The sequence below is a fragment of the Amycolatopsis bartoniae genome (assembly GCF_014191255.1).
In the GTDB taxonomy this organism is placed as follows: domain Bacteria; phylum Actinomycetota; class Actinomycetes; order Mycobacteriales; family Pseudonocardiaceae; genus Amycolatopsis_E; species Amycolatopsis_E bartoniae.
The window spans coordinates 110,256-338,533 of record NZ_JACHWH010000005.1 but is presented as its reverse complement, the minus strand read 5'-3'; the positions used below and the strand labels follow the sequence as shown (position 1 = coordinate 338,533).

Here is a 228,278-nt window from a genome sequence, read left to right as displayed (position 1 = left end):
CGAGCCGCAGGCTGTTGGACACCACCAGCAGGCTGGACAGCGCCATCGCGGCCCCGGCGATCATCGGGTTGAGCAGCCCGAGCGCCGCCAGCGGCAGGGCCGCGAGGTTGTAGGCGAACGCCCAGAACAGGTTGGCCTTGATCGTTTTCAGGGTCCGGCGGGACAACCGGATCGCGTCCACCGCGGCGAGCAGGTCGCCGCGCACCAGCGTGAGGTCACCGGCCTCGATCGCCGCGTCCGTGCCGGTGCCGATGGACAGGCCGAGGTCGGCGGTCGCGAGCGCGGCCGCGTCGTTGACGCCGTCACCGACCATCGCGACCACGCCGCCACGGGCCTGGAGGTCCTCGACCACCCGCACCTTCCCCTCGGGCGACACCCCGGCGACGACGTCGCGGATGCCGACCTCGCGGGCGATCGAGCGCGCGACGGCCTCGTTGTCACCGGTCAGCAGCACCGGGCGCAGGCCGAGCCCGCGCAGCTGCTCGATGGCCTTGGCCGAGGTGGGTTTGACGGTGTCCGCCACGACGAGCACCGCGTGCACGATCCCGTCCCAGCCGGCGACCACGGCCGTGCAGCCTTCCTGTTCCGCCTGGTTCTTCGCGCGCAGCAAGGACATCGGCATCCGGTAGCCGGTGAGCAGGTCGAGTTTTCCGGCGGCCACCGCGAATCCCTCGACCAGGCCCTGCACGCCGGACCCGGCCACGGCACGGAAATCCCGCACCGGCGGCAGCTCGCCGAACCGCTGGGTCGCGGCGGCGGCGAGGCACCCGGCGATCGGATGCTCCGAGGCCTCCTCGACGCCGCCCACCAGCCACAGCACGTCGTCGACGGACACGCCCTCGCCGGTGTGCACCGCCAGCAGGCTCGGCCTGCCCGCGGTGACCGTGCCCGTCTTGTCGAGCACGATCGTGTCCACCCGTCGCGTCGATTCCAGTACTTCGGGGCCTTTCACCACCACGCCCAGCTGCGCGGCCCGGCCGGTGCCCACGAGCAACGCGGTCGGCGTGGCCAGGCCGAGCGCGCACGGGCAGGCGATGATCAGCACGGCGACCGCGGCGGTGACGGCGGCGTCCCCGCCCTGGCCCAGTGCGAGCCACGCCACGAGCGTGCCGAGCGCGAGCACCAGCACGATCGGCACGAACACCGCGGCCACGCGGTCGGCCAGGCGCTGCGCCGCGGCCTTGCCGCTCTGGGCGCGTTCGACCAAGGCGGCGATCCGGGCGAGCCGCGTGTCCGCCCCGACCCTGGTGGCGCGCACGACGAGCCGCCCGCTCAGTGCGATCGTCGCGCCGGTCACCTCGTCGCCCGCCGAGACCTCCGCGGGCACCGACTCACCGGTGACGGTGCTCAGGTCGACCGCGGAGTCACCTTCGAGGACCACGCCGTCGGTCGCGATCTTCTCGCCGGGCCGGGTGACGAACACGTCGCCCACCCGCAGCCGTGCCACCGGAACCCGGTGCTCGCGCCCGTTCCGGAGCACGTTGACGGTCTTCGCGCCGAGGTCGAGCAGGGCCCGCAGCGCGCTTCCCGCCCGGCGCCGCGAACGGGACTCGAAGTAACGGCCGGCGAGGATGAAGAGCGTGACCCCGGCCGCGACCTCCAGGTAGATCCCGTCGTGGTCGAAGGGCTTGGGGGTGAAGGAGAACTCGTGCCGGATACCGGGCACGCCCGCGTTGCCGAGGAACAGCGAGTACAGCGACCAGCCGAACGCCGCGGTGACGCCGAGCGAGACGAGGGTGTCCATCGTGCCCGTGCCGTGGCGCAGATTTGTGAGTGCCGCGCGGTGGATCGGCCAGGCGCCCCAGACGGCGACCGGCGCGGCGAGCATCGCCGAAAGCCATTGCCAGTCCGGGAACTGCAGCGCGGGCACCATGCCGAGCGCGATGACCGGCGTGGCCAGCACGGCCGACACCAGCAGCCGCTGCCGCGCGGGATCCGGTGCGGTTTTTCGGGCTCGGGCCCGGCCCGCGGCGGCTCGGCGGTGTACCCGGCGGCCTCGACGGCGCGCACGATGTCCTCGACGGGGAGGTCCGCGGGGAACACCACGTGCGCCTTCCCGGTGGCGTAGTTGACGCTCGCGCGCACGCCGTCGAGCTTGTTGAGCTTGCGCTCGACGCGGGCCGCGCAGGCGCCGCAGGTCATGCCGCCGATGGCCAGCTCGGTCTCGGTGACGGCGGCGGTGGTGCCGGTGCTCATCGCACGAGCTCGTAGCCCGCCGTCCGCACCGCGTCCGCGACCCGCTCGACGTCGAGCACGCCGTCACTCGCGACGAAAACGCTGCCACGCCCGAGATCGACCTCGACGGACCGGACGCCGGGCAGCTCCTCCACCTCCTCCCGCACCGAGGCCGCACAGTGCTCGCAGGTCATCCCCGAAACCGCGAAGGTCGTCCGCGTCATGATCCACCTTTCCGCCGGAAAGCGCCGTGTCGCTGTCCACGTCGACCGCGGGGGGCGAAAAGTTCCGGGGAGGATCGTCCACCTGACGTCAGCGGGCCTGCTGCCACCCCTCGTCCGCGCCGAAGCGGACCGCGTACTCCACCAGGGCCGCGCGGTCGCGGATCGACGTTTTCGCCAGCAGCGCCGCCACGTGTTTTTCCACCGTGCGGGGCGAAATGTGCAGCCGGGCGGCCAGTGCGCGGTTGCCCAGCCTCAGCGGGAGCAGCTCGAACACCTCGAACTCCCGCAGCGTCACGCCCAGCGCGCGCAGCTTCTCCGGCACCCGCTCGCTGCCGGTGCGGCGCTGGCGCACCGGCGCGCCCGTCCGCCGCAGCAGCGACCGGCACGCGCTCGCCACCGGGATGACCTCCGCGCGGTGGAAGTGGTTCTCCGCCTCCCGCAACCACTCCGCGGGCTCACCCCAGCCGTCCTCGACCGCCGCCTCCGCGGCCAGCCGCAGGCCCAGCACCCGCGCGGTCGCGAACGGCTCCGCCGCGCGCGCCGCCCGCGCCATCGCCGCGGCCGCCTCCGCCCGCGCACCGTCCCGGCCGTGCAGCACCGCTTCCGCCAGCTCCGTGAACTGCCGGTTCCACCGCATCCGCGCGGCCGGGCCCGCGGTGACCTGCCGGTGCTCGACCCAGCCCGCCTGCCCCGCGAGCACGTCCAGCAGCAGCTTGAGCCCGTGCGGCCCGGCCAGCTGGAACGTGCTCTGCTGCCGGGCCTGCTCGTCGGCGAGTGCGGCCAGTTCGGCGCGCGCCCCGTCGCGGTCCTCCTCCAGCAGCGAGCAGAACACCTGACCCAGCCCGCGCGCCAGCGGCGCCTCGCGCGACTCGCCGCCCCCGTCGCGGTGGAAGTCGTCCAGCGCCGCCCGCAGCGCGGCCCGGTCGGCGCGGTGCCCGGCCAGCACGACCAGCACCATCTGCACGTACCGCGTCACCGCGAACAGCCGGATCCGCGAGGACTCCGCGTAACAGGCGCGAAGCCGCTCGCTCGCGGCCCCGAACTGCCCGCACAGCACCAGATGCAGGCACAGCACGGCTTCCGCGTTGTGCGCCAGGCTGATCCCGCCCGTGCGCAACGCCTCCTCCCGCGCGGTCTCCAGCCCCGTGGGGTCCGCTTCGGACAGCCACGCGTTGCCGCCGAGCCCGACCAGCGCGTAGTTGCGCCAGCTGGTGAGCCGGTGCTCCGCGGCGATGTCGAGCATCCGCTGGAAGCACTCGTCCGACTCGGCCATGTCCCGCTCGCGCACCACGAACCCGACCGCGTACAGCGCCTGGCACGCCGTTGCCGGCGCGCCGATCCGCTCGGCACCGGCGAACGCCCGCCGTCCCAGTTCCTCGCTGCGGTGCAGCCGGTCGGCGGCCGGGCCGGACATCGACAGGTACGCGTCGACGGCGTCGATCGCGACGGAGTGCTCCTCGCCGGCGTCCGGCGGCAGCAGCGCGCGGGCCGCGGCGACCTGCTCGAACCCCTCGCTCCAGCGGCCCGCCACCTGCGCCGCCCACGCCAGCCGCACGTGCAGCCGGATCGCCCTCGCGTAGTCGCGGCGCGTGTCCACCGGCCGCAGCGAGCCGGCGACCTCGACGGCCTGGTCGAACTGCCCGGCCTCGGCGAGCGAGAACAGCAGCAGCTCCTGCAGGTCCTGGTACTCCTCGGCGTGGTCCGGGTCGGTGCGGGCGCCGTCGCCGAGCAGGGTCACGGCCTGCTCCAGCACCGCGATCGCCGACCCGGGCGCGCCTCCGGCCAGCGCCCGCCGTCCCGCTTCGCGGTACAACGCGGCCGCGGCCCACTTCTCACCCGCGGCCAGCCGCAGCGAGGCGACGAGGTTGCACAGTTCTCCGGGCAGGTCTGGGTTCAGCGCGGTCACGGCGTCCGCGGCGCGGGCCGACAGCGCCACGCGGTCGGCCGGGCTGAGCCGCGTGAGCAGGGCCTCGGCGGTGAGCGGGTGGCGGAAGGCGTACCAGTCGTCGCCGCGCTCGTCGGGCGCCAGCAGCTGGGCGGCGACCGCGGACTGCAGGTGCCCGAACAGCTGGTGGTCGTCGAGGTCGCTCACCTCCTGCAGCACCGACAGCGGGAAGCGCCGCCCGAGCACCGCGGCGATCGACAGCAGCCGCAGCCCGCGCGAGCCCAGCCGTTCGGCCCGCTGGGTGATGGCGTGCACGAGGGTGGTCGGCACTCCCGCGCGGCTCTGGCCGGTGAACCGCCAGCCGTCGCGGGTGTCCACCAGCTCGCCCGCGCTCACCACGCTGTGCAGCAGTTCCTCGACCATCAGCGGGTTTCCGGCGCTGTCGGCGAACAGCCGCTCGGCCACGGCGTCCGGCACGCGGTCCTCCGTGGTGCCCAGGCCGGAGGCGACGACCTGGCGCACGCCGGGCAGGTCGAGGCTGCGCAGCGGCAGCAGGATCGCGTCACCGCCGCGGGCCGCCGAGTGCGCGAGGTCGAGCGCGGGGGAGGGCTCGGTGCGGACGGTCACCAGCACCACGACCGGCTGCGCGAGCACGTTGCCGACCAGGTACTCCACCACCGCCAGGGTTTCCACGTCCGCGTCGGGGAGGTCGTCGAGCACGAACAGGCAGCCGCGCCCGGCTCCGGCGAGCGCCGCGAGCCGCAGGGTCGCCTCGGCGAGCACGACCAGCGAGCTGTCCCCGGCGCTCTCGCCCTCGTCGGCCCAGTCCGGGATGAGCCTGCCGAGCACCGACCGGTACGGTCCGAGCCCGCGCACGAGGCCGCCGTCGCCGGTGCGGGCCAGCGACAGCAGTGCTTCGGTGAGCGCGCGGAACGGGACTGCGGGGCCGGTGGTGCTGCCGCGCCCCCGCAGCACCACCATGCCCTCGTCCAGCGCACGGCCGACGGCCTCGGCCGCGAGCCTGGTCTTGCCGATTCCCGGTTCCCCGATGAGGAAGATCGCCGTTCCCGCCGAGTTCCGGGCCCGCTGCAGGGCCTGGACGATCTCCTCGAGTTCTGAGCCGCGGCCGATCAGTGCGGGAGCACGCGTGCGCATGCCCAGAGCCTAGACGAGAAGATTTCGGGTTTCGGGTCTTCCGGGTGAAGAAACGATCAGGCTCCGGCGCCGGGCGCGTGGAAGCTCACGACGGTGCTGATGTCCAGGGTCGCCACGCCGACGGCGGCGACGCCGAGGGTGAGGCCCGCGAGGATGCCCGCCCGGGCCCCGACCTGCCGCCGCGGGGCTTCCGGCTCGCCCAGCGGGTCGTCGGCGACGGCGTTCTCGGTAAGCGCCTTCTCGGTCACTGTCTGCTCCTTCTCGCTTTCCGCGGGATTTCAGTGCTCTTCAGTGCTCCTCCGCGCCCAGCAGCAGCACGGACGGGACCTCGCCGGGGAACCCGGCCCGCAACAGCCCGAAACCGATGCCCCCGGTTCCGGTGAGCAGCCCCGGGCTCGGCACTCCGTGCGGGGTTCCGCACTGCGGCCCGTACTGCTCGATCGCGCCGGTCAGACGGGCCGTGGCCTTGCGCAGCGCGGAGACCGACGGCTCGTGCCCCTGGCCGGCCGACACCACCAGTGCCTCGATGGTGCCGAGTTCGCCGTGGCAGAGCGAGTGGTCGAGCAGCGGCGGCCGGGCGGCGACCGCCTGCGCGAACTCGTCCGCCGCCGTGGCGCCGGGCGCGGCCAGCACCGTCCCGGCGGCGCCGGAGCACCAGCCGAGGCCGGGCGCGGACGGCATCGAGCCGCTGCGCCCGAGCGCCCAGTCGACGCCCGCCGCGCCCCACAGGAAGCCGGGTTCGCCCGGCCGCGGCAGCGCGGCGAGCTGCCGGGCGAGCGTGGCCGCGAGTTCGGCCGCTTCGGGCAGGCCGGTCTCGGCGTGCACCGCGTGCAGGGCGGCCAGCGCCCCGGCGACGCCCTCGCCGACGTTCGCGGGCGCGCCCGTCGCCGCCGCCGCGGTGGCCGCGACCGCCGCGGGCAGGCTCGCGGCGAGCACCGGGTCGTCGAGCAGCCTGGCCAGCCGGGCGAGCGCGTAACAGATGCCGCCGAGCCCGAAGAACCCGCCGGGACCGACCTGGCGGGCCAGGTCCGGGTGCTCGGCGAGCACCTCGACCAGCGCGGGCAGCGCGCGGACGCTCTTGGCCGCCAGTTCGCAGTAGCGGGCCACCCCGGTCAGCCTGCCCAGCTGCGCGAGGAACAACGCGGTGCCGCTGTGGCCCTCGGCGAGCCCGGCGCCCATCGGCAGCACGAGCCAGTGCCTGCCCTCCACCAGCTCCAGCCCGAGCCAGTTCGCGCGCGTGTCGTCGTGCAGCGCGCGGGCGACCATCTCGTCACCGATGCCCGCGGCGATCGCCAGCAGGTGCCCGCTGTCCGGCAGCGCGGCGGCGACCGGGCCCGGCAGCGCGGGGGCGTCACCGTGCCCGCCGCTGCCCTGGCGGGTGGCGAGGGTGGCCGAGATCAGCCACTCCTGTTCGTGGCGGTCCTCGGCGCACAGCGACCCGGCCTTGGCGCGGGCGCGGTCCAAACCACTCGCCGTGAGCAGCCCCGGCAGCACACCGCTCGCGGTGGTCACGTCGGTGGCGCCGGCGCGGGCGGTGAACAACGGCACGTCCCCGGCCCGCAGCTCGGCCAGCTCGTCCGTCCGAAGTGGACCCAGGTGTGGCCGGGGGTCGGCGGCGAGGGCGGCGAAAGCGCTTTCCCGCGCGGGCCCGTCGACGAGGTGGTCCGGATGCGTCGCCCCGGTCAGCAGCTGCGCGTAGACCTGGGTCGGGCGCATCACCAGCCGGATCTCCTCGGCGGCGAACGCGCCGAGGAACGCGGTCAGCTCGTCCTGGTGCGCGGCGAGGCAGTCGTAGGCGGTGCGGAACCCGGTGAGCAGGCTCTGGCGGTACCGCCCGGCGTCCACCCCGTCGCCGTCGAGCAGCGGCCGGTTCGTCCCGCCCGCGTACGAGAGGCGCCCGCGCACCAGGCGCATGTCGTCGGTCCCGGCGCCGCTCCACCGCGGCAGTTCCTCCGGGTACTGCGCGCCGCTGTCCCCGCCGACGGCGGACACGTCGAGCGCGCCGTGCTCGCCGAGCACGAGGGTCGGCAGCAGCGCGGTGCGCGCGACGGACCGGTGCAGCGCGGCCAGCGCCGGGTCGGGCCCGTTGCCCGGCGGCGTGGCGAACGCGGGGTGGAACAGCGTCTCGACGTCCACCAGCACCGGCTGGTCGCCGCACGCGATGAGGTTCTCGCAGTGCATGTCGGTGGCGTCCAGCGCGTACAGCAGCGCCAGCAGCGAGCCGAGGCGCCGGTAGAACAGCTCGACCCCGGCCCGGTCCTCGCAGCCGCGGACGGGCACGAACTCGGCCCAGCCGTACCCGGCGCGGGGCAGCACGCCCAGCGGCCGGGGCGCCAGCTCGGGGCGGTGGCCCGCGAACCAGCCGAGCAGCTCGTTCCAGCGGGCGAGCAGGCCGAGCGGGCGCGGCTTGTAGACCAGCCGGGTGCCGTCGGCGAACGTCAGCACGGCGACCGCGCGGCCGCCCGCGTGCAGGTCGCCGGAGCCCAGCTCCAGCCCGGTCAGCGGACCCGGGTTTCCGCGCAGCAGCCCGGTTTCCAGCGTGGCGCGGTCGGCCGCCAGCCGCCGCAGCAGCTCGGTGACCGCGGCCGCGGTGCGCAGGCAGGTCTCGGCGAGCAGCCGGGCGAGCACGGGGTAGCGCGTGAACACGCCGGCCAGCGCGGCCCGGCCGCCGAGCCGCCGCAGGAAGTCGGCGAACCGGTCGCGGCCGCTCTGCCCGCGCAGCAGACCGGCCGCGCGGACGGCGTGCAGCTCCCGCACGAACGTGCGGGCCGCGACCGCGGCCAGCCGCCCGGCGAGCCAGCGCTCGGCGTCCGCCCACACCGCGGGCAGGTCCACCGCGGCGCGGGTCCGTTCGTCCAGCTCGCCCTCGACGAGCCGCGCGGTGTGGGCGAGGAAGGGGCGCAGCACCGGGACGAACACCCGCTCGTCACCCGCGTCGGCGGGCGGCGGGGTGGCACCCTGCTCGGGCAGACCGGACAGGACCTGGTCGACCAGCCGCGCCCACACCGGCTCGGCGCCCGCGTGCTCGCCGGGGTAGAGCGCCGCCGCCCACCACGACCCGGCGTCCTTCTCGGCCCGCGGGGCGCTGGTGGCGGTCTGGCTCACGACGTGCAGACTTCCACTCACCGGGTGGGCGCGTAAATGGGTACTCCCTACCCATATTGGTGCCGCACCCCCTGGTCGCCGGTGTGGTGCGGGCCTCACTACTGTGAGTGCTGCCGTCGACACCCGGAACCGGAGAAGCGCCATGGCCCAGGCACCGCACGACCCGAACGCCCCCGTCGGGGTGGACCCCACGCGCGCCAGCGTCGCCCGCATCTACGACTACCTGCTCGGCGGCAAGGACCACTACGAGATCGACCGCCGCACCGCCGCGGAGATCGCGGAGGCCATGCCCGAGGTCCGCGACCTCGCGCTGGAGAACCGGGCGTTCCTCATCCGGGCCGTGCGGTTCCTGGTCAAGGAGGCCGAGGTGAGCCAGTTCCTCGATCTCGGCTCCGGGCTGCCGACCGCGGAGAACGTGCACCAGGTCGCCCAGCGGCTGAACCCCGAGGCGAAGGTCGTCTACGTCGACAACGACCCGGTGGTGCTCGCCCACGGCCGGGCGCTGCTGGAGGAGAACGAGCAGACCCACTTCATCTCCGGCGACATCTTCGACCCCCGCACGATCCTGGACCACGAGGTCGTGCGCACCCACCTGAACTGGGACGAGCCGATCGCCCTGCTGACGGTGGCCACCCTGCACCACCACAAGGGCGAGCGCCACGAGCCCGCCGAGGTCATGCGCCAGTACATCGACGCGCTGCCGTCGGGCTCGTACGTGGTGATCTCGCACATCTTCGACCCGGAGGAGGGGGACGACGCCGAGGCCATGAAGGCCCTCGAAGACGCCGTCGCCCGCGGCTCCCTCGGGGGCGCCACGGCCCGCACGCACAGCGAGATCCTCGAACTGTTCCACGGGATCGACATGATCGAGCCGGGCATCGTGGAGCTCGTGAACTGGTGGCCCGACGGCCCCTCGCTCAAGCCACTGAACGTCGCGCAGCGCCTCATCGTCGGCGGCGTGGGCCGCAAGCCGTAGCGGTGATCCTGCCGGAGGTCCGGGATCCCCGGATGGTGACCATCCGGCGGGGCGGCTCGCTGACCGACGCCGACCACCGGCTGCTCGCACTGTGGGCCGCGGAGTGCGCCGAGCACGTGCTGTGCCTTTTCCAGCGCGAACAGCCGGACGATCCGCGGCCGCGGGACGCGATCGCGGCCGCCAGGGCGTGGGCCCGCGGCGACCTGCCGATGATGCGGGCACGCGCGGCGGGGGGTCACGCGATGGCCGCTGCCCGACCCCTCGCCGGCGCGGCTCGCTTCGCCGCCTACGCCGCCGGGCAGGCCGCCTGCGTCGCGCACGTCGCGGAACACGACCTCGGCGCCGCGGCATACGCGATCAAGGCAGTCCGAAGCGCCCACGGTTCCGTGGCAGGCCGCACCGAGCGTGACTGGCAGCGCGGCAGGCTTCCGGACCCGGTCCGCCGGCTCGTGCTCGAAGACCAGGAACGCCGCAACAGCATCTGCTGGTCGGCCTTCTCCGACTAGTCCAAATCGGACAGGTCGAGCACGAAGCGGAAGCGGACGTCGCCCCGCTCCAAGCGGGTCAGGGCCTCCTCGACGCGGGCGGACGGGAGCAGTTCGACCTCCGCGGTGATGCCGTGCTCCGCGGCGAAGGCCAGCATCTCCGCGGTGCCGCGGGTGCCGCCGGTGCCCGACGAGGTCAGCTTCTTGCGGCCGTAGGTCAGGTGCCTGAGCTGCACCGGCACCTCGACGGGGAGGCCGACGACGCTGAGCGTGCCGTCCAGCCCGAGCAGCCGCAGCAGCGGGGCCAGGTCGTGCGGCGCCGAGATGGTGTCCAGCACCAGGTCGAACCGGCCGGCCGCGCCCGCGAGCTGTGTCTCGTCGGTGGTGTCCAGCAGGCCGGTGGCGCCGAGCGCGCGGGCATCCCCGGCCTTGCCGGGCGTGCGGCTGAGCACCGTGACCTCCGCGCCGAGCGCGGCCGCGAGCTTCACCCCGAGGTGCCCGAGCCCGCCGAGACCGGCGATGGCGACGCGGCTGCCCGCCCCGATCCCGGCTGCCTTCAGCGGCTCCCACATGGTGATCCCGGCGCACAGCAGCGGCGCGGCGGCGGCCGGGTCGAGGCCCTCGGGCAGCCGGTAGGCGAACTTCTCCCGCAGCACGTACTCGCGGCTGTAGCCGCCCTTCGTCACCGTGCCGTCGACGCGGTCCTTGGTGCCGTAGGTGCTGGTGGCGCCCTCGTAGCAGTAGTTCTCCTGCCCCGCCCGGCACATCGCGCAGGCCCCGCAGGAGTCGACGATCGTGCCGACCGCCACCCGGTCACCGGGGGCGAAAGCGGTCACGCCGGCGCCGACGGCGGTGACCACGCCGGTGAACTCGTGACCGGGCACCAGGCCCTCGGTGGGTTTTCCGGTCAGGCCGTGGAGCGAGTGCAGGTCGCTGTGGCAGACGCCGCAGTACTCGACGCGCACCGCGAGATCGTCTTCGCGCAGGTCACGGCGTTCGAGTGGGACGCGCCGCAGCTCGGTCGAGCGGCCGGTGCTCTCCCAGCCGGTGGTGGTTCGCATGGGGCTTCCTCCAAAGACAGACTAGTCGGTCTGTTTCGAGGGTAGCCAGTTCCGGCCGGGAAGACAAACCACCTGGTCTGTTCGTACGATGACCGGGTGCCCGGACTGCCGACCACGCCGCGAGGCGCCGCCACCAGCAGGCGCATCCTCGACGCGGCCGCCGAGGAGTTCGCGGCCCGCGGCATCGCCGGTGCCCGGATCGACCGCATCATCGCGGCGGCGCGGACCAACAAGGCCCAGCTCTACGGCTACTTCGGCAGCAAGGACGGCCTGTTCGACGCGGTCGTCGCCGATCGTGCGGATCGCCTGGTGGACGCCATCCCGTTCGACGCGACCGACCTGCCCGGCTGGGCCGTCGCGATGTACGACGAGACCCTGCGCAACCCGCAGTTGGTCCGCCTCATGACCTGGCTCCGCCTGGAGCGGCGCCCGGAGGGGCGGCTGTCCGACGACAGCCCGCGCGACGCGCTGAAGCTGAAGATCATCACCGAGGCGCAGGCGGCGGGCCGGATCCGTCAGTGCGACCCGTTCGACCTGTTCGCCCTGGTCTTCAACATGGCCCTCGCCTGGTCCGCGGCCAGCGGTGGCCACACGGCGACGCCGGGCGATCCCGAGGCCGATCACGAGCGTCGCCGCGCCCTGCTGCGCGAGAGCGTGCAGCGCGTCGTCGCGCCCTGACGCGGGTCACCTTTCTGCCATTCGCAGGTCCCCAACCTGCCGCGCTCACCTCTGTCCGGATCCCTGCCGCGGCAGGAAAGTGGGATGCGAGAGCACTCCGGCCGGAAGGAGGTGGATCAGATGCTCGAGGCGCAGGGCTTCGGTTACGAGGACGGCGACCTGGACGTGCGCTGCATCGGCAGCGGCGGCTACCACAATCTCGGCGACTACGACGGGATCTGATTCACCGGAAGCGGCCCGGCCCCTCGTGGGGGAGGGACCGGGCCGCGTACGCGAGGAGTGGGACATGCGACTGCTGCGAGGGCGGGGCGGCTGGTGGTACGTCGGCCGTGCCGGCACGGCGCTGCTGCCCGGCGCGCTGGTGTCCGGCGGCCGGCTGACGCCCGAGGGCGTGCGGCAGGTCGCCGCGGCCGGGATCGACCGCGTGCCGGCGCCGGAGCACTACAGCCTCACCGTCGTCACGTCCACCGCGTGCAACCTCGGCTGCCCGTACTGCTTCCAGAACACCCCGGACGGCGCACGGCGCATCACGCCGGCGAAGCTCGACGCCCGCGGTGTCGCGGCGTGTGTCGAGTTCACCGAGACACGGATGGCCGAACTCGGCGCGCGCCGGCTCGAACTGCTGCTCTTCGGCGGCGAACCGCTGCTCAACCCGGCGGCCTGCGTCGCGTTGCTGCACGCGTTCGGCGAGCGCATGCCCACGACCGCGAGCATGGTCAGCAACGGCGTTCTGCTGACCCCGCGCCGCGCGGTCGAGCTCGCCGGCGCCGGACTGCGGGACGTGCAGATCACCCTCGACGGCCCCCGCCCGCGACACGACTCCGTGCGCGCGACCCGTGGCGGACGGTCCACATTCGACACGATTCTGTCCAATGTGGCCATTGCGCAGCGGGACACCGCACTGCGGTTCACGATGCGCGTCAACGTGACGCCCGAGAACCTCCCCGAGCTGCCCGAACTGCTGGACCAGGCCGCGGCCGTGCTGGACCCCGGCCGCACCCGGCTGGCGCTGGCGCCGGTGCTGGACTACGGCCGCGGCCTGGCGGTTCCGGGCGAGCACGCCGCCGAACGGGCGGTCGACGCGTACGCCTTGGCTGTGCGGCTGGGTTTCCGGCTCGTCCGGCCACGCGACACGCACTGCGACTTCTGCTCAGAGACCGCCGGGCGCCTCGGCGCGGTGGTGGGTCCGGACGGCACGTTGTTCAGCTGCTGGGACGCCGTCGGCGAACCGGACCTCGCGGTCGGCACGCTCGCCGGTGGCTACGACCCCGACCCCGGCCCGCGCTGGCGCCGCTGCGGCGGCCCGGAGCCGTCGGCGGGAGCGTTCACCGATGCCGTGGACGCCGGGGTGCTCGACCTGATCCGCGCCACCGCCGGGAGGGAGGTGACGAGCCGATGACCGAACCCGAGGAGGACGCGCCCGCCGCGCCGAACTTCATCGAAGTGCTGGAGGAGGACGAGGGCGACACGACCCCCGGCCTCTGCGTGCCGTTCCGCTGATTTCCGAACCGGAAGGAGACGACCGTGGAGAGACCTTCACTGGTCCGCACCACGCTGGCCAACGGGCTGCGGGTGCTGCTCGCCCCCGACCGCACGGTGCCGGTCGTCGCCGTCACCGTGCACTACGACGTGGGCATGCGCTCCGAGCCCGAGGGCCGCACCGGGTTCGCGCACCTGTTCGAGCACCTGATGTTCCAGGGCTCGGAGCAGCTGCCCAAGCTCGACCACGCCCGCCACGTGCAGTCGGCGGGCGGGCTGTTCAACGGCAGCACCCACCTGGACTACACGCAGTACCACAACGTGCTGCCCAGCAACGCCCTCGAACGCGCGTTGTTCCTGGAGGCCGACCGGATGCGCGCGCCGGACCTCAACGCGGAGAACCTGCGGGTGCAGATCGACGTGGTGAAGGAGGAGATCCGGGTCAACGTCACCAACAAGCCCTACGGCTGCTTCCCGTGGGTGAGCCTGCCCGGCGTCCTCTTCGACACCTTCGCCAACGCGCACGACGGGTACGGCTCGTTCGAGGACCTCGACTCGGCCACCGTCGAGGACGCGCGGCAGTTCTTCGACCGCTACTACGCCCCGGCCAACGCGCTGCTGACCGTGGGCGGTGACTTCGAGGTGGACGAGGCGCTGGAGATGGTGCGCCGCCACTTCGAGCCGATCCCGTACCGGCCCGCCCCGGCGCGCCCGGACTTCACCGAACCGGAGCTGACGGCGCAGCGGCGGAGCACCCGCTTCGACCGGCACGCCCCGCTGCCCGCCGTCGCCGCGGGCTGGCGGGTGCCGGACCCGGTGGGGGAGTGGGCCGCGTACCTGCCGTACCTGCTGCTCACCGAGGTGATGTCCGACGGCCCGGCCTCGCGGTTGCACCGGCGCCTGGTGCGCGACGGCCGCCTCGCCACGAGCCAGCGCTGCTACCTGGGGATGCTCGGCGACCCGTTCGACGCCGGTCATCCCACGGCACTGGTCTGTACCGCGCGCCAGACGCCGGGCACGTCCGCCCAGCAGGTGCTCGACGCGCTCGACGAGGAGTTCGCCCGCGTCGCCGCCGACGGTCCGGGCGAGCGGGAACTGCGGCGCGTCGCGGGCAGGCTGACCACGCGGCTGCTGCTGGAAACCGATGCCGTCCTCGCCCGCACGCAGGCGCTGGCGAGCCTCGAACTGCGGCACGGCCGCGCGGAGTTGCTCGGCGAACTGCCGGGCCTGCTCGCCGCCGTCACGGCCGACCAGGTGCGCCACGCCGCCTCCCACGTCACCGCGGACCGGCGTGCCGTCGTCGAGCTTCTGCCCGCGCCGCGCGCTCAGGAAGGACGAGCCGCATGAGCGCTCCCGCGATTCCCGCCCTGGGGCCGTGGCCCGAGATCGCCGCGCCCCCCACCACGGAAGACCGCTGTGCCAACGGTTTGCGGCTGCTGGCGCTGAACCGCCCCGGGGCGCCGCTGGTCGAGGTGCGCCTCAGCGTCCCGTTCGGCTCGACGAAGCCCCGCCACCTCGCCCGCGCGTGGCTGCTGGCCGAAACCGCGCTGTCCGGCACGGCGGAGACCGGCCGGATCGGGCTGGCCGAGCGGATCGGCGACCTCGGCGCGCCCCTGCGTGCCGAGGTCGACCACGACCAGATCCTGTTCTGCGGCACCGTGCTGGCCGACGCCTACGAGGACCTGCTGGCCGTGCTCGTGGAGGTCGTGACCAGCGCGACCTACCCGGACGAGGAGGTGCGCGCGGAACGCGCCCGCCTGGTGCCCCGGCTGACCGCGGCCCGCTCGCAGGCCGGGGTGCGGGCGCGGGAGATCCTGCACCGCCACCTCTACGGCGAGCACCCGTACGGCGCCAGCCTGCCCACCGGCCCCGAGGTGGACGAGGTGACGCCGGAGGACCTGCGGGCCCTGCACGCCGAACGCGTCGTGCCGGACCACGCCGTGCTGGTCCTGGTCGGTGCCCTCGACCCCGACGAGGCCGTGGCCACCGCGGGGCGGCTCTTCGCCGGCTGGCGTCGCGGGGGCGCCGCGGTGCCCCCGCCTCCCGCGCTGCCGCCCGAAGCGCCGGCGGGTGCGTCCCGGCTGTTCCACCGCCCTGGCTCGGTGCAGTCCTCGATCCGGATCGGCGGCCCGGCGGTGCGGCGCGACGACCCGCTGTTCCCCGCGCTGCAGCTGGCCAACCTGATCTACGGCGGCTACTTCTCCTCGCGGCTGGTGGCCAACATCCGGGAGGACAAGGGCTACACCTACACCCCGCGCAGCCGGATCCTGCACAACGTCGCGGGCTCCACGCTGGTGATCGAGGCGGACGTCGCCACGGAGGTGACGGCACCGGCCCTGCTGGAGATGTGGTACGAGCTGGGCAGGCTGTCCACCCTGCGGCCCAGCGCCGAGGAGCTGGACAACGTGCGCCAGTACGCGGTGGGCACGCTGGCGATGTCGGTCGCCACGCGCGCCGGGCTGGCGACGAGCCTGGTGACGTTGCTCGGCGTCGGCCTGGACCTGGAGTGGATCCGCGGTCACCCGGCGCGGCTCGCGGCGGTGACGGCGTCGGACATCTACCACGTCGGCGTGCACCTGCTGGCCCCGAAGCTGCTGGCCGCGGTCGTGATCGGGGACGCCACCCGGTGCGAGGAACCGTTGCAGGCGTTCGGTCCCTGGGAAGTCGAGTAACCGTTCCCCCGTCCGCCACCGGCCTCTCCCACGTCGTGGGGGAGGCCGGTTTTCGTGTGCGGGTACCCGGGTCGCGGCGAATATGGGGAGGCAGTACCCATGTGCGCACGGGCGGGGAGGAGCACAGTTCCCGTGAGGACACGGGAGGTGCGATGTCACTGCGGGACCTGGGTTTCGACTCGGTGCAGGAGAACGTCTACCGCGCTCTGCTCGCCGACCCCGGGCGCGACACCGCCGCGCTCGCCACGCTCGTCAGGACGGGCGAGGACGTGGTCCGCGCGGCACTGACCGGCCTGCTCGCCCTCGGGGTCGTGGAGGTCTCCGCGACCGCCCCGAGTGGCGTGGTTCCCGGCGATCCCGAGGTCGCCATCGGGGAGCTGATCGAACGGCTGGAGCACGAGATGCTGCGCCGCCAGCGCGACATCGGCGGCACCAGGGCCGAGCTGGCCGGGCTCGCCGCGCTGGGCGGGCGGCCGCGGCCGGGGTCGCAGCCGGTCGAGGTGGAGCACGTCGCCGAGCCCGAGCAGGTGCGGGAACGGCTGGCGGAGCTGTGCTTCTTCACCCGCTTCAGCGTGTACTCGGTGCAGCCGGCCCGCGCGGCCAGCTCCGCCGCCCGGCAGGAGGCGGCCCGGCTCGACACGCGCAGCCTCCGCCGGGGCGTGGACATGCGGATCGTCTACGACGAGGGCGTGCTGCGCGAGGAACGCAACCGCGCCCGGCTCGGCGAGCGCGTCGCCGCCGGAGCCCGCATCCGGTTGCGGCCGGGGCCGCTGGGCCGGCTGATCGTGCTGGACGAACGGGTCGCCGTGGTGCCGGCCGATCCCGGCGGCGGAGCGCTCATCGTGCACCAGCCCGGTCTGGTGCGGGAGCTTGCCGCGCGGTTCACGCAGCTGTGGGACGGGGCCACCGAGCTCGGTGAGGCGCGGGGCGCCGACGAACCGTCCGAAGAGGACCGTGCGGTGCTGCGGCTGCTCGACGCCGGCATGACCGACGAGCTCATCGCCCGCCAGGTGGGGCTGTCCGTGCGTCACCTGCGCCGGCGCATCGCCCGGCTGCTCGAACGGCTCGAAGCCGCCAGCCGGTTCCAGGCCGGCGCCGCCGCCGCGCGCCGCGGCTGGATCTGACCCGGGAAAACCACTACGCGAAGGTGGGGAGGGAAGATGAACCGCGATTCCGCCAACGGCATGATCGACGAGGGCGACGACCTCATCGGTGCGTTCGGCTGGGACTGACAAAACCAGCGTCGCCATGGGCGGGAGCCAGTGCGGGCTCCCGCCTTTTTCTTTGCCTCGCGGGCGGGTCAGCATGCTGTCCGCGCGGAGTCCGGAAGCTGCCCCGGCGGCGCCTTCCTGGCTTGGTCATCGGTAGGCAGAATTGGTTGCAGCGAAAGGGAAAAGCCCCGGGAACGGCGGAAGGAGGAGGACGGAGATGGACTCCATCACGCTGGTGCACTCGGACCCGGACTTCTACGCGCCGCTGAGCCGCTCGACTCGGCGCGGCGTCGAGTACGCCCCGGCGGGTATGCCGGCGGACTGGACGGAGCGGCACGAGAACGTGTGGACCGGCTGGTACCCCGAGCACAAGCTCGGCGGCGTCACCGACGGCTGGAAGATCCACCTGTCGTGCCGCATCGAGCGGGCCCAGCACGTCCTCGACGTCGCCGCGCGGATCTTCGTCGCGCACGGGGTCGCGTTCAAGCACCTGAGCTGCTCGACGTTCTTCGTGATCACCCATCACAAGCACGCGGCTCGCAGCCAGTCCGGCAAGTTCTGCGCGGCGTACCCGCCGGACGTGGCGACCGCGGAGGCGGTGATGCGCGACCTGGCCGCCGCCCTCGACGGCGAAGAAGGCCCGTTCGTGCTCAGCGACCGCCGGTTCGCCGACTCCCGCGTGGTGCACTACCGCTACGGCGCCTACACGTCGCGCACGCGGCTCACCGCCGAGGGCTGGCACGTGTGGCTCGTCCGCGACGGTTCGGGCCAGGACGTGCCCGACGTGCGGGGCGTGAAGTTCCAGCCGCCGGAGGGAATCACCGATCCGTTCGCGTCCGATATGGACAGTGGTGGTGGAGGCACACCGGTGTTCGGCGGGGTCCGGTTCGACAAGGTGCTGCGCCACAGCAACGGCGGCGGCGCGTACCGGGGCACGGATGTCGCCACGGGGCGGACGGTGTTCGTCAAGGAGAGCCGCGGCCACCACGGGCTGGTGAGTGTTACCAGCAGCAGTCAGGACAGGTTGCGCAACGAGTACGCGGTACTGCGGGAGCTGCACCGCACCGGTCCGGGCTTGGCCCCCGAACCGTTGCGGTACTTCCGGCACCTGGAGAACGAGTTCCTGGTCACCGAGTTCGTGCCGGGCCGTTCCCTGCGCTCGTGGTGGACCGAGCACAACCCGGTGATCTGGTCCACCACCACGGAAGCGGACTATCGCGCCTACTACGAGCGCGCGTGGCGCATCCTCGACGAGGTGACCGCGCAGGTGGAGCGGCTGCACGAGCTGGGTTATGTCTTCGTGGACCTGAGCCCGGACAACGTACTCGTGGATGACGAGGACCACGTGCGGCTGATCGACTTCGAGACCGCCGCCCGCGTCGACGGCCCGTTGACCCCGATCGGCACCCCGGGCTTCTTCCCACCCGACCCGCGCCGTTTCGTGGACGACCCCGTGCGCTACGACGAGTACGCGCTGTCCTCGATCGCACTGGCCCTGATAGCCCCACTGAACACGACGGCCGATCTGCATTCGGGTGTGCTGGCCCACCTGCGGGCCCAGATCGACCCGGAGGGTCTCGTGCCGGACCGCATCTGGGCGCTGGCGACCCGGTTCCGGCCGCCGGTGGGGTTGGGGTCGCCTTCGCCGCAGCGGCGGGTGTTGCCGCCTTCGCGGCAGCCGGTCGCGCAGTCGCCGCAGGAGTTGGCGGAGGATTCGCCGCGGCAGTTCGCGTCCCCGTCGCCGCAGGAGCTGGCCGAGGATTCGCCGCAGCCACTGGCCTCGCCGTCGCCGCAGCCACTGGCCTCGCCGTCGCCGCGGGAGTTGGTTTCGCAGTTGTCGCCGTGGCGGTTGGCCTTGCCGTCGCCGCAGGAGGTGGCCGAGGACCCGCTCGGCTGTCTCGTGGAACTGCGGGACGGACTGGTCGCCGGGCTCACGTATCCGGGGCACGCGGACGGTGTGGTTCCGCTGGGGCCGCAGTCCTACGCCACCAACGCACTCGGCCTCGGGCACGGGCTCGCCGGGGTGGTGCACGCGCTGCACGTGGCGGGCGCGCCGTCGGCCGAGCTGCTCGACCGGCTGGCCACCCAGGCGATCGAGGAAGCCGACGATCTGCCGCCGGGCTTGGTCGCCGGGCAGGCGGGCATCGCGTGGGTGCTGGCCGAGAACGGCCGCGTTGCGGAGGCGGAGAAGCTGCTGGCGCGGGCGGACGAACACCCGCTGCTGGCCGGTTCGGCCACGCTCGGCTTCGGCCGGGCCGGAGTCGCACTGACCCACCTGGCGCTCTACGGCCACACCGGCGACCGGTCGTACCTCGACCGAGCCGCGGAGCAGGCCGACGCCATTCCGCGGACCGATGCGCTGACCGGGTTGCTCGGCTGGGACAACGCGACGGGCCTGATCAACGGACGGCCCGGGATTGCCCTGCTCGACTACTACCTGGCCAGGTTGACCGGCCAGGAAGACCGGGTGCGCACTGGTCTGGACCTATTGTCCACGGAGCTGGACCGGGCGGTGCGGTCGGAGGGCGGGTTGCTGTTCCCCGTGTCCGAACGCGACCGCAGGCTGATGCCGTACCTCGCCACGGGCAGCGCGGGCTTCCTGATGGTGGCCAGCCGCTACCTGGCGGCGACGGGTGACGAGCGGCTCGCCGCGGCGATGCCGGAGCTGCTCCGCGGGTTCGGCTGCGCGTTCACCCACTACGGCGGCCTGTCCACCGGGATGGCGGGGATCGCACTGGCCCTGCACGACCACGGCCGCCGGCATGCCGACGAGGCGAGCGTCGAACGGGCCCACACCCTGGCGCGGCGGATGTTCCTCTACGCGGTGCCGCATCCCACGGGAATGTACGTGCCCGGCGAACAGGGCCTGCGCCTGTCCGGTGATCTGTGGTTCGGCTCGGCCGGGGTGCTGGTGCTGCTCGCCCGGCTGCTCGACGGGCAGCCGGACCCCCTGTACACGCTCGACGGCCTCGTCGAGTGAAGCCCTGGCGGAAGGAGATCGGCGTGTCCGAAATCAACGAGCTGCAGAACCTCGTCGAGGACGACGAGACCACCAAGCCCAGCGTGACGAGCCCGGAGCTCGCTTCGAAGAGCACCTCCAGCGTCGTCTGCTGAACGCGGTACCCGGTAAACACCCAACAAGAAGGAGAAGATCATGTCGGAGATCAACGAGTTGCAGAACCTGGTGGATGAGGACGAGACCACTGAGGCTTCCGTGGTGAGCCCGGAGTTGGCGTCGAAGTCCACCGCCAGCGTCGTTTGCTGAACCTGTTTTCCTGCTGAACCGAATTCGTGGAGGAGAAGATCATGTCGGAGATCAATGAGTTGCAGAACCTGGTGGATGAGGACGAGACCACTGAGGCTTCCGTGGTGAGCCCGGAGCTGGCTTCGAAGAGCACCGCCAGCGTCGTTTGCTGAATCTGTTTTCCTGCTGAACCGAATTCGTGGAGGAGAAAGTCATGTCGGAGATCAATGAGCTGCAGAACCTGGTGGATGAGGACGAGACCACCGAGGCTTCGGTCGTGAGCCCGGAGCTGGCTTCGAAGAGCACCGCCAGCGTCGTCTGCTGACCTGAGGTCCGCGGAAATCCACGCCACGGGGCGGGAAACAGGGGCTCCCTGCTTCCCGCCCCGACGCGCGTCGAACGCCAGGAAGAGGAACACCCGTGAACCGCGATTTCCGGTACTACTGGTCGGCCGAGGTGAGCTCCACCTTCGGCTCGACGTTCACCACGACGGCGATCGGCGCGGTCGGCGTCACCGTTTTCGCCGCGAGCCCGGGCGAGCTCGGTTTCGTGAGCGCCGCGGCGATCCTGCCCGCCTGCGTGTTCGGACTGGTGGCAGGCGTCATCGGCGACCGGCTGCGACGGCCCCGGCGCGCCCTCATCGCTTGTGACGCCGCCGCCGCGCTGATGGTGCTCGCGGTGGCCGCGGGCATCCTCACCGGCGCTGCGACGATCTGGTGGCTGGCCGGCCTGTGCCTCGCGCTGGGTTGTCTGTCCACAGTGGTCGAAACGGTCTACTTCACGCACCTGCGCGGCCTGGTCCCGGACGACGACCTGACCGCCGGCCGAGTCCGCCTGCAAAGCGGCGAATACGGCGCCCGCACCGTGGGCCAGGCCCTGGCGGGTTTCGTGATAGCCGCAGCAGGCGGCGCGGTGGCGCTGCTGCTCGACGCGCTCAGCTACGTCACCAGCCTGGTCCTGCTGACCCGCATCCGCACAGCGGACCACGGCGCGGGGGAGTGGGCAGGCGGTGATGCGGCTGGTGCTGGTGGGGTTGGTGGCACGGGCGTGGCCTTGGCTGGTGGTGGCCGTGAGGCTGGTGTGGCTTCGGCCGGTGGTGATGGGGCAGCGGCGGCTGGCGGTGGCGGGGTTGATGCGCGGGGTGTGGGCCTGGCTGGTGGTGGTGGGGTTGGTGGCGCGGGCGTGGCCTCGGCTGGTGGTGGTTTGGCTGGTGTGGCTTCGGCTGGTGCTGACGGGGTAGTGGCGCCCGGTGGTGGTGAGGCAGCGGCGGCTGGCGATGGTGGGGTTGGTGCGCGGGGCGTCGGCCTGGCTGGTGGTGGTGAGGCTGGTTTGGCTGCGGCCGGTGCTGACGGGGCAGGGGCGGCTGGCGGTGGTGGGGTTGGTGCGCGGGGTGTGGCCTCGGCTGGTGGTGGTGGGGCAGAGGCGTGTCGTGGTGGGGCCTCCGAGCTTGCTGTGGCTGCGGCCGGTGGTGCGGTTGAGGTGCTCGGCGGTGGTGAGGCTCGCGGACGCGGCGTGGCTTCGGACGGTGGGCACGGTGAGGCTGGGCTGGTGGGCGATGGTGGTGTAACCGAGGCGCCCGGTGGCTACGGTGCGGCCGGATCATTCGGTGGCCACGGCGAGGGTGAGTCGTCCGGTGGTCGAAGTGCGGTCGGACCGGCTGGTGGTGGTAGTGCGGACGAGTTGTCTGCCTCCTGTGGTGGGAGTGGGGCGTCCGGCGAGGGCTCTGGTGCGGCCGGGCCTGCTGCGGGCGGGGGCTCTGGGGTGACCGGTGGGGGGCCGTCGGCTGGGGAGGGGGTGCGTTCGCTGCTGCGGGACATCCGGCAGGGGTTTGGGGAGGCGTTGCGGCATCCGTTCCTGCGGGCGTTCGGTGCGTTTTCGGCGGTGCGGGCGGTGAGTGTGGGCGCACTGGCGACCATCACCGCTCCCTTCCTTCTGCGGGACCTGGCTGTGCCGGTTTGGCTTTACGGAGCCCTGTATGCCTTCAGCGGGCTCGCCGGGCTCGGGGGATCTCTGGCGGCGGGACGGCTGGCGAAGCGGCTCGGGTTGCGGCCGCTGGCTGTGCTGGGCAGCGTCGGCATGGTGGCGTCCGCCTTTGTGTTGCCTCTGGCGGGCGGGCCACTGCCTGTCGCTGCCGGGCTGGGGGTGCTGGGGCTGGCGTTGCCCGCGGCCTTCGGGGCGGCCGCCAATGTCGGGTTGAGCGGAGCGATCACCGACCTCGTGCCCGAGAACGCCCTGGGCCGGGTGATCGCCAGTCTGCGCACGGTCACGACCGCTTCCCAGGTGCTCGGTGCGCTCGTCGGCGGGTTGCTCGGCGACGCGCTCGGGTTGCGGCCTACCGCGTGGTTGTGCGCGATCGTCTCGTTCGCGGGATGCCTGCTGGTGCTGCGGGCCTTCGTCGCGAGCCGACAGCCGGAACCGGCTCGGGTGGCCGTCGCATGAGTGGGCCGGTGCTGGTCGTGGTGGGTGCCGGTCCGCGTGGTACCGGGCTGCTGGAGCGCATCGCCGCCAACGCTGATCTCGTGCCGGGGGAGGGGTGCGAGATCCACGTGGTCGACCCTCACCCACCCGGCGCCGGGCGGGTTTGGCGGCCCTTGCAGTCGCCCCTGCTGCTGATGAACTCCCGTGCCGGAGAGGTCACGATGTTCACCGACGACAGCGTGCGCTGCGCCGGGCCGATCCGGCCCGGTCCGACGCTGGCCGAGTGGGGCCCGCACTACGACGGCCGCGACCCGGGGCTGGCCCGCGAGGCCGCCGCGCTTACGCCGGACAGCTTCGCCAGCCGTCGGCTCGCCGGTGCCTATCTCGGCTGGTGCTTCGACCGCGCTGTGCGGAGCTTGCCGCCTCGCGTTCGCGTCACCGTTCACTCCGCCGCCGCGGTGGCGTTGAGCGACGGCGACCGGCAGACGCTCACCCTCTCCACCGGCCGCCGCCTGCAAGCGGATGTGGTGGTGCTGGCCCAGGGCAATCCCGGTGGCCACCGCACCGCCGAACAGGAGGCCCACCAGGCGTTCGCCACGCGCACCGGCGGCACCTACCTGCCGCCCGCATGCCCCGGCGACGAGGATCTCGACCGCCTGCCGCCCGGCGAAGCTGTCCTGGTCTCCGGGCTGGGTCTGGCCTTCGTCGACCTGGCCATCCTGCTCACCGAGGGCCGCGGCGGCCGTTTCATCCGCCACCGCGACGGCACGCTCGCCTACCGCCCCAGCGGCCGCGAACCCGTCCTGCACGCGGGCTCCCGGCGCGGCGTGCCGTACCTGCCCAAACCCGTCCTCCCCGAACTGCGCGACCCCGAACCCCGGTTCTTCACCGCCGCGTCCGCGAAGCACAGCTCGCCGCGCGAACTGGTGGCCGCCGCCTGCCGGGAGCTGCTCTGGGCGCACTACCGGGAGCTGTTCGCCGCGCATCCCGAGCGCACCCGCATGGACGCCGCCGAGTTCGAGCGGGCCTTCGCGCGCCTCCCCGTGACCGATCCGGCACTCGTGGCTCTGGTCGCCGACGCCGTCCCCGACCCGGCGGATCGCGCCGATCTGAGCTTCCTGCGTTCGCCGCTGGCGGGCCTCACCTTTCCCGGCCAGGCCGCCCTCGGCACGTGGATGCACGACCGGATCAGCCGGACCGTGGCCAGGGCCACCGACCCACGGCACAGCGCCCACGCCGCGGTGCTCCACGGCCTCACCGCTGTCGGCGGTGTCCTGGAGAACCTCCTCGCCGAACCGGAAACCAGGGCCGCCGCGACCCGCGTCGCCGCACGGGTGGCGGGCTTCGCGCCGTTCCTCGGCTCCGGCCCGCCGCCGCACCGGCTGGAGCAGCTGCGGGCACTCGCCAAGGCCGGGGTGCTCCGCTTCCTGGGCGCGGACCTGCGCATCACGCAGGACGAGGTGTTCGTCGCGCACACTTCGTCCCTGCCGCATCCGGTGGGCGCCCGGCACCTGGTGGAAGCGCGCCTGCGGGACCCCGATGCGCGGTCCGGTGTGGACCCGCTGCTCGCCGGCCTGAGCCCGGCCCGAGCTCGCGTTCCCGTCGATCCGGGCACCTTCCAGGTCCTGGTGGAAGGGCGGCCCCATCCCCGCCGCCTCGCCATGGGCCTGTTCGCCGGCGGGGGCGCGCTCGGCTCGTTCTCGCGGCCGCACCGCAACGCCCCGTTCTTCCGTCAGAACGACGCCACGGCCCGGTGGCTGCTCACCGAACTGGCCGGGGTCGCTTCGCAGACGCGCACGGGCACCCCCGTCATGGCGCACTGACGCGACACGCGGAGCGGGGACAGTTCCACAAGGGACAGAGGAGTTCTTGGTCACTCGTCAAGCCTGCTCCACCCGGGCGCCCGGCGGAAGGGGCAATTGACTGGCCTGTGGACAACCCACCCCATGTGGACAACTGCCGTCCCAGTTCACGAACAGTGGACTGTCCGAACCGGACGGTCAGTCCACCGTCCGCAGCCACTGGCCCAGCTGCCCCAGTACATCGCCCTCGTAGTCGGTGCCCACCATGCGGCTCAGGTCGGCCACCGACACCTCCCGCAGCGCCGCTCGCCACGCCCTGTCCGCCGCGTACATGGTGCGCGCGATCGCGCAAGGCGCGGTGCAGGCCGAGGCCGGGGTGGCCATCGGGCCGCGCTGGCGGATCTCCGTGCAGACGAACGTCGGCTGCGGCCCCTCCACGGCCTCGACCACGTCCAGCACCGTGATGTCGTCCGCCGCCCGGGTCAGCACGTACCCGCCGGCCTTCCCCTGCACCGAGTGGACCAGTCCGGCCCGCGACAGCGACTGCAGCTGCTTCGCCAGGTACGTCGCCGAGACCCCGTGCAGCTCGGCCAGCCGCGCCGCGGGCACCGGCTCGGTCGCCGCCGTCAGCACCACGCAGCAGTGCAGGGCCCATTCGACCCCACCGGACAACTTCATCCGACCAGGGTAACCATCGCTCTTGACTCGGACAATGTATGTCCGGGTAGTATCTCGGACAAGAGAAGTCCGAGTTAGCCGGGGCGCGGCTCCGGCGGAAGGGAAACCCCATGAAGATCGCGGTCATCGGCACCGGCCTGATCGGCACGCAGGTCATCCAGCGGCTCACCGAGGCGGGCCACGACGCCACCGGTCACTCGCGTTCCACCGGCGTCGACCTGCTCACCGGCGAGGGGCTGGACGAGGCGCTCAGCGGTGCCGAAGTGGTGGTGGACGTGTACAACTCGCCGACGTTCGACGAGGCGGCGATCGACTTCTTCCGCACGGCGGAGACCCACGCGCTGGCCGCCGCGCGGAAGGCGGACGTCCGGCACGTCGTCGCGCTGTCGATCGTCGGCGTCGATCAGGTGCCCGACGTGGCGTACTACCGGGCCAAGACGCTGCAGGAGGACCTGATCAAGGCGAACCCGATCCCCTACTCGATCGTGCGCGCCGCCCAGTTCATGGAGTTCATCCCGTCGGTGCTGGACTTCACGACCGAGGGTGACGTCGTGCGCCTGCCGTCCACGCCGGTACAGCCCATCAGCTCCGCCGAGGTCGCGGCCGCCGTCGCCGAGGTCGCCGCCGGTGCCCCGCTGCAGGGCACCCGCGACATCGCCGGTCCGGAAGTTTTTCCGCTCGACGAGCTCGGCCGCATCACACTGGAGGCGACCGGCGACAACCGCCACGTCGTCACCGACGAGACGGCCGGCCTGTTCGGCGCCGTCAAGGGCGATGTGCTCACCGCGCCCGGTGGTCACCTCGGCACGACGCACTACCGCGACTGGCTGCGCACCCGCTGAAGCACCGCGACCGGCGTCGCGGAACACGAGAGAGGGCACCGATGCGCAAGATCCTGATCGTGGGCGGCGGCTACGCCGGCTTCTACACCGCCTGGAAGCTCGAGAAGAAGCTGCACCGGGGCGAGGCCGAGGTCACGGTGGTCGATCCGCGCCCGTACCTGACCTACCAGCCCTTCCTGCCCGAGGTGGTCGCGGGCTCGATCGAGGCGCGCCACGCCGCGGTTTCCCTGCGCCGCCACCTGAAACGCACCCGCCTGGTCGCGGGCACGGTCGTCCGGATCGACCACGGGCACCGCACGGTCACCGTGCAGCCGGCCGACGGGGACGCGTTCCGGCTCGGCTACGACACGATCGTGGTCACCGCCGGTGCGGTCACGCGGAAGTTCCCCGTGCCGGGCATCGCGGAGGAGGCGATCGGGCTCAAGCACGTCGAAGAGGCGGTCGCGATCCGGGACAAGCTGCTCACGTCGTTCGACCGAGCCGCGACGCTGCCGCCCGGGCCGCAGCGGGCGAAGCTGCTCACAGTCACGTTCGTCGGCGGCGGCTTCTCCGGGGTCGAGGGTTTCGGTGAGCTGCTGTCGCTGGCCACCGCGCTGCTCGGGCGGTATCCGGAACTGAGCCGCGACGAGCTGCGGTTCCACCTCGTCGAGGCGACGGGCCGGATCCTGCCCGAGGTCAGCGACCGGCCCGGCCGCTGGGTGGTGCGCTCACTGGAGCGACGGGGTGCGCGCGTGCACCTGAACACGCAGGTGACCTCGGCGGCCGGCGGGCACGTGGTCCTCTCGACCGGCGAGAGCTTCGACTCGGAGCTCATCGTGTGGACCGCGGGCAACGCCGCGAACCCGGTCACCGGCAGGCACACCGACCTGCCGGTGGACGGGCGCGGCCTGGTCGTCGTGCGGCCGGACCTGCGGGTGGGCACCGAGGACGCGCCGGTACCGGACGCCTGGGCGGCGGGTGACGACGCCGCGGTGCCGGACCTCGCCTCACCCGTTCCGGGCGCCCTCACGACGCCCAACGCGCAGCACGCCTACCGCCAGGGCAAGCTGCTCGCGCGCAACCTCGACGCCACCCTGCACGGCCGCGAGCCGAAGCCGTACCTGCACCACAGCCTGGGCGCGGTCGCGACGCTGGGCCTCGGCCGCGGGATCTTCCAGTACCGGCACCTCGTCATCACCGGGCCGCCGGCCTGGCTCATGCACCGCGGGTACCACGTGCTCGCCGTGCCCAGCTGGGAACGCAAGATCCGGGTGCTGGCGGTGTGGCTGACCGCGGCGGTGGCCGGGCGCGACATCCTCTCGCTCGCGTCGGTGCAGCACCCGCGCGACGCGTTCGTCACCGGCGGCGAACCCGCGCCCGCCGACAGGGCTTCTTGAGTTTCGTGCCACCAGGGCGGCACGAAACAGCGGAAACCGTTGTGGGTAAACGGGTTCAGGCCAGTTCGACGACGACCTTGCCGAACGCACCCCGATCGAGGTGGCCGAACGCGGCGGGTAGTCCGGCCAGCGGGTAGCGCCCGTCGATCACGGGCCGCAGTCCCGTCCGGTCGACGGCGCGCACGAGGTCCTCCAGCGCCCGGCGGTGGCCGGTGCCGATGCCGTGGACGGTCAAGTCCTTGAGCAGCAACGGCATCACCGGTGCCGACACCTCGAAGCCCTCCAGCGCGCCGATCTGGTGAATCCGGCCGCCGACCGCCGCCACCTCCACCGCCCTGCCGAAGTGCGCCCCGCCGACCACTTCCAGGATCTGGTCGGCGCCGCGGTCGCCGGTGAGCGCCAGCACCGCCTCCACCCAGTCCTCCCGCGCGCGGTCGACGCAGTGGTCGGCGCCGAGCGCCATCGCGCGGTCGAGCTTGTGCGCGCTGCCGGACACGATCACCTCGGCGCCGTGGGCCTTGGCGATCTGGATGCCGAACAACGACACCCCGCCCGTGCCCTCGACGAGCACGGTCTCCCCGGCCCGGACGCGGCCGCGTTCGGCGAGCGCGAACCACGCCGTCAGGCCCGCGCAGGGCAGGGTGCTCGCTTCGGCGTCATTCAGCGCCGCCGGTGCCGCCACGAACCAGTCCTGCGGAAACGCCACGTACTCCGCCAGCACACCCGGGTGGAAGCCGCCGAGGGTGCGGTAGGCCGGGGTGCGGCCGTTCCCGGGCCGCATGCCGTCGATCCAGTCCGGGGTGAAGGTGGAGATCACGCGGTCCCCGACGGCGAACCGGCCGGCTTCGTCACCGAGTGCCACGACCGTGCCCGCGAGGTCGGACCCAGGGGTAAAGGGGAACGCGAGCGGCAGGCCACGGCCGTTGTCCGTCACCAGCTTGTCGCGGTGGTTGAGCGACACGGCCGCCACACGCACCAGGACCTCGCCGCGGCCCGGTTCCGGCACGGGCACCTCCCGCAGCTCCAGGCGGTCCCGACCAATGCCGTCCATCTCCCAGCGCTTCACCGCCCTTCCCCCTGCCGGGCCAGGCTCGCCAGCAGCGCCAGCGACCGTTCGGCCGCCGAACCCGGTTCCGCCGAGAACACGTACAGCGTCTGCCCGGTCTCGCCCGTCACCGACAGCGACTCGTACTGCACGGTGATCTCACCCACGAGGGGGTTGCGATAGGACTTCGTGCCGCCGGTCCGCTCGTGCACGTCGTGCCGCGCCCAGAGCTCGCGGAACTCCGCGCTCTTCAACGACAGTTCGCCCACCAGACCGGTCAGCCGCGGGTCGTCGAGGTCGGTGCCCGCCGTGGCCCGCACGCTCGCGACCACCCCGCGGGCGATGGCGGGCCAGTCCGGGTAGACGTCGCGGGTCGCGGGATCGAGGAACACGTCACGCAGCAGGTTCCGGCCCGGCGTGAACCCCGGGTTGAGGAGCATGGCCGGCTCGTTGGCGGCGAGCACGTCGCGGTAGCGGCCGATCACCACCGCGGGCTGCGGCCAGCCCTCGACCATCCGGGCGAGCCCGGGACGCACCTGCTCGGCGTCCCGGCCGCGGCGGCAGCGCGGCGGCGGGGCCGCCGCCAGGCGCCGCAGGTGGTCAGCCGCCGTCTCGTCCAGCTGCAGCGCCTGGGCGATCGCTTCGAGCACGACCGGCGACGGGTTGCGATCGCTGCCCTGCTCCAGCCGGGCGTAGTAGTGCGGACTGACCCCGGCGAGGAAGGCCAGCTCCTCGCGCCGCAGTCCCGGAACCCGGCGGCACCCGTCGTCGGGCAACCCGAACTCGGCCGGGTCGAGGAGTGCGCGCCGGGCCTGGAGGAACTCGCCCAGCGGGTTGTCGATCTGATGAGGCATGACCGCACGATAGGTCGGCAGGCCCGGTGCGTGGCACACCGTGAGAGGGTGTGCCACGCGCCGGGTTCACGCGGTCGGGCGGTGCAGGTAACGCCCGGTCGGGGAGCCGAGCACGGATCCGTCGCCGTAGATCTGCTGCCCGCGCAGGAACGTCGAACGCACGGTGGCGCCGATCTCCAGGCCGCGGAACGGCGTGTACTCCTGCGTGGAGAACGACTCCGACGGCTCGACCACCCACGAGCGGTCCGGGTCGACGAGCGCGATGTCCGCGTCGAAGCCCTCGGCCAGATCGCCCTTGGTCTTCAGGCCGTAGCGCTGCGCGGGATTCCACGCGGTCAGCTCGGCGATCCGGTTGTACGACAGGCCCCGCTTGCGGCCTTCGCCCACCAGGCCCGGCAGCACGTACTCCGCGCCGCCGAAGCCGGACTTCGCCGCGAACACGTCCTGCGGGTCGTCGCCGAACTTCGTCTCCTCCTTGCAGCACGCGTGGTCCGACACGACCCAGTCGATCTCCCCGGCCAGCAGGTGCTCCCACAGCTTCTCGACGTCCTCGCGCCCGCGCAGCGGCGGGTTGACCTTGCCGCCGATCCCGTCCGCCGTGGTGATGTCCGTGAGCAGGTGCCCCGCGGTGACCTCGCGCCGGAAGTCGACGTGCGGGAAGGTCTTCGCCATCAGCAGCGCCGCCTCCAGCGCCTTGCCCGAGGACAGGTGCAGCAGGTTGATCGTCGGCAGCCGCGTCTCGTGCGCCAGGTAGGACGCGATCGTGACGGCCAGCCCTTCCGAGTGCGGCGGGCGCGACGCGCTGTAGGCCGCCAGGCCGGTCAGCGTCCCTTCCTGCTCCACCAGCTTCGTGTACGCCGTCATGATCTCGGCGGTCTCACAGTGCAGGGACAGCGAAATCGAGTCCGCCCGGTCCGGGAACATCTCGCGGGCCCGCTGCACGCCGCGCATCACGAACTCGAAGTGCGCGAGGTCGTAGCGCTCGCCCTCGGGGATCATCAGGAACGAGTTCTGGTCGGCCGAGCGGCCGTGCAGGCCGTGGCTGCCGTAGAACATGAAGATCTTGAACGACGTCACGCCGTGCTTGTCGATCAGCTCGGGGATCTCGTCGATGTGCGAGGACTGCATGGGCGCCAGGTGGAAGGCGTAGTCCACATAGGACCGGTCGGCGGTGGCGGCGAGCACCTCGGGGAAGACCTCCGCGTAGCTGCCGCCGCGGTTGAGGTAGTACTGCCCGGTCCGCATGTACGTCAGCGACGAGGTCACCCCGCCCTGCGCGCACGCCCGGCTCTCGCTGTCCGCGTCCTCGGACAGCGGGTTGTAGATGCCCCAGTGCTGGTGCGCGTCCACCACGCCGGGGAACGCGAGCAGGCCGCCGCCGTCGTGCACGCGCTCCGCCGCGCTCGCCTCGATCCCCGGTGCCACGCGGGCGATCCGCCCGTCGCGGACGGCGATGTCGGCGTCGGTGACCTCCCGCGCGCCGGGCCGCACCACGCGGACGTTCTTGATGACCAGGTCGTATTCGCTCATTCCGTGCCTTCTCCTTCCGAAGGGACTTGGGCCGCGTGGGTGGCCGCCAGGTAGGCGAGGCCCAGCGCGGGAAGCAGGCCGTTGCCGGCGAGGTAACCGCCGGCGCCGTGACCGGAGATCCCGGCCGCCGCGCCGCCGGAGGCGTAGAGGCCGGGGATGGCCGAGCCGTCCGGGCGCAGCACCCGGGCGTGCTCGTCGACGCGCAGCCCGCCCTGGGTGTGGAACAGGGCGGGCACCACGCGCACGGCACGCAGCGGCGGGGTGAGCCCGGCGCCGAACTCGGTGCGGCCGAAACGGTCGGGAGCCACGGCCTCCGCCAGTTCCCGCGCGAGCGGTCCGGCCGGCAGACCGGTCGCCGCGGCGAGTTCGGCGACCGTGGTGGCCCTGCGGACGGCGCCGCTGTCCACGACCTGCCGGTAGTCGGTGAACGCGAGGCTCGCCTCGTGGATCCGGTCGTCGAACACCAGCCAGCCCGCCGCGCCGGGGCGTGCGGCCAGCATCGCGGCGTACTCGGAGTAGCCCACGGTTTCGTTCCCGAAGCGGTGGCCGGACTCGTCGACCAGGATCGCGCCGTGCATCACCGTGGTCCAGGTGACCAGCGTGCGCGCGGCCGACGAAAGCCCCGCATGCCCCTGGTAGGCGTCGAGGAATCCCGTGGCCGCACCGAGTTCGGTGCTGATGCGCAGCGCGTCCCCGCGCGAGTACTCGCTGCCGTGGTAGTCCGCGGCGGCGATCTCCGGAAGGTGCTCGGCCACCAGTGCGGGATCCGCGCCGTAGCCGTTGGTCGCCAGCAGGACGGCCCGCGCGCTGATCTCCTCGGTCTCGCCGTCCGGGCGGGTCAGCACCGCGGTCCACCCTTCCGGGGACGGGCGCAGGGCCGTCAGTCGGGCGGGCACCAGGAGGTCGATGAGCTCCACACGCCCGGCCTGCTCGGCCAGCCCGCTCAGCAGTACCGAACCGTGTCGGCCCGCGATCGTGTGCACGCGCGGCACCGAGTGGCCGGGATAGCCGAAGTCGGTGGGCAGCTCGATCGGCAGGCCCGCGACGTCGGCGAGCCACTCGACCAGCGGTGCGCTCACCGTCGCGAGCGCTTCCGCCACCACGGGATCCGCCGTCGACCCGGTCTTCGCGGCGATGTCGGCGAGGAACCGCGCGGGCGAGTCCTCGACCCCGGCGGCGCGCTGGAACCGCGACCCGGCGCCGGGCACCATCGCCGTCGACATCGCGGTGTTGTTGCCCTGCAGGAAGTGCGGGTTGGCCTCGGCGACGAGCACCCGCAGCCCCAGCTGCGCCGCCCGCAGCGCCCCGCACAGGCCGCCGCCCGCGCCGGCGACGAGCAGGTCGGTGTCGGTCAAGAAAAGCCGCCTTTCGAAGCAGCGTTCCGCTGAAAGGAACGCGAACCGAATCCAGCCTGACATTCAGCGGAACGGTCCGTCAATAGTGGATTTTCTGGAACTATTGAGTTCAGGCGCTTGCATGGCTTAGGGTCGGCGGCACCGACGGAGCAGTCGAATCCGGACTGTTCCGCTGAGAGAAACGAAGGTGGAGACCTTGCCGGAACAGGTGGTGGGAACCGAGGCGGCCGCCAGGGTGGCGGACGTGCTGCTGCTGTTCACCGACGGGCCGGCCACCCTGGGCGTCTCCCGGATCAGCCGGGAGCTGGGGCTGAGCAAGGCCGTCGTCTACCGGATCCTGCAGTCGCTGGTGGCGCGCGGTCTCGTCGAGCTGGAGCCGCTGGGCCGGGAGTACCGGCTCGGGCCGGCCGCCGCCGCGCTCGGTGCCCGCGCGCTGCGGGACTCGGACCTGCGTGGCGCCTCGCTCGACGTGCTGCGCAAGCTGCGCGACGAGACCGGCGAAACGGCCACGCTGACCTCGCTGCTGCCGCAGGGCCGGCTCTACCTCGAACAGTTCGAGGGCGTGCACGAGATCAAGATGACGGTGGAGCTCGGCAGGCTGTTCCCGCTGCACGCGGGCAGCTCCGGCAAGTGCATGCTCGCCTTCCTGCCGCCCGATCAGCTGGACGAGGTGCTGCACGGCGACCTGGTGAAGCTCACCGAGCGCACGATCGTCGATCCGGAAGCGCTGGCGTCCGAACTGGACACCGTCCGCGCCCGCGGTTACGCCGTGTCCGGCGGGGAGCGGCAACCCGACGCGGCTTCGGTCGCGGCACCGGTGTTCAACGTCTCGGGGTTGCCGGTCGGCGCGATCTCCGTGTGCGGCCCGCGGTTCCGGGTCACGAACGAGTTCGTCGACCGCATCGCCCCCAAGGTCACCGAGGCCGCCGCGCTCATCTCCCGCCGGATGGGCTGGGGCACGGCGGCCCGTAGCGGAAACGAGGACTGAATCCATGACGCAGAAGCCCGCCCCCGCACTCGCCGGCCTGCGGGTGCTCGACGTCGCGACGCTGTTCGCGGGTCCGCTGGCCGCGACCCTGCTCGGCGACTTCGGTGCCGAGGTGATCAAGGTCGAGCACCCGCGCGGTGACCCGGCGCGCACGCACGGCGCGAGCAAGGACGGCGTCGGGCTGTGGTGGAAGATGCTGGCGCGCAACAAGAAGGCCGTCACGCTCTACCTCGGTTCCCCGCGCGGGCAGGAGATCTTCCGCGCGATGGTGGCCGACGCCGACGTGGTGATCGAGAACTTCCGCCCGGGCACGCTGGAGCGCTGGGGGCTCGGCTACGACGAGCTGTCGGCGATCAATCCGGGCCTGGTGCTGGCCAGGGTCACCGGCTTCGGCCAGTTCGGCCCGTACGCGAAGCGCCCCGGCTTCGGCACGCTCGCCGAGGCGATGAGCGGGTTCGCCGCGGTCACCGGCGAGCCGGACGGGCCGCCGACGCTCCCGCCGTTCGGCCTCGCCGACGGGGTCTCCGCGCTGACCACGGCGTTCGGGATCATGACGGCGCTGCGGGCGCGGGAGGCGACCGGCCGCGGCCAGGTGCTCGACCTGGCGATCATCGAGCCGATGCTCACCCTGCTCGGGCCGCAGCTGACGATGTACGACCAGCTCGGCACCCTGCAGCCACGCACCGGCAACCGGTCCACCAACAACGCGCCGCGCAACACCTACCGGTGTGCGGACGGCAGCTGGGTCGCGGTGTCCACGAGCGCGCAGTCCATCGCCGAGCGCGTGATGGACCTGGTCGGACGGCCGGATCTCGCGCGGCAGCCGTGGTTCGCCTCGGGTGCCACCCGCGCCGAGCACGCGGACGAGCTGGACGAGGCGGTCGGCGGCTGGATCGCCGAACGCTCCCGGGCGGACGTGCTCAGTGAGTTCGAGAAGGCACAGGCAGCCGTCGCGCCGATCTACACCGCCGCGGACATCCTCGCCGACCCGCAGTTCACCGCGCTCGGCAGCGTGGTGGAGCTGCCCGACGAGGAGCTGGGCTCGGTGAAGATCCAGAACGTCCCGTTCCGGCTCAGCGAGACCCCCGGCCACATCGCGAGGACGGGCCCGAAACTGGGGCAGCACACCGCGGAAGTCCTGGCGCGGTACGGCGTCGGGAAGTCCGAACTGGACAGTCTGCGTGCCGAAGGAGTGTTGTGACCGCCCAGGCCCGCAGCTGGCTCTACGTGCCCGCGCACCGGGCGGACGTCTTGCTGCCCAAGGCGATGGCCGGGGTGGCCGACGCGGTGGTGCTCGACCTGGAGGACGCCGTGCCCGCCACGGCCAAGGACGCCGCGCGCGCCGCCGCGGTGGCCGCGGCCGCCGTCGAGCAGCCGAAACCGTTGTGGGTGCGGGTGAACGCGCTCGGCTCCGAGTGGGGCCGCGCCGACCTCGCCGCGCTGGCGGGCAGCCGGGCGGCCGGTCTGCGACTGCCCAAAGTGGAGGATCCCGCCACCGTGCGCGAGGCGGCGGAGCGCACCGGGCTGCCGCTGCACGTGGTGCTGGAGTCCGCGCTCGGCGTCGAGCGCGCTTACGAGCTGGCCACCGCACACCCGCTGGTCGCCCTGCTCTCGCTCGGCGAGGCGGACCTGATGGCCGACCTGCGCGTCTCCGACCGCGACGCACTCGACTGGGCGCGCCAGCGTGTGGTCGTCGCGGCCCGTGCCGCCGGACTGCCGAGCCCGCCGCACGCCGCGTGGACCGCGGTGTCCGATGTGGACGGTCTGGTGGCGGACACCACGACCGCGAGCCGGCGCGGGTTCTTCGGTCGTTCCGTGCTGCACCCCAGCCAGCTCGAACCGGTCAACCGGCTGTTCACCCCCGGCGCGGCCGAGGTCGCCAGGGCACGGGCGTTGCTGAAGTCCCTCGCCGACCGGTCGGCCCAGGACGTCGCCGCCTGGCTCGACGAGGACGGCCGGTTCGTCGACGCCGCCGTGGTCGCGAACGCCCGCTGGCTGGTCGAACTGGCCGACACGATCTCCCACGAAAGGACGAGTTCATGACCACCGCCCTGCTCGAAGCCCTCGCCGGGGGCACCCGTACCGTCGAGCTCGGGCAGCCGCTGTTCACCGGCATGCCCTGTTCCCCCAACCATCCCGGCTTCCGCATGACGCTGGCGCGCCGCCACGGCGACATGACCAGGGCCGACGGCAGCTCGGCCGCCAACGAGGTGATCATCACCGGTGGCCACGTCGGCACCCACATCGACGCGCTCTCGCACGTGAGCTTCCAGGGCAAGCTGCACGGCGGCGTCGACGCGGCGCAGGCGCAGACCGGCGGCCGGTTCAGCGAGCTGGGCACCGACAGGATCCCGCCGCTGGTGGTGCGCGGGGTGCTGCTGGACGTCGCCGCCGTGCACGGCGTGGACACGCTCGAACCCGGCTACGGCGTCACGGAGGCGGACCTGCGTGCCGCCGCCGACCGCGCGGGTGCCGAACCGCGTGCCGGGGACGTGGCGCTGGTGCGCACCGGCTGGGCACGCAACTTCTCCGACGCCGGGCGCTACCTCGGGCACGACACGGGCGTGCCCGGGGTGACCGAGGACGCCGCCCGCTGGCTGGCGGACAAGGGAATCGTCGCGACCGGCACGGACACCACGGCGTACGAACAGATTCCCGCCGGTGCCGGGCACAGCCTGCTGCCAGTGCACCGGCTGCTGCTGGTGGAGCGCGGGATCTACATCATGGAGCACCTCAACCTGGAGGACGCCGCGGAACAGGGGCTGACCGAGTTCGTGTTCGTCGTGGCGGCGCTGCGGATCACCGGCGGCACCGGTTCGCCGATCCGTCCGTTCGCGGTGGTGGGCGCGTGACCCCGGCCCAGCGCTTCGGCGCGCTGGCGGCCGAGGTCGCCGCGAAGGGACTGCCGGGCGAGCTGCGCGACGACATGGCGGGCCGGATGGTCGACCTGCTCGGCAACTGCCTCGCCGCGGGCGGCGAGGAGCCGGGCCGCATCGTGTCGGCCGTGGTCCGGTCGTGGGGCGGCACGGAAACCGCCACCGCGATCGGCGTGGCCGAGCGGGTGCCCGCACCCTCGGCGGCGCTGGTCAACGGCACGCTCGCGCACAGCCTCGACTTCGACGACACCCACCTCCCGTCGGTGCTGCACCCGTCCTCGGCGGTGCTGCCCGCCGCGCTCGCGGTCGCTGAGGAGGTCGGCGCTTCCGGCCCGGCACTGCTCGACGCGGCCACCGTCGGCGTGGAGCTCACCTGCCGCCTCGGCATGGCCGGCTACGACGAGCAGGCCAACAACTCGGTGTTCTTCGACCGCGGCCAGCACGCGACCGCGATCTGCGGCGCCGTCGGCGCGGCCGTGGCGGCCGGCATGCTGCGCGGGCTCGACGCCGACCAGCTGACCTCGGCCATCGGCATCGCCTGCAGCATGGGCGCCGGGGTGATCGAGGCCAACCGCACCGGCGGCACCGTCAAACGCGTGCACTGCGGCTGGGCCGCGCACGCCGGAGTGGTGGCCGCCGACCTCGCCCGGCACGGGCTGACCGGGCCGCCCACCGTGCTGGAGGGCCGGTTCGGGTTCCTGCAGGCGTTCCTGGGCGACCACGTGGACCTCGACGCGCTCACCACCGGGCTCGGCGAGCACTGGGAGACGCCCGGCATCTTCTTCAAGCCCTATCCCTGCAACCACTTCACGCACGCGGGCATCGACGCGGCGCTGCGGCTGCGGGCGGCGGGCGTGCGGCCGGAGTCGATCGTCTCGCTGACCCTCGGCGTGCCCGAACCGGTGCTGCGCACCATCGGCGAGCCGCCCGAGGAGAAGGCCCGGCCGCGCTCGGGCTACCACGGCGCGTTCAGCGGACCCTTCACCGTCGCGTCGGCACTGCTCGGCGGCGGCGGGCTCGGGGTGTTCCACGAGGACTTCACCGACGAGGCGGCCCGCGACCCGCGGCGGCTGGAGCTGGCGGCGAAGGTCCGCGTCGTGGCCGACGCCGAGTGCACCGCGATCTTCCCGCGCCAGTTCCCGGCGGTGCTCACCGCGGAACTGTCCGACGGGTCGACGCGGACCGAACGTGTCCTGGCGAACCGCGGCGGCCCGGACAACCCGCTCTCACCCGACGAGCTCACCACGAAGTTCGTCCTCAACTCCGCACGGGCGCTGGAGAAGCCGCGGGCCGAACGGCTCGCGGACGCCACGTGGGGACTGCGCACGGCGGCGGACCTCCGCCCGCTCCTCGACTCGCTCACCGGTGCTCCGTAACAACCACATCGAGGTGGCCATGAGAAAGCACTTCCGCTGGGTCACGATCGCCACCATCCTGGTGCTGATCGTGATCAACTACATCGACCGCAGCGCCATCTCGTACGCGGTCGCGCCGCTGTCGAAGGCGTTCGGCATCAGCACCACCCAGTACGGGCTGATCAGCAGCGCGTTCTCGGTGGGATACCTGGTGTTCGCGCTGCTGTCCGGCCCGCTCGTGGACCGGTTCGGGCCACGGCGCGTCCTGCTCGCCGGCATGCTGATCTGGTCGGTCGCCAGCGCGATCACCCCGGTCGCGGGCGGGTTCACCGGGCTGCTGCTGATCCGCATCCTGCTCGGCGCGGGCGAGGCGCCCGCGTTCCCGGCGGCCACGCGCACCGTCAGCCGGTGGCTGCGCCAGTCCGAGCGCGGGTTCGCGCTGTCGCTCATCGGCGGCGTCGCGGTGTCGGGCAGTCTCCTGATCGGCGGGCCGATCGTCACGCAGCTGATCGACGTGGCCGGCTGGCGCGGCATGTTCTGGGTGCTGACCGGCGCGGGCCTGCTGTGGGCCGTGGCGGCGCTCGGCCTGCTGTACAACACCCCGAAGGACAACCCGCGGGTCAGCGAGGAAGAGCGCGCGTACATCGCCGCGGACCAGCGCGCGGAGGAGACCGAGGGCACGCACGGCCCGGTCGACTGGAAGCGCTTGCTGGCCAACCGGAACCTGTGGATCATCGGCGCCGGCTACTTCGCGTGGGGCTTCATGTTCTGGGGCTTCCTGTACTGGCTGCCGCAGTACCTGCAGCAGTCCTACGGCCTGAACCTCAAGCAGGTGGGCGCGTTCTCGATCGCGCCGTGGGCGGCCGGCGTCGTCGGCGCGGTCCTCGGCGGGCTCGTGGTGGACCGGGTGTACGCCCGCAACCGCCGGGTGCGCAGCCGGTTCACGGTGATCGGCGTCGCGCTGCTGCTCTCGGGTGCCTCGCTCGTTCCCGTGATCGTCGCGCCCACGCTGGTCACCGCGCTGGTGTCGATCTCGCTGGGCGTCGGCTTCGGGTTCATCACGGGCGGCATCTGGTGGGTCGCGTCCATCGACGCGGCCCCGGCGCAGCCCGCGAGCGCCGCCGGGTTCGCGGACGCGGCGTTCGCGTTGTCGGGCATCGTCGCCCCGTCGGTGATGGGCTTCATCGTGACCGGCACGGGCACCTTCACCAGCGGCTTCGTGGTGATGTGCGTGCTCGCCGTGCTCGGCGCCCTGCTGATGCTGCTCTGCACGCGGGAACCGGCCGCGAGCCGCGTTTCCGGACGCCGCGAAGTGCCTGCCTCGGACTGAGTTCCGGCGGTAGGGTCGTTCCGGGCGGCTGACCTCGGCCGCCCGGACAGGGGGCTCGGCACATGAGCGGCGGGTACACCGCGGGCACCGGCGCGATCTCGGACGCGGGGAAGTTCTGATGGCCGAGCGGACGTGGGACGAGGTCAAGGCGCTGCTGGACGACCCGGCGGTGCCGCCGGGCGACAAGACCGGCCTGATCAGCAGCTGGATCATGGCGCACCCCGGCGAGCCGGACGAGGCCGGCCGGTACGCCAGTGCCTACAACGCCAACCCGTTCGTGGCCAAGTCCGTCGACGACGCCTACGACGCCGCGAAGCGCAGCGGTGACCAGGCGTCGTACAACGACGACGCGGACAAGAAGGCCGTCGACGACGGCAAGACCCAGCTGGAGGACAAGCAGGAGCCCGCGGCCGGCGGCGGAGGCACCAGGAACTCCGACGAGATCTTCGACGCCGCCGAGCCCGCGCTGAAGGTGTTCCAGACCTTCGGGTCGCTGCTGGCGAAGCTGCCCGACGACTGCCGCGGCAACACGCGCCCGCTCGACTACGCCACCGACATCAAGAAGCGCTACGACGAGCAGCGGGGGATCGACTTCCAGGGTTTCGCCGACGACGCGGGCCACTTCAAGGCCGGCTCCCAGTCGGTGGACCAGACGGTGCAGGACACCGGAAGCGCGCTGAGCACCCTGTTCCAGAGCTGGACCGGCGGGGGCGCGGACGCGGCGTCGGACCACTACAACGAGCAGATCCAGCCCAAGGCGGTCAAGCTCTCGCAGACCCTGGAGGGCGTGAGCGAGGCCGTGGGCGCGGCGGTCACCACGGTGTTCCAGCTGTGCAAGGGCAAGGCCGACGCGGTCATCGAGATGTACACCGACCAGGTGGGCAAGGCGGACTACGCGCTGGCGCAGAAGGTCGTCGCGGTCGCCAGCGGTGAGCACGGCAGCAAGGACGACCTCGCGCAGATCGCCGGCTGGATGGACGCCAACTTCGGCACGGACCTCGTCAAGACCCTCGACGACGACGGCTGCTGCGATGACGACGACATCCAGCGCCACGGCCAGGATCTGGCCAAGCAGTGGATCCAACGGCAGTTCAACCCCGAGATGTGGGACGTGCTGTACAAGGGGTTCGACAAGCTCTGCAAGGACACCCTCGACCTGGTCGACCAGGCGTACGACGCGCTCGACAAGGTGATGGGGAAGGTGGAGAACGAGTTCGGCGACGGGGAGAGCGCGGGGAGCTTTGGAGGTTCCGGGCCGGGTTCGGGTTCCGGGACCGGGAGTTCCGGGTACAGCGGCTCGGGATCCGGTTCCGGGGCGGGGCCGGGGAGTTCCTATCCCGGTGACGGGTACGGCGGTGGTACCGGGTCCGGCTCGGGTTCGGGGGCCGGTGGTTCGGTGCCTGACCTGTCGGGGTCCGATGCGGACACACCGAGTAGTGCGGATTCGTTGGGTGGCTCTGGTTCCGGCAGTTCGGTGCCGGACCTGCCGGGGCTGGACGGCAGCGAGGACGAGCAGCTGGACCACCTGAAGGTCGAGCAGGGCGGCAAGACCTTCGAGATGACCGAGCCCGACGCCGACGGGAAGATGGACATCAAGGTCGACGACGGGTCCGGCACGCCGAAGGACTTCAAGCTCGACTGGTCCCGCGCCGCCGGTTCCGCCGCGGACGGCGCCTACGTCCCCGGCCCGGACGGCAAGATCCACATCCAGGACGGCGGCACCGAGATCACCGCCGAGCGCCCCGACGGCCCGGACGGCCCGACGGTCGTCACCGTCGACGACGGCTCCGGCACGCCGACGAAGTACACGCTGGGTGAGGGGGACGGTGCCGGGAAGTCCACTTCGGACGTTCCGGGCAGTGTGGACGCGTTCGCGAGTGGGAGCCCGTCGAGCGCGGAGCCCGCGAACCTGGACCTGCCCGAAGCCGCCGAGGCGCCGGACCTGCCGGTGTCCGGCGATGTCGAGGATCTGCCTGCCGCCGCCGAGGTGCCGGACCTGCCGGTGCCCGGCGATGTCGAGGATCTGCCCGAAGCCGCCGAGGTGCCGGACTTGCCGGTGTCTACGGATGCGGCGGATCTGCCTGCCGCCGCCGAGGTGCCGGACCTGCCGGTGTCCGGCGATGTCGAGGATCTGCCTGCCGCCGCCGAGGTGCCGGACTTGCCGGTGTCCGCGGACGCGGCAGATCTGCCGGTGTCGGGCGGGGGCGGTGGAGCCGACGTGCCGGACCTCGGTGGCGGCGGTGGCGGTACCACACCCGACCTCGTGGGGGTGGGTGAGTCCGCGCGACTGGCCACAGGTGTGCAGGTCGGTGCCGCTGTGCCGACCGCGGACGCGCCGCCCGGTGCGCAGTCCGCGGTGCCGGTCACCCCGCCGGTACAGCAGCCCGCGGGGCTGGCCGGGTTGGGTGGCCTGGGCGCGATGGGTGGTGGGCACGGCGGTGGGGGTGAGGACCAGCAGCGCAGCTCGCGGGCGTACCGCATCGACGGCGGCATCTTCGACGCGGGCGAGAAGCCGGGGCCGCGGATCATCGGTTCGCTGGACGACGACGAGAAGCCGGCCAAGCGCCGCTGAGCGGCTGCCCGGAGGAGGACGCATGGTCACCGACGAGATCCAGCAGCTGAAGGCGACGCTGGCGGGCCTGGTGCGCGAGCAGGCCGACCGGCGGGCGCTGCACCAGCGGCAGAGCGCCGTGATCAAGGCCGAGGCGCAGGAGTACATGACCAAGCAGGCCCAGGCGGCCGAGCGGTACCTCGAACACCGCCGGGAACTGGGCCGCCGCGAGGCGGGCGAGGAGGAACGCCCCGACGCGGTGCAGGAGCTGGACTTCGAGCCCGAGGGCTTCGCGGAGGAGACCGAGGCCGAAGAGGCCGTGACGCCGCAGTCGTTCGTGCAGCCGGTGGCTCCGCCGCCACCACCCCCGCCGGAACGCGCCCCGCGCCGCGCCCGCGCCCGGTCGGAGGACCCGGAGGAGGACGACGACGCCTTCCTGAACAACCGCTGGCGCGACGAGTAACACCCCGCGCGCCCCGGTGCAGAAGCGGATGCCGGATGAGGTGGAGGAGCTGGCCGGGCCGAGGGATTTCCGTCGCGTGCCCGGGTGGCTCGAGTCGCATGCGGTGGTGCCGCCGCTCGCTTCCGCCCAGGAGTGGGGCTGGGGCCCGGCGGGGGAGCTGGTTGGACCGATGGATTTCCGGCGCCTGTCCCGAGTGGCTCGACCGCCGGTCACCCCGCCTGAGATGCCGCGCCGGGCGGAGGGGCTGGCGGGCGGGTGGTCTCCGCGCGATTCCGCCATCGGTCGCCCCGGTCCCCGAGCGGCCGCCGCGCGCCCGGGTGGAACCCCGGGCGCGACGAGCCCGCTCGGGCGGATCGCGCCAGCGTGACCTGCCGCAACCGCCGCCTGGCCCATGCCGCCAAGGCGAACCCGTGCAGCACCCTTGACAGCCTCCCCACCGCTAATGAACCATCCGGTACCTAACCAGATGGTTCATTGCGACGGCGCAGCGCGGAGGTGGTCCCGATCCCTACCTCCTCGAAAAGGCCCTCAAACCACCACGATCTTTCCCGTGTTCTGGGGGTAGATCGGGTCGTTGTAGAAGAACTCGCCCTTCTGGCTGAACGTGTGCTTGAACGACTGGCCCGGCATGAGCGTGCCGGAGTCGAACTCGTACTCGAAGAACGACACGGCGCCGTGGGCGGTGGCGTTGTCCGGCGGGTTGAGGAAGGTGATCTCCGTGCCGACCGGCACCGTCAGGTTGTGCGGCGACATCGCGTTCTGCGCCACCGTGTTCTCCTGCGCGCCCGGCCTTCCCGCGGTCGCGTCCCAGATCCGCCCCAGTGTCACCGTGTAGCCGGCCGCCGCGGCGGTGACCGGTGCGGTGCGGATCTGGTTGCGCCGCGACGGGGGAGTGGGCGCCGCCACCGGGCCGACCTTTCCGCCGAGCTTGAACGCCCACAGGTGGTCGCCCTTGGGGATGTCCGGGTACGGCAAACCGTTGCCGCCCGCGAAGACCGCCAGGTACTGCTGCCCGTCGATCTCGTAGCTCACCGGGCTGGTGTGCACCCCGGCACCGCACTGGAACCGCCACAGCTCGCGGGCGTCCGTGTCGTCCATGGCGATCAGGTTGCCGTCCGGCCCGCCCTGGAACATCACTCCGCCGCCGGTGGTCAGGATTCCGTTGCCGTGCGCCAGGGACCACTCGCTGTCCTTGCTCCACACCAGCTTGTTGGTCTTCGGGTCCACTGCCGCGAGGCCGCCCGCGAAGTACTCGCCGTAGGGCCGGGCGGTGTTGACGCGCCCGCCGTTGGTGTTGGAGTACGCGGAGTTGATCAGCCCGTACCCGACGTAGATCCAGCCGGTCCCGGGGTTGAACGACACGTGCGCCCAGTCGGCGCCGCCGCCCGCGCCGGGGAAGATGATCGTCGCCCGGTCCCAGTGCGGCGTGAACAGGCCGCCGTTGGGGTAGAAGGGAACCGGCCGGGTGGCGTTGTCCAGCCTGGGTTCCTGCGGGACGAACGGATCGCCCGCCGGATATGGCTGGGTCGGCGCGGTCTTCTGCCGCGCGTCCTGCGGCACCGGCCGCTCCTCGACGCCCTGCACCGGCTTTCCGTTGGTGCGGTCCAGGATGTAGTACATCCCGACCTTGCTGCCGTACACCACCACCTTGCGCAGCTTCCCGTCGATGCGCAGGTCGGCGAGCACCGGGGCCATCACGTTGTCGTAGTCCCAGATGCAGTGGTGCACCGACTGGAAGTGCCAGCGCCGCTGGCCGGTCTTGGCGTCGATGGCGACGATGCAGTTCGCGAACAGGTTGTCGCCCGCACGCGTCGAGCCGTTGGTGCGCGGGTACGGGTTGCCGAAGGTCCAGTAGACGAGCCCCAGGTCGGGGTCCACGGCCGGATGGATCCACGGCACGGCGCCGCCGGTCTGCCAGCTGTCGCCCTCCCACGTGTCGTTGCCGAACTGGCCCGGGCCGGGCACCGCCCAGAAAGTCCACGCGATCTTGCCGGTGGCCGCGTCGAGCGCGTACGCGCGTCCTCGCGCCCCCGCGGTGCTGCCCTGCATACCGACGTAGATCAGCCCGTCCCAGTACACGATCGCGCCGGCGAGGGTGCCCGTCGCGCCGCCGCACTGGCCGTTCGCGGGATCGCACGGCTCGGGCGTGCCCTGCGTCGGGTCCTCGGTCAGCAGCTGCGTCTTCCACACCACCGCGCCGGTTTTCTGGTCCAGCGCGTACACGATGTTCGCGCCGGACGTCGAAAACACCTTGCCCTGGCCCAGTGCGACGCCGCGCATGTTCGTCTTGTTCGAGCCGACGTTCGTCTTCCACCGGACCGCGCCGGTCCTGCCGTCGACCGCGAACACGTTCTGCTGCGTGGTCTGGACGTAGAGCACGCCGTCCTGCGCGACGATCGTGCTCTGCTGCGCGCTGGAGGTGTCCCCGCCTTCGAGGTTGACGTGCCAGGCGCCACCGAGGCGGTCCACCGTGCGCCGGTTGATCTGGTCCAGCGGCGTGTGGTTCTGGTTGCCCAGGTCGCCGCCGACCTTCGGGAAGTCCTTGCCGGGATGGGCGAAGGAGTCCGGCTGCCGCGGCGTGGCGACGGCCGCCGCCGCGGCGGGCCGGGCGCCGAGCACCGTCCCCGCCACCGTGGCTCCCGCCGCACCGCTCAGGAATTTGCGTCGATCCATCGATGCGCCCTCTCTACGTTGAGGAGGTCCACCTGGTGGTCCAGACGGTCCGTTCGACGGTCGAGCTTAAATCCTCGCGGCCCCGGCTCACAAGAGCGTTCGCCTCTTGTTCCGGTCGGGGCAGCGAGGTACCTTCGGAACACCAGGCGGTCCGACTGGTCCGCTACGTGGTTCTCGTCGAAAGGACTTCCGCATGGAAACCCTGGTGCCCCAGGAGATCGCCGTCGACCGTCCACTGTGGTCGGAGCCCGTGGCCGAATGCTACGAGACCCGGCCCGAGGTCACGGCGTACGCCGGTGAGAGCGGGCCGTGGCAGGCCCGCTGAGCCGGGCCGAACTGACCGACGCCCTGCTCGGCCTGGAAAAGCGCTACTGGGCGCACCACCCGTTCCACCTCCGGCTGCACGAGGGCGGTTGCGAGCCGGCCGACCTGCGCCGGTGGGTGGCCAACCGCTGGTACTACCAGAAGTGCCTGCCGCAGAAGAACGCCGCGATCGTGGCGGCGTGCCCGCTGCCGGAGGTCCGCCGCGGGTGGCTGGAGCGCATCTCCTTCCACGACGGGGAACGCGAGGGCGAGGGCGGGATGGCGCAGTGGCTGCGCCTGGCGGAGGCGGTCGGGCTGAGCACGGCGGAGGTGCTCGACGAACGGCACGTCCTGCCCGGCGTGCGGTTCGCCGTCGACGGCTACCTGGACTTCTGCCGCACCAGGCCGTGGATCGAAGGCGTCGCGGCCGCGCTGACCGAGCTGTTCTCGCCCGGCCACATGACCGACCGCGTCAACGCCTGGCGCAAGCACTACGGCTGGATCGAGCCGGCGGGTTTCGCGTATTTCGACCGCCGGATTCCTGCGGCGCGCCAAGACAGCGCTTTCACGCTCAAGCTCGTGCTCGACCACTGCACCACCCGCGCGGAGCAGGACGCGGCGATCCGGGCCCTGTCGTTCAAGTGTGACGTGCTGTGGGCGGTGCTCGACGCGGTGGACTACGCGAGGCGCGCATGAGCGGGCCAGGGTTGCGGCGCGGCGTCCGGCTGGAGTTCGACGCCGTCCGCGGGCGGCCGGTGCTGCTGTATCCGGAAGGCGTGCTGCTGCTGAACGAAACCGCGGCCGCGGTCGTGTCCCGTTGCGACACTCGCCGTACCGCGGCGGAGATCGCGGCCGATCTCGCCGAGGTCTACGCCGGGGTGACCGCCGAGTCGGTGGTCCGCATCCTGGCCGACCTGGAAAAGCGCAAACTCGTGGAGACGGGTCCGGACGTCGTCGCCGCGGCAGCTGTCTCAAGTAGAGAGTCCACACGGGACATCAGCGCGCCGGTGCCACTGGGGCTGCTCGCCGAGTTGACCTATCGCTGTCCCCTCCAGTGCGGCTACTGCGCGAATCCGCTCAACCTCACCGACTACCGTGACGAGCTCGACACCCGCGCGTGGCTGGACGTGTTCGAGCAGGCCCGCGAGCTGGGTGTGCTGCAGCTGCACCTGTCGGGCGGGGAGCCGGGCCTGCGCCGCGATCTGATCGAGCTGGTCGCCGCGGCGCACCGGCTCGGGCTCTACACGAACCTGGTCAGCAGCGGGATTTCGCTCAACAGCACCAGGATCGCTCAGCTCGCCGAGGCGGGACTGGACCACTTCCAACTGTCTATTCAGGACGCCGAGGCGGGAAACGCCGACCGGATCGCCGGGCGGCGCGCGCACGGCCGCAAGCTCGCCGTCGCGGAGGCCGTGCGAGCGGCGGGCCTGCCCCTGACAATCAACGTGGTGCTACACCGCGAGAACGTCGACCACGTGCCCGCGATCGCCGACCTCGCCGCGCTCCTGGGCGCGGACCGGCTGGAGCTGGCGCACACCCAGTTCTACGGCTGGGCCCTGCGCAACCGCTCGGCGCTGCTACCCACCCGTGAGCAGGTCGAGCGGGCGAACGCGGACGTCGCGCGCGCCCGGCAGCGGCACCGGTTCGAGATCGTGCACGTGGCCGCCGACTACTACGACCCGCGCCCGAAACCGTGCAACTACGGCTGGGGCGCGCGGCAGCTCACGGTGACGCCGAACGGGCACGTGCTGCCGTGTCTCGCGGCGGAAACCCTGCCGGGGCTGGAAATCCCCTCGGTGCGGACGGGAACGCTGCGGGAGATCTGGTACGACTCGCCCGCGTTCCGCCGGTTCCGCGGCACCGACTGGCTGCCCGACCCGTGCCACAGCTGCGCGCTCAGGGAAATCGACTTCGGCGGCTGCCGTTGCCAGGCGTTCCAGCTGACGGGGGACGCGGCCGCGACCGATCCGGTGTGCGAGCTGTCGGAGCACCACCAGGTCGTGCTCGACGGGGTCGCGGACGTCCGGCCGCGGCCCGTCGTTCCCCGGCGGATGCCATGAAGGTCCGCTTTCTGGGCACCGCCGCCGGTGGTGGCGCTCCTCAGTGGAACTGCGGCTGCGCGGTGTGCGACCGTGCGCGGACGGCCGGCGTCTCCCGTACGCAGGACTGCCTGGCGGTCAGTGGCGACGGCAGCGCCTGGTACCTCGTCAACGCGTCCCCGGACCTGCGCACCCAGCTCCTGGCGAGCCCCGAGCTGCGGCCGCCGCCAGGGACGCGGGACACCCCGATCCGGGGCGTCCTGTTCACCAGCGCCGAGCTGGACCACACCCTCGGTCTGCTCAGCCTGCGGGAGACCGGCGGGATCGACGTCTACGCGACCGCGTGGGTGCATCACGCCCTGAAGCACGCGTTCCCGGTCGAAGCCGCGCTGGCCGGATACACCGAGGTCCGTGAACACCGGGTGCGCGGCGGCGAGCCGTTCGAGCTCGCGGGCGGACTCCGTGTCGTACCCACGGTTCTGAGCGACAAGCGGCCGAGGTACGCGAAACGGATGAAGCCGGGGGAGTGGGTCTGCGCCTACCGGTTCGAGTCCGCGGCGGGCGTTTTCGTCTACGCTCCCGGCCTGTCCCGCTGGTCCGCGGAGTTCGGAAAGGCCATCGCCGGCGCGGATGTCGTCGCGCTGGACGGCACCTTCCTCACCGAGGACGAGATGGGCCCGGCGCGCCCGGCGTCGGGCATGGGGCACCTCGCTATCCGGGACGTGCTCCCACTGCTGGCGGCGGAACCGGGGCCGCGGTACCTGTTCACCCACCTCAACAACACGAACCCCCTCGTCCTGCCCGGTGCGCCGGAGCTGGCCGAGCTGGCCGCGGTGAACGCCGCCGTGGCCGCCGACGGGCACCTGCTCGAACTCTGACCCTTCCCTTCCCCGAAAGGATGGAACCTGCGATGAGAAAATCAACAACGGTGTTGACCGCGGTCGCGAGTGCCGCGGCCGCGGCGGCGACCACGCTCCTGGCACTGGGAGTCCCGGCCTCGGCGCACGACAACGGCGGCGGCCACCCGGGCGCGACGAACCTGGGCGACCCGGAGTACGGCGTGTGCCGGGGCCTGGACCCGAACTGCTACCACAGCTGGGGCAACTTCGACCTGTCGAAGGGCCTGAAGGTGCTCGTCTACTCGCGCACGGCGGGCCCGCGCCACGCGAACCTCGGCCCGGCGCTCGCTCCCGGCATGAACCCTCCGCTGACCGCGGCGAACGTGGCGCAGAACGCGATGATCAGGTTGGGGCAGCAGAACGGGTTCGCGGTGGACTGGACGGAGGACGTCACCCAGCTCGCCAGCCCGAACACACTGTTCAGGTACAACGCGGTGATCTTCCTCAGTACCACGCGCGACGCCCTCGATGACAGCGCCCAGACCTCGCTGCGGCAGTACATCAGGGGTGGTGGCGGTTTCGTGGGGATCCACAACGCTTTCGGCACTGAGTACAACTGGCCGTGGTACGAAGGACTGCTGGGCGGGGCGAACTACTACGATCACGGACCGGCGCAGACGGGCACCGTGCAGACGGTCGACCGCAACGACGTGTCGACGAAGGGCCTGCCGAACCGCTGGAACTTCACGGACGAGTGGTACAACCTGGTCCCGTTCCCGACGGATGTTCGCTTCCTCGCGAAGGTCGACGAAAAGACCCTCCCGAACGGCGCGAAGGGCTCCATGGGCCACCCCGGCCACGGCGACAACCACCCGGTGGCGTGGTGCCAGTACTACGACGGCGGCCGTTCCTGGGTGACCACACTGGGCCACGAGGACTGGGCCTACACCAACACCACCACGAACGACGGTGCGGCGTACTTCCAGCAACTCATCGTGCACGGGATCAAATCCGCGGCAGGAGCAGAACCGTTCTGCAAGTAACAACCAGAACGACGGCCTCCGGCTCCACTGGAACCGGGGGCCGCCACAAAACCTCACAACCCCAAATACACCTGCCGAACCAACGGGTCCCGGCTCAGCTGCGCCGACTCCCCGGCCATCACCACCCGCCCGTTCTCCATCACCAGACACCGCTCCGTGGCCTCGAAGGTCAGCTTCGCGTTCTGCTCCACCAGCAACAACCCCAGCCCCGCCTCCGACAACCGCTGCAGGATCGACAGCACCTCCTCCACCAGCCGAGGCGACAATCCCATCGACGGCTCGTCCAGCAGCACCAGCCGGGGTTCCGACATCAGCGCCCGCCCGATGGCCAGCATCTGCTGCTGCCCGCCGGACAGCGCCCCGGCCAGGCGGTGCCGCATGTCCCCGAGCACCGGGAACATGTCGTACACCTCGCGCAACGTCTGCTGGGTCTTCCCCTTCCACGACCGCAGATACGCGCCGAGCAGCAGGTTCTTCTCCACCGTCAGCCCGGCGAACACGTGCCTGCCCTCGGGCACGTACCCGATGCCGTGGCGCACCACGTCCTTCGGCTTCACCTTCGTCAGGTCCACGGAACCCAGCCGCAGCCCGCCCACCGAGCGTGGCACCAGACCCATCAGGGCCTTGAGCGTGGACGTCTTGCCGGCGCCGTTCGCGCCGATGATGCCCACGCGGCGCCCGGCGCCGACGCTGAAGCCGACCGAGTCGACCGCGCGGACGCCGCCGTAGTGCACGGACAGGTCGTCGACCACGAGATCTCCGCTCACGGTGCCACCTCCTCTTCCACCGCCCGCACGACCTCCGCCGCGTCGAACGAGTCGCCCAGGTACGCCTCGATGACCTCCGGCCGCACCGCGACCTCCGCCGGGGTGCCCTCGGCGATCACGCCGCCGCTGGCGAGCACGGTCACCCGGTCGCACAACGACATCACCAGGCCCATGTTGTGCTCGATGAGCACCACCGTGACGCCACTGTCGCGAATGGACCGCACGATCTCCTGCAGCTGGCCGACCTCCTGGCCGTTCAGCCCCGCCGCGGGCTCGTCGAGCAGCAGCAGCGCCGGCTTCGCCGCCATCGCCCGCGCCAGCTCGACGCGGCGCTGGATGCCGTAGGGCAGTGACTTCGGTGCCGCACCGGCGAAATCGCGCAGCCCGAACCGGTCGAGCAGCTCCGCGGCCTCCCGCCGCAGCACGCGTTCGTGCCGCCAGACGCCGACCGGCCACAGCACGTACCGCCACAGCGAACGCATCGGCGAGCGGTCGAGCGCGACGAGCAGGTTCTCCTCCACCGTCAGCTGCCCGAACAACCGCAGGTTCTGGAACGTGCGCGCCAGCCCGAGGTGCGACAGCTGGTAGGGGCGCCGCCCGGTGAGCACGCGCTCGCCGAACGACGCCGTGCCGCCCGTCGCCGGGTAGATCCCGCTGATCACGTTGAACAACGTCGTCTTGCCGGAACCGTTCGGGCCGACGATGCCCCGGATCTCGCCCGGCGCGACGGACAGCGACACCCCGTCGAGCGCCCGCAGCCCGCGGAACTGCTTGGTGATCTCCGAGATCTCCAGCGCCCCGCCCGCGACCGTCCGCTCGGTGCCGTAGGGCCGGAACGCCCCCAGCACGGCCCGCTCGCCGGTCTTCCGGCGCCGGAGAACGCCGAGGATCCGGCCGGGCAGCCCGGCGAGTCCGGTCGGCGCGAACACGACCATCAGCACCACGACCGCGCCGTAGCCGAGCTGCGCGTACACCGAGAAGTCGGACAGCGCCTCGCGCACCAGCGACAGCACGATCGCGCCGACCACGCAGCCGACGATGCTGTGGCGGCCCCCGATGATCACCATCGCGAGCAGCAGGAACATGTTCGCGACGCTGAACGTCTCGGGCGCGATGTAGTGGATCAGCCCCGCGTAGAGCACCCCGGCCGCGCCGCCGTAGACGCTCGCGGCGAGGAACGCGGTCATCCGCAGCACGGGCACCGGCGCGCCGACCGCCCCGGCGGCCAGCGGGTCGTCCCGCATCGCCCGCAGCCGCCTGCCCAGCGCGGTGCGCACCAGGAACACCGCGAACGCCACGGCCAGCGCGAAGACGATCAGTTCGAGGTAGTAGTAGAGGTACTCGTTCGACAGGTCGACGCCGAACAGCGGCGGCACCGGGATCCCGCTGATGCCTTCCGCGCCACCGGCGATTCCCGCGTTGGTGACCCAGTTCGTGAACGCGAGCGCGAGTCCGAGGGTGACGATGCCGAGATAGTGCGACTGCACGCGCAGCGCGGGAATGCCGACGAACAGCCCGGCGAGCGCGGTCGCCAGCATCGCCAGCACGGCCGAGACCCAGAAGCCCAGCCCGGACGAGGTGGTGAAGATGGCCAGCGCGTAGGAGCCGATGCCGAAGAACGCCACCTGGGCGAGGTTGATCTGCCCGGCCACGCCCATCGCGAGCCCGAGCCCGACGGCCAGCAACGCGAACACGACCGCGATATTGAGTACGTGGATGCCGTAGGTGTCCAGCCCGTAGGGCAGGAACCACGCGACGACGGCGACCACGGCCACCGCGAGCACCTTGGTACCGAGAAACCTGTTGCGCAGCAAGAGGTTCATGCCCGGTTCACCGTCCGCTCGCCGAAGAACCCGGTGGGCCGCACCATCACGATGACGGTGAACACGAGGAACACCACCAGGTCCGAGTAGCCCTGGAACTGCCCGGACGCGAACGAGTCGAGCACGCCGATGACGAGCCCGCCGACGATCGCGCCGGTGATGTTGCCGAAGCCGCCGAGGATCGCGGCCGCGAAGCCCTTGATGCCCAGCGTCCCGCCGAGCGTGGGGCTGACGTAGAGCAGCGGGCCGACCAGCCCGCCCGCGAGGGCGGCGAGCCCGGCGCCGACCGCGAACGCGATCGCGTTGCTGCGCCCGACGTGGATGCCGACGGCGGTCGCGGCCTCGTGGTCCATCGCCACCGCCTGCATCGCCGCACCGCGTTTCGTGCGCTGCAGGAACAACAACAGCAGCACGGTCGCGACGGCCGCGATGCCCAGCACGACGAGGCTGTAGGTGCGGATGCGCACGCCGAACACGTCCAGCGGCTCGGTGCCGACCGGGGTGGGCACGGCGCGGCCGGTGGCGCCCCAGATGATGGTGGCGAGCGACTCCAGCACCACGCCGAAGCCGATCGTGCCGATCAGCATGAGGTCGAAGTCCTTGTTCTCCAAGGGCCGCAGCACGCGTTCCATCACCAGCGCGATCAGCCCGGTGACGAGCATCGCCACCACGATCGCCAGGATGAACGGCAGCTTCGAGGACATGTAGAAGGTCGACGCCGCGTACGCCCCGACCATCACCACCTGGCCGTGGGCGAAGTTCACCAGGCCCATGGTGCGGTAGACGATCGAGAAGCCCATCGCGACGAGGGCGTAGACGGCACCGAAACTCAGCCCGCCGACGAGGGTCTGGAGGAAAACCTGCATGAGATTCCCTTCTGCCACGAGGGGCCGCGCACGACGGCGCGGCCCCTTCGGAAGGCGGGTCAGCCGGCGGAGGCCGCCACGAGCTTGCCGCCGGTGATGACGCCGATCGAGGTGGCGTGGATACCGACGCCGGTCTGGTCGAAGTCGAAGCTGCCGAGCAGGCCGGCGTACTTCGTGGCGCGGATGGCGTCGGCCAGCTGCTGCCCGGTCGCGCCGTTCGAGTTCTTCAGCGCGGTCAGGAAGATGCTGGTGCCGTCGTAGGCCTTGGCGCCGTGCAGCTCGGCGTCCTCGTTGTACGCGGCCTTGTACGCCTGGGCGAACGCCCGTGACGCGTCGTTGGCGTCGTTGCTCAGGTACGGGCTGCTCACCACGGTGCCCTCGGCGTTCTGCGCCCCCGCCGTGGACAGGTACACGGTCGTGCCCATCGGGGCGGCGCCCGCGACCGTCGCGGTGAGCCCGAGCTCGCGGGCCTGCTTGACGATCAACCCGGCCTCGACCTCCTCGGTGCCGACGAACAGCACCTGCGGGTTCTTCTGCCGGATCGAGGTGAGCGCGGCGCTGAAGTCCTTCTGGTCGGTGGTCACCACCTGGTCGTCCACCGGCCGCACGCCGCGGTCGGCCAGTGCCTTGCCGAACGCGTCGTGCTCGCCCTTGCCGTAGGAGCCGTTGTTGCTGATGAACGCGATGCTCTTCAGCCCCTTCTGGTCGACGAGGTACTTCGCGAGCGTCTCGTCGTAGGTGGTGCTGGTGGGGCCGTTGAGGAACTGGAACGGGCTCTTCACCGCGGTGATCGACGGCGACTGCCCGGAGGTGATGCTCGGGATCTTCGACTGCTGCAGCACCGGCGCCATCGCGACGGTGACCGCGCTCTCCGCGGTGCCGATCATGGCGACGTAGCCCTCGCTGGCGATCTTGCGCGCCAGGTTGGTGCCCACCGTGGGGTCGCCGGTGTCGTCGAACACGTCCAGCTGGATCTGGCGGCCGTTGACGCCGCCCTTGGCGTTCCACTGATCGACGGCCAGCTTCGCGCCCTTGTACTCCCACGCGCCGAGCGAGGACAGCTGGCCGCTCTGCGCGTCGACCACCGCGATCTTGATCGGGCCGCTGGTGTCCGCGGTCGAGGACGACGAGCCGCCGGGTGCGCTGCACGCGGCGCTCGCGCCCAGTGCCAGCAGTGCCGTCGTGGACGCCAGCAGGCGCCCGAGGCCGAGACGGGTCATGATTCCACTCCGTTGTGTCAGTCGAAGACGCCTTGGTAGATGTCGTTGATGTTCCAGTGCCCCGGGGTCGGCACCGGTTCGTTCACCATCGGGACGTCGAGCACCGCCGGTCGGCGGTTCGCGATCGCCTCGCGCAGCGCGGTGACGAGCCCTTCCGGGCTCTCGACGAGGTAGCCGTCGGCGCCGCAGGCACGGCCGAAGGCCGCGAAGTCGGGGGACGAGGGGTTGCCGTCGCGGTCGCGGAACTCGCAGCCGAAGCTCCGCCCGAAGTTGTGGGCCTGCAGATCCGCGATAGTGCCGTGGGCGCGGTTGTTCATCACCACGAACAGCACGGGCAGTCCCTGTTCGACGGCGAGCGGGACTGCGGGCAGCTGCGCGCTCATGCCACCGTCGCCGACGAGCGCCACCACCACCTTCTCCGGCTGGGCGAGCTGCACGCCGACCGCGGCCGCGGGCCCGAAGCCCATGGTGGAGGCGCCGCCGGGGGTGATGAACCGGCCGTCTTCGGGCAGGTCGTAGCACTGCGCCACGCCGTTCTTGTTCCAGCCGACGTCGGTCACGAGGACCGCGTCGGACGGGAGCGTGGTGCGCAGGTCCGCCAGGATCCGTTCCGGGCGCAGCGGGAAGTCCGTGCTGCGGCCGCGTTCCTGGCTCGCGGCGAACAGCTCGCCGCGGGCGGTGGTGATCTGCTCGCGCAGCCCGGGCCGTTCGACCGGCGCGAGCTGCTTCACGGCGGCCGCGATCGCCGGAACCGCGGAGCTGACGTCCGCGACCGCGCCGATCTCGACGGGGTAGTTGCGCCCGATCTCGGCCGCGTCGATGTCGATCTGGATCAGCCGCCCCGGCGGGAAGGCCCAGGTGTACTCGGGGTTCCACGAGCTGGAGTCGGTCTCGGCGAAGCGGGTCGCGAGGGCGAGGACGACGTCGGCCTTGCGGGTGTAGGAGTTCGTCAGCGCCAGGCCCCAGAACCCGGTCATGCCCATCAGCAGCGGGTGCCGGTCGGGCAGCGTGCCCTTGGCCATCAGCGAGTGCGCCACCGGGATGTCGAGGTGCTCGACGAGGTCGAGCAGCGCCGCCCGGCCCTCGCCGGTCCGCAGCCCGCCGCCGACGTAGACCAGCGGGTTCTCCGCGCCGGCCAGCGCCTCCGCGATCCGACGTGCGTCCACATCGGACAGTGCTGGGGTCGCGACGTGTTGCACGAGCGGGTGTTCGGTGATCGGGATCTGCCGGTTGAAGTGGTCCATCGGCACGTTGAGCAGCACCGCGCCGGGACGCCCCGAGGTGGCGGTCCAGAACGCGCGCTCGGTGAAGCGCGTCAGGTCCTCCGCGCGGTGCACGTGCCACGCCCGCTTCACGAACGGCCGGTAGATCGCCGTCTGGTCGGCGTCGGCGTGCAGGTTCACCTCCTGGTGGGGGTGGCGGCCGGAGTAGTAGGAGGGGATGTCGCCGGAGATCGCGACCAGCGGCACCGAGTCGAGCGCGGCGGTGGCGACGCCGGTGACGGCGTTCATCATGCCGGGACCGACGTGCACCAGCAGGACGCCCGGTTTGCCCGTCGCGCGGGCGTACCCGTCGGCGGCGTGCGCGGCGGTCTGCTCGTGGCGGGCCATCACGAACTCGATGCCGCTGCGGCCCAGCGCGTCCAGCAACGCGATGTTGGTGTGCCCGCAGAGCCCGAAGACGTACTCGACGCCGTAGGACTCCAGCTGCCGCACCAGCGCGTCGGCGGCGGTGATGGTGTTGGTCATCGGTCACCCCAGATCGAGAGGCCGCGGAGGATGAGGGTCTTGACGACCGTGTAGTCGTCGATCATGTGGGCGGGCGACTCGCGGCCGAAGCCGGAGTCCTTGACCCCGCCGAAGGGCACGTGGTCGAGCCGGTAGTTCGACGAGCCGTTCACCACCAGCCCGCCGACCTGCAGCTCGCGCCAGAGCCGGACGATCGTGCGGACGTCGTGAGTGAACGCGCCGGCCTGCAGGCCGAACCGGCTGGCGTTGCACGCCGCGATCACCGCGTCCACGTCGTCGAAGGGCAGGACAGCGACGAGCGCGCCGAACACCTCCTCGACCACGAGCGTCGCGTCGGGCGCCGGGTCGGCCACGATGGTCGGGCACAACGTCGCGCCGTCGCGGGTGCCGCCGGTGACGACGCGCGCGCCGCCCGCGACCGCTTCGGCCGTCCACTTCTCCACCCGCGCGGCGGCCGCTTCGTCCACCATCGACCCGACATCGGTGGCAGGGTCGAGCGGATCGCCGACCTCGAGCGCCTCGACCTCGGTGCGGAAGGCCGCCAGGAACTCGTCGAAGCGGCTCCGGTGCACGTACACCCGCTGCACGGAGATGCAGCTCTGGCCGGAGTTGCTGTAACCGGTGCGTGCGCAGGTCTTCGCGGCGAGCGCGACGTCCGCGTCCGCGCACACCAGAGTCGCCGCGTTGCCGCCCAGTTCGAGCACCAGCCGCTTGGCTCCGGCAGCGCGGGCGACGGCGTGCCCGGTCTCCGCGCTCCCGGTGAAGCTGATGACGCTGACCTCGCGGGCCGCGCACAGCGCCGCGCCGACCTCACCGCCGCCGTGCAGCAGCTGCACCGCTTCCGGCGGCAGGCCCGCCTCCAGCAGCAGCGCGACGACGGCCGCGGTGGTCGCGGGAGCCTGCGGGGGAGCCTTGACCAGTGTCGTGTTGCCCGCCGCGAAGGACGCGCCGAGCTTGTGTGCCAGCAGGTTCGCGGGGGCGTTGAACGGGGTGATCGCGAGCGCGACCCCGGCCGGGGCGCGGTAGGTCATGGCCGTGTTGCCGATCCCGCGTGCCCAGCCCGCGACGGGCAGGGTGTCGCCGCCGATGTGCCTCGTCTCCCCGGCGCAGACGGCGAAGGTGTCGGCGACGCGGTCCAGCTCGGCGCGGCCGTCCTTGACCGGCTTGCCCAGCTCCAGTGCGATGAGGCGGGCGACGTCGTCACGGCGTTCGGTCGCCAGGCGCGCGGCGCGCTCCAGGATCGTCGCGCGCGTCGCCGGGGCGAGGCGCGCCACCGCGGCCGCGCTCTCGCCCGCGAACCGCGCCGCCTGCCGCACCTGCTCTTCGCCCGCCGTGAACGACCGGCTGACCACGCGGCGGACGTAGGGCCCCACGCGTTCGGCGGGCGAGCCGTCGCGGGACCACCGCCCGGCGACGAACGCGGGGGCTTCGACCGGATCGGCGGATCTCGCGGCTTCGAGGATGTGCTCCAGCACCGCCACACTCCCTTGTGAACCATCAAACGGTACATCTGGACCGCTGTACGGACTCCGTGTAACGTACGGTCCGCCGCCCGCCGCTGGCAAGGGTTCGGGCCGAAGAAGTTACCAACTGGTCCATTGGCGGTTCCGGCAGCGGAACCGGGGTGGGAAGCCGAGGATGGTGGAGGCGGAAAACCACCGTGGGGCAAGGAGTGTGTGGATCATGAAGCGGGCCGGTGCCGAGGACGCCGCGGGGCGTCGCGACGGCGCCTCGACGGAGAGCGGCGAGACCCAGGGGGTGCGCAGCGTCCAGCGCGCGCTCGACATCCTGGGGCTGCTGACGGAAACCCAGCCGACAGTGTCCATTTCGGACATCGTCAGAGCGACGGGACTGGCGAAGACCACCGCCATCCGGCTCGCGCAGACGCTGGAGCAGAACGGCCTGCTGTGGGCGACGAACAAGGGCTACATGGCGGGCCCCGGGCTCTGGCGCTGGGCGCACCTCGCGCGGCAGACCTGGGAGCTGCCTGCCGAAACCAAGCAGCTGATGCGTGACCTCGGCGACCGCCAGCGCGAGACCGTGAACCTCTACGTGCTGCGGGATGTGTACCGCGTTTGCGTGGCACAGCAGGAAAGCCCGCAGCCGCTGCGGCACGTCGTGCGCGTCGGCGACGAGCTTCCCCTGTGGGGCGGCGCCTCGTCGAAGGTCTTGCTCCGCGACGCTTCGCCTGCTTTGCTGGCAAGGATCGCGCGCAGTTCCCCCTACGGCGCCGGGCACGCCGACGCCCTGCGGGCCGGCGCCGAGGAAGCCGCCGCACAGGGTTTCGCGGTGAGCCACGGGGAACGCGAGCAGGGACTGTCCGCGGTGGCGGTCCCGCTGCTCGGCCGAGGGGGCACCGTCGTCGCGGCGCTGTCGCTGAGCGGGCCGTCGGTCCGCTTCCCCGAGGACAAGATCGGCGAGTTCGTCGCCGACCTCACCGAGACCGCCCGGCGGATGACCGAACGGGGCTTCGACCACCCGTTCGCCGGCTGAGGGCGCGCGGCTTCCGGCTTCGCACGAGGAGAGGGAATGCAGACCAGACCACTGCGCGGTATCCGGGTGCTCGACCTGACCAACGTCCTGGCCGGCCCCTACTGCAGCTACCAGCTGATGCTCTTCGGTGCCGAGGTGGTGAAGATCGAGCTGCCCGGTTCCGGTGACCTGGCGCGGAACCTCGGTCCCGACGCCACGCTCAACCGGGCCGGTGTGGGCACCTCCTTCCTCGCCCAGAACGCGGGCAAGAAGTCGGTCGAGCTCGACCTCAAGGACTCCCGCCAGCGTGCGTTGTTCGAGGACCTGGTGCGGGGCGCGGACGTCGTGCTGGAGAACTACCGGGCCGGGGTGCTCGACCGGCTGGGGCTGGGCTGGGAACGGCTGAAGGCGCTCAACCCGGCGCTGGTCTACTGCGCGATCTCCGGGTTCGGCCAGACCGGGCCGATGAGCAAGGCCCCGGCGTACGACCAGATCATCCAGGGCCTGTCCGGGATGATGAGCGTGACCGGCACGGCGGAAACCGCGCCGCTGCGGGTCGGGTTCCCGGTGTCGGACACGGTCGGCGGGCTGATGGCCGCACTGTCCATTTCGGCCGCTCTGGTCGGGCGGGACCGCACGGGCAAGGGGTGTTTCCTCGACCTGTCGATGCTCGAAGCGTCCATTTCGGCCATGGGCTGGGTGGTGTCCAACTACTCGATCAGCGGGATCCCGCCGCAGCCGATGGGCCGGGACAACGCGACCGCGGCGCCTTCGGGCACGTTCTTCGCCGCCGACGGGCCGGTCAACATCGCCGCGAACCGCCAGGAGCAGTTCGTCACCTTGTGCACCCTCGTCGGCAGGCCCGACCTGGTCACCGATCCGCGGTTCGCCGACCGGGAGGACCGCAAGGCGCACCGGGAAGAGCTGAACGCCGAGCTGAACGCCGCGCTGCGCGAGAAACCCGCGCTGGAGTGGGAGGAACGGCTGTCGGCGGCGGGCGTGCCCGCGGCGCGGATCCTGACCGTGCCGCAGGCGCTGGAGTCCGAACAGCTGGCGCACCGCGGGTTCTTCACCGAGCTGCCGTTTCCCGGGCAGCCGGGCCGGACGTTCCGCACCAGCGGGAACGGGGTCCTCGTCGACGGCGAGCCGCTGCGCCCCACGGGCACGCCACCGCTGCTCGGGGAGCACAACTCCGCTGCCGCGGAGCTCGCCCGGCGCTGGCTGGAGACCGAGATCCCCCGGCCGAGCCACCCCCTTCCCGGCGAGCTGTCGCTCGCCCCGTCCGAAAAGGACTGACATGGACCCGGACGTGAGCGTCGCCGACGTGGCGGACTGGTGGGCGACCGGCATCATCCGGATGGCGCCGGGCGTGGTCGAGCTGCGGGGCACGCCGGTGCAGGAGCTGATCGGCTCGCGGAGCTTCGTCGAGACGATCTGGTTGCTGGTGCGGGGAGACGCGCCGTCGCCACGCGAGGCGGCGCTGCTGGAGGCGGCGATGGTGGCGTCGGTGGACCACGGCCCGCACGCGCCGTCGATCGCGATCGCCCGGATGACCGCGACCTGCGGGGTCGGGCTCAACAACGCGATCGCGTCGGGGGTCAACGCGCTCGGCGACTCCCACGGCGGGGCGGGGGAGCAGTGCGCCGGACTGCTGTCGGAGATCGTCGCGCGCGGGCTGGATTCGACCGCGGAGGTGGTGGCCGAGTACCGGCAGCGCAGCAAGTACCTGCCGGGGTTCGGGCACCGCTTCCACCCGCGCGACCCGCGCCGCGACCCGTTGCTGGGCCTGGTGGAGCAGGCCGTGGCCGACGGCGTGGTGGCGGGCGAGCACCTGCGGGCGGCGCAGGCGGTGGAGCGGCTGCTGAACGAGGGCCGCTCGAAGCCGGTGCCGATGAACATCGACGGTGCCACCGCGGTGATCTACGCGGAGCTCGGTTTTCCGCCGCCGCTGGCGCGCGGGCTGTTCGTGCTCAGCCGCAGCGTCGGGATCCTCGCGCACGCATGGGAGGAGATGACGCAGGGCCGTCGCAACAAGGGCCCGATCCCGCCGTCGATCCTCCCGACGCGGCTGGGCTCGTGATGCGGATCGCGATCCTGCACGGGCCGAACCTCAATCGGCTGGGGAAGCGGAACCCGGAGAAGTACGGCACGAAGTCGCTCGACGGGATCGGCGAAGACGTGGACGCCGCCGCGGAACGGCTCGGCGTGTCGGCGGTGCACTTCCAGTCCAACTCCGAGGGTGCGCTGGTGGACTGGGTGCACGAGCACCACGAGACGCTCGACGCCTTCGTCGTCAACCCCGCGGGGCTGACCCCGGTGGCCTATCCGCTGCTCGACGCCCTCCGCGACACCGGCCGTCCCTTCGCCGTCGTGCACATCTCGCAGTGGCACGCCCTCGACGGCAGGGAGCGGGCAGACATCTTCGCCGACTCGGCCGCGGTCTACCTCGCCGGAGCGGGCTGGCACGGCTACGCACTCGCCCTCGAAGCCCTGGTCTTCAAGGCGACGCGGCCGTGACGCACGAGGTCGACCTGCTCGTGGTCGGCTCGGGGCGGCCGGGCTGAGCGCGGCCGTCGTCGTGTCCTACCACAGGTTCACGCGGGCGATGTACGAGCACCGGGCGGTTCCGGCGTGGCTCGTGCTCGACTCGCGGACGCTGGCCCGCTACGGGCTCGGGCGCGGGCCTGACGTTCGGCTACCTCGCCGTCAGGCACGCCGCCGCCGGGTGAGCCACTACCCGGGTCCGGCCGCCCGTCGCGCGGTCACCGCAGCAGTGACCCCAGCCGCTGGGCGGCGTCCACCACCGCGCGGCCCAGCCGCTCCTCGTCGGGGGCCTCGAACAGCGACAGCCCGATGCTCACCTCGCGCCCCGGTACCATCGCCGAGATCCCGATGATCGACGGCGCGATCTCCCCGTAGGACACGGCGAACCCGCGTTTGCGGGCCAGCGCCACCTCCTCCCGTTCGCCGTCGGCGGGCGGGGCGGCCGCCAGCAGCGCCAGGCCCGCCGAACCGCGGTCGACCGGGTCCACCTGGCCGGGCCGGAAGCTCACGTGCATCCGCGACTGCCGCGGCTCCACGATCATCAGCATCCGCACCTCGTGCTCGTTCTCCCGCACCACCAGGTGCGCCGTCGCCTGCGTGAGGTCCGTCAGCTCCTCCAGCAGCGGCCTCGCGAGCGTCCGCAGGTCCTGCTCCACCGGCTCAGCCAGCCGCACCAGGCCCGTGCCCAGCGAGATGCGCTTGAACCGGTCGCGGCGGCACAGCCGGTGCGCTTCGAGTGTCCTCACCAGACGGTGCGCCACCGTCCGGTGCACGCCGACGCTCTCCGCGATCTCCGTCAGCGTCAGGCCCTGCGGGTGCGCGACGAGCAGTTCCAGGATCTGCAACCCGTTGTGCAGCGTCTTCGACATTCCGGAGTCGACTTCGGACACGGCGGTACCCCCTTGACGGCCGGCGGGAGGCCGACCTACTGTTTCCGTAGTTCGCACGCAGAGTGCGATAATAGCACGCGGAAGGCAGCGTGCACAGCCCCGGAGGTCATCGTGGACATCAGCGCCGACACGCTCGCTCACGTCCACCAGCTGTACGGCGCGCAGAGCCACTTCATCGACAACGGGGACGCCCGCGCCTGGGCGGACACCTTCACCGCGGACGGCGAGTTCTGCTCGCCCAGCTACCCGGCACCCGTGGTGGGCACGGAAAAGCTCGCCCGCTTCGCCGAGGACTTCGCGGCGCAGGACGGCACGGCGCGCCACGTGATCACCAACCTGTTCGTCCAGCAGGCCGGCACCGGGCTGACCGTCCGCGCCTACCTGCAGATCGTGCACACCCCGCCGGGCGGGCCGTCCCGCCTGGTCCGGCAGACCACGATCACCGACGAGCTGGTCCGCGACGACGGCCGGTGGCGCATCCGCCGCCGCACCGTCCGCCGCGACGACGCACAAGAAGAAACGGAGAACTCATGAGCGACACCCGCGCCCGGCACGAGCCGATGACGGCCGTGTACCCGGACCTCGAAGGCAAGGTCGCGGTCGTCACCGGCGCGGCCCGGGGCATGGGCGCGCGGTTCACCGCGGCACTGGCCGCCCGCGGTGTCCACGTCGTCGGCGCCGACATCAACGAAGAGCAGATGCTCACGACCGCCCGGGAAATCGCCGCCGAGCTCAAGGGCGAGAAGCCCGGCGAGGTCATCGGCACCCGCATCGACGTCACGAAGCCCGAGGACCACGAGGCCGTCGCGCAGCTGGCGCTGGAACGCTTCGGGCGCCTCGACTTCTGGGTCAACAACGCGGGGATCTTCCCGTTCGCGCTCGCCGGGGAGATCACGCCGGAGCAGATCGAGGCGACGCTGAAGGTCAACGTCGAAGGCGTGCTCTACGGCGCGCAGACCGCCGCGCGGCACATGGAACCGGGCAGCGCGATCGTCAACATGTCGTCGGTGTCGGCCGTCCGCGTCCGCCGTGGCCGGGGCGCCTACTGCACCTCGAAGGCCGCCGTCGCGCACCTCACCGAAAGTCTCGCCGTCGAGCTCGGCGACCAGGGCATCCGCGTCAACTCCATCGCCCCGGGCTACATCGACACCGAGATGACCCGCTGGGTCAAGGAGGACCCGGCCGCGCTGCGACACGCGCTCGACGTCGTGCCGCTGCACCGGCTCGGCTCGCCCGAGGAGGTCGTCGGCCCGCTGCTGTTCCTGCTCTCCGACAGCGCCCGGTACGTGACCGGCCACAGCATCGCGGTCGACGGTGGTTCGCGGCATGTCTGAGTACCCGGACCCGGTGCTGATCACCGGCGCGGCGGCGGGCATGGGCGCGAGTCACGCCCGCGCGCTGGCCGCGCACGGCACGCACGTGTGCCTCGCCGACATCGCCGACGCCACGCCCGTGGTGCGGGAGATCGAGGCCGCGGGCGGTTCGGCGTCGGCGCACGAGCTGGACGTGACCGACCCCGCGGCGTGGGCTCGCGTGGTCGGGGAGATCCGGGAAAGCCGCGGCCGGCTCGGCGGGCTGGTCAACAACGCCGGGATCTCGCGGCGGCTGGAGTTCCTGGACACCACGGACGAGATCTGGGAAAAGGTGTTGCGCATCAACCTGTTCGGCCCGTTCCACGGTATGAAGGCCGTGGCGGGGCTGATGCGCGACTCCGGCGGCGGCTCGATCATCAACATCTCCTCGATCTCCGGGCAGATCGGTTACTTCTCGCCGGCGTACTCGGCGAGCAAATGGGGCCTCACGGGACTGTCCAAATCGGCCGCGGGCAACTTCGCGAAGTGGGGAATCCGCGTCAACTCCGTGCATCCCGGGCTCGTGGAGACCACGCTGCTCGCCGGAGCGGACTCGTTCGTCAGCTCCGCGGTGGCGAGCATCCCGGCCGGGCGCATGGCCAAACCGGCGGAGATCACCGAGGTCGTGTTGTTCCTGCTGTCGCACCGATCCGGCTACATGACCGGCAGCGAGGTCACTGTGGACGGTGGGCTCGTCTCGAACGGGCTGTACCACCGCATTCTCGCCGAGACCGGAGGAGACCTGACGTGAACGAAGACTGGGACGTCGTGGTCGTCGGCGGCGGCGGGGCGGGGCTCGCCGCGGCCGTGGCCGCCGCCGAACGGGGCGCGTCGGTGCTGCTGTTCGAGTCCGAAAAGGAGCTCGGCGGCTCGACCCAGCTGTCCGCGGGCATGTTCACCGCGGCCGGCACCAGCGTGCAGGGGGCGCTGGGTGTCGAGGACTCCGCGGAGCGGTTCTTCCAGCACTACATGGACCTCAACCAGTGGCAGCTGGCGCCGGGGCTGATCGCGGAGTTCTGCGCCCAGTCGGGACCGGCGCTGGAATGGCTGATCGGCCTCGGCGTGGAGATCCCGGCGAAGGTGTCGGGCAACGCGCACACGCCGGGGCTGTGCCAGGCCGGGGTCGAGGACGTCTGGCGCGGGCACGTGCCGAAGGACCAAGGGTACGGGGTCGTGCAGGTACTGGTCAGGGCCGCGCGGGCGCGGGGCGTCGAGATCGTGCTCAACACCCGCGTCGAGCGGCTCCTGTCCGGCGACGGCCGGGTGACAGGTGTCGTCGCCGACGGGGTCGAGGTGCGGGCCGGTGCGGTGGTGGTCGCCAGTGGCGGGTTCGCCCGCGACCCGGAGCTGCTGGCCCGCCACTACCCGGCCGCGCTGCGGGCGGGGGAGGACCTGTTCGTGGTGGCCGCCGACGGCAGCCGCGGCGACCACCTGCGCTTCGGCGAGCAGGTCGGCGCCGGGGTCACCGGCGAGGGCTGGGGCCTGCTGCTGCCCACGGCGTACTTCCAGCGCCTGCACCACTGGCAGTCCGGTTTCCCGCCGAAGTCGCGCGTGTACGTGAACTCGCACGGCCGCCGGTTCATGGACGAGGACGCCTCCTACGCGGTGTCCAGCGGCATCATCGACGCCCAGGGCGGCACGGTGTGGGCGATCTTCGACGAACGCGCCCGCCGCACGCTGCCGTCCGGCTACGCGCACTGGGACGCCGAACACGTGCTCGCCGAGGCCGAAGCCGGGCGCACCCTGCGCGCGGGCAGCCTGGAGGAACTGGCCGGCAAGGCCGGAGTTCCCGCCCCGGCGCTGACCGCCACCGTGCGGCGGTGGAACGAGCAGTTGCCGCACGGGCACGACCCCGAGTTCCTGCGCCACCGCACGCTCGCGAACAAGGGTTCGGCCGGAAACCCCGACCCGATCGGCGAACCGCCGTTCTACGCCGCGCGCCTGCTGCCCGCCGAGCTGGTGTGCACGCACGCCGGCCTGGAGATCGACGCCCGCGCGGCCGTCCGCGACGAGCGCGGCGCGGTCATCCCGGGCCTGTTCGCCGCGGGCGAAGCGGGCGCGGGCGTCCTCGGCGGCCGCTACGTGGGAGGCGGCAACGCCGTCGCCAACGCCATCACCATGGGCCGTGTGGCGGGCCTGAACGCCGCGGGAAATTGACATGACCCGGCCTGCGTGGCGGTGCGGGTGGCGGAACCTCAGCCGCCCTCTCGCTCCGGGATCGCCTCCTCATGAATGCCAATTCACCACGTCGGCGCTGTCCTCGCGAGAGGACGGCTGAGAACCCGCGGCGGTGCGAGCTGACGGCGCAGGAGCAAGCGGCTGGCGCCGCTTCGGGAAAACCGCCTGGGAAACTTTCAGTTCTCAAAGGAGAGACATGAGCACCACACCCGCTGCCGACGTCGGCAGCCGCACGGTACGGAAGGTCAGCACGAGAGTCCTGCCGCTCGTCGCGCTGCTCTACGTGTTCAACTACATGGACCGGTCGAACATCAGCTACGCGCAGCTGGGCATGCAGCACGAGCTGGCGATCACCACGGCCGTGTTCGGCACCGCGTCGGCGATCTTCTTCCTCGCCTACGTGGTGTTCGAGGTGCCCAGCAACATGATCATGAAGCGGGTCGGCGCGCGGATCTGGCTCGCGCGCATCGCGATCAGCTGGGGGATCGTCACCGCGGTCACCGGGTTCGTGCAGAACATCCCGCAGCTCTACATCGCGCGGATCGTGCTCGGCGTCGCCGAAGCGGGGCTCTACCCGGGCCTGCTGCTGTACCTGACGCTGTGGTTCCGCCCGAAGGAACGCGGCCGCGCGATCGCCACGCTCGCGCTCGCGCAGCCGGTCGCGATGATCCTCGGCAGCCTCACCGGCGGCCTGATCCTCGACCACGTGCACTGGTTCGGGCTCTCGGGCTGGCGCTGGGTGTTCATCCTGCAGGGCGTGCCCGCGCTGGCCGTCGGCCTGGTCGTGCTGGCCTGGCTGCCGAACAAGCCGGCGCAGGCCCGCTTCCTCGCCGCCGACGAGCGCGCCTGGCTGGAGTCCGAGATCGACAAGGACTACCGGCCCGGGCAGCGGGAGACCTTCCTCGGGCAGCTGCGCGTGGCCAAGGACCGCAAGGTGCTCTACCTGGCCTTCTCGAACTTCTTCGCCGCCTGCGGGCTCTACGGGTTCACGTTCTTCCTGCCCCTGATCGTCAAGCAGATGGACCCCTCGTACTCCGCGACCAACATCGGCTTCCTCGGCGTGATCCCGTGGGTGGTCGGCGCGGTCGGGATGATCCTGGTGGCCCGCAACTCCGACCGCACGGGCGAGCGCCGCGGGCACGTCGTCGCGATGATGCTGCTGGCCGCGGTGGGGCTGTTTGGCACCATCCAGTTCCGGCACACCCCGGTGGCCGCCCTGATCTGCCTGTCGCTGGTCGCGATCGGCGTGCTCGGCTACCTCGCACCGTACTGGGCGCTGGCCGCGCGCGTGCTGTCCAAGGAGCACACCGCGGTCGGCCTGGCGACGATCAACTCGATCGCCGCGCTGGGCGGGTTCTTCGGGCCGTACGTGATCGGCAAGAACGCCACCGCCGACGACGTGTCGGTGGGGCTGTACTTCCCGATCGGCTGCCTGGTGCTCTGCGCGGTGCTGCTCGTGTTCCTCAAGGTCGACCGGGAACGGCGGCCGTCGGCGCTGCCGAAGGAACAAGAAGTAGTTTAGGCATGTACTAACTGCTAGGCTCGGGGCATGGACAACGGCGAGCTCGACTTCTGGTCCTTCGTCGAGCTCGCCAACTCCCGGCTGGGCGGCGAGTTCGGCTTCTCCCACCAGCTCGCCACCGAGGTGCTGCTGACCCTCAACCGGGCGTCCAGCGTCGTCACCTACGACCTGGAGGCCACCGTGCACCGGCCGCGGGGCCGGTCGTGGTCCGGCTTCCGGCTGCTGTTCGTCACGTGGCTGGCCGGGCCGCTGGAGGCGAAGAAGGCCGCGGAGCTGACCGGCATGAGCCGCGCGGCGGTGTCCAACCTCAGCAAGACACTGGTCGCCGACGGGATGCTGGAGCGCACGCCCGGCGAGCACGACGGCCGCTCGGTCCTGCTCTCGCTCAGTGAGCGCGGGCGGTCCGAGATGGTCGAGGTGTTCCGCGCGCAGAACGAGCGCGAGCGCGAGTGGACCAGCGTGCTCACCGAGACCGAGCAGCGGATCCTGGTGATGCTGCTGGACAAGCTGCTCAGCCACCGCGACCGGTTCCGCGGGCGCAGCTGACCCTTGCGCCGCCACCGGATAGTAAATACATTGACTACATTCGACCGGCAAGGAGGCAAGGTCATGGCGTACTACCGGCACGTCGGTTCGGTTCCTCCGAAGCGGCACACCCAGCACCGCACGCCCGAGGGCGGCCTGTACTACGAGGAGCTGATGGGGGAGGAGGGCTTCTCCAGCGATTCCTCGCTGCTCTACCACCGCGGCATCCCGTCGGCGATCGTCGACTCGACGGTCTGGGAGCTGCCGGACCTGACCACGCAGGCGAACCACCCGCTCAAGCCGCGCCACCTGAAGCTGCACGAGCTGTTCCCCGGCGAGGACTGGAAGTCGCACGACATCGTCACCGGGCGGCGGCTCGTGCTCGGCAACGGTGACGTGCGCATCTCCTACGTCGCCGCCGGCGAGTCCTCGCCGCTCTACCGCAATTCGATCGGCGACGAGTGCGTCTACATCGAGTCCGGCGAGGGCACTGTCGAGACCGTGTTCGGCGTGCTGCCGTTCCGCACCGGCGACTACGTGATCCTGCCGCGCGCCACCACGCACCGCTGGGTCCCGGATGGGCTCGTGCGTGCCTACGCCATCGAGGCGAACTCCCACATCACCCCGGCGCGGCGGTACCTGTCGAAGTTCGGGCAGCTGCTGGAGCACTCGCCGTACTGCGAGCGCGACCTGCACGGGCCCGCCGAGCCGCTGCTGGCCGAGGGCACCGACGTCGAGGTGCTGGTCAAACACCGTGCCAGCACAGGGATCGTGGGCACGCGGTTCGTGTACCCCACGCACCCGTTCGACGTGGTCGGCTGGGACGGCTGCCTGTACCCGTACACGTTCAACGTCAGCGACTTCGAGCCCATCACCGGCCGCGTGCACCAGCCGCCGCCCGTGCACCAGGTGTTCGAGGGCGACGGCTTCGTGATCTGCAACTTCGTGCCGCGCAAGGTGGACTACCACCCGCTGTCCATCCCCGTGCCGTACTACCACTCCAATGTGGACTCCGACGAGGTCATGTTCTACTGCGGCGGCGACTACGAGGCGCGCAAGGGTTCCGGCATCGGGCAGGGCTCGATCTCGCTGCACCCCGGCGGTCATTCGCACGGCCCGCAGCCCGGCGCGTACGAGCGCAGCATCGGCGTGGAGTTCTTCGACGAGCTGGCCGTCATGGTCGACACGTTCCGCCCCCTGGAGCTCGGCGAGGGCGGCCGCGCCGCCGAGGACCCGGGCTACTCGTGGACGTGGGCGGGCCGGGGGCCTCGATGAGCCGAGTGAGCCTGTTCGACGGGTTCCTCGACGACGCGGCGGTGTTCCCGCCGGGGCTGAAACCGCTGGCGCAGGCCGTGCCCGACCACGTGAAGCACCACTCGTCGGGGTACGGCGCGCTGGTGGGCCCGCTGGTGCTGGCCGCGCCCGCGCTGGCCGAGCTGGATGCCACGGTGCCGCTCGAACTGGCGGTGACCGCGCCCGGCGGCCCGGCCCAGCTGCCGGACGTCCTCGCCCGCGCCGCGGACCTGCCGGTGCGGCTGGCGGGTTTCGAGGTCGCGATGCCCGCGGACGCCGGTGTGGCGGAGTTCTTCGCCGCGCTGGAGGTCGCCGGGGACGTGCCGGTGTTCGTGGAGGTGCCGCGGGACTCCCGCCGCGCGGAGGTGATCGCCACCTGCGCGAAAACGGGGCACCAGGCCAAGTTCCGCACGGGCGGGGTGCGGGCGCAGCTGTATCCGGACGAGGCCGAGCTGGCCGCCGGGATCGCCGCGGTGGTGGCCGCCGGGGTGCCGTTCAAGGCGACCGCGGGGCTGCACCACGCCGTGCGCAACACCGATCCGGGCACGGGTTTCGAGCAGCACGGGTTCCTGAACCTGCTGGCGGCCGCGGCGGCGGCCCGCGAGGGAGCCGCGGCCGACCGGCTGGTTCCGCTGCTGGCCGAGCGCGACGGTGCCCGGCTCGCCGCGCTGGTGTCCGAAGTGGACACCGGTGCCCGTGAGTCGTTCCGCTCGTTCGGGACCTGCAGCATCGACGAACCGGTGGCCGAGCTGGTGGAGCTCGGGCTGCTGGCGGAAGGAGTGAGGGCTTGACCAGGATCGACATCCCCGAAGGTTCGCTGTTCGGGGTGGCCAACCTGCCCTACGGCGTGTTCTCGGCGCCGGGCACCGAGCCGCGCGTCGGCGTGCGCGTGGGCGACTCGGTGGTGGACCTGGCGGTGGCGCTGGGCGACGACGTGTTCGCCCGACCGTCGCTGAACGCGTTCATGGCGCAGGGGTACGACCGCTGGGTGGAGGTCCGCTCGCGGATCACGGAGCTGGTCACCGGCGAGGTGCCCGACGAGGCGGTGTTCGGCGTCGGCGACGTGCGGCTGCACCTGCCGGTGGAGGTCGCGGACTACGTGGACTTCTACGCGTCCGAGCACCACGCCTCGAACCTCGGGCGCCTGTTCCGGCCCGACGCCGCGCCGTTGATGCCCAACTGGAAGCACCTGCCGGTCGGCTACCACGGCCGCGCCGGCACGGTGGTGGTGTCGGGCACGGACATCGTGCGGCCGTGCGGTCAGCGCAAGGCGCCGGACGAGGACGCACCGACGTTCGGCGAGTGCCGGCGGCTGGACATCGAGGCGGAGCTGGGTTTCCTCGTGGGCACGCCCTCACCGCTCGGCACGCCGGTGTCCATTGCGGACTTCCCGCGGCGGGTGTTCGGCGCGGTGCTGGTGAACGACTGGTCGGCGCGCGACATCCAGGCGTGGGAGTACGTGCCGCTGGGTCCGTTCCTGGGCAAGAGCTTCGCCACGTCGGTCTCGCCGTGGGTGGTGCCGCTGCTCGCGCTGGAGGCCGCCCGCGTGCCGACCCCGGCGCAGGACCCGGAACCGCTGCCGTACCTTACCGAGCGCGAGCCGTGGGGCCTGGACGTCGACCTGTCGGTGACGTGGAACGGGCAGGAGGTCAGCCGCCCGCCGTACCGGGAGATGTACTGGTCCCCGGCGCAGATGCTGGCGCACCTGACGGTCAACGGCGCCTCCACCCGCACCGGCGACCTGTACGCGTCGGGCACGATCTCGGGCCCGGAGAAGGACCAGCGGGGCGCGTTCATCGAACTCACCTGGGGCGGCAGGGAACCGGTCACCGTCAACGGCGAGGCGCGCTCGTTCCTGCTGGACGGCGACGAGGTGGTCATCTCGGCGACCGCGCCGGGCACGCGGGGCCGCATCGGCTTCGGCGAGGTGCGGGGCCGCATCCTGCCCGCGCGCTAGCGGGCCGGGCGTACGCCCCGTTGACACGCTGCTGCTTGAATGTCGCGGTGCCCGAGGACGAAATGCGCATCCACTACGACGTCAGCACCGGCGGCGAGCTGCCCGCCCAGTACGCGAAGGGGGAGTCGCGCCCCATCACGGTGGTGGGGAACCCGGTGCTGCACACGCCGTGTGGTGACGTCACCGAGTTCGGCGCCGAGCTGGCCCAGCTGGTCGCGGACATGTTCGCCACCATGCGCACGGCGCGCGGCGTCGGCCTGGCCGCCAACCAGATCGGCGTTCCGCTGCGCGTCTTCGTCTACCTGTGCCCGGAGAGCTACGACCGGGACCAGGAGGACACGGTGTGGCACGCCGGTCACGTGGTCAACCCGGTCGTGACGGTGCTGGCGGACGAACCGGACGAACACGCCGAGGGCTGCCTGTCGGTGCCCGGGCCGGCGGCCGAAGTCCGGCGGGCGCGCCGGGTCGCGGTCCGCGGACGGGACCTCGAAGGCACCGAGATCACGCTGGAGGGCAGCGACCTGCTGGCCCGCTGCTTCCAGCACGAGACCGACCATCTCAACGGCCGCCTTTACCTCGACCACCTTTCCGAGGAACGGCGCGAGGAGCTGCTCGCCGAGATGCGGGAGAGCGAACCTCGTTATCCCGTTGTGGAAAACGCGTAACGGCGCCCGCGGCGGGCCCGATGACGTGATCGTGCGAAGGCCGGGAACGGGAAGACGTGCCGCCGTGGTCGCGATCCTCGCGGCGGTGGTCGCCGCACTGGCCGCCACCGCGCCGGGTTCCGCCACCGCCGCGCCCGCGTGGTGCGCCGACCACGCCTCGATCGCCGTACTGGGTGATTCGGGAAGCACCGGCTACGGACTGCCCGGCTATCCCGGCGGCGACGTCTACGCGCCCACCGCCGACGGCTGGGCCTCCCGGATCACCACGCTGGCCGCGACGACGTGGCGCACGACCACGACGGTGCTGGCGCACAACGGCGCCATGGTGAGCGACTTCCTGCCCGGCGGCCGCTGGCCCGAGACCACCGCCGCGGTCGGGCGCGTCGGGCAGCTCCAGCCCAGCCTCGTGCTCGTCGAGCTGGGCGCCAACGAGTACATCCAGGACCGTTCGCCCACGGCAGTGCTGGCGCCGGCGTACCACCGGCTCGTCGACAGCATCAAGGCCGCGTCTCCGCGCTCCACGATCGCCGTCGTGGCGCAGTGGCAGGCCGGTCACCGCAACTCCGCCCAGCCGCGGAACACCTCGTGGGCCGCGTACGCCGAGGTCATCGCGCAGACCGCGGCGGACGAGGGCAGCCGCTTCCTCGACCTGCGCCAGTACCTGCCGCCCGGCGACAGCGCGGCGGGCCAGGGCCTGTTCCTCGCCGACCACGTCCACCCCACCGCGGCCGGGCACCACGTCGTCGCCGATGCGGTGTGGACCCTGCTCCGGGACGATTGCTGAGTGCTCACCAAGAAGGGCGCCGCGACGCGGCAGCGGATCATCGAGGCGGCGTCGGCCGAGATCCGCGAGCGGGGCGTGGTCGCCACCACCCTCGACGACATCTGCCGGCGCAGCGGCACGGGCAAGAGCCAGCTGTTCCACTACTTCCCCGAGGGCAGGGAACAGCTGCTGCTGGCCGTCGCCGAGTGGGAGGCCGGCCAGGTGCTCGCCGACCAGCAGCCCTACCTCGGCGAGCTGACGTCGTGGCCGGCGTGGCACCAGTGGCGCGACGCGGTGGTGGAGCGGTACCGGCGCCAGGGCGTGCACTGCCCCCTCGGCGTGCTGATCACCGAGATCGGCAGGCACAGCCCCGCCGCCCAGGCCGTCACCGCGCGGCTGCTCGAACAGTGGCAGCGTGAGCTCCAAACGGGCCTCGAACGGATGCGGGCGGACGGCCACCTCGCCCGGGACGTCGACCCCGCCCGCACCGCGGGCGCGCTGATCGCCGCGATCCAGGGCGGGGTGACGCTGCTGATGTCCACCGGGTCGGCCGAGCACCTGGAGTCGGTGCTGGACCTCTGCCTCGACTACCTGCGCACGGCCTGAGCCTGCGCCGGCACCCAGTTGCGCACCACCGGGTGGTAGCCGGCGGGCTTGTCCCCGGTCCGCGTGCCGGGATTGACGAGCCACGACTGGTACTGCGGCGTGAACATCACGTAGGGCTTGCCCGGCGGGACGGCGCTGGCCGCGTCGAGCTCGGCGCGCAGGTCCGCGGGCAGCTCGAAGTCGAGCGCCGCCAGCGAGGAATCGAGCTGCCCGGCGCTGCTGGCCCCGACGATGGCGGCGGCGATGCCGGGCTGTGTCGCGACCCAGTTGAGCGCCACCTGGGCCATCGTCACGCCGAGCTTGTCCGCCACGGTTTCCAGCGTCTTGAGCAGCTCCCACTGCCGGTCCGTCCACTCGGACCCGGCGCCGCCCTCGCCGGTGAGCCGCCCTTCACCCGTCAGGCCCTGGCCGGAGTTGCGGTACTTGCCCGTGAGGAAGCCGCTGGCGAGCGGGCTCCACGCCGTGACGCCGAGGCCCAGCGCCTGCCCGGCGGGCACGTGCTCGGTCTCGATGGTCCGTTCGGCGAGGGAGTAGGGCAGCTGCAGGTTGACCATCGGGACGAGCGAGTGCGCCTCCGCGAGTGTCTGCGCGCGGGCGGCGTACCAGGCGGGCACGTCGGACAGGCCGGCGTAGCGGATCTTGCCCGCCCTCGTCAGGTCGTCGAAGGTGCGCAGGACCTCCTCGACCGGCGTGATGCGGTCCCACGTGTGCAGCAGGTACAGGTCGAGGTAGTCGGTGCCGAGGCGGCGCAGCGACGCTTCGGCCGCGCGGATCATGTGTTTGCGCCCGTTGCCGCCGGCGTTGGGGTCGCCGGGGTCGACGCTGTTGGTGAACTTGCTGGTGAGCACGAGGCGTTCGCGGTTCCCGGCCTCGGCGACGAGCCTGCCGAGGATGGTCTCACTCGCCCCGGCGGTGTAGAAGTCGGCGGTGTCGACGAAGTTGCCGCCGGCCTCCACATAGCGGCGGAAGATCGGCCGGGCCTCGTCCTCGGTCCTGCCGTAGGGGGCGTGGAACCCGTCCTTGCCGAAGTTCATGGTGCCCAGCGCGAGGCGGCTGACGCGCAGCCCGGACCGGCCGAGCAGGTAGTACTGGTCGAGTGACATGAGGCCAGGATGAAGAAAGAAAAATGGACCGGCAAGTACAGAAGCGGCGCTGTCCACAGTGGATGGAGCGGCTCCCGTGGGATCAATCCACACAGCGGTGGCGGTCATCGCTCCGTCTTGAGGGTGACGGTCTTGTACTCGACGTAGGTGCCGAGCCCGGTGGCGCCGTACTCGCGGCCGAGGCCGCTGGCCTTGAAACCGCCGAACGGGCCGTCGAAGCCGATGGGCGCGCCGTTCACGGTGACGGTGCCGGTGCGCAGGCGGCGCGCGACGTCCATCGCGTGCGCCTCGTCGGCCGACCACACGCCGCCGGACAGCCCGTACTCGGAGTCGTTGGCGATGCGGACGGCGTCGTCCTCGTCGTCGTAGGCGATCACGACCAGGACGGGCCCGAAGATCTCCTCCCGGGCGATGCGCATCGAGTTGTCCACGTCGGCGAACAGCGTGGGGGTGACGTAGAAACCGCCTTCCAGGCCCGCCGGCACCTCCGGGCCGCCGGTGACGAGCCGGGCACCTTCCTCGATGCCGGCGCGGATGTAGTCCAGCACCCGCTGCTGCTGGTCGCGCCGGACCATCGGACCGATGAAGGTGGCCTCGTCGGCCGGGTCGCCGACACCCAGGGACTCGACCAGTTCTTTCAGCGCCGCAACGACTTCCTCGTACCGGGTGCGCGGCGCGAGGATCCGCGTCTGCGCGATGCACGACTCGCCGTTGTTCAGCAGCGAGCCGAACTTCAGGCCCTGGATCGCCGCCCCGAGGTCGGCGTCGGGCAGGATCACGGCCGCGGACTTGCCGCCCAGTTCGAGGCTGACCCGCTTGAGCTGCGCCCCGGCCAGCGACGCGATTCGGCGGCCGGCCCGGGTGGAACCGGTGAACGCGACCTTGTCGACGTCCCGGTGCCGCACGAGGTGTTCGCTGGTCTCGCGGTCGGCGGGCAGCACGCTGAGCACGCCCTCGGGCAGGCCGGTCTGCTCGAGCAGCCGCGCGAGGAGGTTCATGCTGAGCGAGTTCTCGGGCGAGACCTTGAGCACGACGGTGTTGCCGGCGAGCAGCGCGGGGATGATCTTGGCGAGCGCCGCGGAGAACGGCGAGTTCCACGGGATGACGGCGGCCACGACGCCGATCGCCTCGCGGCGCACGACCGACCGGAACGGCGCGGCCGGGTCGGACGGGGTGAGCGTCTCCTCCCAGCCGAAGGTCTCGGCCGCCTTGAGGTAGGCGTTGGCCTGGCGGAAAAGCCCGGGCTGGCCCGCCTTGGTGAACCAGAGGGCGGAGCCGTTCTCGGCGGAGATGAGCGCCGCGATCTCGTCGGCGTGCCGCTCACGCAGGGTGGTGAGCCGGCGGATGACCGCGATCCGCTCCGCGGGCGGGGTCCGGGGCCACGGCCCCTCGTCGAACGCCTTGCGTGCGGCGGCGACGGCGCGGTCGACGTCGGCGGGCAGGGCCTGCGCGGCGCGGCCGAGGACCGACTGGTCGTGCGGGGACACGATGTCCAGCAAGGTGGTGTTGCTCGGTGTGGTCCACGAGCCGCCGATGAAGAGCTGGTCGTAGGTGATCACTGGAGTCCTCCTCGTTTCGCTTCTGCCTCACCAATGTAGCACTTAACTGTCACAGCGATGAGGCGGAAGCTGTCTTGAGCGTCACAGCTGGTGTAGGTTCGAGGGGTGAGAGCAGATGCCGTGCGGAACCTCGAGCTCGTGCTGACCACCGGAGCCCGGATGCTGGCCGAAGACCCGGCCACGAGCATCGCGGCGATCGCGGCCGAGGCGGGCGTGGACCGGCGGACGGTCTACCGGCGCTTCGCGGGCCGCGACGAGCTGCTGGCGGCGGTGTACCAGGCGCGGCTGGACGCGATCGAGGAGGCGGTGGCCGCGGCGCGGCTGCGCGAGGCGCCGGTGCCGGTGGCGCTGCACCGGTACGTCGAGGGGATCATCGGCGTGAACCGCAAGTGGCCGGTGGAGCTGAAACGCATGACGGCGGACCCGGCCGCGCGGGAACGGCGCGACCGGGTCGTCGAGGAGGTGGAGGTGTTCCTGCGGCGGGCCACCGCCGAGGGCTTCCTGCGCCCGGACCTGCCGCCCGGCTGGCCGGGCGCGGTGCTCGGCAGGCTCCTCCACCTGGGCGGCCAGGAACTCCCGGAGCTGACCGACGCCCAGGCGGCGGACGTCCTGGTGGACACGTTCCTGCGCGGGTTCGGGGCTTAGGCCCGGGTCGCTCCGGACGGCACGGCGACGAACTCGCCGTCCATTGTGGACGTCTCAGCGTCCGCCGCAGCCCGGCCCCGGCTCCAGGCCCAGGTCCTCGTCCAGCAGCCGCGCGACGCGGTCGTACACCGACAGCGCCTCGGGCAGGCGGCCGTCGCTGCCGTCAGTGGGGCCGGTCATGCCCCACCCTGACGAACCCGAGTCTGTCGAGGACGATCTTCGCGCGGCGGTCGGCGTCCCACGCCTCGTGGCGCTGCGCCTGGCCGAGGCGCTCGGCGTACTCGGCGAGCAGGGCGCCGAGCCGGTCCAGCTCGGTGAGGTCCGCCCGGGCGTCGTCCAGTACATCCTCCACTGTGGACGCCGGGTCGAACGGCATCTCCTGGTGCAGGGCCGGTCGGTCCCGGCGAGCAGCCGCGAGGCCGTGCGCGAGCAGAGCTGCTTCGGCCTATGGCGTCAGCGGCCGGTTTCCCGCAGGGCGCCCCCGTCGAGCCGGAGCCTGCGGCCGATCCCGATCCCCGCCAGGAAGCGCTCGTCGTGGCTGACGACCACGAACGCGCCCTCGAACGCGTTCAGCGCGCTCTCCAGCTGACCCGCGCTGACCAGGTCCAGGTTGTTCGTCGGCTCGTCCAGCAACAGCAGCTGCGGTGCGGGCTCGGCGAACAGGACGCACGCCAGCGTGGCGCGCAGCCGTTCCCCGCCGGACAGGACGCCGACCGGCAAGTGCGCCCGCGGACCGCGGAACAGGAAGCGCGCCAGCAGGTTCATCCGCGGCGCCGGCGGCATCGCGGGCGCGAAGGCCGCCAGGTTCTCGGCGACCGAGCGCTCGTCGTCGAGCAGGTCCAGGCGCTGCGACAGGTAGGCGATCCGGCCGTCGGCCCGCTTCACCGTGCCGTCGTCGGGTTCGAGGTCGCCGGTGACGATCCGCAGCAGCGTCGACTTGCCGGAGCCGTTCGGACCGGTGAGCGCGATGCGTTCCGGGCCACGGATGGCGAGGTCGATGCCGTTGCCGCCGAACAGGTTCCGCTTGCGCAGGCCCTCGCCGAGGAACAGCGTGCGGCCCGCGGGCACCGCCGTCTGGGGCAGCTCCAGGCTGAGCTTCTGGTCCTCGCGCAGCGACCGCTCGGCCTGGTCGAGCTTGGCCTTGGCGGCGCTGACCCGCGCCGCGTGCGTCCCGTCGGCCTTGCCCGCCGACTCCTGCGCGTTGCGCTTCATGGCGCCCGCGACGATCTTGGGCAGCCCGGCGTTCGCGAGGTTGCGCTGGGCGTTGCTCGCCCGGCGGGCCGCCCGCTCCCGCGCCTGCTGCATCTCCCGCTTCTCGCGCTTCACCTCCTGTTCGGCGTTGCGGATGTTCTTCTCCGCCACCTCGCGCTCGGCCTGGACCGCCTGCTCGTACTCGGTGAAGTTGCCGCCGTGGAAGCGGATCTCCCCGGCGTCCAGCTCCGCGATCCGGTCGGCGCGGTCGAGCAGCTCGCGGTCGTGGCTGACCACCAGCAGGCAGCCGTGCCAGTCGTCGAGCACCGAGTAGAGCCTCTGCCGCGCTTCGCGGTCGAGGTTGTTGGTGGGTTCGTCGAGCAGCAGCACGTCGGGCCGCTTGAGCAGCTGCGCCGCCAGCCCGAGGGAGACGATCTGGCCGCCGCTGAGGGTGCCCAGGCGCCGGTCGAGCGCCAGCTCGCCGAGCCCGAGCCGGTCGAGCTGGGCGCGCGTGCGCTCCTCGACGTCCCAGTCGGTGCCGATGGTGGTGAAGTGTTCCTCGGCCACGTCCCCGGACTCGACGGCGGCCAGTGCGCGCAGGACGGCGTCGATCCCGAGGACCTCGGCGACGGTCGGCTCGCCGGTCAGCGGCAGGTCCTGGGGGAGGTACCCGAGCAGGCCGTCGACGGTGACGCTGCCCTCGGTGGGCCGCAGCACGCCGGCGAGGAGCTTGAGCAGGGTGGACTTCCCGGCGCCGTTCGGGGCGACCAGGCCGGTGCGCCCGTCGGGAACGGTGCAGGACAGGCGGTCGAAGACGGGGGTGTCGTCGGGCCAGGAGAAGGACAGGCCGGAAACGACGATACGGATGTCGGACATGACGGAGACCTCGACAGGATGTGGCACGGGCAGACGGGCGCCCGGCGGGGGAAAAGGGGACGACGACATGGCCACCTCGGCAGTGCCTGCCGGGGGCCGTCAGGTCCGGGGCTCACCCGGAGATGTCGTCTTCACCCGCCACGTGGAGTCTCCTTCGAACGGCTCTTCCCCTCCCTTTATAGCAGTGGGGCAGTGCCGGGCCCGCTCAGGCTGCGGCCTCGCGCCCGTATTCCGCGAGCCCGGACGCGACGGGTTACGGTGGCAGCATGATCGAGAAAGCCGAGCTGAGCCCGACGGACTGGGTGCGCCAGCAGACCGAGAAGATCCTCTCCCAGGGCACCACCGAGGGGGTGCTGGTCACCGGCCGGCCGGTCGTGCTGCTCACCACCACCGGGGCCAAGTCCGGCAAGCGCCGGTACGTGCCGGTGATGCGCGTGGAGCACGAGGGCAGCTACGCGGTGGTCGCCTCCAAGGGCGGCGCACCCGAGCACCCCGCCTGGTACCACAACCTCAAGGCACATCCCGAGGTCACGCTGCAGGACGGCACCGAGACACGCACCTACGTGGCGCACGAGGTGTCCGGCCAGGAGCGCGACGAGTGGTGGGAGCGCTCCGTCGCCGCGTTCCCGAACTACGCCGAGTACCAGACGAAGACCGGCCGCCTCATCCCGGTCTTCGTGCTCGACCCGAAGGACTGAGCCCGAGCCCGGGCCGGGACGCGACCGGCCCGGGCCGTCACGGTTCTATGTTGGGGCGCAGCCACTTCTCGACTTCGGCGCGGTCCACGCCGCGGCGGCGGGCGTAGTCCTCGACCTGGTCGGCGCCGAGGCGCCCGACCGTGAAGTACCGCGACTCCGGGTGCGCGAAGATCAGCCCGCTGACGCTGGCCGCCGGGGTCATCGCGAACGACTCCGTCAGGCCGATCCCCAGCGACCCGGCGCCGAGCAGGTCGAACAGCTCCCGCTTCTGGCTGTGGTCCGGGCTCGCCGGATACCCCAGCGCGGGCCGGATGCCGCGGAAGCGCTCGGCATGCAGGTCCTCCAGCGCGGGCTCCGCGTCCGGCTCGAACCAGTCGCGCCGGGCCTGCAGGTGCAGGTACTCCGCGAACGCCTCCGCCAGCCGGTCGGCCAGTGCCTTGACCATGATCGCGCGGTAGTCGTCCTGGCGGGACTCGTAGTGCCGCGCGAGGTCCTCGGCCCCGTGCACGGCCACCGCGAACCCGCCGAGGTGGTCACCGGCGGGCGCGACGTAGTCGGCGAGGCAGCGGTTCGCGCGGCCCTCCGGTTTGGCCGTCTGCTGGCGCAGCATCGGGAACCGCACGCCGTTTTCGAGCACGATGTCGTCGCCCTCGCTGTGCGCGGCCCAGAACCCGTACCGGCCGCGCGCGGTCAGGCTCCCGTCGGCGATGATGCTGTCCAGCAACGTGTTCGCGTCGTCGAACAGTTCGCGGGCCACCGGCTGGTCGAGGATCGCCGGGTACTTGCCCTTGAGCTGCCAGGCCAGGAACAGGAACTGCCAGTCGATCATCTCGCGCAGCGCGGGCAGGTCCGGCTCCACCGTGCGCACACCGGTGAACGAGGGCACCGGCAGGTCGTCGAAGCTCACCCGTTCCGCGTTGGCGCGCGCCTGCTCCAGCGTGAGCATCGGGCGCCGCTGCCTGCCGGCGTGCTGCTCGCGCAGCCGTTCCTGCTCGGCGCGGTTGGTCTCGTCCAGCGTGGCCGCGCGGTCGGGGTCGAGCAGGTCCGACACGACGCCGACGACCCGGGAGGCGTCGAGCACGTGCACCGTGGTGCGGTCGTAGGCCGGGGCGATGCGCACCGCCGTGTGCTGGCGGGACGTGGTCGCGCCGCCGATCAGCAGCGGGAGCTTCAGCCCGCGCCGCTGCATCTCGGTGGCCACGCCGACCATCTCGTCCAGCGATGGCGTGATCAGCCCGGACAGGCCGATCGCGTCGGCGTTCTCGGCGATCGCGGTGTCGAGGATCTTCGCCGCGGGCACCATCACGCCGAGGTCGAGCACCTCGTAGTTGTTGCAGCCCAGCACGACCCCGACGATGTTCTTGCCGATGTCGTGCACGTCGCCCTTCACGGTGGCCAGCACGATCTTGCCGTTGCCGCGCTCGCTCTCCAGGCGGCCCGCCAGGCGCGCCTCCTCCTTCTCCGCCTCCATGAACGGTTCGAGGTAGGCGACCGAGCGCTTCATCACGCGCGCGCTCTTGACCACCTGCGGCAGGAACATCTTGCCCGAGCCGAACAGGTCGCCGACGGTCTTCATGCCGTCCATCAGCGGCCCTTCGATGACCTCCAGCGGCTTGGCCCGGGCCGCTCGCGCCTCTTCGGTGTCCTCCTCGATGTAGTCGACGATGCCGTGCACGAGCGCGTGCCGTAGCCGCTCCTCCACCGGCGCGTCGCGCCAGGACAGGTCCACGACGCGCTTGCGGCCCTGGCCGCGGACGGTCTCGGCGAACTCGACGAGCCGGTCGGTGGCGTCCTCGCGGCGGTCGAACAGCACGTCCTCGACCAGCTCCAGCAGGTCCGCCGGGATGTCCTCGTAGACGGCGAGCTGGCCCGCGTTGACGATCCCCATGTCCAGTCCGGCGCGCACGGCGTGGAACAGGAACGCCGAGTGCATCGCCTCGCGCACGACGTCGTTGCCGCGGAAGGAGAACGACAGGTTCGAGATGCCGCCGCTGGTGCGCGCGCCGGGGCAGCGCTGCTTGATCAGCGGCAGCGCCTCGAGGAACGCCTTCGCGTAGCCGTTGTGCTCGGAGATGCCGGTGGCGACCGCGAGCACGTTCGGGTCGAACACGATGTCCTCGGGCGGGAACCCGGCCTCGCGGGTGAGCAGGTCGTAGGCGCGGCCGCAGATGTCCACCTTGCGTTCGCACGTGTCGGCCTGGCCCTGCTCGTCGAACGCCATCACCACGACACCGGCGCCGTAGTCGCGGATGCGGCGGGCCTGGCGCAGGAACTGCTCCTCGCCCTCCTTGAGGCTGATCGAGTTGACCACGCCCTTGCCCTGCACGCACTTCAGCCCGGCCTCCAGCACGCTCCAGCGCGAGCTGTCGACCATGATCGGGATGCGTGCCACCTCGGGTTCGGTGGCGATCAGGTTGAGGAACGTCGTCATCGCCCGCTCGGAGTCGAGCAGGTCGGCGTCCATGTTGACGTCCAGCAGGTTCGCGCCGCCGCGCACCTGGTCGAGCGCGACGTCGACGGCGGCCTGGTAGTCGCCGGACTCGATCAGGCGGCGGAACTTCGCCGACCCGGTGACGTTGGTGCGCTCGCCGATCATCACGAACCCGGTGTCGGCGCCGATCTCGAACGGCTCCAGCCCGCTGAACCGGGTGTGCGTGCGCGGCGGCGGCACGGCGCGCGGGGCGGCGCCGGACACCGCGCGGGCGATCTCCGCGATGTGCTCGGGGCCGGTGCCGCAGCAGCCGCCGACGATGTTGACCATGCCCGCGCCGGCGAACTCGGCGAGCATGCCGGCGGTCTCGGCGGGCGTCTGGTCGTAGCCGCCGAAGGCGTTGGGCAGCCCGGCGTTGGGGTGGCAGGCGACGTACGTGCCGGCCAGCTTCGCCAGCTGCTCCACGTGCGGGCGCATCTCCGCGGCGCCCAGCGAGCAGTTGACGCCGACGACGAGCGGCTGCGCGTGCTCGATGGCGCTCCAGAACGCCTCGACGGTCTGGCCCGAGAGTGTGCGGCCGGACAGGTCGACGATGGTCACCGAGATCCACAGCGGCAGGTGCGGGGCGACCTCGCGGGCGGCGGCGATGGCGGCCTTGCAGTTGAGCGTGTCGAAGATCGTCTCGATCAGCAGCAGGTCGACGCCGCCCTCGGCGAGCGCGGCGATCTGCTCGGCGTAGGCGGCGCGGACCTCGTCGAAGGTCACCGCCCGGTAGGCGGGCTCCTCGACCTTCGGCGACAACGACAGGGTGACGTTGAGCGGGCCGATGGAGCCCGCGACGAACTTTCCGCCCGCCTCGTCGGCGGCCTGGCGCGCCAGCTGGGCGCCACGCACGTTCATGTCGCGGACCAGGTGCTGCAGGCCGTAGTCGGCCTGCCCGATGCTGGTCGCGGTGAAGGTGTTGGTGGTGGTGATGTCGGCGCCCGCGGCCAGGTACTGGCGGTGCACGTCGAGGATGACGTCCGGGCGGGTGAGGTTGAGCAGGTCCGGGTCGCCCGTGACGTCCCGCGGGTGATCGGCGACGACGTCCCCGCGGTAGTCACCGGGGGTCAGCCCCGCGCCCTGCAGCATGGTGCCCCAGGCACCGTCGAGCACGGCGACCCTGTTGTCCAGGATCTCGCGCAGCTGTCCGAGCTTGTCCACCAGCAGCCTCCCGTCTCGTGGGAGGCGCCCTTGTTGCGGTTTGAAGGCCGAGCGTGGCGGACCGGTGGTCCGTTGCAGCGCCTCTCGGCCTTGCTCCACCGTATGGGAAACCGCGTGACGCCTTCAAGGGGGGAGGTGGTCAGGTGTTCACGCCGATTCCCGTTCGAGCCATTCGGCGAGGCGGCAGACGTTGTCGGTGCAGGAGCCGCAGCCCGTGGTGGCCCGGGTGGTGCTCGCCAGCTCCTCGACGTCCCTCGCGCCCTTCCGCCAGGCGGTGACCAGCTGTTCCTTGTCCACGCTGTTGCACCGGCAGACCACCGCCGACGGGGGCAGGTGCTCCGGGCCCTGCGCCTCGGCGGGCAGCGCGCGGCCCAGCAGGAGCGCGAGCCGGTCGGCGGGGGCGGGGGTGCCGCGGTCGTAGAGCTGCGTGATCGTCGCGGCCGCGTCGGGGGAGCCCAGCAGGATCGCGCCCGCCACCCGTTCGTCACGCAGCACCAGCTTCGCGTACCGGCCGCGGGCCGGGTCCTCCACGCGCACGACCTCCGCGTCCTGGGCGTGCACGGGGACGTGGACCTCGCCCAGCGAAGCCAGGTCCACGCCACGGGCCTTGAGCCGCAGCACGGGACGCGCGCCGCGGTAGCGGGCCGCCGGCTCGTGGCCGGTGAGCAGGTCCGCCAGCACGGCGGCCTGCTGCCAGGCGGGTTCGACCAGGCCGTGCCCGCCGCCGGGGTGCTGCGCGCAGTCGCCGAGGGCGGAGATGTCGCGGTCGCTGGTGGTCAGCTCGTCGTCGACGACGACGCCGCGGTCCACGGTCAGCCCGGCCGCGGCGGCGAGCGCGGTGTCCGCCCGCACACCGGCGGAGATCACGAGCAGCTCGGCGGGCACCCGCTGCCCGTCGGCGAGCTTCACGCCCGCGCCGGGCAGGTAGCCGGCGGCCGGGGCGCCGAGCCGGAACGCGATGCCGAGCGACTCCAGCTCGCGCCGCAGCAGCCGGGCGGCGTTCTCGTCCAGCTGCCGCTCCATCAGGTGCTCTCGCGGGTGCACGACGGTGACCTCGCAGCCCCGCCCCGCGAGCCCGCGCGCGACCTCCAGCCCGAGCGGCCCGCCGCCGAGCACGACGGCAGGCGTGCCCCGCCCGGCCAGCGCCACGATCCGGTGACAGTCCTCCAGCGTGCGGAACGTGGTCACGCCCTCCGCGAGCGCGCCGCTTTCGGTGAGCAGGCCCTGCACGTCGGGCACCACCGGCCGGGCCCCCGTCGCGAGCACCAGCCGGTCGTACGGCAGCACGGTGCCGTCGTCGGTCGTGACCCGGTGGCGCACCCGGTCCACAGAGGACACCCGTACGCCGCGCCGCAGGTCCACGGCGTGCTGTGCGGCCCACCGCTCGTCCTGCAGCCGCAGCCGGTGGCCGGGCAGCGCGCCGGCGACGACGTCCGACAGCAGGATCCGGTTGTAGGCGTGCTGCGGCTCCTCGCCGAGCACGGTCAGCGACACCCGCTCGCCGTGCGGGTCGCGGCGGCGCACCTCCTCGGCGAACCGGGCGCCCGCCATGCCGTAGCCGACCAGGACGGTCTCGATCACGCCTCCTCCTCCAGCCGGACCGCGCACACCTTGAACTCGGGCATCCGGCTCACCGGGTCGAGCGCGGGGTTCGTGAGCAGGTTCGCCCGCCCGTCGCCGGGGAAGTGGAACGGCAGGAACACCGTGTCCCCGCGCAGCGACGGCTCGTGCCGCACGCGCGCCCGCGTCCGGCCCCGGCGGGAGACGACGGACGCGAGCACCCCGTCGCCGAGCCCCAGGCGGTTGGCCGTGTCCGGGTGCACCTCGACGTACGCCTCGGGCACGGTCGCGACCAGCTCGGGCACCCGGCGCGTCTGGGCGCCGGACTGGTAGTGCGCCAGCACCCGGCCGGTGGTGGCGACCAGAGGATAGGCCGGGTCGGGCGGCTCCGCGGGACCGCGGTGGTCCACCGGCACGAAGCGCGCGCGGCCGTCCGCGTGGGCGAACCGGTCCAGGAACAGCCGCGGAGTGCCCGGATGAGCGGTGTCCGGCACCGGCCAGTGCAGCACCTCGCCGCCGCGCAACCGCTCGTAGGTGATGCCCGAGTAGTCCGCGGGTGCTCCGGCCGTGGCCCGGCGCAGCTCGCTGAAAACGCTTTCCGGCTCGCACGGGAAGCGGCCCGGTGGCTGTCCCAAGTGGACGGCGAGCCCGTGCAGCACCTCCAGGTCGCTGCGCACGCCCGCCGGCGGCGCCAAGGCGCGCTGCCGCGCCAGCACCCGCCCTTCGAGATCGGTCATCGTGCCGTCCTCCTCGGCCCACTGCGTGACCGGCAGGACGACGTCGGCGGCCGCCGCGGTCTCCGACAGCACGAAGTCGGCCACCACCAGCAGGTCGAGCTCCGCGAGGCGGCCGGCCACGTGCGCGGCCCGCGGCGCCGACACCAGCGGGTTGCTGCCGAACACCAGCAGGGCCCGGGTTTCGGGGGAGACCAGCAGCTCGTACGCCGACTTTCCGGGCCCAGGCAGGGAATCCGGCGGCACACCCCACACGCGGGCCACGTGCTCGCGGGCCGCGGGGTCGGTGATGGCACGGTAACCGGGCAGCTGGTCGCACTTCTGCCCGAGCTCCCGGCCGCCCTGCCCGTTGCCCTGGCCGGTCAGGCAGCCGAAACCGGAACCCCGCGTGCCGGGCAGCCCGAGCGCGAGGGCCAGGTTGATCCACGCGCTGACGGTGTCCGTGCCGTCCGCGTGCTGCTCGCTCCCGCGGCCGGTGAGCACGTGCGCACGCCCGGCCTCGCCGAGCATCGCGGCGGCTGCCCGCAGGTCCGCCGACGGCACTCCGGTGACCCGCTCCGTCCGTTCCGGCCACCAGTGCGCCACGATCGGCCACACCTCGCCGAAACCGGTCGTCCGCGCCCGCACGTAGTCCTCGCGCAGGTACCCGTCGGCGACCACGGCGTGTAGGATCCCCAGTGCCAGCGCCAGATCCGTGCCGGGCGTGGGCCGCAGGTGCAGCGCGGCCCGCTCGGCGGTGGGCGTGTGCCGCGGGTCGACCACGATCAGCCGCGCGCGGCGCAGGTGCGCGGTGAACGGCGGCATGGTCTCGGCGGGGTTCGCCCCGGCGAGCAGCACGACGTCGGAGGAGTCCAGGTCGCTCTTCGGAAAGGGCAGCCCCCGGTCCACCCCGAACGCGCGCGTGCCCGCGGCGGCGGCCGAGGACATGCAGAACCGGCCGTTGTAGTCGATCTGCGCCGTACCCAGTGCCACCCGCGCGAACTTGCCGAGCTGGTAGGCCTTCTCGTTGGTCAGCCCGCCGCCGCCGAACACGGCGACGGCGTCCTTCCCGTGCCGCACCTGGAGTTCCCGGATCCGGTCGGCCACCAGCGCGAGGGCCTCGTCCCACCCCGCCGGCCGCAGCGCGCCGCGCCGGCGGACCAGCGGGGTGGTCAGCCGGCCGGGCACCTCCAGCAGCTGCCCGGCCGTCCAGCCCTTCTGGCACAGCCCGCCGCCGCGTTCGCTCACCCGGCTGCCGGAGAGGACCATTCCGCACTGCAGCGCGCAGTAGGGGCAGTGCGTGGCGACTCCGCTTTCCATCGGCACCTTTCCTGGATCGGGATCAGGCCGGGCGTGCGGCTGCGCACCGACTCGACGGCCTCGATCAGCGCGTCGACGGCCCGGGCGGTGGTGAAGCAGGGGATGCCGCGGGCGACCGCGGCCGCCCGCAGCGCGCTGCCGCGGACAGGCGTGCCCGGCACGCTGACCACGAGGTCGACCGTCCGGTTCGCGATCCGCTCGGCCGCTTCCTCGTCGGAGATCTCCGCACAGGGGATTCCCTCGCGCAGCAACGGTTTCGCGACCTCGGAGGTGGCCAGGACGGTGAACCCGAGATCGGCCAGCTGGGCCGCCTGCCCGGCCTGCCCGGACGCCAGCAGCACCCGGCCGGACGTGGGCAGCGAGCCGTACGCGCCGGTCTGCGACTTGGCGAACGCCAGCCCGAAGACGCGGTCGATGCCCATGACCTCGCCGGTCGACTTCATCTCCGGCCCGAGCCGCGAGTCCACGCCCTTGCCTTCAGGCGTGCGGAAGCGGTGGAACGGCAGGACGGCCTCCTTGACCGAGACCACGTCGGGAGTGACCTCGCTGCCGGGCAGGATCCCGTCCGCACGCAGCTGCTCGATGGTCGTGCCCGTCATGACGAGCGCGGCGGCCTTCGCGAGCTGGACACCGGTGGCCTTGGACACGAACGGCACGGTCCGGGACGCGCGCGGGTTGGCCTCCAGCACGTGCAGCACGTCGTCCTTGAGGGCGTACTGCACGTTGAGCAGGCCCCGTACGCCGACGCCGCGGGCGATCGCCTCGGTCGACGCCCGGACGACCTCGATGTGGTGGGCGTCGAGGGTGATCGGCGGGAGCGCGCAGGAGGAGTCGCCGGAGTGGACGCCGGCTTCCTCGATGTGTTCCATGACTCCGCCGAGGTAGAGCTCCTCGCCGTCGAACAGGGCGTCGACGTCGATTTCGATGGCGTCGTCGAGGAAGCGGTCCACGAGCACGGGGTGCTCGGGGCTGACCTCCGTGGCGCGGCGGATGTAGTTCGCCAGCGAGGTCTCGTCGTGGACGATCTCCATGCCGCGCCCGCCCAGCACGTAGGACGGGCGGACGAGTACGGGGTAGCCGATCTCGTCGGCGACCCGCTTGGCGCCCTCGAACGACGTCGCGGTGCCGTACTCGGGCGCCGGAAGTCCGGCCTGGCCCAGTACCGCGCCGAACGCGCCGCGGTCCTCGGCGAGGTCGATCGCCTCCGGCGACGTGCCGACGATCGGGACGCCCGCGGAGGCGAGCCGCTGCGCGAGCTTCAGCGGGGTCTGCCCGCCGAGCTGCACGATCACCCCGGCGACGCGCCCCGACTCCTGCTCGGCGTGCACGACTTCGAGCACGTTCTCGAAGGTCAGTGGCTCGAAGTAGAGGCGGTCGGAGGTGTCGTAGTCGGTGGAGACGGTTTCGGGGTTGCAGTTGACCATCACGGCTTCGTAGCCGGCTTCGCGCAGTGCCATGGCGGCGTGGACGCAGGAGTAGTCGAACTCGATGCCCTGCCCGATGCGGTTCGGGCCCGAGCCCAGGATGAGCACCTTCGGCTTGTCGCTCTGGGCGGTGACCTCGGACTCCGCGTCGGGGTCGGACTCGTAGGCGGAGTAGTGGTACGGCGTCTTCGCGGCGAACTCGGCGGCGCAGGTGTCGACGGTCTTGAACACCGGCCGCACCCCGAGCCGGTGGCGCAGCGTGCGGACGCCGTCCTCCCCGGCCAGCTCCGGCCGCAGCGCGGCGATCTGCTGGTCCGACAGGCCGGTGCGCTTGGCCTCGCGCAGCAGGCCGGCGTCCAGGTGCCGAGCCGACTCGATCTTCTCCCGCAGTTCCACGATCGCCTTGATCTGGTCCACGAACCACAGGTCCACTGTGGACACCTCGGAGACCTTGACGGGGTCGGCGCCGAGGCGCAGGGCCCGTTCGAGGGTGTAGAGGCGGCCGTCGTGCGGGGTCCGGAGGGCTTCGAGGGTGTTGTCGAGGGTGGCGCCTTCGGGGTCGGGGCGGGTCCAGAATCCGGCGGCTTGGGTGTCGATGGAGCGCAGGGCCTTGCCCAGGGCTTCGGGGAAGCTGCGGCCGATCGCCATCGCCTCGCCGACGCTCTTCATCGTCGTGGTCAGTTCCGGGTCGGCCCCGGGGAACTTCTCGAACGCGAACCGGGGCACCTTGACCACCACATAGTCCAGGGCCGGCTCGAACGAGGCCGGGGTCTCACCGGTGATGTCGTTGCGGATCTCATCCAGGGTGTAGCCGATGGCCAGCTTCGCCGCGATCTTCGCGATCGGGAACCCGGTGGCCTTCGACGCCAGGGCACTGGAGCGGGACACCCGCGGGTTCATCTCGATCACGACCATCCGCCCGTCGTCGGGGTTGATCGCGAACTGGATGTTGCAGCCGCCGGTGTCCACCCCGACCGCCCGCAGCACCGCGATCCCCACATCCCGCATGTGCTGGTATTCCCGGTCGGTCAGCGTCATCGCGGGGGCGACGGTGACCGAGTCCCCGGTGTGCACGCCCATCGCGTCCACGTTCTCGATCGAGCAGATCACCACCACGTTGTCCCGGCGATCCCGCATCAGCTCGAGTTCGTACTCCTTCCAGCCGAGCACCGACTCCTCGATCAACACCTCGGTGACCGGGGACTCCGCCAACCCCACCGAGGCGAGGCGTTCCAGCTCGTCGTCGGTGTGGGCCATCCCGGACCCGAGCCCGCCCATGGTGAACGACGGGCGGATCACCACCGGGAGGCCGAGTTCGGCGACGGTGTCACGCACCTCGTCCATCGAATGACACACCCGCGACCGGGGCACGTTCCCGCCGATGGCGCGCACGATGTCCTTGAACTTCTGCCGATCCTCCCCCCGCTGAATCGCGTCGATATCCGCGCCGATCAACTCGACGCCGTACTTCTCCAGCACCCCCCGCTCATGCAGGGCCACCGCGGTGTTGAGCGCGGTCTGACCACCCAACGTGGCCAGTAGCGCGTCGGGGCGTTCGGCGGCGATGACCTTCTCCACGAAATCCGGGGTCACCGGCTCGATATAGGTCGCATCCGCGAACTCCGGATCCGTCATGATCGTCGCCGGGTTCGAATTCACCAGCGAGACCCGCAACCCCTCCTGCCGCAACACCCGGCATGCCTGCGTGCCGGAATAGTCGAACTCCGCGGCCTGCCCGATCACGATCGGACCGGACCCGATCACCAGCACGTGCTCGATATCGGTACGTTTCGCCATTATCGGGCCTCCAGCAACGTCAGGAACTCGTCGAACAGGGGACTGGCGTCGTGCGGACCCGCCGCGGCCTCGGGGTGGTACTGCACTGAAAACGCCGGGACGTCGAGGCAGCGCACGCCTTCGACGGTGTCGTCATTCGGGCAGTAATGACTGATTCGCGCGGTTCCGAACGGCGAGTCGAAGGTCTGACCGGGTTCGCCCTCCAGAGCGAAACCGTGGTTCTGCGCGGTGATCGCGACCTTGCCGGTCTCGACGTCGATCACCGGAATGTTGAGGCCGCGATGGCCGTAACGCATCTTGTACGTACCCAGGCCCAGGGCGCGGCCGAGGATCTGGTTGCCGAAGCAGATCCCGAACAACGGGATTTCCCGGCCCAGCACTTCCCGTGTCAGCGCCACCGCGGATTCCTGGGTCTGGGGGTCGCCGGGGCCGTTGGACAGGAACACCCCGTCCGGCTCCACCGCCAGCAGGTCGTCGATCGTGCTCGCCGCCGGCAGCACGTGCACCTCGATGCCGCGCTGCGTCATCTGCCGCGGGGTGTTCGACTTGATCCCCAGGTCGAGTGCCGCCACGCGGAACCGGGTTTTTCCTTGCGCCGGAACGACATAGGGCCGCCGGGTGGTGACGTCGTGGGCGAGGTTCGCGCCCTTCATCGGCGGGCTGGACCGGACGTGCTCCACCATAGTGGACTTCTCGTCGAGCGCGTCACCGGAGAAGACGCCGGCGCGCATCGCGCCTCGCTCCCGCAGATGCCGGGTCAGCGAGCGGGTGTCCACACCCGAGATCCCGACCACGCCCTGCCGCGACAGCTCCTCGTCCAGCGTCCGCCGCGAGCGCCAGTTCGACGGCGTCCGCGCGGGATCCCTTACCACGTAACCGGACACCCAGATGCGCGCGGACTCGTCGTCCTCGTCGTTCCAGCCCGTGTTCCCGATCTGCGGCGCCGTCTGCACCACGATCTGCCGGTGGTACGACGGGTCGGTCAGCGTCTCCTGGTACCCCGTCATGCCGGTGCAGAACACCGCCTCGCCCAGCGCGACGCCGGTCGCGCCGTAGGAATTACCCACAAACACTCTGCCGTCCTCCAGCACGAGTGCACCGGTTCCATTCAAGATCATCAGCTCCCCGGTTTTCCGATTCCGAAATCAGATGCCGGTCGTGACCGTACCTGAGGTGCGTGGTTCACCGCGCTTTACCGCGGCCACGATTCGGCGGGTTCCGAAGGGAGCGGAAAACGCTTCGGAACCCGGCGAAGTGATGTGCGCTTCCTTTTCGGCCCGCCGGTGACGGAAGTTTGAAACAGCGGTTAAGTGGATCTTCGGGCGTTGCTCCGGATGGCGGAGACAATTGGTGCGCAAACCAGGTTTGAAGCCGTTTGTTGCGACGGACGAGTGATGTTCCGGGCGCCGCGTGATCCGCTTGCCCGCCCGATCTCCTCTGTTAGGCTCGCTCTCGTCCCGATTACGGGACCATTTCGGGAGATTACGTGCCTATTCTACCGGCACACTTCTCGAAAAGTTCATTTCATTGTGGGTGACAATTGCCCGGGAAGGACGGGAGAACCGTGTCCGATCGCAGGATGTACACGGCGCAGGGTGACGACGACTTCTACTGGGAGCGGGTCCGGCGCAACCTCGGCTGGCTCGGCAACACCGAGCAGGAGCAGCGCGAACGCCAGCAGAAGCTGCGCGATGCCGTGATCGGCGTGGCCGGCTGCGGCGGCATCGGCGGGGCGACCGCCGAGCGGCTCGTGCGGATGGGCGTGCAGAACCTGAAGCTGGCGGACCCGGACAAGTTCGAGGCGTCCAACATCAACCGCCAGTTCGCCGCCACCGTGGGCAACATCGGCCGGAACAAGGCCGAAGCGGTGGCCGAGGCCGTCTACGAGACCACGCACGACGTCAACATCGACGTCTACCCCGAGGGCATCGAGGCGAACTCGGTGGACGAGTTCTTCGAAGGCTGCGACTACGTGCTCGACAAGATCGAGCTGTACGAGATCGAGGCCCGCTACGTGCTGCACGAGGCGTTCCGCCGGGCGCCGCGGTGCCGCTTCATGATGCTGACCCCGGTGTTCGGGCAGCGCACCTTCTTCTTCAAGTGGACCAAGGACTCCATGACCGCCGAGGAGTACTTCGGCGTGCCGCGGGGCGCCGAGCTGGACGAGGCGAACACGCGGCAGCTCATCAGCCGGTTCATCCCGGAGATGCCGGACTACCCGTCCTGGGAGGTGCTGGAGCAGTGGTTCATCAAGGACAAGGAGTGCCCGATCTTCGCGGGCACGCCGCCGCTCGCCCAGGGCATGCTGGCCTCCCGCATCGGGCAGGCCATCACCGGTCTGGACCAGTTGCCGGGTTCGTTCGAGCTGCCCGTGACGCCGGGCTACGCGATGCTCGACACGCAGAAGTGGATCGCCAAGGCCGTGCACGGGAAGTGGTGGTGACGCCATGACGAGAAACGTGCTCGACACGACTCCAGTAGGCGCTTTTCCGTCGGACGCGGCGTCCTCGCACGACTGGCAGCGCGACGACCTGCTGCGCCTGTTCGGCCGGGCCGACTGGCTGACGCGCCAGCCGCGCCACCGCCTGGCGAAGCTCGCGCCGAACGCCACCGTAGGGCTGCTGTTCTACCAGAACAGCACGCGCACGCGGATCAGCTTCCAGGCGGCGACCTGCCTGCTCGGCGGCCGGTACATCGGCTTCGACAGCGCCGCGACCACCAGGGCGGGCGACTTCTTCCAGGAGACCCTCGAAGACACCGTGCGCGTCGTCGGCGGTTACGCGGACCTCCTGGTCCTGCGGCACGTGGACGACGACGCGGCGCAGCGCGCCGCCGCGGTGGCCGGCGTACCGGTGGTCAACGCCGGCAGCGGCGAGAGCGACCACCCCACGCAGGGGATGCTCGACACGTGGATGATGCGCCGCAGCCTCGGTGACCTGGCCGGCGCCCGGATCGGGTTCGTCGGCGACCCCGGCTGCCGGGCGCTGCGGGCGGACGTGGCGACGGTGGCCAAGTTCGGCCCGGCGGAGATCGTGTTCCTCACGCCCGAGGACGCGCCGCCGTCGCCGGAGCAGTGCGCGAGCCTGACCGCGCAGGGCATCCGGCATTCCACTGTGGACAGCATGGCGGAGCTCGTGCGCCGGACGGACGTGATCGCCATGATCCCGTTCGAGCTGCCCGACTTCCACGTCGCCACCGCACAGGAGCGGCGCTCGGGCAACCTCGCCACCCGCTACCGCCTGACGCGGCGGCTGCTGGAGGGCGCGGGGCGGCACGTGACCGTGCTGCACACCGGCCCGCGCGGGGAGGAGCTGCCCGCCGAGGTCGACGGCCTGCCCAACGTCCGGTACTTCGAGGGGGTGCGCGGCGGCATGTTCCTGCGGGCCGCGCTCATGCACGTCCTGTGGGAGGGCCGCGGCATCCCGGTGTCCGATGTGGACGAACTGGAGGGCTGACCCGTGACGGCCGTGGACCGGGCGGAGTCCGCGGTGCCCGCCCGCCGGGAGATACCGGACACCGGTGCGCACAACGTCGTGCGAGCACTGGAGAACCTGGGTTGCCGGGCCGCGTTCGGTATCCCCGGCGGCGCCGTCATGCCGGTCTACGACGCGCTGCTCACCTCGTCGGTGCGGCACGTCCTGGTCCGGCACGAGCAGGGCGCCGGGCACGCCGCGAACGGGTACGCGCAGGCGACGGGCGAGACCGGGGTCTGCCTGGCCACGTCGGGGCCGGGCGCGACCAACCTCGTTCCGCCGCTGGCGGACGCCTACCGGGACTCGGTGCCGGTCGTCGCCGTCACCGGTCAGGTGGCGCGGCCGCTGATGGGCACGGACGCCTTCCAGGAGGCCGACATCGTGGCGCTGACGGCCCCGGTGACCAAGCACGGCTACCTGGTGACCGACCCGGCGGACATCCCGCGCGTGCTGGCCGAGGCGTTCCACCTCGCCGGCACCGGGCGGCCGGGGCCGGTGGTGGTGGACATCCCGAAGGACGTGCAGCAGGCGCACGTGCCGTTCCGGTGGCCGCCGCGGTTGTCCCTGCGCGGCTACCACCCGGTGCGGCGCCCGAGCGGCAAGCAGATCGCCGCGGCCGCGTCGCTGATCCGCGCCGCCCGCCGTCCCGTGCTGTACGCGGGCGGCGGGCTGGTGCGGTCCGGGGCGCACGCCGAACTGCGGGAGCTGGCCGAGCGCACCGGAATGCCGGTGGTGACCACGCTGATGGCACGCGGCGCGTTCCCCGCCTCGCACCCGCAGCACGGGGGCACGGGCGTGCTCCGCCGTGCGGATCTGGTGGTGGCGCTGGGCGCCCGGATCGGCGAGACCGGGGCGAAGGTCGTGCACGTCGACATCGACCCGGCCGGGATCTCCGGGCTCCGTCCCGGGGACGTGCCCATCGTCGGCGACTGCCGCCAGGTGCTGGCCGGGCTGCTGGCCGCGCTCGACGGAACTCCGGAGCCGGAGGAGTGGTGGCGTGAGCTGACGTGGGCCGGACGCCCGCCCGCGAACGGTGTGCTCGCGCGGCTCGGCGAGCTGGCCGGTCCCGACGCGGTGTATGTGGCGGGCGAGGGTCGGCACCGGCTGCGGGCGGCGCGATCCCTCCCGCACGAACGCCCGCGGTCGTGGATCGTCTCCGGTGGGCAGGGCGCGGCGGGTTTCGCCGTGCCGGCGGCGATGGGCGCGCAGGCGGGGCTGCCGGACCGTCCCGTGTGGACGATCGAGGGCGACCTGGGCGCGGCGGCCCAGGAGCTGGCGACGTGCGCGCTGGAGGGCCTGCCCGTGAAGGTGGCCCTGCTCGGCTCCGGCGGGCTGCCGGACGCCGTGCTGCTGGCCGAATCCCTGGGCTGCGCGGGCCTGCGGTGCGAATCGCCCGCGGAGGTCGACGACACGGTCCGCCGCGCGGTGGCGATCACCGAGCGGCCGGTGGTGGTGGACTTCGCCCTCACCAGGTGACGGAAAAGGCCGCCGGGTGTTCGCCCGGCGGCCTTTTCCGTGCCCTCAGGCCGGTTTCGGGCGGGGCACCGCGATCCACGCGACGAGCGCCCCGGCCGCGAAGACCGCCGCGCCGATTCCGACGCTCACGTGGTAGCCCGTCATGAACGCCGCGCTGCCCGCGGTCACCGTGCCGAAGATCGCCACACCCAGGGTGGAGCCGATCTGCCTGCTCGCGTTCAGCGCGCCCGACGCGGTGCCCGCCTGCTTCGCCGGCGCGGCCTCCATCGTCGCCGCGGTGGCCGCCGGCATCGTGTACGCCGTCCCGAAACCCACCGCCAGCAGCGGCACGATCAGCATCCAGTACGGCGTGTGCTCCCCGGCCAGCACCAGCGACAGCAGCCCCAGCGCGCCGACCACGAGACCGATGAGCATCACCGGCCGCGCGCCGATCCGCGCCGTGTGCCGCCCGCCCAGCGACGACGCCAGCGAGGCGATCCCCGGCTGCGGCAGCATCGCGAGCCCGGTGAGCAGCGGCGAGAAGTGCCGCACGTCCTGGAAGTACAGCGCCAGCAGGAACAGCTCGCCGTAGAAGCCGATGTTGATGGCCGCGCCGATGGCGATCGACCCGCTGAACTCCCGCTCCTTGAACAGCTTCAGCGGCAGCATCGGCGAGGAGTGCCGGTGCTCGGTCAGCACGAACGCGGCACCGGCCACCACCGCGACGCCGAACGCGACCAGGATGGCGGGCGCGGTCCAGCCCAGCGGCTGGGCCTGGATCAGGCCGAAGGCCAGCGCCGCCACGGCCACCACGCTCAGCACCTGGCCCGGCAGGTCCGGTTTCGTGCCGGACTTCGCCGACGGCGCCGCGACGTAACGCAGGGTGAGCACCAGGGCGGCGACACCGATCGGCAGGTTGATGTAGAAGATGGCGGGCCAGCCGACCCAGTTGGTCAGCACCCCGCCGAGCACCGGCCCCAGGCCCGCGGCGACACCGCCCAGGCCACCCCACACGCCGATCGCGCGGGCGCGCTGCTCGCGGTCGGGGTACGAGGCGTTGATGAGCGCCAGCGAGGTGGGCAGCGCGAGCGCCGCGCCCGCCCCCTGGACGATGCGCGCGGCGACCAGGACGGGCAGGTTCGGCGCGAGGCCGCACACCCCCGAGGCCACCGTGAACACCACCAGGCCCGCCAGGAACACCCGGCGCGAGCCCAGCCGGTCACCGAGCGAGCCCGCGGACAGCAGCAGGCAGGCGAACACCAGCGTGTACCCGGCGGTCACCCACTGCAGGCCGCTGACGGTGGCCGACAGGTCGTGGCCGATGACCGGCAGTGCCGTGTTCACCACGGTCGCGTCCATCATGATCATGAAGAAACCGAGGCACAGGGCCACCAGGGGCAGTGCGCTGCCGGTGCGCGGCGCGGTATCGGGCTTCTCCGCCGCCGACTGGTCGACATGCTGGGAAGACATGGTGGAAATCCTCGTCTCGTCTGGTGGTACGAACCGGTTCCGGTTCTGTTTCCGAACGTTAGGCGGGCCTTTTTACGCGTGGCGGCGAAATGTGGCCGCCGCGGGTCACCTTTTCGGGTGCAGCGGCGTGACCGGTGCCGCTTCCGTTGTCGCGAGGGTGTCGGTGTCGATGTCGAAATGCTCGGCGAACCCGCGTTTTCCGGCGTCGGTGATGGTCAGCGCGCGCGGCGCCCCTTTGGTCTTGCGCCGTAACCATTCCAGTTCCTCGAAACGGCTGAGCAACGCCGCGCCCGCCGTTCCGCCGAGGTGGTGGCGCTGTTCGGTCCAGTCGACGCAGTACGCGACCAGCCGCCGCCGCTTGCGCGAGTCGATCGCCGTCAGCAGGCGGACCCCGAGCTCGTCGAACAACGCGTGCCCCGAGTCGGTCAGCTCGTAGTCGATGTCCTTGCCGGGCGCGGAAAGCCGGTCGTGGCGCGCCCGTTCCGGGCGGTGCAGCCCGTCCCCGCCACGCACCGCGCCCCGCTCCAGCAACGACCGCATGACGGCCACCCCGAGGTGACCCGCCAAGTGGTCGTAACAGCTGCGGGCCAGCCGCATCGCGCGCGCCCTCGTGTCCGCGCGCAGCGACCGGACCGGCCGCATCGGGGAGACCCGGGCAAGCGCCTCCAGCGCGTCGGCCACATCGCGGGAAGCCAGTGCGTAGTACCGGTGCCTGCCCTGCTGCCGCACGTGCAGCAAACCACCTTCCACCAGTTTCGTCAGGTGCGCGCTCGCGGTGGACGGCGAGACCCCGGCCTCGCTCGCGAGCATCGACATCGGCAGTGCGTGCCTGTCCAGCAGGGCCACCAGCATCGCGGAACGCGCCGGGTGCCCGATCAGCTCGGCGGGCACGCTGAAGTCGATGTCCCCTCCGGCGGCGATCGATTCTCGGCTCGTGCTCATGGTTTCGAGGGTAACGCCGCAACATTTCGCCGGCAGGCGAAGCGTGCCGGGACGCGGTTCCCGAGGAATGCAAACAATGTCCGTTATGGGCGTTCACTCGTTTCGTCCGCGGGCGAAAACGACGGCCGCTAACGTCGGTCCCGAACGGAGTCGAATGGGAAACAGGGAGGGTCGTGATGGACAGGGAAGTGGCGAATCCCGCGCAGCCGGCCGAACTGATGGGCCATTCCGCGAGATGGGCGATGCTGCGGGCGCTCACCGGCGGCCGCGCGCTGCCGATGTCGAGGCTCGCGAGCGAGGCGGGGGTCGCGTTGTCCACCGCGAGTGAGCACCTGACGAAGCTGACCGAAGGAGGACTGCTGCGGGTCCGCCCCAAGGGCAGGCGGCGCTACTTCGAGCTCGCCTCGCCCGACGTCGAGCGGGCGCTGGAGATCCTGTCGAAGCTGGGCCCGGGCGACCCGCGTGGCGCCGGTTCCCGGGCGTACTCGCTGCGCCTGGCCAGGACCTGCTACGACCACCTCGCCGGTGACCTGGGCGTCGCCGTGCTGCGTTCGCTGGAGCGCAGCGGTGTACTGGTGAAGACCGGCGACGCATACACGATTTCCGCACGGGGCAGGCGGTTGCTGGAGGACTTCGGGGTCGTCCTCCCGCTCCGGGGCCGCCAGCACGCCAGCCCCTGCGTCGACTGGGCGGACCAGCACCACCACCTCGGCGGGCCGGCGGGCACGGCGTTGCTGCGCCGGCTGCACGAGCTGGGCTGGGTGCGCCGCCACGACGCGGCCCCGCGCGCCCTGGTCGTGACGGACGTCGGACGGGCGGGCTTCGCCCGCGCGTTCGGCATCGACGTTCCCGGCCTGCTCCACCGGCAGGCCGCGTAGGCACCAAACCCGGAAGGAGGGTCCCATGGCCGCACGCAACGGCCTGACCATCACGGCGGTGGGGGACGTGTTCCTCGACCGTGAAGAGCCCGCGTCGGCGTTCGACCACGTCGCGGACCTGTTCCACGAGGCCGACCTGGCCTTCGCCAACCTCGAAGGCGTCTACGCCGAGTCCTGGGAGCGCGCCCCCAGCGCGGGCGTGCCGCTGACGGCGGACCCGGCGTTCGCGAGCCACCTGGCGAAGTCCGGGCTCGACGTGTTCTCCCTGGCCAACAACCACAGCGTGGACGGCGGGTTCGCCGCGCTGCTGCGCACGCGTGAGGTGCTGGAGGAACAGGGCGCCGCGGTCGCGGGCGCGGGGGAGAACCAGGAAGCGGCCAGGCGTCCGGCGATCCGGGAGACGCCGCACGGCACCGTCGCGGTGCTCGCCTACAGCGCGGTCTTCCCGCACGGGTACGAGGCGCGGCCCGGCTGGCCCGGCCTCGCCCCGCTGCGCGCGTACAGCCAGTACACGCCGTGGGAGGAGAACGAGTGGAACCCCGGGCTGCTGCCGCGCGTGACGACCGTGCCGCACGAGGGCGACCTGGCGGCGCTGCGCTCCGACGTCGCGGCCGCCCGGGAGCGGGCCGACGTGGTGCTCGTCAGCGTGCACTGGGGCGACTTCAGCAGGCCGTTCACCCTCACCGACCACGAGCGGCGCGTCGCGCGCGTCGCCGTGGACTCCGGCGCCGACGCGGTGCTCGGCCATCACCACCACCTGTTGCGCGGCATCGAGTTCTACCGCGGCAAGCCGGTGTTCTACGGGCTCGGGCACTTCGCGTTCGACCTGCCCGACTTCGAGAACCGGCTGGCGCGCGAGGCGTACCTCGGGCGCGGCGACGAGGCGACGGTGCGGGCCGGGAAGCGGCGCTTCGGCCCGTACCGGATCGGCCCGCGCGACGGTTACCCGCTGTTGCCGTTCCACGAGGACGGCAGGCTGACCGGCGTCGCCGTGCTGCGTCACGACGGCGAGGCGCTGCAGCCGGCCTTCGTGCCGTGCGTGCTGGGGCCGGACAACCGGCCGCGCCCGGCGACGGAGACCGGTGAGTTCGAGCGCGTGGCCGGCTACCTGCGCCGGGCCTGCGCGGAGGAGGACCTGGAGACGGTCCTGCACGAGGACCGGACCGAGGCGGGCCTGCCGCTGCTGCGCGTGGCGCCCGCCTGAGCTTCGAGGAAAGGAGTACGACCGATGTCGAAGTACGTGATCACCCGGGGCAAGCTGCCCGCGTTCCGGTACTCGCCGGGCGTAGCCGTGGACGACCTGGTGTTCCTGGCGGGCCACCTCGGTTTCGACGACAAGGGCCAGCTGGTGAGCGACGACGTCGCCGACCAGGTGCGCCAGGCGTTCCGCAACCTGACGAACACCCTCGACGCGGTGGGCGCGCAGCTGAGCGACGTGGTGCGCCTGTCGTTCTGGATCACCTCCTACGACGACATGAAGGTGATCGACTCGGTGTACGAGGAGATCTTCCCCGGCGACCTGCCCGCCCGCACCTCCCTGCTGGTCGACGCCCTGCCGCTGGGTGCCCGGTTCGAGGTGGACGGCATCGCGGTCCGCGGTAGCGGGCAGCAGGACGTACAGCGGGTGAGCTGACGAGCGCGCGGTGGCCGGGGCCGGTGGGTCCCGGCCACCGTCGTGTGTGGACGGACCGAACCGGGTGTTTCGGCCTGGGTACTCGTGCCTCGAGTACGAGGTGCTGGAGGTCGCGTGTCCGGATTGTCCCTGCCGTGGTTGTTGCTGGTCTTCGTCGCGGCGGCGGCGGCGATCTGGGTGGCCGGGGTGCAGTTGTCGAACCAGACGGACGTGCTGTCGGTGCGCCTGCACCTCGGGTCGGCGCTGGGCGGGCTGATCCTGCTGGCGGTGGCGACGAACCTGCCGGAGATCGCGATCGTCGTGTCGGCGGCGGTGTCGGGCAACGTCGGTGTCGCGGTGGGCAACATCCTGGGCGGGATCGCCATTCAGACGGTGGTGCTGGTGGTGCTGGACGCGGCCGGCGTGCGGGGGCCGCGGCCGCTGACGTACCGGGCGGCGTCGCTGGTGCTGGTGCTGGAGGCGGCGCTGGTGGTGGCCGTGCTGGCGGTGGTCGTGGCGGGCAGCCAGTTGCCGGGGAGCCTCATCGCGTGGCGGCTGGCGCCGGCGCCGGTCCTGATCACGGTGTTGTGGGTGGCGGGGCTGTTCCTGTTGCGGCGGGCGGGCCGGTCGTTGCCGTGGCACGAGTCGGGGGAGGCGCCGGACGGGCAGGAGCGCCCGCGCGGGCACAAGCGGCACCACACGGAGCAGCAGGCGGCGAGCAAGGGGACGAGCACGGGGAAGTCCGCGCTGATCTTCGGGGTCGCGGCGCTGGCGACCCTGGTGGCCGGTGTGTTCCTCGAACGCAGTGGTGACGCGATCGCGGACCACATCGGACTGTCGGGCGTGCTGTTCGGCGCCACGGTCCTCGCCGCGGCGACCTCGCTGCCGGAGGTGTCGACGGGTTTGACGTCCGTCCGCCACGGCGACTACCAGCTCGCGATGAGCGACATCTTCGGCGGCAATGCGTTCCTGCCGGTGCTGTTCCTGCCGGCGACGCTGATCTCGGGCACGGCGGTGCTGCCGCAGGCGCAGAAGACGGACATCTACCTGACCGCACTGGCGATACTGCTGACACTCGTCTACGCGGCGGGCTTGCTGTTCCGCCCGCGCCGGCGGGTGGCGCGGATGGGACTGGACTCGCTGGTGGTGGTGATCCTGTACGCCCTCGGCGTGGCGGGTCTGTTCGCGATCGCGTTTTGAGGGGCGGGGGTGTTCGGGGGGCCCTGCCCGCGGGACACCGCGTCAGGACGCCGGGTTCCCCGCCACGCGGGCCAGCAGGTCGCGCAGGTAGCGGTGCTCGGGGTCGTGCTCGTACATCGGGTGCCACCAGAACGCTTCCATCAGTGGCCCCGCCTCGAAGGGGCACGGCAGGACGCGCACGCCGAGGTCGGCGGGGACGCGGTCGGCGAGGCGCCGCTGCAGCAGCGCCACCCGGCCCGTGCCCGCGACCAGACCTGGCACGGTCAGGAAGTTCTCGGTGACCACCTGCACGCGCGGTTCGATGCCGAGCATCCGCATCTGCCGCGCGGCCGGGGTCGACGCGGTCGGGCCGTGGTAGGTCACGACCCACGGCATGGTGCGCAGCTGGTCGACCGTGAGCGCGGCCCCGACCTCCTCGTTGCCATCGGCGACCAGGCACACCCACTCGTCGCGGTAGAGGTCCTGGTGCGGCAGCCCCTCGATGAACCCGTGCGGCAGCACGAGCAGGTCGATCCCGGTCAGCGACTGGACCGCGTTGTCGACCACCGCCGGGGTGTTGGCCAGGAACCGCAGGCGCGCGTCCGGCGCCTCGCGCTCCAGCGTGGCCGCCAGCTCACGGCCGAACACCTCGACACCATAGTCACTGGTGAGCAGCGAGAACTCCCGCGAGGTGGTGGCGGGGTCGAAGTCCGGCTCGGCGGAGAAGACGCGCTCGACCCCGGTGACCGCGGTGCGGACGCGGCCGCGCAGCTGCACGGCCAGCGGCGTGAGCCGGTACTGGTTGCCGAAGCGGGCCAGCAGCTCGTCGCCGAAATGCCGGCGCAGCCGGGCGAGCTGGGCGGACACCGCGGGCTGGCTCAGCCCCAGCTGCTCGGCCGACCGGCTGACGCTGCGGTGTTCCAGTAGCGCGTCGAGCGTCACCAGCAGGTTCAGGTCCAGGCTCGCCAGGTTCACCACCCCGAGGGTATTCACCACGGTGATACCGCGCATCACCGATTTCGTCTTCCCTGATCCGTTCCGGTGGCCGACGGTGGGACCATGCTCGACCGCACCGATCCCGAAGCCGCGATCGCCGCCGCCGCCCGCCGTTGCTCCAACTGGGGCCGCTGGGGTCCCGACGACGTGCTGGGCACGCTCAACTTCCTCGACGAGGCCAAGCGCCGGGAGGGCGCCGCGCTGATCCGTCGCGGCGTCAGTTTCCCGCTCTCCCAGCGGTTCGAGGCCGACGGGCCGCAGAAGGGCTGGCGCCGACGGACGAACCCGGTGCACACGATGCTCGACACCGGACTGGACGCCGAGCGCGGCACGCAGGGCTTCCCGCACGGGATCGGCGGGGCCGACGACGTGGTCTTCATGCCGCTGCAGGCGTCGACCCAGTGGGACGGCCTCGGGCACATCTTCGACCACGGGATCGCGTGGAACGGCCGCCGCGCCGGAGACGTCGTGACCAGCGAGGGCGACCAGGTCACCGGCATCGAGACCGCGGCCGGGCGGATCGCCGGGCGCGGGGTGCTGCTCGACGTCGGCCGCGTGCTCGGCACCGACGGCGAGCTGCCGGACGGGTTCGCGATCACCACCGAGCACCTCGAAGAAACCATGGCCGCACAAGGCAGTACCGCCCACGTGGGCCGGGGTGACCTGCTGCTCGTGCGCACCGGACGGCTCGCCAGGGCGCGCCGCGAGGGCTGGGGCGACTACGCCGGTGGTCCCGCGCCCGGCCTGTCGTTCACCACCGTGGACTGGCTGCACGACACGGAAATCGCCGCGATCGCCACGGACACGTGGGGTTTCGAGGTGCGGCCCAACGAGTTCGACGACGCCTTCCAGCCGCTGCACCAGGTCGCGATCCCGCACCTGGGCCTGTTCCTCGGTGAGATGTGGGACCTCGACGCGCTCGCCGCGGACTGCGCGGCCGACGGCGTCCACGAGTTCTGGCTCACCGCGGACCCGATCCCGGTCACCGGTGCGGTCGGGGCGCCGGTCGCCCCCGTCGCCGTCAAGTGAGGAGGCGTCCCATGTCAGCAGTGCACGACGTCCTGGTGGTCGGCGGCGGTCTCGCCGGAGCGGCGACCGCGATCGCCCTCGCCGACGGCGGGGTGGCGGTCGACCTGGTCGAGATCAATCCCGGTATCGCCGCACTGGGATCGGGAATCACCTTGCAGGGCAACGCCTTGCGTGAACTGCGCAAGCTCGGCGTGTGGGAGCGGGTGCGCGCGGCGGGCTACGGCTTCGACAGCCTCGGGCTGCGTGCCCCGGACAGCAAGGGGACGCTGCTGGCCGAGTTCCCGGACGCCCGCACCGGTGGTCCGGACCTGCCCGCGACGCTCGGGATGCCCCGCCCGGACCTCGCGCGGATCCTGCACGAGCGGGCCGTCGAGGCCGGAGTCCGAATCCGGTTCGGTGTCACCGTCACGGGCCTGGACCCCGAAGGTGCCGAGGTGTCCTTCTCCGACGGCTCGTCGGCCCGGTACGACCTGGTGGTCGGCGCGGACGGGATCCGCTCGTCGGTCCGGCGCCTGCTCGGCATCGACCTGGACACGCGGGCGACCGGCATGGGCATCTGGCGGGCGTTCGGGCCGCGCCCGGCCTCGGTCACGCGCACCGACCTGTTCTACGGCGGCCCCTGCTACATCGCCGGCTACTGCCCGACGGGCGAGAACTCGCTCTACGCCTACGTGGTCGAGGACGCGCGGGACCGCAGCGGCCTGTCGCCGCAGGAGCGGCTGGCGACCATGCGGGAGCTGGCGTCGGCCTACCACGGCCCGTGGGACGACATCCGCGCCACGCTCACCGACCCCTCGCGGGTCCACTACACGTGGTTCGAGACCCACGTGCTGCCCGCGCCGTGGCACCGCGGTCGCGTGGTGCTCATCGGCGACGCCGCGCACTCCTGCCCGCCGACCCTGGCGCAGGGCGGGGCGCAGGCGCTCGAAGACGCCGCCGTGCTCACCGAACTGCTGCTCGCCGCCGACAGCCTCGACGACGCGCTGTGGCAAGCCTTCACCGACCGCCGGTACGCCCGCGCGGCCGCCGTGGTGGCGGCATCCGTCCAACTCGGACAGTGGCTGCTCGACTCCGAGCAGGGCGACGTGCCCGGGCTCATGGGCCGGGTCGCCGCCCTCGTCACCGAACCCGCCTGATCCGGGAGGAAACCTTGACCGAACGACTGATCACCCACCTGCGCCACGTCGACCTCGCCGTGCCGGACCTCGCGCGCCAGCGCGACTTCTACACCGGCGCGTGGGGCCTGAGCGCCGAGCACACCGACTCGGGCATCGCCTTCCTCGCCGCCGAGGGCAGCCCGGAACAGTACGTCGTGCGGCTGCGCCAGGCGGCCGACAAGCGCATCGACCTCATCGCCTTCGGCGTCGCGAATCCGTCCGATGTGGACACGCTCGCCGCCCGGCTGGCCACCGCCGGGGTCACGCTGGTGCACGAACCCCGTGCCCTGCACACCCCTGGTGGCGGATACGGATTCCGGTTCTTCGACAACGAGGGCCGCACGGTCGAGATCAGCGCCGACGTGGCCGTGCGGGCGCACCGGAAGATCGAGGCGGGCGAGTCGGTCCCGGTGCGGCTCTCGCACGTCGTGATCAACTCCGCCGACCCGGAGGGCACCCGGGCGTTCTACGAGCGCCACCTCGGCTTCCGCCTGTCCGACACCCTGATGCACCCGCGGATGGGGGAGATGATGTGGTTCCTGCGGATCAACGCCTGGCACCACAGCATGGCCATCGCCCGCGGCCCGCACCCGTCGCTGCACCACGCGTCGTTCGAGATGCGCGGCCTGGACGAGTACATGCGCGGCACCGGCAGGCTGCTGCGGGCGGGCGTGGAGAAGATCTGGGGCCCCGGGCGGCACCTGGCGGGCAACAACACGTTCTCGTACTTCCTCGACCCGCACGGCAACACCGTCGAGTACACCACCGAGCTGGAGCTGATCGACGAGGACACGTGGCATCCGCACCTCTACGACTTCAGCGACCCCGGGGTGTCCGACCAGTGGGGCACCGCGAACGCGATGGACGAGTTCGTCGCGGCCAAGTCCTTCAACGACCCCGACAAGGGCCTGTTCGTCGCCCCGCCGGTGTGAGGAGTCTGCCATGAAGTTCGCGACTGTCGAAGAACCCGACGGGACTGTCCGGTGTGGACTCGTCGAGGGCGACAACCTGCTGCGCCTGCCCGCGGGAACCACGGTGCTGGAGCTGATCCGCGCCGGGCAGCTGCACGACGCGGGTGCGGCGGCACGGGCGGCAGGAGACGCGGTACCCCTGTCCGGGCTGCGCCTGCTGCCGCCGCTGGAACCGCCGACCGTGCGGGACTTCGTGGCGTTCGAGCAGCACGTGGCGGGCATGGTCGCCGGCGACGGCGGGAGCGTGCCGCCGGAGTGGTACGAGGCACCGACGTTCTACTTCACCAACCCGTACGCGCTGCTCGGCGCACACGATGACGTGCCGGTTCCGCCGGGATCCCAGCTGTTCGACTTCGAGCTGGAAGTCGCGGCCGTGGTCGGCCGGGACGCCGCCTCGCCGTCGCCGGAGGAGGTGGACATCGCCGGCTACACGGTCTTCAACGACTGGTCCGCCCGCGACCTGCAACGGCGCGAGATGAAGGTCGGCCTCGGGCCGGCGAAGGGCAAGGACTCGGCCACCACGCTCGGCCCGTGGCTCGTCACGGCCGACGAGCTGGAGTCCTATCGCGACAGTGCCGGGTTCCTCGGGCTGGACCTGCGGGTTTCGGTGAACGGCACGCAGATCGGCCAGGACCTGTTGTCGCACATGGGCTGGCCGTTCGAGGAGCTCGCCGCCTACGCCGGGCGCGGCACGCGCGTGCGGGCCGGAGACGTGCTGGGCTCGGGAACCTGTGGCAACGGCGGCTGTCTCGCCGAGCTGTGGGGACGGGGCCGGGAGATCCCGCCGCTGAAGCCCGGTGACGTCGTGGAAATGACCGTCGAAGGCATCGGGACCATCCGCAACACGGTGGTCGAAGGCATCGAGCTGCCGCCCGTGCGCCCGGCCCGGAAGCGCTCGTGAGGGTCGCGGGCAAGATCGTCGTGGTCACCGGCGCCGCGCAGGGCCAGGGCGCGGCCGAGGCCCGGCTGCTCGCGGCGGAAGGCGCCACGGTGATCGGCGCCGACGTGCGGCCGGAGCCCGCCGAGGACCTGCCGGGCGTGCGGTACCGGCAGCTCGACGTCACCGACGCCGCGGGCTGGGCCGCGCTGGCGCACGACCTGGAGCGGGTGGACGGGCTGGTCGCCAACGCCGGGATCACCTGGCGCGCGAGGGTTCCCGACCTGAAGCCCGCCGACCTCGCGCGGGTGCACGAGGTCAACGTGACCGGGACGCTGCTGGGCATCCAGGCCGTGACCCCGCTGATGGGCCGCGGCGGCTCGATCGTCGTGGTCGGCTCGGTGGCCGCGCTGACCGGGCACTTCCCGGCCGCGTACACCGCGAGCAAATGGGCGCTGCGCGGGCTGGCGAAGGCCGCGTGCCTGGAGCTCGGCCCGCTCGGCATCCGCGTCAACACCGTGCACCCCGGCTACATCGAAACCCCCATGACCGCCTCCGCGGCGGCGGCGTTCCGGGCCGCGAACGTCGCCGAGACCCCGCTCGGCCGCACCGGCACGCCCGGTGAGGTCGCGCCGCTCGTGGTGTTCCTGGTCAGCGACGACGCCTCGTTCATCACGGGCGCCGAGATCCCCGTCGACGGTGGCCTGACCGCGCACGGCGGGGTGAAGTCGATCAGCGACGCCGTCCGGACCCCCTGAGAGAGGAAACCCGTGTTCGAGTACTTCCCCGGCAACTACGTGTGGAACCTGGGCGTGGTCGCGGCGCTCAACAGCGGCGGCCTGATCGACGAGGTCGACCGCGCGTGCCGCCCCATCCAGGAGGCCGCGGCCCGCGGCGAGGACGCGGGCACGCCGGACTTCCTGCGGGCCTGGACCGCGCTGACCGACCAGCTCGTCGCGCAGGCCGAGGCCGCCGAGAAGGCGGGCCACACCCGCACGGCGGGGCAGCTGTACTTCCGCGCCACGAACTACCTGTGCCAGGCCGAACGCATGCTCGCGCGATCGGACGCGAACCGGCTGCCCACCTACCGGCGGGTGCTGGAGCTGGCGCAGAAGTCGTTCGCCCTGAGGGATCCGCGCGTGTCCCGGGTGGCGATCCCCTACGAGGGGACGACGCTGCCGGGCTACTTCAGCCGGGCGGGGGAGTCGGCGCCGGTCGTGGTGCTGGTCAACGGGCTGGACTCCACCAAGGAGCACATGTACAGCTCGGGGCACTGGGAGGAGCTGGCCGCGCGGGGGATCTCCTGCCTGATGCTGGACCAGCCGGGCACCGGGGAAGCGTTGCGCCTGCAGGGTCTCACGGCGCGGATCGACGCGGAAGCCTGGGCGGGCGCGGCGGTGGACTGGCTCGAAGGCCGGGCGGACGTCGACGCCTCGCGGATCGGGATCGTCGGCTGGTCGCTGGGCGGCTACTACGCCCCCCGCGCGGCGGCCTTCGAGAAGCGGTTCGCGTTGTGCGTCGCGTGGGGCGCCAACCACAACTGGGGCGCGGTGCAGCGCCGCCGCCTGGAGCGCGAGGGCGAGCGGCCCGTGCCGCACTACTGGGAGCACGTGCTGTGGGTGTGGGGGTACGACGACCTCGACGAGTTCATCGAGTTCGCGGACGGCGTGCACCTCGACGGGGTGGTCGAGAAGATCACCGTGCCGTTCCTCGTCGCGCACGGTGAGCACGACCGGCAGATCCCGCTGGAGTACGCGCACCGGTCCTACGACCAGGCGGTGCACTCGCCGAAGCGCGAACTGCGCGTGTTCACCAGGGAGGAGGGCGCGACGGAGCATATCGGGCTCGACCACCTGCCCCACGTGAGCACGTTCATCGCCGACTGGGTGGCGGACGTGTTCGGCGCCCGGGGGTGAGTGTCAGCGCTCGTGGGCGAGTCCCTCCCAGCCGCGTTCCAGCAGGTCGAAGGCGCGGCGGAGCGCGGCCTCGGGGTCGGCGCTGCCGTGCCCCAGGTCGCGGGTCTCCAGCGCGAAGTGCGCCAGCGCCCGGCAGGACGCGTCGTCGGCGGGCAGGCCCGCCTCCTCGGCGATCACCGCCGCCAGGTCGGCCTCGTGCCGCAGCCACATGCGCCGCGCGTAGTCGCGCAGCGCCGGGGTGCGCGCGACGAACTCCGCCAGCCGGATCCACTGTGGATCGTCCTTCGGCAGGCGCGCCCGCAGCACGTGGTCCCGCAACGCCGCCGGGATCGACTGCCCCGCCGGGCGGTCCCGCACGGCCGCGAGCAGCGCGTCCTTGATCTCGTCCTCCTGGTCGAAGACGAGCGCCTCCTTGCCGGGGAAGTGCTTGAACAGCGTCGTGGTCGACACGTCGGCGGCCTCGGCGATCTCCCGGATGCCCACCTCGTCGTACCCGCGCTCCAGGAACAGCCGCAGCGCCGCGTCGGCCAGCGCCTGGCGCGTCGCCGCCTTCTTCCGTTCGCGCCGCCCCAGCGGCTCCGTGTCGGGCATGTCCCCATCGTACCGCCTGAGTGCACCGGTTCAAAAAGTTGAGCGGTTGCACTTTTTGAACGAGTCTGCTTTTCTGGAAAGCATGACGACCACACCGAACATCGCCATCGTCGGCGCCGGTCCTGCCGGCCTGACCTGCGCCCGGGTCCTGCAGCGGCACGGCATCGAGGCCACGGTGTACGACGCCGACACCGCCGTGGACTCCCGGGACCCGGGCGGCACGCTCGACCTGCACGCCGACTCCGGCCAGATCGCGCTGGAGGACGCGGGCCTGGTCGAGGCCTTCCACGCGCTCGCCCGCCCGGAAAGCCAGGCCAAGACCCGCCGCGACCAGCACGGCACCGTCCTCGCCGAGTTCACGCCCGGCGACGGCGACGAAGCGGCGCCGGAGATCGACCGCGGGCAGCTGCGGACCATGCTGTACGAGAGCCTGCGCCCGGGCACGGTGCACTGGGGGCACAAGCTCGTCCGCGCCACAGCCGGGCGCCTGGAGTTCGCCGACGGGACGAGCGCCACGGCCGACCTCGTCGTCGGCGCCGACGGGGCCTGGTCGAAGGTCCGCCCCCTGCTCACCGACGCGGCGCCGGAGTACCTCGGCGTCTGCTTCCTCGACACCCGCTTCGACGCCGTGGACACCCGGCATCCGGAGGTCGCCGCGCTCGTCGGCCCCGGTCACCTGTTCGCGAACGACAGCGACGGCCGGGCGGTGATCGTGCAGCGCAACTCCGGTGGCGTGGTCCGCGGCTACGTGGCGTTCCGCGCGGAGCCGGACTGGCACGTCCAGGCCGGTGTGGACCTCGCTGACACCGGCGCCGTCTGTGCGCACCTGCTGCGCGAGTTCGCCGGCTGGTCGGCCGGCATGCTCCCGCTGATCACCGAGAACGACGGCGGCTACGTCCCGCGCTCGTTCTGGGCGCTGCCCGCCCCGCTGACGTGGGAGCACGTGCCCGGCGTCACCCTCCTCGGCGACGCGGCCCACCTCATGGCCCCGTTCGGCGGCCACGGCGCGAACCTCGCGATGCTCGACGGCGCCGAGCTCGCCCGCGCCCTCGCGAAGGAGGCGGACCTCGACGACGCGGTCACGCGGTACGAGGAGGCGATGTTCGCCCGGTCCGGCGAGCTGGCCGCCGCGTCGAACGCCGCGCTCCGGAAGTTCTTCGCGAGCGCGGAAACCCCGCACCTGCCGCCGGACCACGCGCAGGAGCACCGGAACTACGAGACCAGGGCGGCGGAGTACCGCCGTCGCCGGGAAACCGCCTGAAAGCCCTTCCCGTCACCAGGTCACAGGTCGTTCACAGAGGCCGTCGCGACGGCACTGCGGTACGAGGGCTTCCACGTCACCGAAGCCGACTCCGGCCGCCGTGCCCCGTAGTACGCCAACGAGGCCGCTCGACGTCGTAATCCTCGACGTGATGCTGCCCGACATCGACGGCATCCAGGTGTGCCGCCCGCTGGGGAGAACGCGTGAACCTCCCCTGAACGCGCGTTTCGCGGCGTTCAGGAACTACCCGTTCCACTCACCGCTGGGCGGGCAGGGCCGCAGGCCCTCGGTGCCGTAGCGCGCGGCCATGGCAGGTTCGACCTCGGCCCGGATCAGCGGCCGGACGGAGGTCGCGGAGGGGAACGTCTTCGTCAGCTCGGTGGCCCAGGCGTGCAGGTCGGTCCCGTCGGTGGCGGTGATCGTCACCGAGGCGGGCAGCGCTTCGGGGCGGGCTCCCGCGATCAGGTCGGGCTGATCGGCGAAGATCTGCTGAAACCGTTGGTACGCCTCGGTTCGGGTCTCGGTGTAGACCTTGCGGGCGCGGGGGTCGAGGTGCACGACGCCGGCGATCCGGGCCATCTCGTCGTCGGTGAGCACGTCCACCACGAGCTCGTCGGCGCAGACCTGGTGCCCGGCGAGCGGGATGACCGGCGCCCCCGCGGCCGTGGCGGGGTCGCCGGCGGGCACGGCGAGGACGATCGCGACCGCCGCGGCGGCGAGGAGGGCGGCGCCGGTGACCGCGACCGGCAGGAGGCTCCGGCGGGGTCTCCCGGCGGGGGACTCGGGGGAGGATTCGGACACGCGGGAAGGCTACTCGCGTAGGCCCAGCGCGGTCAGCCAGACGTGGACGAGGGTCGTGGTCGCCTCATCGAGGGAAGTACCGGTGACCGTCGCCTGGTAGAAGGTCCGCTCGGTCATCCAGACCAGTGCGGTGGTCAGCGCCCCGGCGTCGGTGGGGCCCGTGCCCGCCGGAACGCCCGCGCGTTCGGCGATGCGGCGGGTGGTGGCGGCCAGCGCGTCGACCGCCGAGCGCCACGCCTCGTCGACGGCCGGCACCGTCGGCGAGAGCTCCACCGCGACGCGCATGACCGGGCCGTGCTCGCGCCACATCCGCGCCGTGTGCCTCACGCCTTCGCGGAGCGCGTCGGCGGGAGCGGCCGCCGCGTCGGCGGCGTCGACCTCGGCGCGCAACGTCGTCACGGTGCGTTCGACCAGCGCGGCCAGCACGTCGTTGCGGGAGCCGAAGTAGAAGTAGAACGCGCCCCGGCTGATGCCGGCCGCCTTCGCGAGCGTCTCGACGGTGATCCCCTCCGGCCCGCCGGCCAGCTGCTGCTCGGCGGCGTCGAGGATGGCGCGCTCCCGCAGGTCGCCCTTGCTCGGAGTGCCGCGCCGCCTGCTGCCGTCCTCCCTGGTCCGTGGCATCGGCTCATCGTAGCGTCGACAACTTTGCACGCAGCGTCGACTTTTCTCGACCGGCCCCACCGTCGTCGGTACCGTGTGCAGGCAGGCCGCCGACGCCGACGTGACCGACGACGAGGCAGCCGTCAGGTGAGCGCGTGCAGGATCCGCTGATGAGCGCGCCCGGTCACGAGCGGAGGCAGTCCGGCCACTGTGGACACTGCCGAAGGCGACGTCGCCGGAGGTCGCGCGGCCGGCGAGGCGCTGTGGGTCCCGGGACTGGTTCACCACGGCTGGCGGGCGAAGGGCTCCGGAGCTAGGAATCCCCCGGCGGCGGGTGGTAGCCACCGGTGACGTCGGCCGCCCAGCGGGCGAAGGCGATGGCCGTCGCGTCGTGGCCGTGTGCCGCTACCACCTGCATACCGACGGGCAGCCCGGCGGCGGTGCGGCCCACCGGGATGACCACCGTCGGCAGGCCGAGCACGCTGAACAACCCGCACCAGCCGATCGTGCTCAGGTGCGGGCGCGACTCGCCGTCGATCTCCAGCACCCGGCTGCCGATGTCGCCGTCCAGGTCGTGCGGGAACGCGGGCATCGCCGTCACCGGGCACAGCAGCACGTCGAACCCCGCGAACCAGCGCGCCCACCGCGCCCGCACCCGCGCGCGGTCCTCGGCGCGGGCCAGCCAGCCGCGGTGGGACGCCGTCGCCGGCGGCAGTCCCTCGTCGGGCAGGTTGTAGGCCACCGCGGCGAGCACCATGTCCAGGTGCAGCTGCCACAGGTCGTCGAACCGGTCCGACGGCTCGGCGTCCTCCACCCATGCCCCGGCGGCGGCGAACGCGTCCACCGCGGCGGAGAGCACCTCCGCCGACGCGTTGCCGACCCGGCACGACGGGTCGTCGAGCCACACCGCCGCGCGGAACCCGGTCCGCCACGGCGGCACCGGCGTGCCGGTCAGCACCTCCAGCACCAGTGCCAGGTCGTCGGCGCTGCGGCAGATCGGGCCCAGCACGTTGCCGTCCGGCGGCACCAGCCCGGCGCCGACGTGGTCCACGTACCCGTCGCCGGGCACCAGCCCCACCGACGGCTTGAGCCCGTAGACCCCGCAGAAGTGCGCCGGAATCCGGATCGAGCCCGCGATGTCCGACGCCAGGTCGAACCCGCACAGCCCGGCCGCGACCGCCGCCGCGCTGCCGCCCGACGAACCACCCGGCGTCCGCCCGGGGTCCCACGGGTTGCGCGTCAGCCCGAACACGTCGTTGGTGGTCTGGATGTCGCCGCACCACGTCGGCACGTTCGTCTTGCCCAGCACGATCGCGCCGGCCGCCCGCAGCCGGGCCACCGCGGTCGCGTCCGCCGCCGGGCGGTGACCGGCCAGCTCCGGCGAGCCGCCCGTGGTGCGCAGGCCAGCGGTGGCGATCGCGTCCTTCACCGTGATCGGGACGCCGTGCAGCGGGCCCCGGCCGCGCCCGTGCGCGATCTCCTCGTCGGCCGCCGCCGCGGCGGCGCGCGCCCGCACGGTGTCCAGCGTGACCACCGCGTTGAGCTCCGAGCCCTCGATGCGGGAGAGGTAGTACCGGACCAGCTCGCGGCTGGACACGGACCTCGAAGCGAGAGCCCGTGCCAGCTCGCGAGCGCCGGCGGTCGCCGGGTCCATCAGTTGCCCGCCTGGGCCTTCTCCCAGTTGCCGAGCTTGCCCTCGTTGTCGATGAGCGGCCCGGCCTTCTCGAAGTGCCCCGGCGCGGCCGGGGTCGCCCCGGTGTAGGTGAACATCTGGCCCGCCTCGAACGGGTAAGCGTCCTCGACGCCGCTGACCTTGCCCTTCACGCCCTGCACCATCAACGGGTACGTCGAGTCGTAGGAGTGCGCGGCGACCGCGATGTTCGCCCGGGTCAGCCCGCCCTTCATGACCGAGGCGTCCTGCAGCACCTGCACGATGTACCAGGCCCAGAACCAGCCGTTGGCGGTCTGCGCGTTGGCCGGGTCGAGGCCCGCGGCCTGCACGGTGTCGTGGTACAGCTTGGCGAACTGGGTGTTCGGGTTGTCCGGGTCGCTCGGCGCGTAGTAGTAGCGCACGACGTTGGTGCCGTTGCCGGTCAGGCCCTGCTTGCCCAGCGGCGCGTAGGTGGTCTGGATCTGCGCGCACGGCTGGGCCGCGACGACGACGGGCTGCCACGACGACTTCTCGATCGCGCCGATGGCCTGCGTGCAGAACGTGCCCGCCTCGACGAGCACCACCGCGTCCGCACCGGAGGCCGCCGCGCTGGTCACCTCGTTGTCCACGTTGGGGGCGGACACGTCGTTGGTCTGCTCGTCGACGATGCTCAGGCCGGGCGTCTGCTTGACCGCCCGCTTGAAGCCCTCCACATAGGACTGACCCAGCGCGTTGCCGATCGAGATCGTCGCGATCTTCGCGCCCTGCGGGAACTTCTCCTTGAGCCAGGACGCCCAGATCCCGCTCTCGTTGTAGTAGTCGAGCCCGAACCCGGTGGTCCACGGGTACTTCTGCGGGTCGCCGAACGGGTCGTCGGACGCGGCGACCTCCAGCTGGCCCATGCAGTTCTGGTTCGCGTAGTCGCGCAGGTTCAGGTTGTTCGGCGAGCCCAGCACGGCGAAGCTGGCGGCGTAGTCGCCGCTCTGCACCGCCTGCTCGAAGTTCGTGCGGGTCTGGTCGGGCTGGTACTGGTCGTCCTTGACGTCCAGGGTCACCTTGCGGCCCGCGATCCCGCCGTGCGCGTTGACGTAGTCGAGGTAGGTCTTGATGCCATCGCCGATCTGGCCGTAGGCGGCCAGCGCGCCGGAGTGCGGCATGCTGGTGAACAACCGGATCTCGCCCGGCGTGATCCCGGCGTTGTTGTCCCAGGTGGACGGACAGCCGGACAGGTCGAGACTGTAGCCGCCCGGTCCGGTGTAGACACAGCTGCCGTCGGCGCTCAGGCCCCAGTTCTTGGCCTCGGTGCTCGGCAGCGGGATCGTGCCGTCATTCGGGGTGGGGGACTGTGCGGTCACGGCCGGAGACGGCCCGCACTTCTTGGTGGCGGCGGCCTGCTTGCTCTGCTCGTGCGAACAGGCGGTGACCGTGCCGGCGACCGCGAGTCCGATGACCAGTGTCGCGAGGCGCCGTTGCCAGGTACTCGTCATGGGGGTTCAGCCCTCTCTCAGAGCCGGTTGGACGGGCGGGACGGCGGCGGTCCCGGCGAACCGGTGCCGCTGCCAGCCCTCGGGGGAGCGGGGGACGACCTCGAGCACGCGGCGGCGCAGCCGCCCGAGCCCGTCGGACACGCCGCCCGGTAACAGGAACACGAAAGCGATGAGCAGCGCGCCGGACACGATGCCCACGATCTGGCCGCCGTCGGGACGGCCCGACAGCAGGTTCAGCGACTGCGCCCAGTCGGCGATCTGCGTCCGCAGGAGCACGAACACGACCGCGCCGGGCACCGCGCCGGTGATCGACGCGCTGCCGCCGGCGATCAGCGCGACGAGCAGGAAGATCGACAGGTACAGGTCGAACCGCGAGTCGCTGACCGCGGGGACCTGGATGACCAGCAGCGACCCGGCGACGCCCGCGAACGCGGCGCTCACCGCGAACGCGAAGATCTTCACCCGCGCCACGCGGATGCCCGAGGCGGCCGCGCTGAGCGGCGCGTCGCGCACGGCGTGCATCGCGCGCCCGGTCCGGCTGCGCACGATGTTGCGGGCGATGAGGAACATCAGGGCCGCCACGGCCAGCACCGCGTAGTAGTGGTCCGTGGGCGGCCCGGTCTCGGTGTAGGGGTCCACGAAGAACCAGTCCGGGGACTGCATCTCCTGGGGCACGAACTTGCCGTTGGGACCTCCCGTGAAGCTGGGGAACTTGTCGACGAGCACGGGGAACAACGCGGCGACGGCGAGGGTGACCGTCGCGAGGTAGAGCCCCCGGATGCGCAGCGCCGGGATGCCGACCAGCGCTCCGGCGACCAGGCACAGCACCACGCTGACCGGGATGGTGGCCAGGTAGGGCCAGCCGTGGTCGGCGACGAGGATGACGGTGGTGTAGCCGCCGAGGCCCACGAACGCGCTGTGCCCGAGCGAGATCTGTCCACAGTGGCCGGTCAGCAGGCCGAGGCCGAGGATCGCGACGCTGTAGCAGACCATCTGCGTGCACGTCTCGATGGTGCCGACCGAACCGGTCAGCAGCGGCAGCACGACCAGCACCACGGCGGCCAGCGCCGCCGAGCCCCAGCGGAGGCCGCGGTGGGCGCGGCTGCCCTCTTCGACGGTGAACGCGGCCATCACACCCGCTCCTGACTGCGGCGGCCCAGCAGCCCGGCGGGCTTGAACTGGAGCACCGCGATGATGACGAAGAACGCGCAGCCGAGGCCGAATTGCCCGCTGAGCGCGGGGATGTAGCCGGTCAGCAGCGCGATGGCGAGCCCGACCAGCACCCCGCCGACGACCGCGCCCGCGATGCTGTCGAGCCCGCCGAGGGTGGCGGCGGCGAACGCGTAGATGAGGATCTTGTCCATGAACGTCGGGTCGAGGTAGGTGGTCGGCGCGGCGAGACAGCCCGCGAGCGTGCCCACCGCCGCGGCGATCGCCCAGCTGCTCTGCACGGTCCGTCCGATGTGGACGCCCAGCAGCCGCGAGGACTCGACGCTGGTGGACACGCACCGGAACGCGAGCCCGAGCTTGGTGCGGGAGAGCGCGAGCTGCAGCACCACCACCACGACGACGATCAGCAGCGCGGTGCCGAGGCTCGTGTAGTACACGCGCGCGCCGCCGAGGGTGAAGAAGTCGTCCGGGCCGTGCGGGAACAACGTCGGGAACCCGCGCGGGTCGAAGCCCCACAGCAGCGCCGCGAGGGCGTTGAGCGCCAGGTACAGCGCGAGCGTGACGATGGTGATCGCGAGGTGGTTGTTCGCGTCGAACGGCCGGATCAGCGTGCGCTCGATCCCGGCCGCCGCGCCCGCGGACACCACCATGGCCAAGGCGATCGCGAGGACGAGCGGCAGGCCCCCCTTCTCCGCGAACGTGAAGGCGAGGAACGTGCCGACCATGCCCATCGCGCCCTGGGCGAAGTTGATGACGCCGGTCGCCTTGAACACCAGCACGAGCGCGAGCGCGACCATGCCGTAGAGGAAACCGTTGAGCACGCCGTCGGCCACCCGCTGCAGGTACAGCTGGAACCCGCCGTCGAGCACGGCGTAGACCGAGAACGCCGCCAGCAGCGCGACGACGACGCCGAGTCCGCTGGCCGCGGAACGCCGGCGCCGCAGCGCGAGCACGTCGCGTGCTCCGCCCGGCGGCGCGTCCGGCCTGCCGGTGGTGGTGATCGCCACGGGACAACCCTCCTTTGGGCTGGTGGACGTCAGTAGCCGAGATAGGCGCGCCGGACGGACTCGTCGTCGCGCAGTTCCGCCGCGGAGCCGGACACGGCGACCGTGCCCGCTTCCAGCACGTACGCCCGCCGCGCCAGGTCCAGCGCGAGCGCGGCGTTCTGCTCGACGACGACCATCGCCACCTCGCGTTCGGCGCGCACGCGGGCCAGCACGTCGAACAGCTGCCGCACGACGATCGGCGCCAGGCCCAGCGAGGGTTCGTCGAGCAGCAGCAGCCGGGGCCTGCTCATCAGGGCGCGGGCGATCGCGAGCATCTGCTGCTCGCCCCCGGACAGGCTGCCGGCCGACGTCGAGCGCCGCTGCGCGAGCCGGGGGAACGTGTCGTACCAGTAAGCTATGTCGGTGCGGACCTGCTTGTCTTTGCGGATGTAGCCGCCCGCGCGGAGGTTGTCGTCCACGCTGAGCTCGGCGAGGGTGCCGCGGCCCTGCGGAACCATCGCGACCCCGCGGCGGACGACGTCGTAGGTGGACCGGCCGCCGAGCTGTTTTCCGCTCAGCAGCACCGATCCCTCCGTGCGCACGAGCTGGCACACCGAGCGCAGCAGGGTGGTCTTGCCCGCGCCGTTGGCGCCCAGCACCACGACCACCTCGCCGTCGCCGACGGTCAGGTCGACGCCGTGCAGGCATTCGACGGTGCCGTAGTAGGCACGCAGCCCGCGCAGTTCCAGGAGCGCGCTCATACCGGCGTCCCCAGGTAGGCCTCGACGAGCAGCGGGGAGTCCCGCAGCTCCGCCGGCGTCCCCGACACGAGGTTGCGGCCGAAGTCGAGCGCGACGACGTGGTCGGAGATGCCCATCACGAACTGCATGTGGTGCTCGACGAGCAGCAGCGTGATGCCGTGCTCGTCGCGCAGCCGCAGCAGGATGTCGCCCAGCTCTCGCACGTCGCCGTGCGTCAGCCCGCCCGCGGGCTCGTCCAGCAGGAGCAGCCGGGGCTCGCCGACGAGCGCCCGTGCCAGCTCGACCCGCTTGAGGGTGCCGAACGGCAGGCCGGTGCACTCCCGGTGCGCGACGTCGGGGATCTCGAAGTAGTCCAGCATGGCATAGGCGCGGGCCCGCAGGTCCCGGTCCTCGCGCGCGGCGGGCCAGCCGAACACCGACGAGGCGAAACCGGCGCGGCCGCGGGCGTGCCGGCCGACCATCACGTTCTCCAGCACCGTCATCCCCGGCCACAGGGCCAGGTTCTGGAAGGTGCGGGCGATGCCGAGCCCGGCCAGGTCCGCCGCGTGCCGGCGCAGGAGGTCCTGCCCGGCGAAGCGAACCGTCCCCGACGCGGGGCGCACGAGGCGGCTGATCGTGTTGAACGCGGTGGTCTTGCCCGCACCGTTGGGTCCGATGAGGGCGCAGATCTGTCCTTCTTGGACGGTCAGCGAAACCGAGTCGAGCGCGGTGACCCCGCCGAAGCGGACGGTGAGGTCGTCGAGCTCCAGCAGCGCGTTCACACGACACCGTCCGCTCTGAGCCGGCCGAGCCGTTCGCCGTCGGCGACCGCGGCGAGCACCTCGTCGGTGTCGGCGCCGAGCGCGGGCCCGGTGCGGGTGATCTCCCCCGGGGTGCGGGAGAACTTGGGAACGACGCCGTTCATGGGCAGCTCCGTGCCGTGCTGGTTGCGCCGCCACTGGATCATCTCGCGGGCGGCGAAGTGGGGGTCGGTGAGGATCGAGGCCGCCGTGTTGATCCGGCCGACCGGCACGCCGTGCCGGTTCAGCTCGTCGATCAGCTCGTCGCTCTTGCGGGCGGAGGTCCAGGCGGAGACGAGCGCGTCGAGCTCCGCCATCCGCGCGCCGCGTGCCTGGTGCGTCGCGTAGCGCTCGTCGGTCGCCAGCTCCGGCTGCCCCATCGCCTCGGCGAGGCGGGCGAAGACGGTGTCGGCGTTGGCGGCGATGACGACCTCCGCGCCGTCCGCAGTCGGGTACACATTGGACGGTGCGACCCCGGGAAGCACGCTGCCACTGCGTTTCCGCAGCACGCCACCGGCATGGTAGTCGGCCAGCGTGGACTCCATCAGCGCGAACACGGCCTCGTAGATGGCGACGTCGACCTCCTGGCCGCGGCCGCTGCGGGCCCGTTCGAGCAGGGCGGCCTGCGTGCCGATGACGGCGAAGAGCGCGGCGAGCGAGTCACCGAGGCTGATGCCCGTCCTGGCCGGGGCGTCGTCCGGGGATCCCGTGGTGTGGCGGATTCCGCCGACGGCCTCGGCGACGCTGCCGAACCCGGCGAGCCCGGAGTTCGGCCCGGTCTGGCCGAAGCCGGAGACGTGCACGACGACGATGCCCGGGTTGAGCGCGCTGAGGGTTTCGTAGTCCAGGCCCCATTTCCGCAGGGTGCCGGGGCGGAAGTTCTCCAGCACGACGTCGGCGGTGGCGGCGAGCTCGCGGACGAGCTCCTGGCCCCGTTCGCCCCGCAGGTCGACGGTCACGGACTTCTTGTTGCGCGCGATCGCGGGCCACCACAGGGATTCCCCGTCCTTGGTGATGCCCCAGCGGCGCATCGGGTCACCCGTGGCCGGTGGTTCGATCTTCACGACCTCGGCCCCGTAGTCGGCGAGCAGCTGCCCGGCGAACGGACCGGCGATGAAGCTGCCGAGTTCGAGAACCCTGGTTCCGTGCAGTGGACCCACCGTTGCGCCACCTCCGAATTCGACTGTGGACACATATTGCATGCAATCCGGACCCGGAACAAGACTCCGTCAACACTTTTGTCGATTTCGTTTCCCGCAGGTCGCGTGGTGAGCACGACCGGTCACACCCGGTACCCTCTGCGGAATGGGCGAGGACGTGCGGGACGACAGCGTGGCGGTGGCGTACGGCGGCGGGCCGATGCCGGACGAGGGCATGTCCGGGCCGGTGTTCGCCTACACCTCGATCCGCTCGTGGATCGTGGAAGGCCGGCTGCGGCCGGGGGAACGGCTCATCGAGCAGCGGATCGCGGCCGAGCTGAACCTCTCGCGCACGCCGGTGCGCGAGGCGGTGCGGATGCTCGCGGCGGACGGGCTGGTCGTGACCGCGCGCAACCGCGGCGCGGTCGTGCGCACGCTGGGGCGCCAGGACATCCTCGACACCTACGAGCTGCGGGCCCGGCTGGAGTCCTATGCGTGCGAGCTGGCGGCGGGCCGGGCCACGGCGGACGACCTGGCCGCCGTCGACGCCGGCATCCGCGACTTCGCCAAGGCCATGCGGCGCAGGGAGCTCGGGCACCTGGAGCGGACGCGGCTGATCGGGGAGGCGAACCGGCGCGTGCACGCGGCGATCATCGCGGCGAGCCGGCACGGCAGGCTCGCGCACCTGCTGAGCAGCACGGTGGACGCGCCGCTGGTCTTCGAGGCGCTGCGGGAGTTCACGAACCGCCAGCTGGAGCGGTCGAACCTGTTCCACCAGCTGATCCGCGACATGATCGCGAAGGGGGAGGGGCAGCGGGCCGCGCAGCTGATGCACGAGCACATCCTGCAGGGCCGCGACCAGCTGCTGGCCGACCTCGATCGCTGATCTTCCTTCTGGGAGGTCCATTGCATACAATCGACTCTCATGCTGGATCAGGACGACTACACGCGGATCCGGGTGGAGGTGGCGGGCGGGGTCGCCACGCTCGTCCTCGACCGGCCGGAGCACGGCAACACCGCCGACGACGCGATGCACTCCGAACTCACCACCGTCTTCGCCCGCGCGCGGGCGGACGAGCGGGTGCGGGTCGTCGTGCTGACCGGCGCCGGCGCCACCTTCTGCCGCGGCGGGGACAGCAGCGCGTCGCGCAGGTTCGAGACCCTGACCGGGCTGACGCCCGTGCAGGAGGCCAGGGTCATCGTGGAAACCCTGCTGGAGCTGGAAAAACCGGTGATCGCCGCGGTGAACGGGGACGCGCTCGGGCTGGGCGCGATCCTCGCCACGCTCGCCGACGTGGCGTTCGTGGCGCCCGCGGCGCGGATCGGCGACCGGCACGTGCCGGGCGGGGTGACGGCGGGCAACGGCAGCGCCGCGCTGTGGCCGGTGCTCGTCGGGCTCAACCGGGCGAAGTACCTGGTGCTGGAAGGCGAGCTGCTCACCGCTGCCCGCGCGGTGGAGCTGGGACTCGCGCACGAGGTGACGCCCGACCCGGTGGCGGCGGCGCGGGAGCTGGCACAACGCTGGGCGGGCTACCCGCAGTTCGCGCTGCGCAGCACCAAGGCGGTGCTGAACACCCACCTCAAAGCGGCGGCGACCCTCGCGCTCGGCTACGGCCTGGCACTGGAGGAACAGGCCATGGCGGGCCCGGAGTTCGCCGCGGTCCTGGCCCGGCGCCGAGGGGTTGCGGAGTAGAGGTGTGACCGGCGTGGGTGGCGCAGTTCCGGCTCGCCGCCCGTGAGCTACCCGGCGCTGTGGCTGGAGTCCGGCCACCGTGGACAGTGCGGCCGCCCCCAGAGGGACGGCCGCACCCGGCTCAGGCCGTCTCGATCACGCAGAGCACGTCGCGGACCTCGACGACGTCACCGCTCTCGCCGCGCAGCTCGCGGACCACCCCGGCGTGCGGGGCGACGATCATCTGCCTCGCCTTCTCCGCCTCGATCTCGACCAGGTCCGCGTCCGCCGCGACCTGTTCGCCCTCCTCGACGTACCAGTCGATGATCTCCGCGTCGCTCATCCCCATCGACAGCTGGGGGAGCCGGACCTCGTGACGTGCCAACGGTTTCTCCTCGCTACTCAGCCGGCCAGCGCGCGGCGCGCGGCGGCCACCACCTTGTCCTTCGTCGGGTAGATCTGCTTCTCCAGCGCGGGGCTGAACGGCACGTGGATGTCATCGGTCGTCACCCGCACGACCGGGCCGCGCAGCGCCCCGAAGCAGTCCTCCACCACCCGCGCCGCGATCTCGCTCGCCGCGCTGCACGTGCGGTTCGCCGGGTCCACCACGACACACCGGCCCGTCCGGCTCACCGACTCCAGGATCGTCGGCCAGTCCATCGGCACCAGTGTGCGCGGGTCGATCACCTCCGCGCTGATCCCGTCCGCCGCCAGCTCCTTCGCGGCCTCCAGTGCGAGCACGCTGCCCAGCCCGATGCCCACGATCGTCACGTCGGTACCGGGCTGCCGGATCGCGGCCGACCCGAGTGGCACGACGTGGTCGGTGTCCTCGGGGACCATCGGCCCGCGGCCCCTGCGGCCCCACAGGTTCGCGTCCTCGAAGCACAGCACCGGGTTGTCGTCGCGGATCGCGGACTTCAGCAGCCCCAGCAGGTCCGGCGCCGTCGACGGCAGGATCACCTTGAGCCCCGGCACGTTCATGAACATCGGGTACGGCCGGTCGGCGTGGTGGCCCGCCGTCCCGCCGTGGTAGTAGAGCGCCGCCCGCACGACGACCGGCAGCGTGGCCTGGCCGCCGAACATGTACCGCGCCTTGGCCAGCTGCGACACGAACTGGTCCATCGCCCCGAACACGAAGCTCGCCACCGTCAGGTCGACGATCGGGCGCAGCCCGGCCATCGCGGCACCGGCCGCGACGCCGATCGACCCGGCCTCGGCGAGCGGCAGGTCACGCACGCGCGAGGGCCCGAACGCGTCCAGCGCGCCGGCCGCGGCGCCGAACACGTTGGCGCGCAGGTCCTGTCCCATCAGGAGCACGCGCTCGTCGCGCGCCATCTCCTCGCGCTGGGCGCGGTTGATCGCCTGCAGGAAGCCGAGCTGTTTCGCCCGGGTGGTCGCGGCGGTCACGCGGTCACCTCCGAGTAGAGATCGGTGTACGCCGCTTCCGGCGGCGGGAACGGGGACTCGCGGGCGAACTCGACCGCGGCGTCTACTTCGGACTGAACCTCGTCGCGCAACGCGGCCAACTCATCGGCCGTGAACAGGCCCCAGCCCAGCAGCCGTTCGGCGAACAGCGTCAAAGGATCCACCGTTTCGAACCACTTGTCCACAACGGACTGGTCACGGTACGGCTGCGGCACCACCAGCCCGTAGGCGTGCTCGTGGAAGCGGTACGTCTTCGCCTCCACCAGGCTCGGCCCCTCGCCCGCCCGGGCGCGGGACACCGCGTCGCGCGTGGCCCGGTACACCGCGAGCACGTCCTGCCCGTCGACCACCGTGCCGGGCATCCCGTACCCGGCCGCCCGCATCGCGACATCGGGCACCGACAACGACTCCTCGGCCGTGACGCTCACCGCGTACCCGTTGTTCTCGCAGAAGTAGATCACCGGCAGGTGCCAGATCCCGGCCAGGTTCATCGACTCGTGCAGCACGCCCTCGCTGGCCGCGCCGTCGCCGAAGAAGCACAGCGCCACCTGGCCGCTGCCGCGGACCTGCGCGGCGAGCCCGGCCCCGGTCGCCACCGGGATCGCCGACCCCACGATGCCGGACTCGCCGAGGCTGCCGACCGAGAAGTCCGCCAGGTGCATGCTGCCGCCCTTGCCGCCGCACACGCCCGTGGCCTTGCCCAGCAGCTCCGCCATCAGCGCGTCGAGCCGGGCGCCCTTGGCGATCGGGTGCCCGTGCGAGCGGTGGTTGCCCGTCATGTAGTCCGAGGTCTCCGTCGCCAGGCAGGCACCGACCACCGCGGCCTCCTGCCCGATGGACAGGTGCACCATGGCGGGCAGCTCGCCGGCGTGGAACAGCGCGATGGTGGCTTCCTCGAACAGGCGGACGCGCTGCATCCGCCGCATCATCTCGCGGGCGAGTGCCCGGCCGTCCGGGCGGGCGAACTCGGCGGGTGCGGTCTCGTCGGTCATGTCCGGAACCCCTGTCGTCGTCGACCAGCGAAGTTGTTGTCAGCGTAAACGTTGACGCAGGAATGCGGAAGGGCTACCGTTCCTGTCAACACAAGCGATGACGCAAGGAGCGGGGCGATGGCTGACACCGTGCACGACGCGCTGGAAGCGGTGGTCCGCGGCGAGTTCGTCGTCGTGACGGACGCGGCGGACCGCGAGAACGAGGCCGACCTCGTCCTCGCCGCCGCGCACATGACACCCGGGAAGATGGCCTTCCTGCTGCGGCACTGCACCGGCATCGTGTGCGTGCCGATGCCCGCCGCCCGCGCCGACGCGCTCGGCCTGCCGCTGATGGTCGCCGACAACACCGAACGGCACCGCACGGCCTTCACGGTCACGGTGGACGCGGTCGAGCACACCACCACCGGCGTGAGCGCGGCGGACCGGGCGGTCACCGCGCGGAAGCTGGCCGATCCGGCCGCCCGCCCCGAGGACTTCGCCCGTCCCGGCCACATGTTCCCGCTGCGGGCGCACCCCGAGGGCGTGCTCGGCCGGGCCGGGCACACCGAGGCCGCGGTCGACCTGGGCGAGCTCGCCGGGATCGACCCGGTGATGGTGATCTGCGAGCTGTCCCGGCCCGACGGGGAGATGGTGCGCGGCGAGGACGTGCGGGAGTTCGCGCGGCGCTACGACCTGCCGCTGATCGGGATCCAGGACCTCATCGAAGTCCGCGGGCGCGCGACCGAGGAGACGCCGAGCATCCCGCTGCCCACGCCGCACGGCGAGTTCACCGCGACGCTGGTGCGCACCGAGCCCGACGGTGCCGAGCACCTGGTGCTCGCGCTCGGGGACCTCTCGGCCGGGGAACCCGTCCTCGTGCGGGTGCACTCGGAATGCGCGACCGGTGACCTGTTCGGCTCGCTGCGCTGCGACTGCGGCGAGCAGCTGCGGGCCGGCCTCGAAACGATTTCCCAGGCGCGGCGCGGAGTCCTGGTCTACGAGCGCGGGCACGAGGGCCGCGGCATCGGCCTCGCCGACAAGTTCCGCGCCTACGCGCTGCAGGACCGCGGCGCCGACACCGTCGACGCGAACCTGCGGCTCGGGCATCCGGCCGACGCACGGGACTTCCGCGCCGCCGCGCGCGTGCTGCTGCGGCTCGGGCTGAGCGAGGTCACGCTGCTGACCAACAACCCGGACAAGGTGCACGCACTGGCCGCGGAAGGGCTGAAGGTGACGGCGTGTCCACTTCGGACGGTCCCGGCGCCGGAGAACGTGCGGTACCTGCGGACGAAACAGGCCCGGCTCGGGCACGACCTGGCACTGGACCCCGACCTGCGGGAGGCGCGATGACCACGGCGGCAGGAGTCACGCCGGACCGGTTCCGGCACGTCATGCGGCACGTGCCCACCGGCGTGGCCGTCGTCTCGGCCGCCTCGCCGGAGGGCCCGCTCGGGCTCGCGGTCGGCTCGTTCGTGTCGGTGTCGCTGGAACCGCCGCTGGTCGGGTTCTTCGTGGCCCGCACCTCCAGCACGTGGCCGCGGATCGAGCCGCTCGGCCGGTTCTGCGTCAACGTCCTCGGAGAGGAGGGCGAGGACGTCTCGCGGGCGTTCGCGGTCTCCGGCGGGAACAAGTTCGGCGGCGTGCGGTGGGAGCCGTCGCCGCTGGGCTCGCCCGTGCTCGACGGCGCGCTCGCCTGGTTCGACTGCACCACGCACTCGGTCACCGACGCCGGCGACCACGTCTTCGTCCTCGCCGACGTCCACGAGCTCTCCGTGCGGCCCGCGGGCCGTCCCCTCATCTTCTGCCACGGCACCTACCAGCGGCTCTCGTAACCAGAAAGAAGGTCATTCCCGATGCGAGTCGGATACACGAGCATTTTCCAGGGCGGCGGCGACGCGAAGGACGACCAGCGTGTCTACTCCGACGAGCTGCGCCTGTGCGACCTGGCCGAACCGCTGGGCTTCGAGATGCTGTGGGGCGTCGAGCACCACTTCACCTCCTACACGATGTGCCCGGACCCGATCCAGTTCCTGTCCTACATGGCGGGGCGCACCAGGAACATCCTGCTCGGCTCGGGCGCGGTGATCCTGCCGTGGCACGACCCGGTGCGGGTCGCCGAACAGGTGACGATGCTGGACCTGATGTCCGGCGGGCGGTTCGTCTTCGGCATGGGCCGCGGGCTCGGCCGGATCGAGTTCGAGGGCCTGCGCGTCCCGATGGGCGAGTCGCGTGCCCGGTTCGTCGAGTCGGCCGAGATCGTGCTGCGCGCGCTGGAGACCGGCGTGGTCGAGGCGGACGGGAAGTACTACCAGATCCCGAAGCGCGACCTGCGGCCCCGGCCGGTGAAGTCCTTCCGCGACCGGCTCTACGCCGCGGCGGTGTCGCCCGAGTCGGTGCGGATCATGGCCGACGTCGGCGCCGGGATCCTGATCAACCCCCAGAAGGACTGGGACGAGGTCTCCGACGACATGGCCCAGTACCGCGAGCAGTTCCGCGAGCTGAAGGGCGTGGAGGCGCCGGCGCCGATGGTCACCGGCTGGGTGTGCTGCGACAACGACCCGGTCAAGGCGAAGGACATGGCGCAGGAGTACATCGGCGGCTACTACGAGTCGGTGATGTCGCACTACGAGCTCGGCGGCCGGCACTTCGCCAGCACGCAGGGCTACGAGTACTACCGCTCGCTGGCCTCCTACATCCAGCACAAGGGGTCGGGCAAGGTCGTCGACAACTTCATCGAGCTGCAGATCTACGGCACGCCCGACCAGTGCTACGAGCGCATCCTCGACATCCGCTCCAAGGTGGGCAACGACGGGTTCAACGCGGTGTGCTCGTTCTCCGGCATGAGCTACGAGACCGCGGAGGCCAACATGCGCCTGTTCGCGGCGGAGGTGATGCCGCGGGTCAAGGAGCTGCCCCGCTACGAGTTCGAAGAGGCGGCGGCCTCGTGACGGCCCCGAGAGTCGTCGCCGGAGGGCTGCGCTTCCCCGAAGGGCCCACGTGGCTCGGTGACGGCGCGGTCGCGGTGGTGGAGATGAAGGGCGAGGCGATCAGCCGCGTCGCGCCCGACGGCACGGTGACCCCGCTCGGGGACTGCGGTGGCGGCCCGAACGGCAGCGCGCTCGGCGCGGACGGCGAGCTGTACGTCGCGAACAACGGCGGCCTGTCCGCCGAAGGCACCGGCTACTGGCACGCGCCGCGGCAGCTGGAGGGTTGCGTGCAGCGCGTCGATCCCGGCGGGACGGTCACCACGGTGCCGCCCGCGTTCCCCGGCCCGGCGCCGCACCGGCCGAACGACCTGTGCTTCGGCCCGGACGGGACGCTGTACGTCACCGACAGCGCCGACTGGGAGAACCTGCGTGGCATCAGCCCCGGCCACGTCGTCGCGATCGGCGCCGACGGCGGCGTGCTGGGCTCGGCCGAGGTGCCCGCGATGCCCAACGGTGTCGCGTTCGGACCCGACGGGCGGCTGTACCTGACCCAGTCGCTGACCCGCAAGGTGCTCGCCTTCGAGGTCTCCGGCGGCACCTTCGGCGAGCCGGAGCAGATCTGCAAGCTGCCCTCGGGCATGCCCGACGGGCTCTGCTTCGACGGCGAGGGCCGCCTGTACGTGTGCGGCAGCATCGGGAACGCGATCTTCGTCTACTCCGGCGGTGAACTGGCGGAGACGATCGAAACGGGGGACGGCACCCAGCCGACCAACTGTTGTGCGGGCGACGACGGCCGCCTGTACGTGACCTATGGGCTCGCCGGGCAGCTGGTGGCCTTCGACCTGGGACTGACGCCCGCGGCATCGCACACGGGCTCGGTCACCACGAGGGAGGACTCGTGAAGCTCGCCCTGATCTACGAGCTGCCGGTACCGCGGCCGTGGGGCCCCGACAGCGCCTACCACGCCTTCGAGAACACCCTGCAGGAGATCGAGCTGGCCGACCGGCTCGGGTTCCACAGCGTGTGGACGGTGGAGCACCACTTCCTCGACGAGTACTCGTTCTCGTCCGCGCCCGGCGTGTTCTACGGGTCGATCGCCGCCCGCACGCAGAACATCCGGATCGGGCACGGCGTCCGGCTGCTGCCGTTCCCGTACAACCACCCGGTGCGCGCCGCCGAGGCCGCGGCCACCGTGGACGTGCTGTCCAAGGGACGCCTGGAGTTCGGCACCGGCCGCTCGGGCACGCGCATCGAGATCGAGGGCTTCGGCATCAGCCCGCCCGAGACGCGGCCGATGTGGGAGGAGGCGCTCGACGTCATCGTCGGCAGCTGGACGGAGGAGGAGTTCAGCTGGCACGGCAAGTACTTCAAGCTGCCACCCCGTGGCGTGGTGCCGAAGCCGTACCAGCAGCCGCACCCGCCGATCTGGGGCGCCACGTCCAGTGCGGACAGTCACGAGATCGTGGGCCGCAAGGGGCTCGGGCTGCTGTCGTTCTCGGTGGCGATCCCGCCGGAGGGGCTGACCAAGCGCATCGGCCGTTACCGCGAGGGCCTCGAACAGGTGCGGCCGGTCGGGAAGTTCGTCAACAACCGGATCGCGACCTTCGCCCAGGCGCACTGCGCCGAGACCACCGCGCAGGCGCACGAGGACGCCAAAACCGCCTTCCCGTGGTACATCCAGTCGTCACTGAAGACGATCGCCGAGCTGGGCGCCTGGCAGGAGGGCACCAACCTCGGCAGCTACGAGTACGCGCGGAAGCTGCTCGGCGGCATGTCGCTGGAAGACCTGACGTTCGACTACCTGGTGCGGAACGAGACCGTGCTGTGCGGGGACCCCGAGCACTTCCTGCAGATGTGCCGCCGCTACGAGGCGGTGGGCGTGGACGTGCTGATGCTGCTCGTCCAGTCCTACGACATCCCGCACGAAAAGGTCATGCGTTCGATCGAACTGATCGGCACCGAGGTGCTGCCGAAGCTGTCGTGACCCTCATGGCTGCACGAAGGAGTGCGCATGTCCGTCCAGCAGAACTCGCGCGTCGCGGACTGGATCCGCATCAACGCGAGCACGGTCCCGAACCGGGCGTGCTTCGTCACCGACACGGCGAGCTTCACGTTCCGTGAGGTCAACAGCCGGGTCAACCGCATCGCCTCGGCGTTGCGGCGCATGGGGGTCTCCCAGGGCGACCGGGTGGCGCTGTTCGCCACCGACTCCGCGCAGTACGTGGAGACCCTGCTCGCCTGCATGAAGCTCGGCGCGCTGTACGTGCCGCTGAACTTCCGGCTGGCCCGTCCCGAGCTGCAGGCGCTGCTGCGCACCGCCGAGGCGAAGGTGCTGTTCTACAGCGACCGCTACACCGGCCTCGTGCGCGGGGTCGACGTACCGGGGCTCAAGACGGTGATCAGCTACGACTCCGAGTCCGGCGACGAGTCCTACGAGGGGCTCGTCGCCGCCTCCCCGGACGAGGAGATCGACGTCCCGGTGGCCGACTCGGACATCGTGTGCCTCGCGTTCACCAGCGGCACCACGGCGCTGCCGAAGGGCGTCCTGCACTCGCAGCGGATGGCCAAGCACATGGTCATGCAGTGCATCGTGGAACGGCGGATGACCAACCTGTCGTTCCACTACTCGGCGGCCCCGCTGTTCCACGTCGGCGGCATGCTCTACACGCTGTCCGGCGTGGCACGCGGGCACACCTCGCTGGTGCTGCCCGCGTTCGACGCCCCGACGGTCGCGCACTGGATGGCGCGCGGCGGGCTCGACGGTGTGTTCCTGGTGCCGACGATGATCGACACGCTGCTGCACGAGCCGGCCGTGGCCCAGGGGGACTTCTCGAACCTCAGGTCCATCGGGTACGGCGCCGCGCCGATGTCCCCGGCGCTGCTGCGGCGGGCGATGAGCCGGTTCTCGTGCGACTTCATGAACATGTTCGGCGCGGGCACGGAGGCCGGGTTGCAGACCGTGCTCACGCCGGAGGACCACCGCCTCGCGCTGGCCGGGCAGGAGCACCTGCTCGGCTCGATCGGCAAGGCGGGCATGGGCGTGTCGCTGCGGCTGTGCGACCCCGACGACGACACGGGGCTCAGTGACGTGCCCGACGGCGAGGTCGGCGAGATCGTGACCCGCGCGGACGCGGTGATGTCGGGCTACCTCGGGCAACCGGAGGAGACCGCGAAGGTGCTGGTGGACGGCTGGTTCCGCGGCGGCGACCTGGCCTGGCGGGACGAGGCGGGCTACCTCTACCTCAACGGCCGCAAGAAGGACATGATCATCCGCGGGGGCGAGAACATCTACCCCGCGGAGATCGAGGACGTGCTCGGCACCTATCCCGGGGTCCGCGAGGTCGCCGTGGTCGGCGTGCCGGACGAGCACTGGGGCGAGATCGTGCGGGCGCACGTGATCCTCGAAGACGGCGCCACGCTGGCCGAGGACGAGGTGCGCGCGTACTGCAAGGCCCGCCTCGCCGGGTACAAGGTGCCCGCGGTGTTCTCGGTGGACACCGAGTTCCCGCGCAACGCCAGCGGGAAGGTGCTCAAGCGTGAACTGCGGGCGGGATAGGGTGGGGCCCCGGACGGTTCCGGTGCCGCCGGAACGGCACCAGCAACGAGGGGGTTCGATCGCCAGTGGCCGCGCCACGCCGACGCCGCACCGCGGCACCAGCGCCGGAGAGCGACATCGCCCGGCGGCGCATGGAACGCAGGCAGGCCGGCCGGCAGCGGTCGGACGCCCGGTGGGCGGAGATCCTGACCGGGGCGGCCCGGGTGTTCGGCAGGCTCGGCTACGCCCAGTCGACGCTCGAGGACGTCGCCGCCGAGGTCGGGATCAGCAGGGCGACGCTGTACTACTACGTGGGCACCAAGGAGGAGCTGCTCGTCGCGCTGCTGCACGATCCGATCGAGACGATGCGGACGCGGCTGGAGGAGGTCGCGGCGCAGCCGGACTCGGCCACCGAGCGGCTGGCGGCGGCGCTGCGCGAGTACGTGCGCACGATGGAGGAGCTGCCGGAGCTGTTCATCTTCCTGAGCGAGAACGTGCACCAGGTGATGTCGGGCCCGGAGGCCGACGACATCCGCGACAACGCCGACCGCTACGGCCGCGCGCTTGCCGACGTGATCCGCTCGGGCGCGAAGGCGGGGGAGTTCCGCACGGACATCGACCCGTCGGTGGCGGTGCTGGGCATCATCGGCATGTTCAACTGGATCCACCGCTGGTACAACCCGGCGGGCGAGCGGAGCCTCACCGACTTCGGGGAGGACTTCATCAAGATGGCGCTTTCGGCGTTGACGGACTGAGTTCCGGGGGCGCGTCGTGACGGGCGCGCTGGTGACCGGCGGCGGCCGCGGGATCGGGGCGGCGGTGGTGCGCCGGATCGCCGCGGAAGGCGTGCCGGTGGCGGTGCTGGACCGCGACGGCGCGGCGGCCTCCGCGGTCGCCGCGGAGATCACCGGCACGGGTGGCCGGGCGCTGGCGATCGAGGTGGACGTGGCCAAGGCCGATCGGGCCGCGGAGGCCGTCGAGACCGCCGCCGAATGGGCCGGCGGGCTGGCGTTCGCCTACAACAACGCGGGCGTGACGGGGATCCGGGCCGAAACCGCCGACTATCCCGAGGACGTTTTCTGGCGCGTGCAGTACGTCAACGTCGGAGGCGTGCTGTCGTGCCTGCGGGCGGAGCTGCGGCTCATGCTGGCGGGCGGCGGGGCGATCGTGAACGCCGCGTCCGGCGCGGCGGTGGCCGGGGTGCCGGGGTCGAGCGCGTACGCCGCGAGCAAGCACGCGATCGCGGGACTGACCAGGACCGCGGCGGTGGAGTACGCCTCGCGGGGAATCCGCGTGAACGCCGTCGCGCCGGGACTGGTGCGCACGGGACTGGTGCGGGACCTGGACGACTTCGAGGCGGCCCATCCGGCGGGCCGCGCGGCGGAACCGGAGGAGGTGGCCGAGGCGGTGTGGTGGTTGCTCAACGCGTCGTACGTGACCGGCGTGCTGCTGCCGGTGGACGGCGGCCTGCTGGCGCGAGTGCCGGGGTTGTCGTGACTCCCGCACCACGACCGGAGTCCTGTGCCGTGCTGCCCTCGGGGTGTCTGCGTGGACGCACGGCTCTGGTCACCGGGGCGGGCACCGGGATCGGCCGGGCGGTGAGCCTGCGGCTGCTGGAACTGGGCGCGCACGTCGTCGGTGCCGGGCGGCGGGAGGAGCCGCTCGCGGGGACCGCCGAGCTGGGCGGCGACCGGTTCCGGTTCCAGGCGCTGGACATCCGCGACCGGGCGGCGGCCAACGCGTTCGTGGCCGGGATCGGTGGCCTGGACCTGCTGGTGAACAACGCGGGCGGGCAGTTCATCGCCCCCATGGACAAGATCTCGCCACGCGGGTTCGCCGCCGTCGCCGATCTGAACCTCACCGCGACGGCGTCGCTGATCCAGGCGGCTCACGCGGGTCTCGCCGAACGCGGCGGCCGCGTGGTGAGCCTGTCGTTGTCGGCGCCGGAACGCGGTATTCCCGGTCTGGCACTCGGCCGCGGCCCGCGCCGGGATCGCCGCGCTGACCAGGACGCTCGCGCGGCAGTGGCGCGCCGAGGGGATCCGGCTGTTCTGCCTGGCCCCGGGCACCGTCCTGACCGAGGGCGTCGCGGGGGAGATGCCGGCGGAAGCGCTGGCCCGCGTCGTGGCCAGGACGCCACTGGGCCGGGACACGACGACCGCCGAGGTGGCGGAATGGGTCGCGGCACTCGGCAGCGGGATCGCCGACGCCGTGAGCGGGGCTTCGATCGAAATCGACGGTGGCTCGGGGCTGGTCGCCGCGGCGGCACGGGAGGAATGATGGTCGAGATCGTCGAGGTGTCCCCGCGTGACGGGCTGCAGAACGAGGACCGCACACTGTCCACTGAGGACAAGCTGGAGCTCGTCGAACGCGCGGCGCGCACCGGGGTGCGGCGCGTCGAGGTCACCTCGTTCGTGCGCCCGGACCGTGTGCCGCAGCTGGCGGACGCGGCCGAGGTGGCGAAAGCCCTGCCGGACAACGGAATCGGTTACAGTGCCCTCGTCCTCAACGTGCGTGGGTACCAGCGTGCCGTCGAGGCGGGCATCCGCGAGGTCACCACGCTGGTCCTCGCCAGCGACACGTTCAGCGAGCGGAACCAGGGCACGACCACCCGCGAGGCGGTGGAGGTCGTGCGCGAGATCCGCCGGCGTGGCCGCGAGGACGGCGTGCGGGTCGCGATCACCATCGGGGCGTCGTTCGGCTGCCCGTTCGAGGGCGAGGTGCCCGAGTCCCGCTTCGCCGGGGTGGCCGCCGCGGTCGCCGACGTCGACGCCGACGAGGTGAGCCTCGCCGACACGATCGGCGTCGCCGTGCCGTCGGACATCGAGACGCGCTTCGGCCTCCTGCGGGAGTGCGCGCCCGGGGTCCCGATGCGGGTGCACCTGCACGACACGCGCAACACCGGCGTCGCGAACGCCGTCGCCGCCGTGCGCAGCGGGGTCCAGGCCCTGGACGCGAGCCTCGGCGGGATCGGCGGCTGCCCGTTCGCGCCCGGCGCGTCGGGCAACGTCGCCACCGAGGATCTCGTCTACACCCTGCACCGCATGGGTTTCGACACCGGGCTCGACCTCGGTGCGGCGATCGAGCACGCGAGGTGGGTGACCGGCAAGCTGGGCGTGCCGCTGTCCGGACGGCTCGGGCGCGTCGGTGGGTTTCCGACATGAGCGACGCTTGCGAGCGAATCATCGGACACCATGCTGGCCAACAACGCTGCCGCGGCTTGCCGCGTCCTTGAAGGGAGAGTCGCATGAGTGTGCACGCCCTGCTCATTCCGAACGTCACCTGGCCCGAGCTGCTCGCCCACGCCCGGCGGCTCGAAGAGCTGGGCGTGACCACCGTGTGGGTGGACGACCACCTGCTGAACCCGGCGCACCCCGGCCGGTCGTGGCTCGGCGCGTGGAGCGTGCTGCCCGCGCTGGCGGCCGCGACCTCGCGGATCCGGCTCGGCCCGCTCGTGGCCAACGGCGTCCTGCACCCGCCCGCCGTCCTGGCCCGGCACGCGCTCTCAGTGGACCACATCTCCGGTGGCAGGCTGGAACTCGGGCTCGGTTCGGGCTATGCGAAAGCGGACCTCGCAGCCGGGCAGGCCACCGAGTTCGACACCGTGGTGTCCACAGTCGACAAGGCACTCCGGGGTGAGCCGGTGGTCGACGGGTTTCCGCCACTGGCACCAGCCGGCCGGATCCCGCTCACCATCGCCGCCCACGGCAGGCGGGCGCTGGAAACCGCCGCGCGGTACGGCGACCGCTGGGTGTCCTACGGCGGCTTCGGCCTCGACGAACCCACACACCTCGCCCGCACCCGGCGGAGGATCGCCGTCGTCGACGAAATCCGCCCGGTGCGGAAGATGCTGCTCGCCGGCAGCCCCGCCGTGACCGCCGCCCCGATCTGGTCGTCGGTGCAGGCCGCCACGGACTTCACCGGCCGTTACCGTGAAGCGGGCATCGACGAGTTCACGTTCTACTACCCGCCTTCGGCGATGTGGTCCTCCCCGAAGGCGGACGAGGTGTTCGAGGACTTCGTGTCACGGCAGTAGTTTCTCCACCGCCGGCCACAACTCCTCGGGCACCGGTTCGCGCACAGCGCCAGGTTCTGCCCCGCGGTCGCCGCACACCTCGCCGAGCGCATGCACGAGGTCGAGGACCTCCTGCGGCGCCCGGCGGTAGAGGTAGGTGCTGCCGGACGCGAGGAGCCCGGAGTCGAACGGCGCCGCCGCGAGCACGTGGTGCCCACGCCGATTTCTCCCACTACGCCCCCGGCACGCAGGCGTTCCAGCGCGGGAAACGTCTCGCGCACCGCGAGCGTCAGGTGGTCGTCGGGATCGTGCACCAGCACGGTGTCGAAGTGCCGGATTCCGCCGTTCCACGCGGTTTCCAGCGTCGCGAGCGCCGTCTGCCGCGCCACCTCGCCGAGCGGGCCGCAGCCGAACGCGAGCCGGCTCACGCCAGGCGCCGCAGTTCGGCGTCGTACTCGCGGGCCTGCGCCGGGGTCGACCGGGCGGCCACCCGCAGCGAGCGCACGAGCAGCGCGGCGGACGGATCGGCCAGCCGGACGGCGGCCTCTTCCGGGGCGCCTTCCTGCGCCAGACCACACCTCCGCAGCGCGGCGGCGTCCGGCTGTGTGAACAGCAGCGACCGCAGCGGGGGCGCCGACAGCAGCGACGTCAGGCCCAGCGCGAGCACGGTGTCGGCGGCCACCTCGACGCGGAGGTCGTCGGCGGCGAAACCGAGGCTCACCGATGCGAGCAGTGCCAGCGCACTGGCATCGCACTGTCCACTCACGACAGTGACGGTGGGCACGGTGAGCGTGTCGAGCCGCCGGAAGAACCCCGTCGCGCCGTCTCCGTACCGCAGCCCGTTCGCCTCGATCAGCACCACCTCGTCCGCGCCACGCAGCTCCTTCGCGTCCGCGTTCCAGTCCGAAAGGGACAGTGTGCGCACGAATCCTCCTAGCGTCCCGTGAACCGCGGCGCGCGCTTGTCCAGCAGCGCCGTGATGCCTTCGACGTGGTCCTCGCCGGACAGCAGCAGGAGCAGCTGCTGGCGCTCGTACTCCAGCGCCGCCGCCAGCGGCAGCTCCTCCGCCCGCCGCACCGCCCCGCGTGCGGCCCGGACCGCGAGCGGCCCGTGCGCGGCGATCTCCGCGGCCAGAGCGGTGGCCGCGGGAACGAGCCGTTCCGCGGGCACGATCCGGTGCACCAGGCCGAGGTCGCGGGCCTCGAAGGCGTCCACGTTCCGGCCGGTGAGCACGACACCCGCCGCCGCGTACCGCCCGGCGGCCCGCGCCCACCGCTGCGTGCCGCCCGCGCCCGGCACGAGCCCCAGCTTGACCTCGGGCTGCCCGAACACCGCGGTGTCGGCGGCCACCACGAGGTCGGCCGCGAGCGCCAGCTCGCATCCACCGCCCAGCGCGTAGCCCGCGACCGCCGCGACGAGCACGGTCTCCACCGCGCCGAACCGCCGCCAGCTGCGGCCGCGCTCGGACGCGGCGTACTCGACCGGCGAAATCTCCCGCAGCTGCCGGACATCCGCGCCGGACGCGAACAGCTTCGGCCCGCCGGTCAGCACGATCGCCCGCACGCCGGCGTCGGCGTCGAGCTCCTCCAGCGTGCCGGCGAGCGCGACGAGCAGGCCGGTGGACAGTGCGTTGCGGGTGGCCGGTGCGTCCAGTGTCACGACCGCGACCGCGTCGTGCCTGGTGACGGTGACCTCTCCCATGTGCGGCCCCTTGACTTCGATGCACCCCTGTGTACCTTTGTCAGCATCTACGTCGACGTTGATTTTGGCAAGGGAGTCGCGGCTATGACAGTCCTCTGGGAACCGACACTCGACGCCGAGGCCGCCCGCTGGCGCGACGTCGCCCGCAAGGTGGCGACCGAGCGGTTCGCCCCGCTGGCCGAGGAGCTCGACCGCGAACAGCGCTATCCCACCGAGCACATCACGACGTTCGTCGAGACCGGGCTGTCGGGGATGCTCGTGCCCGCCGAGTACGGCGGCGCCGGGCTGTCGATGACCGCGATCTGCGCGGTGGTCGAAGAGGTGTCGGCGGCCTGCGCGTCCACCGGCGCGATCCTCGCCGCGCACGCGCTCGGCGCGGTCCCGCTGCGGCTGGCCGGCACCGAGGCACAGCGCCGGGACGTGCTCGGCCCGCTGCGCGGCGGCGAGGCGATCAGCTTCGCGCTCACCGAGGAGGGCGCGGGCAGCGACGCGGCGGCGCTCAAGGCCCGCGCGGAGGCCGACGGCGACGGCTACCGCCTGTCCGGCGAGAAGATCTACATCGGCAACGGCAGCATTTCCACGCGCTACGTGGTTTTCGCCAAGACCGACCCGGCCGCCGGAGCCCGCGGAATCACCGCGTTCCTCGTTTCCGCGGACGCGCCGGGGGTGACCATCGACCGCGTCGAGGACAAGATGGGCATCCGCGGCACGCGCACCAGCAACCTGAAGCTGGACAACGTGCGCGTCGAGGCGGACGCCGTGCTCGGCGAGGTCGGCCGCGGCCTCAAGCTCGCCCTGCGGACGCTCGACCTCGGCCGGATTTCCGTGGCGGCACAGGGACTCGGCATCGCATACGCGGCGTACCGGCTCGCCGCCGCGGAGGCCACGCGGCGGCACCCGTTCGGCAAGCCGCTGATCGAGAACCAGGGCATCGGCTTCCGGCTGGCCGACCTCGCCGTCGACCTGTCCGCGGCGCGGATGCTCACCTACGAGGCCGCGCGTGCCTACGACGCCGGTCAGCCGGTGTCGCTGCCCGGCGCGATGGCGAAGCTGCACACCAGCGAGGTGGCGCACCGGGCGGTCGACCTCGCCGTGCAGGTCTTCGGCGGCGACGGGTTCTGCAAGCCCTGCCCGGCCGAGCGGCTCTACCGCGACCAGCGCGTGCTGGAGATCTACGAGGGCTCGTCGGAGATCCAGCGGCTGGTGCTGGGCCGCGCGATCGCGGCCGAAGCAGCCGAGGCGTGACCGTGACCCAGGTGATCGTGCACGTCAGCGGCGACGGCGGACTGGCAGCGGCGGCCTCGGGTGCGGTCGCCACGCGGCTCGGCGAGGCGTTCGGCCAGGCACGGGATGCGGTGGGGCGGCTGACTTCCGGCGACGCCGTGCTGCTGCGGTGCACCGCGGACGGGGACAGCGTGCTCACCGGGGCGCTCAGGTCGCTGTGCCGGACGCTCGCGCGCGAAGCCGCGGCGCGGGGGGTCCGGGTGAACGCGATCGTCGGGAAGCCGGAGGCGGACGTCGCCGGGCTGGTGGCGTTCCTCGGCAGCGACGCGAGCGTGATGTGCACCGGCGCCGTGCTGGCGGCGTGCTGACATGGACACGCTGCACGAGTGCGAAACCGCGCCACCCGAACGCCTCCGGGAGCGCCGGCTGGAGCTGCTGCGCACGCAGCTGACCCGCGTGTACGAGGCCGGCGGGCACTACCGGCGGCAGTGGGACGAGCTGGGCTGGCATCCCGCGGAGCTGAAGTCGCTCGACGACCTCGCCGCGCTGCCCTGCACCGACAAGACCGCCTACCAGCGTTCGCTCGACGCGACACCGCCGTACGGCGAATTCCTCGCCGTACCAAGGGAAGACGTCGCGCGGGTGCACTTCTCCTCCGGCACCACCGGCCGTCCGGCGCCGGTCTGCTGGACGAGGGCCGACCTCGACCGCTGGGCCGCGCTGTACGCCCGCGCGGCCTACAGCCAGGGCGTCCGGCCAGGAGACGTCTACCAGTGCCTGTTCGGCTTCGCGTGGTTCGTCGGCGGCCTCGGTGGCACGCTCGGCTACACGGAACTGGGCGCGGCGGTGATCCCCGGCGGTTCGGGCGACACCGAACGGCAGATCGACACGATCTTCCGCTACGGCACCACCGCCGTCGGTGGCACGCCGTCGTTCCTGCTGCACCTGGCCGCCCGCGCCCGCGAGCTGGGCACGCCGCTGTCGGAGTCCGGGGTGCGGCACGTGATGGTGGGCGGCGAGCCCGGCGGCGCGGTCGCCGCCACGCGCGCGCTGATCGAACGCGAATGGGGCGCGCGCTGCTTCGACGGCTACGGATGCCTGGAGTTCCAGCCGATCGCGTGGGAGTGCGCCGCCCAGGCGGGCGGGCACCTGGCCGAGGACTTCGTCCACGCCGAGGTACTCGACCCCGCCACGCGCGAACCCGTGCCCGACGGCGAGCCCGGCGTGCTCGTGCTGACCCACCTCGACAAGCAGGCGTGCCCGCTGGTGCGGTGGTGGACCGGCGACGTCGTGGTGCTCGACCGCACGCCCTGCGAATGCGGCCGCACGCACGCGCGGCTCGCGGGCGGGGTGCGCGGCCGCGCCGACGACATGCTCGTCGTGCGCGGGGTGAACGTGTTCCCGTCCGCGGTGGAGAACGTGGTCCGCCGCACGGTCGGCGACCTCGCGGAGTTCCGCGTGGTCCTCGATCCGGCGCTGGCCGACCCCGCGACCGGCTACCCGACGGCGTTGCGGCTGCAGGTCGAGGCCGCCGAGGCGGGGGAGCTGCCCGCCCGGCTCGCGGCCGCGCTGCGGGCAGAGCTGCAGGTGCGGGCGGTCGTCGACCTCGTCGAGCCGGGCGTGCTGCCCCGCACGACGCACAAGGCGCGGCGGGTGGTCCGCGCGTCCGAGTCCGAGCGAGAGGGGTCCCATCGTGTCCCGTGACGTCCTGCTGATCGGTGCCGTGCGCACGCCCAACGGCCGCTACGGCGGATCGCTGCGCCAGACCGGTGCCGTCGACCTCGGCGTGCTGGCCGCCCGGGAGGCGGTCGCGCGCGCCGGCCTCGGCCCCGAGCTGGTCGAAGAGGTGGTGCTGGCGAACTGCCGCCAGGCGGGCAACGGTCCCAACCCCGGCCGCCAGGTCTCGCTGCGTGCCGGTTTCCCGCGGGAGGCACCGGCGCAGACGATCAACATGGCCTGCGCGTCGGGACTCAAGGCCGTGCAGCTCGCGCGGCAGTCGATCCTGTCCGGGGAGGCCGACGTCGCGGTGGCGGTGGCGGCGGAGTCGATGAGCACGATGCCTTACCTGGCACCGTCTTCGCTGCGCTGGGGTGGCGTGCGCCGCGGCGACATCGTGCTCGCCGACGGCTGGCGCGACGGCGGCACCGACCCGGTGTGCGGGCTCAACATGGGCCAGACCGCCGAGAACATCGCCGAGCGCTTCGGTGTCTCCCGTGCGGATCAGGACGCCTGGTCACTGCGCTCGCACCAGCGCGTCGCGACGGCCTGGGCCGAGGGCCGCTTCGCCGGGCAGGTGGTCGACGTGCCGCTCGAAGACGGCGACGTGCTCGACCGCGACGAGGGCTTCCGCACCGACACGACGGCGGAACGCCTCGCCCGCCTGAAGCCGTCGTTCGTCCAGGGCGGCACGGTCACCGCGGGCAACGCGAGCCAGATGGCGGACGGTGCGGCCGCCGTCGTGCTCGCCAGCGCGGACGTCGTCGCCGCGCACGGGCTGACGGCGCTGGGCCGGATGCGCTCGTTCAGCGCGGTCGGCGTGGACCCGGCGGTGATGGGCGTCGGCCCGGCGTCTGCGATTCCGCGGGCGCTGGAGGCCGCCGGAGTCAAGACGGCGGACCTGGACCTGGTGGAGATCAACGAGGCGTTCGCGGCGCAGGTCGTGCACAACGTGCGGGCGCTGGACCTCGACGAGGAGCGGGTCAACGTCAACGGCGGCGGGATCGCGCTCGGGCATCCGACCGGGCAGAGCGGCTGCCGTCTCGTGGTGTCGCTGCTGCACGAGCTGGCGCGGCGGGACCAGTCGCTGGGCGTGGCGAGCCTGTGCGTGGGCGGCGGGCAGGGTGTCGCCGCGGTGATCGAGAGGGTGGCGTGATGAGCGAGCTGGCCGGACTGCGGGTGGCGGTGGCCGGGCTTGGCCCGATGGGCCGCGGGATCGCGCGGGTGTTCGCCGAGGCGGGAGCCGCCGTCACGGTGGTCGACGCCGACGAGGAGACCACCGCGCGGGGACAGGCGAAGCTACAGGAAGAAGGTCCACCGATCAAAGTGGACACTGCGGCGGGGGTGACGGACGCGGCCCGTGACGCGGATCTGTTCGTCGAGGCCATCGTCGAGCGGTTCGAGGCCAAACTGTCCCTTTTGGACCAAGTGCGGGCGGCGGGCAACGCCGGGCTGGTGGTCGCGTCGAACACGTCGTCGCTGAGCATCGGCGAGCTGGGCAAGGCCTACGGCGACCCGTCACGCGTGCTGGGGATGCACTTCTTCAACCCGCCCACGAAGATGCGGCTGGTCGAGATCATCCGCGGCGCGCGCACCGACGCGGCCGTCGTCGGCCGGGCGCGAGAGTGGGTCGCGGCGCTGGGCAAGACCGCCGTGCTGTGCGCGGACTCGCCGAACTTCATCGTCAACCGCGTCTGCCGCCCGCTGTACTACGAGTCGCAGCTGCTGGTCACACAGGGCGTGGCGCCGCAGGTGGTCGACGCGGCGATCAAGGGCGCGCTCGGGCACCGGATGGGGCCGCTGGAGCTGCTCGACTTCACCGGCCTGCACACCCACCTCGGCTCGTCGGAGACCGCGCTGCGGGAGTTCGGCGACCCGCGCTACCGGCCGATCCCGCTGACCCGCCAGCTCGTGCGCGCCGGGACCACGGGCCGCGCCGCCGGGCGGGGCTACTACGACTACTCGCAGGGGAAACCCCGCGAGGCGCAGGCGGCCGTGCTGCGGCAGCCGTCGGAGTCGTCGGCGCGGGTGCGCTTCGCCGGATCCGATGTGTCCACTGAGGACGGCGACCTCACCGTCTACCGGACGAACACCTGTGCTGAGAAGGACATCGAGGCCGTCCGAGAACTCGCCCGGCGGGGACGGGTCGTGGTCGACTCTTCGGCGGGCGGGTGGGTGGAGCACCTTCCGGCGGGCGCGGGCTGGGTGCGGCTGCACGGCACTGGCGAGAACGGGTTCGCCGAGGTGGTGTCGGACGAGGTCGCGGGCATCGAACCGGCGTACGACGTGGTGGACGCGCTCGGCGCGGTCTCCGTGCCGGTGCTCGCACTGCCGGGTCTGGTCGTGGACCGGGTGATGCACACGGTGGTCAACGAGGCGCTCACGCTCGTCGAGGAGGGCACCGCGGAGGCCGGGGACGTCGACCTCGCGCTGCGGCTGGGCATGAACCACCCCGCCGGCCCGCTGGAGTACCTCGACCGCACCGGCGCCGCCGCCGTGCTGGCCGGGCTGCGCGGAATGCTCGCCGGCTTCGGCGACCCGCGGTACCGGCCCGCGCAGCTGCTCGTGCGCCGGGCCGCCGGGAGCCGGCGGTGAGCGAGCTCGCCGACGCCGTCGCCGGGGTCGGCGCCGGGGAGACGGTGTGGCTGGGCAACTTCGGCGCCCAGCTGTTCGCGGTCGGCGACGAGCTGGTCCGCCAGCGCGCGCGGGACCTGCACGTCGTGATCGGTTCCGGCGGGCTGCTGCTGGACCGGCTCGTCGAGGCCGGGGTGGTGGCGGAGGTGACGTTCGCGCACTGCTGGAGCGCCGTCGGCCCCGCTCCGGCGCGGGAGTTCCGGCGCGCCTGGCAGGACGGGTCGGCGATCCGCTGGCACGAGCTGCCCCTGGGCGCGTTGTCGGCGGCGCTGACCGCGGCCGGGCAGGGCGTGCCGTTCGCGCCCGTCGCCGTGCATCCGGACACGGGATACGCGCAGTGGTCCGGTGGCCTGCTCGCGCGGGCGGACTCGCCGTTCGGGACCACGACCGTGGTCCGCGCCCTGCCGGTCGATGTCGCGTTCGTGCACGCGGACCTCGCGGAACCGGGCGGCGACAGCGCGTTCGGCGCCCCGGGTGGGGAGGCCGTCGCCGCGGCGCTGGCCGCGCGGCACGTGGTCGTGGTGACCGAGGAGCTGACGACGGCGGAGCGGGTGCGGGAGCGGGGCGTGGACCTGCCGGGGCTGCTCGTCGACACCGTCGTCGAGGTGCCCGGCGCGGTCGCGCCCGACGGGGTGGCCGGGAGGTATCCCCGCGACGTGGCGGCCTACCAGGAGTACGCGGGGAGGAGGCCGTGAACGAGGACGTCGTCGCCTTCCTCGTGCGTGCGGCACGGGAGTTCCGCGGCTGGGTGTTCACCGGATTCCACTGGCCGGTGCTCGCCGGCGAGGTCGCGGCCCGCCTGGGCGTGACGCCGCTGCGGCAGCTGTTCGAGGCCGGGTTCGCCACCGAGGGGCCCGCGGACACGCTGCCCACCTCGACGACGGACTTCGCGGCCTTCGGCTCCGCGATCACCTGGCGGGGCACCACCGGCGACGTGCTCGGCAGCCTGGTGTCCCGCGTGGGCCTCGTGTGCCTCGACGCGGCGAACGTCGACCTGCACGGCAGGGTCAACTCGACGGCGATCGGGGAGTACGCCCGTCCCCGCGTGCGCCTGCCCGGCGGTGGCGGCGCCGCCGACGCGGCCGCCGGTGCCGGGTCGCTGCTCCTGCTGCACGGAGGCGCGGATCCGGCGCGGCTCGCCGCGCACGTCGAGCACGTGACCGCGGCACCGCGGGGGCGGGTCCGGCTGCTCACCCGGTGGGGCACCCTGGAACTGGGCCCGGAACCCGAGTTGCTGACGACGGCCACCGCGGACGCGGCGTTCGCCCGGCGGCTGGAGGTGCTGGGCGTCGACACGGGCGCGGCGGAGGCGGAGAAGCCGCCGTCGGACGAGGAGTGGACCGTGGCCACGGCGGTGCTCGCCGAGGCCGCCGAACGGGGCTACGTGGTGGGGCGGGAGGCCTTGCGTGAGTGAGGAACTGGACGAGCTGCGGCGAGTGGTGCGTGAGCTGGCCGGAAACTGGGACTACCAGCCGCGGTGCGACGCGTGGATGCGGGGGTACGACCCGGAGTTCAGCCGCGAGCTCGCCCGCAGGCACCTGATCGGGCTCACGTGGCCCACCGCGGTCGGCGGCGCGGGACGGTCCAATGTGGAGCGTCTGGTGGTCACCGAGGAGCTGCTGCGCGCCGGGGCGCCCGTCGCCGCGCACTGGATCGCCGACCGACAGATCGGCCCGGCGATCCTGCGTTCGGGCTCGCCGGAGCTGCGCGCCGCGATCCTGCCGGGCATCGCCGCCGGGGACATCACGTTCTGCCTCGGCATGAGCGAGACCGAATCCGGTTCGGACCTCGCCTCCGTGCGCACCCGGGCCGTCCGTGACGGCGACGGGTGGCGGCTCACCGGCCGCAAGATCTGGACCACGCAGGGGCACCACGCGACGCACGCGTACGTCCTGGCGCGCAGCGGGCGCGGGGAGGACAAGCACGACGGCCTGACCGAGTTCGTGGTGGAGATGAGTGCGCCCGGCGTGAGCGTGCGCCCGATCCTGGACCTGTCCGGGGAGCACCACTTCAACGAGGTGGTGTTCGACGACGTCTTCGTGCCCGGCGACCGCGTGATCGGCACCGAGGGCGGGGGCTGGCGGCAGGTCACCGAGCAGCTGTCGTTCGAGCGCGGCGGCATGGAGCGGGTGCTGTCCACGTACCCGCTGCTGGCGGCGCTCGGCGAGCGCGAGGTGGACCGCGCCGCCGTGGGCGGCCTGGTGGCGCGGCTGCTGACGTTGCGCGAGCTGGCCTGCCGGGTCGCGGAGGCGATGGACGCCGGCCGAGCGCCGAGCGCCGAGGCGGCGGTGCTGAAGTACCTCGGCACGTGGTTCGAGCGCGATGTCGTGGACGTGGCCCGGACCGTGAGCGAGGTGGAACCGGTGCCCGGCGCGGACTCCTTCGCCGGGCTGCTCGCGCAGGCCCAGCTCGCGGCGCCGGGGGTCTCGATCCGCGGCGGCACCGACGAGATGCTGCTGACCATCGTCTCCCGGCAGCCGCCCGCCCCGGCGGCCGGCGACATCGGGAAGATGGCCGACGAGGTGCTGTCCGGGACGCCGGACTGGGCGACGATCAGCGAGCTGGGCTGGCCCGGGGTGGGCGTGCCCGAGGAGGAAGGCGGTTCGGGCGGCACGTTCGCCGACCTGGCGGCGCTCGTCCGCGCCACCGGCCGGCACGCGCGTCCCCTTCCGCTCGGGGAGGCGGGAGTCTCCCGCGACTTGACTGTCGCGAATGGACGGATCTCGGGTACGGCCGACGTGACCTGGCCGGGAGAGTCGGTCCGGGTGCTGAGCGACGAGTTCGCCGCGCGGCTCGACCTGACGGCGGCGAAGGTCGAGCGGTGGGAGGACCTCGCGGGCCGGCCGCGGGCGCGGGTGAGCTTCTCCGGGGTTCCGGCGGAGGTCGTTCCCGTCGGGGATGCCTTGGCACGCCTCACGGTGCTGCGCGTGCACGCGGTGCTCGGCGCGGTCGAGGGCGCGTGCCGGCTGACGCGGGAGCACGTCACGTCCCGGGAGCAGTTCGGCAGGCCGCTGGTGCGGTTGCAGGCCGTCGCGCACCGGCTCGCGGAGATGGACTGCGAGCGGGTGCTGCTGGAGGTGGCGGCGTCGGCGGCGCTCGGACTGGCACCGGCGCGGGTCGCGGCGGCGGCCGCGCTGGTGGACCGCGTCGCCACGACCGTCGCACGGCTGGCCCACCAGCTGCACGGCGCGATGGGCATCACGCGGGAGAGCCCGCTGCACCGGTACACGACGTTGCTGTGGGCGCTGCGCGACCAGCTCGGCCCCGCGCGCCGCTGGGCGCTGCGGGTGGACGAACTGACCCGCGCGGACCCGTGGGCAGCGGTGACCACCCGTCCGGAAGGGGCTTGAAATGCCGTTGGTACAGCTGGAAGAACCGGCCGAAGGCGTACGGGTGATCCGGCTCGACGACCACCCGCGCCGCAACGCGATCACGCCGGAGCTGCAGGCGGACCTGCGTGCGGCGGTCGACGCCGTGGCGGCCGACGAGGATGCTCGCGCGGTCGTGGTCACCGGTGCGGGAAGCGCTTTCTGCGCCGGTGCGGACCTGTCGAAGACGTTCGGCGAGAACCGGCCCGTGCACGTGACGCGCGACCTCCTGCGGGCCACCTACGACAGTTTTCTGCGGGTGCGCCGCCTGCCGGTCCCGACGATCGCGGCGGTGCACGGCGCGGCGATCGGGGCGGGGGTGAACCTCGCGATGGCGTGTGACGTGCGCATCGCCGGTCCGCGGGCGAAGTTCGGCCTCACCTTCACCCGGCTCGGCCTGCACCCCGGCGGCGGCTGCACGCACTTCCTCGTGCGGGCGCTGGGCCGTCAGCGCGCGCTCGCGGCGCTGCTGGACGGGGCCACCCTCACCGCGGAGGAGGCGGAGGCCGCCGGGCTCGTGCTGGGCGTGACCGAGGACCCGTTCGCGGCGGCCCTGGACCGTGCCACCCACTGGGCGGCGCTGGACCGGGGCCTGGCGATGGACCTCAAGCGGTCGGTGAGCCTGGCCGTGGACGGGGCGTTCGAGGACGTGCTGGAGTTCGAGGCGTGGGCGCAGGCGGCGTCCGCCGGGAAGCGGGCGTCGTGACCGGGCTGCCCCCGCGCGTCCGGCCGTGATCCTCTTTTTCGCCGTTTCCGGGCCATAATGCCGGTTGTGCGCATCGTCGTCGTCGGAGGCGGGATCGGCGGACTGACCACCGCGCTCGCCCTGCTGCGGGCCGGGCACGAGGTCCGCGTCGTGGAGCGGGCCGGCGGGTTCGGCGAGATTGGCGCGGGTGTCCAAACAGGACCGAACGCCACCAGGGTGCTGCGGCACCTCGGCCTCGCGGACGCGCTGGAGCCGGTCGCGGTGGTGCCCGTGGCCACCCGGTTCCTGCGCTGGGACGACGACGCGGTGCTGACGGAGTGGCCGCTGGCGGAGAACGTCGAGAAGCGGTTCGGGGCGCCCTACCACACCTTGTACCGGCCGGACCTGATCGCGGCGCTCGCCGGGGCGCTGCCGCCGGGCGTGGTGGGCTTCGGCCGTCCGGTGACGGCCGTCGAGTCGTGGGAGACCGAGCCGGTGGTGCGGTTCGCCGACGGCAGCGCGGAGACGGCGGACGTGGTGGTCGGCGCGGACGGCATCCACTCGGCGGTCCGCAAGGCGACGGTGCCGGAGACGGCGGCGAGGTTCTCGCGGATGTGCGCCTACCGGGCGCTGGTGCCCGCGGACGCGCTGCCGAGCCGCGGTGAGCCGGTGGTCCGCGCGTGGCTCGGCCCGAACCGGCACCTGGTGGCGTATCCCGTGGGTCGCGGTGGGCGGTACGTGAACCTCGTGTGCGTGGTGCCCGCGGCGGGCTGGTCCGCGGAGTCGTGGACGGCGCCGGGGAGCGTGGCCGAGTTGCGGGCGCAGTTCGAGGGCTGGTCGCCGCGGTTGACCGAGCTGCTCGACGCGGTGCGTGAGCCGGTGTACCGGTGGGGCCTCTACGACCGGGAGCCGTTGTCCCGCTGGTCCACGCCCAGCACCACACTGGTGGGTGACGCGTGCCACCCGATGCTGCCGTTCCTGGCGCAGGGCGCGGCGCAGGCGATCGAGGACGCGGTCGTGCTGGCCCGCTCTCTGACCGGCGACCGTGCCGCGGGCCTGGCGGCGTACGAGGCGGAGCGCCTGCCCCACACGGCCCTCATCCAACGCCAGTCCTGGGCGAACAACGTCCGCTTCCACCTCCCGGACGGCCCCGGGCAGCGCGAACGCGACGCGGCGATGACGAGCGGGGAGATCATGAGCCTGGACGCGCTGAGCCCCGTCCTGGGCCACGACGCGGTGACGGGGGAGTGACGCGCCTTCGCGAACGCGCCGGAGCCGTACGTCACCGAGGCGGTGGACCAGCTGGCGGAGTTCTTCGAGGAGACCAGGGCCGCGGGCGGCCCGGGGTCTCAGCCCTCGCGCCAGGCGAGTGGCGACAGGGAAACCGCGGTCTCGGCCACGCGCCTGGCCGTGTCGGTGGTGAGGCTCGTCAGTGCACTGTCGATCCAGCCCTGTACACCCCGCACGCCCACCTCCCGGTATTCGACAGCCTGCAACAGCATTTCGAGCTTGTCCGCGTCCCGGGCGCACCGGGCTTCCCGGGTGTCGTCCGCCTCGTACTCGGCGACCGCGGCACGCACCGACTCACCGGCAGCCGACGGCAGGACCGCGGTCTGGTCGGCGGTGATCCGGCGGGCGTCGGGCTTCGTCAGGTACGGCCGCACCGTGTGGGGCAGATCGCCGGTCCGGGTCTCCTGCGAGTCGTGCCAGATCGCCAGGTACGCCGCGCGGGCGGGATCGGCTCCCTCCTGGGCGGCGAGCAGTCCGGCCAGCTGGGCGACCCGCAGGGAGTGCTCCGCCACCGACTCCGGATCGCGGACGCCGGCATGCCACCAGCCGGCGCGGCGCAACCGCTTGAGGATGCCCAGCTCGAAACCGAACACGGCGATTCCCTGGGCCTCGTCGGGCACGGAGGTCTCCTCACGGTCGGCGGCAACGACGTGAGGCTAGCAACGGGCAGGGAGTCCGGCGGGCGAAACACCCTCAGGCCGGTTCCACCGGCAGCTTCCCCGCCTTCCGGTCCGCCCTCAGCTGCGTCTTGAGCACCTTCCCGCTCGGGTTGCGGGGCAGGGCGGGCACCACGGCGATGCCCCGCGGCCGCTTGTACCGCGCCAGCCGGTCCGTGCACCACTCCTCGAGCTCGGCCGCCGTCGGCGCCTCACCCGGCGAGCGGGGCGAGATGACCGCCAGCGGCGTCTCGCCCCACTTCTCGTCCGGCATGCCGATCAGCGCGACCTCGCCGATCTTCGGGTGCGCCGCCAGGACGTTCTCCACCTCGGCGCAGTAGATGTTCTCGCCACCGGAGATGATCATGTCCTTCTTGCGGTCCACGACGAAGTAGTACCCGTCCTCGTCCTGGCGCACCAGGTCGCCCGAGTGGAACCAGCCACCCCGGAACGCCTCCGCCGTCTCGGCCGGCTTGTTCCAGTACTCCTTCATCACCATCGGGCTGCGGTAGACGATCTCACCGACCTCGCCCCGCGGCACGTCGTTCAGGTCGTCGTCCACCACCCGCACCTCGACGTTGAGCATCGGCGTGCCGACCGACCCGATCTTGCGGATCGAGTCCTCGCCCCGCAGCAGCGTCGTCACCGGGCTGCACTCGGTCTGCCCGAACGCCGTCGTGACCTCCGCCTGCGGGAACGTGTCGATCAGCGTGCGCAACAACGTCGTGGACGCGGGCGCCGCACCCCAGGAAAGCCTTGTCAGACAAGACAAGTCGCGCGACTCGATGCCCGGCACGCGCACGATCGCCTGCCACTGCGCGGGCACCAGGAACAGCGACGACACCCGCTCGCGCTCGATCAGGTCCACCACGGCGACCGGGTCGAACTGCCCGCTCGGCAGCAGCACCGTGCGCCCGCCGAGCAGGAGGTTCGGCAGCAGCCCGGACAGCCCGGCGATGTGGAACAGCGGCGCCGCGGCGAGCCACACCCTGTCGCCCGGCCCGGCCTCCAGCGACGCCATGTTGCTGAACGCGTGCATCAGCAGGTTGTGGTGGGTGAGCACCGCGCCCTTCGGCCGCCCCGTGGTGCCCGAGGTGTACATGATGAACGCCGCGTCCTGCTCGTCCACGGTGAGCTCCGCGAACTCCGGCGACGCCGCGGCCAGCGCCTCCTCGTAGTCCTCCATGCCGTCCGCCGCACCACCGAACACCAGGCACGGGCCGGGCGAGGCGACCTGCTCCCGCGCCTTCGCCAGCGCCGGGGCGAGCGATGCCTGCACGACGCTCGCCGTGGCGCCGCTGTCGTCGAGGACGTACGCGATTTCGTCGGCCACGAGCCGGAAGTTGACCGGCACACAGATCGCACCGAGCCGCGTCGACGCGAAGTACGCCTCCAGTACTTCGAGCGTGTTCAGGCCGAGCACGAGCACCCGGTCGCCGTAGCCGACGCCCCGGTCGCGCAACGCGTTCGCCAGCCGGCTCACGCGCTCGTCGAACTCGCGGTAGCTGCGGGTGGTGCCGAGGAAGGTGTAGGCGGGCTCGCCGCCCTGGGTGCGCGCGTGGCGGGCGAGCTGGTCGCCCATCGTCATCCCGCGGCCCAGCAGGCGCGGCACTTCGGCAACTCCGGACATCGGCAACCTCGGCGATCCGGTGGGCAGGTACGCCGTTTCTACCTCGCCGCCGGGGAAACAGTCAACACTGACCGTCAGCGAAGAGCAGCCGGTGCGCGAGCGACTTCCACAGCGCCAGGTGCGGGTCGCTGCCCGGGCGCCGCCGGTGCTCGAACATGTACGGCAGCGCCGCGCCCCGCATGCTGGTGAACAGCAGCTCGCCCAGCTCGGGGTAGTTCGGGTGGGCGCACACGGCGGGCCCCCAGATCCGCTCGCCGACCCTGCGGATCGCGTTGCGCAGCGCGCGTTCCTGCGGCCGCAGCGCCGCGGCCAGCGCCGGGTCGGTCCTGGCCGCGGTCCACAGCTCGACGGCCGCCCAGAACGGGGGCTCGTGGAACGTCGCCCACAGCAGGTCGATGCACCGCTCGACCCGCCCCCGGCCCTCGGGCACGTCGGCGAGCAGCGCCACGACGCGCTCCTCGGTCTGCAGCAGCCTGCTGGCCGTCAGGTGCTGGGTGGCGGCGAGCAGCAGCTCGTCCCGCGACGGGAAGTGGTGCAGCAGCCGGCCGCGCGACACCCCCGCCTTGGCCTGGATGGCCAAAGTGGACGCTCCCGCGTAGCCCAGCTCGACGAGGCACGCCACGGCCGCGTCGAGGATCAGCGTCCGGCTACCGGCCGCGCGGTCCTGCCGGTTCCGGGTCTCGGTCACCACGCGTCCACCATAGCCGTTGAACAGTCGGTGTTGACTGTTCCGCCGGAACCTTGCACTCTCGCAAGGGAGTCCACGGTTCGAGGAGGAGCCGCATGTACCCGGGTACCCACGCGGACGCCGATCCCGGCAGGCCCGCCGTCGTCATGGCCGGTTCGGGGCAGCGGCTGACCTACGGCGAGCTGGAGGAGCGGTCCACCCGGCTGGCGGACGCCCTGACCGGCGCGGGCCTCCGCCGCGGGGACGTCGTCGCGCTGCTGACCGACAACTCCGTTCGCGCCTACGAGGTGTACTGGGCCGCGTTGCGGTCGGGCCGGTACCTGGCGGCGGTGAACAGCCACCTGTCCCCGGCCGAGGTCGCCTACATCGTCACCGACTCGGGCGCGAAGGCCCTCGTCGTCTCCGCCGCGCTCGGTGAGCTGGCGGAAGCGGTGGCCGGGCTGCTTCCGGGGGTGCCGGTCAAACTGGCCTACGGCGGGGAAACCGGCGGCTACGCCGACTACGACGCCTTCCTGGCCACCGGCTCGCCGGAGCGCCCGGCGGAGCAGCCCTCGGGCGCCGACCTGCTGTACTCCTCGGGGACCACGGGCCGCCCGAAGGGCATCAAGGTCGACCTGCCCGAGTACCGGGTGGACGAGCCGGGCGACCTGCTCACCCCCGTCCTGCAGGGCATGTACGGGTTCGGGCCGGACATGGTGTACCTGTCCCCGGCGCCGGTCTACCACGCCGCGCCGCTGCGCTTCGGTGCCGCGGTGCACCGGGTGGGCGGCACGCTGGTGATGATGGAGCGCTTCGACGCCGAGGCGGCGCTGCGCGCGATCGAGACGTATCGGGTCACGCACAGCCAGTGGGTGCCGACGATGTTCGTGCGGATGCTCAAGCTGCCCGGCGGCGTCCGTGCCCGGTACGACCTGTCCAGCCACCGCGTCGCCGTGCACGCGGCCGCGCCGTGCCCGGTCGAGGTCAAGCGGGCGATGATCGACTGGTGGGGGCCGGTCCTCTACGAGTACTACGCCGCCACCGAGGGCGCCGGGATGACGTTCGTCGACAGCACCCAGTGGCTCGCGAAACCCGGGACGGTGGGCCGCGCGGTGATCGGCGTCATCCGCATCTGCGACGACGAGGGCAGGGTCCTGCCGCCGGGCGAGGTGGGGACCGTCTACTTCGAACGCGACGAAGTGCCCTTCAGCTACCACGGCGACCCGGAGAAGACGCGCGAGGCGCAGCACCCGGAGCACCCGACGTGGTGCACGATCGGCGACGTCGGCTACCTCGACGAGGACGGCTTTCTCTTCCTCACCGACCGCAGGGCCTTCATGATCATCTCCGGCGGGGTGAACATCTACCCGCAGGAGATCGAGGACGCGCTCGCGCTGCACCCCGCGGTGCTCGACGTCGCGGTGATCGGGATTCCCGACCCCGAGATGGGGGAGTCGGTCAAGGCCGTCGTGCAACCCGCGCCCGATGCCGTCCCAGGCCCCGAGCTGGCGGCGGAGCTGCTCGCCTACCTGCGCGAGCGGATCGCGCACTACAAGGTGCCCCGCAGCATCGACTTCGTGGACGAACTGCCCCGCACCCCCACCGGCAAGCTGGTCAAGCGGCGGCTCAAGGAACGGTACGCGGCCCCCGCCGCGGCGGGAAGCGATTCGGAAACGACTGGGGAGACGGTGTGGGTGGCGGAACCTCAGCCGCCTTCTCACTCCGGGATCGCCTCCTCATGAATGCCAATTCACCACGTCGGCGCTGTCCTCGCGAGAAGACGGCTGAGAACCCGCGGCGGTGCAAGCGGGCAGCGCAGGAGCAAGCGGCTCCGCCGCTTCGAAAAGCCAATCGGATGAAGGAGGAGCCGTGCGAGACGCGGTGATCGTGGAAGCGGTGCGGACGCCCGTGGGCAAGCGCAACGGCGGCCTGTCGGGCGTGCACCCGGTGGACGCCTCGGCGCACGTGCTGCGCGGCCTCGCCGAGCGGACCGGCATCGACCCGGCCGAGGTCGACGACGTCGTGTGGGGCTGTGTCAGCCAGGCCGGGGAGCAGACCGGCGACATCGGCCGCACCGCGGTGCTCGCGGCGGGCTGGCCGGAGAGCGTCACCGGCGTGACCGTCGACCGGCAGTGCGGCTCGTCGCAGCAGAGCGTGCACTTCGCCGCCGCCGGGCTGGTCGCGGGGCACTACGACGTGGTGGTCGCGGGCGGTGTCGAGTCGATGAGCCGCGTGCCGATGGGCTTCTCCGCGCAGGGCGCGAACCCGCTGGGCGAGCAGGTGCTGGCCCGCTACGGCGGCGTGCGCCCCAACCAGGGCATCGGCGCGGAAATGATCGTCGAACGCTGGGGCTTCTCCCGCGCCCAGGTCGACGAGTTCTCCCTCGCCTCCCACGAGAAGGCGGCCGCCGCGCAGGACGCGGGCGCGTTCGACGACCAGCTGCTGCCGCTCGCCGGCGTGACCGCCGACGAGGGCGTGCGCCGCGGCGGCTCGCTGGAGAAGCTGGCCGCGCTCAAGCCCGCGTTCCGCGAGGACGGCGTGATCACCGCGGGCAACAGCTCGCAGATCAGCGACGGCGCCGCCGCGCTGCTGATGACCACCAGCGAGAAGGCCGCCGAGCTGGGCCTGCGGCCGATCGCGCGCGTGCACACCGCCGTGCTCGCGGGCGACGACCCGGTGATCATGCTGACCGCGCCCATCCCGGCGACGCACAAGGCGCTCAAGCGCAGCGGCCTGTCGATCTCCGACATCGGCGTGTTCGAGGTCAACGAGGCGTTCGCGCCGGTGCCGATGGCGTGGCTCGCCGAGACCGGCGCCGACGCCAAGACCCTGAACCCGCACGGCGGCGCCATCGCGCTCGGGCACCCGCTCGGCGCGAGCGGCGCGCGGATCATGACCACGCTCGTGCACCAGATGCGCGCCGCCGGGATCCGCTACGGCCTGCAGACGATGTGCGAAGGCGGCGGGCAGGCCAACGCGACGATCCTGGAGCTGCTCTCGTGAGGGAGCTTGCGACCGAACCATCCAGCACCATGCTCGCCGACGTCGTGATACTGCCGCGGCTTGCCGCGTCCGGTGAGGAGGCGGCATGAGCGAGTTCCGCGAGAAGGTCCGCGCGTGGCTCGCGGAGAACGTGCCCGACGGCGAGGAGCTGGAGACCGCCAAGCGGTTCCAGGCCGCGCTGTACGACGCCGGGCTGGCGGGCCTCACCTGGCCCGCGGAGTTCGGCGGGCAGGGGCTTTCCGGCGCCGAGCAGCAGGTCTTCGACCAGGAGTCGGCCTCCTACGACCTGCCGAACTCGGTGTTCCGCATCGGCATGGGCATGTGCGGGCCGACGATCGTCGACCTCGGCACGCCCGAGCAGAAGGCGCGGTACCTCCGGCCGTTGCTGCGCGGGGACGAGATCTGGTGCCAGCTGTTCTCCGAGCCGGGCGCCGGTTCCGATGTCGCGAGCCTCCAGACGAAAGCGGTGCGTGACGGGGACGAGTGGGTCATCAACGGGCAGAAGGTGTGGACGACGGTCGCGCACCTCGCCGACCGCGGCGCGCTGCTCGCCCGCACCGACCCGGACGTGCCCAAGCACCAGGGCCTGACGATGTTCCTCATCGACATGCACGATCCCGCGGTCACCGTCCGGCCACTGAAGGACATGACCGGGCGCGCCCCGTTCAACGAGGTGTACTTCGAGAACCTGCGCGTGCCCGCCGACGCCGTGCTCGGTCAGGTCGGCCAGGGCTGGCTCGCCGCGGTCACCATGCTCGGCCACGAGCGCGTGTCGATCGGCGGGTTCGTCCGCAAGCGCCACGACCCGCTGGCGCACGAGAACCTCGCCAAGCTGGCCCGCAAGTACGGCCGCGACACCGATCCGGTGGTGCGCGCCGAGCTGGCGAAGCTGTACGCGGCGGAACGGGCGCTGGCGTTGTTCAACGCGCGGCTGCGCCAGGAGGCCGAGGCCGGCTCGCCGCCGGGCGCGCGGGGGTCGGTCGCCAAGCTCGCCGGTGCGCAGCTGATGCAGCAGGCCGTGGCGGTGGCGGGGTTGATCTCCGGGCCGCACGCGACGGCCTGGGACCCCAGCGACGTGGCCGCGAACGAGCTGGCGCTGGCGATCAACCAGACGCCGTCGGCGAGCATCGCCGGGGGCACCGACCAGATCCAGCGCACCATCATCGGGGACCGGATCCTCGGCCTGCCCCGCGAACCCGTCGTCGACCGCGACGTGCCCTTCCGCGAGCTGCGGGTGGGCACGCAGCGCCGTGGCTGAGAGGAGAGGGATCGTGCAGCTGGTGCTCGACACCGAACAGCGGCAACTGCGGTCGACGGTGCGGAAGCTGCTCGCCGATCACAACGACGTCCGGTCCGTTGTGGACGGTGGAGAACGCTACGACCGCGCGCTGTGGCAACGCCTGGCCGGTGAGCTGGGGCTGACCGGGCTCGTCGTGCCGGAGGAGCAGGGCGGTGCGGGCGCGGGCCACGTCGAACGGTGCGTGGTGCTGGAGGAGCTGGGCCGCGCACTCGCGCCGGTGCCGTTCTTCGCATCCGCGGTGCTGGCCGTGGACGCCCTGATGGCGTTGGGGGACACCGAGTTCCTGCCCGCGCTGGCGTCCGGTGAGAAGATCGGCGCGGTGGCCTTCGAGGGGGTGACCGCGTCCGAGCGCGACGGCGGCTGGGTGCTGGACGGGCAGGCGCCGTTCGTGCTCTCCGGTGACGTCGCCGAGCTTTTCGTCGTGTACACGGCCTCGGGATGGTTCGTGGTCACCGGGGACGTGCACCGCACGCCACTGACCACATTGGACTCCACGCGTGGGCAGGCGAAGCTGGAGTTCTCCGCGACTCCCGCGTCCCGGGTGGACACCGCGGATCCCGCCGCGGTACTGGACAGGGTGCGGGACCTCGCGTCCGTGGCGCTGGCGGCAGAGCAGGTCGGCGGGATCGCGAAGGTGCTGGAGACCACCGTCGAGTACGCCAAGGTGCGGGTGCAGTTCGGCCGCGCAATCGGCTCCTACCAGGCGGTCAAGCACGCGCTCGCGGACCTCTACAGCACGAGCGAACGCGCCGAGTCCCTGCTGCGCCACGCCGCCTGGGCCGCCGACCACGACCCGGACGCGCTGCCGCTCGCCGCCGCGGCTACCCAGGCGTTCACCGGTCCGGCGTACTTCCAGGCGGCGGCCACCGGTCTGCAGCTGCACGGCGGCATCGGCTACACCTGGGAGCACGACGCGCACCTGTACTACAAGCGGGCCAAGAGCAGCGAGCTGCTGTTCGGTGGCCAGGACGTGCAGCTGGCCCGCCTCGCGGACCGGCTGGAGGAGTCGCGCCGGTGAGCTACGGGGAGATCACCTACGAGGCCGCCGACGGGATCGCCACGATCACGTTGAACCGCCCGGCGCGGCTCAACGCGTTCACGCTGGAAATGGCGCACGAGCTGATCGCGGCGTTCGGCGAGGCGGACGCCGACGACTCCGTGCGCGTGGTCGTCGTGACCGGTGCCGGGCGCGGGTTCTGCGCGGGCGCGGACCTCGAACGGGGGGCGGGCACGTTCGACAAGGACGAAGTCGGCGAGGTGCGAGGTTTCGGCGAGATCGACGGCGTGCCGCGGGACGCCGGAGGCGCGGTGGCCCTGCGGATCGCCGCGTGCAAGAAGGTCGTCATCGGGGCGTTCAACGGCCCCGCGGTCGGCGTCGGCGTCACGATGACCCTGCCCATGGACATTCGCATCGCCAGTGAGAGCGCGAAGTTCGGGTTCGTCTTCGCCCGGCGCGGCATCCTGCCCGAAGCCGCCTCGACGTGGTTCCTGCCGCGGATCGTCGGCATCTCGCAGGCGATGGAGTGGGTCGCCACCGGCCGCGTGTTCGACGCCGCCGAAGCCCGCGCCGGCGGGCTCGTGTCGCGAGTGGTGCCGCCGGACGAGCTGCTCCCCGCGGCACGGGCGATCGCGCGGGAGATCGCGGACAACACGTCGGCGGTCTCCGTCGCGGTGTCCCGGCAGCTGCTGTGGGGGATGCTCGGCTCGGCCACGCCGTGGGACGCCCACCGCGCGGACTCACGAGCGTTGCTGCAGCTGGGCGCGGGCAAGGACGCGAGGGAAGGGGTGCTGGCCTTCCTGGAGAAGCGCCCGGCGCAGTTCCCGGGCCGGGCCGGGAGCGACTACCCCGAGGGCGTGCCCCCGTTCCCCGGCGAGCCGTGAGGTCAGAAGTTCAGGTAGCCGCCGTCGACGGTGATGCTGTCGCCGGTGTGGAACGCGCCGGCCGGGCTCGCCAGGTACACCGCGAGCGCGCCGAAGTCGTCCGGGCGGCCCCAGCGGCCCACCGGCATCCGCGGCAGCACCCGGCGCTGGAAACCCTCGGAGTCCAGCGCCGGCGCGGCCAGTGGCGTGTGGACCCAGCCGGGCACGATGGCGTTGGCGCGGATGCCGTGCCGGGCCAGCTCGACCGAGATCGACCGGATCATCGCGATCAGCCCGGCCTTGCTCGCGGCGTAGGCCTGCCCGCGCGGCTGGCCCTGCACCGCCGCCACGCTCGCCGTGCCGACCAGGCTGCCGCCCGTGCCCTGCTCCAGCATCCGCCGGGCCGCGGCGCGCAGCGTGAGGAACGCGCCGTCGAGGTCGACCCGGGTGACGCGGCGGAACTCCGCCAGCGACGTCTCGGTGAACCGGGCGGACACCCCGGCGACCCCGGCGTTGACGAAGCAGGAATCCAGGCGCCCCAAGGACTCCGCACTCTGTGTCAGCGCAGCGTCCACTTCGTCCTCGTCGCCGACGTCGCAGCGCACCGCGAGCACCTTCGTGCCGTGGCGGGCGAGCTCGGCGGCGGCCTGGTCGTTGCGCTCGGCGTTGGTGCCCCACACGGCGACATCGGCCCCGGCGGCCGCGAGCGCGTGCGCCATGGCCAGGCCGATGCCCGAGTTGCCGCCGGTGACCACCGACGCGTGCCCCGTGAGGTCGAACGGGTTCGTCATTTCGCCGATAGTGCCTGAGTTTCCGGTTCCCGCGCAAGGAGAGTGCCCATGGACTTCGAGTTGCCCACGGCGCTGCGGCAGCTGCTGGCCGAGCTGGACCAGTTCCTGGAGGACGAGATCTGGCCGCTGCAACGGCAGGACGACAACGAGCGCTTCTTCGACCACCGTCGCGAGTTCGCGCGCACCGACTTCGAGGGCGGTGGCACGCCCAGCGAGGACTGGGAAGCGTTGCTGGAGGAGATGTTCACGCGTGCCGACCGCGCGGGCTGGCTGCGCTACGGGCTGCCGGAGGAGGCCGGTGGCCGCGACGGCGGCAACCTCGACATGGCGGTGATCCGCGAGCACCTCGCGGCGAAGGGCCTTGGCCTGCACAACGATCTGCAGAACGAGTCCTCGGTGGTGGGCAACTTCCCGTTCGTCCACATGTTTCTCGCGTTCGGCACGCCCGAGCAGCGGGAGGAGTTCGTCGAGGGCATGATCACGCGCCGCAGGCGGGTCGCGTTCGGGCTCACCGAACCCGACCACGGCAGCGACGCGACGTGGCTGGAGACGACCGCGGTGCCCGACGGCGACAGCTGGATCCTCAACGGCGCCAAGCGGTTCAACTCCGGCCTGCACTCCGCGACGCACGACGTGATCTTCGCCCGCACCTCGGGCGACGGCGGGGACCCGCACGGGATCACGGCGTTCATCGTGCCGACCGACTCGCCGGGGTTCTCGGTCGACTTCCACTGGTGGACCTTCACCATGCCCACCGACCACGCCGAGGTGACGCTGCGCGACGTCCGCGTGCCCGCGGCCGCGGTGTTCGGTGAGGTCGGCGAGGGACTGGCGCTGGCGCAGCACTTCGTGCACGAGAACCGGATCCGCCAGGCCGCCTCCGGGGTCGGTGCCGCGCAGTACTGCATCGACCGCAGCGTCGCCTACGCGCGGGAACGCGTCACCTTCGGCCGCCCGCTGGCGGAGCGGCAGGCGATCCAGTGGCCGCTGGCCGAGCTGCAGACCGAGGCCGAGCTGGTGCGCACGCTCGTGCGCAAGACGGCGTGGGAGCTCGACCGCACCGACCATCTGCTGATCAGCGACAAGGTGTCGATGTGCAACTACCGCGCGAACCGGCTGGTGTGCGACGCCGCCGACCGCGCGATGCAGGTGCACGGCGGGCTTGGTTACACGCGGCACACGCCGTTCGAGCACATCTACCGCCACCACCGCCGCTACCGGATCACCGAGGGCGCCGAGGAGATCCAGCTACGCAGGATCGCGGGCTACCTGTTCGGGTTCGCGGGGCCGGGCAGGCGATGAACGAGCTGGCGGAGGCGCTGGGGCGCAGGCTGGGCGCGGAGATCTCCGGCCTGCGGCGCCTGACCGGTGGCGCGAGCCGGGAGACCTGGGCGTTCTCCGCCGAACCGGGCGGGCGGCTGGTGCTGCGCCGCGATCCGCCGGGAGACAGCAGGCCCGGCGAGATGGCCCGGGAGGCCGCGTTGCTCGCGGTCGCGCGCGAAGCGGGCGTCCCGGTACCGCGGCTGGTCGACTTCTCCGCCGACGCGGCCGTGCTCGGCTCGCCGTACCTCATCACGGAGCACGTCGACGGCGAGACGATTCCGCGGAAGCTGTTGCGGGAACCGGAGTTCGAGGGCGTGCGGCCGAAGCTCGCGGCGGAGCTGGGCCGGGTGGCCGCCCGCATCCACGCCATGCCGCCAGTGCCTGGCTTGTCCGATGTGGACGCACTAGACTCCCTTGTGGACACTTATGACGAGATCGGCCGTCCCCTCCCGTCGCTGGAGATCGGGCTGCGCTGGCTGCGGGAGCACCGGCCGGAACCGGCGGGGAATACCGTGGTGCACGGGGACTTCCGCACCGGCAACCTGATCATCGGTCCGGACGGCCTGGCCGCGGTGCTCGACTGGGAGCTGGCGCACCGCGGCGACCCGCTGGAGGACCTGGGCTGGCTGTGCGTCAAGGCCTGGCGGTTCGGCTCACCGCACCCGGCGGGCGGGTTCGGCAGCCGGAAGGACCTGCTCGACGGGTACGCCGAGGTGGCGGGGTTCCGGCCGGATCCCCCCGCCCTGCACTGGTGGGAGGTGTTCGGCACGCTGCGGTGGGCGGTGCTGTGCCTGCACCAGGCGGAACGGCACCTGAGCGGGCGGATCCGGTCGGTGGAGCTGGCGGCGGTCGGGCGGCGGGTGTGCGAGCAGGAGCACGACCTGCTGGAGGCCCTGGGTTTTCCCGCCGCTCCCGCCGAGATCGCGGCGGGCGCGGCGTCGGACCTGCACGGCAGGCCGAGCGCGGCGGAACTGGTCGAGGCGGTGGGGGAGTTCCTGCGCACGGAGGTCATGCCCGGCACCGAGGGGCGGTTGCGGTTCCAGGCGCGGGTGGCGGCGAACGCGCTGGGCATCGTCGAACGGGAGCTGCGTCACGGCGACGCCCAGGAACGGCGGCACCGGGAAAGGCTGGCCGCGCTGGGTTTCGCGACGCAGGCGGAGCTGGCGCGAGCCCTGCGGGCGGGCGAGGTGGAGCCGGCGGACGTGCTGCCCGCCGTGCGGGCCGCGGTCACCGACCGGCTGCTCGTCGCGAACCCGCGCCGGCTGGATTGACCGAAAACGCCACGAACGCCCCTTCTGCCGTCCTACGCTCGCCCCATGACATTTCGCCGGATGTTTCTGGTCGTCGTGCTGGCTCTCGCCACCGTCCTCACCGGGACGGCCACGGGCAGCGCCACGGAGGACGGCCGGCAGTTGTTGTTCTTCAACCACGCGTTCGGAGTGCTCGACCGGGAGACCGCCGATGCCATCGAGAACTCCGCCTACCTGAGGGAGTTCGCGAACTTCCAGCTCCGCACCACCACCGGTGCCGGCGGGCAGACCTGGACGGGCCGCTACCTGATGGGCCGCGAGACCTACCTGGAGCTGTTCGGGGCCGGTGACGTGCCGGGACAGGACGGGAACCTCGGTGCGGGCGGCCTGGGCGTTTCGACCGAGCACGCGGGCGATCTGCCCGCGGTGTCCGACCGGCTGGCGGCGCAGGGCGTGACACCCGTGCCGTTCCAGCAGACGCGCGACTTCGGCGACGGCGTGCCGGTGCCGTGGTTCGACGCCGTGCTCACCACCGAGCAGTACGACGCCTTCGACGCCTGGGCGATGGAGTACCGGCCGGAGTACTTCGCCGACCCCCGCAGCAACACCGAACCGGCGAGCTATCCCGGTGACGTCAGCCGCGAGCGCTACCTGCCCGACGCCTACCGCGACCACCTCATGCGGGACGTCGGCGCGGTCCGGTTCGCCGTCACCGAAGGCGACCTCGCCGACACGGTCCCGCTGCTGCGCGCGGGCGGGTTCGCGGTACGGACCGTGCCCGGCGGAGTCGTCGCCTCCGGCGGCGGCACCACGCTCCGGTTCGACGTGGTGCCGCTCGACCAGGTGGGGCTGCGGCGGATCGAGTTCGTGCTGAACGCCCCGGTGGCCCGGCACGAGGAGCGGATCGGCCACTCCACGCTGGTCGTCGGCCCGGGCGCGCAGGCGGTGTGGACCTTCGACGGACGGTGACCGCTACCGGTCCGCGGTGAGGGCGATCTTGCCCCGCCGCGGCCCGGTTTCCGCCAGGGCGTGGGCTCGGGCGGCTTCGGGCCCGGCACGCCTTCGGCCACCGGGGTGGCGCCGAGCCCGGCGACGAAGTCGTGGCTCTCCGCGCGCGCCCGGCCGAAAACCGTTGCGCCACGGGCGATCGCGAGCTGCACGGCGACGTTGCCGACACCACCCGCGGCACCGTCGGCGAGCAAGGTCATCCCGTCGGTGACAGCGAGCGCGTCCAACGCCCTGGTCGCCGAGCTCGTCGATCGTGCCCGCCGCGTCCACCCCGGGAACGTGCGGCAGGGCGAGGTGTTGCGCGGCGGGAGTGGCGCCGGACCGCAGCCCGGTGTCCACCGGCGACACCGCTGGCCGACCCCGACGCGGGCCGGGCGCTGCGCCGCGTGATCACGCGGTTCGCGCAGTGGCAGCTGAGCGACCGCGGGCTGCACGAGGTGCTCTTCGGCGGCGGCGAGGCGTTCGCCGACCAGCGGAGGGCGCACGCGCGGGGGCTGGACCGCCTGGTCGAGCACGCCCGCCGCGCGGGGGCGATCCGTCAGGACGTGACGGCGGAAGACGTCCACGTGGGCCTGCTGGCCATCGCGTCGTTGCGCACGCGGTCGCGCCCCGTGATGCGGCGGCTGGTGAACCTGGTGCTGGCCGGGCTCACCCCTGCTGAGCCCGGCGCACGATCTCCAGCACGCGCTCCGGCTCCGGCACGTGCCACAGGACGAGCGGCGGGATGACCACGCCGTCCTGCCGCGTCCCGGCGACGGCGCCGCTCTTCGGGTCACCGAAGGCCACCGAGCCGTCGAGCAGCTCCGGCGTCTTCAGCTCCGAGAGCAGCTCGTCGCGCCGGACGGGAATGCCCCAGACACGGTCCTCGACGAGGATGCGGCGGTCGGTGATGGTGTAGTCGCCGGTCATCAGCTGGTTTCGCGTCAGCAGCACGCGCGGCACCAGCGAGAGGGCGAGGAAAGCGGTCAGGCCCACCGCGTAGTACGGCAGCTGGTCCAGCTTGCCCAGCAGGGCCATGAGCAACGCCGTCAGCCCGATGCCGAGCACGAGCGCGCCCAGATCCGTGAGGTACTGCCGCCGCGAGCCGAGGCGTTGCGGCGACTTCCCTTGCCACAGCACGGTTTCACTCACCGGAGAACCGGCTCCACACCTTGCCCGCCGCGCCGGAGACGGCTTCCCCGACCTCGCTGAACACCTTCGCCAGCGGGTCCGCCGACGTCGCGAGCGCCTCCTTGTAGGAGCGGGCGGCGGCTTTCAGGTCCTCGCTCCAGTCGCTCGCCGGCTGGTCGTCCTCGCGCCTCGGGTACTCGCCGGCGAGGATCGCGCGGTACTCCTCGTCCGCGGCCCACCGCTGCAGCTGTGCGGCGCGGACGACCGCGAACGGGTGGGTCATGCCCTCGACGTGCCGCAGCTTGTGCAGGCTGTCCCGCACGTCCTCGACGGACTCGTACTCGGCCGCCTGCTCCAGGAACGACCGGATGTCCACCCGCGCCGGATCGGTGCCGCCCGCCAGCAGGACGTGCACGCGCAGCGCCGCGGCGGGGTCCTGCCCGCACAGCAGGCCCGCGCGGTCGCACGACAGTTCGGCCTTGCGGAACCACTCGCGCAGCGCCGCGAGGATCACCCGCAGCCCGAGCGCGCCCACCGGCAGCCACGCCATGGACAGCTGCAGCTGCAGGAGGCGCAGCATCATCGTGCGGTAGACGGCGTGCCCGGACAGCACGTGCCCCATCTCGTGCCCGATCACGAACCGCAGCCCGTCGGCGTCGAGGAGGTCGACGGCGCCGCTGGAGAGGACGAGGAACGGCTCGTCCATGCCGATCGCCATCGCGGTGACGTCGGGATCACGCGCCACGAACAGGTTCGGCACGCGGTCCAGATCCAGCACTTCGGCGCACTCGTGGCGCAGCCGGTCCAGCCCGGGGTACTGCCGCGGCCCGACGCGGATCGCCGACGCGAGCGCCATCAGCCGCTCGCCGCGCTCGCTGAACGCCCCCGCCACGGTCCGCAGCACCTGCGCGAACCCGGGCACCGCGCGCAGGGTCGCGAGCGCCCCGCGGTCGACGGGGTGTTCGTAGGCCCGCGGGCTGATCCCGGGCAGGCGCACCAGGGCACGCGTGATCTCGTCAGTCACTCCAGTGTGATCGCCGCGGCGCCGGAAGTGTTTCAGCCGTGCAGCGTGGGGCGGTAGACGAGCTCCTGGATGCGGCCGTCCAGCGTCCGGTTTTCGAGGAGTTCGAGGTCGAAGTCGGCGGCGTTCTCGAAGATCCGGTCCGCGCCGGTCCGCCCGGTGATCACGGGGAAGAGCGTCACCTGGACGCGGTCGACCAGCCCGGCGGCCATGAGCGCCCGGTTCAGCGACAGGCTGCCGTGCGAGCGCAGGGGCACGCCGGACTCCTCCTTGAGCCGGGCGACGACCTCGACGGCGTCCCCGGGCAGGACGGTCGCGTCGGGCCAGTCGAGGGGTTCCTTCAGCGTGTTCGACACGACCGTGGTGGGCAGGTGCCGCATCCGGGTGACCCAGGGGTCGCGCACGTCGTCCCCTTCGGTGCTCGCGGCCAGCATCTGCGTGAACGCGCGGAAAGTCGTGGCGCCGAAGACCATTCGCTGCTCCTCGCGGTACAGCGCGAGGCGGTGTTCGAGCAGCTCGGGCCCCTGCTTGCCCCAGTAACCGGTCCAGTCCCCGGTGGCGGCGCCGAAGCCGTCGAGACTGGAGAAGACGTCGAAGGTGTAGGTAACGGTCATACAGGTGCAGACCCCGGCGGCGGCCGGAACTCATCGCCCTACGGCAGCCCGTTGCGCTTCACGACGTCCGCGTACCAGCGGGCGCTCGCCTTGGCCAGGCGGTGCTGCGTCGCGTAGTCCACGTGGTACAGGCCGAACCGGCGGCCGTAGCCCTCCGCCCACTCGAAGTTGTCCAGCAGTGACCAGCAGAAGTACCCCCGCACGTCCACGCCCGCGTCGATCGCGTCCGCCAGCGCGGACAGGTGGCCGGCCAGGAACGCGATCCGCTCCTCGTCGTCCACCCCGCCCTCCGGGTCGACGTAGTCGTCGAACGCCGCGCCGTTCTCCGTGATCAGCACCGGCGGCAGCCCCGGGTAGTCGGTGCGCAGCCGCACCAGCAGCTCACGCAGGCCGTCCGGCTCGATCGTCCAGCCCATCAGCGTGCGGGGCAGCTTCTCGGGCAGGACCTGGTGCGCGTCGAGGCTCGGGTGCACCGGGTGCGGCACGTCGCGGTCGCCCGAGGCCACCCACGTGCGCGTGTAGTAGTTGACCCCCAGGAAGTCCAGCGGCGCGGCGATCGACTCCAGGTCACCCGGCTCGGCGTCCGCGAACCCGTACCACTCGATCATGTCCTCCGGATACCGCCCGGCCAGCAGCGGGTCCAGGAACCAGCGGTTCTGGCACCCGTCCACCCGCCGGGCCGCGTCGGCGTCCTCCGGCGTCACGGGCCGCACGGGGGAGAGGTTCACGGTGACGCCGACCTGCCCGCTCGTTTCGCGCAGCACCGGCACCGCCGCGCCGTGCGCGCACAGCAGGTGGTGCGCGGCGAGCAACGCGGAGCGCCCGTCGGCGATTCCCGGCGCGTGGCGCCCGCTGCCGTAGCCGACGAACGACGACACCCACGGCTCGTTCAGTGTGATCCACCGCGGCACCCGGTCGCCGAGCGCCTCCGCCACCACCTCGGCGTAGCGGGCGAACGCGTCGATCGTCGCGCGGTTCGTCCAGCCACCCCGGTCCTGCAACGCCTGCGGCAGGTCCCAGTGGTAGAGCGTGACGACCGGCTCGATGCCCCGCGCGAGCAGGTCGTCGACGAGCCTGCGGTAGTGGTCCAGACCGGACTGGTTGACCTGGCCCGTGCCCTCGGGCAGGATCCGCGGCCACGCCAGGGAGAACCGGTACGCCGACACGCCCAGCTCGGACAGCAGGGCGAAGTCCTGCTTCCAGCGCCGGTAGTGGTCGCACGCGATGGCCCCGGTGTCCCCGTGCCGGACCGCGCCCGGCGTGGCGCTGAACGTGTCCCAGATGGACGGTCCCCGGCCGTCGGCGGAGACGGAGCCCTCGATCTGGTAGGCGGCCGTGGCCACCCCCCAGCGGAACCCCTCCGGCATCGCGCGCATCAGGCCCTCCTGGCGAGTTCGTTCGCGGTGTGTAGGACTGCGGAAAAGTCGGCGGACGGGGCGCCCCGGACACCGAACGTGACGGACTCCCCGGGCAGCAGCGTGACCAGCGCGCGGTCGGGCACAGCGCTTTCCGACACCTGGTCCGCGAGCAGCGTGAGGTCGACCAGCAGGCTCTCCGCGGTGACCGTCAGCTCGCACCCTTCGGCGACGGTCCGGGACTCCACCGAGTAGCGCGCCTCCGGCAGCCGGAGTTCGAGGTCGGGCGCGGAAAACCACGTCGCACGGGGAGAGCCCGGAACGTCGGCCACGAACACGTCGGTGGCGGAACCTCCGACAGGAACCTCCTGCCGCGTGACCCCACGGGGCGGCACGGAAAGCTCCGACGACTGTGCTTCTTCGCTTCCGTCGAAGGAAACCCGCCGCAGCAGGGCCGGAGCCTCCCACGGCGTGTCCGTGTCGTTGATCGCGCTCAACACGAGCTTGCCGTCCCGCTCGCCGAACGTCACCAGCCGGTCGGCGTAGCTGTCCCGCAGCGCGTACCAGGCCGGTTTCAGCCGCCCGTCACCGTCCACAACGGACCAGGAGATGACCGGCCAGCAGTCGTTGAGCTGCCACACGATCGTTCCGGCGCACCGCGGAGCCTGCGCGCGGAAGTGCTGGACGCCGAGGCGGACCGCCCGGGCCTGGTTGAGCTGCGTCGCCCAGTGCCACGCGGGAAATTCCGCGGGCACGGGAAAGTGCTCGGCCAGCCGGCGGTCGAGCTTCGCCGGGCCGTCGGCCGCCTTGTTGTGCCGCACCACGCCGGGAGACCGCGGGGTGAGCGGCTCGTCGGTGACCGCACGGCGCAACGTGGACAACGCGGGCGCGCCGCAGAAGCCGAACTCGGCGGCGAACCGCGGCGCGTAGTCGAGGTAACCGAGGTAGTCGCGCTGGTTCCACACGTCCCACACGTGCGTGCACCCGTGGTCCGGATCGTTCGGGTGGCGGCCGGCGGAGACCGACCAGGGGCTGCTGGGGCAGTAGGGCCGGGTGGGATCCAGCTCGGCGACGATCTTCGGCAGCAGGTCGGTGTAGTAGCCCAGCCCCCACGTCCGGTCGCCGAGCCGCTCGCGCCAGCCCCAGTCCTCGTGCCCCCAGAGGTTCTCGTTGCTGCCGTTCCAGAGCACGAGACTCGGATGCGGCGCCAGCCGCGTGACGGCCTCCCGCGCCTCGGCGGCGACCTCGCCCCGCAGCGGCTCCTCCTCGGGATAGGCCGCGCAGGCGAACAGGAAGTCCTGCCAGACGAGGATGCCCTGGGCGTCGGCGAGGTCGTAGAAGTCGTCGCTCTCGTAGATCCCGCCGCCCCACACGCGCAGCAGGTTCACCCCCGCCGCGGTCGCCTGGGCGAAGCGGCGGGCGTAGCGCTCGCGGTCGACGCGGTGCGGGAAGCAGTCGTCCGGAATCCAGTTGGCACCCCGGGCGAACACGGGTTTCCCGTTGACGACGAACCGGAACGAGGTGCCGTGCTCGTCGGGGCTCGTGTCCAGCGCCAGCGACCGGAACCCGACCGCGCCGGACCAGCTGTCGAGCTCGGTGCCGTCCGGCTGCGCCAGGACGACTTCGAGCGGGTACCGGTGCTGCTCACCGTACCCGCGTGGCCACCACAGCCGCGGTTCCGGCACCTCCAGGGTGACCACTGTGGACTCGCCGGTCACCGTGGCCTTGAACTCCTGGCCGTCGCATCGCACCCGGACCAGCACGGGATCCGCGTCCTCCCGCTGGAGCGCGACGTGCACCGCCACCCGTCCGGTCTCGCCGTCGACCGTCGCGAGTGGACGGACCGAGGCCAGCCGAGCCCGGCGCCACGACTCCAGCGCGAGCGGGCGCCAGATGCCCGCGGTGACGAGGTCCGGCCCCCAGTCCCAGCCGAAGTTGCACGCCATCTTGCGCACCAGGTTGTACGGGTGCGCGTTGGTGTGCGGCCGGTCGCCGTAGTGCGCGCGCATCGCCTCGGCGTGGTCGAGTGCGCTGGTGAAGGTGACGGCGAGGCGGTTGGTGCCGGGCGTCAGCAGGTCCGAGACGCCGAACCGGTGGGTGCGGTGCATGTTCGCTGTCGTGCCGACCTCGGTGCCGTTGAGCTCCACCCGCGCCACGGTGTCGAGGCCCGCGCACACCAGGTCCACAGTGGACTCGCCGGGCTGGTGGTCGAACTCCGTCTCGTAGCGCCAGTCCACCCGGCCGATCCAGGCCAGCCGCGCCTCGTTGTCGTCCAGGTACGGGTCGGGGATCAGCCCCGCGGCCAGCAGGTCGGTGTGCACGCAGCCCGGCACCGTCGCCGGCACGGGGGCCGCGGCGACCTCCGGCGGCACGGCACCGAGCCCGGAGCCGCCGACCGGGGTCAGCCGCCAGCCGTCGTGGAGGGTGCGCCGCTGCAGAGCCATGCTCTCGTGTGTACTGAGGTTAACCGGTTAAGTCAATGGTGATCGGCTAGGGTTCGCCCGGGAGGAGCCGCGCGAGGACCGGAAGAGGTGGGAATGAAGCGCCCGACGATCGCCGACATCGCCAAGGCGGCGGGGGTGTCGAAGGGGGCGGTCTCGTACGCGCTCAACGGCAGGCCGGGGGTGGCCGAGTCGACGCGCGAGCGCATCCTCGAGATCGCGCGGAGCCTCGGCTGGGCGCCCAGCAGTGCGGCCAGGGCGCTGTCGGACGGCCGGGCGGGCGCGATCGGCCTCATCGTCGACCGGCCCGCCAGGGTGCTCGCCGCCGAGCCGTACTTCATGCAGCTCATCGCCGGCATCGAGACGGCACTCGCGGACGGCCCGTTCGCGCTGCTGCTGCAGGTCACCGACGATCCCGAGGCCGAGCTCGCGACCTACCGGCGCTGGTGGGCCGAGCGCCGCGTCGACGGCGTCCTCATCGTCGACCTGCGGATCGGCGACCCGCGCGTGCCGCTGCTCGCGGAGCTCGGCCTGCCCGCCGTGGTGCTGGGCCGCCCGGAGGACGGCGACCGGCTGCCGTGCGTGTGGACCGACGACGGCGCGGCGATGACCGAGGTGCTGCACTACCTCGCCGCGCTGAACCACCGCGACGTGGTGCGGGTCGCCGGGCCCGCCGGTTTCGTGCACACCCGCACCAGGACCGCCGCCTTCGACGCCGCCGCCGCGGCGCTGGACCTGAACGCGCGCACCGTGCACACCGACTACTCCGACGAGGAGGCGGCCGTCGCGGTGCGGCGGGTGCTGACCGCGGCGCGGCGGCCCACCGCGATGGTGTTCGACAACGACGTCATGGCGATCGCCGCGCTGGGCGTGGCCCAGGAGCTGGGGCTGTCCGTGCCTGGTCAGCTCTCGATCGTCGCGTGGGACGACTCGGCCCTCTGCCGCCTGGTGCGTCCCGCGCTGACGGCGGTCAGCAGGCCGATCCCGAAGCACGGCGAGGAGGCGGTCCGGCTGCTGCTGTCCGTGCTCGCCGGGGAGGCCGCCGCGGATGTCCGGACGACCCAGCCGGTGCTGGTTCCCCGGGCAAGTACGGCCGTGCGGCATTGACAACTTAACCGGTTCATTGCCATCGTGTGACTCGCGTCACCAGCGTCCCTACTCCACCGGGAGCGAACGTGAGGTCATCGAAGACCGCGGCCGTACTGGCCGCCCTGCTGCTCGTGCTGGGGCTCACGGCGTGCGGCTCGGGCTCCTCGTCCTCGGACGGGAAGACCCTCACCTACTGGGCCAGCAACCAGGCGAGCAGCCTGGACGAGGACCGGCAGGTCCTGCAGCCGGAGCTCGACAAGTTCGAGCAGCAGACCGGTATCCACGTGAACCTGGAGGTCATCGCGTGGCCCGACCTGCTCAACCGGATACTCGCGGCGACCACCAGCGGCTCCGGTCCCGACGTGCTCAACATCGGCAACACGTGGTCGGCCTCGCTGCAGGCGACGGGAGCGTTGCAGCCGTTCGACGACGCCACGTTCGCCAAGGTCGGGGGCCGGGAGAAGTTCCTGGCCAGCAGCCTGGCCGCCACCGGCGCCGCCGGGCAGCCGCCCGCGGCGGTGCCGCTCTACGGCCTGGCGTACGGGCTGTTCTACAACAAGAAGAAGTTCGCCGACGCCGGGCTGAAGCCGCCGACCACCTGGCAGGAGCTCCTGGACGCGGCGAAGAAGCTCACCGACCCCGCGAAGGGTGAATGGGGGATGGGGGTGGAGGGCGCCAGCTACACCGAGGGCGCGCACTTCGCCTTCATGTTCGGCAGGCAGCACGGCGCGCAGCTGTTCGCGAACGGCGAGCCGGGCTTCGACTCCCCGCAGATGGTGGCGGGGGTGCGGCAGTACGTGGACCTGCTCTCCAGCGGGGTGGTCAACCCCAGCGACGCCGAGCACGAGAACAACACCGAGCTGATGCGCGACTTCGCGAGCGGCAAGACCGCGATGATCATGTTCCAGAACAACGCGGTGACCCCGCTCAAGGGCGACGGGATGGACGAGAGCCAGTACGGTGTCGTGCCGATCCCGGTCGTGGACCCGCTCCCGCCCGGTGGCGCGAAGGTCTCCAGCCACGTCGCGGGGATCAACATCGCCGCCTTCGCCGGCAGCAAGAACCTCGACGGCGCGCTGAGCTTCATCAACTTCATGACCGGGGTGGACGAGCAGAAGACGCTCAACGCCAAACTCGGCTCGCTGCCCGTGGTGAGCGCCGCGTACCAGGACCCGCAGTTCCAGACGCCGCTCATCGGCACGTTCCGGCAGGTGCTGGCGGACGCGGCGGAGTCGATGCCGATGATCCCGCAGGAGTCGCAGTTCGAGACCCTGATCGGCACCGCGGTGAAGGACCTGTTCGCGCAGGCCGCGAGTGGCACGCGGGTCGACGACTCGGCCGTCAAGGCCAAGCTCGCGGCGGCCAACCAGCAGATGAAGAGCGGCGGATGACCCTACGGACACCCGTGCGGCCGGCCACGCAGGCCCGGCCGCACGGCCACCGCCCGCGCCGCTCCGGCTCGCGGCGCTGGCTGCCCTACGCGCTGCTGCTGCCCGCGCTGGTCGCCGAACTGGCGGTGCATGTCATCCCGATGCTCGTCGGCATCTGGATGAGCGTGCAGCAGATCAACCAGTTCACGTTGCGGAACTGGACGCGCTCGCCGTTCGTGGGCGGGGACAACTTCGCGCTCGCCGCGAACCTCGCCTCCCCGGCGGGGGCGCAGCTGCTGCACTCGTTCCTGGTGACCCTCGCCTACTCGGTCGTCGTCGTGGCGGTGTGCTGGCTGCTCGGCCTGGCCGGCGCGGTGGCGCTGCAGAAACCGTTCCCCGGCAGGGGGATCCTGCGGACCCTGTTCCTGGTGCCGTTCGCGCTGCCGGTCTTCGCCGCCGTCATCACGTGGCGGTTCATGCTGCAGCGGGACACCGGGCTGGTGAACCGCGTGCTCGTGGACGGGCTGGGGTTGTTCGACGAACGGCCGTTCTGGCTCGTCGGCGGCAACAGCTTCGCCAGCCTGGTGGTGGTGACCGTGTGGCGGCTGTGGCCGTACGCGTTCCTCACCATCACCGCGGGGTTGCAGAGCATTCCGCAGGAGCTGTACGAGGTGGCCGAAGTGGACGGTGCCGGAGCGTGGCAGCAGCTGCGGCGGGTGACGCTGCCGATGCTGCGCCCGGTCAACCGGGTGCTGATGCTCGTGTTGTTCCTGTGGAGCTTCAACGAGTTCACGGTTCCTTACACGCTCTTCGGGGCGGCGGCGCCCGCGCAGGCCGACATCCTGGCCGTGCACATCTACCAGTCCTCGTTCGTGACGTGGAACTTCGGGCTCGGCTCGGCGATGTCGGTGCTGGTGCTGGCGTTCCTGCTGCTGGTGTCCGGGGTGTACATGTTCGTCTCCGGACGGAGGAACGCCGATGCGCGATAGCGCTGCCGTGCGCGCGGTGCGCGTCGTCGTGATCGTGGTGCTGACGGTCTTCGTCGCGGTGCCGCTGTACGTGATGCTGGTGTCGTCGGTGAAACCGCTGCGCGACGTGCAGGGAGCCTTCACGGTGTGGCCGTCGAAGTTCACCCTGCAGCCGTTCGTGGACATGTGGCGGACGGTGCCGCTCGCGCAGTACTTCGTGAACAGCGCCGTGATCTCGCTGGGTGCGAGCGTCCTGTCGGTGCTGATCGCGATCGTGGCCGCCTACGCGCTGAGCCGGTACCGGTTCCGCGCGCGGACGGGGTTCCTCGGCATGGTGCTGTCGACCCAGATGCTGCCGGGGGTCCTGTTCCTGCTGCCACTGTTCCTGATCTACGTCAACCTCGACCGCGCGACGGGCACGTCGTTGTTCGGCAGCAGGTTCGGGCTCATCGTCACGTACCTGACGTTCGCGCTGCCGTTCGCGATCTGGCTGCTGGTGGGCTACTTCGACTCGATCCCGCGCGAGCTGGACGAGGCCGCGCTCGTGGACGGCGCAACGCCGATCGGCGCGCTGGTGCGGGTCGTCCTGCCCGCCGCGCTGCCCGGCGTCGCGGCGGTGACGATCTACGCGTTCATGACGGCGTGGACCGAGGTGCTGTTCGCGTCCGTGCTGACCACGACCGAGACCCGCACGCTCGCCGTCGGCCTGCGCGCGTACGCGACCCAGGTCGACGTGTACTGGAACCAGGTGATGGCGGCGTCCCTCGTGGTGAGCGTCCCGGTGGTGGTGGGCTTCCTGCTGCTGCAGAAGGCACTCGTGCGGGGCCTGACCGCGGGAGCGGTGAAGGCGTGAGATCCGTTCAGGACAGCCAGAACGTGGCCCGCTCCTGGTCGCCTCTCCCGTGTGGACGGACGACGGTGAGCCGGCTTCCGTCGTGGCCGACGTAGGCGGCCGGATCGGCCGACAGGCGCAGCGACACGGCACGGTGGTCGGCGAGACCGGGCACGCGCACGAAACCCGAGGCGTGACCGTAGGCGTCGGACTCCGTGTACGGGTCGATCCGCAGGGTGGTGCCGTCCACCACGACGTAACGGTCCGGGAAGTTCACCGACTGCAGCGCCGTGCGGCCCGGCTCCAGGAAGCCCGGCACGAAGCGGAACTGGCTGTCCGCCAGCTCCCGCACGTCCGGGTCCACCCGCAGCACGTAGTCGGAGTGCCGGACGTACGCGCGCGGGGCGTCGTAGGGCGAGAACCGGACGGCCGGCCCGCCCTTGCCCACCGGCACGCCGAAACTCGGGGTGCCGTCGTCGTGCCAGTACAGCTTCTGCACGCGCGTGTGCCGGTTCGGGTCGAACAGCGGGTCGCCGGTGATGTCGCGGTAGTCGCGGGCGTGGTAGACCAGCACGTCGGTCTTCCCGTCCTCGGCCACGGTGAACGAGTTGTGCCCCGGCCCGTACTGCTTCGTCTGCTCGTTGGTCGTGAACACCGGCTGCGGCGACTTGCTCCACGAGGCCGGGTCGAGCAGGTTCGAGCGCGCGTCCGCCGTCAGCAGTCCCATGCAGTACCGCGCGTCCGTCGCGCTGGCCGAGTAGGTGATGAACACGCGGCCGTTGCGGACGAGCACCGCCGGTCCCTCGTTGACCTTGAAGCCCTGGATCTCCCAGTCCAGGGTGGGCACGGAGATCCGCACCGGCGCGGTCGCCAGCGCCAGCGGGGACGCCATCTCGGCGAGGTAGAGGTTGCTGTTCGTGTCGATGCCCGGTTCCTTCTGCGCCCACAGGAAGTACCGCTTCCCGTTGTGCTCGAAGGAGGTCGAGTCGAGGGTGAACGTGTCCCAGGCCGTGCTCATCTGCCCGCGCAGCACCCAGCCGTCGGCGCGCGGGTCGGCCGCCCGCTGCTCCAGGACGTAGGTGCGGATGCGGAACGGGTCGTCGGAGTCGCCCGCCGCGAAGTAGATGTACCACCGGTCGTCGATCCGGCACAGCTCCGGCGCCCAGATGTAGCCCGCCATCCGGCCCGCCGCCGGCCGCCGCCACACGGTGCGTTCCCGGGTGGTCGCGAGGCCGTCGATCGTCGGCGCGCCCCGCACGACGACGCGGTCGTACTCGGGCACCGAACCCGTGAGGTAGTACATGCCGTTCACGGGCCGGGTGAGGCACGGGTCCGCGCGCTGTTCGACGAGCGGGTTCCGGGTGGTCAGCTCGAACGGTCCGGCCGGGGCGGGCGAGGCGCTCGCGGCGGGGGACCAGGCCAGGGTGGCGGCGGCGCCGGTCGCCGCGCCGAACAGCGCCCGGCGGCCGAGGGTGGGATTGATCATGACGACCCCTTCGGTGGAATCGTGATCCGGTGGTCCCAGCGGAATGTGATCGCTAACATCGCGTGCGACGGAATCGGACGTTACGAACGGACCCGGCCCGCGGTCAAGGAAAAACCGGAAGCTTGGGCCGTCCGGTGGAGTGCCACGCCGGGCAGTTGACCGCGACGCCGTTATCGCCAACACTCGGCGCGGGAGGTGGCTGAAACGGCACGCAACGCCCGGCAGCCCGCGCTGACCGACGTCGCCGCGCTGGCCGGGGTCTCCCACATGACCGTGTCCCGCGTGATCAACGGCGGGCCGGTGCGCGCGGACACCCGCCGCAAGGTGCTCGCGGCCATCGAGGAGCTGGGCTACCGCCCGAACTCCGTCGCGCGCGCCCTGGCCACCGGCCGCTCGCGCACGCTGGGCGTGGTGGCGCTGGATTCGACGCTGTACGGCCCGGCGAGCACCCTGTTCGGCATCGAGCACGCGGCGCGCGAAGCGGGGTACGCGATTTCGATCGCCAGCGTCGGCCGGTCCGAACCCGCGACGGTCAAGGCGGGCGTGGAACGGCTGCGTGCGCAGGGGGTGGAGGGCATCGTGGTGATCGCCCCGCACGTCGCGGCGCGGCCCGCGCTCGACGTCGTGCCGGTGGACGTGCCGCTGGTCGCGGTCACGGCGACGGCGGAGGTCGCGGTGCCGGTCGTGGCGGTCGACCAGGACGACGCCGTGCGGCGGATCCTGGCGCACCTGTTCTCGCTGGGGCACGAGACCGTCTGGCACGTCGCCGGGCCGCGGGACTGGCTGGAGGCGCACACCCGCGAGGACACCTGGCGGGCGGTGCTGACCGAGCGCGGCGCGCGCGTGCTGCCGGTGGTGCGGGGGGACTGGAGCCCGCGGTCGGGCTACGAGGCGGGGCGCGCGCTGCTCGCCGAACGCGGGGTGGACGCGGTGTTCGTCGCCAACGACCAGATGGCGCTCGGCGTGTTGCGGGCCTTCGCGGAGGCGGGGGTCGCGGTGCCGGAACAGGTGCACGTGGCGGGGTTCGACGACGTGCCCGAGGCGGCCTACTTCTCGCCGCCGCTGACCACCGTCCGCCAGGACTTCCTCGCCCTCGGGCGGCTCACCTTCGACCGGCTGCGGCGGTGGATCGAGGGCGTGACGCCGCCGGAACGGTCGACGGTTCCGGCGGAGCTGATCGTCCGCGACAGCACCCGGCTTGCCTAAAGCCTTTAGGAATTGCTAGCCTCTCTTTAGGCAAACGAGGAGAGGGTTGTGGCACGCGCGGGACTGAGCAGGGAACGGCTCGTCGAGGCGGGGGCGGAGCTGGCCGACGAGGCCGGGTTCGCGCAGGTCACCGCGTCGGCGCTGGCCAAGCGGTTCGACGTCAAGGTCGCGAGCCTGTACTCGCACGTGCGCAGCACGCAGGACCTCAGGACCGGCATCGCCCTGCTCGCGCTCGCCGAGCTGGCCGACCGGGCCGCCGAGGCGCTCGCCGGGCGGGCCGGGAAGGACGCACTGGTCGCGTTCGCCAACGTCTACCGCGACTACGCCCGCGAGCATCCGGGGCGTTTCGCGGCCGCGCAGCTCCGGCTCGATCCAGAGACCGCGGCCGTCAGTGTCGGACGCAGGCACTCGCAGCTGATGAGGGCGATCCTGCGGGGCTACGCCGTGCCGGCGGAGGACGAAACGCACGCCGTCCGGCTGCTGGGCAGCGTCTTCCGCGGGTTCGTCGACTCCGAGGCGGACGGCGGTTTCAGCCACAGCACACCGGACTCGCAGGAGTCGTGGGACCGGATCCTGGAGGTCCTCGACTCGCTGCTCACCACCTGGCCGAGGGGACGGAAATGATCACCACCGACATCACCGCCGAGCTGGTGCGCGGCGCGCAGGAGCTGGAGCGCACCGCGCACGGCCTGCTGCCGCACCGGCTGCCCGCCTGGGCCCGCGCCCAGTGCGCCGACCAGCAGCTCGCGATGGCCGAAGCCCAGCCGTCGGGCGTGCGGCTGGCGTTGCGAACCCGGGCCACCGTCGTCGAGCTGGACACGCTGCCCACCAAGCGCGTCTACGTCGGGGCGCCGCCGCGCCCGGACGGCGTGTACGACCTGCTCGTCGACGGCCGCCTGGCCGCCCAGGCGAGTGCGTCCGGCGGCAACACCGTGCGCACGGACCTGACCACGGGAGCGGTCGAAGAACTGTCAGGTCCTGTTGCGACAGTCCACTTCGGTCTCGATGCCGGGCTGAAGGACGTCGAGATCTGGTTGCCGCACAACGAGATCACCGAGCTGGTCGCCTTGCGCACCGATGCGCCGGTCGAGTCCGCCCCGCCGCGGGGGGACCGGGTGTGGCTGCACCACGGCAGCTCGATCAGCCACGGTTCCGACGCCGCGAGCCCGAGTGCGACCTGGCCCGCGGTCGCTGCCGCGATGGGCGGGGTGGAGCTGGTCAACCTCGGGTTGAGCGGCAGCGCGCTGCTGGACCCGTTCACCGCGCGCACGATGCGGGACACGCCGGCCGACCTGATCAGCGTCAAGATCGGCATCAACCTGGTGAACAGCGACCTGCTGCGGCTGAGGGCGTTCGGCCCGGCGGTGCACGGGTTCCTCGACACCCTTCGCGAGGGGCATCCGGACGTGCCGCTGCTGGTGGTCTCGCCGATCTTCTGCCCGATCCACGAGGACACGCCCGGCCCGGGTGCGTTCGACTTCGCCGCGATGAGCGCCGGCAGGCTCCGGTTCCGGGCCACCGGCGACCCGGCCGAGCGCTCGGCGGGAAAGCTGACGCTGCGCGTGATCCGGGACGAGCTGGCCCGGCTCGTCGCCCAGCGCGCGGCGACCGACGCGAACCTGCACTACCTCGACGGCCGCGAGCTCTACGGCGAGGCCGACTTCGCCGAGCACCCGCTGCCGGACGAGCTCCACCCCGACGCGGCGACCCACCGCCGCATGGGGGAGCGGTTCGGCAAGCTCGCCTTCACCGGGCCTTTCGCCAGCGGCGGCTGATAGTGTGAAGCCGTAGGAGGTCGTCGCCGCGCAGGAGATTGATCTCGATGCGGGGAACACGGACGGGCTGCTGGCGCTCCCCGGGCGGAACCTTCCGCGTGGGGTCCGAGGGCCTGAACAGACGCCGTGGTGGTGCGGTCTCTCCGGGGCATATTGGCGCGAACCGCGGTGCAACATTTGGCAGGGGCGCTTCCCGGTGCGCAACACCGAGGACGACGGCTACGCCGGTACAGCCCCGGTGGACGCGTACCAGCCCAACGGTTTCGGCCTGTACAACGTGTCGGGCAACGTGTGGGAGTGGTGCGCCGATTGGTTCGACCCTGCGCACAGCGCCCGCTCCATGCGCGGGGGCTCATACCTGTGTCACGACTCCTACTGCAACCGCTATCGTGTGGCCGCCCGTACCGCGAACACCCCCGACAGCTCCAGTGGGAACCTGGGCTTCCGCACCGCTACCGGCGGCTGAGCGGAAACGCTGCCAGACTGGGCCTGTGCACGACGTCACCGCGCAGATCGAGGCCCGCATCGAGCGTTTCGTCCGGGAGCGCGTCGCGCCCGCACTGGAGCGGCGGTGCCTCGCGCTCGACGTGACCGCGTGGGAGGTGCCCGGCGAACCGGTGCCGTTCGCGGACGCCGTGGCGCAGTCGTACGTCCCGTTCGCGACCGGAACGCCGTGGGGCAAGCCCTGGGGCACGACGTGGTTCCACGTCACCGGGGCAGTCCCCGAAGGCTGGGGCGGCGCGCTGGAGGTCGTCTTCGACCTCGGGTTTTCCGGTCAGTACCCCGGTTTCCAGGCCGAGGGGCTGGTGTACCGGCCGGACGGCTCGATCGTCAAGGGCCTGGAGCCGCTGAACAACACGGTGCCCGTCGAGCCCGGGCCGATCGACCTCTACGTCGAGGCGGCGTCGAACCCGGACGTGGCCGGCGGCTACCTCTTCCAGCCCACGCCCCTGGGCGACAAGGCCACCGCCGGCACCGAGCCGATCTACACGCTGCACCGGATCGACCTCGTCGAGCGCGACCTCACCGTCTACCACCTGCTGCGGGACTGCTGGACGCTCGCCGGGTTGCGCGACGAGCTGGACCCGTCGCTCCCGCGCCGCGCCGAGATCCTGCGGGCGCTGGAGCGGATGTGCGACGTCGTGGACCCCGACCGGGTCGCGGAAACCGCGGCGGCGGGCCGGGAAGCGCTTTCCGGAGTGCTCGCGTCCCCCGCTCACGCCAGCGCGCACCACGTGATCGCGGTCGGCCACGCGCACATCGACTCCGCGTGGCTGTGGCCGACGCGCGAGACGATCCGCAAGTGCGCCCGGACGTTTTCGAACGTGCTCGCGCTGATGGACGAGTATCCGGACTTCGTGTTCGCCTGCTCCAGCGCCCAGCAGTACGCGTGGATCAAGGAGCACTACCCGGCGCTGTTCGAGCGCATCCGCAAGCGGGTGGCCGAGGGGCGGTTCGTGCCCGTCGGCGGCATGTGGGTGGAGTCGGACACGAACCTGCCCGGCGGCGAGGCGCTGGCGCGGCAGTTCGTGCACGGCAAGGGTTTCTTCCTGCGGGAGTTCGGCTTCGAGCCCGACGAGGTGTGGCTGCCCGACTCGTTCGGCTACAGCGCCGCCCTGCCGCAGCTCGCGCGTGCCGCCGGGGCGCACTCGTTCCTCACGCAGAAGATCTCGTGGAACCAGACCAACCGCATGCCGCACCACACCTTCTGGTGGGAGGGCATCGACGGCAGCCGCGTGTTCACGCACTTCCCGCCCACCGACACCTACAACTCCGACCTCTCCGGCGCCGACCTCGCCCGCGCGCAGCGACAGTACGCCGAGAAGGGGGTCTCGAACGTCTCGCTCACGCCGTTCGGCTTCGGCAACGGAGGTGGCGGGCCGACGAGGGAGATGCTGGAGGCCGCCGTCCGGACCCGCTCGCTGGAGGGTTCGCCGACGGTGGAAATCGGGACACCGCAACGGTTCTTCGACCTCGCGAAGGCGGCGCACCCGGCACCGGCGACGTGGTCGGGTGAGCTGTACCTCGAACTGCACCGCGGCACCTACACGTCACAGGCGAAGACGAAGCAGGGCAACCGCCGCAGTGAGCACCTGCTGCGCGAGGCGGAGCTGTGGCACGCGACGGCCGCGTGGCGTGGCCTCGGCGAGTACCCGTACGAAGAATTGGACGCCGCGTGGCGAACCGTGTTGTTGCAGCAGTTCCACGACATCCTGCCGGGCTCGTCCATCGCGTGGGTGCACCAGGAGGCCGAACGCAACTACGCCGCGCTCGCCGAGACGCTCACGCCGCTGATCGAATCCGCGCAACGGCTGCTGGCCGGGCCCGGTGCCGAGTCCGTGATGTTCAATGCGGCGCCGGTGGCCGCGGCCGGGGTGCCGGCGCTCGGGGCCGCGGTGGGTTCCGGGCCCGCTCTGGTTCCTCCCGTTGTGCACGACGGCTGGGTGCTGGACAACGGTGTGGTGCGAGCGGCGTTCGACGGCGCCGCACTGCTGCGGTCCTTTGTGGACGTACGATCCGGACGCGAGCTGATCGCGGACGGCGAGGCCGCGGCGCTGCTCCAGGTCTTCCGCGACCTGCCGAACCGCTGGGACGCCTGGGATCTCGACGAGCACTACCGGCACCACGTCGACGAGCTGCGCACGGCGGACTCGGTGACGGTCGAGGGCGACGCGCTTGTCGTGCGGCGGTCGTACCGCGACTCGGCCTTCGTGCAGACGTTCCGGCTGGCCCGCGGCGCGAAGGAGCTGGACATCGAGACCAGGATAGACTGGCACGAAAGGGAAAAGCTGCTGAAGCTCGCGTTCCCGCTCGCGGTGCACGCCGACCGGGCGTCGTCGGAGGTGCAGTTCGGGCACGTGCAGCGGCCCACGCACGCGAACACGTCATGGGACAACGCCCGTTTCGAGACGGCAGCACACCGCTGGGTGCACGTCGGCGAGCCCGGTTTCGGGGTGGCGCTCGCCAACGACTCGACGTACGGCCACGACATCAGCCGCCGCTGGGCGGCCGACGGCTCCACGGTCACGCTGGTACGGCAGTCGCTGCTGCGGGCGCCGCGCTATCCCGACCCGCACGCGGACCAGGGCACGCACGTGCTGCGCACGGCTTTGCGGCCCGCGGAGTCGGTGCTCGAAGCGCTCGACACGGGCTACCGGCTGAACCTCCCGGTGCGCACGGTCACCGGCGGCGGCCCGGTGGCGCCGCTGCTCACGGTCTCGTCGCCCGCGGTGGTGGTGGAGGCGGTGAAGCTGGCGGAGGACCGGTCCGGGGACCTGGTCGTGCGGCTGTACGAGGCGCGGGGCGGCCGGGCCCGGGCGCGCGTGGCGTTCTCGGCGCCGGCGGGCCGCGCGTGGACGACGGACCTGCTCGAACGGGAGCCGGCCGACGGCGTGGCGCAGCGTTCGTCGTGGGCGGCGGGGGAGCCGGTGGACATCGCTTTCCGGCCGTTCGAGATCGTGACCCTGCGGGTCAGCGCCCGGTGACGGCGTCGCCCGCCGTCACCGGCAGGCGCCAGGCCGCGACCGCCGGTCCGAGCAGGATCAGCGCGAGCAGCACGCACGCGACGCCGTAGGGGCCCACGGGTCCGGGCACCACCGCCTGACCCAGCCGGATGAGCAGCGCCCCGGCCGCCACCCCCAACCCGGCGCCGAGCTCCTGCAACGCGGAGAACAAGGTGTTCGCGTGCGTCATGCGCTCCGGTGGCACGTCCGCGAAGGCGATGCTGTTGTACGCGGTGAAGCCGATCGAGCGCGCCACGCCGCTGGCCACCAGCAGTGCGAGCAGCAGCGGCAGCGGCGTCGCGGCGCGCACGAACGCCATGCCCACCAGGCAGGCGGCCCCGGCGGCGATCGCGCCGAGCAGGACGCGGCGGATGCCGAAGCGGCGCATCAGCGGTGTCGTGGCCGGTTTGATGCCGACGTTGCCGGCGAACAACGCGATCACCGCGGCCCCGGCCTGCGCCGGGCTCCAGCCGAACCCGAGCTGGAACAGCAGCGGCAACAGGAACGGGATCGAGGTGATCACCGCGCGGTACACCGAGCCGCTGGCCGCGGTGAGCCGGTACGTCCGCACTCGCAGGGTCCGCAGATCCACCAGCGGATGCCGCGCCCGCAGCAGGTGCCGCATGGAGAGCACGAGCGCGACGACGGCCACGACGAGCGCCACGGCCGTGCGCGGGCCGAAACCCGAGCCGAGCCCGTCGAGCGCCACGATCAGCGCCCCCACGGCGACGGCCGTGAGCACGAACCCGGCGAGGTCGAACGGGGGTGGCCGCTCCGCACGCGACCGCGGCACGATCCGCACGGCCACGGCGAGCGCCGCCAGCCCGAGCGGCACGTTGACGAGGAAGATCCACCGCCAGGACGCGTACTCGGCCAGCAGGCCGCCGGCCACCGGGGCGACGACGGGTGCCAGTAGCGCGGGCCAGGTGAGGTAGGCGATCGCGCGCACGAGGTCGGGCTTGGGGGTGGTCCGCAGCACCGCGAGCCGCCCGACCGGCACCATCATCGCGCCGCCTGCCCCCTGCACGACCCGGCACCCGGTCAGCACGGCGAGGTCAGGCGCCACGGCGCAGCCCGCTGACGCGAGCACGAACACGGCGAGCGCGAGGCAGAAGACCCGGCGTACGCCGAAGCGGACGGCGAGCCAGCCGCTGACCGGGATCAGCACACCCACGGTGAGCACGTAGGCGGTGATCGCGACGTTGACCGCGACCGCGCTGACCCCGAAGTCCCCCGCGATCCGCGGTACGGCGGGCGCGATGACCGTGCTGTCGAGGATCTCCATGAAGAACGCCGCGGCCACGAGCAGCGCGACACCCCGCTGGAACCCCACGCACACCCTCTCTTCCGCCGCCTGGGTTGATCGTACGGCGTGTGGGCGGGGCGGCGGTTGTCACGGGGAGCTGCTGGGGTGCTCGTGCGGAAAACGCCGTCGCCGTCGCCCCAGTGGGCGCTGGGACGGTGGCAGCGTGCCCGTGCCCGGCCCCTGATGGTTCGCGGCACGGCGAACGTGGGTGGGGAAAGCGCTTTCCCGCCAGCGGGATAGCGCTTTCTGCCGCGCCATCGGATCGCGGGGGCGGTGGCACCTCGCGCACGCTTGGCCCACGCGGTACGGCAGGTGGTGGCTGTGAAAGCGCTTTCCAGCATGCACTGGCGGGAGCGGCACGCGCTCGCCCCCGCGCCGCGGCCCGAAAGCGCTTTCTCCCTTCACCCCCCGGTGGGTGGCCGCTTGATCCGGGCGGGACGTCCCGAACGCCAGGACGCGGGTCCATTAGTGTCCGCTGGTTACTAATGACCTATGCTGAGTCGTGTTCGACGGATCGGCCGTCACCGGACAGCGGGAGGCACGATGTGGGACGCGGGCGGCGTGCAGGGCACGGTCGCGCCGGGATTCGAGGCCGTGCGCGAGCAGTTCGCCGCGCTGCTGGCCGCGGAGGGTGCCGACCTGGACGTCCAGGTGGCGGCCTACCACCGCGGGGAGAAGGTGGTCGACCTGTGGGCCGGGCCGGACGTGCACGCCGGCTCGATCATGGGGATCTACTCGGCGAGCAAGGGGGTCGCCCACCTGGTGGTGGCGCTGCTGGTCCAGGACGGCGTGGTGGACCTGGACCGGAAGGTGAGCCACTACTGGCCGCAGTTCGCGGTCGAGGGCAAGCAGGACCTCCTGGTGCGCGAACTGCTCGCCCACCGGGCCGGCCTGGTCGGCGCCACGGACGGGTTCACGATGGAGGAACTCGCCGACGACCAGGTCGTGGCCGAACGACTCGGTGCGCAGCGCCCGTTCTGGCGACCGGGCCGGGCAGCGGGATACCACGCGCTGGTGATGGCCGCGCTGAGCGGGGAGGTGGTGCGCCGCGCCACCGGTCGCACCGTCCAGGAGCACTTCGCCGAACGGCTCCAGGCCCCGCTGAAGCTCGACCTGCACCTGGGCCTGCCCGAAGATCAGGACGACCGGTTCCTCAGCGCGCAACCGATGACGGCAACCCCGGAACGCCTGCGCGAGCTCGCCGCGGCCGCCACCGCTCCTGACAGCCTCAGCGGCATCGCCTTCAACCGCCACCATCCGCGCAACCGGGAGGTGTGGGAACTGCCCAACCTTCCGCTCATCCGCTCCCGCGGGCCCGCCTCGTTCGGCGGTGTCGGCACCGCCCGCAGCCTGGCCAAGCTGTACTCGGCTCTCGTGTCGCCGGTCGACGGTGCCGGCCCGCTGCTCGAACCCGCCACCGCGTCGGCGTTCGGCCAGATCCAGTCCCACGGCTTCGACCTGGTCCTGCGGCAGCCGAAGGCGTGGGCCACCGGATTCCACGCCTCGTCGGAGACCTACCCGGTCCTCGGCGCCGGCGCGTTCGGCCACAGCGGTGCCGGCGGACAACAGGCGCTGGTCGACCCACGGCACGAGCTGTCCTACGCCTTCCTGCGCCGACGCTTCCTGTTCCCCGTCCAGGCCGACGCCGACCACCTGCGACTGCTGAGCGCGTTGGTCACCGCCGCGCGCAGGGCCTGACCGGCGCGCGGAGAGCTGGTACTGACACCCGCTACGCCGGAAAGGCGGCCGATCGGCGGATCACGAGCGCCGCGGAGAGGCCGCAGGCCGCGGCGATCGCCAGTGCGGCGGGGAGGGTGCCCGTGTCCAGGCAGAGGCCGCCGATCGCGGCGCCCGCGGCGATGCCGATCTGGAACGCCACCACGTACGCCGCGGAGGCCAGGTCGGCCCGGTCGGGCGCCACGCGCAGCACCGCGGCCTGCAGGATCACCGCCATCCCGCCCGCCGGCACCGCCCACAGCACGACCGCGATCCCGGCGACCATAGTGGACAGTGCGCCCGCCGTCGACAGCACCAGCAGGCACGCCGCCGCGCCACCGGTGACGAACAGCGCCGTGGCGCGGGGACGGTGGTCCACCCGCCGTCCGATGAGGACCAGCCCCAGCAAGCCCGCCGCGCCGTAGCCGAGCAGCAGGCCCGACGTCGCGGAACCCGTCACGTGCACGTAATCCGCGATGATCACCGTGACGTAGGTGTAGGCCGCGAAATGGCCCAGCACCACGACCAGCGTCACCAGGTTCACCGGCGCCAGCGCCCGGGCGGTGACGGCGCGGCGGATCACCGGGCGCGCCGAGTGCTCCGGGGGCAGCGGGCGCACCGTCGCGCGGATCACGACCGCCGACAGCGCCGCGGCCCCGGCCACCGCGAGGACCGTCGGCCGCCAGCCGATCGTCGCCCCCAGCCACGAGCTCAGCGGCAGCCCCAGCAGGAAGGCGAGCGAGTTCCCGGCGAAGACCACCGCCGTCGCACGGCCGGACCGCTCCGGCCCGAGCAGGCGCGTGGCGACCGGCGCGACGATCGACCAGAACACCCCGTGCCCCGCCGCGGACACGACCCGGGCCAGCACCGCGACGCCGTAACCGGGGGCGAGCGCCAGCAGCACGTTGGACACCGCCACCGCCGCGATCGTGACCAGCGCGGTGGACCGCCGGTCCCAGCGGGAGGTCAGCGCCACCAGCGGCACCACCGAGATCGCGACCACGATCGCGTAGCCGGTGGACAGCAGGCCGACGGCCGGGCCGGACACGCCGAACCCCGCCGCGAGCTGGGGCAGCAGCGCGACCGGCAGGTTCTCCGAGGTCACGGACACGAAGCAGGCGGCGGTGAGCGTGCCCAGCGCGATCGCCGTGCGCTTGTCGAGCATTGTTTAACGATACACAGATAGGATGGGCCCATGTCCAGCCCGCGCGTCACCATGGCCGACGTCGCGCGCCGCTGCGGCGTGTCGCCGATGACGGTGTCGTACTGCTACAACCGGCCGGACCGGGTCGCGCCCGAGACGCTGCGCCGCGTGCGGGAGGTGGCCGCCGAGCTGGGCTACCACGGCCCGGACCCGACCGCGCGGTCCCTGCGCCGCCGCCACAACGGCGCGCTCGGCGTCGTGCTGGGGGAGCACCTCGCGTACGCGTTCGAGGACCCGCAGGCGCGCCGGTTCCTGGCGGGGGTCGCGGAGGTGTGCCGCGAGCGCGGGGTCGGGCTGAACCTCATCCCGACCACCGGCGCGGAGCAGGACGGCGAGCGCGTGCGGTCGGCGGCCGTCGACGGCTACATCGTCTGGACAACTGTGGACACCGACCCGGTGCTCGAAGTGGTGACCGGGCTGGGCAAACCCGTCGCCATCCACGGCGGTCCGGCGGTTCCCGGCGCCGAACTGGTCACCATCGACAACCGCGCGTCCGCCCGGGACCTGGCCGCGCGCACGTTCGCCGGTGCCCGCCGCCCGGCCGTGCTGAGCCTGCCGTTCGACCGGGACCGCGAGCCGCGGCTGGAGACCGGGCCCGTCGCCGAAGCGGTGCCGTTCCCGGTCACCCGCGAACGCCTCCTCGGCGTCTACGACCACTGCCGGGAGGCGGGCCTCGATCCACGCGGGCTGCCCGTGGCCGTGGTCGCCCGCAACGACCGCTACGAGGCCGAAGCCATGGCCGACGCGCTGTTCGACGTGCGCGCCGACGCGGTGGTGGCGATGAGCGACCAGCTCGCCTTCGCCGTCCTGGACGCCGCCCGGCGCCGCGGGCTCTCCGTTCCCGCCGACATCGCCGTGGCGGGCTGGGACGACGACCCCGACGCCGGGCGCGAGGGCCTCACCACGATCGCGCAGTCGCTGTTCGACCAGGGCCGCGCGTGCGCGCTGATCGCGCTCGGCGACGGCGCGCCGCGCCGCGAGCCCGGGTGGGCGGCGACGGTGCGCGCGAGCACCCGGTGAGTCAGACCAGCGGCTTGCCGGTGCGGATGCGGCGCCGGACGTCCCACAGCAGCAGGTCGTAGGGGAACCGCCGCAGGGACGGCGGCTGGAGGCGCACCAGTAGGCCCACGGCCGCGACGAGCCGTTCGAACCGGCGCTGGTCGCCCGCGCTCCACGGCAGCCCCAGCCGTGCGCGGAACGGCTCCGGCAGGAACCCGGTGGTGACGAACCGGTGGAACCGGCCCAGCAGGGCGGGCAGCGGGCGAGGCAGGAACTTCAGGTCGGCGAGGTCGAGCAGGAACCGCCGCACCGGCTCGTCGATCCGGATCCGGTCCAGCGAACCGGTCCAGTACTCCTCGAACGCGTCGCGGTCCGGGGGCCACGCCTCGGCGGGCATCTGCAGCGTGGTGCCCAGCGTCGCCGCGGACTGGTAGAAGCGCTCCCGTTCCTCGCGTCGCAGCGGCCCGAGGAACGCCTGGTGGGTGTCCTCGAAACCGCGGTAGAGGCACGCGGCGACCCACAGCTGCAGGTCCGGGTCGAACGCGTTGTAGCGCACCGGACTGTCCTCAGTGGACCGGACTTGTGCGTGCTGGGCGTTGACCGCCTTGCGGTACGCGGCCTTCTCCTCCGGGGTGCCCATCATCGCGACGGCGAGATAGCTGAAGGTGGTCCTGGTGCGCTTGACCGGGTGCCGCTCCAGCCGCCCGCTCTCCACCCGGCTCTCCAGCACGCCGTAGCCGACGCCCGGCCGCGCGAGCTGCATGATCACGTTGGCGCCGCCGGCCAGGAACGCGGCGCCGACGACGGCGTTCTCGTCGGGCACGGGTGGCCTCCCCGCAATCTGAATACGTGTGTTCTCAGATAAGGGAACGATCGTCGCCCGGCTTCTGTCAAGATGTCCGCATGGGATCAGCCGGGATGCGGACGTACGGCGGGGTCACGGGGGCGGGGCGGAAGGCCGAGCGGCGGGCGCAGCTCGTCGAGGCCGGGCTCGACCTGCTCGCCGGGGACGGCGGGCAGCTCACCGTGCGCGGCGTGTGCCAGCGGGCGGGGCTGACGGCGCGGTACTTCTACGAGAGCTTCACCGACCGCGACGAGCTGGTGTCCGCGGTGTACGAGCACGTCGTCACGCTCGTCGCGAGCCGCACGCTGGCCGCGGTCGAGGACGCGCCGCCGCACGCGCCGGCGAAGATCCGCGCCGGGCTGGCCGCGATCGTGCGGGCGGTGGCGGGCGACCCCCGCCGCGGCCGGGTGCTGTTCTCGGTGACCCTCACCGAGCCGCTGCTGACCCGCCGGAGGCTCGAATCGTCCCGGTTCTTCGCCGGGCTGCTCGGCGGGCAGGCGCGCGACTTCTACGGCCTGCCCGAGACCCCGGCGCTGGAGCTGGCCGCGCAGTTCCTCGTGGGCGGCCTGGCGCAGACCCTGACCAGCTGGCTGGACGGCACCCTGGAGCTGACCGAGGACGAGCTGGTGGAGGAGTGCGGCGGGATCTTCGCGGCGGTGGCCGCGCGACGACGTTGAGCGCCACGGGCACCCGGGAACCGCAGCACCGCCGGAGGTGTTCCGGCGTCCACTTAGGACAGCAGGCCCAGCCACGTGGCGGCGTGTCGCCGCCGCGCGACCCGCAGTTCGGACAGTAGTCGGTATGCGGGGGAGCGCAGCCGGATTCGGAAGTATTGACAGAAGGGGTGGCTCGGTCTGGGATAGGCGAGGTGACCCTGCCGCGACTGCTCCGGCGCAACGCCACCGAGTTCCCGGACCTGTCCGCGCTGACCGGAGGTGCGCGATGACCGGGCTGCTCGTGGAACGCGCGGACGCGGTGCTGCGGATCGTGTTCGACCGGCCCGAGCGGCTCAACGCCCTGACCGCCGGCGTCCTGCGGCGCGCGGCGGACGCGGTGGAGGAGGCGGCCGCCGACCCCCGGGTGCGGGTGATCGTGTTCGGCGGTACGGGCAGGGCGTTCAGCTCCGGCGCCGATCTGTCCAGTGTGGACGGTGACGGCACGGAGGGCATCGACCAGGCGAACCGGCTGGTCGGGGCGATCGCGGGGACGCCGAAACCCGTGGTGGCGGCGGTGAACGGCGGCGCCGCCGGGGTGGGCTGCTCCATCGCGCTCGCGTGTGACCTGATCTGGGCGGCCGAGTCGGCGTACTTCCTGCTGGCCTTCGCGGGGGTCGGCCTGATGCCCGACGGCGGGGCGACGGCCACCGTCGCGGCCGCGGTGGGCCGGGCTCGTGCGGCGCGGATGGCGTTGCTGGCGGAACGGATCCCGGCGCGGCAGGCGCTGGACTGGGGACTGATCTCGGCCGTCGCGCCCGACGAGGCGCTGTCCGCGGAGGTGGACGAGGTGGTGGCCCGGCTCGCCGCCGGCCCGACCGCCGCGTACGCGGAGACGAAGAAGGCGCTGCGGGCGAGCACCCTGCCGGACCTGGACGGGGCGCTGGCGCGGGAGCGGGCCGGGCAGCTGAGGTTGTTCGCCAGCGAGGACTTCGCCGAAGGGGTGCGGGCGTTCATCGAGCACCGGCCCGCCCGGTTCACCGGTTCGTAAGAGGGTTTCGATGCGGCGAAAGCGAAGTATCCGGCTGGCGGTGGTGGCACCAGCAGTGGCCCGCACAGCCCGCCGAACAGGACCAGCGCCCGCCCAGCCGCCGAAGTCCGCCCAGTCTCCGCCGCCGTCGTACGAGGCTGGTTCGGCGTCGCGCCAGTCCGTCGAGCCGCCGGCGGAGGGCCCCGCGGTGGCGGCGTCCTGGCCCGCCCCGGTTCACCCGCGGTTTGCCCGAACGGGCCACGCTGGCAGCGGAGGTGGGAACATGGAGCTGAGGCATCTGGTGTCGTTCCTCGCACTCGCCGAGGAACTGCACTTCGGGCGGGCCGCGGCGCGCCTGCACGTCACGCAGCCGTCGTTGAGCCAGCAGCTGCAGCGGCTGGAACGCTCGGTGGGCGTCGAGCTGGTGTCACGGACGTCGCACGCCGTGCGGCTAACCCCGGCAGGCCGGGCGTTCGAAACCGAAGCGCGCGTGGTGGTGGCGGGGGCGGGCAAGGCCGTGCGCGCCGCGAGGGCGGCCGCCGACGGCCGCGCGGGCACGGTGCGCGTGGGCTACAACTTCCCGGCCGCGCGGCACGTGCTGTCCCCGACGCTGGCCCGGATGCACGCGGAGTTCCCGGAAGTCGTGGTGGAGCCGCGGGAGCGGCGGACGGGCCCGCAGCTCGCCGCGCTGGCCGCGGGAGACCTGGACGTCGTGCTGGGCTACGGGCGCCCGGTCACCGGCAACTTCCGCTCCCGCGCGCTGGTACGGCTGCCGATGGTCGCGGTCGTCGGGCGGGAGCACCCGTGGGCCGGCCGGGAGCGCGTGCCGTTCGCCGAGCTGGCCGGGCAGCCGTGCGTGTTGTTCGACCGCGCGCGGAGTCCGGCGATGCACGACGCGATCACCTCGGCCGCGCGGCGCGCGGGCATCCGGCTCGACGTGGCGCAGCTGACCGACGACCCGGTGGCCACCGCGATCCTGCTGTCGGTGCGGCCGCTCGTGGGTTTCGCGTCGGCCACCCGGGTCGCGGCCGGGCAGGACGTGGTGCCGGTACCGTTGTCGGACCCGTCGCCCGCCGTGGAGGTTTGCGCGGTGTGGCGGGCGGAGGAGGACCCGGTGCGCGACGCGTTCCTGTCCTGCCTCGAAGTGGTCAGCTGAGCCCGGTCGCGGCGCGCACGAGGCGCAGCCGCCCGGCCTCGTCGTGCTCGTACGCCGGCGTGGCCGGGCCGAGGTCGAGGGCGGTCGCGACGAAGACGCCGTCGATCAGGTCGATGCGGCTGAAACCGCTGCCGGTCACCCCGCGCAGGCGCGCGCGGGGCGGCAGGGCGTCCACGCGGTAGGCGATCGCGGGCGAGACCCACACGGGCACGCCGGCGAGCGCGCCGCAGCCGGTGCGGTGCGCGTGGCCGGTGAGCACCATGCCGACGTCCGAGCAGCGGAGCACGCCGGCGAGCGCGGCGGAGTCCCGCAGGCGCAGCAGGTGCACCGTCGGCACGGGCGAGGGCAGCGGCGGGTGGTGGACGACGAGCACGGTCCCCAGCGGCGCGGGGGTGGCCAGCTCGCGGCGCAGCCACTCCAGCTGCTCCGGTTCGAGGCGACCCTCGTGCCGCCCGGGAGTGGTGCTGTCGAGCACGACCACCCGCAGACCATCGATCCAGTGCACGGCGTCGACGGATCCTTTGTCTACTGTGGACAGTAGTTCGGTGTGGAACGCGGCGCGCTCGTCGTGGTTGCCCATCGCGTAGATCAGGCGGGCGCCGAGCTTTTCGGCCGCGGGCTCGACGAGTTCCCGCAGCCGCCGGTACGCCTGGGGCGCGCCTTCGTCGGCGAGATCTCCCGTGAGCAGCAGGGCTTTCACGTCCACACCGCTCGCGAGGACCTTGCCGAGCGCGGACTCCAGCACCGCGGCGGTGTCGACGAGCCCGTGTTCCGGGTGTCCGTCGCCGCTGAGGTGCGTGTCGCTGATCTGGATCATCGTGGTCATCACCCGATCCCAGCAGCGGCGGATGCCGGAAAGGTGAACACCGGCGGCCGCGCGGGCGCGGACCGCCGGTGTCACCGGCCACGATCGGATTTTCCGCCGGTTCGATAGGCGGCCTCAGAACACCCAGTCGTAGCCGGTCCAGCCGGAGCGCACGAGCTGCCCGGTGGCGGAGTCGAACACGGTCGCCGGCGCCGCCGGGTTCCACGTTCCCGAGTGCAGCACGCCGCGCAGCTCCCCGGTGGCGGTCAGCCGGGCGGCGAAGTCCGGGTAGTCGTCCTGGTTGAAGTCGGGGAACAGGAGGTGGTCGGCGGCGTTCATGCCGGAGTCGATGATCCGGAACCACTTCGCCACGGGGTTTCCGGCGGAGTCGACGTCGGCGAACAGGTCCAGCAGCCAGAGCGTGCCGTCGGTCATGGTGACCAGGATGTCCTTGAAGTAGTCACCGGTCAGGTCCGCGAGGTGGATGCCGGTGACGTAGTCGGCTCCCGTCAGCAGGGCGCCGCGGTAGCTGTAGGACGGCTTGCCGTTCACCGTGCCGTCGTTGACGTAGAGGTCGATCGCCTTGGTGCTGGGGTTCTTCAGGACGAGGTCCGCGCGGCCGTCCGGCTCCAGCGGGTTGTTCGGGTCACTGCCCACGAAATCGCCCAGGCACACCGGCGACGACGGGGTGAAGCCGGAGAGGAAGGACACGTCCGCCGCGAACGACGGCGTGCTGGTGCCCTGGTTGTAGGCGGCGTACATGACGCCGGACCCGTCGATGCTCGCGATGTCCGCCCGGCCGTCGCCGTTGAGGTCACCCTGCCCGAACCACACCCGGTTCGGTGTCGCCGTGCGCACGCGGGTGGGCCCGGCGAGGGTCGAAGTGCCGTTGAGGCCGCCGGTTCCGGTGTAGAGGTCGATTCCGGTGGAGGCGCGGTCCCGGGTCAGCACGTCGTCGATGCCGTCGCCGTTGAGGTCGTTCTCCGCGGACGTGACGGACATCCGGCGGGCCGGCGCCGCCGGTGCGCGGTGCGCCGACAACGCGGCCAGCGCCGGGCCCGTTCCGGGCAGGGCGACCGGCTCCGCGGCGCTCGCCGGTGTGGCGAGGCCGAGGACGAGCAGCCCGGCAGTGGCCACAGTGGACAGTGTTCTGGTGGTTTTCTTCATTCTCTCCCCAGTTCTTCGTTGTCAACCGGTCAGGGACCGGGCCAGTGCGGGGACGAACTCCCCGGGGTGGGACTCGGGCGCGGTGCCGCAGGGGCCGTCGGAGATCCCCGGAACGGTCAGCCACGCCTGCTGCAGCGCGCCGGGCTCGTCGGAGAAGGTGCCGGGCGAGCCCAGTTTCGCGCCGGGCGGATTGCAGTTCCCTGTCACCGCGGCGCCGTTGCGTGAGCTGTCGGCGAGCAGGAAGTAGTCGCGGCGCCCGGTGCTCGCCGAGACGGCGTCGAAGAGCCGCCGGGCGGGGGCGGCGAGTTCGGCGGCGGGGGTGTAGCCGCCGACGTTCAGCGTGACGCCCGCGGCCTGGGCGAGTCCGGCTTCGGTCAGGCCGGCGGCGTAGCGGCTGGGGTCGTCGGTTCCGGAGACGTCGAGGAAGACGAAGACGTTCGGCGCGGTGGCGCGCAGGATGCGGACAGCGGCGGCGAGGTAGGTCGTGACGCCGGGGCAGTCGCCGGTCAGGAGCCGGGGTTCGAGGACGACGATGGCCTTCTCGCCGCCGAGCCCGCGCGCGAGGTCCGTCACGGCGACCTGGTCCGGACCGGGGCACTGCCCGGGCTCGGTGAAGGCGGCGACGAGCATCGGCAACCAGCGTTGCTGCGCGGCTTGCGCCACGTAGTCGTGCACGCGCCCGGTGTCCCCGGCACGGAAGCGGTGGGCGACGGGGGTGTAGGCGATCTGCTGCTCGATGGGCTCCGCCGCCGAGGGGGCGCTGCCCACGTTCGCACGCACCCAGTCCAGCGCCGGGTTCGTCAGGTCACGGGCCAGCTGGTAGCGGCCCGCGAGCAGCCGGAAACCGGGCGGCGGCGCGGCCGGTGGCGGCGGGGTGACGCAGCCGCCCAGCAGCAGCACCTCCAGCAGAGCGCCGACGAGCCTGCTCACCCGGCCACCTCTTCCGGACGGCGGGAGAAAGCGCTTTCTGGCGGAGTGCGCGGAGCGTTGGGCGCCCAGGAGCCCGATCACGCGGTCACCTCTTCCAGCCAGCGCGAGAAAGCGCTTTCTGGCGGAGTGTGCGGAGCGTTGGGCGCCCAGGAGCCCGATCACGCGGTCACCTCTTCCGGACGGCGGGAGAAAGCGCTTTCTGGCGGAGTGCGCGGAGCGTTCGGCGCCCAGGAGCCCGATCATCCGGTCACCTCCTCCGGACGGCACACGAGAAAGCGCTTTCTGCCGGAGGGCACGGAGCGTTCAGCCCCCACGACCCCGATCATCGGGCCACCTCCTCCAGCCAGCGCGAGAAAGCGCTTTCCGCCGGAGTGTGCGAAGCGTTCGGCACCCACGACCCCGATCATCCGGTCACCTCTTCCGGACGGCGCGCCGCGACGGGCTCCCGGGAGGGCGCCGATCGGCTCGATCACCCGGCCACCTCCTCCGGACGGTACGCCGCGACGGGCTCCGCCAGCGAGCGCGCGAAGTGGTTCAGCACCCGGCGGCAGCGGGCGTCGGCGAGCCCGGCCACCGCGCGGTCCGCCGCCGACAGTTCGGCCGCCAGCGACTCCTCGCACACCGCCGACAACGCGGGCCGACGGTACCGGATTTCCTCCTCGTCGGCGGTGCCCGCCAGGTCCGGCAACCCGGACAACCCCGCCGCGAGGGCGCCACCCAGTGTCGTGTCCAGCCGCGAGCGCCGTCCGTGCAGCAGCGCGAGATCCTCCGCGAGCAGGAACAGCCGGCCGCACGTCCGGCCCAACCGGCGCACCGCCGCCACGTCCGCATCGCCGGCCCCCGCCAGGTGCGCTCCCGTCCGGGCCGGGAACTCGAAGAAGCTTTCCCACAGCGGCACGACCCGTTCCTCCGCCCGCAACGCGACCAGGGAGGCCAGCCACGCCGAGAACGCGGCCGCCAGCTCCGGGCGGGTCGTGGTGAGGACCTCGGTGGCGGTGGCCAGGAGATAGTCCGCCGCGATCACCGCCGAGGCGTACCGCCAGTCGACCCCGCGCGCGAGCGGCTCGGCCTCGCTCGCGGGCACGCTGTGCGCCAGCGCCCCGAGCAACGCCAGCTCGATGGCGGCCGCCACGGGGGCGTGCCGGACGTCCGGGTGGCCGCCCGCCGAGAGCAGTGCCCCCGCGAACAAAGTGGACGGTCGCAGCGCGTGCCGGACCGGTTCCCGGCCACCGAGGGTGTGCATCGCGAGCAGCGGCCATTCGTCCCCGATCCGCCGCACCATGACCTCGTTGCAGGCGAGCGTGAACGGCGCGAGGTACACCGTGACCTCGTCCGGGTGGCGCCGCTGCCGCAGGCTGTCGTGCGCCATGGCCCCGCCCAGCAGCACCGCGCGATGGCTCTGCCGGTGGAACGGGTGCTCCGAGGTGGACGAGCTCGCCAGGATCCGCCACGCGAGGTGGTAGTGCCGCACCGCGTGCCGGGCCGACTGGAAGTAGCCGACGAACGCCGAGCGCAGGCCCCGGCGGTACGCGTGGGCGATGCGCTCCGCGTCGCCGGGGGACGCCAGCACCGCCTGCGCCGCCAGCTCGCCGCTGCGGACGGCGTTGGCGATCCCGTCCCCGGTGAACGGGTTGACCAGCCCCGCCGCTTCGCCGAGCGTCAGCACGCCGTCCGGGGTGGCCCCGTCCGGGGTGAACCCGGCGTTGACCGGATGGTCCACGAGGGCGCCGACGGGCAGCGCCCCAGCGAGCCGGGGGTCGGCGCCCCGGACCACAGCGGCGACCTCCTGGTGGGGAAGGGGACTGGCCGACATGGTGGTGACCGTGATGGTGGCGCGCCCGCCGGGCACGGGCACCGCCCGGACCACGAGCGGGACGGTGGAAAGGTTCGCGCCCGGCTGGGTGAGGTGGGTGAGCACCTCGTCCGCGAGTGCGCAGCCGCGCCAGGTACCGGTGGTGGCCCAGCCCCGGCCGGGCCCGGCGCCGGTGGCTCCGGTGGCGTCCAGCAGCACGACGGGTTCGCCGAAGCGCCGCACGACGTCCTCGATTTCCGCGTCACCACGCCGAACCCGGGCGGGCTCCGCCTCGACGAGCCGCGCTCCGGCGGCGACCGCGGCTTCCCGCACCGACAGCACCGCGTCCCGGTACGGCAGCACCTGGACCCGCGCGTCGTCGAAACGCCTCGGTGGCGCGTCCCCGAACGACAACACGACCCCGGCCGTACCGCCCGGGACCGGCCCGGGTTCGAGTGCGACGTGGTACTCCGGGAGCGGGTCACGCCGTTCGAGCACCACGACGTCGAGCCCCGCTTCGGCGAGCGCCCGGGCCGCGGTGCTCCCGGCCGGTCCCGCACCGGCGATCAGAACGTCCACAGCGCGTCGGCCACCTCTCTCAGCGCCGTCGCGGGTTCCGGTTCGACCGGCGCGAGCGCGGCGAACGCGAGTTCGCGGCGGCGGCGGGCTTCCCGGACGGCCCGGTCCAGACCACCCGCGCCGAGCACGAGTTCCCGGATCCGGGCCAGCTCCGCGTCGCCGATCTCCGGCGCGAGCAGGAGCGCGGCCAGCTCGCCGGGGCGGACGGCCAGGGCGTGCAGCGTGGGCAGCCCGTAGAAGCCGAGCCGGTGGTCCGTACCGGCGGGTTTTCCCGAGCCCGCGGGCAGGAAGTCCTTGCAGTCGTCCTCGATCTGGAAGCACACCCCGAGCTGCCGGGCGAACTCCGCGACCGCCGCCGCGAACGCGGGCTCGCGCCCGGCGGCACCGGCACCGAGCACGCAGCTCAGCACGAACAGCTCGCTGGTCTTCCTGACCACTATGGCGACGTAGGCGTCCAGGTCCAGCCCCGTGTCGTAGGCACGCTCCACGTCCATCAGCTGGCCCAGCGCGAGTGCCGCGGTGCAGCGGGCAACGGCGGCCGCCGTCCGCGGCCCGAGGTCGGCGGACTCCTGGCCGACCAGCGCCACGCAGGCCGTGCCCGCGAGCAGGGCCAGGTCCGGGCCGACCCGCTCGTGCGCGCTGGGCAGGTCCCGCCGGGTGGCGGCCCGGTCCACCACGTCGTCGTGGATCAGCGAGGCCAGGTGCAGCAGCTCGACGATCGCGCCCAGCCGGACGAGCTCCGTCCGGTCGGCTCGGCCGCCCGCCGCGGCGGCGGCGACTAGCGCCGCCCTGGCGCCCTTGCCCGCCCGGTCGACGAACGGCACCACCGCGGGCTTCAGCGCGGACGGCAGGTCCTCGCACAGCTCGCGCATTCGCGACCGCACGGCGGCCTGGTAGTCCATTCCCCGGACCCGTCAGCGGGGCCGGTGGGCGGGGTAGAGCGAACCGAGCGCGCGGATCGTCGGCACCGCGGCGGTGGTGTCCCAGACCTTGTCGAACACGTCGGTGCGGTTCATGAACGCCACGAGCTGCTGGTGGTTCATCCCTTCGGTCTGGCGCACCAGCGACGTGAAGATCTCGTTGGTGGCGTCGGTTTCCTCGGTGGTCATCCGGGTCTGCAACGAGGCCAGGCCGAGCGCCGCGTCGTCGATGTTCTCCCGGGTCACCACCAGTCCGGGGCGGTCCGGCGCCGCCAGCGCCGAGTCGATGAAGTCCCGGTACTTGTCGTACATGCTGGCCGCGCCGGCCTTCTCGCTGTCCGACGCCTCGACGCCCTGGGTCCGGTCCAGGATCACGCTGTTGTTCAGGTAGAACAGCTGGGTCAGGAAGCTGCCGGTGGTGCTGGCCGCCATGAACTGGTCGCGAATGCGGTCAGCGAGCGGGATGTCGTTCTCCAGCGGCAGGTCGTACATCGAGGCCACCGCGCTCGTCGCCTCGCACTTGCTGAGCCCCAGGTCGATCGGCAGCCGCGTCTCGCCGTCCCCGCCGAGCCGGACCGTCGAGCCCGAGTCGCCCGGCCAGCCGAAGCGCGTCGTGCCGACCAGGTCGGTGAACCAGCCGATCCGCGAGCCGCCGTTGATCTCCAGGAACACCGGGAACTTCATGTTGATCGCGTGGATGCGCGACGAGGCGTACCCGGTGCGGGCGCCCACCTTCTCGACCGGCGCGCCGAGGTCCGGCGGACCGGGCACGTAGATCGCCTCCGGGGTGAGCAGGTCGGCGCCGAGGGCCTCCAGCGTGTTGTCGATCTTCGCGGAGACGCCGTAGAAGTTGGTGGGATCGGCCGCGAAGAACAGCCCGACGCACGGGTGGTCGACGCTGTAGGGCGCCATCAGGTCCTCCGCGACGGCGTCGGTGATCTCCTTCGCCTGGTCGTCGGTGAGCTTCGCGAGCGCGGCGTCGGTGAGGTTGGGCCGCGTGACGCCGAACGTGTAAGGCACGAAACGGGTGACGCGCGCGACGGTGTCGGCGGGGCTGCCGGTGTAGGGCTGGGTGATCGCCTGCCCGACCGAGGTGCTGGAGTTGTTCAGCACCAGCACGTGGTTGTTCGACAGGATCGAGGGCGAGTTGTCGGTGAGGTCGCGCACGATCGCGCCGAGGGTGCCGTAGCCCTGCATCCCGATGTTGCTGATCTGGCCGCCCTGGCGCAGCGGACGGTACTTCTTCGTGAGCGTCGCCTCGACCGTCGGGTCGAACGTCGTCGTCCCGCCGAGCACGAAGGGCCCGGCTTCGAAGACGTCGACCCCGTGGTTGACCCCGCCGACGTTGACCTGCCGCGGCAGCAGGTCCTCTTCGAGCAGCAAACCCGGCGGCCGTTTCTTCGTCACGAACACCACGACCACCGGCTCGTCCGTGGTCTCCCCGTCGCGGACGCGGTAGGCGACACCGGCGCCGTTGAACCCGCGGCGCTGGGCGAAGCCGCTGATCAGGTCGTCACGGCCTTGCAGCAGCTGGTTGTGGGTCTGCCGGGAGAACGTCATCTCGCACCCCCGACCGGCATCGCGGCGAACCTGCGCGCGTAGTCGAGCCACAGCTCGGCGGCGGGGCGGCGGCCCGGCTCGAACCGGGACGAGATCGTGGCGAGCGCGGTGGCGACGACCGCCGTCAGCCCCGGCAGGGCCCCGGCGGTGTCCGCCACCCGGCCGATCGCCCTGACCAGCGCCTCCGGCTCGCCGGGGAGCGGGCCGGCCGTCCGCAGCCGGCCGAGCCCGTCGGCCAGCGCCGCCCGCCCGGCGGGGTCCACCCGGCCGAGCACCGCGGACAACCTCGGCTGGGTGGCCCTTCCGGTGGCGGGCCCCGTTTCGTCGAACGCCGGGAACGGCACGGGCAGCACCGCCACGGTGCGGGCCACCTGGACGAGCAGGTCCTCGTCGGCCGCGCTCAGCGGGGCCGCCGCGGCCGGTGCCGCGCTCACCGTGGCGAGCGCGGCGACCGCGGCCGAGCCCGCCAGCACCGTGCGCCTCGTGGGCAGCGCCGATTTCGGCCGTAGCGAAGGAAAGGGACGCATTCCTGCCTCCAGGGACTCCGTCGTCGCCTCCGGTGCGCGATGCGCACGCCCCCTGTTCCCCCAGGGCGGATGCGAAATCCTGGCGACAGGCTAGCGGTGCTTCCGGGCAAAACGTGCCGTTTCCGTCGATGTCCACCCTGCTGGAGCAATTGTCCGGTCGCCGAGGGTCCTGGTGAGGTTTTCAGACGGTGACGTCGACCTTCTCGGGTTCTTCGACCGGTGACCGCCGCCGCCGGAGCGCGAAGACGGCCACCGCGGCCACCACGACGATCAGCCCCACCAGCGCCCACGGCACCGCGGCGCCGTGGGCCGTCGTGGAGACCGCCGCCAGTGGCGCCACGGAACCGGACGCGTCGGTGAGCAGTGGCGTCAGCGTGACCGTTCCCGTCAGCGCCAGCGCCGGGACCACGCCGTGCACCGGGACGGAGACGTCCCGCGTCTCACCGGGCAGCAACGAAGGTGTGTCGGGGACCGGGTCCGCCGTCGCGCGCCAGCTGCCGAACGGGCCCGACACCGATACTGCCTGACGGGCGGAAACCGTGGCGTTGCCGGTGTTGTGGACCGTGTACGTCAGCGTCGCGTCGCCGGAACCGGAGAGCGTGCCCGAGTAGTCCACGTCCAGGTTCTCCACCGCCAGCTGCGGCCGCAGCTCGCCGCCGACGCGCACCTGGATCCGGAGGCCCACCCGCCGCTCCACGCCGTTCTCCGTCAGGGACGTGACGATGCCGCCCGTGTGGTCACCCGGCGCCGCGTCGGCCGGGACGGTCACCGTGAACGGCACCTCGGTGGTCTGTCCCGGCTGCACCGTCACGTGGGCGGCGCCGGGACGCACCCACGCGCCCACGCCGGTCGAGGGCTTGTCCCGCGTGAGGAGGTCGAGCCTGCCCTCCCGCGTCGTGAAGGCGTCCGCGCTGTACACCGCCAGGTCGAGGGGGGCGGTGCCGGGGTTCGCGACCACGAGACCGTCGTCGACCTGCCCGCCCGCGTCGACGGTGTAGCTGTAGTTCTCCCGCCCCGCGCCGAAGTCGTTGGCGGCGGTCGCCACCGTCCAGGGCGCGGCGTCCTGCGCCGCGGCCACGGGCGCCGAGGCGAGGCCGGTCAGGGTGAGCAGCGCGAGGGCGGCCGCGCGGGCGATGGGGTGCATCCGGGAGGTTCCTTCCGAAAGGGCGGGCAGGGGCGGGAAAGCCCGCCCCTGCCCGGGAAATCAGCGCAGCTCGGTCAGCGTCTGGTGCGCCGGACCGCCCTGGCCCGGCTGCTGCAGCCAGCCCAGCCACGGCCAGTCGAGCCAGTCCGGCCGGCCCGGCGGGCGCCCGTGGCCGTCGTGGTCGTTCCGGCCGTAGGGCTGGATCACCACCTTGTCCACAGTGGACCCGACGCGCTGGGCGGGCGTGGCACCGCTGTCCGGCCCGCACCACGACACCTTGCCCAGCTCCACCGCGGCGTTCGGTGCCGCGCAGGTGCCGCTGCGGATGTCCTGCACGACCAGCTTGTCGTCGCGCACCTCGACCTTGACGTAGGTGCGGACGTGCTCCTGGTTCTCCACCGAGTTGGCCCAGTGGTTGTCCGGGTTGAGCGGGTCGGGCCCGTAGTCCGGGTCCGCGGCGGTGTCCGGGTCGGTGAGGTCGTAGTACTTCGACCCCGACGCGGAGTTCGCCGTCACGTAGATGACCCCGCCCGGGCCCTGGACCACCTGCGTGGCCCCGGGCTGCTCGGCCGGGTTCGCCTTCTGGCCGTTCTTGATCACGTAGCTGCGCGAGTAGCTGTGGTCGTGACCCTGCAGGACCAGGTCGACACCGAGGTTCGAGAACGCCGTCGGGAAGTCCTGGCGGCGCTGCTGGTTGTCGGCGTCGTTGGCGTGGTCGGCCGGCGAGTAGATCGAGTGGTGGTAGACGAGGACGGTGTACTTCGCCTTGCCGCCTTGTTTCTTGACCACGTCGGTGACGTAGCCGATGTGGGCGTCGTCCGAGCCGCTCGCGTAGGCGTTGCTGTTCAGGTCGATGAACAGCACGTCCTTGTAGAGGTACCAGTAGTCGCCGCCGGAACGGGTGTCCGCGGCACCGTTGTAGAACGGCGCCGAACGGTCGGTGTTCGGCGTCCAGAAGTGCTGCTCGTACGCCTTGCCGCCCACGTCGTGGTTGCCGATCGTGGCCGCCCACGGGTACTGGCGCAGCTGGTCGGGCGCGAGGAACGCCTTCCACTGGTCCTCGTTGTTGGCCGACTCGACCTGGTCGCCGCCGGAGACCAGCAGTTCGGCGTCCGGGTTCGCGGTGAGCGCCACGTTCACGGTGTCCGCCCAGCCCGCGCCGTCGCGCGCGGTGTCGCCGGAGGAGCCGATCTGCGGGTCGCCGAAGAAGAGGAAGTCGAAGTCGCCGCTGAACTTCCGCGTCTTGAACGTGTACACCGGCGACCAGCTGTCACCGGAGCCGACGCGGTAGGAGTAGCTGGTGTTCTGCTTCAGCCCGTCGATCGTGGCGTGTCCGTTGTAGCCGCCGTTGACGACGTTCGCGGCGACGGTGGCCGGGAACGTCTGGGCGCCCCGCGGGAACTGGCCGTGGTTGAGCTTCGAGGTCGGCACGACCTGCACCACCTGCGCGGCACCGGTCGAGGCGTACCAGCTGACCACGCGCTGGGTCTCCTTGGCGCCGACACCGAGGACGATACCGGTGACCGGCGAGGCCGCGGGCGTGGCCGCGACCGCGACGGCCGGGCCGCTGGTGAAGGCGACCGCGAGCCCCACGGCTGCCGCCGCGGCGCTGTAGGCCAGTGATCTGCGTACTTTCATGTGTTTCCTGTCCGGTTGGGGGAGAAGACCGATGACAGCGTTGATGTCCTCTGTGCCGATCAGGTGAACGGAACAGGGCGTGCCGGCGATCAGAGGGCGAAGACCCGCTCCACGAACCAGCTCAGGCCCATGACGGACACGCCCGCCGCGATCGCGCCGGTGGCCAGGCGCGGGGCGAGCTTCGCGCGGTGGCGCAGCAGGGCCAGCAGCGGGAAGACCAGCGCGATGATCGCCAGCTGCACCACCTCGATGCCGAGGTTGAACACCAGCAGCGACCACAGCAGCGTCCACGACCAGGCCGTGTCGATGCCCAGCACCGAGGCGAACCCGAGCCCGTGCGCGAGGCCGAAGCAGAAGACCACCGCGAGCCGGATCCAGCCCGCGCGGTCGAGGCTGAAGTGCCCGCCGGTGTCCAGCTCGTCCGTCCGCGACCCGCGCCGCCACGCCCGCACCAGTGGCCAAGCCGCGACCACGGCGATCGACAGCGCGATCAGCGGTTCGATGACCGCGGCGGGTGCGCGCACGAGCCCGAGCGCGGCGAGTACGAACGTCACCGAGTGCGCGAGGGTGAACGTGGTCGCCGCCAGTACGATCTCCCGCAGGCGGCGGGAACCCGCGATGAGCGCGAGCAGGAACAGGATGTGGTCGAGCCCGGTCAGCAGGTGCTCCGCGCCGAGCCGGAAGAACTCCCAGAACCGCTGCGTCCAGCTCTGCCGCGTGGAGAACGAGGGCTGCCGCGCGTCGAGCGCCGCGCTGCCCGAGGTGAGGTCGAGGTCGTAGGTGACGATCGTCTTCGTGTCACGCACGTAGCCCTCGGCGTCCGTGAACAGTCCACTGTGGACCTCGTGGGCCTCGGCCGCGGCGCACTGGTAGTCCAGCACCAGCCGGGTGTAGGGCACGCCTTCGCGCTGTTCCATCGTGAACGCGCCGTCCCGCACGGGCGTGCACCGCTGACCGTCGGCGGTGACCTGGAAGCGCTCGGTCGCGTACCGCACCACCGAGCCGGCGTGGGTTTCGAGCGCCGCGGCCTGTGCGGCGGAGTCGTGTGCGTCGAACGCCGCGGTGCCCTGGCGGAACAGCGGGTCGTCGTGCTCGTAGTCGGCGGCGGACACGACGAGCAGGTCGTACTCCAGCCCGAGGTCCGCGCGCACGTGCCCGCTGCGCGGCGAGGTGACGTCGGCGTACACGGTGGAGGAGAAGCCGTGTGCGGACGCGGGCACGGCGTTGAGGGCGACCACCAGCGCCGCCGCCACGACGGCGAAGATGGCCCGGGAGGGGCGAAGCATGCGTTCCTCTTTCCGTTGTCCCGCGCAGACTGCTGGCAGCAGGCGAACGACGGGCGGCCCGCGCGTGAACACCCGGCGACCGCATCCCGACATGCGGCGCAAAACCCGGCTGATCGGGTAGGAAAGACGTCGTGTTCCGGAAGTTCGGCGTGCGTGCGCGACCACTGGCCCTGGCGGCCGTGGTGCTCCTCAGTGGCTGCGGTGCCGCGGACGACTGGTCCCAGCCGCACGCCCGGCCCAGCTCCATCGGCACGCTCGGGCCAGGGTTCACCACGGCGGCGCCCACCCCGGAGGCGACGATCACGCCGAGCCCCGGCTCGTGGGACGGCGTCCGCCCGTCCGCGGGGTACCGCGTGGTGCTGCTGAGCGCGGGAAGCGACCCGCAGACGGCCACGCTCGTCTCGGCGGTGCGGGAGTGGGCGGCCGACGAGCAGGTCAGCCTGAAGACGGTGACGGCCGACGATCCGCACGGCTATCCGGAGAGCATCAGCGAGGCGATGGCCTTGCAGCCGGACCTGGTGATCGCGGCGGGCAACGCGCTGGTCGACGCGCTCGCGCTGGTGTCGGCGAACCACCTGGACCAGCAGTTCCTCGTGGTGGGCGCGGAACTGGCCGAGCCGACGGCGAACGTGACGGCGGCGAACTGGCCGGGCGCCTCCTTCCGCGGCGAGGGCCTGGGCACGTCGACGGGCTACGACCCGGCATCGTTCACCCCGGCCCGCGCGGCGGCCGCCGTACGAGCCGGAGTGGCCAGCGTGCTGAACGGCGTGACAGGCATCGTGATCCGGTTGAGCTAGCGTCTGGACATGCCGGGCCGCGGAACCAACCTGGCCCCTCAGTCCGCCAGCGCCTCCCAGGCCTCCCGCCGCTCGCGTTGGCGCGCCGGGTCCGCCACCGGGGCCGCCGCGACCAGGCGGCGCGTGTAGGCCTCCCGCGGGGCGCCGAGGACGTCCGGCACCGTGCCCTCCTCCACCACGCGGCCGCGGTGCAGCACCGCCACGCGGTCGGCCACCCGCTCGACCACCGCGAGGTCGTGCGAGATGAACAGGCACGCGAACGCCAGCTCCCGCTGCAGCTCGGCCAGCAGCGCCAGCACCGACGCCTGCACCGACACGTCCAGCGCGCTCGTCGGCTCGTCCGCGATGAGCAGCTTCGGCCGCAGCGCGAGCGCCCGCGCGATGCCGACCCGCTGGCGCTGACCGCCCGACAGCTCGTGCGGATACCGCCCGCGCCAGCCCGGATCGAGCCGCACCGCGGTGAGCAGCTCGGCCACCCTCGCCCGGTGATCGCCGCCCATCCCGTGCACCACCAGCGGTTCCGCGATGCTCGCGCCGATCGTCGCCCGCGGATTCAGCGCCGACGCCGGGTTCTGGAACACCACGCCGATCTGCCGCCGCACCTCGCGCCACTGCCGCGCGTTCGCCCGCGCCAGGTCGACGCCCGCCACCCGCACCTCGCCGCCCGTCGGCGACACCAGGCCCGTCAGCACCGACGAGATCGTGCTCTTGCCCGACCCCGACTCGCCCACCAGCCCGAGCACCTCGTCGGAGCCGATCGTCAGCGATACGCCGTCGACCGCCCGCACGCCACCGCGGTAGGTCACTTCGAGATCCTTCAGCGACACCAGCGGATCCGCGGCCCGTTTCGGCGCCGGAGAGCCGGAACCCAGTGACAGCACCGAATCCAGCAGCTCCCGCGTGTACTCCGCCGCCGGCGCCCCGAACAGTCCGGTCGCCGTGTTCTGCTCGACCACCCGCCCGTCACGCAGCACCACCACGCGGTCGGCGAGATCGGCCACCACACCCATGTCGTGCGTGACGAGCAGGATCGCCGTGCCCAGCCGGTCCCGCAGCGAGCGCAGCAGCCGCAGGATCCCGGCCTGCACGGTCACGTCGAGCGCCGTGGTCGGCTCGTCGGCCAGCAGCAGCGCCGGCTCGTGCACCAGCGCCATCGCGATCACCACGCGCTGCAACTGCCCGCCGGACAGCTGGTGCGGATAGGACCGCAGCACCCGCGCCGCGTCCAGCTCCACGAGCTCCAGCAGCTCCCGCGCCCGCTGCCGCGCCTGCGCGCGCGACACCTTCCGGTGCGCGCGCACCGCGTCGACGAGCTGTGTGCCGATGCGGAACACCGGGTTCAGCGCGCTCATCGGCTCCTGGAACACCATGCCGATCTCGCCGCCGCGCACCTCGCGCAGTGCGGCACTGTCCACTGTGTACAGGTCGCGACCGGACAGCGTCGCCGATCCGCGCACGGTCGCCGTGTCCGGCAGCAGGCCCAGCAACGACAGCGCCGTCACGGACTTGCCGGAGCCGGACTCGCCCACGAGCGCGACGACCTCCCCCGGCCGCACGTCGAAGCCGACCCCGCGGACGGCTTCGACGGCGCCGAAGGAGATCGAGACGTCACGCAGCGACAGCAGGGCCTCGCTCACTACTTCGCCAGGCCGATCTGCAGGTAGTTCGGGTAGGCCGGGAACTGGCCGATCTCGAAGTCGCCGACCTTCGACCCGTGCAGGAACGAGTTGCGCGTGTAGATCAGCGGCACCACGGGGGAGTCCTGCAGGATCCGCCGGTCGGTCTGCGCCCACAGCTTCCCGGCGGCCGCCGGGTCGATGGTGCCCTGCGCCTGCGCGATCAGGGCATCCACGTCGGGCACCGAGTAGCGGGACTGGTTGTAGCCGCCGTTGCCGATCTCGGAGGTGCCGAACAGCGGCTGGATGTTGGAGTTCGCGCTGGGGAAGTCGGGCTGCCACGAGCCGAGCGTGAGGTCGTAGGCGTTGTCGTCGTTGCCGGTGACCACGGCCTGCCACGCGTCCTCGTCCAGCGGGCGCAGCTTCGTCTGGATGCCCGCGCGCTGCAACGCGGCCTGGATGGCCTGGGCCTTGTCGGCGTCGTTGTTGTCCGTGGACACCGGGAAGTCCAGGTTCTGGATGCCGTTGGGGAAACCGGCCTCGGCGAGCAGCTGCTTGGCCTTGGCCACGTCCCCGCTCGGCGGCGCCGGGTACAGATCGAACACCTCGCGCCCGGCGATGCCCTCGGTGATCAGCGTGGTGGCGATCGGGCCGGCGAGGTCGGCGCTGCCCGCGCTGGCGATCTGGAACGCGGTCTTGTCCACGGCGTACTGGAACGCCTGGCGCACCTTGACGTTCGCGAGCGGGCCGCGGCGGGTGTTCAGCGCGAGGTAGGCCAGCGCGCCGGACTCGGAGGTGACGAGCTGGTTCTTCGCCGCCGGGTTGGTGCGGATCTGGGCGAGCTGCGCGGGATTGACGAACGCGGCGCCGAACGCGAACGCGTCGTTGCCCGCGCTGGCCAGCAGCCGCTGTGCCGTCACGCCGGTGTCCTGGCCCAGCTGCATCACGACCGCGTCCGGCAGGCCCGTGCGGGCCACGTCGGTCTTGGGGTCCCAGTTCGGGTTGCGCGACAGCCGCAGCTCCACACCCTTGGTGAGCGACTCCAGCTGGTACGGGCCGGAGGCGACGGGGGCGCTGTCGTAGTTCGCGTCCGTGCCCTTGCCCTTCGGCACCGGCGCGAACGCGGGCATGCTCACGATCCACGGCCAGTCGCCGTAGGGGCGGGCGAGGTGGAACACGATGGTCTTCGCGTCCGGGGTCTCGATCGAGGCGAGGTCGCCGCCCTTGAACGGGCCGGTGTAGGCGCCGCCGCCTGCCAGCAACGTCTTGTGGTAGCCCAGGCCGCCGGAGAACGCCGGGTCGAACGAGCGCTCGACGCCGTACTTGATCTCCGCGCTCGTGATCGGCGTGCCGTCGGACATCTTGAGGCCGTCCTTGAGCGTGAACGTCCACGTCTTCCCGTCGGCGCTCGCGCGGCCGGTGTCGGTGGCCAGGTCCGGGACCACCGTCGCGGGGCCGTCGGCGGAGGTCTTCCACGCCGTCAGGCGGCGGTGGATGAGCCCGGACAGGGTGATCGCGAGGCTCTGGCTCTTCGCCGGGTCGAGGCGCTGGGAGGTGCCGTCGTAGAGGATGTAGAGCGTGCCGCCGGACGAGACGGTCAGCGCGCCGCCGCCCGACTGCTCGTTGGCGTGGCACGCCGCCAGCAGCGCCCCCGTCCCCGACACGGCGGCCGTGAGGCCCATCGCCCTGAGGAAGTCCCTGCGATCCATCGTTTTCCCTTTCCTAGCTGACTCGCGCGCGGGGGTCGAGGACCCCGTAGAGGACGTCCACCACGAAGTTCGCGAGGACGACGAAGAAGGCGGCGAACACGGTGACGCCCATGAGCAGCGGCAGGTCCACCTGATGGACGGCGTCCACCAGCAGCCCGCCGAGGCCGGGCAGCGCGAACACCCGCTCGGTGATCACCGCACCGCCGAGCAGCGAGCCCAGGTCGATGGCGAACACCGTGACCACGGGCAGCAGCACGTTGCGCAGCGCGTACTTCCCGACGACCGTCCGTTCGGGCAGGCCGGTCGCCCGCGCGGTGCGGATGAAGTCCTCGCCGAGGACCTCCAGCATCTGGCCGCGGGCCAGCCGCGCGTACACCGCGGCGTTGATGAACGCCAGCACCAGCCACGGCAGCACCAGGTGCCACGCCCAGTCGACCGGGCTGTCCGCGAGCCGCACATAGCCGTTCACCGGCACCACGTCGAGCGTGAAGCCGAACAGCAGGATGCCCAGCAGCCCCACCAGGTACGCGGGGGCGGAGACGCCCGCGAGCGTCACTGTCATCGCGGCGCGGTCGGTGAACCTGCCCCGCCGCAGCGCGGACAGCACGCCCGTCGCGACGCCCGCCACCAGCCAGATGATCGCCGAACCCACGGCGAGGGACACGGTGACCGGCAGCCGGTCGCCGATCAGCGACAGCACGGGCTCGTTCTGCTGGAAGGAGTAGCCGAAGCACGGCGCGGCGCAGACGATCGCCGTCGCACCCGTGCCGAAGGTGCGGCCGGTGAAGATCCCGCCGAGGAAGTCGAGGTACTGCTGGAACCACGGCTTGTCGAAACCCATGAACTGGCGCGCGATCGCCAGGTTCTCCGGGGTGCACGGCTTGCCGCACGACCAGATCGCGGGATCGGTCGGCAGCAGGTAGAACACGGCGAACATGCCGAAGCTGACCACGAGCAGCACGAGCAGCATCCCGCCGAACCTCGCGCCGAGGAAGCGCAGCGTGCGGGTCACCGGCGCACCGCCGTCTTCGGGTCGAGCGCGTCGCGCAGCCCGTCGCCCAGCATGTTGAAGGCCAGCGTCGCGACGAACAGCGCGGCGCCGGGGAAGATCAGGAACATCGGATCGGTCTGCACCCAGTTGATCGCGTCGCTGATGGAACGGCCCCAGCTCGGCGTGGGCGGCGGGATCCCGACGCCGAGGAACGACAGCGCGGCCTCCAGCCCGATGTTGTACGGGATGGTCACGGTGGCCAGCACGATGATCGGCGCCCACAGGTTGGGCAGCAGCTCGCGCCGGAACACGTGCACCCCGCCCGCGCCCAGCGCCCGCGCGGCGCGCACGAAGTCGCGGCCCCGCAGGCTCAGCGTCTGGGCCCGCACCACGCGGGCCACGCGCGGCCAGCCGAACAGGCCGATCACCGCGATCAGCAGCAGCGGCCGGGGGATCGCGGCCGGGGCGACGGCACCCACGGAGATCATGAAGATCAGCTGCGGGAACCCGAGCAGCACGTCGGTCACCCGGCTCACCACGGTGTCCCACCAGCCGCCGGTGTACCCGGCGCTGGCGCCCAGCAGCACGCCGACGACCATCGACACGACCGTCGCCGCGAGCCCGATGAGGAACGACGTGCGCGCGCCGTACGCGACGACGGCGAACAGGTCCCGCCCGGTCAGCGGCTCGACGCCGAACCAGTGGCTGCCACTGATCCCGCCGAGCGCGCCCGCGCCCGTGCCGTTCGACGGGTCGAGCAGGTCGGTGTGGTAGGTGTACGGGTCCTGGCCCTCGGCCAGCGCGAGCAGCGGGGCGGCGAGCGCGGTGAGCACCACCAGGACGATGACGACGGCGCTGGCCTGGGCCCACCGGTCACGCCGCAGCGTGCGCAGCAGCCCGCGAGCCGCCGGGGCGGCGGCGGGCACCGGCGCGCCGCCCGGCGACAGGATGTCGGACAACGGTTCCTCTGGAGTTCGGGAAAACTGGACGACGAGACCCTAGAGAATCCGGCGGCAATTTCCCATGGTGGTCCAGTCCTTCTCACACTATGGGACGAATGTGGGGGTGCGCGCGATGAAGTTCGGGATCTTCGACTCGGTCGACCTGGGTGCCGGGGGAGCGGGTGACGTGCTGGCCGGGCGGCTGCGGTTCGCCGCCGAAGCCGAGTGCCTCGGCGTCGATCACTACCACGTGACCGAGCACCACGGCACGCCGTTGTCGGTGTGCCCGTCGCCGAACCTGCTGCTCGCGGCGCTGAGCCAGCGCACGGAGCGGATGCGGCTCGGGGCGCTGGTGAACGTCCTGCCCGCGCACGACGTCTTCCGCCTCGCCGAGGAGGTCGCGGTGCTCGACCAGCTCACCGGTGGCAGGCTGGACCTGGGGGTGGGGTCGGGCGTGAGCCCGTACGAGCTGGGCATCTTCGGCGTCGAGGCGGGGCAGGCGAAGGCGATCTACGCCGAGGCGCTGGAGGCGCTGACGGGGGCGCTGAGCACGGGCCGGATGCGGCACGAGGGCAGGCTGCTGCGTTCCTACGACGCCGAGCTGTCGGTGTTGCCGGTGCAGCGCCCGCACCCGCCGTTGTGGTACGCGTCGAGCAACACGGCGACGGCGGAGTGGGCCGGGCGCAACGGCGTGAACTTCGTGGGCCGCTGGAACGGCGGGAGCGGCGCGGAGGCGGTCCGGGCGTACTGGGAGGCGTGGCACGCCGCGGGTGCGCGCGGGCCGCGGCCGTGCGTGGGGATCGCGGCGACCGTCGTGATCGCGCCGAGCCGGGAGCAGGCGCTGGACGTGTTCGGGCGGGCTTACGGGGTGTTCTTCGAGCGGCTCACGCGGTTGTGGCACCACCACGGCGACTACCGGCCGGACCGCGCTTTCGACCCCGGGCGGTTACTGGTGAGCGGCGGGGCGTTGGTGGGTACGGCGGAGTCGGTGCGCGAGGAGATGGTGCACCAGGCCGAGGCGTCGGGGGTGAACTACTTCGAGCTGGCGCTGTACTTCGGAGACCAGACCTTCGATGAGGCGGCGCACACCCTGCGGGCGGTGATGGAGCAGATCGCCCCGGCGCTCCGGGCGCGGGACTAGGAATGCGCGTCCTCGGTCCGCACGACCCCCTGGAAGTCCCGCGGTTGTCGCGCATCGCCGTCGCGGGCCCGCCCGGAGCCGGGAAGTCCACGCTCGCCCGCCGGTTGTGCGAACGGCTGGGGGTGCCGTTCGTGCCGTTCGAGTCCTTTTACCACGCTCCCGGATGGACAGTCCGGCCCACGTGGCGCGAGGACGTGCTGCGCTTCACCGAGCGCCCGGTGTGGGCGATCGAGTGGCAGGGCGAGGACGTGCGGGAGCAGCTGGCCGCCCGGGCCCAGGTGCTCGTCTGGCTGGACCACCCGCGGGCGCTCGTCCTGACCCGCGTGGTGGTGCGGACAGTGCAGCGCCGCTTCGGCCGGGGCTCACCCATTGCGGGCGGCAACGTCGAGCCGCCGTTGCACACCTTCTTCACCGACCCGCAGCACATTGTCCGGGACTCGTGGCGGCGGCAGCCGCTCATGCGCGACCGGGTGCGGCGGCTGATCACCGAGGACCGGCATCCGGGCCTGGTCGTGGTGCGGTTGCGCGGGCGCGGCCAGGTGCGGGTTTGGCTCCGCGGGCCGCTGGCGGAAAGTCTCGGCTGACCGCCCAGCGTTGTCATCGCATCGATAGGGTCGTCCGGACGAAGGGGGAACCATGACGCACACCGGGAGTGGCGGGGACGTCGCGAGCCTGCAGCAGGCGTTGTCCGCGCACACGACGATCAAGGACTGGGCCCAGGGCGCGGAGCTCGTCGCGCTCCTCGGCGCCGCTCACCGCGCGGGCTGGCTCGACCGGCTCCGGGACGGCGCCACCGCCGCGGACCTGGCCGGCGGCCGCGACGCGGCGGTGGTCGCGGACGCACTGGCCGTCCTCGCCTCGGCCGGGGTCGCCGAGAGCGGTGACGACGACGTGTTCCGCCTGACCCCGGCGTTCGGCGCCCTCCTGGCCGGCGGCACCGGCATCGAGCTGCCCGCCACGCTCGATGCGATCGAGCTGGCGAAGGAGCAGATCGCCGCCGCGGTCGACGGGAGCGCGGGCGGCCTCACCGGGGCACAGGCCCTGACCATCGCCCGCAATGCCGGGGTCCGCGCCACCCCGGGCTCCCGTGAGCTCTACGGCATGGTCTTCGAGGCCGTCCCGGCCTACCGCGACGCGCTCGCGGCGGGCGGGCCGCTGCTCGACCTCGGCAGCGGTGTGGGCGGCGCGCTGCTGACCTCGCTCGCGTTGTACCCGCGCCTGCGGGCGGTCGGTGTCGAGCTCGTGCCGGAGGTCGCCGCGGAGCTGCGGGACCGCGCGCGGGAGGCGGGCTTGGGCGACCGGGTGGAGATCCGCGAGGCCGACGCGACCGGGCTGCGGGACGAGGCGGAGTTCGCGGCGGCGTTCTGGGCGCAGCCGTTCTTCCCCGACTCGTCCCGGGACGCCGTGCTGGCGGTGATCTTCCGCGCGCTGCGCCCGGGTGGGCTGCTCCTCCTGCAGGAGCTGGTGCCGCAGCAGGAAACCACCACGCGCACCCTGCTGGACCGGCTGTTCGACACCCGCCGCGGCATCACCTACGGGCGTTCCGCGGAGGACCTGGCCGTCGAAGCCACCGGTGCGGGGTTCGCGGACGCCGAGATCGCCATGAGTCCGCTCGGGCGCCTCGTGCTCGCTCGCCGGCCCTGAGCGCGACGCCCGAGTCATCCGATCTGACCGCGCCCTGTGCTGCCGAAATACGCCAATCGCCGTGCTCGTACCGGGAAAGATCCGATGTATCCTGCCCGGAGTAGCCGGAAGGAGGCCCGGGCGATGTCGGTGACGGACGACGCCATCGAGGCGATCAAGCAGATGATCGTGGACGGCGAGCTCGGGCCCGGCGACCGGCTGCCGCGGGAGGCGGACCTCGCCGAGCGCCTCGGTCTGTCCCGCAACTCGCTGCGGGAGGCGGTGCGCGCGCTGTCGCTCATCCACGTGCTCGACGTGCGGCGCGGCGACGGCACCTACGTGACGAGCCTCGACCCGTCGGTGCTCATGGACGCGATGGGGTTCGTGGTGGACTTCCACCGCGACGACACGGTGCTGCAGTTCCTGGAGGCACGGCGCCTCATCGAGCCCGCCGTCACGGGGCTGGCGGCGCAGCGGATGTCCGAAGTGGACATCGACGGACTCGGCGTGCTGCTGGGTTCGCTGGGGGAGGAGCCGTCGGTGGAGGAGCTGGTCGCGAACGACCTGGAGTTCCACCGCAGGATCGCGGCGGGCGCGGGGAACCCGGTACTGGCGTCGCTGGTGGAGAGCATCTCGGGCCGCACGCAGCGGGCTCGCACGTGGCGCGGGATCACGGAGGAGGGCGTACTGGCCCGGACGCTGTCCGAGCACCGCGCGATCCAGCAGGCGCTGGCGGCGAGACAACCCGACGTGGCAGCCGCCGTGGCGACGGTGCACATCGCGGGCGTGGAACAGTGGATCCGGCAAACCCTCGTGGAGAGGGCTTAGTTTCCCGGGGGCGGGGCGCGGTGGCTGGCCGGTGGCGCACGGAAAACGGACTCGGCTCACGTCCGCCCGGGGAAGGCTGGTAGCGCCGCCATCCCGCGAGCGGCCGGTGAACCGGAAGCCGCCACCGGCCACCGATCCGCGCCTGCCGCGCCCGCCCTCGGGAAAGCTCGGAAGCCGCCACCCGTCACCGATCGCTACCGCGACCGCGAGTCCCGTGCCGCCGCGCCTGCCCCCTACCGGGGCCGCAACCGCAGGTTCTGCATCCCGCCGTCCACGGCGATTCCCGCGCCTGCCGTCGACGCCGCCAGCGGGCTGGCCAGGTAGGCCACCGCGTGGGCGACCTCCGCCGCCGAGACGAGGCGGCCGTGCGGCTGGCGCGCCTCCAGCGCGGCGCGTTCCGCCGCCGGGTCGTCGGCCTTCTCCAGCAGCCGCCCGATCCACGGGGTGTCCGCGGTACCCGGGTTGACGCAGTTGACCCGGATGCCCTCCGCCAGGTGGTCCGCCGCCATCGCGCGCGTCAGCGCCACCACCGCGCCCTTCGACGCGCTGTACAACGCCCGCTGCGGCAACCCCGCCGTCGCCGCGATCGAGCCCACGTTCACGATCGCCGCCGCCCGGGAGCGGCGCAGGTGCGGTAACGCGGCCCGGCTCACGCGCACCATCCCGAGCAGGTTCACGTCCAGCACCCGCAGCCACTCGGCGTCGTCGTTGTCCGCCACCGTGCCCTGCGCGCCGATCCCCGCGTTGTTCACCACGACGTCCAGCCCGCCGAAGCGCTCCACCACCGTCGCGATCGCGTGGCGCACCGACTCGTCGTCCGTCACGTCCATCCGCACCCCGTCCGGCGTGACCTCCCGCAGGTCCAGCGCCGCGACCCGCGCGCCCCGCTCCCGCAAGGCCGAAACCACCGCCGCGCCGATCCCCGAGGCGCCACCGGTCACCACGGCCACGAGGCCGTCGAACTCGCTCACACGAACTCCTGCCGCTGCCGCCCGAGTCCCTCGATCTCGATCTCCACCACGTCCCCCGCCTTCAGGTACGGGTACTTCCCCGACAGCGCGACACCTTGCGGCGTGCCGGTCATGATCACATCGCCCGGTTCGAGCGCCAGGTACTGGCTCAGGTGCCACACGAGGTGCTCCACCCCGAACACCATGTCCGCCGTGCTGGAGTCCTGCCGCGGCTCGCCGTTGACCCAGCTGCGCAACCGCAGGTTCGCGTGGTCCACCTCGTCCGCCGGCACGAGCCACGGCCCGAGCGGGTTGAACCCCGGCGCGCACTTGCCCTTGCTCCACTGCCCGCCGGAGTCGGCGAGCTGGAACTGCCGCTCGGAAACGTCGTTGCCGCACACGAAACCCGCCACGTGCGCGAGGCTTTCCTCCGGTGATCCCAGGTACAGCGCGCGCTTGCCGATCACTACCCCGAGCTCCACCTCCCAGTCGGTGCGCTCGCTGCCCCGCGGGATCGGCACCGGGTCGTTCGGGCCGGCGACGGTGTTGGGCGTCTTGAGGAACATGATCGGCACCTCGGGCGGGGCGGCCCCGGACTCGGCGGCGTGCGCCGCGTAGTTCATGCCGATGCACACCACCGCGCCGGGCCGGGCGACCGGGGAGCCGACCCGCAGCTCCTGCGCGCCCGCCAGCTCCGGCAGCGCACCGGCCGCCAGCGCGGACCGGACCTTCGCGATCCCGTCCGCCGCGAGGAAGGCGCCGTCGAGGTCGGCCGTCAGTCCGACCAGGTCGTAGGTCGTGCCGCCGTCGACGGCCACGGGCCGTTCCTGGCCCGCGGCTCCCAGCCGGGCGAGCTTCACTGGTCACTCCTTTGGTCGGGTGTCTACGCCGCATGTTAGGGAAGAATCGTCTCCCGGGCGAGCCTTGACGCTCGATACATCCGATGTCTAAGGTTCGGCGTGACGCAGGCCATACTGCGGCCTCTCCCGAAGGAGTGTGCGTGGCTCGAATCGTCGCCCTGCAGACCCACGACGTGCGGTTTCCGACCTCCCGGACACTCGACGGATCCGACGCGATGAACCCGGACCCCGACTACTCGGCCGCCTACCTGCGCGTGCTCACCGACGCCGGGGACGGGTTCGAGGGGCACGGGTTCGTCTTCACGATCGGCCGCGGCAACGACGTGCAGGTCGCCGCGTTGCGGGCGCTCGAAGGCCACCTCGTCGGCCGTGACCTCGACGCGACGCTGGGCGACCTCGGCGACGTCTGGCGCGAGCTGGTGCACGACTCGCAGCTGCGCTGGCTGGGCCCCGAGAAGGGGATCATGCACATGGCCATCGGCGCGGCGGTCACCGCGCTGTGGGACCTGCGCGCCAAGCGCGAGGGAAAACCGTTGTGGCAGCTGCTTTCCTCGCTCAGCCCCGAGGAGATCGTCAACCTCGTCGACTTCCGGTACCTCACCGACGCGCTCACCCGCGACGAGGCGCTTACCATCCTGCGCGACGCGCGGGCCGGCCGAGCCGAACGCGAGGCGCGGCTGCTGTCCGAAGGGTATCCCGCCTACACCACCACTCCCGGCTGGCTCGGCTACGACGACGAGAAGCTCGCCCGGCTGTGCCGCGAGGCCGTGGCGGACGGGTTCTCCCAGATCAAGCTCAAGGTCGGCGCCGACCTCGACGACGACATCCGGCGGCTGCGCCTGGCCCGCGAGGTGTGCGGGCCGGACATCCGCATCGCTGTCGACGCGAACCAGCGCTGGGACGTGGCCGACGCGATCCGGTGGGTGCGGGCACTGCAAGGTTTCGACCTCGCGTGGGTCGAGGAGCCCACGAGCCCCGACGACGTGCTGGCCCACGCGGCCATCGCCGAGGCGGTGGCGCCGATCCCCGTCGCGACGGGCGAGCACGCCGCGAACCGCGTGCTGTTCAAGCAGTTCCTGCAGGCGAAAGCGCTTTCCGTGCTCCAGCTCGACGCCACCCGGGTGGCCGGGATCAACGAGAACATCGCGATCCTGTTGCTGGCGGCCAAGTTCGGCGTCCGCGTGTGCCCGCACGCCGGGGGCGTCGGGTTGTGCGAGGCGGTGCAGCACCTGGCGATGTTCGACTACGTGGCGGTGTCCGGCAGCCTGGAAAACCGGATGATCGAGTACGTGGATCACCTGCACGAGCATTTCGTGACCCCGGTCGACGTCCACAACGGACGGTACTACGCGCCGAAGGCGCCGGGCGCGGGCACGCAGATGCACGAGACGTCCATTGTGGAGTACACCCATGCCTAGCCCGCCGCTCGGCCGGCTCGCGCTCGGGGCCGCGGGTCTCGGGAACCTGTACGCGCCGATGAGCGACGAGCAGGCGTACGCCGTGCTGGAGGCGGCGTGGGACTGCGGCGTCCGGTACTTCGACACCGCGCCCCACTACGGGCTCGGCCTGTCCGAACGGCGGCTCGGTGTGTTCCTCGCCAGCAAGCCGCGCGGGGAGTACGTCGTCTCCACCAAGGTCGGCAGGCTGCTGGTGCCCGATCCTGGCGGCGCGGGCCGCCTGGACGAAGAAAACGCTTTCGCCGTGCCCGCCGACCACCGCCGCGTGTGGGACTTCTCCGCCGACGGGATCCGGCGCAGCCTCGAAGACTCGTTGACGCGCCTCGGCCTCGACGCGGTGGACATCGTGTACCTGCACGATCCGGAGCTGTACGACCTCGAACCCGCGCTGGCCGAAGGCGTCCCGGCCGTGGTGGCATTGCGGGACGAGGGCTTGGTGCGAGCGGTCGGCGTCGGCTCGAAGTGCACCAAGGCCCTCGCCGCCGCAGCGCGGACCGGGCTGCTGGACCTGGTCATGGTCGCGGGCCGGTTCACGCTGCTCGAACAGCCCGCGCTCGACGACGTGCTGCCCGAGTGCCGCGCCCACTCGGTCGGTGTCGTGGCCGCGGCCGTGTTCAACTCGGGTTTGCTCGCCACGCCGTCCCCGTCGGCTCAGGCCCGGTACGAGTACGAGGCCGCGCCGCCCGAAGTCCTCGCCAGGGCACGGGAAATCGCCGCCGTGTGTGCCGAGTTCGGCGTGGAGCTGCCGACCGCGGCACTCCAGTACCCCTTGCGCGACCACAGCGTCCGCAGTGTGGTGGTGGGCGCGGCAAGTCCCTGGGAAGTAAGGGAAAACTCGACGCGGCTCCAGGAAACCGTGCCCGGTGCACTGTGGACGGCACTGCGGGAGAGGGGGCTGGTCCGCGCATGAACGTCGTCGACACGCACCTGCACCTGTGGGACCTCACGGTGAGCGACTACGCCTGGATTCCCGACGGCCCGCTGCACGCCACGTTCACCGCGCAGCAGGCACGGTCCGAACTGGACAGTGCCGGAATCGACACCGCGATCCTCGTGCAGGCCGAGGACTCCGAGGCCGACACGCGGTTCCTGCTCGACCAGGCCGCCGGGCACGACTGGATCTCCGGCGTCGTCGGCTGGGTGCGGCTCGACGACCCGGGCACGGCGGAGCGCCAGCTCGACCGCTGGCAGCAGCACGCGAAGTTCCGGGGGGTCCGGCACCTCGTGCACGACGACCCGCGCGACGAGTTCCTCGCACTGCCGGAGGTCCGCCGGTCACTCGCGATGCTCGCCGAACGCGGCCTGCCCTTCGACGTGCCCGACGCGTGGCCCCGGCACCTCGCACGGGTCGCCGACCTGGCGGACGCGGTGCCGGAACTGACGATCGTGGTCGACCACCTCGGCAAGCCGCCGCGTGATCTCGCCGCCTACCAGGCCTGGCGCGGTGCACTGAGACAAGTCGCGGCGCGGCCCAACACCGTCGCGAAAATCTCCGGCCTGCAGGCCGAACCCTTCACCGTCGAAGCGACCCGGCCCGCGGTGCACGACGCACTCGAAGCGTTCGGGCCGGAACGCCTGATGTACGGCGGAGACTGGCCCATGACCGTCCTCTATGGAGGGTACGCGCGGTCGTGGGAGATCCTCTCGGCGCTCATCGGGGAACTGTCGGAAACCGAGCAGGCACGCGTGCTGGCGGGAACGGCGGACGCGGTCTACGGGACACCGGAGCGTGTGACATGACGGAACCGCTGCTCGAGGTCGAGGGCGTCGAGAAGACCTTCCCCGGCGTGCGGGCCCTGCACGACATGCGGCTGGACCTGCGTTCGGGCGAGGTGCTCGCGCTGGTCGGCGAGAACGGCGCGGGCAAGTCCACGCTCATGAAGCTGCTCTCGGGCATCCACACCGCGGAGGCCGGGAACTTCCGGCTCGGCGGCGAACCCTACGAGCCGGCGGGCCCGCGGCACGCGCTCGAACTGGGCATCAGCATCATCCACCAGGAGTTCAACCTGGTGCCGCACCTGACGGTCGCGCAGAACATCTTCATCGGCCGCGAACCCCGGCGCGCCCGGCTGCTGCTCGACGAGCGCAGGCTCAACGCCGACGCCGCGGAGCTGCTCGATCGCCTGCACCTGAAGCTCGACCCGCGCGCGGTCGTCGGCGGGCTCAGCGTCGCGAGCCAGCAGATGGTGGAGATCGCGAAAGCGCTTTCCTACGAGCCCCGCGTGCTCATCATGGACGAGCCCACGGCCGCGCTCAACGACGCCGAGGTCGAGACGCTGCACGAGCTGATCCGCCGGTTCGTGCGCCCGGGCACCGGCGTCATCTACATCTCCCACCGCATGGAGGAGATCAAACGGATAGCCGACCGGGTCACCGTGATCCGCGACGGCGAGTACATCGACACTCTCGACGTGGCGACGGCGACCACGCCGGAGATCATCGCGCTGATGGTCGGCCGTGCCCTCGACACCGGCACCCGTCCCGAAGACGTGCGGCCCGACCGCGAGGTCGTGCTGCGGGTCGAAGGACTGAGCACCAAGGAACTGCTCACCGACGTCACGTTCGACCTGCGCCACGGCGAGATCCTCGGGTTCGCCGGGCTCATGGGCGCCGGCCGCACCGAGGTGGCCCGCGCGCTCGTCGGTGCCGACAAGGCGAGCGCGGGCACGATCACGGTGCATGGCAAGAAGGTCCGCATCGCGAACCCGGCGGACGCGGCGCGGCTGGGCATCGGGTACCTGTCCGAGGACCGCAAGCAGTTCGGGCTCCTGCTCGACCAGGACGTCAAGGCCAACATCGCGTTGTCGGCACTGCGGGACCGGTTCACGCGCGCCGGTTTCGTGCGCGACCGGGAGCTGCGCGCGAGCACGGAGCAGTACGCGGGCACGCTGCGGATCAAGACGCCGTCGGTGGACCAGACCACCAAGAACCTCTCCGGCGGCAACCAGCAGAAGGTGGTGATCGCCAAGTGGCTGGCCAAGGACTGCGACGTGCTGATCTTCGACGAGCCGACGCGGGGGATCGACGTCGGCGCGAAGGAGGAGATCTACCAGCTGCTCGGCGAGCTCGCCGGGCAGGGCAAGTCGATCCTCATGATCTCCTCGGAACTGCCGGAGATCCTGCGCATGTCGCACCGCGTCGTGGTGATGAGCGAGGGCCGCGTCACGCGTGTGCTCGACGCCGGTGAGGCGACGCAGGAGACCATCATGCACTTCGCGACCCTGCGGCCCGACGAGAACCCGGCCGACGCGGCCGAGCTGGGCCTGATCGCCGAGGAAGGGACGAACCGATGACCACCGTCAAGGCGCCGGCGCCCGAGCGGCAGCAGGGGAGCGTGAGCGCCGCGATCAGGAGCAGGCTCCAGCAGCTGCTGGCGTTCGCGAGCCTGGTCGTGATCTACGCGTTCTTCTCGATCGTCAGCCCGTTCTTCTTCTCCTACGGCAACTTCATCGCGATCCTGTACTCGACGGTGGTGATCGGGACGCTCGCGATCGGCACCACGTTCGTGATCATCTCCGCCGGGATCGACCTGTCCATCGGCACCGGGATGGCGCTGTGCGCGGTGATGGCCGGCGTGTTCATGGTGAAGCTGGGCCTGCCGCTGGCGCTCGGCGTGCCGCTTTCGGTCCTGTTCGGCGGTGTGCTGGGGCTGGTGAACGGGATCAACGTGGCGCTGCTGCGGATCCCGCCGTTCATCGCGACGCTGGCGATGATGCTCGTCGCCGAGGGGCTCGCGCTGGTGCTGTCGAACAGCACGCCGATCTACTTCACCGACGTGGCGGGCTACAGCGACCTCTCGATCGGCAACCTGATCCCGAACGTGCCGAACGGGGTGCTGATCCTGCTGGTCGTCGCGATCATCGCGGGGGTCCTGCTGACGAAGAGCGTGCTGGGGCGCTACACGTACTCCATCGGCAGCAACGAGGAGGCCACGGCGCTGTCGGGAATCGACGTGCGGAAGTGGAAGATCGCGATCTACGCGTTCGCGGGCCTGTTCACCGGGCTGGCGGGCGTGATGATCTCCGCGCGGCTGGGCTCGGCGCAGCCGGCCACCGGCATGGGCTACGAGCTGCAGGCCATCGCGGCGGTGGTGATCGGCGGGACGTCGCTGTCCGGCGGCAAGGGCTCGATCGTCGGCACGCTGATCGGCGCGCTGATCATCTCCGTGCTCAACAACGGCCTGCAGATCATGTCGATCCCGCAGGAGTGGCAGAACGTCATCCTGGGCGGCGTGATCCTGGTGGCCGTGTACACCGACCGCATCCGGAAGAAGGAAGCCTGACGAAGGAGTTCGGCATGAGGACACAGAAGATCGTCGCGGCGGTCGCCGGTGCCGCGCTGGCGCTCGCGCTCACCGCGTGCGGTCAGGGTGGCGCGGGGGCGGGCGGCGGCCCGCTGATCGCGATCGTCTCGAAGGGTTTCCAGCACCAGTTCTGGCAGGCGGTGAAGAAGGGCGCCGAGCAGGAGGCCGCCGCGAAGGGCGCGCGGACGACGTTCGTCGGCCCGGCGACGGAGAAGGACGTCGAGCAGCAGATCAACATGCTGACCAACGAGCTGGCGAAGTCGCCGCAGGCACTGGGTTTCGCGGCGCTCGACTCCCGCGCGGCGGCGAACCTGTTGCAGCAGGCCAAGTCGCAGAAGATCCCGGTGGTCGCGTTCGACTCCGGTGTGGACAGTGACATCCCGGTCACGACGGTGGCGACGGACAACAAGGCCGCGGCCGCCGAGGCGGCGAAGCACCTGGCGCAGCAACTGGGCGGGCAGGGCAAGGTCGCGATGGTGGTGCACGACCAGACGAGCCTGTCGGGCAAGGACCGGCGCGACGGGTTCCTCGACTGGATGCACCAGAACGCGCCGGGCATCACGGTGCTCGCCCCGCAGTACGGTGGCGGGGACCAGCTGGAGTCGGCGAACATCACGAAGTCGATCATCTCGGCGAACCCGGACCTGAAGGGGATCTACGCGTCCAACGAGGGTTCGGCGATCGGCGTCATCAAGGGCGTGCAGGAGAGCGGCAAGGCCGGGGCGATCACGATCGCGGGGTTCGACTCGGGCCAGGCGCAGATCGACGCGATCAACAGCGGAGTCGAGTCGGGGGCGGTGACGCAGGACCCGGTGGACATGGGCAAGCAGCTCGTGGACGCCGCGCTGAAGGCCATCAACGGCGAACAGCTGCCGAAGCGCATCGACACGGCGTTCTACTGGTACGACAAGGCGAACATCACCGACCCCAAGATCCAGGCGGCGCTGTACCAGTGAGCAGCGCGGGCCGCTTCCGGGTCGCGCGAACCCGGAAGCGGCCGTCTCCCGCCCTCGTGGCCTGTTGACGGCCATTCCGAACCTGCCTAACGTTCGACGGGCACGTGACGGGCGTCACGTGCGGTCGGCGACGAGGCGGGACACGCGATGGTCGAAGACATCCGGTCGCGGGCGCAGCTGCGCCGGGCCGTGCTCTCCAGCTACCTCGGCAGCGTCATCGAGTACTACGACTTCCTGTTGTACGCCACGGCGGCGGCGGTGGTGTTCACCAAGGTCTTCTTCTCCGGTCTGGACCCCGTGGTGGGCACGGTCGCCAGCCTCGGCACCTTCACCACCGGCTACCTGGCCCGCCCGCTCGGCGGCGTGCTGTTCGGGCACTTCGGCGACCTGCTCGGCCGCAAACGCATGCTCATCCTGACCATGACGCTGATGGGCCTCGCGAGCACCCTCATCGGAGTGCTGCCCACCTACGCCGCCATCGGCGTCTGGGCCCCGGTCCTGCTGATCGTGCTCCGCGTACTGCAGGGCATCGCCGTCGGCGGCGAATGGGGTGGCGCGGTGCTGATGTCGGCCGAGCACGCCACCAGCCGCCGCGGGCTGTGGGCGAGCTTCACCGGCGCCGGTGCCCCGAGCGGGATGATCGTTTCGACGCTGCTGCTCACGCTCATGGGCGCGGTGACCACCGACGAGCAGTTCCTGGCGTGGGGCTGGCGGGTTCCGTTCCTGCTCAGCGTGGTGCTGCTGGCCATCGGCCTGTTCGTGCGGCTCAAGGTCGACGAGACACCGGTCTTCCGCGCGAGCCACCGGCCGCCGGGTGCGCCGCTGCTGGAGGTGCTGCGCCGCTATCCGAGAAACCTGCTGCTGGGCATCGGCGTGGGCTTCGGCGCCTTCATCGCGCAGGGCACGCTCACCACGTACCTGCTGTCCTACGCCGTGCAGGCGGGTTTTTCCCGCCAGACCGTGCTGAACGCGATCACGATCTCCTCGGCCGGCGCGGTGCTCGGCGTCCTCGGCTACTCGGCGCTCTCCGACCGCGTCGGGCGCCGGCCGGTGGTGATCGGCGGGGCGCTCGCCATGGGGGTGGTCGCTTTCCTGTTGTTCCCCTTGATCGACAGCGGTTCGGTGGTGCTGCTGACGCTCGCCGTCGTGCTCGGGCAGTCGGTCGCGCACCCCGCGATGTACGGGCCGCTGGCCGCGTTGTACACCGAGCTGTTCGGCACGCGCACCCGCTACACCGGCGCCTCGCTCGGCTACCAGGTCGCGGGAATCGGGGCCGGTGTCGCCCCGGTGGTGTTCGCCGCGGTGGCGGGCGCGGGCACCCTCGTGATCTCCGTGGTGATCGCGGCGTGCTGCCTCGTCACGGTGCTGTGCGTGCTCGCGCTCGGCGAGAGCAGCCGCGCCGACCTGGCCGACCCGGCGCCGGTACGAGCGGTGGGGGTGCGGCGATGAGGTGGCTCGCCGCGCTGACGGTCGCGCTGACGGTTTTCGTCACGCCGGTCGCGCAGGCCGCCGAAGCCGGGCACTACACCGGTGAACTGGCCGACGGCGCGACCTGGGTGGCGGACGTGCCGGGAACGTGGAACGGCACGATCATCCTGTACAGCCACGGTTTCGGGCCGCTCCAGCCGCAGGACGCACCCGACGCGGCGACGGCCCGGCAGTTGCTCGCCGAGGGCTACGCGCTCGTCGGCTCGTCCTACTCGGGGCCGTCGTGGTGGGCGCTGGGGTCCGCAGTGGACGATCAGTTCGGCGCGCTGGCCGCACTGGAGTCGAAGATCGGGACGGCGAAACGCACTGTCGCGTGGGGCACCTCGATGGGCGGGCTGGTCAGCGCACGTGAGGCCGAGGACTCGCGCATTGACGGGGCGCTCACCACGTGCGGGCTGGTCGCGGGCGCCTTGAACCTCGACAATTACCAGCTCGACGGCGAGTACGCGCTGGCGCACCTGCTCGCTCCGCAGCAGCCGGTCAAGCTGGTCCGCTACGGCAGTCAGGACGAAGCCGCGGCCGCGGCCGCGACCCTGACGACGGTCACGAGCGGCGCCCAGGCCACTCCCGCGGGCCGCGCCCGGATCGCGCTCGCCGCGGCGCGGATGAACGTGCCCGGGTGGTACACCGGCGACAGCCCGCCCCGGGACTACGAAACCCAGGAGGCACAACAGGAACAGACGCTCACGGAGTTCGTGCTCGGGTTCGTCGTGACGGGCCGGTACCAGATCGAGCTCGCCGCGGGCGGCAACAGCGCGTTCAACCGGGGCGTCGACTACCGGGCGCTGCTGCGCGGGAGCAGTCACGTGGCGCAGGTGCGGGCGCTGTACCAGCGGGCCGGCCTGGACCTCGACGCGGATCTGGCGAAGCTGACCCGCGACGCGGACGTGACGGCCGATCCGCCCGCGGTCGCCACGCTCGCCCGGACGTCGATGCCCACGGGACGGCTGCGGGTGCCCGAACTGGACGTGCACACGGTCGCCGACCAGCTGGTGCCCCTGGAGCAGGAGAACTGGTACGCCGGGCTCGTGACGGCCGCCGGACGCGGGCCACTGCTGCGGCAGGCGTACGTGCGCGGCACGGGGCACTGCGCCTTCCAGCCCGCGGAGACGATCGCCGCCCTGCACGCGCTGGAGTTCCGCCTCGACACCGGCACCTGGGCCGACCGCACCACCCCCGAGCGCCTCAACGCGGCCGCGGGCACAGGCCGCTACGAACGGTTCGCGACGCCCCGGCTGACCGGCGGGCTGGGGGAACCGGGGCGGCGTTAGCGGCTCCACGCCGGATCCCGGCCGGTGAGGCCGAGAATCCGGTCCAAAGTGGACGCCGACGCCGGTACCGGGACCTCCGGGCCGTAGACGCCCATCGCGCGGGCCTCGGCGGCGTGTGCCACCACCCCGTCGTACAGGTGGGTCAGCAGGTCCTCGGGCACCTCGAACGGCTGCCCGGTCGCCCGGGCGAGGTCCCACGCGTGCACGGTCAGCTCGCCCAGGACCATGTCGGCGACCAGCGCCGCGGGCAGCTCCGTCGGTCCTCCCATCCGCGTCGTGCCCTCCGACGAACCCGGCGAGGACCAGGACTTCTCGATGCCGGAAACCACGGCCAGCAAAGCGGGCCGCCAGTCGGAAGTATCCACTTCGGACGGTTCTACCAGCTCCTTGCGGCCCGCCCCGGCCAGGGACGGTCCCCAGTACAGCAGGTGGTGAACGAGGGCCCGGACGTCGAACTCGGTGCACGGGGTCGGGTTCGTCAGCTGCCCGGGCCGGAGGCCGCGGACGACGCCGGACAGCACGGCGGCCGCGGAGGAAATGTGTGCCATGGCGGCGACCCTAGAACCCCGGCACCCCACGCGTATTGAACGAACGCGACATACACTCGGCACTCGTGGAGAGGGATGTCCGCGAGCTGAGCGGGGCTTGGGTGAAGTACCAGCGCCACGGCTACCCCGAGCCGTCGGAGGCGCTGCGGCCCTGGGTCGCCCGCTACTGGGTCGTCGACTGGCACTACGAGCAGCCGTACCGCCAGAAGATGGTGCCCTACCCGAACGTCCACCTGTCCTTCCACGACACCCGCGCGTACGTCAACGGCGTGGCCAGCGGCCACCGGACGAAGGTGCTCGACGGCACCGGGCGCGTGTTCGGCGTGGCGTTCCGCCCCGGCTGCTTCCGCCCGTGGCTCGGCGCCCCGGTTTCGACGCTCACCGACCGGATCGTGCCCGCCGAGGAGGTGTTCGGGCCGGACGTGCCCCACGAGCCGGACGTCCAGGCCGTCGAGGAGTTCCTGCTCGCCCGCCTGCCCGCCGAAGACCCGCGGGCCACGGCCGCCGCCGACACGGTCGCGCTCGTCGCCGGCCAGCCCGGCGTCACGCGCGTCGAAACCCTCGCCGAGCGTGTCGGCCTCAGCGTGCGCGGGCTGCAGCGGCTGTTCGCGGAGTACGTCGGCATCGGCCCGAAGTGGGTCATCCGCCGCTACCGGCTGCACGAGGCCACCGAGCGCATGGCGGCCGGCGGCGGCATCGACTGGGCCGCTCTCGCCGCCGATCTCGGCTACGCCGACCAGGCCCACTTCGTCCGCGACTTCCGGTCGCTGTTCGGCGAGCCGCCCACCTGGTACGCGCGGCGCTACTGACCGCGCGTCCGCTCGTAGTGGCGGCGGGCCCGGGCGCGGTTGCCGCAGTCGGCCGAGCTGCACCAGCGTCGCGAACCGTTCCTGCTGCGGTCGAGGAACAGCCACCCGCACCCGTCGTCGGCGCACTGGCGCAGGCGGACCGGGTCGACGTCCCGCAGGAACCGCCGGGCCTCCAGGGCGAGCAGGACGGGCACGTCCGCGACGTCGGAGGGCACGAACGACTCGCGCAGCGGGACCACCGAAACCACCCGGGCCCGCGCGAGCGCGCGCAGCATCGTCCGATGTAGACGGTCGCTCGGCGGCGGCTCGCGACCCGCGATCGACGCGGCCAGCACGGCGTACAGGTCCTCTCGCAGGTCACGGACGCGACTGAGCGTCCGCGCCGCCCGCTGCGGCGAGACCGGCGCCGGTGCCTGCCGCACGAGCCCCGTCCGCAGCAGCCAGGCGACGAGCACCTCGGGGGTGCGCAGCTCGTCGGCGAGCCGGTCCGGACGCAGGCGCCAGGTGACGGTGTTGACGAAGTCGAGCACCACGTCCCCGCCCACCAGCTCCAGTTCGGTCACCTAATGAGCATAACGTGTTTTACCCATTAGACAGACCGGGTAGCCGGAAGGCATGGACCGAGCGGTGTGGGGAATGACGACGGCGGCGCTGGCGGTGTCCGCTTCGGCGGTGCTCATCGGCCTGTCCGGCACCTCGCCGGGCACGGCCTCGTTCTGGCGGTGCCTCATCGCGTTGCCGCTGTTGCTGCCGCTCGCGCTGCGGGAACGGCGGCGCGCGGGGGTGCCGTCCCGTCGCGCGGCGTTGTCCGCGGTGTTCGCCGGGGCGCTGTTCGCGGGGGACATGCTGCTGTGGACGCAGGCGATCTTCGAGGTCGGCGCGGGCCTGTCGACGGTGCTGGTCAACCTGCAGGTCGTGCTGGTGCCGGTGCTCGCGTGGGCGGTCGACCGCGAGCCGGTGACGCGCGCGTTCTTCGGCTGCCTGCCAGTGGTGCTGTTCGGCGTCGTGTGCACCGCGGGACTGCTCGACCACACCCCGGCGGGCGCGGATCCGTTGTGGGGCACGGTGCACGCGCTGCTGGCCGCGCTGTGCTACACCGGGTTCCTGTTCCTGCTGCGCCGGGGTGGGCAGGGCGCCCCGCCCGTGCAGCCGTACCTGCTGGTGACCGCCTCGGCCGCCGTCGTGTCGCTGCTGGCCGGCCTGGGGTGGCACGGCGTGGACGCGACGCCCGGCTGGGCGGCGGTGGGCTGGCTGGCGCTCGCGGCGGGCTGCGCGCAGGTCGTGGGCTGGCTGCTGGTGGCGGTGTGCGCGCCGAAGCTGTCCAGCCAGCTCGGCGCGGTCCTGCTGCTGCTGACCCCGATCGGGTCCGTCGTCCTCGGCGCGCTCGTCCTCGGGGAGCATCCAGGCCCCTGGCAGCTCGCGGGCTGCGCGCTGATCCTCGCCAGCGCGCTCACGCTGGCCCTGGGCTCACGCGCGGAGTCAGCGCGCGCGGGCCGCGACGGCCACCGGCGGGGCGGCCGTCGTGCCACGGACCACGAGCTTCGGCTGTGACACCAGCTCCCGGGGTGGCAGCGCCGGGTCCGCCAGCCGCTCGACCACCGCCCGCACGGCGAGCTGGCCCTGGCGCTCGGTGTCCTGGCTGACCGACGTCAGGTCGATGTGCGACAGCTGCGCCAGGTGGCTGTCGTCGAAGCCGACGACCGACAGGTCACGCGGCACCTGCAGCCCCGCCCGCCACAGGGCGTCGAGGAAACCCACGCCACTGCGGTCGTTGCTCGCGAACACCGCGGTCGGCAGGTCACCGGGGTCCGAAAGCAGTGCGCGGGCCGCCTGTATGCCCGAGTCCTCTGTGTGGTCGCCGGGCAGGACGCGGATGTGCCCGCCGAGCCCGTGCCGCCGCATCGCCGCCAGGTACGCGCGGCGGCGCTCGGCCGCGCCGGCCTCGGTGCCGCCGTCGAGGTGCGCGATCGAGCGGTGCCCGAGCCGCACCAGGTGGTCCACGACCTGCCGGACCCCCTTCGCCTCCGCGACGTGCACCGAGTCGACCCCCGCGCCCGGATACCGGCGGCCGACCATCACCGTCGGCGTGTGCTCGCCCAGCTCACGGACGTACTCGGGATCCAGCTCGCCGCCGAGCAGGATGAGACCTTCGCAGCGGTGCCCCAGCAGCGCCTCGACCGCGCGGCGCTCGCCGCGCTCCGGCAGGGCCGCCGACAGCAGGATCTCGTACCCCTGCTGCTCGGCGGCGGGATAGATCGCCTCGACGAGGTCGGCGTGGAAGAGGTTGCGCACGGTCAGCATCACCCCGAGGACCCCGCTGCGGCTGCGCGCCAGCAGACGCGCCGCGTTGTCCGGCCGGTAGCCCAGCTCGCGCGCGGCCGCGAACACCCGGTCGCGGGTCTGCCTGCTCGCTCCCGGCTGGTCGCGGAAGACGAGGGACACCAGCGCGCGCGACACCCCCACGTGGGCGGCGACGTCCGCCATGGTGGGCCTGCGGCCGCGGGTCACGGGCTCTCGCGTCATGGTTCCGATCCTGCCTGCGCCGACTCCGGGAAGCGCTCCGGGGGCTTGACAGCGGGTGTGACGGGCAGCATAGTTCGTCGGACTAGAGCGCGCTAGTAGTGCGCGACAGTCCCGTTCCCCTCCGTGCACGAAGAGGTGCAGGTCATGAAGCAGAGGAACCGACCGTTCGCCTGGACCGCCGCGCTCGCCGCGGTGGTGCTGGCTCTCACGGGGTGCAGCAGTTCCGGGGGCAAGCAGGCCGAGCAGCAGGCCGCGGGCGCCAACGCCGGCACCGCGACCACCGCCCGCATCAGGATCGCGATGATCACCCACGAGACGCCGGGCGACACGTTCTGGGACATCGTCCGCAAGGGCGCGGAAGCCGCGGCCGCCAAGGACAACGTCGAGCTCGACTACTCCAGCGACCCCGCCGGGCCCAACCAGGCGAACCTGGTCCAGACCGCCGTCGACAAGAAGGTCGACGGCATCGCGCTCACGCTGGCGCACCCGGACGCGATGAGCGGCGTGCTGGGCAAGGCGAAGGCCGCCGGAATTCCCGTGGTGGGCTTCAACTCCGGCCTCGACAACTGGGCACAGCTGGGACTGGCGGAGTACTTCGGGTCGGACGAAACCCTGGCCGGACAGGCATTCGGGAACAAACTGAACGAGGTCGGCGCGAAGCACGCGCTGTGCGTGATCCACGAGCAGGGCCAGGTCGCGCTGGAAGCGCGCTGTGCGGGGCTGAAGCAGACCTTCCAGGGGCAGACCGAACTGCTCTACGTCAACGGGCAGGACCAGACCGCCGCGCAGTCGACCATGCAGGCGAAGCTGCAGCAGGACCGCGGCATCGACTTCGTCGCGACGCTCGGCGCGCCGATGGCGCTGCTGGCCGTGCAGTCGGTCTCCGGCGCGGGCAGCTCCGCGAAGGTCGCTACGTTCGACACCAACAAGGCGCTCGTGCAGGCCATCCAGAACGGCTCGGTGCAGTGGGCCGTCGACCAGCAGCCGTACCTGCAGGGCTACCTCGCGGTGGACTCGCTGTGGCTCTACAAGTACAACGGCAACGTCCTGGGCGGCGGCAAGCCCACGCTGACCGGGCCGGCGTTCATCACCAAGGACAACATCGCCTCGGTCGCCCGGTTCGCCGACGCCGGAACCCGGTGAGGAGGCCGTCATGACCCAGGCGCTGGCCCCCGCGCCCGCGACGGGCGGGCACACGCAGGCCCGGCCCCGGTCGTTCGGCCGCCGGGTGATCGCGCGGCCCGAGTTGAGCTCCCTGCTCGGCGCGGTCGTGGTGTTCGTGTTGTTCTTCGCGGTCGCCCCGCCGTTCCGCGAGCCCGCCTCACTGTCCACTGTGCTCTATTCGAGCTCGACGATCGGGATCGTCGCGGTCGCGGTGGCGCTGCTGATGATCGGTGGCGAGTTCGACCTGTCCGCCGGGGTCGCCGTCACCACCGCCTCGCTCACCGCGTCGATGACCGCCTACCAGCTGAGCCTCAACGTGTGGATCGGCGTCGCCGCCGCGCTGGTGCTGGCGCTCGCGATCGGATTTCTCAACGGCTACCTCGTGATGCGCACGAGGCTGCCGAGCTTCCTGATCACGCTGTCCACGTTCCTGATGCTGCAGGGCCTCAACCTCGCGCTCACGAAACTGGTGACCGGCAATGTCGCCACCGACTCGATCGCCGACATGGACGGGTTCGCCTCCGCCAGGGCCGTGTTCGCCTCCGACATCCTGATCGGCGGCGTCGCGGTCAAGGTGACGATCTTCTGGTGGCTGTTCTTCGTGGCCGTCGCCACCTGGCTGCTGCTGCGCACGCGCGCGGGCAACTGGATCTACGCCGTGGGCGGGCAGGCCGAGTCGGCCCGCGCGGTCGGGGTGCCGGTGAAGTGGACGAAGATCGCGCTGTTCATGACGGTCGGCTTCGGCGCCTGGTTCGTCGGGATGCACCAGCTGTTCGCGTTCGACTCCGTGCAGTCGGGCATCGGGATCGGCAACGAGCTGCTCTACATCGCCGCCGCGGTGATCGGCGGCTGCCTGCTCACCGGCGGCTACGGCTCCGCGATCGGCGCGGCCATCGGCGCGCTGATCTACGGCATGACCACGCAGGGCATCGTCTACGCGGGCTGGAACCCGGACTGGCTCAAGTTCTTCGTCGGCGCGACGCTGCTGCTCGCCACGCTGCTGAACATGTGGGTGCGGCTGCGCACCTCGCGGAGGTGAAACCATGACGAGCACCCCGCTGGTGGAGCTGACCGGCGTCGGCAAGAGCTACGGCAACATCACCGCGCTGCGGGACGTGAGCGTGAGCGTGCACGCAGGCCAGGTGACGTGCGTGCTCGGCGACAACGGCGCGGGCAAGTCCACACTGATCAAGATCGTCTCGGGCCTGCACGGCCACGACGACGGCGAGTACCGCGTCGACGGCGAGCCGGTCCGGTTCTCCTCCCCGCGCGAGGCGCTGGACCGCGGCATCGCGACCGTGTACCAGGACCTGGCCGTGGTGCCGCTGATGCCGGTGTGGCGCAACTTCTTCCTCGGCTCGGAACCCACCAGCGGCGTGTGGCCGTTCCGGCGGCTCGACGTGCGGAAGATGCGCGAGACCACCGATGCCGAGCTGCGGAAGCTGGGCATCGAGCTGCCGGACGTCGACCTGCCGATCGGCAGCCTGTCCGGCGGGCAGCGCCAGTGCGTCGCGATCGCGCGGGCGATCCACTTCGGCGCGCGGGTGCTGATCCTGGACGAGCCGACCGCGGCGCTGGGCGTGAAGCAGTCGGGCGTGGTGCTCAAGTACGTCGCCGCGGCGCGCGACGCCGGGCTCGGCGTGATCTTCATCAGCCACAACCCGCACCACGCGTTCCTCGTCGGCGACCACTTCGTGGTGCTGCGCCAGGGCGAGGTCGAGCTCGACGCGAAGCGGGCCGAGCTGACGCTGGACCAGCTGACCCACCACATGGCCGGGGGCGCGGAGCTGGACACGCTGCGGCACGAGCTGAACCGCACGCAGACCGCGGAGCTGCTGGACCGACCCTGAAGGGAAGTCATGGACAGCATCGGTGTCGCCGTCATCGGGGCCGGAATGGCGGGGCGGGCCCACGCGAGTGGCTACCGCTCGGCGGGCACGGTGTACGGCCTCGACCGGCCCGCCCTCCGCCTGGTGGCGATCTCCGATCTCAATCCCGCGCTGGCCGAGGACACCCGCCGTCGCTACGGTTTCGAGCGCGTCGAACCCGACTGGCGCGCGCTGCTGGACGCCGGCGACGTGCAGGCGGTCAGCGTCGTGGTCGCCAACCAGCTGCACCGCGAGATGCTGGAAGCCCTGCTGGCGGCCGGAAAGCACGTGCTGTGCGAGAAACCCCTCGCACCGTCCGTAGTGGACGGTCGCGCGATGGTGGCCGCGGCCGCGCGCGCCGACCGCGTCGCCGTCGTCGGCTACACCTACCGGCGTTCCCCGGCGATCAGCGCGATCCGGGGGGAGCTGGCCGCCGGGCGGCTGGGCGAGGTGGTGCACTTCAACGGCCACGGCTGGTACGACTACGCGATCGACCCGCTCACGCCGATGACGTGGCGCTACCGCGGCGGCCCGGGCACCGGTGTCCTCGCCGACACCGGCAGCCACCTGCTCGACACCGCCGAGTACCTGTGCGGGCCGGTGGTGTCGGTCAGCGGCGGCGCGTTCTCGACAGTGATCCCGCGGCGCCCGGTTCCGGCGGGGCCGACGATCGGGCACGCCCGGGCCGAGCTGACGGGCGAGTACGAGCCGGTGGAAAACGAGGACATCGCGACCTTCACCGCGCGGTTCGCCGGCGGTGCGCTCGGCACGTTCTCGCTGTCCCGGATCGCCCACGGCCTGCCGAACGGGCTGGCGTTCGAGGTGTTCGGCACCGGCGGGTCGGCGGCGTTCGACCTGCAGCGCGCGGCGGAGTTCACGATCTCCGACGCGAGCGCCGAGGGCCACCGGCGGGTGTTCACCGGTCCCGCGCACCCGTATCTGCGGGGCGGCCTGCCGATGGACGCGCCCGGGCAGGGACACGGTGTCGCGGACCTGTTCACCTACCAGGCCCGGTCCTTTGTGGACCAGATCGCGGGCGTCAAGGAGCTGCCCCCGTGTGCGACGCTGGAGGAGGGCGTGCGCGGGCTGGAAGTGATCGAAGCCGTGATCACCTCCGCCCGCTCCGGCGGTGCGGCCGTGCCGGTGGGGTCCCGATGACCGCCGGGTTCGACCTCGTCACGATGGGCCGGATCGGGGTGGACATCTACCCGCAGCAGACCGGCGTCGGGCTCGAAGACGTCACGTCGTTCGGCAAGTACGTCGGCGGCACGGCCACCAACGTCGCCGTCGCGGCCGCGCGGTACGGGCTGCGGTCGGCGGTGATCACCAAGACCGGCGCCGACCCGTTCGGCCGCTACCTTCGCCGTGCGCTGCGCGGCTACGGGGTGGACGACCGGTTCATCGGCACCAGCGAGCACCTGCCGACCCCGGTGACGTTCTGCGAGATCTTCCCGCCCGACGACTTCCCGCTGTACTTCTACCGGTTCCCGCAAGCGCCGGACCTCGACCTGCGGCCGGACGACGTCGACCTCGACGCGGTGCGCGACGCGAGGATCTTCTGGGTCACCGGCACGGGACTGTCGGAGGAGCCGAGCCGCTCCACCACGCTGGCGGCGCTGGCGGCCCGCGGCCGCCGCGGGATCACCGTGCTGGATCTGGACTACCGGCCGATGTTCTGGTCCTCCCGCGAGGAGGCCCGTGAATGGGTCGGCGCGGCGCTCGGCCACGTGACGGTGGCTGTCGGGAACCTCGACGAGTGCGAGACGGCGGTCGGGGTTCGCGAACCACGGGAGGCCGCGAAAGCGTTGCGGGACAGGGGAATCTCGCTCGCCGTCGTCAAGCAGGGGCCGAAGGGCGTGCTCGCGGTCGGTGACTCCGGCGAGGTGGAGGTGCCGCCGGTGCCCGTCGAGGTGGTCAACGGGCTCGGCGCGGGCGACGCGTTCGGCGGCGCGCTGTGCCACGGCCTGCTCTCCGGCTGGGACCTGCGCCGGACGATGCGGTTCGCCAACGCCGCCGGGGCGCACGTCGCGGGCGAGCTCGCGTGTTCCGACGCCATGCCGACCGAGGCGCAGGTGCTGGCCAGGCTGGCGGGCGCCGATGTCTGACACCGTGCGCCGGATCGTCGCGAAACGGATACGTCATCCGGAGGCGATCTT

At 72.2% G+C, this 228,278-nt stretch carries 203 protein-coding genes, 3 pseudogenes and 1 riboswitch (2 of these 207 cut by a window edge); of the genes and pseudogenes, 125 read left to right on the top strand and 81 right to left on the bottom strand.

What is annotated here, in order from left to right; genetic code table 11:
* The 5 genes and pseudogenes from FHX82_RS25075 to FHX82_RS25055 form a co-directional block, all read right to left on the bottom strand.
* A pseudogene (locus FHX82_RS25075) lies at nt 1-2,196 on the bottom strand (heavy metal translocating P-type ATPase); it reaches 26 nt to the left of the window's first position.
* A complete protein-coding gene (locus tag FHX82_RS25070) occupies nt 2,193-2,399 on the bottom strand; it encodes a heavy-metal-associated domain-containing protein (protein WP_145935317.1) in 207 nt (68 codons plus the stop codon). The pseudogene FHX82_RS25075 and the gene FHX82_RS25070 overlap by 4 nt, the downstream one beginning before the upstream one ends.
* Nucleotides 2,400-2,487: 88 nt before the next feature.
* Nucleotides 2,488-5,439, bottom strand: coding sequence for a helix-turn-helix transcriptional regulator (locus tag FHX82_RS25065; protein ID WP_145935316.1), 2,952 nt, complete (start codon nt 5,437-5,439; stop codon nt 2,488-2,490).
* Nucleotides 5,440-5,495: 56 nt separating this feature from the next.
* Nucleotides 5,496-5,687 carry a hypothetical protein gene (locus tag FHX82_RS25060; protein ID WP_145935315.1) on the bottom strand — a complete coding sequence of 64 codons (192 nt, stop codon included), beginning with the start codon at nt 5,685-5,687 and terminating at the stop codon, nt 5,496-5,498.
* A 40-nt stretch (nt 5,688-5,727) separates the two neighbouring features.
* On the bottom strand, nt 5,728-8,544 hold the full coding sequence (locus tag FHX82_RS25055; protein WP_183176812.1) for a type 2 lanthipeptide synthetase LanM family protein: 2,817 nt from the start codon (nt 8,542-8,544) through the stop codon (nt 5,728-5,730).
* Between the two features lie 142 nt (nt 8,545-8,686).
* Between FHX82_RS25055 and FHX82_RS25050 the strand changes: the two genes are divergently transcribed.
* Together FHX82_RS25050 and FHX82_RS25045 are read left to right on the top strand one after the other, a co-directional pair.
* Nucleotides 8,687-9,520 (top strand): SAM-dependent methyltransferase, encoded by an 834-nt coding sequence (locus tag FHX82_RS25050; RefSeq protein WP_145935313.1) that lies wholly within the window; start codon nt 8,687-8,689, stop codon nt 9,518-9,520.
* 32 nt (nt 9,521-9,552) lie between these two features.
* Nucleotides 9,553-10,026, top strand: coding sequence for a putative immunity protein (locus FHX82_RS25045; RefSeq protein WP_221216499.1), 474 nt, complete (start codon nt 9,553-9,555; stop codon nt 10,024-10,026).
* Here FHX82_RS25045 and FHX82_RS25040 read toward each other — a convergent pair.
* Nucleotides 10,023-11,066, bottom strand: coding sequence for an NAD(P)-dependent alcohol dehydrogenase (locus tag FHX82_RS25040; RefSeq protein WP_145935311.1), 1,044 nt, complete (start codon nt 11,064-11,066; stop codon nt 10,023-10,025). The genes FHX82_RS25045 and FHX82_RS25040 overlap by 4 nt on opposite strands.
* Before the next feature lie 96 nt (nt 11,067-11,162).
* Here FHX82_RS25040 and FHX82_RS25035 point away from each other — a divergent pair, with 96 nt between their 5' ends.
* From FHX82_RS25035 to FHX82_RS25000, 8 genes are all read left to right on the top strand, one after another.
* On the top strand, nt 11,163-11,744 hold the full coding sequence (locus tag FHX82_RS25035; RefSeq protein ID WP_145935310.1) for a TetR/AcrR family transcriptional regulator: 582 nt from the start codon (nt 11,163-11,165) through the stop codon (nt 11,742-11,744).
* A 286-nt stretch (nt 11,745-12,030) separates the two neighbouring features.
* Nucleotides 12,031-13,143: a radical SAM protein gene (locus tag FHX82_RS25030; protein ID WP_145935309.1), complete on the top strand. Its 1,113-nt coding sequence runs from the start codon at nt 12,031-12,033 to the stop codon at nt 13,141-13,143.
* 125 nt (nt 13,144-13,268) lie between these two features.
* On the top strand, nt 13,269-14,570 hold the full coding sequence (locus FHX82_RS25025) for a M16 family metallopeptidase (RefSeq protein WP_222425964.1): 1,302 nt from the start codon (nt 13,269-13,271) through the stop codon (nt 14,568-14,570).
* Nucleotides 14,567-15,895 carry a M16 family metallopeptidase gene (locus tag FHX82_RS25020; RefSeq protein WP_145935308.1) on the top strand — a complete coding sequence of 443 codons (1,329 nt, stop codon included), beginning with the start codon at nt 14,567-14,569 and terminating at the stop codon, nt 15,893-15,895. The genes FHX82_RS25025 and FHX82_RS25020 overlap by 4 nt, the downstream gene beginning before the upstream one ends.
* A gap of 152 nt (nt 15,896-16,047) precedes the next feature.
* A complete protein-coding gene (locus FHX82_RS25015) occupies nt 16,048-17,019 on the top strand; it encodes a hypothetical protein (protein WP_145935307.1) in 972 nt (323 codons plus the stop codon).
* Between the two features lie 304 nt (nt 17,020-17,323).
* The gene (lanKC, locus tag FHX82_RS25010; protein ID WP_145935306.1) at nt 17,324-20,086 is read left to right on the top strand and encodes a class III lanthionine synthetase LanKC; all 2,763 of its coding nucleotides are present in this window, start codon (nt 17,324-17,326) and stop codon (nt 20,084-20,086) included.
* 684 nt (nt 20,087-20,770) lie between these two features.
* Complete coding sequence (locus tag FHX82_RS25005) at nt 20,771-22,789, top strand: MFS transporter (RefSeq protein WP_183176811.1); 2,019 nt, start codon at nt 20,771-20,773, stop codon at nt 22,787-22,789.
* The gene (locus tag FHX82_RS25000) at nt 22,786-24,591 is read left to right on the top strand and encodes an FAD/NAD(P)-binding protein (RefSeq protein WP_145934581.1); all 1,806 of its coding nucleotides are present in this window, start codon (nt 22,786-22,788) and stop codon (nt 24,589-24,591) included. Before FHX82_RS25005 ends, FHX82_RS25000 begins: the two co-directional genes overlap by 4 nt.
* Before the next feature lie 177 nt (nt 24,592-24,768).
* Here FHX82_RS25000 and FHX82_RS24995 read toward each other — a convergent pair whose 3' ends face one another.
* Nucleotides 24,769-25,248 (bottom strand): RrF2 family transcriptional regulator, encoded by a 480-nt coding sequence (locus FHX82_RS24995; RefSeq protein WP_145934582.1) that lies wholly within the window; start codon nt 25,246-25,248, stop codon nt 24,769-24,771.
* 110 nt (nt 25,249-25,358) lie between these two features.
* On the opposite strand from FHX82_RS24995, the gene FHX82_RS24990 reads away from it, so the two are divergent.
* Nucleotides 25,359-26,090: an SDR family oxidoreductase gene (locus FHX82_RS24990; protein WP_145934583.1), complete on the top strand. Its 732-nt coding sequence runs from the start codon at nt 25,359-25,361 to the stop codon at nt 26,088-26,090.
* A 41-nt stretch (nt 26,091-26,131) separates the two neighbouring features.
* On the top strand, nt 26,132-27,466 hold the full coding sequence (locus FHX82_RS24985; protein ID WP_145934584.1) for an NAD(P)/FAD-dependent oxidoreductase: 1,335 nt from the start codon (nt 26,132-26,134) through the stop codon (nt 27,464-27,466).
* Nucleotides 27,467-27,521: 55 nt separating this feature from the next.
* Here FHX82_RS24985 and FHX82_RS24980 read toward each other — a convergent pair whose 3' ends face one another.
* The 4 genes from FHX82_RS24980 to FHX82_RS24965 all read right to left on the bottom strand — a co-directional run bounded on the left by FHX82_RS24980 (nt 27,522) and on the right by FHX82_RS24965 (nt 32,250).
* The gene (locus FHX82_RS24980; protein WP_221216498.1) at nt 27,522-28,532 is read right to left on the bottom strand and encodes a zinc-dependent alcohol dehydrogenase family protein; all 1,011 of its coding nucleotides are present in this window, start codon (nt 28,530-28,532) and stop codon (nt 27,522-27,524) included.
* Nucleotides 28,529-29,365 carry a helix-turn-helix domain-containing protein gene (locus FHX82_RS24975; protein ID WP_145934585.1) on the bottom strand — a complete coding sequence of 279 codons (837 nt, stop codon included), beginning with the start codon at nt 29,363-29,365 and terminating at the stop codon, nt 28,529-28,531. The genes FHX82_RS24980 and FHX82_RS24975 overlap by 4 nt, the downstream gene beginning before the upstream one ends.
* 66 nt (nt 29,366-29,431) lie before the next feature.
* Nucleotides 29,432-30,895, bottom strand: a complete 1,464-nt coding sequence (locus FHX82_RS24970; protein ID WP_145934586.1) for a dihydroorotase — start codon at nt 30,893-30,895, stop codon at nt 29,432-29,434.
* Entirely contained in the window at nt 30,892-32,250 is a 1,359-nt protein-coding gene (locus FHX82_RS24965; RefSeq protein ID WP_229880366.1) for an FAD-dependent oxidoreductase, read from the bottom strand. Before FHX82_RS24965 ends, FHX82_RS24970 begins: the two co-directional genes overlap by 4 nt.
* A 196-nt stretch (nt 32,251-32,446) precedes the next feature.
* On the opposite strand from FHX82_RS24965, the gene FHX82_RS24960 reads away from it, so the two are divergent.
* The 8 genes from FHX82_RS24960 (at nt 32,447) to FHX82_RS24925 (ending at nt 41,813) form a co-directional block, all read left to right on the top strand.
* Nucleotides 32,447-33,238 (top strand): IclR family transcriptional regulator, encoded by a 792-nt coding sequence (locus FHX82_RS24960; protein WP_183176810.1) that lies wholly within the window; start codon nt 32,447-32,449, stop codon nt 33,236-33,238.
* 4 nt (nt 33,239-33,242) lie between these two features.
* Nucleotides 33,243-34,439 (top strand): CaiB/BaiF CoA transferase family protein, encoded by a 1,197-nt coding sequence (locus FHX82_RS24955; RefSeq protein WP_145934589.1) that lies wholly within the window; start codon nt 33,243-33,245, stop codon nt 34,437-34,439.
* Entirely contained in the window at nt 34,436-35,281 is an 846-nt protein-coding gene (locus tag FHX82_RS24950; protein WP_145934590.1) for an HpcH/HpaI aldolase/citrate lyase family protein, read from the top strand. The genes FHX82_RS24955 and FHX82_RS24950 overlap by 4 nt, the downstream gene beginning before the upstream one ends.
* The gene (locus tag FHX82_RS24945) at nt 35,278-36,090 is read left to right on the top strand and encodes a cyclase family protein (protein WP_145934591.1); all 813 of its coding nucleotides are present in this window, start codon (nt 35,278-35,280) and stop codon (nt 36,088-36,090) included. Before FHX82_RS24950 ends, FHX82_RS24945 begins: the two co-directional genes overlap by 4 nt.
* The gene (locus tag FHX82_RS24940) at nt 36,087-37,490 is read left to right on the top strand and encodes an MmgE/PrpD family protein (protein ID WP_145934592.1); all 1,404 of its coding nucleotides are present in this window, start codon (nt 36,087-36,089) and stop codon (nt 37,488-37,490) included. The genes FHX82_RS24945 and FHX82_RS24940 overlap by 4 nt, the downstream gene beginning before the upstream one ends.
* A 19-nt stretch (nt 37,491-37,509) precedes the next feature.
* Nucleotides 37,510-38,799 (top strand): MFS transporter, encoded by a 1,290-nt coding sequence (locus tag FHX82_RS24935; protein ID WP_145934593.1) that lies wholly within the window; start codon nt 37,510-37,512, stop codon nt 38,797-38,799.
* A gap of 118 nt (nt 38,800-38,917) precedes the next feature.
* A complete protein-coding gene (locus tag FHX82_RS24930) occupies nt 38,918-41,371 on the top strand; it encodes a WXG100 family type VII secretion target (RefSeq protein WP_229880365.1) in 2,454 nt (817 codons plus the stop codon).
* Nucleotides 41,372-41,393: 22 nt separating this feature from the next.
* The gene (locus tag FHX82_RS24925; RefSeq protein WP_145934595.1) at nt 41,394-41,813 is read left to right on the top strand and encodes a hypothetical protein; all 420 of its coding nucleotides are present in this window, start codon (nt 41,394-41,396) and stop codon (nt 41,811-41,813) included.
* 528 nt (nt 41,814-42,341) lie between these two features.
* On the opposite strand, the gene FHX82_RS24920 is transcribed toward FHX82_RS24925, so the two are convergent.
* On the bottom strand, nt 42,342-44,486 hold the full coding sequence (locus tag FHX82_RS24920) for an outer membrane protein assembly factor BamB family protein (protein ID WP_145934596.1): 2,145 nt from the start codon (nt 44,484-44,486) through the stop codon (nt 42,342-42,344).
* 193 nt (nt 44,487-44,679) lie between these two features.
* Here FHX82_RS24920 and FHX82_RS37190 point away from each other — a divergent pair, with 193 nt between their 5' ends.
* The 6 genes and pseudogenes from FHX82_RS37190 to FHX82_RS24900 all read left to right on the top strand — a co-directional run bounded on the left by FHX82_RS37190 (nt 44,680) and on the right by FHX82_RS24900 (nt 48,710).
* On the top strand, nt 44,680-44,811 hold the full coding sequence (locus tag FHX82_RS37190) for a hypothetical protein (RefSeq protein WP_260172352.1): 132 nt from the start codon (nt 44,680-44,682) through the stop codon (nt 44,809-44,811).
* Nucleotides 44,796-45,485: a pyrroloquinoline-quinone synthase PqqC gene (gene pqqC, locus FHX82_RS24915; protein WP_145934597.1), complete on the top strand. Its 690-nt coding sequence runs from the start codon at nt 44,796-44,798 to the stop codon at nt 45,483-45,485. Before FHX82_RS37190 ends, pqqC begins: the two co-directional genes overlap by 16 nt.
* Nucleotides 45,482-45,712: pseudogene (pqqD, locus tag FHX82_RS38065) on the top strand (pyrroloquinoline quinone biosynthesis peptide chaperone PqqD); the annotation flags it as partial. The gene pqqC and the pseudogene pqqD, both read left to right, overlap by 4 nt.
* A 72-nt stretch (nt 45,713-45,784) precedes the next feature.
* Entirely contained in the window at nt 45,785-46,849 is a 1,065-nt protein-coding gene (pqqE, locus tag FHX82_RS24910) for a pyrroloquinoline quinone biosynthesis protein PqqE (RefSeq protein WP_229880393.1), read from the top strand.
* Entirely contained in the window at nt 46,846-47,706 is an 861-nt protein-coding gene (pqqB, locus tag FHX82_RS24905) for a pyrroloquinoline quinone biosynthesis protein PqqB (RefSeq protein ID WP_145934599.1), read from the top strand. Before pqqE ends, pqqB begins: the two co-directional genes overlap by 4 nt.
* 32 nt (nt 47,707-47,738) lie before the next feature.
* The gene (locus tag FHX82_RS24900; RefSeq protein WP_145934600.1) at nt 47,739-48,710 is read left to right on the top strand and encodes a ThuA domain-containing protein; all 972 of its coding nucleotides are present in this window, start codon (nt 47,739-47,741) and stop codon (nt 48,708-48,710) included.
* Between the two features lie 53 nt (nt 48,711-48,763).
* Here the strand turns inward: FHX82_RS24900 and FHX82_RS24895 are convergent, their stop codons facing one another.
* Genes FHX82_RS24895 through FHX82_RS24870 form a run of 6 tightly spaced genes read right to left on the bottom strand, consistent with a single transcriptional unit; the run spans nt 48,764 to nt 56,609 of the window.
* Nucleotides 48,764-49,477 carry an ABC transporter ATP-binding protein gene (locus FHX82_RS24895; RefSeq protein WP_145934601.1) on the bottom strand — a complete coding sequence of 238 codons (714 nt, stop codon included), beginning with the start codon at nt 49,475-49,477 and terminating at the stop codon, nt 48,764-48,766.
* Nucleotides 49,474-51,300 carry a branched-chain amino acid ABC transporter ATP-binding protein/permease gene (locus FHX82_RS24890; protein ID WP_145934602.1) on the bottom strand — a complete coding sequence of 609 codons (1,827 nt, stop codon included), beginning with the start codon at nt 51,298-51,300 and terminating at the stop codon, nt 49,474-49,476. The genes FHX82_RS24895 and FHX82_RS24890 overlap by 4 nt, the downstream gene beginning before the upstream one ends.
* Nucleotides 51,297-52,166 (bottom strand): branched-chain amino acid ABC transporter permease, encoded by an 870-nt coding sequence (locus FHX82_RS24885; RefSeq protein ID WP_145934603.1) that lies wholly within the window; start codon nt 52,164-52,166, stop codon nt 51,297-51,299. Before FHX82_RS24885 ends, FHX82_RS24890 begins: the two co-directional genes overlap by 4 nt.
* A 59-nt stretch (nt 52,167-52,225) precedes the next feature.
* Nucleotides 52,226-53,386 carry an ABC transporter substrate-binding protein gene (locus FHX82_RS24880; RefSeq protein ID WP_145934604.1) on the bottom strand — a complete coding sequence of 387 codons (1,161 nt, stop codon included), beginning with the start codon at nt 53,384-53,386 and terminating at the stop codon, nt 52,226-52,228.
* Between the two features lie 17 nt (nt 53,387-53,403).
* The gene (locus tag FHX82_RS24875) at nt 53,404-55,134 is read right to left on the bottom strand and encodes a thiamine pyrophosphate-binding protein (RefSeq protein ID WP_145934605.1); all 1,731 of its coding nucleotides are present in this window, start codon (nt 55,132-55,134) and stop codon (nt 53,404-53,406) included.
* Nucleotides 55,131-56,609, bottom strand: coding sequence for an aldehyde dehydrogenase family protein (locus FHX82_RS24870; protein WP_183176809.1), 1,479 nt, complete (start codon nt 56,607-56,609; stop codon nt 55,131-55,133). The genes FHX82_RS24875 and FHX82_RS24870 overlap by 4 nt, the downstream gene beginning before the upstream one ends.
* Before the next feature lie 208 nt (nt 56,610-56,817).
* Here FHX82_RS24870 and FHX82_RS24865 point away from each other — a divergent pair, with 208 nt between their 5' ends.
* The 4 genes from FHX82_RS24865 to FHX82_RS24850 are packed head-to-tail and all read left to right on the top strand — an operon-like array spanning nt 56,818 to nt 60,123.
* A complete protein-coding gene (locus tag FHX82_RS24865; RefSeq protein ID WP_145934607.1) occupies nt 56,818-57,627 on the top strand; it encodes an IclR family transcriptional regulator in 810 nt (269 codons plus the stop codon).
* Between the two features lie 36 nt (nt 57,628-57,663).
* Complete coding sequence (locus FHX82_RS24860; RefSeq protein WP_145934608.1) at nt 57,664-58,902, top strand: CaiB/BaiF CoA transferase family protein; 1,239 nt, start codon at nt 57,664-57,666, stop codon at nt 58,900-58,902.
* Between the two features lies 1 nt (nt 58,903).
* Nucleotides 58,904-59,686, top strand: coding sequence for a citryl-CoA lyase (locus FHX82_RS24855; protein WP_145934609.1), 783 nt, complete (start codon nt 58,904-58,906; stop codon nt 59,684-59,686).
* Nucleotides 59,686-60,123, top strand: coding sequence for a type II 3-dehydroquinate dehydratase (locus FHX82_RS24850; RefSeq protein ID WP_183176808.1), 438 nt, complete (start codon nt 59,686-59,688; stop codon nt 60,121-60,123). Before FHX82_RS24855 ends, FHX82_RS24850 begins: the two co-directional genes overlap by 1 nt.
* 245 nt (nt 60,124-60,368) lie before the next feature.
* Here the strand turns inward: FHX82_RS24850 and FHX82_RS24845 are convergent, their stop codons facing one another.
* On the bottom strand, nt 60,369-61,040 hold the full coding sequence (locus tag FHX82_RS24845) for an IclR family transcriptional regulator (RefSeq protein WP_229880364.1): 672 nt from the start codon (nt 61,038-61,040) through the stop codon (nt 60,369-60,371).
* A 111-nt stretch (nt 61,041-61,151) separates the two neighbouring features.
* Here FHX82_RS24845 and FHX82_RS24840 point away from each other — a divergent pair, with 111 nt between their 5' ends.
* From FHX82_RS24840 to FHX82_RS24785, 12 genes are all read left to right on the top strand, one after another.
* Entirely contained in the window at nt 61,152-61,574 is a 423-nt protein-coding gene (locus FHX82_RS24840; RefSeq protein ID WP_229880363.1) for a nuclear transport factor 2 family protein, read from the top strand.
* Nucleotides 61,571-62,374: an SDR family NAD(P)-dependent oxidoreductase gene (locus FHX82_RS24835; protein ID WP_221216496.1), complete on the top strand. Its 804-nt coding sequence runs from the start codon at nt 61,571-61,573 to the stop codon at nt 62,372-62,374. Before FHX82_RS24840 ends, FHX82_RS24835 begins: the two co-directional genes overlap by 4 nt.
* Complete coding sequence (locus tag FHX82_RS24830) at nt 62,367-63,143, top strand: SDR family NAD(P)-dependent oxidoreductase (protein ID WP_145934611.1); 777 nt, start codon at nt 62,367-62,369, stop codon at nt 63,141-63,143. The genes FHX82_RS24835 and FHX82_RS24830 overlap by 8 nt, the downstream gene beginning before the upstream one ends.
* Nucleotides 63,140-64,549 (top strand): FAD-dependent oxidoreductase, encoded by a 1,410-nt coding sequence (locus tag FHX82_RS24825; protein ID WP_145934612.1) that lies wholly within the window; start codon nt 63,140-63,142, stop codon nt 64,547-64,549. Before FHX82_RS24830 ends, FHX82_RS24825 begins: the two co-directional genes overlap by 4 nt.
* 217 nt (nt 64,550-64,766) lie before the next feature.
* A complete protein-coding gene (locus FHX82_RS24820) occupies nt 64,767-66,092 on the top strand; it encodes an MFS transporter (protein ID WP_145934613.1) in 1,326 nt (441 codons plus the stop codon).
* A 27-nt stretch (nt 66,093-66,119) separates the two neighbouring features.
* Nucleotides 66,120-66,638: a MarR family winged helix-turn-helix transcriptional regulator gene (locus FHX82_RS24815; protein ID WP_145934614.1), complete on the top strand. Its 519-nt coding sequence runs from the start codon at nt 66,120-66,122 to the stop codon at nt 66,636-66,638.
* A gap of 63 nt (nt 66,639-66,701) precedes the next feature.
* Nucleotides 66,702-67,892 carry a homogentisate 1,2-dioxygenase gene (locus FHX82_RS24810; RefSeq protein WP_145934615.1) on the top strand — a complete coding sequence of 397 codons (1,191 nt, stop codon included), beginning with the start codon at nt 66,702-66,704 and terminating at the stop codon, nt 67,890-67,892.
* Nucleotides 67,889-68,701, top strand: a complete 813-nt coding sequence (locus FHX82_RS24805) for a hypothetical protein (RefSeq protein WP_183176807.1) — start codon at nt 67,889-67,891, stop codon at nt 68,699-68,701. The genes FHX82_RS24810 and FHX82_RS24805 overlap by 4 nt, the downstream gene beginning before the upstream one ends.
* On the top strand, nt 68,698-69,867 hold the full coding sequence (gene fahA, locus FHX82_RS24800) for a fumarylacetoacetase (RefSeq protein WP_145934617.1): 1,170 nt from the start codon (nt 68,698-68,700) through the stop codon (nt 69,865-69,867). Before FHX82_RS24805 ends, fahA begins: the two co-directional genes overlap by 4 nt.
* A gap of 47 nt (nt 69,868-69,914) precedes the next feature.
* Entirely contained in the window at nt 69,915-70,532 is a 618-nt protein-coding gene (gene def / locus FHX82_RS24795; RefSeq protein WP_229880361.1) for a peptide deformylase, read from the top strand.
* Nucleotides 70,533-70,596: 64 nt separating this feature from the next.
* Complete coding sequence (locus FHX82_RS24790) at nt 70,597-71,316, top strand: SGNH/GDSL hydrolase family protein (RefSeq protein ID WP_229880359.1); 720 nt, start codon at nt 70,597-70,599, stop codon at nt 71,314-71,316.
* Nucleotides 71,317-71,901, top strand: coding sequence for a TetR/AcrR family transcriptional regulator (locus FHX82_RS24785; RefSeq protein WP_145934619.1), 585 nt, complete (start codon nt 71,317-71,319; stop codon nt 71,899-71,901).
* On the opposite strand, the gene FHX82_RS24780 is transcribed toward FHX82_RS24785, so the two are convergent.
* Both FHX82_RS24780 and FHX82_RS24775 read right to left on the bottom strand, forming a co-directional pair.
* Nucleotides 71,883-73,004, bottom strand: coding sequence for an aldo/keto reductase (locus tag FHX82_RS24780; protein WP_145934620.1), 1,122 nt, complete (start codon nt 73,002-73,004; stop codon nt 71,883-71,885). The genes FHX82_RS24785 and FHX82_RS24780 overlap by 19 nt on opposite strands.
* A gap of 104 nt (nt 73,005-73,108) precedes the next feature.
* Nucleotides 73,109-74,563 (bottom strand): aldehyde dehydrogenase, encoded by a 1,455-nt coding sequence (locus FHX82_RS24775; RefSeq protein ID WP_145934621.1) that lies wholly within the window; start codon nt 74,561-74,563, stop codon nt 73,109-73,111.
* A 105-nt stretch (nt 74,564-74,668) separates the two neighbouring features.
* Between FHX82_RS24775 and FHX82_RS24770 the strand changes: the two genes are divergently transcribed.
* Entirely contained in the window at nt 74,669-75,208 is a 540-nt protein-coding gene (locus FHX82_RS24770) for a TetR/AcrR family transcriptional regulator (RefSeq protein ID WP_145934622.1), read from the top strand.
* A 54-nt stretch (nt 75,209-75,262) separates the two neighbouring features.
* Here the strand turns inward: FHX82_RS24770 and FHX82_RS37180 are convergent, their stop codons facing one another.
* The 3 genes from FHX82_RS37180 to FHX82_RS24760 all read right to left on the bottom strand — a co-directional run bounded on the left by FHX82_RS37180 (nt 75,263) and on the right by FHX82_RS24760 (nt 77,275).
* Nucleotides 75,263-75,388 (bottom strand): BTAD domain-containing putative transcriptional regulator, encoded by a 126-nt coding sequence (locus tag FHX82_RS37180; RefSeq protein ID WP_260172349.1) that lies wholly within the window; start codon nt 75,386-75,388, stop codon nt 75,263-75,265.
* Nucleotides 75,372-75,584 carry a hypothetical protein gene (locus FHX82_RS24765; protein WP_229880357.1) on the bottom strand — a complete coding sequence of 71 codons (213 nt, stop codon included), beginning with the start codon at nt 75,582-75,584 and terminating at the stop codon, nt 75,372-75,374. Before FHX82_RS24765 ends, FHX82_RS37180 begins: the two co-directional genes overlap by 17 nt.
* Nucleotides 75,585-75,661: 77 nt before the next feature.
* Entirely contained in the window at nt 75,662-77,275 is a 1,614-nt protein-coding gene (locus FHX82_RS24760; RefSeq protein WP_145934623.1) for an ABC-F family ATP-binding cassette domain-containing protein, read from the bottom strand.
* 266 nt (nt 77,276-77,541) lie between these two features.
* Between FHX82_RS24760 and FHX82_RS24755 the strand changes: the two genes are divergently transcribed.
* Nucleotides 77,542-77,973, top strand: a complete 432-nt coding sequence (locus FHX82_RS24755; protein WP_145934624.1) for a nitroreductase family deazaflavin-dependent oxidoreductase — start codon at nt 77,542-77,544, stop codon at nt 77,971-77,973.
* A 37-nt stretch (nt 77,974-78,010) separates the two neighbouring features.
* Here FHX82_RS24755 and metH read toward each other — a convergent pair whose 3' ends face one another.
* The 5 genes from metH to carA form a co-directional block, all read right to left on the bottom strand.
* Nucleotides 78,011-81,607, bottom strand: coding sequence for a methionine synthase (gene metH / locus FHX82_RS24750; RefSeq protein WP_373308566.1), 3,597 nt, complete (start codon nt 81,605-81,607; stop codon nt 78,011-78,013).
* Between the two features lie 15 nt (nt 81,608-81,622).
* Nucleotides 81,623-81,699: riboswitch (S-adenosyl-L-homocysteine riboswitch) on the bottom strand.
* A 55-nt stretch (nt 81,700-81,754) separates the two neighbouring features.
* Nucleotides 81,755-83,188 carry an FAD-dependent oxidoreductase gene (locus tag FHX82_RS24745; protein ID WP_145934625.1) on the bottom strand — a complete coding sequence of 478 codons (1,434 nt, stop codon included), beginning with the start codon at nt 83,186-83,188 and terminating at the stop codon, nt 81,755-81,757.
* The gene (locus FHX82_RS24740; RefSeq protein WP_145934626.1) at nt 83,185-85,200 is read right to left on the bottom strand and encodes a molybdopterin oxidoreductase family protein; all 2,016 of its coding nucleotides are present in this window, start codon (nt 85,198-85,200) and stop codon (nt 83,185-83,187) included. The genes FHX82_RS24745 and FHX82_RS24740 overlap by 4 nt, the downstream gene beginning before the upstream one ends.
* Nucleotides 85,125-88,421: a carbamoyl-phosphate synthase large subunit gene (gene carB / locus FHX82_RS24735; protein WP_145934627.1), complete on the bottom strand. Its 3,297-nt coding sequence runs from the start codon at nt 88,419-88,421 to the stop codon at nt 85,125-85,127. Before carB ends, FHX82_RS24740 begins: the two co-directional genes overlap by 76 nt.
* Nucleotides 88,421-89,539 (bottom strand): glutamine-hydrolyzing carbamoyl-phosphate synthase small subunit, encoded by a 1,119-nt coding sequence (gene carA / locus FHX82_RS24730; protein WP_145934628.1) that lies wholly within the window; start codon nt 89,537-89,539, stop codon nt 88,421-88,423. The genes carB and carA overlap by 1 nt, the downstream gene beginning before the upstream one ends.
* Before the next feature lie 446 nt (nt 89,540-89,985).
* Here carA and FHX82_RS24725 point away from each other — a divergent pair, with 446 nt between their 5' ends.
* The 3 genes from FHX82_RS24725 to FHX82_RS24715 are packed head-to-tail and all read left to right on the top strand — an operon-like array spanning nt 89,986 to nt 93,370.
* The gene (locus FHX82_RS24725) at nt 89,986-90,864 is read left to right on the top strand and encodes a ThiF family adenylyltransferase (RefSeq protein WP_221216494.1); all 879 of its coding nucleotides are present in this window, start codon (nt 89,986-89,988) and stop codon (nt 90,862-90,864) included.
* A gap of 4 nt (nt 90,865-90,868) precedes the next feature.
* Entirely contained in the window at nt 90,869-91,876 is a 1,008-nt protein-coding gene (locus FHX82_RS24720; RefSeq protein WP_145934629.1) for an aspartate carbamoyltransferase, read from the top strand.
* A 51-nt stretch (nt 91,877-91,927) separates the two neighbouring features.
* Complete coding sequence (locus FHX82_RS24715; RefSeq protein WP_145934670.1) at nt 91,928-93,370, top strand: thiamine pyrophosphate-binding protein; 1,443 nt, start codon at nt 91,928-91,930, stop codon at nt 93,368-93,370.
* 45 nt (nt 93,371-93,415) lie between these two features.
* On the opposite strand, the gene FHX82_RS24710 is transcribed toward FHX82_RS24715, so the two are convergent.
* Nucleotides 93,416-94,819: an MFS transporter gene (locus FHX82_RS24710; protein ID WP_145934630.1), complete on the bottom strand. Its 1,404-nt coding sequence runs from the start codon at nt 94,817-94,819 to the stop codon at nt 93,416-93,418.
* Between the two features lie 105 nt (nt 94,820-94,924).
* Nucleotides 94,925-95,761: an ArsR/SmtB family transcription factor gene (locus tag FHX82_RS24705; RefSeq protein ID WP_145934631.1), complete on the bottom strand. Its 837-nt coding sequence runs from the start codon at nt 95,759-95,761 to the stop codon at nt 94,925-94,927.
* Nucleotides 95,762-95,937: 176 nt separating this feature from the next.
* Here FHX82_RS24705 and FHX82_RS24700 point away from each other — a divergent pair, with 176 nt between their 5' ends.
* From FHX82_RS24700 to FHX82_RS24685, 4 genes are all read left to right on the top strand, one after another.
* Nucleotides 95,938-96,639: an ArsR/SmtB family transcription factor gene (locus FHX82_RS24700; RefSeq protein WP_145934632.1), complete on the top strand. Its 702-nt coding sequence runs from the start codon at nt 95,938-95,940 to the stop codon at nt 96,637-96,639.
* A gap of 25 nt (nt 96,640-96,664) precedes the next feature.
* On the top strand, nt 96,665-97,843 hold the full coding sequence (locus FHX82_RS24695; RefSeq protein ID WP_145934633.1) for a CapA family protein: 1,179 nt from the start codon (nt 96,665-96,667) through the stop codon (nt 97,841-97,843).
* Between the two features lie 24 nt (nt 97,844-97,867).
* Nucleotides 97,868-98,272 (top strand): RidA family protein, encoded by a 405-nt coding sequence (locus FHX82_RS24690; protein WP_145934634.1) that lies wholly within the window; start codon nt 97,868-97,870, stop codon nt 98,270-98,272.
* 114 nt (nt 98,273-98,386) lie between these two features.
* Nucleotides 98,387-99,451 carry a sodium:calcium antiporter gene (locus tag FHX82_RS24685; protein ID WP_145934635.1) on the top strand — a complete coding sequence of 355 codons (1,065 nt, stop codon included), beginning with the start codon at nt 98,387-98,389 and terminating at the stop codon, nt 99,449-99,451.
* Between the two features lie 42 nt (nt 99,452-99,493).
* On the opposite strand, the gene FHX82_RS24680 is transcribed toward FHX82_RS24685, so the two are convergent.
* Entirely contained in the window at nt 99,494-100,405 is a 912-nt protein-coding gene (locus tag FHX82_RS24680; protein ID WP_145934636.1) for a LysR family transcriptional regulator, read from the bottom strand.
* An 84-nt stretch (nt 100,406-100,489) separates the two neighbouring features.
* Between FHX82_RS24680 and FHX82_RS24675 the strand changes: the two genes are divergently transcribed.
* The 6 genes from FHX82_RS24675 to FHX82_RS24650 are packed head-to-tail and all read left to right on the top strand — an operon-like array spanning nt 100,490 to nt 106,376.
* Nucleotides 100,490-101,455, top strand: a complete 966-nt coding sequence (locus FHX82_RS24675) for a cyclase family protein (protein ID WP_145934637.1) — start codon at nt 100,490-100,492, stop codon at nt 101,453-101,455.
* 11 nt (nt 101,456-101,466) lie between these two features.
* Complete coding sequence (locus FHX82_RS24670) at nt 101,467-102,591, top strand: FAD-dependent monooxygenase (protein WP_145934638.1); 1,125 nt, start codon at nt 101,467-101,469, stop codon at nt 102,589-102,591.
* A gap of 14 nt (nt 102,592-102,605) precedes the next feature.
* Nucleotides 102,606-103,544, top strand: a complete 939-nt coding sequence (locus FHX82_RS24665) for a VOC family protein (protein ID WP_145934639.1) — start codon at nt 102,606-102,608, stop codon at nt 103,542-103,544.
* Nucleotides 103,545-103,554: 10 nt separating this feature from the next.
* Nucleotides 103,555-104,484: a fumarylacetoacetate hydrolase family protein gene (locus tag FHX82_RS24660; protein WP_145934640.1), complete on the top strand. Its 930-nt coding sequence runs from the start codon at nt 103,555-103,557 to the stop codon at nt 104,482-104,484.
* Nucleotides 104,481-105,218, top strand: coding sequence for an SDR family NAD(P)-dependent oxidoreductase (locus FHX82_RS24655; RefSeq protein WP_145934641.1), 738 nt, complete (start codon nt 104,481-104,483; stop codon nt 105,216-105,218). The genes FHX82_RS24660 and FHX82_RS24655 overlap by 4 nt, the downstream gene beginning before the upstream one ends.
* 12 nt (nt 105,219-105,230) lie before the next feature.
* Nucleotides 105,231-106,376 (top strand): alpha/beta hydrolase family protein, encoded by a 1,146-nt coding sequence (locus FHX82_RS24650; protein WP_145934642.1) that lies wholly within the window; start codon nt 105,231-105,233, stop codon nt 106,374-106,376.
* A gap of 3 nt (nt 106,377-106,379) precedes the next feature.
* Here the strand turns inward: FHX82_RS24650 and FHX82_RS24645 are convergent, their stop codons facing one another.
* Nucleotides 106,380-106,967: a TetR/AcrR family transcriptional regulator gene (locus tag FHX82_RS24645; RefSeq protein WP_145934643.1), complete on the bottom strand. Its 588-nt coding sequence runs from the start codon at nt 106,965-106,967 to the stop codon at nt 106,380-106,382.
* 82 nt (nt 106,968-107,049) lie between these two features.
* Between FHX82_RS24645 and FHX82_RS24640 the strand changes: the two genes are divergently transcribed.
* The gene (locus FHX82_RS24640) at nt 107,050-108,228 is read left to right on the top strand and encodes an FAD-dependent oxidoreductase (RefSeq protein WP_145934644.1); all 1,179 of its coding nucleotides are present in this window, start codon (nt 107,050-107,052) and stop codon (nt 108,226-108,228) included.
* Between the two features lie 243 nt (nt 108,229-108,471).
* On the opposite strand, the gene FHX82_RS24635 is transcribed toward FHX82_RS24640, so the two are convergent.
* The 9 genes from FHX82_RS24635 to FHX82_RS24595 all read right to left on the bottom strand — a co-directional run bounded on the left by FHX82_RS24635 (nt 108,472) and on the right by FHX82_RS24595 (nt 117,623).
* Nucleotides 108,472-109,029: a permease-like cell division protein FtsX gene (locus FHX82_RS24635; RefSeq protein ID WP_145934646.1), complete on the bottom strand. Its 558-nt coding sequence runs from the start codon at nt 109,027-109,029 to the stop codon at nt 108,472-108,474.
* Nucleotides 109,030-109,038: 9 nt separating this feature from the next.
* The gene (locus tag FHX82_RS24630; RefSeq protein ID WP_145934647.1) at nt 109,039-109,650 is read right to left on the bottom strand and encodes a TetR/AcrR family transcriptional regulator; all 612 of its coding nucleotides are present in this window, start codon (nt 109,648-109,650) and stop codon (nt 109,039-109,041) included.
* A 292-nt stretch (nt 109,651-109,942) separates the two neighbouring features.
* On the bottom strand, nt 109,943-111,226 hold the full coding sequence (locus FHX82_RS24625) for an amidase family protein (protein ID WP_229880355.1): 1,284 nt from the start codon (nt 111,224-111,226) through the stop codon (nt 109,943-109,945).
* A 56-nt stretch (nt 111,227-111,282) separates the two neighbouring features.
* Complete coding sequence (locus tag FHX82_RS24620; protein WP_145934649.1) at nt 111,283-112,767, bottom strand: ABC transporter substrate-binding protein; 1,485 nt, start codon at nt 112,765-112,767, stop codon at nt 111,283-111,285.
* A 6-nt stretch (nt 112,768-112,773) separates the two neighbouring features.
* Complete coding sequence (locus tag FHX82_RS24615; RefSeq protein WP_145934650.1) at nt 112,774-113,898, bottom strand: branched-chain amino acid ABC transporter permease; 1,125 nt, start codon at nt 113,896-113,898, stop codon at nt 112,774-112,776.
* Entirely contained in the window at nt 113,898-114,944 is a 1,047-nt protein-coding gene (locus tag FHX82_RS24610) for a branched-chain amino acid ABC transporter permease (protein ID WP_145934651.1), read from the bottom strand. The genes FHX82_RS24615 and FHX82_RS24610 overlap by 1 nt, the downstream gene beginning before the upstream one ends.
* A 29-nt stretch (nt 114,945-114,973) precedes the next feature.
* On the bottom strand, nt 114,974-115,684 hold the full coding sequence (locus FHX82_RS24605) for an ABC transporter ATP-binding protein (protein ID WP_145934652.1): 711 nt from the start codon (nt 115,682-115,684) through the stop codon (nt 114,974-114,976).
* Nucleotides 115,681-116,445: an ABC transporter ATP-binding protein gene (locus FHX82_RS24600; RefSeq protein WP_222425957.1), complete on the bottom strand. Its 765-nt coding sequence runs from the start codon at nt 116,443-116,445 to the stop codon at nt 115,681-115,683. The genes FHX82_RS24605 and FHX82_RS24600 overlap by 4 nt, the downstream gene beginning before the upstream one ends.
* Nucleotides 116,442-117,623, bottom strand: coding sequence for a CaiB/BaiF CoA transferase family protein (locus FHX82_RS24595; protein WP_229880353.1), 1,182 nt, complete (start codon nt 117,621-117,623; stop codon nt 116,442-116,444). The genes FHX82_RS24600 and FHX82_RS24595 overlap by 4 nt, the downstream gene beginning before the upstream one ends.
* Before the next feature lie 145 nt (nt 117,624-117,768).
* Here FHX82_RS24595 and FHX82_RS24590 point away from each other — a divergent pair, with 145 nt between their 5' ends.
* Nucleotides 117,769-118,488 carry a GntR family transcriptional regulator gene (locus tag FHX82_RS24590; RefSeq protein ID WP_145934654.1) on the top strand — a complete coding sequence of 240 codons (720 nt, stop codon included), beginning with the start codon at nt 117,769-117,771 and terminating at the stop codon, nt 118,486-118,488.
* A gap of 39 nt (nt 118,489-118,527) precedes the next feature.
* On the top strand, nt 118,528-119,295 hold the full coding sequence (locus FHX82_RS24585; RefSeq protein ID WP_145934655.1) for an enoyl-CoA hydratase/isomerase family protein: 768 nt from the start codon (nt 118,528-118,530) through the stop codon (nt 119,293-119,295).
* A 121-nt stretch (nt 119,296-119,416) separates the two neighbouring features.
* Here the strand turns inward: FHX82_RS24585 and FHX82_RS24580 are convergent, their stop codons facing one another.
* From FHX82_RS24580 to FHX82_RS24570, 3 genes are read right to left on the bottom strand one after another with little or no spacing between them, the layout of a single operon-like run.
* Nucleotides 119,417-119,659 carry a lipoyl domain-containing protein gene (locus FHX82_RS24580; RefSeq protein ID WP_145934656.1) on the bottom strand — a complete coding sequence of 81 codons (243 nt, stop codon included), beginning with the start codon at nt 119,657-119,659 and terminating at the stop codon, nt 119,417-119,419.
* A 17-nt stretch (nt 119,660-119,676) separates the two neighbouring features.
* A complete protein-coding gene (locus tag FHX82_RS24575; protein ID WP_221216492.1) occupies nt 119,677-120,681 on the bottom strand; it encodes an alpha-ketoacid dehydrogenase subunit beta in 1,005 nt (334 codons plus the stop codon).
* Nucleotides 120,678-121,691 carry a thiamine pyrophosphate-dependent dehydrogenase E1 component subunit alpha gene (locus FHX82_RS24570; protein ID WP_221216491.1) on the bottom strand — a complete coding sequence of 338 codons (1,014 nt, stop codon included), beginning with the start codon at nt 121,689-121,691 and terminating at the stop codon, nt 120,678-120,680. The genes FHX82_RS24575 and FHX82_RS24570 overlap by 4 nt, the downstream gene beginning before the upstream one ends.
* Nucleotides 121,692-121,808: 117 nt before the next feature.
* Here FHX82_RS24570 and ribB point away from each other — a divergent pair, with 117 nt between their 5' ends.
* The 10 genes from ribB to FHX82_RS24515 all read left to right on the top strand — a co-directional run bounded on the left by ribB (nt 121,809) and on the right by FHX82_RS24515 (nt 132,168).
* On the top strand, nt 121,809-123,020 hold the full coding sequence (gene ribB / locus FHX82_RS24565; protein ID WP_145934657.1) for a 3,4-dihydroxy-2-butanone-4-phosphate synthase: 1,212 nt from the start codon (nt 121,809-121,811) through the stop codon (nt 123,018-123,020).
* Nucleotides 123,017-123,502: a flavin reductase family protein gene (locus FHX82_RS24560; protein ID WP_145934658.1), complete on the top strand. Its 486-nt coding sequence runs from the start codon at nt 123,017-123,019 to the stop codon at nt 123,500-123,502. The genes ribB and FHX82_RS24560 overlap by 4 nt, the downstream gene beginning before the upstream one ends.
* Nucleotides 123,503-123,523: 21 nt before the next feature.
* Nucleotides 123,524-124,618: an LLM class flavin-dependent oxidoreductase gene (locus FHX82_RS24555; protein WP_145934659.1), complete on the top strand. Its 1,095-nt coding sequence runs from the start codon at nt 123,524-123,526 to the stop codon at nt 124,616-124,618.
* The gene (locus FHX82_RS24550) at nt 124,615-125,499 is read left to right on the top strand and encodes an SMP-30/gluconolactonase/LRE family protein (RefSeq protein WP_183176806.1); all 885 of its coding nucleotides are present in this window, start codon (nt 124,615-124,617) and stop codon (nt 125,497-125,499) included. The genes FHX82_RS24555 and FHX82_RS24550 overlap by 4 nt, the downstream gene beginning before the upstream one ends.
* Nucleotides 125,496-126,581: an LLM class flavin-dependent oxidoreductase gene (locus tag FHX82_RS24545; protein WP_183176805.1), complete on the top strand. Its 1,086-nt coding sequence runs from the start codon at nt 125,496-125,498 to the stop codon at nt 126,579-126,581. The genes FHX82_RS24550 and FHX82_RS24545 overlap by 4 nt, the downstream gene beginning before the upstream one ends.
* Nucleotides 126,582-126,608: 27 nt before the next feature.
* A complete protein-coding gene (locus tag FHX82_RS24540) occupies nt 126,609-128,153 on the top strand; it encodes a class I adenylate-forming enzyme family protein (RefSeq protein ID WP_145934662.1) in 1,545 nt (514 codons plus the stop codon).
* A gap of 131 nt (nt 128,154-128,284) precedes the next feature.
* The gene (locus FHX82_RS24535) at nt 128,285-128,887 is read left to right on the top strand and encodes a TetR/AcrR family transcriptional regulator (RefSeq protein WP_145938017.1); all 603 of its coding nucleotides are present in this window, start codon (nt 128,285-128,287) and stop codon (nt 128,885-128,887) included.
* A 16-nt stretch (nt 128,888-128,903) separates the two neighbouring features.
* Nucleotides 128,904-129,629, top strand: a complete 726-nt coding sequence (locus FHX82_RS24530; protein ID WP_145938018.1) for an SDR family NAD(P)-dependent oxidoreductase — start codon at nt 128,904-128,906, stop codon at nt 129,627-129,629.
* The gene (locus FHX82_RS38190; protein WP_221216490.1) at nt 129,626-131,296 is read left to right on the top strand and encodes a hydroxymethylglutaryl-CoA lyase; all 1,671 of its coding nucleotides are present in this window, start codon (nt 129,626-129,628) and stop codon (nt 131,294-131,296) included. The genes FHX82_RS24530 and FHX82_RS38190 overlap by 4 nt, the downstream gene beginning before the upstream one ends.
* An 83-nt stretch (nt 131,297-131,379) precedes the next feature.
* A complete protein-coding gene (locus FHX82_RS24515) occupies nt 131,380-132,168 on the top strand; it encodes an LLM class flavin-dependent oxidoreductase (RefSeq protein WP_145938020.1) in 789 nt (262 codons plus the stop codon).
* Here the strand turns inward: FHX82_RS24515 and FHX82_RS24510 are convergent.
* The 3 genes from FHX82_RS24510 to FHX82_RS24500 are packed head-to-tail and all read right to left on the bottom strand — an operon-like array spanning nt 132,096 to nt 133,848.
* Nucleotides 132,096-132,575 carry an aldo-keto reductase family protein gene (locus FHX82_RS24510; protein ID WP_183176804.1) on the bottom strand — a complete coding sequence of 160 codons (480 nt, stop codon included), beginning with the start codon at nt 132,573-132,575 and terminating at the stop codon, nt 132,096-132,098. The two genes, FHX82_RS24515 and FHX82_RS24510, sit on opposite strands and share 73 nt — an antisense overlap.
* Complete coding sequence (locus FHX82_RS24505) at nt 132,572-133,072, bottom strand: hypothetical protein (RefSeq protein ID WP_145938021.1); 501 nt, start codon at nt 133,070-133,072, stop codon at nt 132,572-132,574. The genes FHX82_RS24510 and FHX82_RS24505 overlap by 4 nt, the downstream gene beginning before the upstream one ends.
* Nucleotides 133,073-133,080: 8 nt before the next feature.
* The gene (locus tag FHX82_RS24500; RefSeq protein ID WP_145938022.1) at nt 133,081-133,848 is read right to left on the bottom strand and encodes an enoyl-CoA hydratase-related protein; all 768 of its coding nucleotides are present in this window, start codon (nt 133,846-133,848) and stop codon (nt 133,081-133,083) included.
* Between the two features lie 84 nt (nt 133,849-133,932).
* Here FHX82_RS24500 and FHX82_RS24495 point away from each other — a divergent pair, with 84 nt between their 5' ends.
* From FHX82_RS24495 to FHX82_RS24450, 10 genes are all read left to right on the top strand, one after another.
* Complete coding sequence (locus FHX82_RS24495; RefSeq protein WP_145938023.1) at nt 133,933-135,093, top strand: acyl-CoA dehydrogenase family protein; 1,161 nt, start codon at nt 133,933-133,935, stop codon at nt 135,091-135,093.
* Entirely contained in the window at nt 135,090-135,440 is a 351-nt protein-coding gene (locus FHX82_RS24490; RefSeq protein WP_145938024.1) for a Rossmann fold domain-containing protein, read from the top strand. Before FHX82_RS24495 ends, FHX82_RS24490 begins: the two co-directional genes overlap by 4 nt.
* A 1-nt stretch (nt 135,441) precedes the next feature.
* Nucleotides 135,442-136,776 (top strand): phenylacetate--CoA ligase family protein, encoded by a 1,335-nt coding sequence (locus FHX82_RS24485; RefSeq protein ID WP_145938025.1) that lies wholly within the window; start codon nt 135,442-135,444, stop codon nt 136,774-136,776.
* Nucleotides 136,766-137,944, top strand: a complete 1,179-nt coding sequence (locus FHX82_RS24480; protein ID WP_145938026.1) for a thiolase family protein — start codon at nt 136,766-136,768, stop codon at nt 137,942-137,944. Before FHX82_RS24485 ends, FHX82_RS24480 begins: the two co-directional genes overlap by 11 nt.
* A complete protein-coding gene (locus FHX82_RS24475; RefSeq protein WP_221216489.1) occupies nt 137,944-139,383 on the top strand; it encodes a 3-hydroxyacyl-CoA dehydrogenase NAD-binding domain-containing protein in 1,440 nt (479 codons plus the stop codon). The genes FHX82_RS24480 and FHX82_RS24475 overlap by 1 nt, the downstream gene beginning before the upstream one ends.
* Nucleotides 139,380-140,117, top strand: a complete 738-nt coding sequence (locus FHX82_RS24470; RefSeq protein WP_145938027.1) for a CoA-transferase — start codon at nt 139,380-139,382, stop codon at nt 140,115-140,117. Before FHX82_RS24475 ends, FHX82_RS24470 begins: the two co-directional genes overlap by 4 nt.
* Nucleotides 140,114-140,836, top strand: a complete 723-nt coding sequence (locus FHX82_RS24465) for a co-chaperone HscB (RefSeq protein WP_145938028.1) — start codon at nt 140,114-140,116, stop codon at nt 140,834-140,836. The genes FHX82_RS24470 and FHX82_RS24465 overlap by 4 nt, the downstream gene beginning before the upstream one ends.
* Nucleotides 140,829-142,772 (top strand): acyl-CoA dehydrogenase family protein, encoded by a 1,944-nt coding sequence (locus FHX82_RS24460; protein ID WP_145938029.1) that lies wholly within the window; start codon nt 140,829-140,831, stop codon nt 142,770-142,772. Before FHX82_RS24465 ends, FHX82_RS24460 begins: the two co-directional genes overlap by 8 nt.
* A 1-nt stretch (nt 142,773) precedes the next feature.
* Complete coding sequence (locus tag FHX82_RS24455) at nt 142,774-143,496, top strand: enoyl-CoA hydratase-related protein (protein ID WP_145938030.1); 723 nt, start codon at nt 142,774-142,776, stop codon at nt 143,494-143,496.
* Nucleotides 143,497-143,562: 66 nt separating this feature from the next.
* Nucleotides 143,563-144,726, top strand: a complete 1,164-nt coding sequence (locus FHX82_RS24450; protein WP_221216488.1) for an FAD-dependent monooxygenase — start codon at nt 143,563-143,565, stop codon at nt 144,724-144,726.
* A 98-nt stretch (nt 144,727-144,824) separates the two neighbouring features.
* Here FHX82_RS24450 and FHX82_RS24445 read toward each other — a convergent pair whose 3' ends face one another.
* The 3 genes from FHX82_RS24445 to FHX82_RS24435 form a co-directional block, all read right to left on the bottom strand.
* Nucleotides 144,825-145,385 carry an HD domain-containing protein gene (locus FHX82_RS24445; RefSeq protein WP_145938032.1) on the bottom strand — a complete coding sequence of 187 codons (561 nt, stop codon included), beginning with the start codon at nt 145,383-145,385 and terminating at the stop codon, nt 144,825-144,827.
* Nucleotides 145,386-145,458: 73 nt separating this feature from the next.
* Entirely contained in the window at nt 145,459-147,051 is a 1,593-nt protein-coding gene (locus tag FHX82_RS24440; RefSeq protein ID WP_145938033.1) for a long-chain-fatty-acid--CoA ligase, read from the bottom strand.
* Between the two features lie 61 nt (nt 147,052-147,112).
* Nucleotides 147,113-147,742 (bottom strand): TetR/AcrR family transcriptional regulator, encoded by a 630-nt coding sequence (locus tag FHX82_RS24435; RefSeq protein ID WP_145938034.1) that lies wholly within the window; start codon nt 147,740-147,742, stop codon nt 147,113-147,115.
* Between the two features lie 92 nt (nt 147,743-147,834).
* On the opposite strand from FHX82_RS24435, the gene FHX82_RS24430 reads away from it, so the two are divergent.
* The 5 genes from FHX82_RS24430 (at nt 147,835) to FHX82_RS24410 (ending at nt 153,902) form a co-directional block, all read left to right on the top strand.
* Entirely contained in the window at nt 147,835-149,460 is a 1,626-nt protein-coding gene (locus FHX82_RS24430) for an acyl-CoA synthetase (protein ID WP_145938035.1), read from the top strand.
* Nucleotides 149,461-149,587: 127 nt separating this feature from the next.
* On the top strand, nt 149,588-150,721 hold the full coding sequence (locus FHX82_RS24425) for an acetyl-CoA C-acyltransferase (RefSeq protein WP_145938036.1): 1,134 nt from the start codon (nt 149,588-149,590) through the stop codon (nt 150,719-150,721).
* Between the two features lie 85 nt (nt 150,722-150,806).
* Nucleotides 150,807-151,979: an acyl-CoA dehydrogenase family protein gene (locus FHX82_RS24420; RefSeq protein ID WP_145938037.1), complete on the top strand. Its 1,173-nt coding sequence runs from the start codon at nt 150,807-150,809 to the stop codon at nt 151,977-151,979.
* A complete protein-coding gene (locus tag FHX82_RS24415; RefSeq protein ID WP_229880351.1) occupies nt 151,972-153,039 on the top strand; it encodes an acyl-CoA dehydrogenase family protein in 1,068 nt (355 codons plus the stop codon). The genes FHX82_RS24420 and FHX82_RS24415 overlap by 8 nt, the downstream gene beginning before the upstream one ends.
* On the top strand, nt 153,036-153,902 hold the full coding sequence (locus FHX82_RS24410) for an enoyl-CoA hydratase-related protein (RefSeq protein ID WP_145938038.1): 867 nt from the start codon (nt 153,036-153,038) through the stop codon (nt 153,900-153,902). The genes FHX82_RS24415 and FHX82_RS24410 overlap by 4 nt, the downstream gene beginning before the upstream one ends.
* Before the next feature lie 2 nt (nt 153,903-153,904).
* Here FHX82_RS24410 and FHX82_RS24405 read toward each other — a convergent pair whose 3' ends face one another.
* Nucleotides 153,905-154,672 carry an SDR family NAD(P)-dependent oxidoreductase gene (locus FHX82_RS24405; protein ID WP_145938039.1) on the bottom strand — a complete coding sequence of 256 codons (768 nt, stop codon included), beginning with the start codon at nt 154,670-154,672 and terminating at the stop codon, nt 153,905-153,907.
* 48 nt (nt 154,673-154,720) lie between these two features.
* Between FHX82_RS24405 and FHX82_RS24400 the strand changes: the two genes are divergently transcribed.
* From FHX82_RS24400 to FHX82_RS24380, 5 genes are read left to right on the top strand one after another with little or no spacing between them, the layout of a single operon-like run.
* The gene (locus tag FHX82_RS24400; protein ID WP_145938040.1) at nt 154,721-155,974 is read left to right on the top strand and encodes an acyl-CoA dehydrogenase family protein; all 1,254 of its coding nucleotides are present in this window, start codon (nt 154,721-154,723) and stop codon (nt 155,972-155,974) included.
* The gene (locus FHX82_RS24395) at nt 155,971-157,266 is read left to right on the top strand and encodes a phosphotransferase family protein (protein ID WP_145938041.1); all 1,296 of its coding nucleotides are present in this window, start codon (nt 155,971-155,973) and stop codon (nt 157,264-157,266) included. Before FHX82_RS24400 ends, FHX82_RS24395 begins: the two co-directional genes overlap by 4 nt.
* Before the next feature lie 45 nt (nt 157,267-157,311).
* Nucleotides 157,312-158,214: a DUF5829 family protein gene (locus FHX82_RS24390; RefSeq protein ID WP_221216487.1), complete on the top strand. Its 903-nt coding sequence runs from the start codon at nt 157,312-157,314 to the stop codon at nt 158,212-158,214.
* Between the two features lie 60 nt (nt 158,215-158,274).
* Nucleotides 158,275-158,643: a hypothetical protein gene (locus tag FHX82_RS24385; protein ID WP_183176803.1), complete on the top strand. Its 369-nt coding sequence runs from the start codon at nt 158,275-158,277 to the stop codon at nt 158,641-158,643.
* A complete protein-coding gene (locus tag FHX82_RS24380; protein ID WP_145938042.1) occupies nt 158,640-158,981 on the top strand; it encodes an SbtR family transcriptional regulator in 342 nt (113 codons plus the stop codon). The genes FHX82_RS24385 and FHX82_RS24380 overlap by 4 nt, the downstream gene beginning before the upstream one ends.
* Here FHX82_RS24380 and FHX82_RS24375 read toward each other — a convergent pair.
* Genes FHX82_RS24375 through FHX82_RS24355 form a run of 5 tightly spaced genes read right to left on the bottom strand, consistent with a single transcriptional unit; the run spans nt 158,902 to nt 164,797 of the window.
* Nucleotides 158,902-159,384 carry a hypothetical protein gene (locus FHX82_RS24375; RefSeq protein WP_145938043.1) on the bottom strand — a complete coding sequence of 161 codons (483 nt, stop codon included), beginning with the start codon at nt 159,382-159,384 and terminating at the stop codon, nt 158,902-158,904. The two genes, FHX82_RS24380 and FHX82_RS24375, sit on opposite strands and share 80 nt — an antisense overlap.
* Nucleotides 159,377-160,387 carry a M48 family metallopeptidase gene (locus FHX82_RS24370; RefSeq protein ID WP_145938044.1) on the bottom strand — a complete coding sequence of 337 codons (1,011 nt, stop codon included), beginning with the start codon at nt 160,385-160,387 and terminating at the stop codon, nt 159,377-159,379. Before FHX82_RS24370 ends, FHX82_RS24375 begins: the two co-directional genes overlap by 8 nt.
* Before the next feature lie 32 nt (nt 160,388-160,419).
* Nucleotides 160,420-160,998 carry a dihydrofolate reductase family protein gene (locus tag FHX82_RS24365; protein WP_145938045.1) on the bottom strand — a complete coding sequence of 193 codons (579 nt, stop codon included), beginning with the start codon at nt 160,996-160,998 and terminating at the stop codon, nt 160,420-160,422.
* Between the two features lie 38 nt (nt 160,999-161,036).
* The gene (locus FHX82_RS24360) at nt 161,037-162,374 is read right to left on the bottom strand and encodes a GH1 family beta-glucosidase (RefSeq protein ID WP_145938046.1); all 1,338 of its coding nucleotides are present in this window, start codon (nt 162,372-162,374) and stop codon (nt 161,037-161,039) included.
* Complete coding sequence (locus tag FHX82_RS24355) at nt 162,374-164,797, bottom strand: glycoside hydrolase family 2 protein (protein ID WP_183176802.1); 2,424 nt, start codon at nt 164,795-164,797, stop codon at nt 162,374-162,376. Before FHX82_RS24355 ends, FHX82_RS24360 begins: the two co-directional genes overlap by 1 nt.
* Nucleotides 164,798-164,890: 93 nt before the next feature.
* Here FHX82_RS24355 and FHX82_RS24350 point away from each other — a divergent pair, with 93 nt between their 5' ends.
* The 4 genes from FHX82_RS24350 (at nt 164,891) to FHX82_RS24335 (ending at nt 169,074) form a co-directional block, all read left to right on the top strand.
* Entirely contained in the window at nt 164,891-165,901 is a 1,011-nt protein-coding gene (locus tag FHX82_RS24350; RefSeq protein WP_145938047.1) for a LacI family DNA-binding transcriptional regulator, read from the top strand.
* 68 nt (nt 165,902-165,969) lie between these two features.
* A complete protein-coding gene (locus tag FHX82_RS24345; protein ID WP_183176801.1) occupies nt 165,970-167,274 on the top strand; it encodes an ABC transporter substrate-binding protein in 1,305 nt (434 codons plus the stop codon).
* A complete protein-coding gene (locus FHX82_RS24340; RefSeq protein ID WP_145936099.1) occupies nt 167,271-168,242 on the top strand; it encodes a carbohydrate ABC transporter permease in 972 nt (323 codons plus the stop codon). Before FHX82_RS24345 ends, FHX82_RS24340 begins: the two co-directional genes overlap by 4 nt.
* Nucleotides 168,232-169,074 carry a carbohydrate ABC transporter permease gene (locus FHX82_RS24335; protein ID WP_145936100.1) on the top strand — a complete coding sequence of 281 codons (843 nt, stop codon included), beginning with the start codon at nt 168,232-168,234 and terminating at the stop codon, nt 169,072-169,074. Before FHX82_RS24340 ends, FHX82_RS24335 begins: the two co-directional genes overlap by 11 nt.
* A gap of 7 nt (nt 169,075-169,081) precedes the next feature.
* Here the strand turns inward: FHX82_RS24335 and FHX82_RS24330 are convergent, their stop codons facing one another.
* The gene (locus FHX82_RS24330; RefSeq protein ID WP_145936101.1) at nt 169,082-170,539 is read right to left on the bottom strand and encodes a family 43 glycosylhydrolase; all 1,458 of its coding nucleotides are present in this window, start codon (nt 170,537-170,539) and stop codon (nt 169,082-169,084) included.
* A 195-nt stretch (nt 170,540-170,734) separates the two neighbouring features.
* Between FHX82_RS24330 and FHX82_RS24325 the strand changes: the two genes are divergently transcribed.
* From FHX82_RS24325 to FHX82_RS24305, 5 genes and pseudogenes are all read left to right on the top strand, one after another.
* Nucleotides 170,735-171,745, top strand: coding sequence for a LacI family DNA-binding transcriptional regulator (locus FHX82_RS24325; protein ID WP_229880348.1), 1,011 nt, complete (start codon nt 170,735-170,737; stop codon nt 171,743-171,745).
* Between the two features lie 48 nt (nt 171,746-171,793).
* Complete coding sequence (locus tag FHX82_RS24320; RefSeq protein WP_145936102.1) at nt 171,794-172,369, top strand: TetR/AcrR family transcriptional regulator; 576 nt, start codon at nt 171,794-171,796, stop codon at nt 172,367-172,369.
* The gene (locus FHX82_RS24315) at nt 172,366-173,520 is read left to right on the top strand and encodes a GDSL-type esterase/lipase family protein (protein ID WP_145936103.1); all 1,155 of its coding nucleotides are present in this window, start codon (nt 172,366-172,368) and stop codon (nt 173,518-173,520) included. Before FHX82_RS24320 ends, FHX82_RS24315 begins: the two co-directional genes overlap by 4 nt.
* A 76-nt stretch (nt 173,521-173,596) precedes the next feature.
* A pseudogene (locus FHX82_RS24310) lies at nt 173,597-173,986 on the top strand (formylglycine-generating enzyme family protein); the annotation flags it as partial.
* A gap of 25 nt (nt 173,987-174,011) precedes the next feature.
* Complete coding sequence (locus FHX82_RS24305; RefSeq protein WP_145936105.1) at nt 174,012-177,005, top strand: alpha-mannosidase; 2,994 nt, start codon at nt 174,012-174,014, stop codon at nt 177,003-177,005.
* Here the strand turns inward: FHX82_RS24305 and FHX82_RS24300 are convergent.
* Nucleotides 176,992-178,356, bottom strand: a complete 1,365-nt coding sequence (locus FHX82_RS24300) for an MFS transporter (RefSeq protein ID WP_229880346.1) — start codon at nt 178,354-178,356, stop codon at nt 176,992-176,994. The two genes, FHX82_RS24305 and FHX82_RS24300, sit on opposite strands and share 14 nt — an antisense overlap.
* Nucleotides 178,357-178,872: 516 nt before the next feature.
* Between FHX82_RS24300 and FHX82_RS24295 the strand changes: the two genes are divergently transcribed.
* Nucleotides 178,873-180,027, top strand: coding sequence for a serine hydrolase domain-containing protein (locus tag FHX82_RS24295; protein ID WP_145936106.1), 1,155 nt, complete (start codon nt 178,873-178,875; stop codon nt 180,025-180,027).
* Between the two features lie 31 nt (nt 180,028-180,058).
* On the opposite strand, the gene FHX82_RS24290 is transcribed toward FHX82_RS24295, so the two are convergent.
* Complete coding sequence (locus FHX82_RS24290; RefSeq protein ID WP_221216486.1) at nt 180,059-181,210, bottom strand: MFS transporter; 1,152 nt, start codon at nt 181,208-181,210, stop codon at nt 180,059-180,061.
* 30 nt (nt 181,211-181,240) lie between these two features.
* Between FHX82_RS24290 and FHX82_RS24285 the strand changes: the two genes are divergently transcribed.
* Entirely contained in the window at nt 181,241-182,269 is a 1,029-nt protein-coding gene (locus FHX82_RS24285) for a LacI family DNA-binding transcriptional regulator (protein WP_229880344.1), read from the top strand.
* A gap of 1 nt (nt 182,270) precedes the next feature.
* Here the strand turns inward: FHX82_RS24285 and FHX82_RS24280 are convergent, their stop codons facing one another.
* Complete coding sequence (locus FHX82_RS24280; protein ID WP_261377192.1) at nt 182,271-183,071, bottom strand: oxygenase MpaB family protein; 801 nt, start codon at nt 183,069-183,071, stop codon at nt 182,271-182,273.
* 80 nt (nt 183,072-183,151) lie between these two features.
* Here FHX82_RS24280 and FHX82_RS24275 point away from each other — a divergent pair, with 80 nt between their 5' ends.
* The 3 genes from FHX82_RS24275 to FHX82_RS24265 all read left to right on the top strand — a co-directional run bounded on the left by FHX82_RS24275 (nt 183,152) and on the right by FHX82_RS24265 (nt 185,931).
* A complete protein-coding gene (locus FHX82_RS24275; protein ID WP_145936108.1) occupies nt 183,152-183,769 on the top strand; it encodes a TetR/AcrR family transcriptional regulator in 618 nt (205 codons plus the stop codon).
* Between the two features lie 265 nt (nt 183,770-184,034).
* Entirely contained in the window at nt 184,035-184,796 is a 762-nt protein-coding gene (locus FHX82_RS24270; RefSeq protein WP_145936109.1) for an enoyl-CoA hydratase-related protein, read from the top strand.
* 262 nt (nt 184,797-185,058) lie between these two features.
* Nucleotides 185,059-185,931 (top strand): LysR family transcriptional regulator, encoded by an 873-nt coding sequence (locus tag FHX82_RS24265; RefSeq protein WP_145936110.1) that lies wholly within the window; start codon nt 185,059-185,061, stop codon nt 185,929-185,931.
* Here the strand turns inward: FHX82_RS24265 and FHX82_RS24260 are convergent.
* The 11 genes from FHX82_RS24260 to FHX82_RS24210 all read right to left on the bottom strand — a co-directional run bounded on the left by FHX82_RS24260 (nt 185,924) and on the right by FHX82_RS24210 (nt 198,279).
* The gene (locus FHX82_RS24260) at nt 185,924-186,757 is read right to left on the bottom strand and encodes a metallophosphoesterase (protein ID WP_145936111.1); all 834 of its coding nucleotides are present in this window, start codon (nt 186,755-186,757) and stop codon (nt 185,924-185,926) included. The genes FHX82_RS24265 and FHX82_RS24260 overlap by 8 nt on opposite strands.
* Nucleotides 186,758-186,871: 114 nt before the next feature.
* Nucleotides 186,872-187,903 (bottom strand): FG-GAP repeat domain-containing protein, encoded by a 1,032-nt coding sequence (locus FHX82_RS24255; protein WP_145936112.1) that lies wholly within the window; start codon nt 187,901-187,903, stop codon nt 186,872-186,874.
* Nucleotides 187,904-187,924: 21 nt separating this feature from the next.
* On the bottom strand, nt 187,925-188,833 hold the full coding sequence (locus tag FHX82_RS24250) for a glycoside hydrolase family 6 protein (protein ID WP_145936113.1): 909 nt from the start codon (nt 188,831-188,833) through the stop codon (nt 187,925-187,927).
* Between the two features lie 239 nt (nt 188,834-189,072).
* Nucleotides 189,073-189,306: a hypothetical protein gene (locus tag FHX82_RS24245; RefSeq protein WP_145936114.1), complete on the bottom strand. Its 234-nt coding sequence runs from the start codon at nt 189,304-189,306 to the stop codon at nt 189,073-189,075.
* The gene (locus tag FHX82_RS37805) at nt 189,303-191,204 is read right to left on the bottom strand and encodes an NAD(P)/FAD-dependent oxidoreductase (RefSeq protein ID WP_183176800.1); all 1,902 of its coding nucleotides are present in this window, start codon (nt 191,202-191,204) and stop codon (nt 189,303-189,305) included. The genes FHX82_RS24245 and FHX82_RS37805 overlap by 4 nt, the downstream gene beginning before the upstream one ends.
* A complete protein-coding gene (locus FHX82_RS24235; protein WP_145936116.1) occupies nt 191,192-192,106 on the bottom strand; it encodes a polyprenyl synthetase family protein in 915 nt (304 codons plus the stop codon). The genes FHX82_RS37805 and FHX82_RS24235 overlap by 13 nt, the downstream gene beginning before the upstream one ends.
* Before the next feature lie 12 nt (nt 192,107-192,118).
* Nucleotides 192,119-193,684: a hypothetical protein gene (locus FHX82_RS24230; protein WP_145936117.1), complete on the bottom strand. Its 1,566-nt coding sequence runs from the start codon at nt 193,682-193,684 to the stop codon at nt 192,119-192,121.
* Nucleotides 193,681-194,211 (bottom strand): hypothetical protein, encoded by a 531-nt coding sequence (locus tag FHX82_RS24225; RefSeq protein ID WP_145936118.1) that lies wholly within the window; start codon nt 194,209-194,211, stop codon nt 193,681-193,683. The genes FHX82_RS24230 and FHX82_RS24225 overlap by 4 nt, the downstream gene beginning before the upstream one ends.
* A gap of 181 nt (nt 194,212-194,392) precedes the next feature.
* Nucleotides 194,393-195,355, bottom strand: coding sequence for a DUF916 domain-containing protein (locus FHX82_RS24220; RefSeq protein ID WP_145936119.1), 963 nt, complete (start codon nt 195,353-195,355; stop codon nt 194,393-194,395).
* A 60-nt stretch (nt 195,356-195,415) separates the two neighbouring features.
* On the bottom strand, nt 195,416-196,993 hold the full coding sequence (locus FHX82_RS24215) for a purple acid phosphatase family protein (protein WP_229880342.1): 1,578 nt from the start codon (nt 196,991-196,993) through the stop codon (nt 195,416-195,418).
* Nucleotides 196,994-197,082: 89 nt separating this feature from the next.
* Nucleotides 197,083-198,279 (bottom strand): HupE/UreJ family protein, encoded by a 1,197-nt coding sequence (locus tag FHX82_RS24210; RefSeq protein WP_145936120.1) that lies wholly within the window; start codon nt 198,277-198,279, stop codon nt 197,083-197,085.
* A 131-nt stretch (nt 198,280-198,410) separates the two neighbouring features.
* Here FHX82_RS24210 and FHX82_RS24205 point away from each other — a divergent pair, with 131 nt between their 5' ends.
* Nucleotides 198,411-199,076, top strand: coding sequence for a type 1 periplasmic-binding domain-containing protein (locus FHX82_RS24205; protein ID WP_229880341.1), 666 nt, complete (start codon nt 198,411-198,413; stop codon nt 199,074-199,076).
* Nucleotides 199,077-199,114: 38 nt separating this feature from the next.
* On the opposite strand, the gene FHX82_RS24200 is transcribed toward FHX82_RS24205, so the two are convergent.
* From FHX82_RS24200 to FHX82_RS24185, 4 genes are read right to left on the bottom strand one after another with little or no spacing between them, the layout of a single operon-like run.
* Nucleotides 199,115-200,713, bottom strand: a complete 1,599-nt coding sequence (locus FHX82_RS24200) for a dipeptide ABC transporter ATP-binding protein (RefSeq protein ID WP_145936121.1) — start codon at nt 200,711-200,713, stop codon at nt 199,115-199,117.
* A complete protein-coding gene (locus FHX82_RS24195; protein ID WP_145936122.1) occupies nt 200,713-202,401 on the bottom strand; it encodes an ABC transporter substrate-binding protein in 1,689 nt (562 codons plus the stop codon). Before FHX82_RS24195 ends, FHX82_RS24200 begins: the two co-directional genes overlap by 1 nt.
* A 13-nt stretch (nt 202,402-202,414) precedes the next feature.
* Nucleotides 202,415-203,413, bottom strand: a complete 999-nt coding sequence (locus tag FHX82_RS24190) for an ABC transporter permease (RefSeq protein WP_222425970.1) — start codon at nt 203,411-203,413, stop codon at nt 202,415-202,417.
* The gene (locus FHX82_RS24185) at nt 203,410-204,351 is read right to left on the bottom strand and encodes an ABC transporter permease (protein WP_145936123.1); all 942 of its coding nucleotides are present in this window, start codon (nt 204,349-204,351) and stop codon (nt 203,410-203,412) included. Before FHX82_RS24185 ends, FHX82_RS24190 begins: the two co-directional genes overlap by 4 nt.
* 115 nt (nt 204,352-204,466) lie before the next feature.
* Here FHX82_RS24185 and FHX82_RS24180 point away from each other — a divergent pair, with 115 nt between their 5' ends.
* The 4 genes from FHX82_RS24180 to FHX82_RS24165 all read left to right on the top strand — a co-directional run bounded on the left by FHX82_RS24180 (nt 204,467) and on the right by FHX82_RS24165 (nt 207,925).
* Nucleotides 204,467-205,474: an LLM class flavin-dependent oxidoreductase gene (locus FHX82_RS24180; RefSeq protein ID WP_183176799.1), complete on the top strand. Its 1,008-nt coding sequence runs from the start codon at nt 204,467-204,469 to the stop codon at nt 205,472-205,474.
* A gap of 2 nt (nt 205,475-205,476) precedes the next feature.
* Entirely contained in the window at nt 205,477-206,058 is a 582-nt protein-coding gene (locus FHX82_RS24175) for an AAA family ATPase (RefSeq protein WP_145936125.1), read from the top strand.
* Between the two features lie 52 nt (nt 206,059-206,110).
* Nucleotides 206,111-207,118 (top strand): SAM-dependent methyltransferase, encoded by a 1,008-nt coding sequence (locus tag FHX82_RS24170; RefSeq protein WP_145936126.1) that lies wholly within the window; start codon nt 206,111-206,113, stop codon nt 207,116-207,118.
* A gap of 123 nt (nt 207,119-207,241) precedes the next feature.
* Nucleotides 207,242-207,925 carry a FadR/GntR family transcriptional regulator gene (locus FHX82_RS24165; RefSeq protein WP_145936127.1) on the top strand — a complete coding sequence of 228 codons (684 nt, stop codon included), beginning with the start codon at nt 207,242-207,244 and terminating at the stop codon, nt 207,923-207,925.
* Between the two features lie 233 nt (nt 207,926-208,158).
* On the opposite strand, the gene FHX82_RS24160 is transcribed toward FHX82_RS24165, so the two are convergent.
* Together FHX82_RS24160 and FHX82_RS24155 are read right to left on the bottom strand one after the other, a co-directional pair.
* Nucleotides 208,159-208,896: an SDR family NAD(P)-dependent oxidoreductase gene (locus FHX82_RS24160; protein WP_145936128.1), complete on the bottom strand. Its 738-nt coding sequence runs from the start codon at nt 208,894-208,896 to the stop codon at nt 208,159-208,161.
* Nucleotides 208,893-209,735: a fumarylacetoacetate hydrolase family protein gene (locus FHX82_RS24155; RefSeq protein ID WP_145936129.1), complete on the bottom strand. Its 843-nt coding sequence runs from the start codon at nt 209,733-209,735 to the stop codon at nt 208,893-208,895. Before FHX82_RS24155 ends, FHX82_RS24160 begins: the two co-directional genes overlap by 4 nt.
* 140 nt (nt 209,736-209,875) lie before the next feature.
* Here FHX82_RS24155 and FHX82_RS24150 point away from each other — a divergent pair, with 140 nt between their 5' ends.
* The 8 genes from FHX82_RS24150 to FHX82_RS24115 all read left to right on the top strand — a co-directional run bounded on the left by FHX82_RS24150 (nt 209,876) and on the right by FHX82_RS24115 (nt 219,210).
* The gene (locus FHX82_RS24150; RefSeq protein WP_145936130.1) at nt 209,876-211,153 is read left to right on the top strand and encodes an enolase C-terminal domain-like protein; all 1,278 of its coding nucleotides are present in this window, start codon (nt 209,876-209,878) and stop codon (nt 211,151-211,153) included.
* Complete coding sequence (locus FHX82_RS24145; protein ID WP_145936131.1) at nt 211,146-212,102, top strand: aldo/keto reductase; 957 nt, start codon at nt 211,146-211,148, stop codon at nt 212,100-212,102. Before FHX82_RS24150 ends, FHX82_RS24145 begins: the two co-directional genes overlap by 8 nt.
* Entirely contained in the window at nt 212,099-212,932 is an 834-nt protein-coding gene (locus FHX82_RS24140) for an amidohydrolase family protein (protein WP_145936132.1), read from the top strand. Before FHX82_RS24145 ends, FHX82_RS24140 begins: the two co-directional genes overlap by 4 nt.
* Nucleotides 212,929-214,485 (top strand): sugar ABC transporter ATP-binding protein, encoded by a 1,557-nt coding sequence (locus FHX82_RS24135; RefSeq protein ID WP_145936133.1) that lies wholly within the window; start codon nt 212,929-212,931, stop codon nt 214,483-214,485. The genes FHX82_RS24140 and FHX82_RS24135 overlap by 4 nt, the downstream gene beginning before the upstream one ends.
* Nucleotides 214,482-215,474: an ABC transporter permease gene (locus FHX82_RS24130; RefSeq protein WP_145936134.1), complete on the top strand. Its 993-nt coding sequence runs from the start codon at nt 214,482-214,484 to the stop codon at nt 215,472-215,474. The genes FHX82_RS24135 and FHX82_RS24130 overlap by 4 nt, the downstream gene beginning before the upstream one ends.
* A gap of 14 nt (nt 215,475-215,488) precedes the next feature.
* Nucleotides 215,489-216,451 (top strand): ABC transporter substrate-binding protein, encoded by a 963-nt coding sequence (locus FHX82_RS24125; protein ID WP_145936135.1) that lies wholly within the window; start codon nt 215,489-215,491, stop codon nt 216,449-216,451.
* A 147-nt stretch (nt 216,452-216,598) separates the two neighbouring features.
* Complete coding sequence (locus tag FHX82_RS24120; protein ID WP_145936136.1) at nt 216,599-217,900, top strand: MFS transporter; 1,302 nt, start codon at nt 216,599-216,601, stop codon at nt 217,898-217,900.
* A complete protein-coding gene (locus FHX82_RS24115) occupies nt 217,897-219,210 on the top strand; it encodes an alpha/beta hydrolase (RefSeq protein ID WP_229880339.1) in 1,314 nt (437 codons plus the stop codon). Before FHX82_RS24120 ends, FHX82_RS24115 begins: the two co-directional genes overlap by 4 nt.
* On the opposite strand, the gene FHX82_RS24110 is transcribed toward FHX82_RS24115, so the two are convergent.
* Nucleotides 219,207-219,758, bottom strand: coding sequence for a TIGR03086 family metal-binding protein (locus tag FHX82_RS24110; RefSeq protein ID WP_145936137.1), 552 nt, complete (start codon nt 219,756-219,758; stop codon nt 219,207-219,209). The two genes, FHX82_RS24115 and FHX82_RS24110, sit on opposite strands and share 4 nt — an antisense overlap.
* Nucleotides 219,759-219,823: 65 nt before the next feature.
* Between FHX82_RS24110 and FHX82_RS24105 the strand changes: the two genes are divergently transcribed.
* The gene (locus FHX82_RS24105; RefSeq protein ID WP_183176798.1) at nt 219,824-220,567 is read left to right on the top strand and encodes a helix-turn-helix domain-containing protein; all 744 of its coding nucleotides are present in this window, start codon (nt 219,824-219,826) and stop codon (nt 220,565-220,567) included.
* Here the strand turns inward: FHX82_RS24105 and FHX82_RS24100 are convergent.
* Nucleotides 220,561-221,130 carry a CGNR zinc finger domain-containing protein gene (locus FHX82_RS24100; RefSeq protein ID WP_145936138.1) on the bottom strand — a complete coding sequence of 190 codons (570 nt, stop codon included), beginning with the start codon at nt 221,128-221,130 and terminating at the stop codon, nt 220,561-220,563. The two genes, FHX82_RS24105 and FHX82_RS24100, sit on opposite strands and share 7 nt — an antisense overlap.
* Before the next feature lie 52 nt (nt 221,131-221,182).
* On the opposite strand from FHX82_RS24100, the gene FHX82_RS24095 reads away from it, so the two are divergent.
* A complete protein-coding gene (locus tag FHX82_RS24095; RefSeq protein ID WP_145936139.1) occupies nt 221,183-222,118 on the top strand; it encodes a DMT family transporter in 936 nt (311 codons plus the stop codon).
* Here FHX82_RS24095 and FHX82_RS24090 read toward each other — a convergent pair.
* Entirely contained in the window at nt 222,047-223,090 is a 1,044-nt protein-coding gene (locus FHX82_RS24090) for a LacI family DNA-binding transcriptional regulator (RefSeq protein ID WP_229880337.1), read from the bottom strand. The genes FHX82_RS24095 and FHX82_RS24090 overlap by 72 nt on opposite strands.
* 144 nt (nt 223,091-223,234) lie before the next feature.
* Between FHX82_RS24090 and FHX82_RS24085 the strand changes: the two genes are divergently transcribed.
* The 6 genes in view from FHX82_RS24085 to FHX82_RS24060 are tightly spaced (at most 10 nt apart) and all read left to right on the top strand, a layout consistent with a single transcriptional unit that may run on beyond the window.
* Nucleotides 223,235-224,233 carry a sugar ABC transporter substrate-binding protein gene (locus FHX82_RS24085; RefSeq protein ID WP_145936140.1) on the top strand — a complete coding sequence of 333 codons (999 nt, stop codon included), beginning with the start codon at nt 223,235-223,237 and terminating at the stop codon, nt 224,231-224,233.
* 10 nt (nt 224,234-224,243) lie between these two features.
* Nucleotides 224,244-225,293: an ABC transporter permease gene (locus FHX82_RS24080; protein WP_145936141.1), complete on the top strand. Its 1,050-nt coding sequence runs from the start codon at nt 224,244-224,246 to the stop codon at nt 225,291-225,293.
* A gap of 4 nt (nt 225,294-225,297) precedes the next feature.
* Complete coding sequence (locus FHX82_RS24075) at nt 225,298-226,104, top strand: ATP-binding cassette domain-containing protein (RefSeq protein WP_145936142.1); 807 nt, start codon at nt 225,298-225,300, stop codon at nt 226,102-226,104.
* A gap of 9 nt (nt 226,105-226,113) precedes the next feature.
* Complete coding sequence (locus FHX82_RS24070) at nt 226,114-227,280, top strand: Gfo/Idh/MocA family protein (protein WP_145936143.1); 1,167 nt, start codon at nt 226,114-226,116, stop codon at nt 227,278-227,280.
* Nucleotides 227,277-228,227, top strand: a complete 951-nt coding sequence (gene iolC, locus FHX82_RS24065; RefSeq protein WP_145936144.1) for a 5-dehydro-2-deoxygluconokinase — start codon at nt 227,277-227,279, stop codon at nt 228,225-228,227. Before FHX82_RS24070 ends, iolC begins: the two co-directional genes overlap by 4 nt.
* On the top strand, nt 228,220-228,278 hold the start of the coding sequence (locus tag FHX82_RS24060; RefSeq protein ID WP_145936145.1) for a Cgl0159 family (beta/alpha)8-fold protein. 811 nt of this gene lie beyond the right edge of the window; only the first 59 of its 870 coding nucleotides appear in the window; it begins with the start codon at nt 228,220-228,222; its stop codon lies off the right edge, out of view. Before iolC ends, FHX82_RS24060 begins: the two co-directional genes overlap by 8 nt.

Excerpts from the sequence above, each read along its gene's own strand:
- FHX82_RS24865 (WP_145934607.1), top strand. The coding sequence starts at position 56,818 with ATGAAGCGGGCCGGTGCCGAGGACGCCGCGGGGCGTCGCGACGGCGCC.
- FHX82_RS24620 (WP_145934649.1), bottom strand. The coding sequence starts at position 112,767 with ATGACGAGTACCTGGCAACGGCGCCTCGCGACACTGGTCATCGGACTC.
- FHX82_RS24260 (WP_145936111.1), bottom strand. The coding sequence starts at position 186,757 with ATGACCACGATGATCCAGATCAGCGACACGCACCTCAGCGGCGACGGA.
- FHX82_RS24900 (WP_145934600.1), top strand. The coding sequence starts at position 47,739 with ATGAGAAAATCAACAACGGTGTTGACCGCGGTCGCGAGTGCCGCGGCC.
- FHX82_RS24455 (WP_145938030.1), top strand. The coding sequence starts at position 142,774 with ATGCCGTTGGTACAGCTGGAAGAACCGGCCGAAGGCGTACGGGTGATC.
- FHX82_RS24820 (WP_145934613.1), top strand. The coding sequence starts at position 64,767 with ATGAGCACCACACCCGCTGCCGACGTCGGCAGCCGCACGGTACGGAAG.
- FHX82_RS24315 (WP_145936103.1), top strand. The coding sequence starts at position 172,366 with ATGATCACCACCGACATCACCGCCGAGCTGGTGCGCGGCGCGCAGGAG.
- FHX82_RS24975 (WP_145934585.1), bottom strand. The coding sequence starts at position 29,365 with ATGCCTCATCAGATCGACAACCCGCTGGGCGAGTTCCTCCAGGCCCGG.
- FHX82_RS24495 (WP_145938023.1), top strand. The coding sequence starts at position 133,933 with ATGACAGTCCTCTGGGAACCGACACTCGACGCCGAGGCCGCCCGCTGG.
- FHX82_RS24890 (WP_145934602.1), bottom strand. The coding sequence starts at position 51,300 with ATGAACCTCTTGCTGCGCAACAGGTTTCTCGGTACCAAGGTGCTCGCG.
- FHX82_RS24350 (WP_145938047.1), top strand. The coding sequence starts at position 164,891 with ATGAAGCGCCCGACGATCGCCGACATCGCCAAGGCGGCGGGGGTGTCG.
- FHX82_RS24075 (WP_145936142.1), top strand. The coding sequence starts at position 225,298 with ATGACGAGCACCCCGCTGGTGGAGCTGACCGGCGTCGGCAAGAGCTAC.
- FHX82_RS24405 (WP_145938039.1), bottom strand. The coding sequence starts at position 154,672 with ATGACGAACCCGTTCGACCTCACGGGGCACGCGTCGGTGGTCACCGGC.
- FHX82_RS24270 (WP_145936109.1), top strand. The coding sequence starts at position 184,035 with ATGACCGGGCTGCTCGTGGAACGCGCGGACGCGGTGCTGCGGATCGTG.
- FHX82_RS25065 (WP_145935316.1), bottom strand. The coding sequence starts at position 5,439 with ATGCGCACGCGTGCTCCCGCACTGATCGGCCGCGGCTCAGAACTCGAG.
- FHX82_RS24125 (WP_145936135.1), top strand. The coding sequence starts at position 215,489 with ATGAGGACACAGAAGATCGTCGCGGCGGTCGCCGGTGCCGCGCTGGCG.
- FHX82_RS24165 (WP_145936127.1), top strand. The coding sequence starts at position 207,242 with ATGTCGGTGACGGACGACGCCATCGAGGCGATCAAGCAGATGATCGTG.
- FHX82_RS24365 (WP_145938045.1), bottom strand. The coding sequence starts at position 160,998 with ATGACCGTTACCTACACCTTCGACGTCTTCTCCAGTCTCGACGGCTTC.
- FHX82_RS24140 (WP_145936132.1), top strand. The coding sequence starts at position 212,099 with ATGAACGTCGTCGACACGCACCTGCACCTGTGGGACCTCACGGTGAGC.
- FHX82_RS24970 (WP_145934586.1), bottom strand. The coding sequence starts at position 30,895 with ATGAGCGAATACGACCTGGTCATCAAGAACGTCCGCGTGGTGCGGCCC.
- FHX82_RS24110 (WP_145936137.1), bottom strand. The coding sequence starts at position 219,758 with ATGGCACACATTTCCTCCGCGGCCGCCGTGCTGTCCGGCGTCGTCCGC.
- FHX82_RS24130 (WP_145936134.1), top strand. The coding sequence starts at position 214,482 with ATGACCACCGTCAAGGCGCCGGCGCCCGAGCGGCAGCAGGGGAGCGTG.
- FHX82_RS24175 (WP_145936125.1), top strand. The coding sequence starts at position 205,477 with ATGCGCGTCCTCGGTCCGCACGACCCCCTGGAAGTCCCGCGGTTGTCG.
- FHX82_RS24930 (WP_229880365.1), top strand. The coding sequence starts at position 38,918 with ATGGCCGAGCGGACGTGGGACGAGGTCAAGGCGCTGCTGGACGACCCG.
- FHX82_RS24605 (WP_145934652.1), bottom strand. The coding sequence starts at position 115,684 with ATGAGCGCGCTCCTGGAACTGCGCGGGCTGCGTGCCTACTACGGCACC.
- FHX82_RS24995 (WP_145934582.1), bottom strand. The coding sequence starts at position 25,248 with ATGAAGTTGTCCGGTGGGGTCGAATGGGCCCTGCACTGCTGCGTGGTG.
- FHX82_RS24815 (WP_145934614.1), top strand. The coding sequence starts at position 66,120 with ATGGACAACGGCGAGCTCGACTTCTGGTCCTTCGTCGAGCTCGCCAAC.
- FHX82_RS24255 (WP_145936112.1), bottom strand. The coding sequence starts at position 187,903 with ATGAAGAAAACCACCAGAACACTGTCCACTGTGGCCACTGCCGGGCTG.
- pqqB (WP_145934599.1), top strand. The coding sequence starts at position 46,846 with ATGAAGGTCCGCTTTCTGGGCACCGCCGCCGGTGGTGGCGCTCCTCAG.
- FHX82_RS25020 (WP_145935308.1), top strand. The coding sequence starts at position 14,567 with ATGAGCGCTCCCGCGATTCCCGCCCTGGGGCCGTGGCCCGAGATCGCC.
- FHX82_RS24195 (WP_145936122.1), bottom strand. The coding sequence starts at position 202,401 with ATGGATCGCAGGGACTTCCTCAGGGCGATGGGCCTCACGGCCGCCGTG.
- FHX82_RS25030 (WP_145935309.1), top strand. The coding sequence starts at position 12,031 with ATGCGACTGCTGCGAGGGCGGGGCGGCTGGTGGTACGTCGGCCGTGCC.
- FHX82_RS24925 (WP_145934595.1), top strand. The coding sequence starts at position 41,394 with ATGGTCACCGACGAGATCCAGCAGCTGAAGGCGACGCTGGCGGGCCTG.
- FHX82_RS24955 (WP_145934589.1), top strand. The coding sequence starts at position 33,243 with ATGACGCAGAAGCCCGCCCCCGCACTCGCCGGCCTGCGGGTGCTCGAC.
- FHX82_RS24570 (WP_221216491.1), bottom strand. The coding sequence starts at position 121,691 with ATGACCGACGAGACCGCACCCGCCGAGTTCGCCCGCCCGGACGGCCGG.
- FHX82_RS24630 (WP_145934647.1), bottom strand. The coding sequence starts at position 109,650 with ATGCCACGGACCAGGGAGGACGGCAGCAGGCGGCGCGGCACTCCGAGC.
- FHX82_RS24135 (WP_145936133.1), top strand. The coding sequence starts at position 212,929 with ATGACGGAACCGCTGCTCGAGGTCGAGGGCGTCGAGAAGACCTTCCCC.
- FHX82_RS24640 (WP_145934644.1), top strand. The coding sequence starts at position 107,050 with ATGACGACCACACCGAACATCGCCATCGTCGGCGCCGGTCCTGCCGGC.
- FHX82_RS24095 (WP_145936139.1), top strand. The coding sequence starts at position 221,183 with ATGGACCGAGCGGTGTGGGGAATGACGACGGCGGCGCTGGCGGTGTCC.
- FHX82_RS24645 (WP_145934643.1), bottom strand. The coding sequence starts at position 106,967 with ATGCCCGACACGGAGCCGCTGGGGCGGCGCGAACGGAAGAAGGCGGCG.
- FHX82_RS24170 (WP_145936126.1), top strand. The coding sequence starts at position 206,111 with ATGACGCACACCGGGAGTGGCGGGGACGTCGCGAGCCTGCAGCAGGCG.
- FHX82_RS24070 (WP_145936143.1), top strand. The coding sequence starts at position 226,114 with ATGGACAGCATCGGTGTCGCCGTCATCGGGGCCGGAATGGCGGGGCGG.
- FHX82_RS24615 (WP_145934650.1), bottom strand. The coding sequence starts at position 113,898 with ATGGCCGCGTTCACCGTCGAAGAGGGCAGCCGCGCCCACCGCGGCCTC.
- FHX82_RS24145 (WP_145936131.1), top strand. The coding sequence starts at position 211,146 with ATGCCTAGCCCGCCGCTCGGCCGGCTCGCGCTCGGGGCCGCGGGTCTC.
- FHX82_RS24360 (WP_145938046.1), bottom strand. The coding sequence starts at position 162,374 with ATGCGCGCGATGCCGGAGGGGTTCCGCTGGGGGGTGGCCACGGCCGCC.
- FHX82_RS24355 (WP_183176802.1), bottom strand. The coding sequence starts at position 164,797 with ATGGCTCTGCAGCGGCGCACCCTCCACGACGGCTGGCGGCTGACCCCG.
- FHX82_RS24515 (WP_145938020.1), top strand. The coding sequence starts at position 131,380 with ATGAGTGTGCACGCCCTGCTCATTCCGAACGTCACCTGGCCCGAGCTG.
- FHX82_RS24760 (WP_145934623.1), bottom strand. The coding sequence starts at position 77,275 with ATGTCCGACATCCGTATCGTCGTTTCCGGCCTGTCCTTCTCCTGGCCC.
- FHX82_RS24805 (WP_183176807.1), top strand. The coding sequence starts at position 67,889 with ATGAGCCGAGTGAGCCTGTTCGACGGGTTCCTCGACGACGCGGCGGTG.
- FHX82_RS24670 (WP_145934638.1), top strand. The coding sequence starts at position 101,467 with ATGTCAGCAGTGCACGACGTCCTGGTGGTCGGCGGCGGTCTCGCCGGA.
- FHX82_RS24695 (WP_145934633.1), top strand. The coding sequence starts at position 96,665 with ATGGCCGCACGCAACGGCCTGACCATCACGGCGGTGGGGGACGTGTTC.
- FHX82_RS24180 (WP_183176799.1), top strand. The coding sequence starts at position 204,467 with ATGAAGTTCGGGATCTTCGACTCGGTCGACCTGGGTGCCGGGGGAGCG.
- FHX82_RS24765 (WP_229880357.1), bottom strand. The coding sequence starts at position 75,584 with ATGCCGTTCGACCCGGCGTCCACAGTGGAGGATGTACTGGACGACGCC.
- FHX82_RS24675 (WP_145934637.1), top strand. The coding sequence starts at position 100,490 with ATGCTCGACCGCACCGATCCCGAAGCCGCGATCGCCGCCGCCGCCCGC.
- FHX82_RS24230 (WP_145936117.1), bottom strand. The coding sequence starts at position 193,684 with ATGACGTTCTCCCGGCAGACCCACAACCAGCTGCTGCAAGGCCGTGAC.
- FHX82_RS37180 (WP_260172349.1), bottom strand. The coding sequence starts at position 75,388 with ATGACCGGCCCCACTGACGGCAGCGACGGCCGCCTGCCCGAGGCGCTG.
- FHX82_RS24395 (WP_145938041.1), top strand. The coding sequence starts at position 155,971 with ATGAACGAGCTGGCGGAGGCGCTGGGGCGCAGGCTGGGCGCGGAGATC.
- FHX82_RS24400 (WP_145938040.1), top strand. The coding sequence starts at position 154,721 with ATGGACTTCGAGTTGCCCACGGCGCTGCGGCAGCTGCTGGCCGAGCTG.
- FHX82_RS24335 (WP_145936100.1), top strand. The coding sequence starts at position 168,232 with ATGCGCGATAGCGCTGCCGTGCGCGCGGTGCGCGTCGTCGTGATCGTG.
- FHX82_RS24090 (WP_229880337.1), bottom strand. The coding sequence starts at position 223,090 with ATGACGCGAGAGCCCGTGACCCGCGGCCGCAGGCCCACCATGGCGGAC.
- FHX82_RS24555 (WP_145934659.1), top strand. The coding sequence starts at position 123,524 with ATGCGAGTCGGATACACGAGCATTTTCCAGGGCGGCGGCGACGCGAAG.
- FHX82_RS24080 (WP_145936141.1), top strand. The coding sequence starts at position 224,244 with ATGACCCAGGCGCTGGCCCCCGCGCCCGCGACGGGCGGGCACACGCAG.
- iolC (WP_145936144.1), top strand. The coding sequence starts at position 227,277 with ATGACCGCCGGGTTCGACCTCGTCACGATGGGCCGGATCGGGGTGGAC.
- FHX82_RS24235 (WP_145936116.1), bottom strand. The coding sequence starts at position 192,106 with ATGGACTACCAGGCCGCCGTGCGGTCGCGAATGCGCGAGCTGTGCGAG.
- FHX82_RS24285 (WP_229880344.1), top strand. The coding sequence starts at position 181,241 with ATGTCCAGCCCGCGCGTCACCATGGCCGACGTCGCGCGCCGCTGCGGC.
- FHX82_RS24810 (WP_145934615.1), top strand. The coding sequence starts at position 66,702 with ATGGCGTACTACCGGCACGTCGGTTCGGTTCCTCCGAAGCGGCACACC.
- FHX82_RS24780 (WP_145934620.1), bottom strand. The coding sequence starts at position 73,004 with ATGTCACTCGACCAGTACTACCTGCTCGGCCGGTCCGGGCTGCGCGTC.
- FHX82_RS24295 (WP_145936106.1), top strand. The coding sequence starts at position 178,873 with ATGTGGGACGCGGGCGGCGTGCAGGGCACGGTCGCGCCGGGATTCGAG.
- FHX82_RS37190 (WP_260172352.1), top strand. The coding sequence starts at position 44,680 with ATGGAAACCCTGGTGCCCCAGGAGATCGCCGTCGACCGTCCACTGTGG.
- FHX82_RS24290 (WP_221216486.1), bottom strand. The coding sequence starts at position 181,210 with ATGCTCGACAAGCGCACGGCGATCGCGCTGGGCACGCTCACCGCCGCC.
- FHX82_RS24275 (WP_145936108.1), top strand. The coding sequence starts at position 183,152 with ATGGGATCAGCCGGGATGCGGACGTACGGCGGGGTCACGGGGGCGGGG.
- FHX82_RS24990 (WP_145934583.1), top strand. The coding sequence starts at position 25,359 with ATGAAGATCGCGGTCATCGGCACCGGCCTGATCGGCACGCAGGTCATC.
- FHX82_RS24485 (WP_145938025.1), top strand. The coding sequence starts at position 135,442 with ATGGACACGCTGCACGAGTGCGAAACCGCGCCACCCGAACGCCTCCGG.
- FHX82_RS24220 (WP_145936119.1), bottom strand. The coding sequence starts at position 195,355 with ATGCACCCCATCGCCCGCGCGGCCGCCCTCGCGCTGCTCACCCTGACC.
- lanKC (WP_145935306.1), top strand. The coding sequence starts at position 17,324 with ATGGACTCCATCACGCTGGTGCACTCGGACCCGGACTTCTACGCGCCG.
- FHX82_RS24590 (WP_145934654.1), top strand. The coding sequence starts at position 117,769 with ATGGGCGAGGACGTGCGGGACGACAGCGTGGCGGTGGCGTACGGCGGC.
- FHX82_RS24830 (WP_145934611.1), top strand. The coding sequence starts at position 62,367 with ATGTCTGAGTACCCGGACCCGGTGCTGATCACCGGCGCGGCGGCGGGC.
- FHX82_RS24420 (WP_145938037.1), top strand. The coding sequence starts at position 150,807 with ATGAGCGAGTTCCGCGAGAAGGTCCGCGCGTGGCTCGCGGAGAACGTG.
- FHX82_RS24720 (WP_145934629.1), top strand. The coding sequence starts at position 90,869 with ATGACGAGAAACGTGCTCGACACGACTCCAGTAGGCGCTTTTCCGTCG.
- FHX82_RS24085 (WP_145936140.1), top strand. The coding sequence starts at position 223,235 with ATGAAGCAGAGGAACCGACCGTTCGCCTGGACCGCCGCGCTCGCCGCG.
- FHX82_RS24850 (WP_183176808.1), top strand. The coding sequence starts at position 59,686 with ATGCGGATCGCGATCCTGCACGGGCCGAACCTCAATCGGCTGGGGAAG.
- FHX82_RS24690 (WP_145934634.1), top strand. The coding sequence starts at position 97,868 with ATGTCGAAGTACGTGATCACCCGGGGCAAGCTGCCCGCGTTCCGGTAC.
- FHX82_RS24920 (WP_145934596.1), bottom strand. The coding sequence starts at position 44,486 with ATGGATCGACGCAAATTCCTGAGCGGTGCGGCGGGAGCCACGGTGGCG.
- FHX82_RS24440 (WP_145938033.1), bottom strand. The coding sequence starts at position 147,051 with ATGTCCGGAGTTGCCGAAGTGCCGCGCCTGCTGGGCCGCGGGATGACG.
- FHX82_RS24710 (WP_145934630.1), bottom strand. The coding sequence starts at position 94,819 with ATGTCTTCCCAGCATGTCGACCAGTCGGCGGCGGAGAAGCCCGATACC.
- FHX82_RS24475 (WP_221216489.1), top strand. The coding sequence starts at position 137,944 with ATGAGCGAGCTGGCCGGACTGCGGGTGGCGGTGGCCGGGCTTGGCCCG.
- FHX82_RS24115 (WP_229880339.1), top strand. The coding sequence starts at position 217,897 with ATGAGGTGGCTCGCCGCGCTGACGGTCGCGCTGACGGTTTTCGTCACG.
- FHX82_RS25050 (WP_145935313.1), top strand. The coding sequence starts at position 8,687 with ATGGCCCAGGCACCGCACGACCCGAACGCCCCCGTCGGGGTGGACCCC.
- FHX82_RS24885 (WP_145934603.1), bottom strand. The coding sequence starts at position 52,166 with ATGCAGGTTTTCCTCCAGACCCTCGTCGGCGGGCTGAGTTTCGGTGCC.
- FHX82_RS24755 (WP_145934624.1), top strand. The coding sequence starts at position 77,542 with ATGATCGAGAAAGCCGAGCTGAGCCCGACGGACTGGGTGCGCCAGCAG.
- carB (WP_145934627.1), bottom strand. The coding sequence starts at position 88,421 with ATGGCGAAACGTACCGATATCGAGCACGTGCTGGTGATCGGGTCCGGT.
- FHX82_RS24740 (WP_145934626.1), bottom strand. The coding sequence starts at position 85,200 with ATGGAAAGCGGAGTCGCCACGCACTGCCCCTACTGCGCGCTGCAGTGC.
- FHX82_RS24860 (WP_145934608.1), top strand. The coding sequence starts at position 57,664 with ATGCAGACCAGACCACTGCGCGGTATCCGGGTGCTCGACCTGACCAAC.
- FHX82_RS25040 (WP_145935311.1), bottom strand. The coding sequence starts at position 11,066 with ATGCGAACCACCACCGGCTGGGAGAGCACCGGCCGCTCGACCGAGCTG.
- FHX82_RS24265 (WP_145936110.1), top strand. The coding sequence starts at position 185,059 with ATGGAGCTGAGGCATCTGGTGTCGTTCCTCGCACTCGCCGAGGAACTG.
- FHX82_RS24500 (WP_145938022.1), bottom strand. The coding sequence starts at position 133,848 with ATGGGAGAGGTCACCGTCACCAGGCACGACGCGGTCGCGGTCGTGACA.
- FHX82_RS24985 (WP_145934584.1), top strand. The coding sequence starts at position 26,132 with ATGCGCAAGATCCTGATCGTGGGCGGCGGCTACGCCGGCTTCTACACC.
- FHX82_RS24225 (WP_145936118.1), bottom strand. The coding sequence starts at position 194,211 with ATGCGTCCCTTTCCTTCGCTACGGCCGAAATCGGCGCTGCCCACGAGG.
- FHX82_RS25015 (WP_145935307.1), top strand. The coding sequence starts at position 16,048 with ATGTCACTGCGGGACCTGGGTTTCGACTCGGTGCAGGAGAACGTCTAC.
- FHX82_RS24660 (WP_145934640.1), top strand. The coding sequence starts at position 103,555 with ATGAAGTTCGCGACTGTCGAAGAACCCGACGGGACTGTCCGGTGTGGA.
- FHX82_RS24935 (WP_145934593.1), top strand. The coding sequence starts at position 37,510 with ATGAGAAAGCACTTCCGCTGGGTCACGATCGCCACCATCCTGGTGCTG.
- FHX82_RS25070 (WP_145935317.1), bottom strand. The coding sequence starts at position 2,399 with ATGACGCGGACGACCTTCGCGGTTTCGGGGATGACCTGCGAGCACTGT.
- FHX82_RS24700 (WP_145934632.1), top strand. The coding sequence starts at position 95,938 with ATGGACAGGGAAGTGGCGAATCCCGCGCAGCCGGCCGAACTGATGGGC.
- FHX82_RS24330 (WP_145936101.1), bottom strand. The coding sequence starts at position 170,539 with ATGATCAATCCCACCCTCGGCCGCCGGGCGCTGTTCGGCGCGGCGACC.
- FHX82_RS24540 (WP_145934662.1), top strand. The coding sequence starts at position 126,609 with ATGTCCGTCCAGCAGAACTCGCGCGTCGCGGACTGGATCCGCATCAAC.
- FHX82_RS25000 (WP_145934581.1), top strand. The coding sequence starts at position 22,786 with ATGAGTGGGCCGGTGCTGGTCGTGGTGGGTGCCGGTCCGCGTGGTACC.
- FHX82_RS24705 (WP_145934631.1), bottom strand. The coding sequence starts at position 95,761 with ATGAGCACGAGCCGAGAATCGATCGCCGCCGGAGGGGACATCGACTTC.
- FHX82_RS24535 (WP_145938017.1), top strand. The coding sequence starts at position 128,285 with ATGGAACGCAGGCAGGCCGGCCGGCAGCGGTCGGACGCCCGGTGGGCG.
- FHX82_RS24390 (WP_221216487.1), top strand. The coding sequence starts at position 157,312 with ATGACATTTCGCCGGATGTTTCTGGTCGTCGTGCTGGCTCTCGCCACC.
- FHX82_RS24880 (WP_145934604.1), bottom strand. The coding sequence starts at position 53,386 with ATGACCCGTCTCGGCCTCGGGCGCCTGCTGGCGTCCACGACGGCACTG.
- FHX82_RS24215 (WP_229880342.1), bottom strand. The coding sequence starts at position 196,993 with ATGAAAGTACGCAGATCACTGGCCTACAGCGCCGCGGCGGCAGCCGTG.
- FHX82_RS25045 (WP_221216499.1), top strand. The coding sequence starts at position 9,553 with ATGGTGACCATCCGGCGGGGCGGCTCGCTGACCGACGCCGACCACCGG.
- FHX82_RS24875 (WP_145934605.1), bottom strand. The coding sequence starts at position 55,134 with ATGACCAACACCATCACCGCCGCCGACGCGCTGGTGCGGCAGCTGGAG.
- FHX82_RS24340 (WP_145936099.1), top strand. The coding sequence starts at position 167,271 with ATGACCCTACGGACACCCGTGCGGCCGGCCACGCAGGCCCGGCCGCAC.
- FHX82_RS24120 (WP_145936136.1), top strand. The coding sequence starts at position 216,599 with ATGGTCGAAGACATCCGGTCGCGGGCGCAGCTGCGCCGGGCCGTGCTC.
- FHX82_RS24560 (WP_145934658.1), top strand. The coding sequence starts at position 123,017 with ATGACCACGGCGGCAGGAGTCACGCCGGACCGGTTCCGGCACGTCATG.
- FHX82_RS24210 (WP_145936120.1), bottom strand. The coding sequence starts at position 198,279 with ATGCTTCGCCCCTCCCGGGCCATCTTCGCCGTCGTGGCGGCGGCGCTG.
- carA (WP_145934628.1), bottom strand. The coding sequence starts at position 89,539 with ATGATCTTGAATGGAACCGGTGCACTCGTGCTGGAGGACGGCAGAGTG.
- FHX82_RS24585 (WP_145934655.1), top strand. The coding sequence starts at position 118,528 with ATGCTGGATCAGGACGACTACACGCGGATCCGGGTGGAGGTGGCGGGC.
- FHX82_RS24945 (WP_145934591.1), top strand. The coding sequence starts at position 35,278 with ATGACCACCGCCCTGCTCGAAGCCCTCGCCGGGGGCACCCGTACCGTC.
- FHX82_RS24430 (WP_145938035.1), top strand. The coding sequence starts at position 147,835 with ATGTACCCGGGTACCCACGCGGACGCCGATCCCGGCAGGCCCGCCGTC.
- FHX82_RS24855 (WP_145934609.1), top strand. The coding sequence starts at position 58,904 with ATGGACCCGGACGTGAGCGTCGCCGACGTGGCGGACTGGTGGGCGACC.
- FHX82_RS24835 (WP_221216496.1), top strand. The coding sequence starts at position 61,571 with ATGAGCGACACCCGCGCCCGGCACGAGCCGATGACGGCCGTGTACCCG.
- ribB (WP_145934657.1), top strand. The coding sequence starts at position 121,809 with ATGGCTGACACCGTGCACGACGCGCTGGAAGCGGTGGTCCGCGGCGAG.